Here is a 221,417-nt window from a genome sequence, read left to right on the forward strand (position 1 = left end):
GTCGGTCGTTTCCATGATGCGCAGGTGCGCCTGGTTTGCCTGTGCGCGAGCCGCGAACGGATGCAGCACGACGAGGCCGCCGACGGCGGCCGCGCCCGAGAGGAAGGATCGCCGCGACATGCGATGGATGAGGGTGGACATGATTGCCTCCTGGAAGCGCTCTGCTTTCTGATTGTGAGCCGGCTTTGCGGGGAGAAATTGTCGCGCCGGCGGCATTCCGAGTCCAGCAGATTCAAACGACAGGTTCATGACGGTGCGGCAGGCCGATTTGTCGTGCCGTCGGGGGCGCGCTAAGTTCGTCCGGGCGGCGGCGAAGTAGGCCCGCCGCGCTTGCGGCGAAAGCGGGGCCACGAATGGATCTTGACGTCGGGGCGATCACCGAGCGGCTTGCCGCATACGTCGAGCGGTGGGCGGTTTATGCGACCGACCCGTGGCTCGCCTATCAGGTCGCGCTGATCGTGCTTCTCTTCATCGCCGCCAAGTTCTTGGGCAAGAAAATCGAAGCCCGCCTCGAAAGTCGGGCACGATCCATCCGCGGCCACCCCGGCCTGCTGCGCGTCGTCGTGGCGACCATGCGCAGGGCGGACTGGATCCTGTTCGTGGTCATGATGTTCGCGGCGATCACCATCATGCGCGCAGCGACGTGGCCGAGCCGGAGTTGGCTTCTGGCGATCGCGCTGTGGCTGGCGCTCACCTGGGTCGTCGTCGCCATCCTCTCGCGGGTCATCCGCAATCGCCTCGCTGCGCGCTCTGTGGCCTGGATGGTCTGGATCTACGCCGCCCTCGTCATCCTCGGGCTCCACGACCGCGCCGCGCTCTTCCTTGACAGTCTCGCCATGCCGGTCGGCAACGTCCGGATCTCGGTGCTCACCGTCATCAAGACCGCGGTGTTCCTGACCGCCGCGGTATGGGTCGCGACCGTCGCCGGCAACTACTTCGATGAGCGGGTGCAGAAATCGGCCGATCTGACACCATCCATCCGGGTGCTGATCGGCAAGGTCGCCAAGTTCGGACTGATCATCATCGCCGGCCTGGGCGCGCTGACCGCCGTCGGCGTCGATCTGACGGCCCTGACGGTCTTTTCCGGCGCGGTCGGCGTCGGCCTCGGCTTCGGACTCCAGAAGGTCGTGTCGAACTTCATCTCCGGCGTCATCATGCTGATGGACAAGTCGATCAAGCCGGGCGACACGATTTCGCTCGGCGAGACCTTCGGCTGGATCAGGGAATTACGCGCGCGCTTTGTCTCGGTGGTCACGCGCGACGGGCGCGAATACCTCATCCCCAACGAGGACTTCGTCACCCAGCAGGTCATCAACTGGTCCTTCAGCGACGAACTCGTCAGGCTGGATGTGGCGTTCGGCGTCTCCTACGACGCCGATCCGCACGTCGTGTCCGAACTCGCCATCAAGGCGGCGATGACCGTCGGGCGCGTCGAAGCCGCCAGGCGTCCTGTCTGCTGGCTCACCGGCTTCGGCGAATCCTCGCTCGATTTCGTCCTCCGCTTCTGGATCCACGATCCCCAGCAGGGCCTCACCAACGTTAGGGGTAAGGTGCTTCTGGCGCTCTGGGACACGTTCAAGGAGAACGGTGTGCAGATCCCCTACCCGCACCGCGAGATCATCATGAAACGGCGTGAAACCGGCAGGCCGGTCGACGGGAAAGCGCCCAACGATTGATGGCTCCACGACAATCGGGCAACGTCCGTCCGATCATTGCGCAAATGCCATTTTTCTGTGCAATTTCCGTGACATAAAGTCTTGTTTGCTGCGCTGCGGTATACCCTTGCTTAATCCGGCTCTGCTAATTTTGCAGCGGGTGGCATGGGGCACGGGCAATGACGATTGGGGCTTCCGAAGTCGCGGGCTTTCGCATGGCCGGCACCATGGTCTTCCTGCTGTCGGCGGCCTCGCCGGCCTCGGCGGCCGCGACGACGCTGGAGACACTTCAAAGAAACCTCGATCTCGTCTGGACGCTGCTGGCCGCCGGCCTCGTCCTGATGATGCAGCTCGGCTTTCTGCTCCTCGAAGCCGGGATGGTGCGCTCGAAGAATTCCATCAACGTCGCGCAGAAAAACCTGCTGGACTTCGCGGTCTCGGTCGTCGCGTTCAGCGCGGTCGGCTTCATGATCGCCTTCGCGTCCGGCAACGGATGGCCCTTCGGCATCGACGGGAGTTTCCTCTTCCTGGGATCGCTCGACAGCTGGCACGTCGGCTTCTTCGTCTTTCAGGTCATGTTCTGTGGAACGGCCGCGACGATCGTCTCGGGCGCGGTCGCGGAACGGATGCGGCTCGTCTCCTACCTGCTCTGCTCAGCCGTCGTCGCGGGCGTCATCTATCCGGTCTTCGTCCACTGGGCGTGGGGCAACTCCCTCGTCCCGAATTCGTCGGCATTTCTTGCCAACATGGGCTTCGTGGACTTTGCCGGTTCCACCGTCGTCCACGCGACCGGCGCCTGGGTGGCGCTCGCCGCATGTCTCGTCCTGGGGCCCCGGCTCGGCAGGTTCGACAGTGCCGGAAAGCCGGTGCGCATTGCCGGGCACAGCCCCGTCTTGGCGGCGGCCGGCGCGCTCGTCCTCTTCGTGGGCTGGATCGGCTTCAACGGCGGCTCCACGGTCGCGGCAACGCCGGCGATCGCCCACATCATCGCCAACACGGTGCTGGCCGGCGGCACCGGCAGCCTCGCCGGCTTTGTCGTCGGCTGGTACAAGGATGGGGTCGTGCTCCCCGAGCAGACGCTTTCGGGCATGCTCGGAGGGCTCGTCGCCGTCACCGCCGGCTGCCTGGTGCTCGATCCGTTCGGCGCGCTGGCGATCGGCATGATCGGCGGACTGGCGGCCATATGGGGCAACAGCGTCCTTGAGAACGAGCTCGGGATTGACGACGCCGTCGGCGCGATCGGCGTACACGGCTTCGCGGGAATGGCCGGCACGATCGGTCTGGCGCTGCTGGCGCCCGTCGAAAACCTGCCGCTCGCCTCCCGCTGGGACCAGCTGCAGGTCCAGGCGACGGGAGTGACGGTCAACTTCGTTTGGACCTTCGCGACCGGATACGCCTTCTTCTGGACGCTGAACCGCTTCTTCCCCATCCGCGTCACCCGCGAGGCCGAGCTGATCGGGCTGAACGAAGCCGAACACGGCACGCGCATGGGTGTCGGGCACGTCGAACGCGCGCTCCAGACGCTGGTCAGCGGCAACGCCGATCTGAACATGCGGCTCGAACTGAAGCCCGGCGACGAGTCCGAGACCCTGACGCGCCTCTTCAACGACCTCATGGAGAACATCCAGGCCGAGGAGAGCGCACGCGCGCGGGCCAAGTCGATGATGCGCGATGCCGAGGAGGCCGAGCGCCTGTCGGCGCTCGCCGCCGCGACCTTCGAGGCGATCTGGATCCTTCAGGATGGACGGATCGTCGACGGAAACGTCAAGCTCGAGGAGCTTCTCGGCGAGACCATTTCCACACTGCGCGGCCGCCCGGTCATCGAGCTGTTCGCTCCCGAACACCGCGCAGCCGTGCGGGAGGCGATGCTGAAGCCGGTTGCCGAACCCTACGAAGCCGACATCATGATGGCTGACGGCACCTGCGTCCCGATGGAGCTGCGCGGCCGCGAGATCCTCTACCGGGGCGAGCGCTCCCGAATCGGCTGCCTCGTGGACCTGCGCGAGCGAAAGCATGCGGAGGCGCGCATCCGGCACCTCGCCCTGCACGATCCGCTGACGGGTCTGCCCAACCGCGCCCTCTTCAACGAGAGGCTAGCCGCGATGGCCAGACGCGCGAGCGACGCCAATGGACAGGGCGCCGTCCTGCTGGTCGATCTCGACCGCTTCAAGGACATCAACGACATCTACGGGCACCCCGCCGGCGATCTCGTAATCAGAACGGCCGCCGACCGCATCTCGTCCCTGGCCGGCAATGACGACGTCACGGTGGCGCGCCTGGGCGGAGACGAGTTCGCCGTGTTGATGTCCGGCCTGGCATTCGGGAACCAGGCGGCAGACTTCGCCTTCCGCGTGGTCACTCAACTGGTCCAGCCGATCACGCTGGAAGACGGTCGTCCCGTCCGCGTCGGCGCTAGCGTCGGAGTGGCCCTGTGCCCCCGCGACGGCAACGACCCCGCGCTGCTCGTCTCCCGCGCCGATACGGCCCTCTATCACGCAAAGAACACCGGCCGGAACAACTACTGCCTGTTCGAGCCCGGAATGGACGCCTTCCTTGAAAAGCGCCGGTTGCTGGAAGCCGACCTCGGACTGGCGCTCGAACGGGAGGAGTTCGAACTGCATTTCCAGCCGCGCGTCAGCGTCGAGCAGAGCCGCATCATTTCCTACGAGGCGCTCATCCGCTGGCGGCATCCCGAACGCGGCCTCGTCAGCCCGGCCGACTTCATCCCGATCGCCGAACAGGGCGGCAAGATCGTCGCCATTGGGGAATGGGTGCTTCGCACCGCCTGCCTCGCAGCGCAAAACGATTTCGGCGGAGCGCGCGTCAGCGTCAACGTCAGTCCGGTCCAGTTCCGCCAGAAGAACTTCGTCGAAAGCGTCGCCGCGATCCTGGAGGAAACCGGGCTGGCGCCGGGACAGCTCGAAATCGAGATCACCGAAGGCGTGCTGATCGACGACGACAACCGCGCGGGCCTCATCCTCAAGCAGTTCAAGCAGCTCGGGATCACGATCGCCCTCGACGACTTCGGCACCGGCTATTCCTCGCTCGGCTATCTCAGCCGCTTCCCCTTCGACACGATCAAGATCGACCGCTCGTTCGTGCGAGAACTCACCTCCTCCGAAAACGCCCGCGCCATCATCAATACGATCGTGGGGCTGGGATTCGGCCTCAAGATGAAGGTTGTCGCTGAAGGGGTCGAGACGGTGGAGGAAGCCGCCATCCTCGCCATGAGCGGATGCAACGAGCTGCAGGGCTTTCTTCTGGGGCGGCCGCTGCCCGTCGGCGAGATGGCGCCGGACGCCGATCGGGAGGTCGCCGCGATCGTCGCCCAGGCGCGCGACATGCAGGCGGAAATGTCGAGGACGCTACGCACCGTCGCGCAGGACATGCGTGCACGCTCCGGCGACACCCCGCTCCGAAAGGTAAGCTGACCGTCAGGCCAGTTCCGGCATGATGCCCATCGACGTCCGATCGACGACTTCGCGCAGCGCGAAGGAGGAGTTGATCTTGATGACATGCGGCATGGCGGTGAGCCATTCCTTGTGGATCCGCTCGTAGTCCTCGAGATCCTTGGCGGCGATGCGGACCACGTAGTCGTACTCGCCCGACATCAGATGGCACGACAGAACGTTCGGGCAGCGCTTGATCGCCGCTTCGAACTCGGCGAGCGATTTTTCGAACTGGCCGGACAGGGAGATGTGGACGATCGCCGTCATCTTGTGGCCGAGCGCGCCGTTCGAAAGCCGCGCGTGATAGCCCTCGATCACGCCGCTCTTTTCCAGCTGGTCGAGCCGCCGGGAACAGGCGGACTGCGACAGGCCGATCTTTTCGGCGAGCGCGGAATTCGAGATCCGGCCGTCCTTCTGGAGCGTGTCGAGAATGGCGAAATCGATCCTGTCCAGCGCCATGGGCCACCTTTCCTGCGAAAACTGCGCCTGTTCACGCAAACTCTATCGAAAAACCGGCTGTCAGACAATGAACTTCGCAAACACATTCGAAGCGAACGGTGTTCTAATGGCTGCACTCACCACAATCGTTCCGCCCCGAGGAGGAAATCATGCGCGTCGGCTGCCCGAAGGAGATCAAGAACCACGAGTACCGGGTTGGCCTGACCCCCGGTTCTGTTCGCGAATATGTCGCGCACGGGCATGACGTGATCGTCGAGACCGGCGCGGGCGCTGGCATCGGCGCCGACGACAACGCCTATCGCGCGGCCGGTGCGTCGATCGCAAAGACGGCCGAGGAGGTCTTCGCCAAGGCCGACATGATCGTCAAGGTCAAGGAGCCGCAGCCCGGCGAATGGGTCCAGCTGCGCGAAGGCCAGCTCCTCTACACCTATCTCCACCTCGCGCCCGATCCGGAGCAGACGAAAGGCCTCGTCGCCTCGGGCGTCACGGCGGTCGCCTACGAAACCGTCACCGACGACCGCGGCGGCCTGCCGCTGCTTGCTCCGATGTCGGAAGTCGCCGGGCGCCTGTCTATCCAGGCCGGCGCCACGGCGCTGCAGAAGGCCAATGGCGGCCGCGGCGTCCTGCTGGGCGGCGTGCCCGGCGTGCTGCCGGGCAAGGTCGCTGTCATCGGCGGCGGCGTCGTCGGCCTGCACGCGGCCAAGATGGCGGTTGGCCTCGGCGCCGACGTCACCATCATCGACCGCTCGATTCCGCGCCTGCGCCAGCTCGATGACATCTTCAACGGCCGCGTCCACACCCGCTATTCCACCGTCGAGGCGCTCGAGGAAGAGTGCTTCTCGGCCGACATGGTGGTCGGCGCAGTCCTCATCCCCGGCGCCGCGGCTCCCAAGCTTGTGACGCGCGAGATGCTGTCGGGCATGAAGAAGGGCGCGGTGCTCGTCGACGTCGCCATCGACCAGGGTGGCTGCTTCGAGACCTCGCACGCCACCACCCATGCCAATCCCACCTACGAGGTCGACGGCATCATCCACTACTGCGTGGCCAATATGCCGGGCGCAGTTCCCGTCACTTCGGCCCACGCGCTCAACAATGCGACGCTCTACTACGGACTCCAGCTCGCCGACAAAGGCCTGAAGGCACTGGTCGACGATCCGCACCTGCGCAACGGGCTCAACGTGCACAAGGGCCGCATCACCAATCGCGCCGTCGCCGAAGCGCTCGGCTACGAGATGGCCGAACCGCAGATCGCCCTGAAGGCGGCCTGATCCCCCAGGAACTTTCCGCGAGAAACCTCCCCTCGCGGAAATCTCGCCCGCCGGCTGCACCACCGGCGGGCTTTTCTTTGCCTGCTCTCGGGCTGCCGGCTCAGTTTCGATCGATGCGGCACTGGTAGCAGTTATTGCGGGCCGAGCGCATATGGAGATATGCGATCTCCGGCCGCGCCAGCAGTTCGTGCGCCCGCTGGCAGATGTGGTTCGACGGAACCACCGCCCCGGTGCCATAGACGATCCGGTCGTCATGGCCGTATCCGCGCACGATATAGTCGGGCGTTGCCCTGAACAAGTCCGGCAGCACGTCCGTCTCCGCGGCGGGCTCGCACGCCTCCGCATGCAGGAAGATCGGACCGGTCTCCGCATACGGCTGCAAGGCCGGAAACGGGCGGTAGGCGAGCACGAGATACGGCTCGCCCTTGGCGACGTTGCGCAGACAGTGGCGGCAGGGAACGCCGTCGCCATCGGAGATGCGCCGCTCCGGCGGCAGCCCGTAGGCATCCGGCGCGCCGTCCTGGAGCGCGCGCACGTCGTCGGTCGGAAGCGGTCTGAAGCGGATCAACATGGGAACCTCGTCTGTTCGGGAGGCTCTCCATCTATCGGCACAGATTGCGACCGGCCACCCGAAACACGCTCCTGCGGCCCTGGCCGGAAAAGGACCTCGCTCGGCTAGTCCCAGGCCTCGATCTGCTCCTCCGACCAGGCCACGGGAACGAAACCCATCTTCTGGTAGATCTGCAGCGCGCGCGGGCTGTCGAGCGAGTTGGTCTGGATGATGACCTTGTGCGGGTCGTGCGCCCACGCTCCATAGATCGCACATGACAGGAAGAAGCGGGAGAGGCCCCTTCCCTGGAACTCCGGCACGAGCCCGAAATACTCGATCTCCGCCTGATGCGGCAGGCGCGACAGGTCCAGTTCGAAGAACCCCGCCGGACTCCCGTTGGCGTAGAGCACCTCGATCTCGGTCGTGCTCGAATGGATCACCGAGGCGAGCGCGGCATCCTTCATCGTGCGGCGCATCTGCCAGTGATGCGGCCGTCCCACCTGTTCGTAGAGGTACCGGTAGAAGTGCAGCGGCATCTCCACGGAGCGCATGACGGCGAGCAGGTGGCCGATCGGCGCAGGCACCCGGCGGGAGGGCTTCTGCGTCATTTCCAGATGCGTGATGCGCGCGGTCAGAATGCGCGGTTGCCCGGACACGGTCATGCCTTCCCCGTCGCGACCGGCGTGTCGCCGCGGCTGCCCCATTCGGTCCAGGAACCGTCGTAGAGCCGGTTGTCCTCGTGCCCTAGCGCCTGCAGCGCCAGAACCAGCGTTGCGGCGGTCACCCCGGAGCCGCAGGAGGTAACGACGGGACGCGACAGGTCCACCCCGGCCTGCTCGAAGGCTGCCCGGAGCTCTTCGGCCGGCAGTAGGGCGCCGTCGCGCGAGAGCGTCAGCGCCGGCACGTTTCTGGCTCCGGGCATGTGACCGGATCGCACGCCGGCCCTCGGCTCGGGATCGGTGCCCTCGAATCGTCCCGCCGGGCGGGCATCCACGACCTGGGCCGTACCTCCTTCGACGACGGATCGCATCTCCGCGAGCGAGGCCACCTTCCGCTTGTCGAAATCCACTTCGAACAGGCACGACGCGATCTTCGTCGGGCGGGAGGTCACCAGCCGACCCTCGGCCTTCCAGCGGTCGAACCCGCCCTCCAGGATGAAGACCTTCTTCGCCCCCATGACCTTGAACATCCACCATACCCGCGGCGACGAGAACAGGCCGGGGCCGTCGTAGACGACGATCGTGTCGTCCTGCGAAATCCCCATCGAACCGGCGAAGGTGGCGAAAATCTCGGGCGACGGCAGCGTATGCGGAAGTTTTGATTCCGGCTGCACCACGACATCCTGGTCGAAGAACACGGCGCGCGGGATGTGGCCCGCCTCGTATTCCGCCCTCGCGTCGCGCCCCTGTGCCGGCAGGTACCAGGACCCATCCACCACCGACAGGCCGGGGTCGTTCAGGTGCTCGGCGAGCCATTCGGTCGTGACGAAGAAGTCGGTTCTATCGGAGGCCATCTGTTTCTCCCGGTCGCTTGCCCGCATATCGAGGTTTCGCAACCAGAAGATCAAGGGTCTGCCGGCCATTAATCCCGCCGCCGGCCGACGGGCAGGTTAGTTTGCCGGCATCGCCCCGAACCTGATCCTGAATCTGCGGTTCTCGCGGCCCTTCTTCTCGATCTTGCCGATGTGGATCTCGCCGACCTCCTGGGTTTCGGAGACGTGGGTGCCGCCGCAGGGCTGGCTGTCGATGACGGCATTCTCGCCGATGCACACGAGCCTGATCCGCCCGGCGCCCACCGGCGGGCGAACGTTCTTCGACTTCACCAGGCCCGGATTGGCGTTCAGCTCCTCCTCGGTGATCCAGCGCGTGAACACCGGATGGTTGGCGTTGACCAGCTTCATCAGCTCTTCCGTCACACCTTCCTTTGTCACCCCGGCATCGGGCAGGTCGAGATCGACGCGCGAATCGTCCTCGCCTACCGCCGCACCGGTGATCGGGAACGGGCAAACGACGCTCAGCAGGTGGCAGGCGGTGTGCATGCGCATGAGCCTGTACCGGCGCGCCCAGTCGATGTGGAGGACGAGCGTCTCGCCGACCGCCGGCAGGGCCTGGCCGGGTGCCGGTACATGGATGATCTCGTTCTTCGTCTCGCCGGTGATCGTGCCGGCGATCGCGATGCGCGATCCGTCCGGCCTCTCGAAGAAGCCGGTATCGCCCGGCTGTCCGCCCGAGGTGGCGTAGAAGTTCGTGCGGTCGAGAAGGATGCCGCCGCGGTCGTTGAGGCCAACGACCTCTCCTTCCGCGGTGGAGAGATAGGCGTCCTCCCGGAACAGTGTCTCCGTCGGAGCCGCCATCAGGCCACCGCCTCGAAGGGAACGGCGATATCCGGCGTCCGCTCCATCCAGTCGGGAACCGGCAGGTTCTTGCCCCGAAGGAATTTGGGATTGAAGAGCTTCGACTGGTAGCGCGTGCCGTAGTCGCACAGCACCGTCACGATCGTATGCCCGGGGCCGAGCTCCCGCGCGAGCCGGATCGCGCCGGCGATGTTGATCCCCGAGGACCCCCCGAGGCAGAGCCCCTCTTCCTGCACGAGGTGGAAGATGATCGGTAGGGCTTCCTCGTCGGGTATCTGGTAGGAGAAATCCGGATCGAATCCTTCCAGGTTGGCAGTGATGCGGCCCTGGCCGATGCCCTCGGTGATCGAACTGCCCTCCGACTTCAGCACCCCTTCGGTATAGAAGGAATGGAGAGCGGCGCCGAGAGGGTCGGCGAGCGCGATCTTCACCGCGTTGCTCTTCGCCTTCAGTCCCTCCGCGATCCCCGCCAGCGTCCCGCCGGTGCCGACCGCACACACGAAACCGTCCACCTTTCCGTCGGTATCACGCCAGATCTCCTGTGCCGTCGTCTCGACATGACCTTTCCGGTTCGCAATGTTGTCGAACTGGTTCGCCCAGATCGCGCCGCTCTCGCTGGTCTTGGCCAGCTGTTCGGCCAGGCGGCCCGATACCTTCACGTAATTGTTCGGGTTCTTGTAGGGCACCGCCGGCACCTCGATCAGTTCGGCTCCCAGAAGGCGCAGCGCGTCCTTCTTCTCCTGGCTCTGGGTGTCGGGAATGACGATCACGGTGCGGTACCCGAGCGCCTTGCCCACCACGGTGAGGCCGATTCCGGTGTTGCCGGCCGTTCCTTCCACGATCAGTCCGCCCGGCCTCAGAAGCCCCTTTTTCTCGGCGTCGCGAATGATGAAGAGCGCCGCCCTGTCCTTCACCGACTGGCCGGGGTTCATAAACTCGGCCTTGCCGAGGATTTCGCAGCCCGTCTCCTCCGATGCCCGCCTCAGCCGAATCAGCGGAGTATTGCCGATAGCGTCGATCACCGAGCGGTACATGAAATTTCCTTCCTGTCCTTGGCGGGCTCTGCGGCCTGCTTGAAGCTGTTCGAGGCGGAGCACCTTGGTCTAAGGAGCCGCGGTGCGCCTTTCAAGAAGCGATTTTCCGCGATTTGGCATACGGCGGCATGATCGTTTCGGGGAACGCCGCCGACGGCGAAAAAACCCGGGCATACCCGCTGGGCAGGCGGCCGCTTCCGTGGCACATCCGCGGAGGAACTGCTGGCATACGGACGCCCCGCGCGGCCGCATCGCTACGAGGGCTTATGAGACGGGTGGGTGTCGTTCTGATCGTCGTCCTTGTTATCGCCGCCATCGCGGCGATCGTCTGGTTCGCGGGGCCGCGGGTGTCGCGCGACACGACCGTGACCTTCGATCCGGCGGCGATCGGGAACGACGTCGATGCCTGGCTCGCAGCGCGCGAGGCTGCCGTTCCGGGCATCCGCGACGCTCACGCGAAGGAGGTCGTCTGGGCCTTCCCCGCCTCGCGCGCCAGGACGCCGCTCGCGATCGTCTATGTCCATGGTTTCTCCGCCTCCAAACACGAGATCCGCCCGGTGCCGGACGATGTCGCGAAAGCGCTCGGCGCCAACCTCTTCTACACGCGCCTGACCGGCCACGGGCGCGACGGTCCCGCTATGGCGGAAGCGTCCGTCAACGCCTGGGTCAACGACTTCGCCGAAGCGCTCGCGGTCGGCCATGCGATCGGCGAGAAGGTCGTCGTCATCGCCGTTTCGACCGGCGGGTCCATCGCCGCCTGGGCCGCGACCCGGCCGGAGTTCCGCGACCGGATGGCCGGCCTGGTGCTCGTCTCGCCCAATTTCGGCGTGCGCGCGTCCGGCGCGGGATTGCTCGCCGGCCCATGGGGGCTGCAGATCGCGAGACTGGTCGCGGGCAGCGAGCGTGGTTTCGAGCCCGCCAACGATGCGCAGCGGCGCTATTGGACGACGCGCTATCCGATCGAGGCCACCCTTCCCATGGCCGCGGTGGTCGATATGGCCGCCACCGCGCCGGTCGAGACGATCGACGTGCCGGCGCTCTTCATCATTTCGGACGAGGACCAGGTGGTCCGGCCCGACATCACGCGCACGATCGCGGATCGCTGGGGTGCGCCGCACGAAATTCTGGCGGTGCAGGCAAGCGGCGACCCGTCAAACCACGTCATCGCCGGCGACGCGCTGTCGCCCTCCAACAACGGGTTGGTTTCGCAGGCGATCACGGACTGGGTCCGATCGCTCCAGGATTGATCAGCGCGACATCAACGTCAGGCAGGGCGGCTTGTCGATGATCGAGCGGGTCGTACCGCCGAAGAACATCTCCTTGAGCCGCGAGTGGCTGAACGCCCCCAGCACGAGCAGATCCGCCTTCCTGTCCTCGACCACGCGCGACATCGTCTCCGCGACGGATGCCCTGCCGGAGCTTGCACGCTCGACCGTCACCTTCGCGCCGTGGCGCGCGAGCGCCGCGGCGATTTCGTGGCCGGGACGTCCACCGGGATCGCCGGACTGCGTGGCCGGATTAATGGTGAGAACGATCGTCTCTTCGGCCACCATAATAAAGGGAAGCGCGTCGAACGCCGCGCGCGCGGCCTCGCGCGATCCGTTCCAGGCCAGCACGACCCGCTTTGCCCGCACGTTGGCCGGCCTGTCGCGCGGCACGATCAGCACCGGGCGTCCCCCGCTCTGGATCAGCGTGTCGATGTCCGGCGCGCCGCCGTCGCCCTGGGCGTTGCTGGCCACCACGATGTCGCCGCAACGCGCGCTTTCGAGCGCCGAGAGCGCGCTGTCGCCGGAAAAGGTCCGCAGCGAACGCCATTCGGCCGAGACGTCCTCGCGCCGCATCCGCTCCTCGAAAAAGCGCCCCAGCTTCTCTTCACGGTCCCGGCTCAGGTCATCGCCGGCACCGATGACCGTCGCGTCCGGGAAACCCATCGGCGATGCGATCGGCATCGGCAGCGGTTCGGCATGCACGCCGACCAGGTGGCCCTTCGAATCTTCCGTCAGGGCGACAGCCACGTCGAGCACCGCGGTGGCACCCGTCTCGTCCTGCAGCACCGCAACGATCGTCTTGTAACCCATGGCTCTCACTCCTCGCCCCACCGCTGAGAATACCATAGCGCAATTCGTGCGCCGACAGAATTGAGGCCTCAGCGGGAGACGCGCGGCGCGCCGCTGCCGGCGGAGGTCGCGGCCAGGCCGGCGACCATCCGTTCGACCGCCTCGCGCGCCGGCTTGAGGATTTCCTCCGACCGGGCCCTCACCACGAGTTCGGTCCAGAACGTTCCGTCCTGATATTTCGGATAGGAGCCGATGATGGTCTGCGGATGCTGCTTCTGGATTGCGCCGAGAGCATCGCCGATCACGCCTTCGCCATACGGGCAATGGACGGTGGCGGAGATCAGCTTCGTGCCCGTCTTCAGCGTCGGGATGACGTTGTCGAGCATCGCCTGGAAGATGGCCGGCACGCCAGCCATGACGTGGACGTTGCCGATCCGGAAACCCGGCGCCAGCGACACCGGATTGTCGATGTGCTCGGCGCCGCGCGGCATGCGCGCCATGCGCTTGCGCGCCTCGGTAAACTCCATCTCGCGCTTGGCGTAGTTCTCCTCCAGCATTTTGTAGGCGCGATCGTCGTACTCGCACGGCACCCCGAAGGCCTTCGATACCGAATCCGCGGTAATGTCGTCATGCGTCGGCCCGATGCCGCCGGTGGTGAAGAGATAGGTGTAGCGCGCGCGCAGCGCGTTCACCGCGGCGACAATCTCGTCTTCCTCGTCGGGTACGATGCGGACTTCCTTCAGATCGATGCCGATCGCGCTCATCATGTCGGCGAGGTGGCCGATGTTCCTGTCCTTCGTCCGCCCGGACAGGATCTCGTCGCCGATGACGATCATGGCGGCGGTGACGATGTCGGTCATGACGGCTCCTCTAGGCGAACGAACCGACATACAGCCGGGGCCCGCAGACGGCAATGGCGCGCGATCTGTGAACGAACTGTGCGCCCGTTCGCACGTTCCGGTAAACGGGTAGGTGGCCTAGATATCGAGTGTCAGGCACTTCCGGCCGTTCCGGTCCGCCGGCCGCATCATTCAACACGAGAACACTGTCGAAGGAGAATTCTCATGGCGAAGGTACTCGTCCTCTATTATTCGAGCTGGGGACATATGGAAGCGATGGCGAAGTCGGCCGCGGACGGCGCCCGGGAAGCCGGCGCGGACGTTACCATCAAGCGCGTTCCCGAACTCGTGCCCCTCGAGGTAGCCAAGGCCGCCTACTACAAGCTCGACCAGGAGGCCCCGATTGCCGATCCCCTGGAGCTTGAGAACTACGATGCCATTATCTTCGGCATCTCGACGCGCTACGGCGCCATGTCCGCCCAGATGAAGAATTTCTTCGACCAGACCGGGCCGCTCTGGGCCAAGGGTGCGCTGGTCAATAAGGTCGCCTCGGTCATGTCCTCGACGGCTACGCAGCATGGCGGCGCGGAATTCGCGATCATCTCCGCGCAGGTCTCGCTGCAGCACCACGGCATGATCATCGTTCCGCTGTCCTACGCCTACCAGGGCCAGTCCGGAAACGACGTCGTGCGCGGCGGCTCGCCCTACGGCATGACGACGACCTCCAACACCGACGGTTCGCGCATGCCCTCCGAGCAGGAGCTCGAAGGCGCGAAGTTCCAGGGCAAGCGGGTGGCCGAGATCACCGCCAAGCTGCACGGCTGACGCGCTTTCGCACGCGACTTCCGAGAGGCGGCCCCGGCTGCCTCTCTTTCTGCGTGCGCGCGCGCGGCCATTGACGCTGCGGCCAACCGCGTTCAAATCGTCGGCACGATCCGCCGAACGAGCCCGGAGGCCACCCGTGACAACTGCCGTCATCGCCCTGATCGCCCTCCTTTTGGTCGCGGCGGCGGGTTTCACCGCCTATCTTTCCTGGACCACGCATCGCATCGCCTCGCGCTCCGAGGCCCAGATCCCGATGGCCGGAAAGACCGTTTCGATCGGCGGCGACCGCATCCACTACGTCGACCAGGGCAAGGGCCGGCCGATCCTGTTTGTGCACGGGCTCGGCGGACAGTTGCATCACTTCCGGCATCCGCTCTTTTCCGTCATGGGCGAAGGCTACCGGCTCGTCGCAATCGACCGGGCCGGTTCGGGATATTCCACCCGTGTCTCCAGCGGCGCGCGCATCCCCGAACAGGCCGACCTCATCGCGAAATTCATCGACGCGCTCGGTCTGGAAAAACCGCTCCTCGTCGGCCACTCGCTCGGCGGCGCGATCGCGCTCCGGGTGGCGCTCGACCATCCGGACAGGATCTCCGGGCTGGCGCTGATTTCTCCCCTCACCCACTTCATCCCGACGCCGCCGAAGGAATTCGGCGGCCTCTATATCCGCTCTCCGCTGATGCGGCGCGTCGTCGCCAACACGCTGGCTGTGCCCGCCTCGCTGAAGAACGCGCAGCAGACGCTCGATTTCGTTTTCGGGCCCCAGCCGGTGCCGGCCGAATATGCGATCGCCGGCGGCGGCTATCTCGGCCTGCGCCCGAGCCATTTCCATGCCACCTCCTCAGACCTCGTGGCGGTGGAGCAGGACCTGCCGCAACAGGTCGGCCGCTATGGAGAGATCCGCATGCCCGTCGGCATCCTGTTCGGCAGCCGCGACCGCGTCCTGCACCACACCCATCACGGCCTGGCCATGCAAGGCAAGATCGAGGGTATCGACATCGAGATCCTCGACGGCATCGGCCACATGCCGCAATTCGTCGAGGCCGAGAAGGTCGCCAGCTTCATCCGCCGTATCGCGGACCGCGCCTTCGCCGCCTAACTGGTCGGGGAACTGCCCTCCGGCGCGACACGTTCCGCGCGCATTTCCCCTTGGCTATCCATTCCCGACCCATTAAGCCTCTTGGCGGACGCGGGCGTGGCGGAATGGTAGACGCAACGGACTTACGCCGAGGTTGAGTGCTCGCCGGGAAACCGGCGATGCAGAACTGCTCAAAGTCGGGGAAACCTGTCGGATGGCAATCCCGAGCCAAGCCCGAGATCGCTCGGGAAGGTGTAGAGACTAGACGGGCAGCACCTAACCCCCGCCCCGGCGGGGCACGGTGAAGGGATAGTCCAGACCACAAACGCCTTCAGGGGCGGCGGCGAAAGCCGTAGCTGGTAAGAAAATCCGTAGGGGGCAACCCCGTGCCGGTTCGAGTCCGGCCGCCCGCACCACCATCCCTGTATCGCGCGAGTTCGCTTCGCTCAAACGCTCCGACGAGAGGGCTGACCGGCCAAACCTACGTCAGAGCTTCCCCATCGCGCATGCCAGGTAGAGCATCGTCTGCTCGACGGTCCGCTGCCGGTGCGCGCCCGAACGGCGAAGCGCGGCCAGCCGGTTGCCGATGGATCCTTCGCGGCTCTGCTTGAAATCCGCAAGGACCTGGCGGGCGTCGTCGGTCAGCATGTCGGCGATCTGCTCGAGCGCCTTGATGTTGATCGTGTTCCAATCCCGGAACCGCCCCGCCGCGATGCGCCGGACCCGATCGTAGCGCGCCCGCCACGTGCTGTTGTCGCCGACCAGGTTCGCGCCATGCTGACGATAGCCCAGGCCGGGCGTGGGCGAATAGTGAACCGTGCCGCCGATCCCGGTGACGACCTGGTAGCACCACCAGTCGTGGCTGACGAAGGCGGCCCGACGGGATGCCGCCTGCACGGCCGTGAAGGCGGCGCGGTTCATGACCATGGTGTTGCCGCCCGCGATGCTCTGGACGATGGCATTGCGGAAGCATGGTTCGCGCCGGAAGAGCGGGGAATAGCCGATCGTCTCGCCGGATTCGTCGATGAGCCGCGTGCGGGTGCAGAACAGCGACGGCCGTCCGGCATCCTGGGACGACAGCCATGAGAGAGCGGCGGCGAGTTTGCCTTCCTCCCAGATGTCGTCCTGGTCGCAGAAGGCGAAGTAGTCCGCGTTGCTTGCGGTCGAAACGATGAGACTGCGAAAGTTCTCGGCGAATCCGGTGCGCGGACCATCCTGCACATGGACCTTGCCGCGTTCCCAGGATTTTCCGAGCCGCTCCAGAATCCTCGGCGTCCGGTCCGCCGACCCGTCGTCGGAGATCCACAGTTCAAGTTCCGCCGCTTCCTGAGATGCGATCGTTTCGAGTTGCTGCACGAGAAACCGGTCGCCGTTCCGTGTTGCCATCAGGATGGCGACATGATGGCCCATGGCGATCTCGCTCTCGACCCTGCACTCAAAATCCCGGCCCAAGGAATGCATTGAAAGTCAGACTCTGGTTACGCAAAGACCGCCGGAACATGGCTCCTCACGGTATCGGTTGAATGTCGACCGATCAGGGCTCCTGTGAACTCCACTATACTCGGTCGCGTCAAGCACGGGTTTGAATCGGCGGGTGTTTTTCTTCAAGCGAATCAATCTCGATCATTGCAGGCCGGACATGACATCGGCATCCGCCCTGGTGCCGATGCGGCGAACCAGGTCGAAAATTCCGGGACGAATATGTTGCGCGGACAAGCCCCACGATCCCCTGCCCGACCTGCCGCGACATCGCAGACTTTCTCAGTCCAGATCGATCACGATCGCATGGAGGTCGAATGTCTGTCCCGTTCCCTCGGGATCGGGAAGTATGCCGATGTAGTCGCCATCATAGCTCTCCGCCGGCGGTACATCGTAGGTGAAGGACGGACCCGTTACCTCGTTTCCCACCGGCAGGCCGCGCCATCTGCTGTTGCCGACGCCGTTCGTGGAATACGAGACCTTTATCTCTTTACCGTCCTCCGACGAGCCGAACACGGTGACCGTCACGGACTTGCCGGAAGCCTGCTTCTCGAACTCCTCCGGAATCAGGAAGGACACGCCGTCGGTCTTGCGTCCAGGTCTCGGTTTCTCGACCGAACCGGCAAGGCGAAGCGCATCGCCGACCTCGCTCACGGTGAAACCTTCCGGAACGTTCATCGTGCCGTCCGGAACATTCGCGGCGTTGATGACGAAATCGCCTTCGAAAGTGGAGGGTGCGGAAGGCGCGGCCTCCTCGGACTCCTGACTGCACCCCGTGACGACCATAAGCGTCAACGCCAATGGGGCCAGGATGCGGGCGGCCTTGATCGTCACGGATAATCTCCTTCGGCTCGGCGGACGTGGTTCATTTCTCGTGAATGGATGCTGGCCTATACGCTGGCTGCGCGTCGTGCAACGATCCACCGAACCCTACGCGCTTCCGGAGGCTAGCGCGGATGCATGTGCCGCCAGGGCCGAGCTCGCTCGATCTGGCCCGCCAGGGCGAAAAGCAGGCCTTCCTCGCCGGTCCGGGCCGCGAAATGGACGCCCAGCGGCAATCCGTCGCGTGATAGCGAGAACGGCAGCGACATTGCTGGCTGGCCGGTCACGTTTGATATCCAGGTGAAAGGAATGAAGCCCATCAAGCGCTGCATCCACACGTCGACGTCTGTGATGTCGGAATCGTAGAAGCCGACCCGTGGTGGCGGTGTCGCCAGCGTCGGCGTCAGCCACACGTCGTACTTCTCGAAGAACCCCGCGATGCGGCGGCTCTCGCGATGGATCGCCTGCAGCGAGCGGATGTAGTCCGGTGCCGACATCGCCAGACCCCGTTCCGCGACCGCCCGCGTCAGCGGCTCGATCATGCCTTCCTGCGGGAGGACTCCGCCGGTCGCCCGTCCGACATTGACCATCGTATTGGCCTGGAAGACGGCGGCGAAGCCGGCTTCTGTTGCGGCAACGTCGAACTCGGGGGAAGCTTCCTCGACATGGTGGCCGAGGCTCTCGCAGAGCCGCGCCGCCTCGCGAACCGCCTCGACGCACTGGGGGTCGATGGCCGCGCCATTCGGCGCTGCTGGCGAGAATGCCACCCGCAGACGCGGCGGATCTTCCGACGCCTCCTGAAGATATGGCCGCGCTGGCGGCGCCGGAGCGTAGGGATCGCCCGGCAGCGGACCGGCGGTTGCGTCGAGGAGGGCTGCGCTGTCGCGCACCGACCAGGTCACGGCGTGCTGGCTCGCGAGTCCGGCCATCCCCTCGCCGGACTCCGGTCCGGCCGTTATCCTGGCGCGCGTCGGCTTGAGGCCGAAAAGCCCGCAGCAGGAGGCGGGGATGCGAATAGATCCGCCCCCGTCGGTCGCGTGCGCCATGGGGAGGATGCCGGCCGCCACCGCGGCGGCCGATCCGCCGCTCGATCCGCCCGGCGAATGGTCGAGGTTCCAGGGATTTCGCGTCGGGCCGAACAGATGGGGCTCGGTGACCGGCTGCAGCCCGAACTCCGACGAGTTGGTCTTGCCGGCGATGACGAGACCGGCCGCGCGGCATCGGCGCACGAGTTCGCTCTCGGTGGTGGGACGATTGTGTTCGTAGAGCCGCGAGGCAAGCGTCGTGGCGGCGCCGCGCACCGAAACCACCAGTTCCTTGAATAGATACGGAACCCCGCGGAAAGGACCGTCCGGCAGCCCCTTCTCGATCGCCGCCCGCGCCTGGTCGTAGAGCGTCGCCACGACGGCGTTCAGCTGCGGATTGCGGGCCTCGATTCGCCGGATCGTGGCGTCGAGCACTTCCGCTTCCGTCGCATCGCCCGCGCGGATCATCTGCGCGACGCCGAGCGCGTCCATCGTCTCCAGTTCGTCGGACATGCAGCCCCTCCCCTTACCCGCCGTTCGCCCGGCCCCAGGCGGACCGCGGCATTTCTTCCGCGCGTTCGAAATCGGGATCGATGCCCGTTCCGAAACCGGCAACGTCGAGCGAGCCGATGGAGAACGCCCCGTCGCTCACACGAGCCCGAATGCACCCGTCCTGCCGGTGGTAGAGATCGGGATGGGCATCGAGGAACCGTTCGGCCTCCGCGTCACGCCCTTCGCCGAAGCCGTCGATGAAATGGTGCGCGTTGCGCTCCACATGCGTGAGGCCGAGAAGGTTGACCAGCGCCAGGTCCTGCTGGAGCGCGACGCCCGGCTCGCAGGTCAGGTCCTCCGCCGACATGAAGAAGTGGCGTTCGCCCCTGGCGTTCCACATGCGGCATCGGGCATGGTTGAGGACCGATTTCCAGATGCCCTTGCAGGCCTTCGACGAGACGCCGGAATAGCCGAGCCGGCGGGCCTCGACGAAGGCAGAAAGCTCTCCGTCGGACTCGTCGATGATGACGGGGATGCGCCGCGCCAGCGGCTCCACCGATGTCGACAAGGCCCGGGCGCGCGCAATCGGCTGCTCGACATAAAGGGTCGATGAGACCAGCCGCGAAAGTGCGGGTGTTTCGGCGACCCGTGCCCAGAATGCTGCGATCGCTTCGGCATCCGCATACTGCTCGTTGCCGTCGAGCGTCACGGCGTAAGGCTCCGCAATCCCGTCGAGCACGCTCGCGATACGCGTCAGTCGGTCGATGTCGGCGTCCGCGTCGCCGCCGATCTTCAGCTTGAAATGCCGGTTCCCATAGAAGCCGACAACTTCCTCCAGGGTCTCGGGCAGGCCGTCATTGACCCGCGCCTCCCGGGCAAGATCGCTCGCCAGGATCGGATCGACAAGCCCGACCGTGTGGCGAACGGCAATGCTTGCAGCCGGGACGACGCTGGCGAATAGCCCGGAGAGGTCGCCTTCGCCGAGCTCCGGCGCCACGTCGGCGGCGCGAAGGCCGACGGCGTTTGATCGCAGCGCCTTGTAGAACGGGATCCCGAGCGCCCTGCAGAACCCATCGAGCAGCGCTCGGTCGACGAGGGACTGTCCGTAGCTCGCGATCAGCGGATTGAGGTTTTCCGCCGCGCAGGCCGCGATCTGCGGCCCGTATCCGGAGGCGAAGTGGCCGAACGGCGTGTCGGCCCCGGCCGAAAGCCGGGCGTCCGAGGCAAGCTCCAGCGCGCGGCGAAGCTGGTGGTGGTTGTCCTCGTCGGTCAGCGCAAGGTTCTTGTCGAACCATTTGGCGCCGAGCGCCTCCGCCGACCAGCCGACGGCCTCGCGGCCGTCTTCCAGCGCCACCCGCGCCCGCACGATCGCCTGGCGGCCGTGCGTGGCCGTGGTCACGCCGAAGCGGAACGGCATTCTGAGACGGTAGGGCCGCTCACGACGTTCGATTTCGAGAAGGCGAACTTTCATCGTCTCAGGACAATGCCTGGAGGGGACGGCCCGGCGCGCCCGTGCGCCGTCCCGTCAGCGTGTCGTATATCTTGAGCGACAAGGCACCGAATTCGGCGGTGGCGCGTGATTCCACTGTGCGCGGTCGCGGTAGGTCCACCGTCACCACGTCCGCGATACGGCCGGGACGCGGAGACATCACGACGACGCGATCGGAAAGGAACACCGCCTCGGGTATGGAATGCGTGACGAAGAGGACGGTCTTGCGGCCTCCCTTGCCCGCCTCGCCCCAGACCCGCAGGAGTTCGAGGTTCATGTCGTCGCGTGTCATCGCGTCGAGCGCTCCGAACGGCTCGTCCATGAGCAGGAGGGGCGGATCGAGCAGCAACGCCCGGCAGAGCGCGACGCGCTGCTGCATGCCGCCGGACAATTCGCCCGGCCGCTTGGTCGCGAAGCCCTCGAGCCCGACGAGCGTCAGAAGTTCGCGCGCCCTTTCGCGGTAGCGTCGCGGATTCAGTCCGGCGAGTTCCGCCGGCAGAAGCACGTTTTCCAGTACGGTCCGCCACTTGAGCAGGACTGCCGCCTGGAACACCATGCCGACCTTCGAGATCGGCCGCGTCACCGGCTGCCCGTCGACGACGATTGAGCCGGAGGTGGCGGGCCGCAGGCCCGCCAGGACTCGCAGCATCGTCGACTTCCCGCAGCCGCTGGGGCCGACGAGGGAGACGAACTCCCCGTCGGCCACGGACAGGGTGATGTCGCGCAGTGCCTCGACCGAGCCGCTTCCGGTCTCGTAGACCATGCCGACGCGCTCGAGATTGATCATCGACTTGGCCACGCGAACGCCTCGTCCACCATACATCCGGTCAAGGCATCTCGACCTTGGGCAGGAACTCGGTTGTATAGGTGTCGGCGCAGGCGACCTCGCTCGGAAGGCCCATATAGGTGTTCACGAGGTCCACGGAAGCGCACATCTTGGCCTCCTCGATCCAGCCGATGCCGTTCTCCTTGTACCGGTCGGTCTTCAGCAGTTCGAGGCCCATCTTCATGTTGGCAGCGATCAGGGTCTCGTCGATTTCCGGCACGCGCTTCTTGAAGATCGCCATCGCCTCGTCCGGATTGGCGAGCACGTCTCGCCAGCCCATGTAGGCGGCTTCGAGGAAGGCCTTCAGCACTTCCGGCCGCTCGGACATCGTCGCCTCGCTGGCCATGATCGACATGGAATACATGTCGAAGCCGTGGTCGGCCCAGGGCATCATGACGACGTTGCCCTCGCCCATCGGCTTCTCGTAAAGCGGCAGGCCGGTCGTATAGTCGGCAACCGTGTCGACGCGCTTTTCGGCCAGCGCCGCGATCTTGGCGGCCGGCTCGATGTTCACCCAGGTCACCTTGCTGTCGTCGATGCCGTTCGCCTTGGCGAAGGCCGGCCACATCTGGCGCTGGCCGTCGCCGGGAGGCGCGCCAATGGTCTTGCCCTCGAGCTGCTTGGGCTCGGTGACCGGATTCTCCTTCGATGAGAAGATGTTGAGCGGTGTCTTGTCGAACACCATGCCCACCACCTTGACCGTCGTGCCCCTCGCCCGCGAGGCGATCACCACCGCGCTGTCGGCCAGGCCCGCATCGGCCGCTCCGGTATCGACCTTGGCGATCGAATCGGCGGACCCCTTCGAGTTTTCCAGCGTGACATCGAGGCCCTTGTCGGTGAAGTAGCCCTTCTCCAGCGCCACCCAGTAGGCCGCGTGGTCGCCGACCGGGAACCAGTTGAGCGCGAAGTTGAACTTCTCCTGCGCCAGGGCCGGGGAAGCCATCAGCCCGGCCAGGGCCGCAGTCGCAATCAGTCTCTTCAGCATGTCCAGTCTCCCATTGTTGCCCGTTTTCGGGCGGTTAATTCGCTTCTTGTCCCTCGGCCCAAGGGGCCACCACACGCGACAGGCCCGCGACCGCGCCGAACAGCGCCAGCCCGATGATCGAAATCCAGACGAGCGCCCCGAAGGCCAGCGGCGTGTTCATGCTGCTCTGGGAGGTGATGATCACGTAGCCGAGCCCGCGCTGCGAGGCCACGAACTCGCCGACGATGGCGCCGACCACGGCGGCCGTCGCGGTCACCTTCAGAGCCGAAAGGATGTAGGGATAGGCATTGGGTATGCGGATCTTGGCGAAGACCTTCCATTTGGGCGCATTGAACACCCGTCCCAGGTCGAGCATGTCGCTGTCGATCTGCGACAGGCCCACCGCCGTGTTGATGACGACCGGGAAGAAGCCGATCAGCGCGCCGATCAGCATGTTGGGAAGAATGCCGTAGCCGAGCCACAGCAGGAAAAGCGGCGCCACCGCCACCTTGGGCAAGGTGTTGACGAAGACCAGGAAAGGCATCAACGCCCGGCTCATCACATCGGACCAGGCGATCACGATGCCGAGCGCGATCCCGCCGACCGCCGCGATCACGAAGGCGCCGAAGATCGCCGCCGCGGTCACCGCGATGTGCCCGGCCCAGTCGATCTGGCCCGACGTCATCGCCGCCAGCACGGAGGCGGGGCTCGGCAGCAGGTACTGGCGTATCCCGAACACGGTCACCGCCATCTGCCACAGGACGAGCAGCGCCCCGAAGAGCACCAGCGCCGGCAGGTAGTCCATGAACTTGCGGATCACGAAGTTCACAGGCTGACCTCCACGGCATGGCTGCGCACCCAGCCCTCGTCGACCTCGACCCCCAGGCCCGGACCGTCCGGAAGACGGACCGTTCCGCCGCCGCGCCACACGCGCTCGGCCAGGAACGGCGTCTCGATGTATTGCGGCCCGTTGAGCTGCAGGGGCGAGATGTCGAAGGCGGCGGCAAGATGGAGCCCCGCGGCAAGGCCGAGATCGGTTTCCGTGAGGCCCGACAGCGACAGGCCGAGCCCGGCGGCCTGCGCGGTCTCGCAGAGCTGCCGCGAGCGGTAGAGGCCGGAATTGCGCTGGACCTTGGCAACGGCGACGTGGATCGCGTCGGCCCGCACGTATTCGATGAGATCGGCCGTGGACCGCAAGCTCTCGTCGATGCCGATTTCGACATTGCTCGCGGCGCAAAGGGCGCGGTAGCCTGAGAGATTGAACCCGTCCAGCGGCTGTTCGAACAGCGTCACGCCATGGTCGGCGAAGCGCGCCGCCTGTCGCCGGGCCGCCGCCAGCGAATAGCCGCGATTGGCGTCGACCTGGATGACGCGGTCGCTCGCGACCGCACGAGTGGCCCGCACGAGTTCGAGGTCGCCCGCCTCGCCGTGCATGCCCACCTTGACGTCGAACACCTCGTAGCCCGCTCCGAGCCCCTCCTCGGCGAGCCTTTGCGCGCCGACCGGCTCGGACACCGAGATCATCCACGACAACTGGAACTCGTCGCGCCGGCGCCCGCCGAGGAGTTGGTGGACGGGCACGCCAAGCGCCTTGCCCAGCGCGTCGTGCGCCGCGACGTCGATCGCCGACTTCGCCAGCGGCGAGCCCGGTGTCACGCCCGGACTGATCGCCCGGTCCATGGCGCGATGCAGGGCGTCGAAATTCCAGATCTCGATGCCCTTCACCGCCGGCGCGAGGTACTTTCGCAAGGTCGAGACGATGGTTTCCGTCGTCTCGTAGGTCCAGCGCGGCGTCGGCGTCGCCTCGCCCCAGCCGACCGCGCCGCCTTCCGTCTTGAGCCGCACCAGCACCCGCACCGATGGCTCGCCCGGGCGCCCCGCAACGCCGCCGGCGATCAGGAACGCGCTCCTGAACGGAAATTCCAGCGGGAAGACTTCGACGCGGGCGATCTTCATCAGGCCAACCACCGCTCCAGATTGGCAGCCACGAAGGCGTCGTCGGAAAGATCGCCGTGCTGGCGCAGCACCCGGTCGATCTCGGCCGATTGGCCGGCGCTAAGCCCCTCGTGCGGGTCGAGGCACCACGTCCCTTCGAGCAGGCCCTGCCGGCGCAGCACTTCGTGGCATCCCGCGATGCAGCCGTGAAAATCGTTGGCGACGTCGAAGAAGGCGCTGTTGCAGTCGGTGACGCGGGCATCGAGCGCGAGCAGTTCCGCCGTTACGGCATTCTCGCCCGCCTCGGCGCGGCATCGATCGAAGATGCTGACCGCCGCCTTCGTCCATACCGACCAGTGCCCGAGCAGCCCGCCGACGAACCGCAGGGTCACCGGCCTGCCCTCTACCATCACCTGGAACGGCGTGACGAGATCGAGCACGATGTGGTCGTCATTGCCGGTGTAGAGCGCGATCCGGTCCTGCGCCCCGGCTTCCGCCACGCCGCGCATTACGTCCAGCGTCCGGTAGCGGTTGAACGGCGCGACCTTGATCGCCACCACGTTGGGGATCGAGGCGAAGCGCGTCCAGAACGCCGCGTCGAGATGGATGCCGCCGACCGCCGGTTGCAGGTAGAAACCGACAAGCGGCATCCGTTCGGCCACCGCCTCGCAATGTTCGATGATGGCGTCGTGGTTGCTGCCCTTCATGGCGGCGAGGCTCAGGAGCCCCGCATGATAGCCGAGCGACGACGCGGTCTCGGCCTCCTTCGCGGCCTGTGCGGTGGCGCCCGCCAGACCAGCGACCATCACCGGGTCGCGATCGGTCCATGCCGCCGCCGTCTCGGCGGCCAGTCCGAGTACGTCCTCGTAGAGGCCTGCCTCGCGGATCGCGAACTGCGTCGTATGAACGCCCACCGCGAGCCCGCCCGCCCCGGCATCGAGATAGTACCGCGTGAGCGCCCTTTGGCGGCGCCGGTCGAACGTGCGCGACGCGTCGAGCGCCAGCGGATGCGCCGGGATGACCGTCCCAGCCTTCAACGAAGCCATTGCATCCGTGTGCGCCATCATCCGAACTCCGGTCCGGCCACGGCGAATAGACGCTCGGGCTTTCCGAAAGGCGCCTCGCGACCCAGCGCCATGCGGGTGAAGCTGCGCTGGATGGTGAAGCCGCGGGCCGCCAGCCAGTCCCCCACGCGGCTCCTGCCGGCCAGCACGTCGATGAACACCGGTCCGCGCGTCGCGGCAAAAAGATCGTCGAGCAGGGCGATGGCGGAGTTCTCGTCCTTGGCCACCACGGGACCCGCCTGGAGAGCCCGGCGGCCGGCACGCAGCAGGGCGAAGCGGCTTGAATCACCTCGCGCGGACGTGCCCGGCCGCGAAAGGAAATCCTCCAGGAGTTTGCCGCGCCTTGCTCCGAATGCTTCGGCATCCAACTCTACGAGGTCCCCGGAGAGCGAACCTGCACTCCCCTGTCCCGACGCAGGCGGTTCCAGCGTTCCTTCCCAGCGGTCGAACCCGAACTGGGCAATAAAACCCTGGCGGCGGTAGACCTCCGCCCCGGCGGCGGTGGCGTCGAGTACCGGCATCAGTCCGATTTCACGGAGTTCGGCTACGCAACGGTCGACCAGGCGGGTGGCGATCCCCCGCCGGCGCCAGTCCGCGGTCACCAGCACCATGCCGACGAAGCCGAACGGACCGTCGTACGGCAAGGCGGCGGCACTCGCCACCAGCCTGCCGTCCGGCGCCCGCATCCCGACCGCGCGGCCATGCACGATGAAATGGCGCCAGTCGTCCTGGGTCTGGTTCCAGCCGGCCTCGGTCGACAGCGCCATGCCCGACGCGACGTCGGCACGCGTCAGCCTTTCGATCGCGCCGGCCTCAGAAGCCGCCATCGCGGACCTCGTACTTGGTCGGCTTGCCGAAGCTCGGCATGTCGCGCGCCACCCAGTCGGCCACCCAGTCCAGCATCCGCATCAGCGGTACGCGCGGATAGCCGAAGAGCCGCGTCGCCTCCGCGCTGTTGGTCAGCCAGGCGGTCGGCGCCTCGTCTCCTACGATCTTGGCGTCGACGCCGAGGCGCGCGCCGAACTCTTCCGCCAGCCACCGGACCGACAGCGTTTCGGGGCCGCTGACGTTGAGCGGGCTGGTCGGCGTTGTGCAGTGGAGCAGCGAGCGCAGCGCGCAGGCATTGGCGTCGCCCTGCCAGATCACGTTGACGTGTCCCATGAGCGACAGGTCGATGGGAATGCCCGCCTTCACCCGGCTCGCAAGATCGTGGAGCACCCCGTAGCGCAGGTCGATCGCGTAATTCAGCCGGAACAGCCGACCCGGAGTTCCGTAGAGTTCCGAGAAGTATTCCAGCATGCGCTCGCGTCCGAGACAGCTCTGGGCATATTCGCCGCGCGGACCCGGCGGCGTTGATTCGAGCGCCCCCTGCCGCATCACGTCGACCAGCGGATAGATGTTGCCAGTGGAGAACGCCACGATGCGCGATTCCCGGAAGACCGACGCCACGATCGACGGCGAGTGGACATTCATGGCCCAGGTCAGCGCCGGCGCGCCCCGCGCGCCGAACTTCCGGCCGGCCATGAAGACCACGTTCTTCGTTTTGGGGAGATTTTCCACCTGCGCCGGGTCGAGGAGATCGGCCTTGATCGTCTCGATGCCATGCGAGCGAAGCTGCCCCTCCAGCCCCGCCTCGCTGAAGCGCGCAACCCCGATGATGCGCTTGTCCGGCGCCGCGCGGCGCGCAAGCCGCGCGAGCGTCGGTCCCATCTTGCCCGAAACCCCGAGGATCAGGATGTCGCCGTCGAGCCTGGCCATGTCCTCGACCAGCGCGTCGTCCGGGGTGGTGAGGAAATCGTCGAGCGTCTCGATGTCGGGGAAGGATGCGGGCGGGTTCGACAGCGAGGCGCCACGCGGCGCCTGGGACGCGGCCGGCGTCTCGTCCGGATGAGATCGCTGGGCAGTCGAAACACGCATCCTCGTTCCCCTTCAGACGCCTTGCCGACCGGAGGCTAGACCGTCCCGCGACAGGTTTCAACTAGCTGGTTGATTCTTTTCGCGCGCGCCCTGCGCCGCCGCGATCAGTCCCCGCAGCCGTTCAAGCGCGCGCCGTGTCGAAGCCACCGAAGGCGACAGATGCGGCTCCACGCCGATCGCGCCGGCATAGCCATCGTCCAGCAGTGCGCCGATCTGCCCTTGCCAATCGACCCCGCCCTTCTCGACGATTCGCCAATCGCCGGAAGGCTCCACCTGCACGTCCTTGAAATGGACGTTGCGCACCAGCGGCCGCACCGCGCGCCAGCCGTCGGGAAACGGCACGTCGCCGTCGATCAGAGCATTCGCCGGATCCCAGTTCACGCCGAGGTTCGCCGGCCTCCCCGCGGCTTCGATCAAAGCCGCGGTGCGCGCGCCGGTGTTGGCCCAATGACCTTCCTCGGTCTCGATCAGCAGGTCCAGCCCCGCCGCGCCCGCACGTTCGGCCGCGCGCGCGACAGCCTCGGCGACCGCGCCCGGAATGCCGTCCCCACCCGCACCCTCCCGCCGGAAGCTGAAGGCGATGACACTGGTTGCGCCCACCTCGGCGGCGAATTCGAGCGTCTCCGGCAGGAGCGCGTCCAGATGGTCGGAGAACATGGCGCGCGCCGCCGACCAGGCCTTGTCGAAGCCCGCGTCCATCCAGTGGAGGTTCGATCTCTGCGGCTCGGCGGCCGGAAGCCGCCCCTTGAACAGCCCCGGCGAAACCGCGGTGATGGAAACGCCAAAATCCCGCACCGCCCGCACCAGCCGGCGCCGCGCATGCGGCGAGATCCGCGGCAGGCGGCCTTCGTGGACGCCACGCAGTTCGAACTCCGAAACACCCCATTCGAGACCGAGTTCGAACGCCGTCTCGGGATCGGCCGAGAGTTCGTCGGTGACGATGCTAATCCTCATCCGCCGGGCCCGGCGATGGGTTCAGCCGCGGCACCCGTGGCATGATATGACCCGGCCTCTAAACCCCGCAGATAGCCGATGGCGCGCGCCGCGCAGGCGGGACCGTCCGGCAGGTAGACGAACGGTTCGACCGCCGCCGCGCCGGCACAGCCATGGCGACGCAGCGCCGCGAGCACGGCCGCGAAATCGATGCTGCCTTCCCCCGGTCCCCGCTTGTCGTCGTCGTTGAAATGCACGTGGACGATTTCGGACGATGGAAGATGCCGGTCGAGAAGGCCGGGGACGTCCTCGCCATTGGCGGCCGTGGCGTAGCAGTCGACCATCGTCTTCAGGGCCGGCGATCCGATCTCTCGTATGATGGCGAGCGCCTCGTCGACGGTGTTCACGAAGGCGGTGTCCAGCCGCGAGAGCGGTTCGATGACGTAAGCGAGCCCGGCCGCCCGCGCCTCTTCCGCCATCGCGGCGAAGTAGGCGATGCCGCGCGCGCGTCCGTCGGCTTCGTGCCCCGGCGGGAGCGTGCGCTGCTGCGGCGAGCCGTGCACGAGATACGAGCCGCCGAGTTCGGCGCAGAGACCGATCAGCCGCCGCCCCGCCTCGCGCGTCAGGCGGGACGTCTCCTCGTCCGTTGCCGTGATGGACAGCCCCGCCGGCGCGGCCAGGAGCCAATGGAGGCCGGCGATGGCCACCCCCTCCCCCTCGGCGGCGGAGCGGAACGCCCGCACCTGCGCGGATGTCAGGCGCGTCGGGTCCTCGGCCAGGGTGAACGGCGCGATCTCCAGCCCGTCATAGCCCGTCTCGCGCGCGAAACGGCATTGCGCGGGAAAGTCGAGATCCCGCACGACCTCGTTGCAGAGATGAATGGGCAGCCGCATGATTGTCAGGGACACCAATCCCTCGCCCCGTAAGGCGGAACGACGCCCGGAGCCGTTGCATGGCGACTGCTTTCATCCATCATGGCCCGCAGCCTCATCCACGTTGCCGGTTGCCCGACGAGGATGCGGTAGGCTAGAAGGCAAGTCAATGAATTCCAACTATCCGGTTGATCTGATGGATGCAGACGCAGCAACGGTGTCCGGCCGCAAACGCGGCGATCTCGCACGGACGCCGTCGCGCGACGTCCTGCTTCAGGCGGCCCGACAGGTGTTCGCCGAGCGGGGGCTGGAAGGCGCGCGCGTCGACGACATCGCCCGCCGGGCGCGGGTGAACAAGCAGCTCGTCTACCACTATTTCGACAGCAAGGACGGCCTCTACGCCGCGGTCCTGGAGCACGTCTACAAGGAGATCCGGCAGCGCGAGCAGGAACTCGATCTCAGCCGCTTCCCGGCCGAGGAGGCGATGCGCCGGCTGGTGGAGTTCTCCTTCGACTATCTGGCCGAACACCCCGATTTCGTCGCTCTCATCGCCGACGAGAACGCCCATGGCGCCCGCCATCTCCAGGGCTCGGCCGACGTCGAGGCGGTGAACCGGCCCATCGTCGAACTCCTGGCGGAAACGCTGAGGCGCGGCGAGGCGGACGGCGTCTTCCGCAAGGGCCTCGATCCCCTGCACGTCTACCTGTCGATCGCCGGCATGGCGTTCTTCTACTTCTCCAACATCCATACGTTGAGCCGCATCTTCGAACGTCCCCTCGCCTCGCCGCCCGCGAGCGCGGAACGCCGCGCCCACATCATCGACTTCGCCCTCAACGCCATCCGCGCCCGCTGAGGCGTTATCGACCGCGCCGCGAAAGTCATGGCAGGATATGAATGTCGATGGGCAGACTTGGCAGCCGCTCAGGCAGCATGCGGTTTGAGATCACCCCTCGTGATCTGCGGGGAGCCCTCCCCGACATCTTTTCCGGCCCGCGCCGCGAAAGAGCGAGGTCACGCAACACGCAGCCGGCCCCCGCAAACGTCGCGGCCGGCACGCGGCGCTCGCGATCCGGAAGCGGCTTTTCAGGGGCGGTCGTCTCCGCATGGCACGATCGGCCCGCCCGGATAGAAATCGTCCAGAGGACGGTCCGGCGCGGGACACCAGACGGCCTTGTATGCAACCGCCGCTGAAGGCTGAGCCCCCGGCGCCGGCGGCTGGACTGCTTCTTCACCCGCGTCGGCCGTATCAGCCGGCGCGGCAGGCCCGGACGGTGTGGCGGGCGCGGGCAGGTTGGCGGGCGCGGGCGGCTGACCCTCGGAGGTGGAAGCGGGGTCGACTGCAGCCGGCGGCGGGCTCGCGGGCGCGGACGAGGCCACGGCCGCGTCGTCGGCATCGTCGAGGCGAATGAAGACGGGTCCCATGAATGCAGAATCGAGCGCTACCGCGCGCAGGCCACCATCGTCCTCGGGATCGGCCGCAAGTTCGAGTTCGACGGGCAGGACGAGCACCTCGGTTCCCGGAGGCGCGTCCGCGCGCGCGAAAGCGGCGATCACCACGCGATCGGTCGAAAACGCCGCCTGTTTCGCGATGATCGCGGAGCGAAGCCAGTTCAGCCGCCGGTAGGACAAGTCGGCTGCTTCGGCATCACCGGCGCGATACTCGATCGCCACGAGGATTGGACCGGTCCGCGGCAGCCCGTTCTGGAGCCGCAGCAGGTCCGACAGGAAAGTGGATTCAGCGGATTTCGAAAGCTCGGTGGCGCCGTCCTCGAAAGGAACCTTGATCCGATGGATGGCTGCCTCTTCGAGCGAGCCGGCAATTTCGCGGGACGGGAACGAGAGCGTGAAGCGCTCGGCGGCGTGGGCCGGGTTCATCGCGACGGAGCCGAACGCCAGGCCCAGGATCAGTGCCGGCACCGCCAACGGAAACATTTTCATGGGTAGCCTCTCCATCGCTCGATGAGTCCCTGCTGCTATTGACGCGCCCGAACTCTTCCGGTCGCGCGTCCGCATCCGGTATTGCTCCCGCATGGCGACGCCGCTTGCCGGGGCGATCCCTTCGCCGCCGGATCCTGCGGCGAACTCGCGCGGAAGAGAGACCCCGACCTCCGCCGTTGTTCGCGGGCCCCACCGGCGCGCGGTTCTCGCTTTTGACACCCCGCCTGCCGGACGCGGAACCCCTCCGCAAACGTCAGCGCGTGCGAACCTGCGTCACCTCGAACACGTTGCCGTTCTTCTGGACGTTGCCGCGCGTATTCACGTAGTCCATGAGCAGCCGGAGGTTCCGCGACAGCCGCGCGTCGCCCGACGAGGTGTCGTAGGCGAACTCGACCAGACCGCGGTGGCTCCGGATCGTGGTGTGGTGCGTGTAGCACCCGAAGGTCGCCAGCAGCGATTCGAACTGGTTGATCTGATCGTCCTCGAACTCCTTGAAGCGGAGGATGAAGGTGTCCGGCATGCCGGCGCAGCCGTTCCCGCTCCCCACGACCGGCGCGCCCGACGTGATCGGCGCACCGTCCTTGCTCACAAGCGGCTCGCCGGGCTGGCCGACGATGGCCGGGGCGCTGGGGATGACGAAGCCTTCGAGCTTGTCCGCCAGCGTCTCGCCGAGCGCGACGGCGAGATCGTTGGCATACTTGCCGACCTCCTCGAGCAGGCATTCGCGATCTTCGCACGAGCGCGGCAGTGGGCTGAGCGTGAAGTCGCTGACCTCGAAGGAGCCCATGAACTGGCCGGAGCGGACGTTCAGCATGCGGCCCGCGATCCTGATCTTGGGCCGCCGCAGCGTCTGATACTCGCCGCGCACGACCGAGGCATAGATCTGGAACACCACCGCGACGTTGATCGGCGGCGTGATCGACCGCGCGATCTCGATCACCTCGGCATCCACCCGCCGTACGCGGTGCGTGTCGGTGAAGTCCTGGGTGGTCGCGGTCTCGTCGAACACCTGGAAACCACGCAGACTGAGCGTCTCCTGAATCCGCGCGATGACGCGGTTGAAGATCCGGTTGTCGCGCGGGATCGTGTCCTCGTCGGCGTCGTCGGAAAAGACCAGGACGGTCACGTTCCGGCTCATCAGATCGCTTTGCGCGATGGTCTGTGCCGTGGCCCCGCCCGCAAGCGCGAACCACAGGGCGAACGGAAGGAGGAATATCCTCGAAAAAATCGACATGGCTGATCCCCGCTGGTGCGAAATGATGAAAAGACAGGAGGCGCGCCTCATGGTGCTTCCACGATGAGGGCAACTTCGACACGGCGGTTGATGCCCGCCGTGGGATGGCCCGGATCCTTCAGGTCGCTCTCGCCGAAGCCGTAGGTGAAGAGGTTGCCGGGATCGATCGGAAAGGCGTCCAGGAGATAGCTGCGGACGGCGCGCGCGCGTTGGGTGGAAAGCCTCAGATTGTAGCCGTCCGCGCCCTTGGCGTCCGTATGCCCCGCGATCAGGAAGCGATGCGCCGCCAGTTCCGGCGACGACAGGGCATGGCCGAGTTCTTGCAGCGACCGCCGGGCGTCCGGGTCGAGCGCGACGCTGTCGAAGGCGAAATAGACGTCGAAATCGAGGCTGTAGGCGCGATCGATGACCACCTCGACCATCGAGGCCGTGGCCATTACTCCATTGATGCGGACCGGTTTGCGGGCCGTTCGGGTCTGCGTCGTCGTCAGCGCATTCGGGGCCATCGGAGCGAGCGAACGGATGATGTCCGTCGCGCGCCGATCGGTCCCACTCTGGGCCAACTGGATGTGCATCGTCGAATCCGGCGCGGTCGGGGGCAGCGAACGAAGGCTTTCGGACGCGCGCGCATCGTTGCCGCTCTGGGCCAACGCAGGCCCGGAAGCCACGGCGAGCACGGCACATATCGCCAAAATGGCCGGCAGGAACTTCGGAGGTTTCATGTTCGGTCAACTCCTCTCGATCGATGTCTCACGCGGACGCTCGACCCGTTTCGCCTGTCGTTGCCGGCGGCCGGACCCCGCCGGCGTGATTGTCCGGGCGGGTCATCGGCGGATCAGCGCCGCGCGCAGGTCGAGACGGTTGCATTCGGACAGGATTTCGTTGATCGCGGCCTGATAGCCGCTCAGCGAGTACTCGATCTGTGCCGGGCGCTGCTCGGCGGTTGCCCCTTCGAGGACGAGCGCCGTCCCCTGTGTCAGTCCCTCGAGGCTCTCGAGGGACATGATGTCGCCCCCCACCACCGACTGAATCTGCTGGTCGCGGATGCCGATCGGGATCGACCAGTTCTCCTTGTTGCCGAAGACGTGACCCTGCAGGGGGACGGACGTGTCGTAATAGGCAGCCACGTCGAAACGCTGGTTGATCACCCGTTCGCTCGCTTCGGATGCCTTGGAATCGGGGACCAGGAACCAGATGAAAGGGCGTATGGGACGCCAGCCGGCCGGAGACCAGCGGGTCGCCTCCGTCACGGCGAAACAGGCCCGCTCTCCCTTCTGGAAGCCTATCCCGACCTGCCAATCACGAAAGACGCGGGTGATGCGGAAGTCGGGCGGAAGCATCGGCGCGAGGGCCTGCTCGGAGCCCCGGTAGGACAGCCGGTACCCGGCTCGGGGGCCCTTCGTGTTGCGCACCCGCAGACGGTAGGTGTCCGCGCCGAGCCGGAAACGGCGCAGCGTCGGCGACCGCGACGCCATCGGCTCTACCAGCGCCCCGGAACCGTTGTAGAGATCGAGGGGCGGCGGCTCGCCCGGATTCCCGGCAATGTCGAATTCGACATAGGCGGGCGCCGACAACCGGAACCCATAGTCCTGGACGTCGGTGGCCCCTGGCAGCATCCCCAGGACGACCTGTTGCTCTCCGACGATATTGAGGAGCTTCGTGCGGCCGGCTCCGTAGTTGACGTCCCGCAGCTGCTCGACCGGGATATCCGGTAGTTCGCTCGGCTGCACCAGCCCCGGTTCAACGATGTAGTCGGCATTGGGATCGACGGTCAGGACCACCCGGTAGGCGTTTCGCTTGCGTTCGATCTTGACGTCGCTGACCCATCGCTCGCCGGTGGGGCTGGCCCCCGTCGTCTGCGGCTGGACGAGAATGGATGCAGTGGAATCCGAGAGGTTGATGGTGGAAGATTTCTCGCGCGCGGTCTGCACCGCATAGCGCATCTCGTCGACGAAAGTGTCCGTCCAGCGTCCGGGTGCCTGGCCTTCCCCGACCACCTCCGCGGAGAGATAGACGGTAACCTTGCCCTTGGACCGGTCGATCATCTTGCTGGCAGCGCGGCCGAAGATGTCCGCCAGCGAGACGACGGGTTCGCCGACCTCTTCTTCCGGCAGCGGGTAGAGGTCGGACGCTTCGAAGCAGCCGTTCGAGGTGCCGCCGAGCCCGCGAACCGTGACGCTCAGGAGATACTGGCCCTTCGCATCGGCAACGAGATCGGCCGTTGCGAGAAGATAAGTGTCCCTGAAGCGGTCGACGATCGCATTCTCCCCGAAAGCGTCGCCGTAGACATGCGCCCGAAGCTCGTCCTGTTCGATCGGTTTCAGATTGGCCCGCTGGCCGCCCGATCCGTTCGCCGCGAGCACCTTGGAGAGGGCCGCCTCCAGCTTCTGGAACTGGATGTTCCGGAGCGCGGCAGACCCAACGCCGCCGCGTGCGGGGAAGCCGAAATGATCGACGATGTAGCCGCCATCGGGTCTGTCGCAGTTCGCGCGTACCTTGCCCCAGAGATCATCGACCGCGCGAAACTGCACGGTCTCGCCCTCCGCAAGGGCCGGCGCGCCGACCGGCGTCGTGGCTGCGACGAGGCAGGCGGCAAGGACACGCAATATGCGCACGCCCCCCGGCCATCGACGACAATCCTCCCTCCTCATTGGTACTGCTCCTGCGAGAGCGAAGAGGGACGCGAACCCGGCCCGCGGGTCCCGTCCGCCCCCCACGTCAGGCTTCCGGCGTGGCCCAGGTCGGCTCGCCCGCGACCCGAACCTGGCACTGGTTCGCCGAACTCGTACCGACTTTCGATCCTTCGACGTATTTCGTCACCTCGAGGGAACGGCAGGAGAGCCCGGGATCGCTGCTCTTCTTGGTGGTCTTGGTCGTCTTGGCGTTGAACCTGACTTTCTGACCCTTGGAATTGCGGAAAGTCCCGGACGACGCCGAGCCGCCGCTGCGTGCCGCGTTGTAGACAACGCGCCGCTGCTGCTCGCGTTCGATGGCATCGCCGATCATGGCGCCGGCGAGCGCTCCGACGAGGCCGCCGACCAGACAGCCCGTCTTGCTGTTGCTGGCGACCGCGGCGCCGATGCCACAGCCGGCCGTGCCTCCGATCACCCCGCCGACGGCCGCCCCCTGCCCCGTCGTTTCGCAGCCCGCAAGGCCGAGCGAAGCAAACAAGACGGCCGCGACCGCCAAACGTGAACCGAACTTGAACTGCAACGCCATGAATCCACCCCTGTTGTACAGACTGCGCGTACTGCGCCACGTCATTCCATGGTTGCCTCCCGGAAAATGGAAAGCATCTCCCTCACTGATACTCCAGAAAGGAGATCAGCTGATCCGAATTTGATAATATCGCAGCGCCCCCACAGCGATCCCGGACAAAATGACGAGCGATGGATTCTCGGAAACATGACGCATCATGGGACCGAGGAGGTCATCCTGTCTGAAAAACATGATATTCAACTTTCACGGGCACACAAGTATTTTTTGTCTTGCAGGAATATTTGGCTTCGTAAGTAAACGGTTTCGTCAGTGGGCACTCCAATTGGCGAGCCGTTCTCCTGGTCCTTCCGGTCGCCGCCCCTGGTTGCGGAGGGAAGCTCCGTGTGGGCACCACACGGGATAGAAGGACGCCATTTCGGGCCTTCCGCGAAGGCCCGCGCCAGGTAGCCTGACCGACCGTCTTTTCGCCAGGAAGTCCCCTTGGGACCCGGCCGGCATGCGGAGGAGGCCGGCCGCCCTATTGGAGGCGCGGACGAACATCCCGAGACCGATGGTTCCAAAACCGCGCCGGATGTGGTTACGTGGCGGTCGCAAATCACAGGGAGAGCGCCAGTGACAAACTCTGTCATGGCGGCGGCCGTCATCGGCGCCGGAATGCTCGTATCGGCGTCCCAGGGCGCAAGCGCAGCCGGATTCACTATAGAGGGCGATCTCGACGCCATGACCCTGAACGCGGATCAGACGCCGTCGAAGGATATCGTCGCGGAGATCGCCAAGCGCTTCTCGCTCGGCATCCAGAACGCCTCCGGGGGGACCGCGGCGATAAGCGGCAGGTTCAACGGCGATCTGAACCACATTTTGAAGGCCATCCTCCCACGACACAACTACGCCATCGCCTATCGGGACGGCCGTCCGAGCCGCATCACCTTCATAGGCGGCACGGCCGCCGCTTCGACGTTCATGGGAGACGGCGCGGCCGCGCTCGAAGGATCCGCGACGAATGGCCTGCAATACGGCGACGTCGCCGAACCGGAAATGGAGGGCTCAGTCCCCGCCGCCGCCCAGGATACGGCCCCGACGCAGGATACCGTCATCATTCCCGGCCAGGACCCGTTCATGTCGAACGCCGGAAATGGCGAAGCTTCGCAATCCGCGGTCGCGGACGAGGTCGCGCCATCCATGCCGATCGGATGGGACCCCGACGCACCGATACAGGCGGGGACGGACGAGGGAGCGGGCGCCGACGCCACCGAAGCAGGCGCAAGCCCCGTCCTCACTCCGGAAAACCCCGCAGCCATGGTGGAGACCGTTCCGGAAACACCGGGGATCGTCGCCCCCCCGGTATTGGCCCCGGACGCGCGGTCCGGTCCGCCCGCCTTGCCGGATCAGACAGGAAGTACGGCCGGCGCTCCTGGCTGATGTTTCGCGCCTCGGGCGTCCTGCGGTTGAAGGTATCGGCCTGATCAGGCCAGTTTCGCGAGAAGCCGCAGGAGCGCGGCAGCGTCGCGGGAATTCAGCGGCGCAAGCGTCTCGGCGGTGATCTCCTCGGCGAGCGGCAGGAGCTTCTCGACGGTTTGCCTGCCCTCCTCCGTCAGGCTGACGACGATCCGCCGCCTGTCGTCCTTGTGGCTGTCCACGGCGACCAGACCGCGCGCCTTCAGGCGATCGATGACACCCTTAACGGTGGCCGCATCCATGGCGATCTGGCTGCCGAGCTGGTTCTGCGACGTCTCGCCGACCTCGTGAAGCTTTGCCAGCGCCGCGAATTGCGGCGGCGTCATCTCGCCGATCCGCGAGGCGAAGATCGCCACGTGCCGCTGGTTCGCCTTGCGCAGGGCGAACCCGATCTGCTCCTCCAGGCGGTACGCGCGCGGCTCGGACGCATCCACCACCCTCAGCGGCTTGCGCGCGCTCACCTGAGCCCGTCCTCGCCCGTGACGTCCCTCGCCTCCAGGCCGCCCATGCGCGCATGCACGCGTCCGCCGCAGCTCATGGCGAGGCAGAACAGGATCTCGTCGCCGCGCGGCCCGTCCGGAGCGGTGACCGTGACAGCGTCGAAATGGCTGCGCACGTAGGCGGCATTGACGTGGCCCAGCGGCACATCGAGCGAAGCACCGAAACCGCCAACCTTCATCGCCGACGGAACGATCGCCTTGGAAGGCGAAATCCTGTCGCGCATGGCGTAGCCGCCCGGCACATGCCAGAGCGCGCCATGCTCGATCTCGCCCGCTGTCCCCACGATCGCACCCTTGCCGTAGGCGTCGATGCTCTCCGCCTGGTCCCCAAAGGCGGCGATCAGCCTTTCCGTCAGCAGGGACCCGAGCGGCTTCAGGTCTTCCATGGCAGACTGCAGTTCCGGCGCGTATCGCCCCGCGAAGGGGTTCTTCACCAGCGCCAGTGCGCTACCGCGGCGTCGCGGAATTTCGACGGAAGGCCCGCCTTCGTGAAAGACGTCCTCGACGGCAACGAGGATCTTTCGGATCGGAAAATCAGGCATGCATCCTCCCAGGAATATCCTTTTTGGGGCGAGGTGGCGGGGACGGTCGATCTCCCCCTTCGTGGGGGAGATGTCCGACAGGACAGAGGGGGGCACCGTAGAGTGCCGGCCCCGCACCATCGCCCATAGACACACGCCTTTCCCCCGCCAGGAACAGCGCCGCCGCCGCGATCAGCCCGCGCCGGCGAAAATCTTCGGCCAAGGCCAGCCCCCGCTCGAGCGCCTCGTCGATCTCTTCCGCCGTCAGCGGGCCTACCGCCGTCGTGACCAGCCGTTCGCCGAGATCGCTGTCCGGCGAAAGCTCGGCTGCCGGCACTCGTCCGACCCCCGGATGCCCCGGCAGGTCGACCGCATTGGCGATCAGCGTCGCCGCGACGTCTCCGATCGCGCCGTCGCGCGCGAGCACGGTCACTGCGTCGGCGATGCCGAGCGAATGGCTGCGCCCGCGCCATCCGGAAGTCGCGATGCCGCGCACGGGATCCTGCGCGTCCACCGAAATCCGGTCGCCGAAGCCGTCGCCCGTGTCACCGATCGCCAGCCGCATGCTCTCGCCCTGCGAGAGATGGATGGCGATGTCGCCGCCGTCGTTGACGTAGGCCCGTTCCAGCTCCCTGCCCTTCGTCATCGCCGCGAGCACCTCGTCGGCCACCGCGCCCGCCACCGCAGCCATGGGCGTGACGAACACGGCACCGTCAGCGGCAAACCGGCAGGCCGCCCTTTCCATCCGCAGTGCCGTCGCTCCCGCGAATCGTCTCGGTTCCCGCCGGGACGGTCGCCGAAGCTCCGCAAGCTCTTCCACCAGTTCGCGGAGAATGGTCTCGAACCGCGCCGCCGCCTGCCCGTACGCCGCCCGGCATTCGTCCGCCTCGCCCCATGCTTCCAGGATCAGGTCGATCGGCCCGTGGTTCATGTGCAGCCGCCGCCCGTCCGGCAGCCATGCGATCTGGGGGGCGTTCACGACTGCCCGCCCCGCCGCAACTGCGCCAGCGGCGGCCACGGGTTCCGCGCAGGAGCCGCCGTGGAACTCCGCGGATTAAGATACTCCCCGCCGCGCGCGAGCACGTCGTCGACGGAACGAATTTCGCTCTCGTAGCCGCCGAGCCGCACGTAGTCGTCGCGCCGCAGCGTGAATTCGATCGGCGCCACCAGCGCCGGCGTCGGTACGTAGCCGAACGAGTTTTCCGGCATGCGCATGACGTCGACCATCAGCGTGATGCCGCCTCCCGGCCAGACATAGACCGGCGCGCCGCCGCAGGTGACGTAGGTCGTCAGCCCCTGCACCGAGCGGGTCAGGTTCACCGGGTTCTCCGTCACCCCAGCCCGCAGCGAGCCGCCCGCGCCGGCCATGAACAGCACGGTGCAGAGCGCCGGTTCGCAATTGTCTTCAATCAGATCGACCGATTTCCGCAACCGATCCGGGAACGGCCTTTCCACCGGCTTGAGATCCTCGTCGAGCTCAAAATAGGCGAACTGCTCGCCGGTCGTCGACACCATCATGAGCGACAGCCCCGGCCGCGCGCCCTTCTTGGCGTTCCAGTCGCCGAGGATTTCCAGCGGATTGGAGATCGTCGTGCCGCCCCAGCCGAGGCCGGGCTCGGAGACCTTGAAATATCGGCCAGGGGTCGACCGGCGGCCGACGATCTTGATGCCCGTGTCCTCCCAGCCGAGCACCTTGCCCGCCTGGTGCTCGGAGACGACGCCGGTGATGTGGTCGTCGACCACCACGACCTCGTCGACCAGCCCGCGCCACTGCGTGGCGAACATGCCGATCGTCGCCGATCCGCAGCCGACGCGCATGCGATGCTCCATCTTGCCGTCGATCACCGGCGCCTTGCCAGCTTCCACGATTACCGTCGCGCCGCCGTCGATGGCAAGTTCCACCGGCTTGCGGTTGCAAAGATCCATCAGCGTCTCGCAGGTGACGCGGCCTTCGGCCTTCGAGCCCCCGGTCAGGTGATGCACGCCGCCGAGCGACAGCATCTGGGAGCCGTATTCGGCGGTGGTCACATGCCCGACCGCCTCGCCTCGGGCGCGCACGACGGCCGTCTCGGGCCCGATGTGGCGGTCCGTGTCGATCTTCACCTTGACGCCGCAATAGGAGAAAATGCCTTCGGTGACGACCGTCACCAGGTCGACGCCCTCGACCTCCTGGCTGACGATGAAGGGGGCGGGCTTGTAGTCCGGATAGGTGGTGCCGGCGCCGATCGCGCTGACGAAGCGCCGCCCGCCGTTAACGAGTTCGCCGCCCCAGTCCTCCGCCGCGTCGAGGAACGGCACTACCGCCGCGCCCTCCTCCTCCGCGTGATGCAGGATCGTCAGGGCATCGAGCCGGACGATGCGCCCCTCGCGGTTGCCGTAGCGATCGCACGCCCCCGTCCGCCCCTCGGCGATGTAGCACATGACCGGACAGGCATCGCAGCGGATCTTGTCGGCTGCAGGCTTTGCGACGGTCGGCTCGAACCGTTCGGACAGCTCGCTCATCGCGCCACCCTCGCCACCTTCAGGGCTTCCAAAACCCGCGTCGGCGTCGCCGGAAGCCGCGTCACCAGCGCCCCGGTCGCATCGCGGATGGCGTTGAGGATCGCCGGCGCGGTGGGGATGAGCACGTGCTCGCCGAGCCCCTTGGCGCCGAACGGGCCTTCCGGATCGGGCACCTCGACCAGGATCGTCTCGATCTCCGGCACGTCGCCGATGGTCGGGATGAGATAGTCGTGCAGGTTCTCCGTGCGGCCGGGAACGTAGTCCTCCATCAGCGCCATGCCGATGCCCTGTGCGATGCCGCCCTCGATCTGCCCTTCCGCCAGCACGGGATTGATCGCCCGGCCGACGTCATGCGCAGCGGTGATCTTCGCCAGCTTGACCGTGCCGAGCGCCATGTCGACGTCGAGTTCGACGATCTGGGCGCCGTAGCCGTAGACGGCGTATGGCTCGCCCTGCCCCTTCGCCCCGAGCGGCTTCGTCGGCGGATCGTAGCTTTCGGCCGCCGCGAACACGTAGCCGTCCGCGTCGGCCGGCAGGCCGGAAAGGTCGATCCGCCGCCGCGCCTCGCCTTCGCTGACGACGATCGCGCCCTCTTCCAGCGCGATATGCGCAGCACCCGATACGTTCGCCGCCCGCAAAATGCGCTCGCGCAACGCCCGTCCCGCCTTCTGCGCCGCCTTGCCGGAGATGAAGGTCTGGCGCGATCCGGACGTCTTGCCGGCATCCGGCGTGATCGCCGTGTCGGCGCCCTCCAGGCGGACCTGCGACAGCGCCAGGCCGAGCGCGTCTGCAAAGATCTGGGCAATCACGGTGTTCGACCCCTGCCCGATGTCGACCGCGCCCTGGTGCAGGACGAGTTCGCCCGAAGCGGTGATGCCCGCCTTGATCGTCGAGGGGTTCGGGATGCCGGTGTTGCCGCATCCGTACCAGCACGACGCGATCCCGATACCCCGGCGCCTGACGCCGTTCGCCTCGGCATTGATCCGCTTCGCCTCCGCGCACGCCCGCTCCCACGGCTCCCGCAGCGCCTCCAGGCAGGCGGCGATGCCCACCCCGCTTTCCATCACGTGCCCGCTCACCGTCGCCATTCCGTCGCGCAGCGCGTTCTTCAGCCGGAAGGCCAGCCGGTCAATGTCGAGCTTTGCGGCCAGTTCGTCGTAGAGCGTCTCCTGCATGATCGTCGCCTGCGGCACCCCGAAGCCGCGGAAAGCGCCCGAGATCGGACCGTTGGTGTGGATAGCGCGCCCGACCGCGCGGTAGTTCGGCGTGAAATACGGCCCCGACGCATGCACCGGCACGCGCACCGCGACCGTCGGACCCCAGCTGGCATAGGCGCCCGTGTTGAAATCGCCCTCGAAGACCATGCCGGTGACGCGGCCCTCCGTGTCCGCGCCGATCGTGGCGCGCATGTCGGCCGGATGCCGCTTGGTGGTCGACATCATCGATTCAGCCCGCGTATAGGCGAGTGCCGCCGGCCGCCCCGTCTTCAGCGCCACCAGCCCGATCAGCGGCTGCAGCGAAAGGTCGAGTTTCGAGCCGAACCCGCCCCCTGTCGCGGTCGGCACGATACGGACTTTTTCCGCCGGCAGCCCGAGCACCTTTGCCGTGTCGTCGCGGTCCATGAAAGGCGACTGCGTGCAGGCCTTGATGACCAGCGTGTCGCCGTCCATCGCCGCATAACCCGCCTCGGGCTCGATATAGGCGTGCTCGACATAGGCAGTCCTGATTTCGCCCGACACCGTCACGTGCGCGGCGGCGAGTGCGGTCTCCGGGTCGCCGCGTTCGACCATGCCTTCGATCAGCAGATTGTCGCGGCGGCTGGCGTGGACGGGCGATGCCGCATGCCGCGCCTCGGCCTGTTCCAGGACGTGCGGCAGTTCGCGCCATTCGACCGGAAACGACGCGATGTCGAGGCCCGCGATCGCCTCCCGTTCCCCGGCGATCAGCGCCACGGCCTCGCCGCGGAACAGGGCGGCACCGTCGGCGAGCGCCGGCTGGTCGGCGAAGGCGGGGATGACGCCGAAACGGTTCTCTCCCGGAATATCCCGCGCCGTGTAGACGGCGACGATGCCCGGATGCGCCGCGACGAAACCGTCAAGATCGCCGAACGAGAACTCCGCATGCCAGTAAGGCGAGCGCACCACCAGCACCGACAGCGCGTCCGCCGGCCATGCGTCCGCCCCGAACATCTCGGCCCCCGTCACCTTCGGCAACCCGTCGAGCCGCGGCGCGCGGGCTCCGACCGCCAGGCCCGCGCCGGGCGGCGGGTGGTTGTGGAGCCGGTCCGTCAGATGCGCGTTCATCACCGCCGCGATCACCTTGCGGTATCCGGTACAGCGGCAGAGCACGCCGCCGAGCGCATCCTTCACCTCTTCCTCGCAGGGCTGCGGATTGCGTTCCAGAAGCGCTGTCGCCGCCATCAGGAAGCCGGGCGTGCAGATGCCGCACTGTGCTGCGCCATGGCGCAGGAAGGAATCCTGTATGGCCGCGAGGCTCCCGTTGGCGAGACCCTCGACCGTCCGCACCGCGCGGCTCGCAACGCTCGCCGCAGGCGTCAGGCAGGCACAGACCGGCTCGCCGTCGACCAGCACCGTGCAGGCGCCGCAGTCGCCGGCGTCGCAGCCGACCTTCGTCCCGGTCTGCCGCAGGTCGTCGCGCAGCACCGCCGAAAGCCGTGCTGCCGGCGAAACGGCGACCGACACCGGCATACCGTTCAGGTCGAAGGCGATCGGTCGGCGATCCAAGGTCATGCAGCCTCCCCGCACTTCAGGTGCACCCCCAAAACCTCACCGAGAGCGCGCATGACGATCTCGCGCGCGGCCTCTCTGCGGTAAGCGGCGCTCCCGCGCACGTCGTCGATCGGCGCCAGCCCGTCGAAGTGCCGGGCGTCCACACGTTCGGCCGCCTCTTCCGGTCGCGCCCCCGCCAGCGCCTGTTCGAGCCCGCCCATCCGCCGGGCCACCGGCGAGCAGGACCCGACAGCGATCGCGGCATTCCTAATGCGGCCGTCCTCCGCGAGATCGATCCGCACCGCGGCCATGGCGATCGAGATCACCAGGTATCGCCGCGCGCCGAGCTTGAGAAAATGCGATGCCCCGGTCGTGGAGCCCTTCGGGATGCGGATTGCGGTGAGGAGTTCATCGGGGCGTCGGGCCGTCTTGCGGTTCCCCAGGATGAAGTCGGCCAGCGCGAGGTGTCGCACGCCAGCCATTGAGGACAATTCCACCTCGGCGTCGAGGATCATCAGCGCCGGCACCCCGTCCGCCGCCGGCGAGGCGTTGCAGAGGTTTCCGGACACCGTGCCGGCATTCTGGATCTGCACCGACCCGACCTCGCGAGCGGCCATTTTCAGCGCATCGAAGGCGGGGGGAAGCGCGTGGCGCAGCACGTCCGTCCAGGTCGTGCGGGCGCCGAGCACGATGTGCCCGTCCGTCTCGCGAATGCCGCGCAGTTCCTCGATGCCGTTGATGTCGAGGATGTCTTCGGTGATCGGGCGCGCGCCTTGGGCCGGATAGAAATCGGTGCCGCCGGCAAGAATGCGCCATTCCCCTTTCGAAAGAAGGGCAAGTGCTTCGTCGGGCGATATAGGCCTTGCGTAGCGTGCCAAACCGGCGGTTCCCTGCCCGCGCCCGGCCCTGATTCCGGCCGTCGCGCGGCTGCGAAATTCATTCGTATGCAAATGATATCAGCAAGCAGCGTCTTGTCAAAGCCGACCTTCGTGCCCACGATGCGCGGGTCAGGCAAGGAGGCGGAGCAGGCAATGGCGGACAAGGCGCTGATCGTGATCGACGTGCAGAACGATTTCTGTCCTGGAGGCGCGCTCGCCGTGTCGGGCGGCGACACCATCGTTCCGCTGGTCAACCGCATGATCGCGGATGCCGGCCACGTGATCCTGACGCAGGACTGGCACCCCGCCGGCCATTCGAGCTTCGCCTCGACCCATGCGGGCAAGAACCCGTTCGAAACCGTCGCCATGCCTTATGGCGAGCAGACGCTCTGGCCCGACCACTGCATCCAGGGCTCGCAGGGCGCCGCCTTCCATCCCGACCTCGAATGGACGAAGGCCGAACTCGTTATCCGAAAGGGTTTTCGCCCCTCGATCGACAGCTATTCCGCCTTCTACGAGAACGACCACGAGACACCGACCGGCCTCGCCGGCTACCTCCGCGAACGCGGCATCTCGGAGCTGACGATGGTCGGCCTCGCCACCGACTTCTGCGTCGCCTACTCCGCGCTCGACGCCGTTCGCGAAGGCTTCTCCGTCACCGTCGCCCTCGAAGCCTGCCGCGCCATCGACCTCGGCGGCTCCCTCGTTGCGATGACGCAGCGCATGAAGGAAGCCGGCGTAAGCCTCGTGTGAACTGGAGACGCGGCTCCCGGCATTCTACACGCTACGTTGGCCGCTCCACCGGGCTCGGCGGTCTCTCGCTTCGCATCGGAAAACGGCCCTCGCGGACGCCCGCAGCACGGATCCTCCCGGGTCCACGAAGGTTGGTCGAGGGGCACATGCAGCAAGATGGAGGAACGCCGCTTCTTTCTCCCCCGAAAGATGCGCGGAAAGCGGGAGCGCCACGTGGAGTGGTGGACGGACCCGCCTTTCGTCTCGACTCGCGTCGCCTTCTGGTCCGCGTTGGCTGCCTCGTCGGCCACGCTTACTCGGAAACATCGACCAAAACGAGCCGATCGCGCGACATTGACAAGTCCCCGCGCGTGTCGATAGTTGCCATGGATATTGTTTCCATGTAATCTATCCGCATGTCCCGTGAAACGCGCACCATCGGCTCCCTCGTCTGGCATCTCGCGATGCGTTGGCGGACCGAGGTTGATCGCGCGGTGACGCATCTCGGGCTCACGCATGCGCAATACTCCCTACTCGCATCACTCCACGTCATGGCGGCCCGCGGTACTGAACCGACACAGCGCGAACTCGCCGCCTACGCCACGCTGCAGCCGATCTACGTCTCCAAGCTGGTCCGCTCTCTGGAATCGCTCGGCCTGGTGACCCGGCGGCCGGACGGACGCGACAGCCGTGCGCTGCGGCTCACGCTTACCGATACCGGCGCCGCGACCGCGTCGGAAGCGCGCGCTGTCGTGGAGGCTCTCGATCGTCAGCTGACGGCGCCGCTCGGTGGCCCCCAAAGCCGCGACACCGCACAACTCGCGGCCGCGCTCGCCACGCTTCTCGACGCTGCCGCTCTCATCCCCGCCGATCCCGCCTGCGAAGGATCCGATTCATGACCACGCCACCCCTCACGCGCGCGATCGGCGCCACCGAGCGCACGCTGCGCGACCTGCTCGACAGCCGACTCGCGACTGCCGGCCTCTCCTTCCCCGAATGGGCCGTTCTGGTTTTCCTTCAATCGGGCGCGCCGATGCCCGTTCCCGGCGTGCTCGCGCAGCTTGCCGCGGGCCGCATCGCGGCGGGCGCCGAGGCGAACGGTCTTCTCGCCCGTATGGCCGCGGCCGAGCTCCTCGCGGTCCGCGGCGAGGAGCGCAGCGAGACGGTGCGACTGACCGCACGGGGATTGGAAACGGCGCGGCCGCTGCTCGATGAGGTCGGGGCGATCACCCGCGGCCTGGAAGAGGGCCTCGACGCCGCCGACCTCGCCGCCACCCGCCGCACGCTCGCTGCCATTGCCCACCGGGCGGCACTGCTCCTCGCGCCGGCCTGCCGGACCGCAGCGCTGCCTCAGCCCACCCCGACATAGTGGCGGACCATCGCCGGATCGTCCTTCAGTTCCGCGACGTCGACCGTCCTGCGGTTGCGCCCGTTCTCCACGAAAGCGACCCGGTCGGCGACAGGCAGCACGGCGTCCACCCGCTGCTCGACAAGCATGGTCGAGACTCCGCGCGCGCGCAGCGCCGTCACCGTCTCTCGGATCCGGGCGATCATCGATGGCATCAGCCCTTCGGTCGGCTCGTCCAGTAGCAGCACGTCCGGTTCCAGGCAGAGCGCCCGCGCCATCGCCAGCATCTGCTGCTCGCCGCCAGACAGCGTCCCGGAACGCTGCGAGAGCCGGTCACGCAGCACCGGAAAGAGGTCGAGCACGTCCTTGCGCGTCGCCGCCCCCTTGCCGCGCGCCATCAACCCGATCTCGATGTTCTCTGCCACGGTGAGTTCGGAAAACAGCCGCCGGCCTTGCGGAACGTAGGCGACGCCGGCCTTGGGCACCTCGTGCGCCGGCAGCCGCGACAGGTCAGTCGCACCGAGCATGATCGAGCCCGCGCGGACCGGCACCAGCCCCATGATCGCCTTCAGTGCCGTGGTCTTGCCCGCGCCGTTGCGCCCCAGGAGGCACAGAACCTCGCCCTTGCGCAGGTCGAGCGAAAAATCGCGCAAAACTTGAACATCGCCATAGAAGCAGTTGATACCTTTGATGGACAGGGCATCAGGCATCTTCGGGCGACCCCAGATAGGCGTGCTGCACATGGGGATCGGCACGGATCTCGTCGGGCGTGCCTTCGGCGAGCACGGCTCCGGCGTTCATGACCGTGATCCGGTCCGCCAGCGACATCACCACCGGCATATTGTGCTCGATGAGGAGCACGGTCGCGTCCCGCGCGATCTCCTTCACAAGCGCGATGAAGCTTTCGATTTCGGCGTCCGAAAGGCCCTGCGTCGGTTCATCGAGGATCAGCAGGCGGGGCTTCAGCGCCAGTCCCATCGCCACTTCCAAGAGCCGTTGGTGGCCATAGGCGAGCTTGCCGGCCCGCATGTCCGTCCGGTCGGCGAGATGCACGCGCGCCAGCGCTTCTTCGACACCGCGCGACAGTTCCCGTGCGGAGAACCGTCCGCCGCCGCCCGACTTGCCGTCTATCAGACTGCGCTGCACCGACAGGGCGACGTTGTCGAATACCGTGAGGTTCGGAAACACCGACGTGATCTGGAACGTGTAGGCGATGCCCCGCCTCACCCGTTCGTGCGCCGGCAGGGCGGTGATGTCCTCGCCGTCGAAGACGACCGCGCCACTTGTCGGCGTGATCCGACCACAGACGAGGCTAACGAAGGTCGTCTTGCCCGCCCCGTTCGGGCCGATTACGGCCCGGATCTCGCCGGCCGGCAGCTCGAAATCGACATGGTCGACCGCGGTCAGCCCGCCGAAGCGGCGGGTCAGACCGCGCGTGACGAGCAGCGACGTCACGGCAGCCATGGCAGCCACCGTTCGCGCACAGTGCCGAGCACGCCCTTGGGGAAGAACAGCACCAGCACGATCAGCGCCACGCCGACGATCAGGAGCCATGCCGACGTGTAGCCTGACGTAACGTCGATTACGTAGAACATGAAGAGCGTGCCGAGCAGCGGCCCGAGCGTCGTCGCGGCGCCGCCTAGCAGCACCCAAAGGAGCGGCAGGATCGAGTACTGGATCGAGGCGAAGGTCGATCCGATATAGCCGAAAAGCAGCGCATAGGCCGCTCCCGATGCCGCGCAGAACAGGCCTGAGAGCACCATGGCCGAAAGCTTGTTGCGCTGGACGTCATAGCCCAGCATGCGCATGCGCTCCTCATTCTCGCGGATAGCGACGAGCACCCGTCCGAACGGCGCCCGCGCGATGGCCATGGTGGCAAGCAGCACGACCGAGAAGAGCGCCAGCGCGGCGAAATACCGGACCGTCGGATCCCACAGTTCGAGCGTGAAGCCCGCGGATGAGACGGTCCGCATCTCCGGTCCGAGCACCAGCCCCTCCTCGCCCCGCGTCCACTGGGTGAAATAGAGCGTGGTGAGGTAGAAAACCTGCGAGAACATCAGCGTCACGATCATGAAGGCCACACCCGTCGTACGCAGCGCCAGCAGGCCGACCACCAGCGCCAGCACCAGCCCGCAGGCGAGGCCGGTCGCGAACCCGGCAACGATCCCCCAGTCGAGGTAGTAGAGCGCCAGCCCCGCACCGTAGAGACCGGCCGAAAAGAACATGGCGTGGCCGAGGCTGAGCAGCCCTGCATAGCCGAACAGCAGATTGTAGCCCATGGCGAAGACCGCCAGCACCAGCACCCGCGACATGACCCCCCGATGATATTCGGGCAAGACGAACTGCAAGAGCACGAGCACGGCGATGACGCCGAGATGCAGCAGCACCGCCCGTGTCCCCGCCCCCGCCATCATCGCGGCGCGGTTCCGAACAGGCCCTGCGGCCGGAAGACGAGCACCATGGCGACCGCCAGCGTGGCGATCATCTTGGCCAGCGTCGGCGAGAAGAAGACCGAGATCACCCCGTCAGACACGCCAATCAACACCGCCGCGAGCACGGTGCCGCGCAGCGATCCGAGCCCGCCGATGATGACCACGATGAAGGACAACAACAGCGGATCGAGACCCATCAGGTAGTGCGCCTGGCTGATCGGCACGACCAGCACCGCCGCCACGGCTGCGAGGACCGCCCCAAGCGCGAAGACGCCGGCATAGACCCGATCGACCGGGATGCCGAAATTCTGCGCGGTCTCGCGGTCGTACTGCGTCGCCCGCATGACGAGCCCGATGCGCGTTTTCGTCAGCACAAACCAGGTCGCCGCAACCAGCACCGTCGACGCTCCGATCACCGCCAGCTTGTAGCCCGAATATCCGAACCAGGGCAGGACGACGCGATAGTTGAACGGCGCCTGCACCGGCCGCGCCTCGGGACCGTAGAAGGTAAGTGCCAGTTGCTGGATGATGTAGAGCAGGCCGATGGTGGCGACGATCGTTGCCTCGGGATTGTAGTTCAGCCGCTTCAGCACCAGCCGTTCCGACGCCAGCGCCACCGCGCCTACCACCAGCGGGCTGAGCAGGAGCGCAAGGAGAAAGCCGAGCGCCGGGTTGCCGGTCACCAACGTGGAAAAGTACCAGGCCAGCACCGCCCCGAGCATGAAGAACTCGCCATGCGCCACGTTGACGATGCGCATCACGCCGAACACCAGCGACAGCCCCAGCGCCATCAGCGCCAGCACGGCCGACGTGACGAGGCCTTCGAGCGTCGCGAGTAGGAGATGCGGACCGAGCGCCATTTCCCCGATGGCCTCAGTCTTGAACCGGCGGCCACTGGCGCGCCGTATGAACGATGGCCAGAATGGTTACCGCGTCATTCGACACCGCGTAGACCAGCCGGTATCTCGGGTGGGGCAGTAGTTCCCGGGTTCCGGGCATCGCGCCCGGCTTTCCCATGGCTGGGAAGTCACGCAGCCGAGCAGCCGCCGAGACGATAAGGCCGTCTATCCACATTGCAGCCGCTGGGTTGTCGGCGGCGATATAGGCAACGATCTCCCCAAGGTTCCTCCGCGCCGAATTCGACCAGACGACATTCATCCACGATCGTCATTCATTGAGGCCATGATCCTTTCATGCCGGGCTTTCATGTCCGCCTCGACCTCTTCCTGGGTCGAAAAATGCCCCTCCGCGACCTCCTTGCGGGCCTTCTCGACCTTGCGTCGCACGAACGCCCAGTATGCCGCGTCCGGTTCCGGGTGCGCCTCGACGAACTCCCGCATCATCTCGCGAACGAGCTGCGAAGCGGGACGGTCGGCACGCTGCGCCGCCGCCATGAAGGCGTCGCGCAGCTCCGGCTCCAGCTTCATTGTGAAGACCGCTTCCTTGGCCATGGCAATTCTCCGCATTTGGTACTGACGACGAATATACCTCGTCAGTACCGGGAAGGCGATGCCTCGCCCTGCCTACAGCGCCTGCGTGGTATAATCCGCCTCCGGCTCGTACATCCCGTCCTCGATCGACGTGGTGTGCACCACCTTCAGCATGCCGCCTTCCACCACCGAGATGTTCTGGTGGCCATAAGCCTGGTGGTTCTTGCCGTTGAAGACCTTGTCGCCCTGCGGATGTTCCGGGCCCGCCGCGAACGCCGTCAGCGCTTCCGTGGCCTCGACCAGCTTGGCGCGGTCGTCGGGACCGGCATAGCCGGCCGCCTCCATCGCCTGCTTGATGACGTAAAGCGTCTCCCAGCAGCCGAACATGTGCGCAGCCGTCGAGACGTCCTTCGGATCGGCCACGGATGCGCCCTGCTCGTTGATGCCGACCGCGTCCCGATAGGCCTTCACGTAGTCAGGGGCATCCGGCTGGAGGTAGCGCGGCATGCCTTCCCAGAAATGGCTGCCCTGGAGGAACTCCAGGCCCGGGCTGTTGATGTCCACGGCCTCGAGCGAATCGACGAACCCGAACAGTTTCGGCGCCGTCGGTCCGTAGAACTCGCCGAGCTCCTTCACGAAGGTGAGCACGGCCGGTCCCACCATGACGTGGTAGAGCACCTCGGTGTCCTGCGGAATGTTGGGGAAATAGCGCGTGAACGAGCTTTCCGTCGGCGGGATCGGCACCTGCGCGATCACCTCGCCGCCCGCGTTCTTCATGGCCGGCGTGAAGAAGTCGCGATGGTCGTGGCCGAACGCGTAGTCCGGAAAGATCATCGTGACCTTCTTGCCGAGGTTCTGCGAAATCCACGGCGCCATGGCCGTCACCTGCGAGCGCACGTCCGTGATGCCCGGCTGGAAGACGTAGCGGTTCAATTTGCCCGAGGCGACGTGATAGCCCTCGCTCACCACGTAGTAGGGCATCTTCAGTTCGCCCGCGACCGGCGCGGAGCCGGCGACCACGTGGCTGAACAGCGTGCCGAAGACGACGTCCGTCTTGTGCTGGCTGGCGAATTTTTCCACGACCTCGGCACCGCGCTTCGGGTCCGTGCCGTCGTCCTCGATGACGATCTCGATCGGCCGGCCATTGATGCCGCCTGCGTCGTTGATCAGCTTGGCCGCGGCATTGGTCACACGCTCGTACCATCGTCCGTAGGCGGCGCCGATACCGGTGCGGTGGCACTGGAAGCCGATCCTGATCGGTGCGGAGGACTGCGCCTGCGAATAGCGGACAAAGCCCGGCGCCAGCGTCGCGCCGGCGGCGGCACCCATCCCGACAAGCGCCGAGCGGCGGTTGATGGTCTTATTCAAGAGACTGGATTGATTGCTGTTTTCAGTCATGCCGGTTCTCCTGTGTGTTCATCGCAAATCGACCGAAGCACTGCGTTTCGCGCCGCCGCCGTGGCACGAGATTTCGCATGTGTACAAACTAAATCACCAATACCCGACCGTGGCAACAGGAACTGCCGCTGGGGAAGACGCCTCCGGTCGTGAGGCGTGTTCTCAGTACCCCGTGGGCGTCGAGAGCAGCCACAGGCCAAACACCGTATAGGCCACCATCAGCACGGCGAGCGGCAGCTGGCTGATCGTCGCCAGCCGCGCCGATCCATGCCGTCGCCAGGCGATCAGATGCGCGCTCACCACCGCCAGCACATGGCCGGCGATGATGGCCGTCGCCTGCAAATTCCAGATGACCCAGGCCGACTCCGCGCCGAGCACGGCTCCCGCGGACACGTGGTGCCGGGCCGTGCCGAAGAGGTTCAACCCATTGGCGAACGGATCGGAGATCGCGGAAAGCGCGTACTGGCCGTTTACCAGGAGAGACGTCAGGTAGTGCGAGAAATGATAGGCTAGCGCGATCGGCATGATCGACCAGACGAGCGCGCCGGCCGCCTCCAGGGCCGAGGCCCTTCGCCCCGCCAACCTTTCACCGGCCGCGACCGCCAGCAGGAATACGGCACCGAGCACGCAGAACGTCGTCCAAAGACCAACCGTATTAGCCTTCATGACCGCGCTTCGGCCGGGAAACTCCAAGGGATTGATGCCGACCAAACCGAGCCAGACGAAGGTCCGCATCAGTCCGTCGAAGGAAACCGATGCAAGCGCGAGCAGCAGGAACGCCGTCCCGGCGATCGGCAGCGAAGGCTGATCCGCCAGCCGGGCGCCCGGAAGGTTCAGGCGCAGTTCCGCCGACCCCGGCAGCCTTTGCGTGGCGAGCATTCCGATCCGGGAGATCATGCCCATGAAGACGGTCAGGAACTCGCCGTCCCGGCTCCACCGGTCGAAGCCGAAAAGCACCATCAACACGAATGTGGCGGCCCAGTAGACCGCCACCACCGCGGCAAGCCGCGCGGGGTCGTCGGGCGCCGGGTAGATCAGTTCGAACCAGGCGAGAAGAGACAGTCCCACGAAGGCCGGCCAGAGGCTCAAGGCCTTCGGATAGTCGAGCCACCGGTCCGTACCTCTGCCTGCTGCGAGCACGAACAGGCGCCACGGCCCATACCAGGGGTTGATCCACCGCCAGAGGTTTCCGGCAACGCCCTGGAGCAGGACGATACCGACCCACAGCACGGTCCAGACCACCAGCGGCAAGGGGTTCGACAGCGGGTCGCGGCTTCCCTGGAAGCCAGCCGCCACGAGACCCGCGAGGACGAGAAAGGACACCGAACTCGACACGAGTTTTCCATCCACCGGCGGCCTGAAGACGGTCGCCCGGACCCGGGCGAGCCGATCGAGCGAACGCGGGTCGACGAAAAAAAGCACGACAAAACTGAGGGCTACGGCAATGGCTCCGCCCAGCAGGTAGTATCCCGTCGGAAGGAGCATAACGTGTCCGCGATCCGACGCATGCGCGAAAGCCTGGTCGAATCGGCTCGTGGCCGGAACGAGCCAGAACATGACGAGGAGGAGGAACCGGGCGGGGAATCGGTTGAGCGGCATGCCTCTGGCCGATCTGGAATCGCGACAGCTTTGCACGCGGGACCGCGTCCGGAAAGACCCGGTCCGGTCCATCGGGCACAAGTCGGGCAGTTGCGGTTTTAGCGGGCAGTATCGACGCGCCCGCCCTGAAACTATTTTAGGCCAGGCGAATTCTCGACTTGAACGGATGGCACTCCTGCGTCTATCCATCCCGCATACCAGAGTGCGGGTTGGATGAATGCTGACGAGCGGTGACAGCGCGATTGCCGACGACGAGGCGCGCTCCCTGGATCAGGGGATGCTTCTCGGCCTCATGGGGCGCGAACTGCGGGTGACGTATCTCGCGGTATTCCGCACGATCGAGGAACGTCTCGACAGGCTCGGCATCACCCCGCAGCAATTCGCCCTGCTGGTCGTCGTCGAGCGGAACCCCGGCGCCCGCCAGACCCTGCTGGCAAAGGCGCGAGGACTGGACAAGTCCACGCTCGTCCCCATGATCGACCGGCTCGAACGGGACGGCCTTCTGGAACGCCGGCCGCTCGCCAACGATCGCCGCGTCCGCGCGATCTGGATAACCGAACGCGGCAACGAAGTGCTCGCCGCGGCCATTCCGGTGGTCCGCGAAAGCGACGAGATCGTGCGCGGCAGCCTGACCGAAGCCGAGAGGGCGCAACTGCTGAACCTGATGGAAAAGGTCCGCACCGGCATCGAAGATCGCCTGTCCTCTCCGCGCGGCAGCGGCGCGAGCGCTTGAAGACGCGGGTTGGAACCGGACTTCCGTCGCGCTAGTCTCGGCCATGCTCCCCTCCCGCGACATTTCCCGCCTTCTCGAAATCATGACCGCGCTGCGCACGCCGCGCACCGGGTGCCCCTGGGATCTCGAGCAGGATTTCGGCACGATCGCACCCTATACATTGGAGGAAGCCTATGAGGTCGCCGATGCGATCGAGCGCGGCGACCTCGACGACCTGCGCGAGGAACTGGGTGACCTCCTCCTCCAGGTCGTCTTCCACGCCCGCATGGCCGAGGAGGCTGGAGCCTTCTCCTTCGGCGACGTGGTCGAGGGCATCACCACCAAGATGATCCGCCGGCATCCGCACGTGTTCGGCGACGCCGATGCGCGCGCGGCCGGATCCGCCAAGGGAATGTGGGACCGGATCAAGGCCGAGGAGAAGGCGGAGAAGCGTCGCAGGCGGCTCGCCCGGGGAATCCCCGCCGAAGATCACGGAGACGGGTTCCTCGACAGCGTGCCGGTCGGAATGCCGGCGCTCCTCCGGGCGAAAAAGCTGCAGGAACGCGCCGCGAAGGTCGGGTTCGACTGGAAGGAGGCCAGACCGATCCTCGACAAGATCGAGGAGGAGATCGCCGAACTCCGCCAGGCCATCGCCCAGGGCGACGAGGCCTCCACCCAGGACGAGTTCGGCGACGTACTCTTCGCGCTGGTGAATTTCGGCCGCCACGCCGGCATCGACGGCGAAACCGCTTTGCGCGGCACCAACGAGAAGTTCCGCCGCCGCTTTCACTTCATCGAACGGGAGCTCAACGCTTCCGGAAGCCGTCTCGAAGATGCTTCGCTCGACGAGATGGAAGAACTCTGGCAGCGCGCGAAGGCGGCCGAGTAGGCCCACCGGCCACGCTACTCCGACGCCGGCCCGGCAACGGTCAGCCGGCTTTCCAGTTCCGCGCGCGTGGCGCGGGTGACACGGATCGTCAGCTCCGCGCCGCCGTCATCGAGATCCTGGCGCGTGACGATTTCGGCGTTCCGGTAGATCCAGTCGAGGTGGCGCAATGCATCCGGCGGGATTTGGACCGTCATCGTCTCCAGTTCGCCCGAAACGCGGCTCTCCACGATGTGGAGAAGGTTCTCCAGCCCCTCCCCGGTGATCGCCGACACCGCCACGGGCGGCGCCTTGGGATCGCGGGCGGCCTGGTCGAACAGCCGCTCCCGGCTTTGCTCGTCCAACCGGTCGACCTTGTTCCACACCTCGATCACCTTGCCGTCGGGCGCCGTGTCGACGCCGAGGTCGGAAAGGATGCGCTCGACGTCCTCGGCCTGCGCCGCGGTGTCGGGATCGGAAATGTCGCGCAGGTGAATGACGAGGTCGGCTTCGACCACTTCTTCGAGCGTCGCCCGGAAGGCCGCGACCAGATGCGTCGGCAGATCGGAAATGAAGCCGACGGTATCTGACAGGATGATGATCGTGCCGTGCGGCAGCCGTACCCGCCGCAAGGTCGGGTCGAGCGTCGCGAAGAGCATGTTCTCGGCCAGCACCTCGGCGCCGGTCAGGCGATTGAAGAGCGTCGACTTGCCCGCATTGGTGTAACCGACGATCGCTACGACCGGGAACGGAACTTTCCTGCGCTTGGAACGATGCAGTTCGCGCGTGCGCCGGACGGTTTCGAGTTCGCGCTTCAGCTTGGTGATCTTGTCCTGCAGGATGCGCCTGTCGGCTTCGATCTGCGTTTCGCCGGGGCCGCCCAGGAAGCCCGCGCCGCCGCGCTGGCGTTCAAGGTGGGTCCAACTCCGGACGAGGCGGCCCTTCTGGTAGTTGAGATGGGCGAGTTCCACCTGCAGCGCACCTTCCTTGGTGCGCGCGCGTTCGCCGAAGATTTCGAGGATGATGCCGGTGCGGTCCAGCACCTTGGCGTTCAGCGCCTTTTCGAGGTTGCGCTGCTGCACGGGCGTCAGCGGATGGTCGATGATGACCAGCGACGCCTCCGCCTGCTTGATGTGCTCGGCCAGTTCCTCGATCTTGCCGGTTCCCAGAAGCGTCGCCGGACGCGGCACGTTGACCGTCACGATTTCGGTATAGACCGGATCGAGATCGATCGCCCTGGCAAGCCCGATCGCCTCGGCGAAGCGCGCCTCTGGAGACCGCGCCAGCCTCGGCCGGCTCCGGCTCTCGTCTTCCTCGCGGGGAAAACGCGGCAGCACGGGAACGACGATCGCGGCACGCGCCGTCTTGCCCTTCAGCGCCTCGTCGGCCTGCCGCTCCTTAGCCCCCTGCTGGCGCCCGCCCGGATTGCTAGCGTCCAATCAGCTTTCCCGGCCGCTTTCCTCGCCATCGAACATCTGAACCGGCTGGCTCGGCATGATGGTGGAAATGGCATGCTTGTAGACGAGCTGGGAGTGCCCGTCGCGGCGCAGCAGCACACAGAAGTTGTCGAACGACGTCACCACGCCTGTGAGCTTCACACCGTTGATCAGGAAGATCGTGAGAGGGTTCTTGCTCTTTCGTACCGAATTCAGGAACAGATCCTGAAGATTCTGCGAACGTTCCGCCATTTTTCTTTTCTTTCGCCGTTCCCCGTCCCCCGTACACGACGGCGTCAACACACAAACGCGCGATCCAAATGTACGGAAAACTACCCACCTCGGAAGGACGGGCGCAATTGCTCGCCCCACTCCCCCTCCCTGCGGTTATCAGGCTTGGCTTTTTTCCGCAACGTCAAAAAAAGCTTCTCGTAATGAAAGTACCACCGATCCGGGATGGCCGTTCGCGATCGTATGGCCGTCGATCTCGACCACCGGCATCGCGATGGTCGTCGCCGAGCTGATGAAGGCTTCCCGGGCGTCCTTCGCCTCGGCGACCGTAAAGCCGCGCTCCTCGACGACGAGGCCGAGCTTGGCGGCGACCTCGAACAGGGTCATGCGGGTGATGCCGCGCAGGATGCCGTGCTCGGCCGGTCTGGTGACGAGACGGCCATCCTTCGTGACGATCCAGGCGTTCGAAGATCCGCCCTCCTTCACGGTGCCATCGACATCGACGAACCACGCCTCCTGCGCGCCCGCGCCCTTTGCCGTCTGCTTGGCCAGCACGTTGGGCAGGAGGCCCACCGTCTTGACGTCGACGCGGTCCCAGCGATTTTCGGGCACGGTGATCACCTTGATGCCGGTCTCGGCCCGCCTGGCGGCAAGGGCGGGATCCACCTTCCTTGCCGTGACGACGAGGGCCGGAGTAACGTCTTTCGGAAACAGGAAGTCGCGCGGGGCCACGCCGCGCGTCACCTGGAGATAGACCAGGCCGTTGCGCACGCCGTTGCGCGTCACAACCTCCCGCATGATCACTTCGAGCGCCTTGCGCGCCAGCGGCCAGTCCATCGCCAGTTCCCGCAGCGACCGGTCGAGCCGGTCGAGATGCCGCGGCATGTCGATGATGAAGCCGCGCGCCACCTCGCACACCTCGTAGACCCCGTCCGCGAACTGGTAGCCCCGGTCCTCTATGTGCACCGCCGCGTCGGCATGTCGGACGTAGCGCCCGTTGACATAGGCAATTCTCGGCATTTTTCCCCTCGGCTCCGTCCGCGGTCCCGCGGAGGTCGGACAACATGCGTTTCTAGAAGAACTCGAGACTGACGCGGAACATCTGCTCGACCTGGCGCACCGCGCTCGCCATGGCGAAGATCACCACGCGGTCCCCGGGGCGGATCACCAGCGAGCCGCTCGGCTTGATCACCTGTCCGTCGCGATAGACGATGCCGAGCCGCATTCCGTCGGGAAGGTCGAGGTCGCGCAGCGGCGAGCCGACCAGCGGCGACGTCTCCAGGGCTTCCGCCTCGATGATCTCGGCCGCACCGCGCTGTACGCTGTGGACTGCCCGGATGCGCCCGCGCCGGACGTGCTGGAGCACGCGCGAGATCGTCACCGAGCGCGGATTGACGTGGGCGTCGATGCCGAGCGTTTTCGTGAAGTCGTGGTAGGTCGGATTGTTGATCAGGACCAGGGTTGACTTGCAGCCGAGCCGCTTCGCCATCACGCTGGACAGAATGTTCACCTGGTCGTTGTTGGTCAGCGCGACCATCAGGTCCGCGTCCTGGATGTCGGCCTCCAGCAGCAGCTTCTGGTCCAGCGCGCTGCCGTGCAGGACGACGGTGCGGCGCAGCTTGTCGGCGATCGTCACCGCGCGCTCGCGCGTGTCCTCGATGATCTTGACCTTGGTCCGGGTCTGTCGCGCCTCCAGCGCCTTGGCCACGTAGAGCCCGATATTGCCGCCGCCGGCGATCACGATGCGCAGCGCTTCCGATTCCTCGTGCCCGAAGAGGCCGAGCGTCCGGCGCACCTGGTCCTTCCGGGTTACGACGTACGCGAGATCGCCCGCCACGAGCTGGTCGGCCGAATGCGGAATGAAGAGCCGTCCGTTGCGCCACACGCCGACCACGGTCGACGGCAGGTCCGGGAAGAGGTCCGAGAGCTGCGACAGCGGCGTGTTGATGACGGGGCATTCCTCCAGGCACTCGATCGCCACCATGGCCACGTGGTCGTCGCCGAAGCGCACCACGTCCGTTGCCCCCGGCAGGGCGATGCGGCGAAGCACCATTTCGCCGACTTCGATTTCGGGCGAGATGATGACGTCGATCGGCAGATTCTCGCGCGAGAACAGGTTCTGGTAGTGCGGCAGGAGGTAGGACTGCGCCCTGATGCGCGCGATCTTGGTCGGGATGTTGAACAGCGAGTGCGCGACCTGGCAGGCCGTCATGTTGACCTCGTCGTAGAGCGTCACGGCGATGAACATGTCGGCCTGCTGGGCGCCGGCCATTTCCAGCACGTCTGGATGCGCGCCGTGCCCCACGAAGCCGCGCACATCGAGCTGGTCGCGGATCGTGCGCACGAGTTCCGGCGAGGTGTCGATGACGGAGACGTCGTTCTGTTCGGCCGCGAGCCGCTCGGCGATGCCGTAGCCGACCTGCCCGGCACCGCAAATGATCACGCGCATTCCATGCTGCTCCGATCCGTCAAACGCCGAGCGACTTCAGCTTCCTGTGCAGGGCGGACCGTTCCATACCAACGAACTCGGCGGTACGCGAGATGTTGCCGCCGAAACGGTTGATCTGGGCGATCAGATATTCCTTCTCGAACATCTCTCGGGCCTCGCGCAGCGGCAGGGCCATGATGTGCTGGTCCGACTGGTTGGGCGCACGCGGCATCACGTCGCCGATCTCCGCCGGCAGGAGGTTCGTCGTGATCGGGGCATCGACGTCGTCGCCGCGCGCCAGGATCATCAGGCGCTCGACGTTGTTGCGAAGCTGGCGGACGTTGCCCGGCCAGTTGTGCGCCTGCAGCACGGCCAGCACGTCGTCTCCGATGCGCCGGTTCCTGATCCCGGACTGGCGTACGACCTGCTTCATGAAGTGGTCGACGAGGTACGGAATGTCCTCGCGCCGTTCCGACAGCGCCGGCACGATCACCGGAACAACGGCGAGCCGGTGATAGAGGTCCTCGCGGAACCGCCCCTCCGCGATCATCGCCTCGAGGTTCTGCGCGGTCGAGGAGATGATGCGGACGTCGACCTTCACGCGCTTGGCGCCGCCGACGCGCTCGAACTGCTGGTCGACCAGGACCCGCAGGATCTTGTTCTGCGTCTCGCGCGGCATGTCGGCCACCTCGTCCAGGTAGAGCGTGCCGCGATGCGCCTCTTCCAGCGCGCCGACCTTGCGTTCCGCGCCGTTCGGCTCCGTGCCGAAGAGCTCTATCTCCATCCGGTCGGGCGTGATCGATGCCGCGTTCATCGACACGAACGGCCCGTCCTTGCGCGCCGAGAGCGCATGGATGGCGCGCGCCGCCGCTTCCTTGCCCGAACCCGACGGACCGATGATCATCACGCGGCTGTTGGTCGGCGCGATCTTCTCGATGGAATGGCGCAGATGGTTCATCGCCGCCGAATTGCCGATCAGGTCGAACGTGTCGGCGGTGCGCTTCTTGAGTTCCGTCACCTCGCGGCGCAGCTTCGAGGTCTCGAGCGCCCGCTCGCAGATCAGGATCAGCCGGTCGGTCTTGAACGGCTTCTCGATGAAGTCGTAGGCGCCGCGCTTGATCGCGGAGACCGCGGTCTCGACCGTGCCGTGGCCCGAGATCATGACGACGGGGACGTTCGGGTGGATCGTCTTGATCTCGTCCAGAAGCGCCAGCCCGTCCAGACGCGATCCCTGGAGCCAGATATCGAGCAGGATCAGCCGCGGCACCCGGTCCGCAATCGCCGCCAGCGCGCTGTCGCTGTCGAAGGCGGTGCGGGTCTCGTGACCCTCGTCGCTGAGGATACCCGCGACGAGTTCCCTGATGTCCTCCTCGTCGTCGACGACAAGAATGTCAGACGCCATTGTGAACCTTCTCTTCCTGCCTGTTCCTGGTGCTCGGGAGTTCGTCGGCGGGACCGCTGTCGGAAGCCGGCAGGATCACGCGGATCAGCGCACCCTTTCCATCGAAGAAGTCGGCCGGGGCATCGTGGAGCTCCAGCCGCCCTCCGTGATCCTCGATGATCTTCTTGACGATAGCGAGACCGAGGCCAGTGCCCTTGGCTCGCGTGGTCATGTACGGCTCCAGGAGCCGCTGGCGGTTTTCGGCCGGCAGACCCTTTCCATTGTCCACGACGTCCACGGTGATCCAGTCGTCCTTGCGCGAGGCGGCGATCAGGATGACGCCGGCCTGCCCGTTCTTCCGTTCGTTCGATTCGATCGCCTCGGAGGCGTTCTTGATCAGGTTTCCGAACGCCTGGCTCATCAGCCGGCTGTCGAACCGGCCGATGAGAGGTTCGTTTCCGAAGGCGCGGCGGAACTCCACGTCGGAATTGCCGACCTCGACCAGGAACGACGCCTCCCGCAGTGCCTCGCGCAGATCCATCGGTTCCATCGCGGGCTTTGGCATGCGCGCAAAGGCGGAGAATTCGTCGACCATGCGGCCGATGTCCCCGACCTGCCGGATGATCGTGTCGATGCACTGGTCGAAGACGCCGCGGTCCTCGGTGATCACTTTTCCGTAGCGCCGGCGGATGCGCTCCGCCGAAAGCTGGATCGGCGTCAGGGGGTTCTTGATCTCGTGGGCGATGCGCCGAGCCACGTCCGCCCAGGCCGAGGATCGCTGCGCCTGCACCAGGTCGGTGATGTCGTCGATCGTGACCACGTATGACGGCAGTTCGGATTTCTTGTCGCCCTCCTCGATCGTCACCTGGACGTTGAAGGTGCGTTCCACGCCGCCGCGGCTGAAGGTGACCTGCTCGCGGTGGACCGCCCTGCCCGACGAGCGCGACACCTCGAACACCCGGCCGATATGCGGCAGGATCGACGAAAGGCGTTCGCCTTCCGAACTCGTCGCGCGGATCCCGAGCATGGTCTCGGCGGACCTGTTCACGATCGTGATCACCCCCTCGGCGTCGACGCCCACGATGCCGGCGCTGACGCCCGCCAGAACCGCCTCGGAAAAGCGCCGCCGCTCGTCGATCTGGTCCTTGGCCGCGAGGATCTCGTTGCGCTGCGACTTGAGCTGCAGCAGCATCTTGTTGAACGTATCGCTGAGCGACGCGACGTCCCCGTCCGAATTGCGGACGGGAACGGAGACGTCGAGGTTTCCGGTCGCGACCTCGTCGGCAGCGCCGATGAGGCGGCGGATGGGCCGCACGAGGCGGTCGGCGACCGCGATGCCGGTCCAGATGGCCGACAGGATGATGATCAGCGTCAGCCCGAGATAGATGAGCGCGAACGCGACCTGGACGGTCGTGCGGCTGCCTTCGAGCGCGCCGTAGTCGTCCGCGTTGGCCCGCACGATCTGCCGCGCGCGGATCACCTCGGGATCCACCAGCCTGATCGTGTAGAGATAGACGTCCTCGATTTCGCGCAGGCGGATGATGGCGCCCACGATGTTGCGGGTGCGCGGCTCGATCAGCACCGGCCGGCCGTCTGCGGCCTCCTCCACGGCGCCGGCCGGCGCCTCCGGCATGTCGAAGTCGGCGGGGGTGTCGGCCTGCATGATGAAATTGCCGTTGGCGTCTATCAGCGCCGCGTGGGCGAGAGCCCGGCCCACCGCCTGCTGGGTCAGGAGCGCCTGGAAACCGATGCGGTCGAGCCCGTAGAGCGAGCGCCGCTGGTCGAGGTCGATCGCCATGGAAAGCGTCGTGCCCTGCAGATTGCGGGCATTTTCCTGGATGTAGGCTTCCGCGATCGACAGCGACGAACTGACGATCGCCTTGGTCTTCACCTCGAACCAGCGGTCCAGCCCGATGTCGAGCGTGATCGACGCCACGATCGCGATGATGATGGCGGGGACCGCGGCGATCAGCGAGAACAGGGTAACGATGCGCACGTGCAGCCGCGAGGCCGCCTTGCCGCGCCGCCGCGCCAGCGCGATCTGCTGGACCTCGCGGCCGATGAGGAAGACTAGGAGGAGGATCAGGGCAACGTTGATGCCGATCAGCGTCAGCATCACCTCGTTGGTCGGCGCGATCGGACCGAGGCCGACGAGGATGACGAAGGACACGGCCGCGCACACCAGCGCTGCGATGACGGTCATCATGCCCGGCAGGACCGAATGCCGGCGTCCCTCGGCGGACGCGGCCTCCTCGGGCATGTCGCCCTCTACCATCTCGGTATGTGCTGCCATTGGCGCGATGCCACTCCGAATCTTACGTGGCCATGTTGCAATGTATTGTGGCTATTCTGCAACAAACGGCAGCGACGCGGAACTGCGGCGGGCCTGTCAGGACCGGCTTCGTCAGGCACTTCCGAGACCGTAACCGGAGCGGCAATGGAATGAGGTGCACGGCGACGTGGACCGCCGCCGGCACTCCCGGCATGTTAGGCGCCTTGTCCTTCCGAGGGTCAGGACGTCCGCGACGTCCGGTAGACGTTGACGCCGAGTTCCCGGATCTTCTTGCGCAGCGTGTTGCGGTTGAGGCCGAGCAGCTCGGCTGCCCTGATCTGGTTGCCGCGCGTGGCGGTCATGGAAGCCAGCACCAGCGGATACTCCACCTCCTCGAGGATGCGCTGGTAGAGCCCGGCGGGCGGGAGGTCGTCGCCGAACGACGCGAAGTAGCGCTGGAGATAATGCTCCATCGCCTGCCCGATGGTCAGGTCATCGGGCATCATGACGCCGTTGGGCGGCGACGACGGCCGGTCGGAGGTCTGGAGCTCCGCCTCGATGATCTCGGCCGAGATCTCCTCCTGGGGATAGAGCGCGGCGAGGCGGCGAACGAGATTTTCCAGTTCCCGCACGTTGCCCGGCCAGGAATAGCGCTTCATCAGGTCCAGCCCCGGCGCCGAGATGCGCTTGGCCTGCAGGCCCTCGGCCTCGACCTGGATGAAAAAGTGGCGGACGAGGTCCGGAACGTCTTCGGAGCGTTCGCGCAGGGCGGGCAGGCGCAGCGGAACCACGTTCAGCCGGTAGAACAGGTCCTCCCGGAAGAGCCCCTGGTTGATGAGCGTGCGCAGGTCCTTGTTCGTGGCCGCGACGATGCGCACGTCGGTCTTGATCGGCGTCCGTCCGCCGACGGTGGTATATTCGCCCTGCTGGAGGACGCGCAGCAGGCGCGTCTGCGCCTCCATCGGCATGTCGCCTATCTCGTCGAGGAAGAGCGTGCCGCCCTCGGCCTGCTCGAAGCGACCGGTGGAGCGGTTCTGGGCGCCGGTGAAGGCACCCTTTTCGTGCCCGAACAGTTCCGATTCGATCAGGTCGCGCGGGATGGCAGCCATGTTGATCGCTACGAACGGCCCGTTCCGGCGCCGCCCGTATTCGTGCAGCGCGCGGGCGACCAGTTCCTTGCCGGTGCCCGATTCGCCCGAGATCATCACCGTCAGGTCGGTCTGCATCATGCGCGCCAGCATGCGGTAGATGTCCTGCATGGCGGCGGAGCGCCCGACCAGCGGCATGGATTCGGGCTGTTCCTCGCTGCGCTGCTCAGACGACGGGCGCTTCGGCTCGGACAGAGCGCGGTTGACGATGTTGAGGAGTTCGGTGAGGTCGAACGGCTTCGGCAGGTATTCGTAAGCGCCCTTTTCCGATGCACGGATCGCCGTCATGAACGTGTTCTGCGCGCTCATGACGATGACGGGCAGATGCGGGCGCGCCTTCTTGATGCGCGGCAGCATGTCGAAGGCGTTCTCGTCCGGCATCACCACATCGGTGATGACGAGATCGCCGTCGCCCGCCGCGACCCAGCGCCAGAGCGTGGCCGCGTTCGAGGTGACCCGGACGTCGTGCCCGACCCGCGACAGGGCCTGGTTCAGGACGGTCCGGATCGCCGCGTCGTCGTCCGCAACGAGTATGCTGCCGCGATTCATCGCGTTTCGTCTCCATCGATCTCAAAGCCGGGTCGGACCGGATCGTCCTTCCAGGCTGGCATGAGTATGCGGAAGGTCGTTCCGCGCGGTGCTGAATCGCATTCGATCACGCCGCCATGCTCGCCGACGATCTTGGCGACGAGCGCCAGGCCGAGGCCCGAGCCGTTGGGCTTGGTGGTGATGAACGGATCGAACAGGATCGGCCGGATGTCCTCGGGAACGCCGCCGCCATTGTCGTGCACGCAGAACTGCAGCGGCAGCGAGACGCGGTCCTGCGTTCCCGGCACCGAAAGCCGGATGCCGGGCCGGAACGCCGTCGACAGCGTGATCTCGCCGGCCGGATCGCCAGCGATCGCCTCGGCCGCGTTCTTTACGAGGTTAAGGAACACCTGAACGAGCTGGTCGCGGTTTCCCAGCACCGGCGGCAGCGAAGGATCGTAGTCTTCGACGATGCGGATGCGGCTGGCAAAGCCGGTGCGGGCGATGGCCTTCACGTGATCGAGCACGACGTGAATATTGACCGGATGGCGGTCGATCGGCCGCTCGTCCGAAAACACCTCCATCCGGTCGACGAGCGCGACGATCCGGTCGGTTTCGTCGGTGATCAGGCGCGTCAGCGCGCGATCCTCGTCCGAGACCGCGCTCTCGAGCAGCTGCGCGGCGCCGCGGATACCCGACAGCGGATTCTTGATCTCGTGGGCAAGCATGGCGGCAAGGCCCGTCACGGAGCGGGCGGCACCGCGATGCGTCATCTGACGATCGATCTTGTCGGCCATTGAACGCTCCTGGAACATGATGACGACCGACCCGGCAAGTTCGGCAACCGGCGCCACATAGATGTCCACCAGCTTGTCGGAGCCGATCCGTGGAGAAGAGATGTCGACCCGGTACTCGTTGACCGGCGACTGGCGCTCTCGCACCTGGTCGATCAGCGTCAGCAACGGGCTGCCGAACGGCACGAAGTGATCGATGACGTTGCGCGCCAGGATGGACGCGCTCGACCGGAAGAAGTCCTCCGCGTCGGCATTCGCATAGGTGATCCGCCCCTCGCCGTCGACCATAATGACCGGGTGCCGGATCGTGTTGAGGACCATCTGCGCCGGATCGACATCCGCTGGCTTCGACAAGGTGCTGATGCTCATGCTGCCCTACCAAGGAATTGCGTTCCGGCGCCCGCCCTCGCGACGGCGGACGGTCCGGACCCGGCAAGCAGCGCCGCGCGGAGATGGGACATGACCTGCTTCGGGTCGTGCGACGTCATGATGGCGTGGCGGTCGGCGGCCGAAACGGTCCCCGCATGGCGGTCGAGATACCAGCCGAGATGCTTTCGCGCGTGCCGGACTCCCAACTCGACGCCGTAGAGCGAAAGCATGTCCTCGTAATGCGAAAGCGCATATTCGGCGAGCGCCTCGGGGGTGCGCGGCACGCCCGGCGCGGACGTGCCGGCGGCTTCCGCCGCGATCGCGCCCGCCGCCCAGGGCGCCCCGCAGTGGGCGCGGCCGATCATGACGGCATCGGCCCCCGACTGCGCCAGCGCGTCCCTTGCATCCTGCGCCGTATCAATGTCCCCGTTCGCCACCACCGGAATGCCGACCGCGTCCTTCACCGCCGCGATCGCCTTCCAGTCGGCCCGCCCCTTGTAGAACTGGCAGCGCGTGCGGCCGTGGACCGTGACCATGCGCACGCCCGCTTCTTCGGCGCGCCGCGCCAGTTCCGGCGCCGCCAGTTCCGTCTCGTCCCATCCGAGCCGCATCTTCACCGTCACCGGAACTTGGACCGCGCCGACGACGGCCTCGATGAGGCTCTCGGCAAGATCGAGGTCGCGCATCAGCGCCGAGCCGCAATAGCCGCCCGTCACCTTCTTGGCGGGACATCCCATGTTGATGTCGATGATGTCGGCGCCCTCGCCGGCCGCGATACGGGCGCCTTCTGCCATCCAGTGGGTGTCACGGCCGGCAAGCTGCACCACGTGCAGCGCCGCGCCCGAGCGGCCGATCCGTCGCTGCGAATCGGTCCGTCCGCGGGCGAGTTCGCCGCTCGCCACCATTTCGGATACGACCATGCCGGCGCCGTGCAAGTATGCACGGCTGCGGAACGCGCGGTCGGTGATCCCCGAAAGCGGCGCCAGGAAAATCCGGTTGCGGATGACCGCACCGCCGATATCGAGTGCTCCGGCCAGTTCCTCTAACCCCAACATGCACAAAAACCGCGCAACATCTGAATGTGCTTATCTATTAGACAGACCGAGGACGTGTTGCAACGCAAAAAATGACGCGACCGCTCCACATATACAATTGTCTGGCCATTTGCGACGCGCGTGGGCTAGACGCGTCGCTAGGAAACGAACCCGGCGATGTATACCCATGACCGCACCTGAACCCCCGGCCGAAGGCGTCGCAGCGGTCATCGTGGCGGCTGGTCGCGGCGCGCGCGCCGGCCAGGATAACGGTCCGAAACAGTATCGCCGGATCGGCGGTCGTGCCGTCCTGTCCCACACGCTCGAGGCTTTTCGAAGACATCCCGCGATCGGCGACATCGCCATCGCCATCCACGCGGACGACGCGGCCCTTTACCGGGACGCCGTTCCAGATGCGGACGAACGGGTTCTCGTGGTGACGGGCGGACCGACCCGGCAGGAATCGACGCTGCTCGCTCTGCGGGCGCTGGCCGGACGCCGTCCGCGCGGCGTGCTGATCCACGACGGCGTGCGTCCCTTCGTCGATCCGGAACTCATCGGACGGGTCGTCGCGGCGCTCGGCGAGAGCGGTGGCGTCCTGCCGGCGCTGCCGATTTCCGACACCGTAAAGCGGGCGGACGGCGCCGGTTTGGTCGAGGCCACCGTCCCGCGCGCCGGCCTCCACACGGCGCAGACCCCCCAGGGTTTCTCCTTCGCGGCGATCCTTTCGGCGCACGAGAAGGCAAGCGCGGAAGGCCGCCACGATTTCACCGACGATGCCGCGATCGCCGAATGGGCCGGCATCCCGGTCAGGATCGTCGAGGGTTCGGCCGGCAACGTCAAGCTCACCTATGCGAGGGACATCGCCATGGCGGACGAGAGGCTGAACGATGCAACGAACCGGTTTCCCGACGTGCGGACCGGAAACGGCTACGACGTGCATTGCTTCGCGCCGGGCGACCACGTCACGCTGTGCGGCGTCGAGATCGTGCACGACCGGCGGCTTCTCGGCCATTCGGATGCCGACGTCGGCCTGCACGCGCTGACCGACGCATTGCTCGCGACCTGCGGCGCCGGCGACATCGGCACCCACTTCCCCCCCTCCGATCCGCAGTGGAAGGGTGCCGCCTCGCGCCTGTTCGTCGAGCACGCGGCAAGCCTCGTGCGTTCCCGCGGCGGCCGCATCGCCAACGCGGACGTGACGCTGATCTGCGAGGCGCCGAAGATCGGCCCGCGGCGCGAGGCCATGGTCGGAGCCATGGCGAACATGCTGGGCATCGCCCGCGACCGCGTCTCGGTGAAGGCCACCACCAACGAGAAGCTCGGCTTCATCGGGCGCGGCGAAGGCATTGCGGCAATCGCCACAGCCACCGTCGTCTATCCCGGCGGACTGCCCGCATGAGCCCGCACGAGGACCTCGCCCGCCAGGTGCTGGCCGCCTGCCAGACGCGTGGCATCATGCTGGCGACGGCCGAATCCTGCACAGGCGGCATGATCGCCGCAGCCCTCACCGACATCCCCGGCTCGTCGAGCGTGGTGGATCGCGGCTTCGTCACCTATTCCAACGAGGCCAAGCAGGAGATGCTGGGCGTCGCCCACTCCACCCTCGAAGCCCATGGCGCCGTGTCCCGCGAGACGGCGCTCGAAATGGCGGCCGGCGCGCTCGCGCGCTCGCGCGCAGGCGTCGCCATGGCGGTGACCGGCGTCGCGGGCCCCGGCGGCGGCACGGCGGAGAAGCCGGTTGGCCTCGTCTGGTTCGGCGTGGCGGCGCAGGGCCAGGAGCCCGAAGCGGAATGCCGGCAATTCGACGACCTTGGCCGCGACTACATCCGTCAGGAGACGGTCCGCACGGCGCTGGAACTCATGCTTGCGAGACTGAAGGCTCGCTGACCGCATCGTCGCGCTTGCCGTATATGTCGTCCGCGCGCCGTTCGAACGCGCTGGAGAACATGCGGAAGGCACGATCGAACATGGCGCCCATCAGCATGCCCAGCATCCGGCTCTTGAACTCGTAGTCGATGTAAAAGCAGATGTTGGTGCCGCCCTCCCCGTCGGGCTCGAAGCGCCAGCGGTTTTCGAGATAGCGGAACGGCCCGTCGAGATACTTCACGTCGATGGCAAGCTCGCCGATGCGCGTGACGACCTGGCTGGTGAAGGTCTCGCGGATCGCCTTGTAGCCGACGGTCATGTCGGCCACGATCACCTCGACCCCGTCGCGCTCCTTGCGCGAGCGCACGCTCAGCGCCTCGCACATCGGCAGGAACTCGGGATATTTCTCGATGTCGGCCACCAGCGCGAACATGCGCTCGGGCGAATGGCGGACGTGGCGGACGGTCTCGTGTTTCGGCATCGCTCGGGCGGCTCAGGCGGCGGATGCGAGCTTCTTTTCCCGCGCCGCCCTCAGCCGCGCGAAATCCTCGCCGGCGTGGTGCGACGAACGGGTGAGCGGCGAAGCCGAGACCATGAGGAAACCCTTCGTGTAGGCCACCGCCTCGTAGGATTTGAACTCCTCCGGCGTCACGAATGTCTTCACCGGGTGGTGCTTCTTCGTCGGCTGGAGGTACTGGCCGATGGTGAGGAAATCGACGTCGGCGACCCGCAGGTCGTCCATCAGCTGCAAGACCTCGTTGCGCTCTTCGCCCAGCCCCACCATGATGCCCGACTTGGTGAAGATCGACGGATCGATCTCCTTGACGCGTTGCAGAAGCCGGACCGAGTGGAAGTAGCGCGCGCCGGGCCGCACCGTCAGGTAGTTCGACGGCACCGTCTCGAGATTGTGGTTGAAGACGTCGGGCTTTGCCGCGACGACGATCTCGAGCGCGCCCTCCTTGCGCAGGAAGTCGGGCGTCAGGATCTCGATCGTCGTGCCGGGCGCCGCCGCGCGGATGGCGTGGATCACCTCGGCGAAATGCCGCGCCCCGCCGTCGTCAAGATCGTCGCGGTCGACGGAGGTGATCACCACATGGTTCAGCCCCATCTTGGCAACCGCCCTGCCGACGCTTTCGGGCTCCGACCGGTCGAGCGCATTCGGGCGACCCGTCGCGACGTTGCAGAAGGCGCAGGCGCGCGTGCAGATCTCGCCCATGATCATGAAGGTGGCGTGCTTCTTGTCCCAGCACTCGCCGATGTTGGGGCAGCCGGCTTCCTCGCACACCGTCACCAGCCCGTGCGAGCGCACGATCTCGCGCGTCTCCGAATAGCCCTTGGACACCGGCGCCTTCACCCGGATCCATTCCGGCTTGCGCAGCACCTCCTGGTCGGGGCGATGCGCCTTCTCGGGATGGCGAAGGCGCGGACGCGCTATCGTGTCGATGACGGTGACCATGGTGCTCCCGCTCGCTGTTCTCCCGCACCCGGCATGACAGGGTGCAATGGATATCTAGGCGCTCCGGGCACAAAACGAAAGGCCGCCGGGCGAATGCCACGGCGGCCGTTTCTGCATGGGTGCTGCGCCGGTCAGCGCCGGAACATGCGTCCTATGGCGATCAGGATACACGCGCCGATGAAGCCTGCGATGAGGTAGCCGATCCAGCCGCCCAGCGCGATGCCGAAGAGGCCGAGCAGCGCGTTGGCGACGATTGCGCCCACGATGCCGAGGATGATGTTCATGAGCAAGCCCATGTTGCTCTTCATGAACTGCTCGGCCAGCCATCCGGCGACCCCGCCGATGATGATCGCTGCAATCCAGCCTACGCCTGCGTCTTCCATGAAACCCTCTCAATATTTCGACAGCGCCAATCGCCGCGGTTCAAAACGCACGAAGATGCTTCTGGTTCCTCGGCACGCTGTGAATGCCAGAGTGGCTTTGCTTGACACCGATTTTATTAACGATACCTTACCTTGGGGCAACGCGCGTCGTCGAATTTTCTACGGCAAACGCAAGGGGAAGCAAGAATGAAGAAATTTCTTCTAGCACTGGCTGGCGCTGCGGGCGTTCTTTTCTCCGCTCCGGCTCTGGCCGAGACGGTCAACTGCACCGCCATCACCGCGGTGCCGGTCACGATCACCGCACAGGGCGTTTACTGCCTCAAGAAGAACATCGTCACGGCAATAACCAGCGGCGCCGCGATCACCATTGCCGCCAGCAATGTCACCATCGACTTCAACGAATTCAAGCTCGGCGGCCTCGCTTCCGGAGCGGCCACGCAGGCCGTTGGGGTCTACGCGCTGAACCGCAAGAACATCACGCTCAGGAATGGCAACATCAGGGGTTTCAACGCCGGAGTGTATCTGGACCAGAACACAGCGGACGGGTCGGCCGGTCACGTCGTCGAGGACAATCTAATCGACGGGAGCACTCAGGTGGCCTTGAGTATAGCTGGCTCGGGTATCGCGATCCGGCGAAACCGGATCGTCAACACCGACAGCACTCCGCCGGCCGGCGCGCTGTCCGCACCCTCAGGTTACGGCGCTTCTGGTATCGCAACCGCAAGGCCGGGAACTGTCGCGAGCTTGCCGAACGTCGGTGCACCTCAGGCGGGAACGGGTGCGGTTGTGAACGGTGTGTATGCAAACGATCTGATAGACAGCGAAATCACGAACAATTTCATCTCAAATTCGATCTCGCCCTCCCAGTCCTATGCAATTGTACTGGATGCACCGTCCAACGTGGTGGTGGCAAGGAACACCATCCTGGAGACGCTCGGGGCCAGCTATGCCGCCGGCATATGGAGCTATGATGCCATCGGTCCTGTCATCGCTCAGGAGAACGTCTTCTCTTCCGTGGTCGCTACGGAGGCGTGGGGAATCATTGCGTATACCGGCCCCTTCCTCTGCGTGGACAACATCGTCACCGGCGCAGCCACCCAGACCGACGGGTGTACGTTCGAGCAGGGCACCGTCCCCACACCCTGAGGACCTTGCTATCCCAATCCGGTGCGACAGGCGTGTTAAAGCCCTGTCGCAAAAGCGGCGTCAGCGACGCACGAGCTTCACAACGAAGAGCAGGATGCACGCGCCGATGAAGCCGGTGATCAGGTAGCCGAGCCAGTCGCCCTCCACGACCACGCCGAACCGCGCCAGCACCGCGTTCCCGACAACCGCTCCGACGATGCCGACGATGACGTTCATGATCACGCCGAAGCGCATGTCCATCAGCTTGCCGGCGAGCCACCCCGCCAGGCCGCCGACGACGATCGCCACGAACCACCCAACTTCCATCGCGCCAAAGCTCCCGAAGTTTCGATGGAACGCATTCTGCGACGGGTGGCGAGCGGCGACAAGGGCGATGAAGGGCAGCGGCGCCGCGCGAGCGCCGGCACCGGGTACACGAAGCGGGTGATGCGGCGGCTGCGTAATGACTCGTCGAAAGTAGCAGTGAGAATCTGCGCCCGGCACCCGTGTGCTATGGCCGGAACAGACACCAAGCCGGTCATATCAGGCCGAACTGTGGAGCGGACGATACCTGCTGTTCGGCTGGAACGGGCCCGAGCGAGGGTTGGCTGCTTTCGTCCGGATGCTCGCGAAAGCAGACATCGTGCGATTTGGCATTGGCCACCACCGTGACACCTGCCGAACTGCAAGCAGGAATCTGACCTGCCATACGCTTCCGAGAAAAAACCACTGATTTGGAGCGTGAAGGAGTTTGACTTTCTGATCAGACCGGGGCCAATTTTCTTGCGGGGTAGCAAGCGTTTGGTACGCAAAAGAAGTTGGCCGTATGGAGCATAACCCCGATAAGGCTATCAAAGGCGTTAGACAGAGCGACAAGCTCGAAATCATAGACCGCATATACCACGTCGCCATCGATCCGGAGCGTTACGAAGACCTTCTCGACATCTGGGAAGAGCGGCTCGGTCCTGCGAGAGGCCTCGCCGGGGTTCCGGGCGCGGGGTTTCAGCTGATGATGCGCGATGCCGAACTGGTGATGCGCGATGCCGAACTGGAAAGCCACATGGCGCGCGCGGCCTCGGTGCTCGATCGGCTCGACACAAACTCACCTGACACGGTCCTCGCCCAGATCGTGTCCACCTTCGGACGCACGGCGGCATTTACCGTCTCGGCTTCGGGGGTGGTGAGCGCCGTAAACATCGCCGCCGAGTCAATCCTCGGAACGTTTCCTGGCCAATCCGTGTCAGCTTTTCCGATCGAGAAGGACGATGCCGCACATCTCCGGAGCGAAGTGGCCCGGCTATCGGGTCTCAATGCGCGGGGGAGTTCTTTCGCCCGGTTCAGGCTGACCACGACGGGCCGTCCGATCGTTGTTCGGCTTTCGCCAATCGACCAGAAGGTTGGCGGCCAGGCTCAGGTGCTGGCGGTCACCAGCGAGATGGCATGGCCCGATGGCCTGTCGGCGACAGTGCGCGAAGCCTTTGGGCTTACGGAGGCCGAGGCGGACGTTCTTCGGGCGGTCGTCGAAGGAGCCGGGATTGCCGAGATCGCGGCACGACGGGGCCGGTCCCGGGAAACAGTGAAGAGCCAGATCCGCGCCATCCTCGCAAAGACGGAAACGCGCGCCCAGGCAGAGCTCATCCGCGTTACGCTCGGTCTAATGGATGTCGTCGCCGCAACCGAGCCCAAGGCGTCGCTCAAGACGCTCCGCGCGGGTGCGCGGCTGAAAGAGCGGCCCTTTCGGACCTTGCAAAGGCCTGACGGGCGGCGCGCCGATCACATCGTCATAGGCGACGAGAACGGTCGCACGATCCTCTACTTTCCGCAGGATCTGGGCCTTATTCGCTGGCCGGCGTCGGCCGAGGCCGCGATGGAAAGACGTGGCCTGAAAGTGATCGTCCCGATCCGCCCGGGATTCGGGCATTCCACCCAGGTCAGCGATCGGTCGCATCTGGTGCAGGCCGTGGTATCCGATGTCGTAGCCATTCTCGATCACCATGGGGTCGACCAATGCCCGGTGATCGCGCTGTCCAACGACACATTCTATGCCTACCACATGGCGCAGATGCATCCCGGCCGTCTGACTGCGATCATCAACTGCAGCGCCGGCCTTCCGCTGTTCAAGCGCGCCCAGTACGAGCGGATGCACAAGTGGCACCGCTTCATCATGGCCAACGCGCGCTACGCTCCTTCCATGCTGCCGTTCATGGTGAAGGCCGGCTTCTCGCTGGCGCGGCGGATTGGCAAGCGTGGTTTCGTGCATGCGGTCCATGGCGCTTCGCCCGCCGACGTGCAGACCTTCGAGGATCCGGAGGTCATGGAGGCGATGGTGCTGGGATCCGAGGTATGCCTTTCGGACTGGCACTCCGCGCACGTGTCCTTCGCCAATGAGAATATCATCCAGCAGGCCGACTGGAGCGATGTGGTCCGGGCTTGTAACATACCGATCCACATCTGGCAGGGCCATCAGGACCCGCAGATGCCGATGGCGACCATCCGCGAGATGCAGATTGAGTATCCCGACATCGTGTTTCACGAAGACGAGAATGCGGGCCAGCTGATTTTCTTCAAGGACTGGCCGAGGATTGTCGATCTCGCGGAAAGCTACCTCCCTTCGAACGCAAGAACTGCCGTCAATCACCCTGAGGGGTGATGCGATCGACCGTCGTTCCGGTCCATCTGCCTGCGGGGCGAAACAAAGTGGTTTCTCATGCTCAGCGGCACTGCGATGGTATGCGCGTTCCTATCCGCGTCCTTCTACATGGCGGCGACATTCGCCATGAAATACTGGGGTGGCCAGTCACTGCTGTTCGTCGTGCCGATTTCTGGAGCGGCGCTGATTCTCGCGGCGGTCTTCGAGATCGAAGCGATGCGCACGGCAGAGATGGGTCGCACCTTCATCATCATCCTCGCGCTCGAATTCATGCTGACGCTGGTCTGTGCGATCTTCTTGCTCGACGAGCGCTACACGAGCCGCGATATCCTGGCGGTATGTCTCGTCTTCGCAGGCATCGTCCTTCTTTCGACACGCGACCGTCACGACACGGCGGTCGTCGCAGGTCGGGCCATGACCGCCATCAGGCCTGCTGAACAGGTGGCAGTGCAGGTACTGAGCGAGACGGGTCGGCGTACGCCACAGCGCGCTGAGAAGGTCTGAGGTCCGCAATTCGCCAAATGGCCATGGGGGTAGGATGGCTAGAAAATTGGCTAGGACCAATGCCGAAACCGGCGGGTCCGATGCGTCAGGCGGGGTCGCGGGCAAGAGCTCCACTCCTTGCGCCGATGGTTTTTTCCGATCCCTCACGCCCTCCCGAATCGTGGAGAGAACCCGCGCGCGCACCCAGACAAACCAACCCCTTGCGCGGATTCCGCCCGTCTTCCATCCACGTACCCACGCCCTCCCCCACAATGGTCGCCGGTTTTGCGAAAGGCGCGAACATGCAGGGTGCGGAAAGGGAGGGGCGGAGGCTGCGGCAGATCGTGACGCTGCTGCTTTCGCTCGCCGCCCTTGCCGAGAAGGCCGGCCGCCGGTCGTTTCCGGTACGCTGGTTCGTGCTCGTTCTCTTGCGCCATGCGGAGGCCGTCGCGCGCGATTTCGTCGCCGAGACGACCGGCACCACCCTGCCCTGCCCGGAGGCTCCCCTCGGCGCCGGCACCAGACCTGCGGATGCCGCGCTTCTCGCCGGGCGCCTGCGCATGCTCGCCGCTCTGCTCCGCGCCGTTCTGCCGCCCGACGGCCGCATGGACCCGCGCGTCATCTCCGCCCGCGATTCCCGCCGCCTCGCGATCAATCCGATCGCCGCTGCGTGCGGCGGTTTCGTCCATCAGGCGTTCGACACGTCCTGACCCTGGCGATCTCCGCCGGACTCCCCGTTCGCCGTCACCCGCCCGGACTTCGTCCGCCGGCGGGCGCGCCCGCGCGCCTGCCGTTCCCGGTCAGGCATTCAGAGCCCGCCCGTAGGCGTCGAGCACGCTCTCCTTCATCATTTCCGACAGCGTCGGGTGCGGGAAGATCGTGTGCATCAGCTCTTCCTCGGTAGTCTCCAGGTTCATGGCGACGACGAAACCCTGGATGAGTTCGGTCACCTCGGCCCCCACCATATGGGCGCCGAGCAGCTGCCCGGTCTTCTTGTCGAACACCGTCTTCACCAGCCCCTGGTCCTCGCCCAGCGCCACCGCCTTGCCGTTGGCCACGAACGGGAAGCGGCCGACGCGCACCTCGTGCCCGGCCTCCTTGGCCTTCGCCTCGGTCAGGCCGACCGACGCAACCTGCGGGTGGCAGTAGGTGCAGCCGGGGATGAGCGCCTTGTCGAGCGGATGCGGGTGGAGCCCGGCGATCTTCTCGATGCAGATCACGCCCTCGTGCTCGGCCTTGTGGGCGAGCATCGGCGGCCCGGCCACGTCGCCGATGGCGTAGATCCCGGGCACGTTGGTGCGGCACCATTCGTCGATGACGACCGTGCCGCGCTCGGTCTTCACGCCGAGCTCCTCCAGCCCGAACCCCTCGACGTTGCCAACTACGCCGACCGCCGAGATCATCCGGTCGGCGGTGATCTTCTCCACCTTGCCGTCCTTGGTCTCGACATGCGCCGTGACACTGTCCGACCCCTTCTCCACCTTCGTCACCTTGGCCTCGAGCAGGATCTTCATCCCCTGCTTCTCGAAGCGTTTGCGCGCCAGTTCCGAGATCTCCGGGTCTTCCACCGGCATCACCGTCTTCATCACCTCGACCACCGTCACCTCCACCCCCATCGTGCGGTAGAAGGAAGCGAACTCGATGCCGATGGCGCCCGAGCCCATGACCAGCAGCGACTTCGGCATCTTGTCGGGCACCATGGACTCGAAATAGGTCCAGATCAGCTTTCCGTCCGGCTCGATGCCCGGCAGCGCACGGGGCCGGGCGCCAGTGGCGACGATGATATGCTTGGCCGTATACGTCCCCTCGCCCTTGGTGTTCTTGGGCACGGGATGCTGCGGCTGCATCGGCTTTTTCGACGGTTTGGAGACGACGATCTCGGCCGGTTGGTCGTCCTTGCCCGCCTTCGTAATCTTGGCTTCGCCCCAGATCACGTCGACCTTGTTCTTCTTCATCAGGAAGCCGACGCCGTTGTTCATCCGCCCCGCCACCCCGCGGGCGCGGTCCACCACGGCCTTCAGGTCGGGCGAGATGCGGCCCTCGAGCGTGAGGCCGTAGTCCTTGGCGTGTTCGGCCAGATGCATCACCTCGGCCGAGCGCAAGAGCGCCTTGGTCGGTATGCAGCCCCAGTTGGAGCAGATGCCGCCCAGATGCTCGCGCTCTACGATCGCGGTCTTCAGCCCCAGCTGCGCCGAGCGCACCGCGGTGACGTAACCGCCGGGCCCGGCGCCGATGATGATGACGTCGTAGTTCTCAGCCATGAGCGCTTCCACTCCTCTCGTTCCCGGCAGGGGCGTTTCGGCCGCCCGCCTATCCAGGGAAGAGTGGAAGCGTCGGCCTCACCCTTCCGCGATGGGTTCCGGCGCAGGCTCGTGCTGCACCAGCATCCGGTAGATCTCGTCCTTCAGCCGCATCCGCTCCTTGCGCAGGTCGGCCAGATGGAAGTCGTCGAGCGGTTCGACATCGGTCTCTCCCCGGTGAACCGCCCGGTTCACATCGTGGTATTCGTTGGCGATCCGGTGGAAGTGCCCGTCGGTCTCCCGCAGATGGTGGATGAGAGCCACGTGCTCCGGGAATTCCTCGGCGAGTTCGTGCGGCGTGTGGGACATTCGTCTTCTCCTGTCTGGATGTCCCTACGCTAGCCCGCCTACTTCCTTGCTCCTTGATTTCGATCAACGCTCCCCGGTCGTCACAGCCCAAGCATCATGCGCACGATCGGCTCCAGCGCCTTGCCCACCGCGCGCGTGCTTTTCGCATCCAGATGCACCCCGTCCAGCGGCGTCGCCTTCGCCACCGATCCAGCGTCGAAAAAGCCGCAACCGGTCTCGTCGGCGAGGTCGGAATAAAGGCTCGCCAGCATCCGCGACTGCTCGATCATGCCTTCGAACATGGCGGCGAAGTCCGGATCGGCCGTCTCGCACAGCGGCGGCGGGGCGACCAGCAGGATGTCCGGCGGCTCCTGCCCCAGCGGATAGGCCGTACCGCGCACCACGGCGATCAGCCGCCGCATGCCCTGCACGGCGCCGACCGCCCGGCCGCAGACGAAGGGCTTCATATCGTTCGACCCGAGCATGATGATGACGAGGTCGAGCGGCGCATGCGTGACGAGCAGGGTCGGCAGGATCCGCGCGCCGTTGCGGTCGGACGACGCCATATGGTCGTCGAACGCCGTCGTGCGCCCGTTCAGCCCCTCCGAGATCACCTGCGCGCTCTGCCCGAGCGCCGCCTGCAGCACGTTCGGCCACCGATCCTCATGCGCATGCCGCGCCGGCCCCTCGGCCGAATAGCCCCAGGTAAGGGAATCGCCGTAGCAGAGGACGGTTTTCATGAGACGCTCCGCAGCTCCCCTCCCCCTTGAGACACCCTCACACCAGCATCCCCATCGGTTTCTCGATGTGCCGCTGGAATGCCGCCGCCAGTTCCGCGCCCAGCGCCCCGTCGATCACCCGGTGATCGAAGGCGAAGGTGGCGGTCATGATGGTGGCGATCTTGATCTCGCCATCCCTCACCACCGGCTTCTCCGCGCCCGCGCCGACCGAGACGATCGAGGCGTGCGGCGGGTTGATGATGGAGGTGAAGTTCGACACGCCGAACATGCCGAGGTTCGAAACCGCCGTCGTGCCGCCCTGGTATTCCTGCGGCTTCAGCTTCTTGTCGCGGGCCCGCTTGGCCAGGTCCTTCATCTCGTTGGAGATGACCGACAGCGTCTTTTCCTCCGCCTTGCGGATGATCGGCGTGATCAGTCCGTCGGCGATCGCCACCGCGACGCCAACGTCGGAATGCTTGTGCCGGACGCGCGCCGTCGACGTCCACGAGGCGTTCGCCATCGGCACGTCGCGCAGCGCCAGCGCCATCGCCTTGATGATGAAGTCGTTGACCGAGAGCTTGTAAGCCGGCACGTCGCCCTTCTCCGTCTTGCGCATCGGCGATGCCGCGTTGATCTCGGCGCGCAGCTTCAAGAGCGAGTCGATCTCGCAATCCATGGAGACGAAGTAGGCCGGCACGGTCTGGTGCGATTCGGTCAGCCGCGCCGAGATCGTCCTGCGCATGCCGTCGTGCGGCACGAGTTCGTAGGAGCCTTCTTCGAAGAGCTTCAGCACCGCGTCGTCCGACATGGTCTTCGCAGCGGGTGCCGGGGCGGCTGCCGCCGGCTTCTCCTCCGCGGCCTTGCCGGCGGGTGCGGCCTTCGCCGTGCCGCCGGCCGCTGCGGCCTCCACGTCGGCCTTCACCACGCGCCCGTGCGGACCGGATCCCTCGATGGCCGACAGGTCGATGCCCGCGTCCTTGGCCAGCCGTCGCGCCAGCGGCGAGGCGAAGGTGCGGGAGGTGTCGGCGCCGTTGACCGGCTTCTTCGATGGCCGATCGGGCGAGGCTCCGTTGGCGGCAGGTTTTGCGGTTTGCTCGGACTTGGAGGCGGAGCCGCCGCCCTCCGCCGGCTTCGCTGCGGGAGGAGCGGACGAGACTTCCGCCTTTTCCGGCTTCGCCTCGGCTTTTTCCGCCTTCTTTTCGGCCTTGGGCGCCGCGCCGCCGCCCTTCGCCGCTTCGGAAACGTCCTCGCCCTCTTCCGCCAGCACTGCGATCAGCGCGTTGACTTTCACGCCCTCGGTCCCGGCCGGCACCACGATCTTCGCCACCGTGCCCTCGTCGACCGCCTCGACCTCCATGGTCGCCTTGTCGGTCTCGATCTCGGCGATCACGTCGCCGGGCGCCACCTGGTCGCCTTCCTTGACCAGCCACTTGGCGAGATTGCCCTCCTCCATCGTGGGCGAGAGGGCCGGCATGGTGATGTTGATCGGCATCTATCGGTCTCCGGCGTAATAGGGCGTGGGGTCTTCGTTCAGGCCGAGCGGCCGGTCGAGGGGCCACAGGTCGGCGAGCGAGAACGCGATGGCATCGAAGGGCGGCGCACGGACGATGTCGGCGGAGTTCCACGCGCCGAGCCTTGTCCAGAGAGCACTTTCGTTCTCAAACGATTCCAGTATCTGCAGTCGCGGATCGATAAGCCACAGATAAGGGATGCGAGCTTCGCCATAGATTCGCATCTTAAGGGTCCGGTCGCGTCTTTCGGTCGAACCCGAGAGTAGCTCACAGACCCAGTCGGGCGCGATCTCGAAATAGTTCCGCTCGGGATAGGATGACAGGTTCTCTCGACGCCATCCTGCGAGGTCGGGTACAAGAATGTCGTGGCCGAATTTGATTTCCGGCTCGATGATGAACACCCAGCCGCCGGGACCTGACGGATCCGTCTGAAACGGCCCGCCGAGCTTCGCTCCCAATGCCAGCGCGGCCGCACCATGCCGCGGCGACGGCCGCGGATGCGTCACCAGCGTCCCATCGATGATCTCCGCCACGAGATGGTCCGGCACGGCTTCGAGGTCGGCATAGGTCGCCGGTCGCTTGCTGTCCGTCGCTGATGCATTCATCGGACGATCCTCCGGTCCGCGATCAGCTACGGTAGCACACCGCCTTCACCGCCTCGACCACCTCGCCGACATTCGGCAGCGCCAGCTTCTCCAGGTTCGCCGCGTAGGGCATCGGCACGTCCTTGCCGCAGATGGTGATCACCGGCGCGTCGAGCCAGTCGAAGGCGCGCTGCATCACCTGGCTGGCGATGTGGTCGCCGACGGAGGACTGCGGGAAGCCTTCCTCGACCGCCACCAGCCGGTTGGTCTTCTTGACAGACTCGATCACGGTATCGAGGTCCATTGGCCGGATCGTCCTCAAATCGATAATCTCGACGTCGATGCCCTCGCCGGCCAGCGCATCCGCCGCCTTCACCGCATAGGTCATGCCGATGCCGAAGGAGACGATCGTTGCATCCTTGCCGCGCCGGTGCACCCGCGCCTTGCCGATCGGCAGCACGAAGTCGTCCAGCTTCGGAACGTCGAAGGTCTGGCCGTAGAGGATCTCGTTCTCGAGGAAGATCACCGGGTTCGGGTCGCGGATCGCAGCTTTCAGCAGGCCCTTTGCGTCGGCGGCCGTGTATGGCTGCACGACCTTGAGGCCCGGAACGTGGCTGTACCAGGCAGCGTAGTCCTGGCTGTGCTGGGCCGCCACGCGCGCCGCCGCGCCGTTGGGCCCGCGGAAGACGATCGGCGCGCCCATCTGGCCGCCTGACATGTAGAGCGTCTTGGCGGCGGAGTTGATGATCTGGTCGATCGCCTGCATGGCGAAGTTGAAGGTCATGAACTCCACGATCGGCCTCAGGCCGGCCATGGCAGCGCCCACGCCGACGCCGGCAAAGCCGTGCTCGGTGATCGGGGTATCGACGACGCGCTTGGCGCCGAATTCCTGCAAGAGACCCTGCGTGATCTTGTAGGCGCCCTGGTACTCGGCCACCTCCTCGCCCATGATGAAAACGTCGGCGTCGCGGCGCATTTCTTCCGCCATGGCGTCGCGCAGGGCCTCGCGCACCGTGGTCGGCACCATTTCGGTGCCCGACGGGATGTCGGGATCGGCCGCGGCTTCCGTCTTGGGCGCGGCCGGCGCCTTGGCCGCCTCCTTCTGCGCGCTCGGCTCGTCTGATGCCTGGCGCGCCTTGCCACCGGCGTCCTTGGCTGTTTCCTTCGGCGTGTCGGCATCGGACTTGTCGGACGCTTCCGGCTTCGGCGAGGCCGCGGGCTTTGCCGAACCGATGTCGTCGGAGCTCTCGCCTTCCTGCAAGAGCACGGCGATCGGCGTGTTGACCTTCACACCTTCGGTCCCCTCCGCGACGAGGATCTTGCCGAGCGTGCCTTCATCGACCGCCTCGACCTCCATCGTCGCCTTGTCGGTCTCGATCTCGGCGATGACGTCGCCGGCCGCGACCGCGTCACCTTCCTTCTTCAGCCATTTTGACAGGTTGCCCTCTTCCATGGTCGGCGAGAGGGCGGGCATGAGAATTTCCACAGGCATGTCCGTCTCCCTCAGCGCAGAATGTCGGTATAGAGTTCGGACACGTCGGGCTCGGCGTCGTTCTGCGCGAATTCGGCCGCATCGGCCACGATGTCACGCACCTCCTTGTCGATCGCCTTCAGCTCGTCCTCGCTCGCCCATTTCTTGTCGATCAGGCGTGCCTTCACCTGCTCGATCGGGTCGTGTTCGGATCGCATCTTCTGCACTTCATCCTTGGAACGGTATTTCGCCGGGTCGGACATGGAGTGTCCGCGATAGCGGTAGGTCTGCATCTCCAGGATGATCGGCCCCTTGCCGGACCGGCACCAGTCGATCGCCATCTCGCCCGCCGCCTTCACGGCGCGCACGTCCATGCCGTCGATCTGCACGCCGGGGATCTTGAAGGAGAGGCCGCGGTGGGAGAAATCCGTCTCCGCCGAGGAGCGCGTGACCGAGGTGCCCATGGCGTAGCGGTTGTTCTCGATGACGTAGACCACCGGCAGCTTCCACAGCGAGGCCATGTTGAAGCTCTCGTAGACCTGGCCCTGGTTGGCCGCGCCGTCCCCGAAGAATGTCAACGAGACATTGTCGTTCTCGCGGTAGCGGTTGGCGAAGGCCAGCCCCGTGCCCAGCGGCACCTGCGCGCCGACGATGCCGTGGCCGCCGTAAAAATTCTTCTCCTTGGAGAACATGTGCATGGAGCCGCCCTTGCCGCGGGAATAGCCTCCCCGCCGGCCGGTCAGTTCCGCCATCACGCCGCGCGGCTCCATCTCCATGGCGAGCATGTGTCCGTGGTCGCGATAGGCGGTGATCATCTGGTCGCCGTCCTTCATCGCCAGCCTGAGGCCGGTGACGACGGCTTCCTGGCCGATGTAGAGGTGGCAGAAGCCGCCGATGAATCCCATGCCGTAGAGTTGCCCGGCCTTCTCCTCGAATCGCCGGATCAGAAGCATGCCGCGATACGCGGCGAGTTCCTGGTCCTTGTCAAACTCTGCAGGTTCGGGTGCCTTCAACGCTGCGGCGCTATCGGCAGCGGCCTTCGGTTTCGCGGACGTCTTCTTCGTCGCGGCCTTCATTCGTCACTCCCTGGTCCTGTCTTCTTGCGGACGACGGGGAGAAAGGCTTTTGGCGCTCCTCCCCAGGATGGAAGGAAGGCTAACACGGCTTTACGCTTTCAGCCACGCGGAAAAGCGCATGGCTGTCATGCAGCTAAGCGCTTATGATCGCACGGAAAATGCGATATTAACTGGTATTCGGTTAATTCGAATTGGCGAAGGCGCGCATGATCGTCACCTCGTCCGGGGCCGACATGTTGAGGGCGCGTCGCGCCTGCTCGTCCAGCATGTCCTTCTCCAGCGTGCCGTCGCGCAGCAGCGCGATCCGCGCCTCGAGTTCTTCGCGCTGGTCCCGCTTCACCGCCAGCGTGGAGGTCAGCTCCGCCGTGCGTTCCTCCAGCCTGTACTTGGCGTAGATGCCGAACTCGCCATGGAAGGCATGATAGCCGAAATAGCTGAGGAACAGCGCCGTCAGCGCCGGGACGATCAGACGGCCGGTGTTTCGCTTCTTGTGCTGACGGGTCCACATGGAGGGCGCAAATCCTTTGCCCCCTTATTGCTCGATCGTGCTTAACGGGCGGTTACGCGATCAGCCCTTCAGAATGCTCTTGCCGGCATAATGCGCCTGCCTGCCGAGCTCTTCCTCGATGCGGATGAGCTGGTTGTATTTGGCAAGCCGGTCGGACCGCGCCAGCGACCCGGTCTTGATCTGCCCGCAATTGGTCGCGACAGCGAGGTCGGCGATGGTGGAATCCTCCGTCTCGCCCGAGCGGTGCGACATGACCGCCGTGTAGGCGGCGCGGTGTGCGGTATCGACCGCGTCCAGCGTCTCGGTCAGGCTGCCGATCTGGTTGACCTTGACCAGGATGGAGTTGGCCACGCCCATGCGGATGCCGTCGCGCAGCCGCGCCGAATTGGTGACGAACAGGTCGTCGCCGACGAGCTGGCACTTCTGGCCGGCGATGTCGGTCAGGATCTTCCAGCCCTCCCAGTCGTCCTCGGCCATGCCGTCCTCGATCGAGATGATCGGATAGTCGGCCACGAGTTTCGCGAGATACTTCGCCTGGGTCTTCGCATCGCGGGTCTTCTTCTCGCCCTCGTAGACGTAGTTGCCGTCCTTGAAGAACTCGGTGGCGGCGCAGTCCAGCCCGATCGCCACCTCCTCGCCCGGCTTGTAGCCGGCCTTCTCGATTGAGCCCATGATGAAGTCGAGCGCCGCATTGGCGTTCTTCAGGTTCGGTGCAAAACCGCCCTCGTCGCCGACGTTCGTATTGTGGCCGGCGTCCTTCAGGCCTTTCTTCAGCGTGTGGAATATCTCCGAGCCCCAGCGCACGGCGTCGCGCAGCGTCGGCGCACCGACCGGCATGATCATGAATTCCTGGAAGTCGATCGGATTGTCGGCATGCGCGCCGCCGTTGATGATGTTCATCATCGGAACGGGAAGGACGTGCGCGCCCGCGCCACCGACGTAGCGGTAGAGCGGCAGGCCCGCGGCTTCCGCCGCAGCCTTGGCCACCGCGAGGGAGACGCCGAGGATGGCGTTGGCGCCGAGCCGGCTCTTGTTTTGCGTGCCGTCGAGCTCGATCATCGTGCGGTCGATATGGATCTGGTTCTCGGCCTCCATGCCGCCGATCGCCTCGAAGATCTCGCCGTTGACGGCCTCCACGGCGCGCTCGACGCCCTTGCCGAGATAGCGCGGACCGCCGTCGCGCAGTTCCACCGCCTCGTGCGCGCCGGTCGAGGCGCCCGAAGGAACCGCGGCGCGGCCCATGGACCCGTCCTCGAGCACCACGTCGACCTCCACGGTCGGGTTGCCGCGGCTGTCGAGAATCTCGCGGCCGATGATGTCGACGATGGCGGTCATGAAGCGTCCCTCTTTGCTGTCCCGAAAGGTCGCGCCTCTCTTAGCGGACGCCGGAGAAAAGGCAATCCGATCAAGATCGCCTGGCGGCAGGTTGTCCGATTTCCCCGCGTAAGGACCGCGACAAGCGCGCCGCCCGGGCGCGCCGCTCGCCGGAACCGCCGCTACGGGCAAGATTTTGGGAAGTCGTCATTTTTCTGACAGGAAGCGGCCATATCCAGCCTTTTTCCCCATCAGCCAGGAGCCAGACATTGACGCGACAACTCATCCTTCTTGCCGTGTTCGCGGGGCTGACGCTCGCCGGTTGTTCGGACGACGACGCGCAGCAGAAAGCGTCGGGCACCGAAGCCGTTTCGACCGACGCCGTGATCAAGGAGGCGCCCGCCGCTGCCCCCGTGGCGGCAGAGCCGGCCGTGCCGGTGCTGAAGAAGGCCGATCAGACCGACGCGACGCGGGAAGCCGCGCTTGCCGAGGTGCGCGAACTGCGCCGCGCCTACAGCGAGGCCGACCAGGCCTTGAGAGACAAGCAGGACGAGATCGCCAAGGCGGAAGCCGCAGGCGACCAGACCAGGCTGACCGCACTGCGGGCCGAGCTCGACGCGCTGCGCGACCGCTACCGCGAGCAGCGCGTGGCCTATACTACGGCGCGCGACAAGCTCGAGGCGACGCCCGCCGCCACCGAGTGATTCGGCGGCGATCGCGGCCCGTCGGGTCGCCGCCGCCACTTCCATCAAAGATTCCATGCCCGCGTCCCCTCCCGCGACACGCCTGCGGTTGGGGGAAGTCGCTCAGGCGGCTTTCACCGTGGAGCGGAACTTTCCCATCAGATACGGGCCCGATCTGACCGGCGCGTGTTTCGGCTGTTCGCCGGGCGCCAGGCAGGACGGGATGCACGCAATCTCCTGATGCCAGTTCGGCTGGTGGAAGAAGGCGAAGGACTGACGGCGGGTGGACACTCCCGCCGCCGGCTCCGGGTTCACGACCCGGTGGAGCGTCGAGACCCAGCGGTCGTTCGTCCACAGCGCCATCAGGTCTCCGATGTTGATGACGAATGCGCCCGGAATTGGGGGCACCGGACGCCAGGCTTTCTCGGGCGTGAAGATCTCGAGCCCGCCGGACCCGGCCTGCGGCAAGAGGATGGTGAGGCTGCCGTAGTCCGTATGGGCGCCGGCCCGCAGCTGCCCCGGCATCGGCGGAACCGGCTGATGCGGGTAGTTCAATGCCCGCAGGGCGCTGATCGGCTTGTCGATGGTCGGCGTGAAGAAATCCTCGTCGAGCTTTAGCGCGACGGCGAAGACCCGCATGATGCGCGCCGCCAGATCCTCCATCGCCCGGTAGTACGCCTCCCAGGCATTGCGGAACCCGGCGGGCGCTTCCGGCCAGATCGTCGGCGCGTAGCAGAACGCCAGTGCCTCCGGATCGTCCAGCCCATCTGGCACTTCGAGCGGGCCGCCGTTGAAGCTCTCCTTGAGATCGGGAGGCGTATCCTCCCCCTTCGACTGGGCCAGCGCTTCCGAGTTCGGGCCGAGGTAGCCGTACGGATAACCGGGATAGGGAGCCCGCGCCTTCTGCTTCCGTTCGGCCGGAAGATCGAAGAAATCACGCGCGGCGAACCAGGCGCGGTCGATCACCTCCTGCGGTACGCCGTGTCCGCCGACGGCCAGAAACCCCGTCGACCGGCAGATTGCGTCGACCGCTGCGCCGAGCCGTGCCTTTTCCGCCATCTCCGCCGCCTCGAAACGCGACAGATCGAAGATCGGGAAAGCGGAATCGCGCATCGGTGGTCCTCGCAGGGGTCGCGGGAAATTACCTCCAAACGATTCACATGTCGAAACCTTCGGTTTAGAATGTTTATTCTCGGACGCTGTCCTTGCGGCGCGATTCAGCTAATCTCTGCAGGCGCGTGGGGCGAGACGGAAGGGAGTTTCGCCATGACCGATCTCGCGGGCATCGTCTGCCTGTTCTTCTTCGCCGCGGCACTGCTCACGTCCTGCGACCCCGTCACGCCGCAGCAGCAGGCGGTCCTGATCTTGCCTGACGCCCGTTAAGGCCATGAAAAAAAGGCGGAGGCGCATCCCTGCGCCTCCGCCTCGGCTGTCCCGGCTCGCGCCGATCACCAGTAGGGTTCGACCTTGTAGTAGTCGTAGGATTCGTTGCGTGCGGCGGTCCCGTCGCTGGCAGTCAGATCGCTGATCGAATAGGACGGCGCGGTCTCCAGCTGCTGCCGCGAAAACGGCACGACATAACCGCCCTCCGACGCCTCGTAGTCGAGCGAGGACCAGGGAATTGCGTGATACTTCTCGCCGATCGTGAGAAATCCGCCGAACCCGATGACGGCGAACATGATCCGGTTGGACATCTTGTCGAGCACGATGTCCTTGATCTCGCCGATTTTCTGGCCCGCGGTGTTGTAGACGTTGGTGCCCAGCACCTTCGAGGCGGTGATCGCAGTCGTATGGCCGGAAGGCGTCGTCATGTCCGTCGCTCCTGTGTGCGGGATTGTCGGCGGATTAATGAGGCGCGCGACGCGAAGGTTCCACCTAGTCCATAGGAAAGCGTTCTTCCGGATTCCCTCTGCTTACGGCCGATCGCTTCGCTTGGAGAGCCGGTCGAAGGCCATGAGCCTCTCCAGCAAGGCCGGCATATCGGCGAGCGGCACCATGTTCGGACCGTCCGAGGGCGCGTTGTCGGGATCCTGGTGGGTCTCGATGAAGACGCCCGCCACGCCGACCGCGACCGCCGCCCGTGCCAGGGTCTCGACGAACCGCCGCTCGCCGCCCGACGAACCGCCCTGCCCGCCCGGCTGCTGGACGGAGTGGGTCGCGTCGAAGATCACCGGCGCGCCGATCTCGGCCATCACCGGCAGGGCGCGCATGTCGGAAACCAGCGTGTTGTATCCGAAGGAAACGCCGCGTTCGGTGACGAGCACGTTCGGATTGCCGGAATCGGTGATCTTCACGACGACGTTCTTCATGTCCCATGGAGCGAGGAACTGCCCCTTCTTCACGTTTACGACCTTACCAGTCCTGGCGGCGGCCACGAGCAGATCGGTCTGCCGGCACAGGAACGCCGGGATCTGGAGGATGTCCACGACCTCGGCGACCACGGCGCACTGCTCCTCGGTGTGGACGTCGGTCAGAACGGGAAGCGCAAGTTCAGAGCGGATGTCGGAAAAGATGGGCAGTGCCGCGTCGAGGCCGGCGCCGCGCCGTCCCGAAAGCGATGTCCGGTTCGCCTTGTCGAAGCTCGTCTTGTAGACGAAGCCGATCCCCAGCCTTTCGGTGATCTCCTTGAGCGCACCGGCCATGTCGAAGGCGTGCTGGCGCGATTCGAGCTGGCACGGCCCGGCGATCAGCGTCAGCGGCCGGTCGTTCCCGAATGCCGCGCTGCCCACGGCCACGAGCCTGTTCGGAGACGTCATACGCTTTCCTCGAAAATGAATTCGGCGCCCTGCCCGGCCGTTTTTTGCACGGCAAGGCCGCCGTTCCGCTTCTGCCAGACGATCCGGCGATCCTCGAGCAGCGCCCGCGTGGCGGCAAGATCGCGAACCGAAAATGTCACGCTTTCGAAGGTGAAGTCCCCCCGATCGCATTCGGCCATTTCCCGTGCACTCCCAAAGACGTCCACCCGAGCATTGGGAAGGTCGAGGCGAACGCCCGACGAAGTCTCGACCGCGCGGGCACCGCTGATGGCGGCGACGAGAGCCCCCGTGGAGGCGGGATCGGTCGCCGCGATCGTTACGGCGGCGATCCGGACGACGCCGTTCCGGTGACTTTCGAGGCGGGAACGATCGACTGACGGCGCGTTCACGCGCTCGCAGGTGAAGAAGAAGGAGGTGGCCTCTTCGGCTGCGGCGAAGGCGAGCCTGAAGGAAGCGGTGTCGCTCCTGCCCTCCGCATCCGCGAAGGGCCGCGAGAAGAACAGCGCGTCGCCCGCCGACAGGCCGGCGTCCAGGAACCGCTGGTGGTCCGCGGAAGCGTCCGCGGTGGCGAAGACCAGCGCCGAAAATCCTTCCGCTGCCACCCTTTCCCGAAAGAGTGCGTCACGCGTCACGAAGACGTTGCCGTCGCGCTCGGCCTCGGCGCGGCGTGCCGCGTCGCCCTGCGCGAGAGGTTCAAGGAAGGTTCCGTCGGCGAAATACACGCAGGCATTGCGCGTGCCGAACGGATGGACGCCTTCCGGCGCGACGGTGAAGCCGAGCGCCTCCAGCCGCGCCCGTGCGGTCGCGAGCGATTGCGTCGGGAGGACGAGATGATCGATCGAAAGCGGTGGACGGTCCAGGAAAGACATCGCCGCCATTTGCAGCAAGACGCCGCGCCGCGCAAGGACGCGAGGTCATCGTCGTCCGCGCCGCGTCGAGCCTCCACGTCCGGGGCGGAAGTTTTCAGGGACCGCTAATGCGGCTGTTGCAATCGAATTCCTGTCGAATAGGCTTGAAAACAGGCGGCCGTGTTCCAGATGCGGCCCGGGGAAAACAAGGGCGGGGTGTGCGGCCTCCATGTCGTCGATAGCATTTGTCGGATCGTTTGCGGGCAGCATCAGGTATCGCGGGTCTACGAAGGCGACTGACCGGCTTTGCCGGTTCCTGCGCTCGGCAGTTGTCGTGCTCGTGGCCGCGGGCCTCGCTGCCTGCTCGACGTCGGAGGTGATGCGCCCATCCTCCGCTCCCGTCCCCACCTCGGCTTCCTCGAAATACGCCGCGATCGTCATCGACGCCAACAGCGGCCGCACCCTGCACGCCGTCGACGCCGACGCCCCGCGCATTCCGGCCTCCCTGACCAAGATGATGACGCTCTACATGCTGTTCGAGGCGATGCAGCAGGGGCGGGTCACGCCTTCGACGCAGATCCCGGTGTCGGCCTACGCGGCATCGCGGCCGCCCACGAAGCTCTATTTCAAGGCCGGTCAGTCGGTGGACGCCGACACGGCGATCCGGGCGCTGGCCACCAAATCGGCCAACGACGTCGCCACCGCCGTCGCCGAGTATCTCGGCGGAAGCGAGGACCGGTTCGCGGGCATGATGACCGCCAAGGCGCGGCAGCTCGGCATGAACCACACCGTGTTCCGCAACGCCTCCGGCCTTCCGGACGGCGAGCAGCGCACGACCGCCCGGGACATGGCGATCCTCGGCATCGCGCTGCGCCAGCACTTCCCTTCCATGTACGGCTATTTCGGCCAGCGCGGCTTCGCATTCCGCGGCAGGACGATTAAGGGCCACAACAAGGTGCTCGACATGGTCGCAGGCGCCGACGGCATCAAGACCGGCTACACGCGCGCTTCCGGCTTCAACCTCGCGACCTCCGTCAGCCGCGACGGCAAGCGCCTGGTTGCCGTCGTCATGGGCGAGAAGACCGCCCGCGACCGCGACGCGCTGATGGCGCAACTGGTGGAGCGGTTTCTCCCGGAGGCGTCGCGGCGCTGAGGAACGCTCCACGCCCGCGCCGCGATGTGCCCGAAAATCCTGGCAGTTCCGGTCTATCGATCTCGCCAGAAGACCGGCGGCGACAACGGAATCACTTCGGTGCGGGTCTCTCGACCGCCCATTCGTCCTGATGGCCGAACCAGGTGCCGGATACGAAGGACTTGAGCAAACCGCCCTGGCACTTTTCAATCGCGTCCAGAACATAGCGGGGTGTGACGAGCATCGTGCCGTAGTCGTTCAGATCGAGATCTGTCTGGTCCGATCGGCGAAGATAGGTCCATCCGGGTCCCTTCTCCTCCTTTTCCAGATCGATGCCTACGAACAGCCTTTTCGAGACTTCGCCATGCGTCGTGAACATCAGCACCCCACCAGGCGCAAGCAGGCCATAGAGGGTCGTCAGCCACTCGACGAAGGTTCGGTTCGGCAGATGCGAAAACAGCGAGAGGACACAGATGAAGTCGTAACCGCTCCCCACGGACAGCTCCGCCGGGCTCGTCGACGACCGCAGTGCCTGGATGCCGATTCGATCACGGATGAAGTCGCAGGCTTCGGGGTGAATGTCGGACGCCGTGATGCTGCACCCCGGCATCATGTCGACGAGGTATCGGGTGACGCGCCCGTAACCCGAGGCGAATTCGAGCACCTTGAGTTTGTCGCGCTTGGTCAGCCTCTTGGCCGCGGCCGCGACCAATCCGGCATCGCTCTTGCCACCCCGCAGATAGGCTTCCTTTCCCTCCTCCGGTCCCCGCCGTTTGGCGATGTACTGGTAAAGAAAATCGTTGTCGGCGATCTCGAGAACCGTCATTTTTGGATATCTCCGGGAGTGACGAGTTTTTGTTCTGACACGCGGGGCGGCATCGCAACCGTCGAATGCGTGATCCCCATCACTGCCTTCAACTGCTCGACGTCGAATGGGGCGCCCAGGAAATCGAAGAGGCTTTCCAGCCGTTCGGGCGCATGAACGTAGTCGTCATAGTGGACATGGAAGACGTCGCGATGGCCGCGTTCGGCAAACGCCCGCAGCCTTGCATCCGAGGCGCGGATCGACTCTTCGCGAACCCCGTGCCTGGCGATCTTGCTGCTTCTCACGACCGCCTCGATCTCGCGAGTATTCACGATCAGGGCCGCCTTCGGGAAGTAGTGCCTCATGAAGAACACGCATTCTTCGAAAGCCGAGTCGGAAAGCATCGGTGGATAATAGCGGATCTCCTTGAAACCCGTCGTCCTCGTGCCATCGTCGGGCCGCAGCACGTGCTCGACGAAAGCCTTCGCCAGTGCCTTTCCGAATGCGTCGACGCGTATGTCCGCCGCTCCGTACCAGGGATTCGACGGTTGGTCGCTATTCTTGCCGAAGCCATGCTTCGCGCCTTGCGTGGCCTTATAGGTTCTGATGAGCCCGAACAACGCGCCGTTGTTTTCGCCACGCAACTGAACGCCTTCGATCGAATTGAGTATTCCTTGCAGCAGCGTGGAACCGGATCGACCGTAGGTCAGTATGAAAATATAGTCGTATTTCATGTGAAACGCCGGTTACGGTAGGGCCGCACGGTCAAGTCCTTCGGGCCTAGGCTCGGCCTCGGTCCACTCCGCAACGTCAGCATACAGTTCCGCGTACAGCTCGATCATCTTGTCCAGTGTATAGCTCTTTTCGAAACGACTTCTGGCATTTGACCCAACCGCGAGTCTACGCTCCCGTTCCATAAGCGCACGAATTGCGTTTTGGAATCCGGGAATGTCAAGATTTCCATTCCGAAGCGGCACGATCGTGCCTGCTGAAGACGCGCCCTCCCCGATCATCCGAGGAACCTCGCCGACGTCCGTCGCAACGACAGGAAGACCGTTCGCCATCATCTCAAGGAGCACGAGGGGCATCGACTCACCGATGAAGGAGCTCGGCAATATGCCAATGTCCGCCGCCTGCATGTAGCGCTGCGGATCGGAAACATGCCCGTAAAGGTGGACATGGGGCGGCGCCTTCTGGCGCAGTTCGTCGGCCGCCGGACCTTCCCCGAGCAGCATCAGATCGACCTTGGCGCCCGACTGATTCAAGCGCTGTACGATATCCGCCGCCGCGAGCCACCCCTTCTCCGCGATGGCCCTGCTCGCAAGGCAGAGGACGATTGCGTCGTTCCGCAGCCCCAGATGCTCTCGCGAGTATGGCTCGTGCTCCGCCACCACTTCGATGCCATTGGGTATCTGAAGCATCTTTTTCGGCTGGCCGAAGCGCGTGAACACGCGGCGGTTCTTGTCTGCGAGGTAGGCCCACGCGTCCACCCGCTTCAGCATCGGCGCAATGCGGTTGGAGAACGTCAGATCGATCTGCGGATTGTCGAGGTGGGTCTCGTAGCAGCCGTGCATGGTGATCACCCAAGGCAGGCCGGGAAGATCGGCCACGTGGTCATGCACGTAGCGATCGGCCCACCAGATCGAGGAGTGCACCACGTCGATGTCGAAGCGGCGCACCATGTCGGCGAAGGTTTCCCGCATCTCGTCGGCATGGATGACCGCGACGCGGCTGTCGACCTGCGAAACCACCTGAGGGTGATCCGGGAAGGTGCGAACGTTGAAGAGCACGGCCCGGCCGCCGCGCTTCGTCCAGGCGTTGGCCAGCCGGATGCCGAACATCTGGCCGCCGCCGGGCGATAGGTCGGACACCACGACGAGCACGGTCGGCAATTCCTTCCGCGCTCCCTTCATCGCCGCCTGCTCGAGGATGCGCGTGCGAACCGCTACGTCCCGGACCCCGAACCGGTCGAGATCCTCCGTGGTGAACCGCTCGATCGCGGCCCGAGTTTCATCTCCGATCGTATAGGTCCCGCCGACGTAATCCCTGACCTTCGCGAACTCGTCGAAATATCGCGTTGAGCCCTCGGTCGACTTCGTCACCGTCTCGGGGTGGCGGCGGTGCAGGTTGAGCGGCTGCTCGCAGTAGGCAACGAGGCCCCCGCGCATCGCACGCAGGTAGAAATACCAGTCGCCGCAAAGCCGCATCGATTTCAGCGTCTCGGCGAAGTCCGGCTCCGGTTCCAGGCGCCGGAAAACGAGGCTGCTGGCGTTGGGAATGCAGTTGGCGATCCCCAGTCCCTCCTGGGCCTCCTCGTGGTCGGTGGCGACGTAGGGCCGCGACCAGCGTCCGTCGTTGATCCGGTTGAGATAGATCTCCTCGTAGTCACCGTAGACCTGCCCCTCCGTGCCCACCGGCACCGATTTCACGTAGGCGAGGAAGACATTCCTGTCCTCCAGCGAGGGAATGAGGGCCGACAGCAGGCCCGGCGTGCACGAATCGTCCGCCTCGGCGATCCAGATCAGATCGCCCTTGGCCAGTTCCATCCCGCGCAGCCACTGCGCAAACGGCGATCCGCTGTTCTTTTCGTTGACGATGACCCGCGTTCCGGGCCGCCGTCGCGCCCGGTCCTCGAGGATATCGACCGAGCCGTCGCTCGACCGGTCGTCCAGCAGGATGAGCTCGAAATCCTGGTAGGTCTGCGCCGCGATCGTCTGCAGCCGCTCGGGCAGGAACTTCTCGTAGTTGTAATTCGGCACCACGACACTGACGTGGGGCGCCAATCCGGCCGCCTCGCGGATGTGGTGCAGCAGCTTGGGACCAGCCGCGGCGACGGTATACTCGCTCTCCACGAGTTCCCGACCCGCCTGCCCTTCGGCGCGCAGGCGATCTTCATCCGCCATATAGGCGCGGACGGCGTCCGCCATCGCCTCGGCATCCATGAAGGGCACAGACATGCCGCATCCCCGCGCCACGAACTCCGGCATGCCGCCGGCCTTCTCGAAACAGATGATCGGCGCCAACGCGGTCGCAGCGTCGAGGCAGACGAGCGGGAACGGGTCTTCCTGCGAGGTCAGGAGGAAGAGGTCGGCCGCGCGCAGATAGCGCATCACGTCGGGTTCGTAGCCGGTAAAGACGACCTTCCCCTCAAGGCCCTTCTCCGACACCAGCTTTTCGCACTCTTCATGGTCGGGCCCGCCGCCGACCCAGAGGAACCGCACGTTCCGCTCGGTTTCCTTCAGGACCCGTTCGGCCACCTCCACGAACTTCTCGGGAGATTTCCTCCAGTGGAGGACGCCGCACGCGGCGACCAGGAAGGCGTCCGGATCGAGGCCCAGCGCCTCCTTGATCGCGCTTTTCGAGTCGAAATCGAGCGAGGTGTCGCGCGGCAGATCGTCGATGAAGCCGTGCACGGTGCGCAGCCGTTCCGGTTCGAAGCCGTAATCGCCCTTGATGGCGGTGGCGACTGCCTCGCTTCCGGCGATGATGGTGTTCGCCCGGTCGAGGATGAGCCCAAACTCGCGGTCGAGCGACGCGAGCAGCTTGGGGAGTTCGTGGACGAAAGCGAGAATGGGTGTGTCGCGGCTCCAGTGCGAAAGAAACCCGCCGCTGGCGGCGGAGTTCAGGAACACCGCCTTCACCGAGGGACCGGCAAACTCCTCGAGCCTGCGCGACAGTTCCTCCGGGGTCGCTCCAACCGACTCTCCGCCCACGTCGAAGGTGTCGGCGATCCGGCGGAAATGGTCGAGGAAGGGGCCGCCCTTCATCGTGACGAACTTCACCTCGAACTTGGTCGAGGCCAGGAGCCACTCGGCGAAGACGCGCGCCACGCGCTGCGCACCGCCGAGTTCCGCATCGTGACTGACGATCAGGATGGTGCCGCGGTCGCGCGCAACCTGCCCGCCGAGTGCCGCGGCGGCCGTCGGCGAGCGTCCCTCCCCGCGGCCGGAATCGAGGAAATGATGCAGCGGCGACAGCCCGGCTGCCGCGACGTCCGGATTTCGCGCCAGATAGTATTCGGCATCGAACATCGGCCCGCATTCGCGGCCCTCGCGCCAGCCGAAGAGCGCATAGTGCACCAGCGGATCGAAGCCGAAGTCGATCACCTCCGGATAACGGGCGGTATAGAAGAGCGGATCGAAGACGGCGTTCGCCCGCAGCCCCCCAGGGAGACCATATTTGAAATAGTGGTCGAGCGGGGTAATGCCCCCTTCCCCCTTCAGGTAGGTGTCGGCGTAGAACCGATCGTCGAACAGCTTGAACTTGCGCAGGATGTGGCAGTGCACCAGACGCAGCCGCTCCAAGTCCTCGTGGATGACGTCGAGCACAGTCAGATCCTGGGCGAAAGGCAGGAGTTCGTTGAGCAGTGAGCGATAGTTGCGCTTCGCGTTCTCGCCAACGGCGGAAAGCTTTCGCGCGACGTCCTCTCTCGCCCTTCGGTCCCTCTCGTGCTGCGCAGCGAGGCCGCCCAGCGACCTCAGCCGGCTGCGCAGTTCCGCCGTCCCGCCATTGGCAAGCAGCCTGAATGCCGTGGCGACGTGGCGGCCGGCCAGGCTCGGGCGCCGGGCATAAAGCCCGAGAAGTGAAAGGGGAAAGCTCATTCAGTTCGCGCGCGACATGTGATGGGGTCGGTATCCGGGCGTCATCTGCATCAACGAGCCACCCGCGGCGCCGGCGAGAATTCCGCCAGTGTGCGCTCCAGTCCCGTCCTGAACGGCGTCTTCGGCCGCCAGCCCAGCAGCGACGACGCCCGGCCAATGTCAAGCTGGCTTATTGCCACGTCGGTCTTCCTGACATCCACGTATTCCCGCTCGATACGAAGCCCGAGGATATCCTCGATGGCCCCGAGTATCTCCGACACCGAGCGCGCTTCACCACTGCCGATGTTGATGATGCCGCGCGCCGCGCGGGGCTCCCCCACGGCAAGCTCGATAGCATCGATGACGTCGTCGATGAAGACATAATCGCGGCGTGCGCTGCCGTCTCCGATGACCTTGACCGGGAGACCCTCCTGGTGGCGTCCCAGGATCGCCGGAATGAGTCCCTGAGCCTTCCGGTAGTGCTGTCCCGGCCCGAACGGATTGGCGAGGCGCAGTATCACGTAATCCAGTCCGTCGACCCGGCCATGCATCTGGATGTACTTTTCCACCATCAGCTTGGTGAGTCCGTGGGAACTGATGGGGTTGGTTTCGCTGTCCTCGCGGATCGGCACGTCGTTCGTGGGGCCGTAGACGGTCCCGCCGGAGGAGAGAAAGACGTAGCGCCTGACCCCCGCGGCGACGCAGGTCTGGAGGAACGCAACGTGCGGGATCACGTTTTCGCGGATGTCGGCGACGCTGTGCAGGTTCTGCATTCCGGGGCTGGAGGTGCTGACGAGCTGCACCACGGTGTCGAGACCGTCCAGGGCCGATACCATGGCCAGCGGATCGGCGAAGTTCGCCTCCACGAGTTCGGCCGAACCGCCATGGGCGGCGACGAAGTCGGGGGTGAAATGCCGCGAGATCGCCTTGAACTTTCGTCCGCGCGACTGCAGCCGCTGCGCCAGATGGCGCCCGATGAATCCGTTGGCGCCGAAAATACCGATCATCAGTTCCCCGCGCTAGGCTTGCTGTCTCTTGGCCGGACCCATAGCGGACAGACCTGCGAAAGACCACGGTTCTTTGACAGTCGTCGATCGAGGCAATCCAGCCATTGATCTCTTCGGTCGCCGCAAGGCCGGAACGGTCTAAGTCCAACGCTCGATGAATTCAATCTTGTTACAGTCTTGAAATTGCGGCGGGATAAGGAAACCAGGCCTCGAGAAACACCGGCTTCCGTCGAAAACGCTGCATGCGGCGATTGCGGCGGAACGCGCTGTGCTCGCCTCACGTCGATGAATAGCCGTAGATGTTGCCGCCGCGTTCGACGGCGCGTCGATAGGCGGGTCGGGCGCGGATTGCTTCCATCCACTTTCGAATCACGGCGATGTCCTGCCCTTGCGCGATCCGCGTCACACCCGCTTCCACCGGATAGCTCATGATGATGTCGGCCGCGGAGAATGCATCGCCGGCGAACCAGCCGCCTCGGGCCAGTTCCGCCTTCCAGAGCGCGACGTGATCGGCAAGCTGCGGGTCGATCAGCCTTTCGCTGACGCCCTTGGAGATCATCCGCGCCGTCGGGCGCAGGAAAAACGGCATCCGCGCCGGCAGGCCGGCAAAGACAAGCTTCATCACCAGCAGCGGCATGGCCGATCCTTCGGCGTAGTGCATCCAGTATGTGTAGCGCAGCCGCTCGTCCATGCCGGGCGGCGGGCGTAACGTGTCGCCGCCGTAGCGATCGACCAGGTACTCCATGATCGCTCCGCTTTCGGCAACGACGCGGCCGTCGTCCTCGACCACCGGCGACTTGCCCAGCGGGTGGATCGCCTTGAGACTTTCCGGCGCGCGGAATTCCTTCGTCCGGCGATAGGTCCTCACGTCGTAATCGACGCCGAGTTCCTCGAGCAGCCACAGGACGCGATGGGCGCGGGATTTCTCCAGGTAGTGGACGATGATCATGGTCGGGGACCTTCCGCGGGCAGATTGCCCACCCTTAGCAGCCGTCGCGACGAAGGCGAACCCCGTCGGCGACGCCGGTGGCCATGTTGGTCCAAAGCGAAACCCGATTTACTCCCGGCTGAATTCGCGCTTTGATCGCGCACCGATCGCAAACAATGGGAGCAACAAAAATGACGATATGGAAATCCGTCCTCGCCGCCGCCGCCGTCGCGCTGGCATCGAGCACCTCCGCCATGGCGCAGCGGACCGATCTCGTTCTGGGCGTGGTCCTCGAGCCGCCGCATCTCGACCCGACCGCGGGCGCGGCAGCCGCGATCGACGAGATCGTTTACGCAAATGTCTTCGAAGGCCTGACGCGGATCGATTCCGGCGGCGAGGTGCAGCCGGCGCTGGCCGAAAGCTGGGAGGTGTCCGAGGACGGCAAGGTCTACACCTTCAAGCTGCATGACGGGGTCAAGTTCCACGACGGTACCGCCTTCGACGCCGAGGACGTGAAGTTCTCGCTCGACCGAGCCCGCGCGGCCGATTCCACCAACGCGCAGAAGCCGCTCTTCGAGGCCATCGATACGGTCGAGGTGGTGGATCCCACCACCGTCAAGGTCACCCTGAAGCAGCCGCAGGGCTCTTTCCTGTACAACATGGGCTGGGGCGACGCCGTCATCGTGGCGGCCGAGAGCGCCGAGGGCAACAAGGAAAAGCCGATCGGCACCGGGCCGTTCAAGTTCGACAACTGGGCCAAGGGCTCTTCAGTCACCATCGTCAAGAACCCTGACTACTGGGGCGATGCTGTCGCGCTGGAGAAGGCCGAGTTCCGCATCATCCCGGATGCGGCGGCCGCAATTCCCGCGCTGCTGTCGGGCGACGTGCAGGCGTTTCCGAACATGCCGGCCGGCGATGCGCTACCGCAGATCCAGTCCGATCCGCGCTTTTCCGTCGTCATCGGCGCAACCGAGGGCGAGACGATCCTTTCGACCAACAATGGCAAGGAGCCGTTCAACAATCTCAAGGTCCGCCAGGCGATCGCCCACGCGCTCGACCGTCAGGCGATCATCGACGCCGGCTCGTCGGGGCTGGGCGTGCCGATCGGCTCGCACTTCTCGCCCGCGAACGCCGCCTATGTCGATCTCACCGGCACCTACCCGCACGACGTCGAGAAGGCCAAGGCGCTGCTCAAGGAAGCCGGTTTCGAGAATGGCATCAAGGCGACGCTGAAGCTGCCGCCCCCCGCCTACGCCCGCGACGGCGGCCAGGTCATTGCCTCGCAACTGCGCGAGGTCGGCATCGATCTCGAGATCATTCCGGTCGAATGGGCGCAGTGGCTCGACCAGGTGTTCAAGACGAAGGATTACGACCTTTCGATCGTCTCGCACACCGAGCCGAACGACATCGGCATCTATGCGCGCGACGACTACTACTTCGATTATCACAACCCGGAGTTCAACAAGGTCATCGCGGATCTCGACGTTACGTCGGACCAGGAAAAGCGCAACGAGCTCTACGGCCAGGCGCAGAAGATCCTCGCCGACGACGCCGTCAACGGCTTCCTGTTCGAGCTGCCCAAGATCGGCGTCTGGGACGCCAAGCTCGAAGGCATGTGGGAGAATTCCCCGATCCAGGCGACCGATCTGACCGGGGTCAAGTGGGCGGATTGAGCGACTTTCCTCCCTCCCCCTCGCGGGGAGGGAGACATCCTCGATAGATGACAGCTTTTCTCGCCAAGCGCCTCGCGGGCGGCCTCGTGACCCTGCTGGTCGCGTCCGTCGTCGTGTTTGCCGTGCTGGAAATCCTGCCGGGCGATCCCGCGCAGCTCATGCTCGGCATGAACGCCACCGACGCGACACTGAACGCGCTGCGCGAGCAGATGGGCCTCAACGATCCCGTGCTGGTGCGCTATCTTTCGTGGATCGGCGGCCTGCTCGTCGGCGACTTCGGTCGGTCCTTCACCTATTCCTCGCCCGTGATCGAGCTCATCGGCGAGCGCGCGGTGGTGTCGCTGCCTCTCGCGATCATGGCCCTCCTGCTCTCGACCGCCATCGCGATCCCCGTCGGCCTGTTCGCCGCCGCGCGGCGCGGCAAGGCCGCCGACACGATTTCCATGGGCACGGCGCAGATCGGCGTCGCCATCCCCAACTTCTGGTTCGCGCTGATCCTCATCTACGTCTTCGCGGTCTGGCTGCGGCTGGTGCCGGCCGGCGGCTTCCCCGGCTGGGGCGGCGGCATCTGGCCCGGCATCAAGTCGCTCATCATGCCGGCGGTCGCGCTCGCGCTGCCGCAGGCGGCGATCCTGGCGCGCATCACGCGCTCCGCGTTGCTGGAAGTGCTGGGCGAGGACTACATCCGCACCGCCCGCGCCAAGGGCATGCCGCGGCGCGCCGTCCTGTGGCGGCACGCGCTGCGCAACGCCATGATTCCGGTGCTGACCATCCTGGGGCTGCAGTTCGCCTTCCTGCTCGCCGGCACCATCATCATCGAGAACGTCTTCTATCTTCCCGGCCTCGGCCGCCTCGTCTTCCAGGCGATCACGCAGCGCGACCTGATCGTGGTGGAGGGCGTCGTCATGCTGCTCGTCGCCTCGGTCGTTCTCGTCAACATCGTCGTGGACGTCTTCTATGCCGTCGTCGATCCGCGGCTGAGGGCGAACGCATGAGCGTCGACGTCTCGCCGCCGCCCGGGGTCGAGCGCCCGTTCCTGTCGGCCGCCTTCTCGAATGGCTCGTTCACAGCGGGCATTTTGATCACCGGCCTGATCGCGGCGATGGCGCTGGTTTCTTTCGTCTGGACGCCCTACGACATCACCCGGCTGGAAGTGGCCGAGCGGATGCAGGGCCTCACGTGGGCGCATCCCTTCGGCACCGACCATTTCGGCCGCGACATCCTGTCGATGATCATGATCGGCTCGCGTAATTCGATTGCGGTGGCGGTCGTCGCCGTCGTCATCGGCATGGGCGTCGGCGTGCCGCTCGGCTGCTGGGCGGCGGCCCGCGGCGGCTACGTCGACGAGGCGCTGATGCGTTTCAACGATCTGGTCTTCGCCTTCCCCGCCCTGCTCTCGGCAATCCTCATCACGGCGATCTTCGGCCCGTCCGCGATAAACGCTATCATCGCCATCGGCATCTTCAACATTCCGGTCTTCGCCCGCGTCGCCCGCGCCGGCGCGCTCGCCATCTGGCCGCGCGAGTTCATTCTCGCGGCGCGGGCCGCCGGCAAGGGCAAGGCGCTCATCACCATCGAGCACATCCTGCCCAACATCGCCTCGATGCTCCTCGTGCAGGGCACGATCCAGTTCGCGCTCGGCGTGCTTGCCGAGGCCGCACTTTCCTATGTCGGGCTCGGCGCGCAACCTCCCATGCCGTCCTGGGGCCGCATGCTGTTCGACGCGCAGACGCGCATGATGGTGGCGCCGCACCTGGCGCTGTTTCCGGGCATCGCCATCGTGGTGACGGTGTTGGGACTGAATCTCGTCGGGGACGGCCTGCGCGACGTTCTGGACCCGAGATTGCGGCGCGAGCGCTGATGGCCCTGCTCGAGATCGAAAAACTCTCCCTGTCGATCGCCGGGATCCCGATCCTGAAGAACGTCGACCTGTCGATCGGCGCGGGAGAGACGATGGGGCTCGTGGGCGAATCGGGCTCGGGCAAGTCGATGACGGCGCTGACCATCATGCAGCTCCTGCCCAACGCGGCGCGTGCCACCGGGCGCGTCACCTTCGACGGCATCGACATCCTCGCAGCGCCCGAAGCCGCCATGTGCCGACTGCGCGGCGACGACATCGGCATGGTCTTCCAGGAACCGATGACCGCCCTGAACCCCGTCAAGACGATCGGCGAGCAGGTGGCAGAAGGCATCCGCTGGCACACCGGCGCCAACCGCTCTGACGCGGAGGCTTCCGCCCGCCGCATGCTCGATCGAGTCGGCCTGCCGGAAGCGAAGTTTCCGCTGTCGCGCTATCCGCACCAGCTTTCCGGCGGGCAGCGCCAGCGCGTCGTCATCGCCATCGCCTGCGCACTGAAGCCTAAGCTCCTGATCGCCGACGAGCCGACGACGGCGCTCGACGTGGTGCTGCAGGCGCAGATCCTGGACCTCCTGCGCGATCTCGTCGACGAGATCAGGATGGGCCTGCTGCTGATCAGCCACGATCTCGCCGTCGTCACCGACATGGCCGACCGGGTGACGATCATGCGCCATGGCGAGGTGATGGAGGAAGGCGAGACGGCCAAGACGCTGTCGGAGCAGGTGCATCCCTACACGCGGCAACTGGCCGAAGCCTCCATGCACGTGCCGGCCCGCCCGAACCGCCACGCCGCGTCGGCCGCGGGCGCGAACCTTCTCGAAGTCGACCGCGTCGTGCGCGACTATCCCGGCCGGCGGCGCTCGCTCTTCGACAGGCCCGCACCGTTCCGGGCCGTCGACGGCGTGTCCTTCTCCATGAAGCCCGGACAGTCCGTCGCCCTCGTCGGCCGCTCCGGCTGCGGGAAATCGACGCTCGCGCGCATGATCCTGGCGCTCGACCGGCCGACTTCGGGCGAAATCCGCTTCCTCGGCGAGACGCTGACCGGCAAGGGCGGGGCCGAGCTGAAGCCCGCCCGGCGCAACATGCAGGTGGTCTTCCAGGACCCCTACGGCTCGTTCGATCCGCGCCACAAGGTCGAACGTCTCGTCTCCGAACCGCTGCACGTGCTGGACCGGCAGCCTTCCGCCACCGAACGGCGCGACATGGTCGCCGCCGCGCTGCACGAGGTGGGGTTGCGCCCCGAGGACATGGACAAGTACCCGCACGAGTTCTCAGGCGGCCAGCGGCAGCGCATCTCGATCGCTCGGGCGATCATCACCCGCCCAAGGCTGGTCGTGGCAGACGAACCGGTCTCGGCGCTGGACGTCTCGATCCGGGCTCAGATTCTCGATCTCTTCGCCGATTTGAACCAGCGCCTCGGCGTCGCCTATCTCTTCATCACCCACGACCTCACCGTCGCCCGCGCCATCACCGACGAGGTGATGGTCATGCATGACGGCCGCATCGTCGAGGAAGGCCGCACCGCCGACGTCCTCGACCATCCGCAATCGCAGGCCGCCAAGGACCTCGTCGACGCCGCCCCCGATCTTCGTCGCGCGATCAGGCGGAGGCTGGTGGAACAGGGCTGATCCGCGCGCTCCTTCTCCCCATGTGGGAGAAGGTGGATCGGCGCGCAGCGCCGAGACGGATGAGGGGTCGTGGACGGAGCGAGATAGTCGAACGGCAGACACCATCCGCCGGAAGCACGTGATCTTGCCTGATCAGTGGTCAGCGAACACCCCTCATCCGACCGAGCTGGCGCTCGGCCACCTTCTCCCACAAGGGGAGAAGGACAGGCCGCCGTGCGTCACGCCGCGCCGCCCACGATCTCGCGCGGATCGAGGTCGAGCACGTCGAGCGTGCGCCGCAGAGGTCGTACCTCATGCTCGCTGATGTTGCGGTCGGCCTTGGCGATTTCGGCGAGGTGCCGCCCGAGTTCGACGCGGCGCTCGCGCGGAAGCGTACGGAACAGTGCCAGCGCCTGCGAGCCGGTCGTCTCGTAGCCGAAATCCTGGAGATAGCGGATGACGCCGCCGAGACTGGCCTCCGGAATGCCGAACGAATCGCGACAGATGCGGCGGAACGTCTCCAGTTCCTTCTCCTCCACCGCACCGTCGGCGAGGATCATCCTGAAGAGCAGCAGAAGCTCCGCCGTCAGCACCGGATCGTCGGCGACGCGGCGTATCGCCGGATCGCCTTCAAACAGCATCCGGACCCGCGACAAGAAACCTTCAGGCATGACGAATCCCCCGCGCCAGATGCCTTGAAGCTACAGGGATTCCATCCGTGCGCAATCCGGCCCCCGCCCGCCCTTCCGGCGGCGCGCGCTTTGCCCTAGTTTGCAGGCCACGAACCGGAAGCGGCGGATGGACGACATACGGACGCGGCAGAACTCGACGGTGCCAGCGGGATACGCCCCGCTGATGCTGCGCCGGCCGGTCCGCCCGGAACTGGCGGCCGACGTCTTTTCCATCGTCGGCTACCGCGAGAACGGCGACCGGCTCCAGGGGTCGCTCGAGATGGCGCCTCTGGTGGTGCCGCTGATCGTCAGTTTCGGCGAGCCGTTCGAGATCGCGCTCGGCCGCGCGCCGACGCCGCGGGACCGCTTCGGCAGCTTCACCTCGGGGCTCTATCCCGGCTTCGTCATGATCAATTCGACCGGCGGCGCCGAGTGCATCCAGGTCGATTTCACCCCGCCCGGCGCCTTCCGCTTCTTCGGCCTGCCGATGTCCGAGATCGCCAACCGGATGGTCGGCATCGACGACCTCGCAGACCCGGAGATCCGCGAGTTGCGCCAGCGGCTCGGTGAGGAACACGACTGGCAGCGCCGCTTCGCCCTCGTGGAAGCCTTCCTGATCGCGCGCCTCGACGGCGGACAAGCGGCCTCGCCGGAAGTCGCGTGGGCCTACGACCGCATCCTGCGGCGGCGCGGCGGCGAGCGCGTGGCCGACATCGCAACCGCCCTCGGCTGGAGCCGCAAGCACCTGGCCGAACGCTTCCGCACCGAGATCGGCATCGGTGCCAAGGCGGTCTCGCGCATGGCGCGCTTCAACCGCGCGCTGGAACTCGCCCGGCAGGAAACGCCGCGCGACTGGGCCGGCATCGCGGCCGATTGCGGCTATTCCGACCAGGCGCATCTGGTGCGCGAATTCAGGATGTTTTCCGGCAGTTCCCCCACCGCGCTGGCGCCGCACCTCGCCTGAAGCGACGGTTACATTTCTTCAAGACCGTGCCGCGACCGGCTGGCAGGATGCGCCCATCACGCCAACGGAAAGGAAATGCCATGCACACCGCCACCACCATCGAAGCCCCCTGCCTCTTCCCCGCCATGCGGTTCCGAAACGCCGAAAAGATGATCGACTGGCTCTGCGAGGCCTTCGGCTTCACCGTCCACGCGAAATACATGGCCGACGGCAAGGTCGCCCACGCGCAGCTCGCGCTCGGCTCGTCGATGATCATGTGCGGCGACGTGAAGGACGACGCCTACGGCGCCATGGTCGGCGCGCCGACCGGCCAGGACGGCAAGTCGATCTACGTCGCCGTCGTCGATGCCGATGCCGCCTGCGAGCGCGCAAAGGCCGCGGGCGCCGAAATCCTCGAGGAACCGACCGACCGCGACTACGGCAGCCGCGACTTCATCTGCCGCGACCCGGAAGGCAACGTCTGGAGCTTCGGCACCTACTGGCCGAAGGCCCACGAGAAGGCCGATTAGAGTTCAGCCTCCCGGTTCGAAAGCCGGGGGCGTTGATATGCCTCTGTGCGCCGTTTGGACAACCCCTCCCCCGGCTCTCCACTTGCCGCACAGCTTCTGTGTCGGGGGTCGTGTTGCGCGGCTGAGCCGTTGGTCTACACTGGACGGCCAGAACAGACGTCAGGGAGGACGTTATGGACGCCGTCGTCGACGCCGCCACCGGCCAGTTCGAACTCAACGAGGACCAGCGCGCGATCCAGGAGATGGCGCGCGCCTTCGCGGCCGACCGGGTCGCGCCGAACGCGCTGCAGTGGGACAAGGACCGGCATTTCCCCGATGACGTGATCCGCGAGACCGGCCCGCTCGGCTTCGGCGGTATCTACGTGCGCGACGACGTCGGCGGATCGGGCCTCGGCCGGCTCGACGCCGTGCTGATCTTCGAGGCGCTCTCCCACGCCTGTCCGGCCTTCTCCTCTTTCATCTCCATCCACAACATGGCCGCCTGGATGATCGACCGCTTCGGCAGCGACGAGCAGCGCCAGCGGCTCCTGCCGCCGCTCACCTCGATGGAGCAGCTCGCCAGCTACTGCCTCACCGAGCCCAACTCCGGCTCCGACGCCGCGGCGCTGCGCACGAAGGCGGTCCGCAGCGGCGGCAACGGCTCGGACTACGTGCTGAACGGCGCCAAGCAATTCATCTCGGGCGCCGGCGACAGCGACGTCTATGTCGCCATGGTGCGCACAGGCGAAGAAGGGCCGCGCGGCATCTCCACGCTGGTGATCCCCAAGGATGCGCCGGGCCTGTCCTTCGGCTCGGTCGAGAGCAAGATGGGCTGGCACATGCAGTCCACCCGACAGGTGATCTTCGAGGACTGCAAGGTGCCGGCCGAGAACCTCCTCTCTGGCGAAGGCGCCGGCTTTCGCATCGCCATGGCGGGGCTCGACGGCGGAAGGCTCAACATCGCCGCCTGTTCGTTGGGCGGCGCCCAGTCCGCCTTCGACAAGGCGCTCGCCTATGCCGCCGAGCGCAAGGCCTTCGGTAAGACGATCGACCAGTTCCAGGCGATGCAGTTCAAGTTCGCCGACATGGAGACCGACCTCCAGGCCTCGCGCATGCTGCTCTACACCGCCGCCGCCAAGCTCGACGCCAAGGCGCACGACGCCGGCAAATGGTCGGCGATGGCCAAGCGCTTCGTCACCGACCGCGGCTTCGACGTCGCCAACGAGGCGCTCCAGGTGCTCGGCGGCTACGGCTATCTGCACGACTACGGCATCGAAAAACTGGTCCGAGACCTGCGCGTCCACCAGATCCTCGAAGGCACCAACGAGATCATGCGCGTCATCATCGCCAGGCATCTGGTGGGGAAGTGAGAGGTAGGGAGTAGTTTGTGGCGGCCGGACCGCCCTCTGCCAACCCGTACCGCCGAATCATCCCAATCTTCTACTGCCTTATTCCCCAACTCCCCTGCTCCCTATTCGCTACTCCCTATTCGCCAAGGAGACACATCATGACCACCATCGCCTTCATCGGCCTCGGCAACATGGGCAATCCCATGGCCGCGAACCTGGTCAAGGCCGGGCATGCGGTGCAGGGCTTCGACCTCATGCCGGCGAACCTCGAGACGGCGAAGGCGAACGGCGTTTCGGTCATGGCCGATGCAGCCACGGCGGTGGCGGGCGCCGAGGTCGTGATCACCATGCTGCCGGCCGGGCGGCACGTCGTCTCGGTCTACGAGGAGATCGCTCCGAAGGCGGCCCCGGGCACGCTCTTCATCGATTCCTCCACCATCGACGTCGCCTCGGCGCGCCGGGCGCACGCGATCGCCGGGGAGCACGGCCTGCTCTCGGTCGACGCGCCGGTTTCCGGCGGCACGGGGGGTGCCGCGGCCGGGACGCTGACCTTCATGGCCGGTGGGGCTGACGGGGCGTTCGCGAAGGCGGAGCCGATTCTGAAGCCCATGGCCGGGCGCATCGTCCATTGCGGCGGCGCGGGCGCCGGCCAGGCCGCCAAGATCTGCAACAACATGATCCTCGGCATCTCCATGATCGGCGTCTCGGAAGCCTTCGTACTGGCCGAAAAGCTCGGCCTGTCGCACCAGGCGCTGTTCGACGTCGCCTCCACCTCGTCCGGGCAGTGCTGGTCGCTGACGACCTACTGCCCGGTGCCGGGACCGGTCCCAGCCTCCCCCGCCAACAGAGACTACAAGCCGGGCTTCGCCGCCGCGCTGATGCTGAAGGATCTGAAGCTCGCGCAGGAGGCCGCCGGCGCATCGGGCGCGGTGACGCCGATGGGCGCGGAAGCGGCGCAGCTCTATGCCCTGTTCAACGCCCAGGGCGGCGCGGACGCGGATTTCTCCGGCATCATCAACTTCCTGCGCGGCAAGGAAGCCTGACACGAAGACGCCCGGAACAAAATCTCGGCCGCGGCGCAAAAAAGTGGCAGATTCAGGTTTGCTTAAGCACCTGATAACTCGACGGTAAGGATGTGCGTCTAGAACGGATTGCGAGGCGGCCAACGCGAAGGACGCCCACCGCTCCGGATCAGGTCTCGCGTACCGGAGCCGTAAGTTTCGCAAGCGTTCGAGTACAGCGAACAGCCAGGCGTATCGTGGCAAGCCGCGTTCTTCCCTGCCCGGGAGAACGCGGTTTTCGCGTTTGGGGAGCCCTCCTTGCCTATCCCTTGCGGGTGCGGCTCAGGCGCTTGTGATTACGGCTGACCTGGCGCGCCGCCGGCTTCAGCGCCGCAACCGCCACCTCACCCGCGAGGTCGACCAGCGGCCCGGCATGCGAGGTCGCGCGGAACATCGACATCGGTAGCATCGCCGCGCCGCGCAGGAAGGCCAGTTGCGCGGCCATGGCGCCTTCGGCCACGGCTGCCATCTTCTCAGAAACCGCTGCCAGGCTTTCGGGCCGGCCGGCCAGTACGGAGCTTCCGGCCTCGGCGGCGAGGATCGGCATGCGCATCGCCATCACCATCGGTGTCAGCATGAGCTGCTGTGCAAGCTGCGCCGCTTCGCGCGCGGTCTTGGCCGACGATCTCTTCGTCATGGATTTTCCGATCTCGTCATTGGGGGAGCGAGACCGGACACCTCCGCGCCGCCGGAGTCAATCAGGTATATTTTCGATCTTCGATGGAACTTTCCGGGAACAGCCCGCCACGGCCGATCAACCCTTCGGCTTGAACGCCTCGTCGACCGGCGGGCGTAGCGCATTGGCGAGCCGGTTGGTCTCGTTGGCCTTGCCCGCCACCGCCAGCACCTCCATCAGCATGGCCTCGGTCATGCCCTTGGCGCGCGCCGCGGCGGTATGGGAATAGGTGCAGTATTCGCAGCCGTTGGTCGCCGATACGGCGATGTAGATGAGTTCCTTGGTCAGCGGATCGAGTGCGCCCGGGCCCATGATCTCCTTCAGGCTCTCCCACATGCGCCTCAGCTGCGCGGGGTCGTGTGCCAGCACCTTCCAGAAATTGTTGATCCAGTCGCTCTTCCGCGTCGCCATGATGTCGTCGTAGACGGCGCGCACCTCCGGGGAGGCGTCCTCGTACTCGATCAGCGGAACGATGGGCGGGTTGGACATGGGCGTTCTCCGGTCGCGTAAGTTCGCATCGGCTCCCGACCAACGGCCGGGAGCCACGAAAGCCGGTCGGTATTTATCCGGCCTTGCGCAGGTCTTCCTTCGCCAAGTCCAGCGCCTTGCCGATACGCTCGCAGGCCATGTCGATGATCTCCTTTGTCCAGATCAGCGGCGGCGACAGGATCATCGTGTCGCCGGTAGCCCTCAGCATCATGCCGTTGGCGATGGCGTGGTCGCGGATCAGCGTCGCCGCCGATCCGGCCGGCGCGAAGCGCTCTTTCGTCGCCTTGTCCTTCACGATCTCGATCGCCCCGAGGAAGCCGAAGCTCCGCACCTCGCCGACCAGATCGTGCTCCGCGATTCGCTCCTTCAGCGCGGCGGCAAAATAGGGACCCGTCTCCTCGCGCACGCGGTCGATCATGCCTTCCCGCTCGATGATCTCGAGGTTCTTCAGCGCCACCGCGCAGGCCACCGGGTGACCGGAATAGGTGTAGCCATGGAAGAACTCGCCGCCTTTCTCCACGATGGTCGAAGCGACGCGGTCCGAGACGAACAGCGCCGAGAGCGGCTGGTACCCGGACGTGATCGCCTTGGCTGTGGTCATTGTATCGGCCTCGATGCCCATCGACTGCGTCGCGAACCATTCGCCGGTCCGCCCGTATCCGGTGATCACCTCGTCCAGCATCAGGAGCACGTCGTATTTCCTGCAGATGCGCTGGATCTCCGGCCAGTAGCTCGCCGGCGGGATCTTGACGCCCCCTGCCCCCTGGACCGGCTCGCCGATGAAGGCGGCGACGTTTTCCGCCCCGGCGCGCAGGATCTCGTCCTCGACGGCCTTGGCCGCGCGCAGGCCGAAATCGTGGTCGCTCTCGCCGGCATGCTGCAATTCGTAGGCATAGGGCATCATCACATGGGCGATGTTGGGCACCGCGCCGTGCAGCTGCCCGTGCATGGCATTCATGCCGCCGAGCGAGGTGCCGGCGATCGTCGAGCCGTGATAGGCGCTCTGGCGCGAGATGACGCGGTTCTTCTGAGGCTTGCCCTCCAGCGCCCAGTAGTGCCGCACCAGCCGCAGCGCCGTGTCGTTCGCCTCCGAACCCGACGACCCGTAGAAGACCTGGTTCAGGTTCTGCGGCGATATCTCGGCAAGCTTCTGCGATAGCAGGACCGGCGTCGGCGTCGAGCAGCGGAAGAAGGAATTGTAGTAGGGCAGTTCCTTCATCTGGGCATAGGCGGCCTCGGCCAGCTCGTCGCGGCCGTAGCCGATGTTGACGCACCACAGCCCCGCCATGCCGTCGAGGATCTCGTTGCCTTCCGAGTCGTAGATGAACGGCCCCTTGGCATGCGTGATCATGCGCGCGCCGGCGGCGCGCAGGTCCTTGTGGTCGGTGAAGGGATGCAGATGGTGTGCGCCATCGATCGCCTGGAGCTGCGCCAGCGAAAAGTTCTGGTAGGTCATGATGTTGTGATCTCCTGTTGAATCATTCCGGCAAGCGCCGGTGCGGAGTCACGACAGGAGCGGCGGCGAATACCCGATCCGCGCGCACAGCCGCAGCAACTCGGAATGCAACGTACGCCGCGACGGGGTCACGGCGGCATCCGCATGCTGGAGAAGGAGGGCGGCGAACGGCATGCCGCCAGTGTAGACGAGGCCAGGCGGAAGGTTCAAGCCGCGTCGCGGCGCCTGACCCGTTCGCGATACGCCGCGAACGCGATCAGGGCCAGGCACATGGCGGCGAGCACCGCCGGCAGGCCCTGCACGCCGCCAAGCTGCATGGCGAAACCCGAGCCCGGAGGCCCGGCGATGCCGCCAATGCCCCACATCACGGCAAACGCGGCGTTGCCCGCGACCAGCGCGGAACCGGTGAAGCGGTTGCCGAGTTCGATCAGCGCCATGGTGTAGATGCCGTAGCCCGTGGCGCCGACCACGAAAAGCAGCGGCCAGACTGCGGGCGTCTCGATAAAGACCGGCAGCAGCATGACGCCGACGGCGCTCACCCCCGCGCAGATCAGGAGCAGGTGTCGCGGCGCAAATCGCTCGGCCATCAGCCCGAAGGGCAACTGCAGCACGATGTTGCCGGCGATCATCACCGTCAGCAGCGCCGACATCCCGTGCGGGAGGATGCCGTAGGCCGCGCCGTAGACCGGCAGCAGCGACAGCACGCTCTGCTCGAAAGCCGCCGCCACAGCCGTCGCGAGCAGCAGCGCGGGTGCGAGCTGGACGAAATTTCGGAGCGGGACGTGCGTGCGGTCCTCCGTCATCGACGGCAGCCACTTCGCGATGACGAGCAGGATCAGGACGCAGGCGAGGAATGCGCCGATGCCGATCACGAACGGAGCCCAGCCTTTCGTGCCGACGAGGAACAAGGTCAGCGGCCCTCCCGCGAAGCCGGCGCCGACGATCGCCGTATAAAGCCCCATGATGCGGCCGCGCCGCGCGGCGGGCGCCAGCGAGATCATCCAGACTTCGCTGAGCACGTAGAGCGGATCGATCGCCACCCCGATCAGGAAACGCAGCAGGAACCAGGCCCAGAAGTTCTGCAGCCATCCCACGCAGGCGAACAGCACGGCCGCCAGGATCGCGCAGACGACCGCCAGCGCCGGCGCACCGGCGATCCGCGTCAGCCACGGCACCAGTGGCGCCGAGACGATGATGCCGAGCGGCGTCATGGCCGCCGACAGGCCGATCATCGCCGGCGGCAGTCCCTGTTCCTGCATGAGGAAGGTGAACAGCGGATAGGACAGGCCCTGCGCCAGCGCGAAGACGGTCACCGTCGCCGTCACGCCCGCAAGGGCGGCGACGGGCAGCGGCGGTCGCGTCTGGGCGGCGGTTTCGGTCATGGCGCTCGATAGTCCGGCGGCTGGCATGGGGTCGAGAGCCAGCCGCCGACCCGGCAGTCGTCCAGCATATGCCGGACCGGCTGGCCCTCCGCCGGCAACCGGGACGGGTCGCACCCATGTCGCTTCCCTTGCCCTTCTGGTCGCCACCCCTGCTATCGCTGGCGCGGCGGAACGCCAAGATTGCCGCGAGGGGAAGAAGGTCAGCCATGAACGCAGAAATACCGTCCATCGATGGCGCACCCGCCGCCGAGCGATCGCGCCGCGGCGGACGCGCCGGCAGCCGCGCCAGGGGAGCGGCAGCCTTCGAGCAGCCGCCGTTCCGGCGCCTGAAAAACCCGCTGCCCCTCACGAAGCTGGTCTCGGACGACGAGCTGGAATCGATCCACCTCGCATCGCTGCGCGTTTTGAAGGAGATCGGCGTCGACGTGCTGCACGACGAGGCGCGTGCCATGATGAAGGCCGCGGGCGCCGAGGTTCGCGACGGCTCCGAGCGCGTGCGCTTCGATGCCGACATGATCCTCGACTTCGTCTCCCACTGCCCGTCGGAGTTCACGCTCCACGCGCGCAACCCCGCCCACGACGTGCGTTTCGGCGGCAACGAGATCACCTTCTCGATGATGGCCTCTGCGCCGAACTGCTCCGACCTCGACGAGGGCCGCCGGCCCGGCAACCAGGCCGATTACCGCAACTTCCTGCGGCTCGCCCAGATGCACAACATCATCGGTTGCACCGGCGGCTATCCGGTCGAGCCGATCGACATCCATCCCTCGGTGCGGCATCTCGAATGCATCCGCGACCTCTCGCTGCTCACCGACAAGGTGTTCCATATCTATTCGCTCGGCCGCGAGCGCAACCTCGACGGCATCGAGATCGCCCGCATCGCCCGCGGCGTCAGCCACGAACAGATGCTGGAAGAGCCCTCGATCTTCACCATCATCAACACCAACTCGCCGCTGAAGCTCGACATCCCGATGATGGAGGGCATTATCCAGATGGCCTCGCACGGCCAGGTCGTGGTGGTCACGCCCTTCACGCTGGCGGGCGCGATGGCGCCGGTGACGGTCGCCGGCGCACTCGTGCAGCAGAACGCAGAGGCGCTGGCCGGCATCGCGTTCGCGCAGATGGTACGAAAGGGCGCGCCGGTCGCCTATGGCGGCTTCACCTCCAACGTCGACATGAAATCCGGCGCGCCGGCCTTCGGCACGCCCGAATACATGAAGGCGCAGCTCGTCGGCGGCCAGCTCGCGCGGCGCTACGGCATCCCCTACCGCACGTCGAACACCTGCGCGGCCAACACCGTCGACGCGCAGGCGGCCTACGAGAGCGTCTTCTCGCTCTGGGGCGCGGTGACGGGCGGCGGCAATCTGATCATGCATTCCGCGGGTTGGCTGGAAGGCGGGCTGCGCTGCTCCTACGAAAAGACCATCCTCGACATCGACCTGTTGCAGATGGTGGCGGAGTTCATGACGCCGCTTGACCTTTCCGAGGACGCGCTCGCCATCGAGGCGATCCGCGACGTCGGCCCCGGCGGCCATTTCTTCGGCACCCCGCACACACAGGAACGCTACAAAACCGCCTTCTATTCGCCCGTCCTGTCGGACTGGCGCAACTTCGAGAGCTGGTCCGAAGCCGGCTCGCCCACCGCCCTCGACAAGGCCAACAAGGTCTGGAAACAGCGTCTGGCAGAATACGAAAAACCCCCGATCGACCCCGCAATCGAGGAAGAGATCAACGCCTTCGTTGCAAAGCGCACTGCCGAGGGCGGCGCGCCGACGGACTTCTGATGACCCTTCCGGCCCATATGCAATGCATTCTCCTGACCGGTCACGGCGGACTGGAGATGCTGAAGGTCGTCGGCGACCATCCGTTGCCAGCCCCCGGCGAAGGTGAGGTGCTGATCGAGGTGGGCGCGGCCGGCATAAACAACACGGACATCAACACGCGGACCGGCTGGTACTTCGAGGGCGCTGCCGGTGGAAGCGGTGACCACGCGGCGGGCGGTTTCGAAGACGATGGGCCGCGGAAATCCAGCTGGTCGGGTGCGGCCATCGCGTTTCCGCGCATCCAGGGCGCCGATGTATGCGGCAGGATCGTCGCCGCCGGCTCGAAATCCGACCAGATGCGGATCGGCGAGCGGGTGCTGGTCCAGTCGATGCAGCCACAGCCGCCGGATGAGGGCGGCCTTGCCATTTTGACCTTCGGCGCGGATTTCGACGGCGGTTTCGCCGAATATGCGGTGGCGAAATCGGAGATGACGCTGGCGGTCGACAGCGCGTTGAGCGACGCGGAACTGGCCTCCTTCCCCTGCGCCTACTCGACGGCAGAGAACATGCTCGACCGGATTGCGCTCCGCGAAGGCGAGACGGTCCTGATCACCGGCGCGTCCGGCGGGGTCGGCTCGGCGGCGGTTCAACTGGCCAAACGTCGCGGCGCGAACGTGATTGCGGTCGCCTCCCGGTCCAAGCACGATTTCGTCGCCGGACTGGGTGCGGACCGGATCGTCGAGCGCGACGCCGACCTGATCGCGGAAATCGGCGAAATGGCGGTGGACGTCATCGTCGATCTCGTCGCCGGCCCGCAATGGCCGGCATTGATCGCATGCCTCAGGCGCGGAGGCCGGTACGTCACGGCCGGAGCCATCGGCGGTCCGATCTGCGAACTGGATCTCCGGACGCTCTATCTTCACGACCTTACCCTGGCGGGGAGCACGTTCCAGCCGAAAAGCGTCTTCGAGAATCTTGTCGCCTATATCGAGCGCGGGGAAATCCGGCCTGTCGTGTCCAGGGTCTACCGTTTCTCGCAGGTAGCCGAGGCGCAGACCGATTTCATCGCCAAGCGCTATCCGGGCAAACTCGTCATGGTGCCCGACCGGCTCGCGGCGGCGTCCAAACAAGAAGGGGTATAACGATGAAAACGCAAACACGCGCCGTCGTCATCGGCGGCGGCGTCGTCGGCTGCTCGGTGCTCTATCACCTGGCCAAGGCCGGCTGGACCGACATCATGCTCATCGAGCGGTCGGAGCTGACGTCTGGCTCGACATGGCACGCGGCCGGCGGCTTCCATACGCTGAACGGCGACCCGAACGTCGCCAAGCTTCAGGCCTACACGATCTCCCTCTACGAGGAACTGGAGAAGATGACCGGCCAGGCCTGCGGGCTGCACCTGGTCGGCGGCTTCCAGATGGCGGATACGCCCGAGCGCATGGATTTCCTGCGCCTGGTCCACGCCAAGTGTCGCTATCTCGGCATGGACACCGAACTGGTCACCCCGTCCGAGGCGAAGGCCATGTTCCCGATCATGGACGAGACCAATTTCGTCGGCGCCCTGTGGGACCCGGTCGAAGGCCATCTCGATCCCTCCGGCACGACGCACGCGTATGCCAAGGCGGCCAGGATGCTCGGCGCCGAGATCGTGCTGCGCAACCCGGTGAAGGAACTGACGCAGGAGCCGGATGGCACCTGGAACGTCATCACCGAGCAGGGCACGGTGAAGTGCGAGCACGTGGTCAACGCCGGCGGCCTGTGGGCGCGCGAGATCGGCCGCATGGTGGGGCTCGAACTCCCCGTGCTCGCCATGGAGCACATGTACCTGCTCACCGAGGACATGCCCGAGGTGATGGAGTTCAACAAGGCGACCGGCCGCGAACTCTGCCACGTCATCGATTTCCGCGGCGAAATCTACACCCGCCAGGAACGCCAGGGCATGCTGCTCGGCACCTACGAGAAGGCCTGCAAGCCCTGGTCGCCGGTCAACACGCCGTGGGATTTCGGCCACGAGCTGTTGCAGCCCGACATCGACCGTATCGCGCCGTCGCTGGAGGTTGGCTTCCGCCACTTCCCGGCCATCGAAAAGGCCGGCATCAAGCAGATCATCAACGGCCCCTTCACCTTCGCCCCCGACGGCAATCCGCTGGTCGGCCCCGTACAGGGCCTGACCAACTTCTGGTCGGCCTGCGCTGTGATGGCCGGCTTCTCCCAGGGCGGCGGCGTCGGTCTGGCGCTGTCGAACTGGATGGTCAATGGCGATCCGGGATTCGACGTCTGGGGCATGGACGTCGCCCGGTTCGGCGAGTGGGCCGGCCTGCGCTACACCAACGCCAAGGTCCGCGAAAACTATTCGCGCCGCTTCTCGATCCGCTTCCCCAACGAGGAACTCCCGGCCGCAAGGCCGGCACAGACGACTCCGCTCTACGACACTTTTGTTGCGCAGAACGCCGTCATGGGCGATTCGTGGGGGCTGGAAACGCCGCTCTGGTTCGCGCCGAAAGGCACCGAGCCGAAGGACGTCGTCTCTTTCCACCGCTCCAACGATTTCGAGCATGTCGGCAACGAAGTCCGCGCGGTGCGCGAGCGCGTCGGCGTCACCGAGATCGCCAACTTCGCCAAGTACGAGGTGTCGGGCCCGGGAGCGGAGGATTTCCTCAACCGGCTGATGACCAACCGCATGCCGAAAGTCGGCCGCATCGTGCTTACCCCCATGCTCAACGAGCGCGGCAAGCTCATCGGCGATTTCACCATCGCAAAGACAGGCGACGAACGCTTCATGATCTGGGGCTCCTCCGCCGCGCAGAAGTACCACATGCGCTGGTTCGAAAGGCACCTGCCGAAGGATGGGTCCATCCGCATCCACCGCTTCGACCAGACGCTGGTCGGCCTCTCCATCGCCGGCCCGAAGTCGCAGGAACTGCTGCAGAAGCTGGTCGACGAGGACGTGTCCTCGAGATCCTTCCGCTTCATGGATTTCCGCAAGATGGCGGTCGGCGGCGCGCCCTGCATGGTCAACCGCATCACCTATACCGGCGACCTCGGCTACGAGATCTGGATGGCGCCGGCCTACGAGCGGCTTGTCTACGCGGCCATCAAGGAGGCGGGCGAAGAGTTCGGTATCGTCGATTTCGGCATGCGCGCCCTACTCTCCATGCGGCTCGAAAAGAACTTTCCCACCTGGTTCCGCGAGCTACGGCCGATCTACGGCCCCTTCGAGGGCTCGATGGACCGCTTCGTCAGGATGGAGAAAAACGACTTCATAGGCCGCGACGCGGCAGCGAAGGAGAAGGCCGACGGCCCAAAGCTGCGACGCGTGTCCATGATCGTCGACGCGCTCGACGCCGACGTGATGGGCGACGAGCCGATCTGGGCGCGGGTCGGCGACAAGGACTACGGCACCGTGGAAGCGGCCCACGGCCACGGCCCGAAGCGCTATGACGCCGAAGGCAAGGTCGCCGGTCCCTCACCCGCCGAGAAGGGTGCGGCCTCGATCCTCGGCAGCGTCGACGGCGAATGGCGCGTCGTCGGCTGGGTCACGTCGGGCGGCTACGGCCACTATGTGCGGAAATCGATGGCTCAGGGCTACGTGCCGGCTGAACTGGCCGCAAATGAGAGCGAAAACCTGTTCGAGATCGAGATCCTCGGCCACCGCCGCCCTGCGCGCATCAACGTCGAGCCGCCTTTCGATCCATCGGGCGAGAAGATGCGGGCCTGAACCGGGTGCGGGTCAGCGCCTGCAGACGAAATAGATCTCGTTGTTGAGAACCGACGAGGTTCCGCGCAGCGGCAGGCAGACGGTGCGCTCGACGCGGAAGCCGTGGGCGGCGATCGTTTCGCGAAACCGCCGGTGGTCGAAGCCGATATGGGTGCCGCACCAGCCGTCGACCCATTCGCGTTCGACCGGAAGCGAAAAGGTCGTGCGCCATATTCGGGACGGGTTGGCACCCTGCCGCCCGCCCTTCCACCAGCGGAAGAGGTTCTTCAGCACCGCCGACGGCCCGGTTTCGATCGGCACCCCGAAGACGAAGACGGCGTCGGGCTTGCCGAGCCGCGCGACGTTGTCCAGCAGGGCAGCGTTCGCAGCGTCGGAGAGATGTTCGCAGACCTCCATGCAGTAGACGACGTCGAACGTACCCGCGAGCGTGTCGATGAAGTCAGGCACGGCGCCGAAGGTCGTGGCGCCCTCGAAGGTCATTTCGCCGAGGAGCCAGGGATCGTAGCCGAACAGGTTTTCCTTCGCGGTGTACCGGCTGAGCTGGTCGAAGAACGCGCCGTCTCCACAGCCATAGTCGAATATCCTGTCGCCCGGCTCGATCGGGACGATGCGCACGGCCTGGTCCAGCCGCCGCGAATGGGCGATGGCTTTGAGGAATTCCCTGGTGTTGCGGGTGCGGTCTGCGTACATCGCGACGGTTCTAGAGGCGAACGCCGGAAACTCAAGCGCGCCGGCGACTTCGTGTCCCGCTCCGGCCGCCGCAAAAGCTGTCGGCGGCGCTCGTCACTTGCCGGATCGCAAATAGAACCGTAACCACAAAGAAGACGACGACCGCAAGACTGGGCAGAGAACACCGCATGAAGGCCGCCCCACACCCGCGACAGGAAGAGCGTCTTGCTCGGCTGCGTGAGTACGACATCCTCGACACCCCGCGCGAGAGCGACTTCGACGACATCGTCGGGCTGGCTTCGCAGATCTGCGAGACGCCGATCTCGGTGGTGAACCTGATCGACAGGGACCGGCAATGGTTCAAGGCAGAAGTCGGCCTCGGCGTCCGGGAGACGCCGCTCGAGACGTCGCTCTGCTCGCACGCGGTCCTCGAGCAGGACTACATGGAGATCCCCGACACGCTGGCCGACGACCGCACCGCCGACAACCCGTTGTGCCTCGATGCGAATGGCCTGCGATTCTACGCGGGCTTCCTGCTGAAGTCCGCCGAAGGGCTGCCGATGGGAACGCTCTGCGTGCTCGATACCAAGCCGCGCCGGCTTTCCGACGCCCAGCGCAACGCCCTGCGCGTTCTGTCCGCGCAGGTGATGAACCAGCTCGATCTGCGTCTTGCCCTGTCGCGTCAGGAACTCATGCGCCAGGAGATCGACCACCGCGTCAAGAATTCGCTCCAGTCGATCGGCGCCTATGTCAGGCAGCGGCGCAGGCGATCGCAAAGCGATGAAGCGAAGGACACGCTCGCCGCCGTCGAGACGCGCATCGAGGCGGTGGCCTCCCTGCACGAACAGTTCTACCGGACCGATGGCGGAAGGAGGCTCGATCTCGAAGAACTCGGAGGGCGGCTGCAGGAGCTGACGGCTGAAATGAGCCCACCCGGCATTGTGGTCGACGTGCGGCTTCCCACCGTCGAGGTCGGCGCGAAAACTGCCTCCGCGCTCTCCATGGTCATGAGCGAGTTCATCGCCAATTCGATCAAGCACGCCTTCGATGGCCGCACGGAAGGCCGTATCGAGGTGACGGGGTCGATGTCCGGCGACGGCCGGATCGAGATCCTGTGCCGCGACGATGGTGTCGGTGGCGCCGGTGTGGTCTCCGGGGATCGGGCAAGCGGCGGCCTCGGCCTGCGTATCATCGAGGCGGGCGTGGGACAGCTCCGCGCCAGCCCGCGCTGGACGTCGGGTGCCGGCGGCACGACACTGTCCTTCGCGTTCGACGGCGGGTAGACGGCGGCGGGCCGGCACGAAGCGGTTTCAATCACAAGAAAGATGAGGGAGTGAACCACATGAAAGCAGATGCGGAGGCGTTGTCGCCGGAAGAACTCCTTCAGGCCGAAGCCGCGGTCGACCTGCCGGAAATCGGCTCGCGCGAGCGCTACGACGCGCTGATGAAAGTGGTCACCAACCGCGTCACCGTGCGCGCCTTCGATCCGCAGTTCGAAGTGCCGCGCGAGCATTTCGAGATGATCCTCGAGGCCGCCCGCCACGCGCCGTCGGGCGCGAACGCCCAGCCTTGGCACTTCATCGTCATCACCGAGCCCGAGCTGAAAGAGAAGATCGCCGGCTACTTCGTCGAGGAACAGCGCCGCCGCGCCAAGCTGAAGATGAAGTTCCCGACGCCCGACTATCGCGGGCTCGCGACGGCGCCGGGCTTCATCGTGGTGGCGACCGATTTCCGCTGGGTCTCCGCCTTCCCGGTGCTGAAGGACGACACGTCGGACCTGAACCGCATGTACAGGGAGAATGCCGAGCGCATCCTCCTCCAGTCCGTCGCAGCCGCCACCATGTCGGCCCATCTGGCCGCCGCGGCACTCGGCTACAATGTCTGGTGGATCACTGCGATCGGACAGCAGGCCGCGCAGGAGGCCATGAAGCCGCTCCTCGGCATTCCTGAGGAGCTTTCGGTGCTCGACATCATGGCTTTCGGGCCGCCCGCCAAGGCGCCCTACAAGCGCTGGCGCAAGCCGCTGGAGGAGATCGCCAACTGGAACCGGTTCGATCCCGCGCACCACATGACCGGCGAGGAACTGGATGACTGGATCCAGACCCGCCGCCACCGCGTCATGTTCAAGGACGCCTCGAAGGTCGACTGACCGGCCGGCCCGACGACGAAAAGACAAGGAACGGAAACGCCATGGCTTCCTCCGACCGCTCGCCCCGCCTCGCCGTCCTGATTGACGCCGACAACGCTTCCGCCAAGATCGCCGACGGTCTCTTCGAGGAGATTGCCAAGATCGGCGAGGCCAGCGTGCGCCGCATCTACGGCGACTTCTCCAGCACCCGCTCGAAGGCCTGGATCGACGTCTTGGCCAAGCACGCCATCGTGCCGCATCAGCAGTTCGCCTACACGACCGGCAAGAACGCCTCCGACATCACGCTGGTCATCGACGCCATGGACCTCCTGCACACCGGCCGCTTCGACGGCTTCTGTCTCGTGTCGTCCGACAGCGACTTCACGCGGCTCGCTTCGCGCATCCGCGAGCAGGGCATCGACGTGTTCGGCTTCGGCGAGCAGAAGACGCCGGAAAGCTTCCGCCAGGCATGCCGACGCTTCATCTACACCGAGAACCTGCTGCCCGGCGCGGCCAACGACAGTTCCGACACCGGCGACGAACGACCGACCGGGACGCTGCAGCCGCCCAGCGCCGCCGTCCCGCTGATCCGCCGCGTTCTGGCGGAAATGGAAAGCGCTGACGGCTGGGTGCATCTCGGCGCCGTCGGCACGCAGTTGGTCAACCGCTATCCCGACTTCGATCCGCGCTCCTACGGCTTCCGCAAGCTGTCGGACCTCGTACGCAAGACCGGCGCCTACGAGGTCAAGCCCGGGCCGGGCACGTCACTCGTCATGCGCCCGACTCCCAGGGTCGCCGAGACGAAAGCCGCAGAGACCAAGGCCGCAGAGCCGGCTGCCAAGCCGCGGTCGCGGCGCCGCGCGTCGGCTAAGCCGAAGGCGGACACCAAGTAGCGGGGACGGGCATGGAGACGGCGGGGTCGAGCTTCGGACGTCATCGCAAGATCATGCCTTTCGATCCGGCGGGCGACCCCGGCGGCGGCGCGCCCGACGAGGCGGCGCTGCGGAAGGCCTCCCGCGAAAAGGCCGCCTCGCTGAACAGCCATGCGCTCGGCTACGGTCCGCTCGCCGACGCGGAGTGGGCGGCGGCGGGCATCGCGGCACCCGACCTGCCCGCCATGCGCCGCTACCGGCTCGACCGCATCCGCGCGGAGCTGAAGCGCCGCGACTATGCCGGCGTCCTGCTCTACGACCCGGTCAACATCCGTTACGCGACCGATTCCACCAACATGCAGCTCTGGGTCGCCCACAACCCCACGCGCCACTGCTTCGTGGCGACCGAGGGGCCGGTTGTGCTGTTCGACTATTTCTCCTGCGAACACCTCTCGGACCATTCCGGCGTGGTCGACGAGGTTCGGCCGGCGGTGTCGTGGATGTATCTCTACGGCGGCGAATTGACCGACAGGAAGGTCCGCCGCTGGGCCGCCGGCATAGCCGATCTCGTGCGTGAACATGGCCGAGGCAATTCCCGGCTGGCGGTCGATCACCTGAACCCGGAAGGCGTGGCCGAACTCGCGCTCCTCGACGTTTCGATCCACAACGGCGAAGCCGTGATGGAGAACGCCCGCCTCATCAAGTCGCCCGACGAACTCCTCGCCATGCGCCGCGCGATTGTGGCCTGCGAGGCGGCGATGGCCGGGATGGAAGCCGTCCTGATCCCCGGCATCTCGGAAAACGAACTATGGGCCGAACTCCACCGCGGCAACATCGCGCGCGGCGGCGAGTGGATCGAGACGCGGCTGCTCGCTTCGGGCCCGCGCACCAATCCCTGGTTCCAGGAATGCTCCGCGCGCGTCATCGAAGCCGGCGACCTCGTCGCCTTCGACACCGACCTGATCGGCCCGTACGGCTTTTGCGCCGACATCTCCCGCACCTGGCTCGCCGGAGACGTGCGCCCCACCAACGAGCAGCGCGACCTCTACCGCATCGCCGCCGACCAGATCGCCGCGAACACGGACCTGATGCGGCCGGGCGTCTCCTTCCGCGACCTGGTGGAGCATTCCGTCGTGCCGCCCGGCGACTGCTACCCCACCCGCTACGGCGTGCTTTATCACGGCGTCGGCCTCGCCGACGAATATCCCACCCTGCCGCATGCCTCCGACTGGACCGACGACACGCCGGACGGCATCCTGGAGCCGGGCATGGTGCTGTGCGTGGAAAGCTATATCGGCCGGCTCGGCGGCCGCGAGGGCGTGAAGTTCGAGGAGCAGGTCCTGATCACCGCGACGGGCAACGAGAAACTCTCCGCCTATCCGCTCGATGAGCGGCTGCTCGGCGCCTGAGGCCTGCGGGACAGCTTAACCCAGCCGAGCGATTACCGCCTGTCGCGCTCGCCCGGCGGAGGCTCGCGCCGCTGGCGTTCCCGCACATAGGCAAAGGCCAGAATGCCAACGATGGCGATCGACGACCCGATCATGCCTATTAGCCAGAACATCCGGTCCCCCATCGTCTACCCGTCTCGCCCGCGCCGCCGGGAGATTTGCCGGCTCCAAAAAGCTCCCTGCCAGTCTGGTCGACCGGAGAGGATCAATCAACCGTCCGTGCGGATGCTGAATTCGAAGGCGGGCGCCAACCGCGAACAGACATAAGGCAGCCCCTTGCGTCGCGTCGTCCACCCGGCCACGACGAGTTCCGCCGCCTTCGGCTCGAAGCGCCGGATGAGATGCCAGCTGCGGCAGTCGACCGCGCAGAGGTCCGCCGTTCCGACCGCCACGGCTACCGCCGACGCGCGATGCGACCCGGTTTCGATGCGTTCGCCGAAGAGCGAGAGAGACTCGCCAGACGCTTCGAGGTCGCGGGTCAGTGCGATGATGCCCGACATCGAATCGGGAGAGTTGAAAGCCAGGCGGCCGCCCCGCACCAGATCCAGCGGCAGGCTCGCCTTTCCGTCCGCCGGAGATCCCTGCTCCGGCGCCTCGCTCCGCCGCATCAGCACCGCGCTCGAATAGAGCTCCCCCTGCCCGCCCTCATAGGCCGAATAGTCCGGCTGCCCGACGACCCGCACGTGGTTGTCCAGGCCGAGTTCCATCGGCCCCCAGCAGGTCTGGGCGAAGACGAGCTTCGGATGACGCCAGAGGGTATGCAGGTCCAGTCCGTCCGGCGGCAGCGTCGCCGGATCGGGCGCGATCACCCGCCCTTCCCCGTCGCGGATGCCGCCGGGCACCGCAGGCATGTCGCCGTTGCGCCGGGTCAACCCCCCCGGCGCCTCGATCCCCTGCGCCCGCAACCGATCGCGGATCGCCGCCCACTCGGCATCGACCTCGCCGCGAACCTCGGACCAGTCGTACATCGGCAGTGCGGCAATGAAGTCGCTCATGCGCGCATCAACGACGGACCGGCGTACGAACGCAAGCCCCGCCGATATCGCGGGTCGGGAATCGGTATGGCCGCGTCAGTCTTTCGGCGGCTTTGCCGGGACCGGCGCGGTGCCGCCGAGGCCGCCGACGCTGCGCGTACGGACACGCGGACGGTAGGCACGCTGGGGCTCCGGCGCGCGGCGCAGCACGGGATGCACCACGGGCTCCTTGGCCTTGAAGGCAAAGGCGCCGAACAGGGCGATATAGTTCGGGAAGACATAGCCGCCGTTCATCCGGATCCATTCCTCGCGCTTCTCGCGAAACAGCGCAGGGAGGCGATACCACGAAACGTTCGGCATCTTGTGGTGGACGAGGTGCAGGTTGTTGTTAAGGAACAGCAGCGAAAGCGGCGAGCGCTCCACGATGATGGTGCGTCCGTCCGGCCGTTCCGACCACTGGTGCTCGGCGAACGTCCGCACCGAGATCAGCGCCTGACTGAGCCAGACAGGCCCCAAGATGTAAAGCCACACGGGAATCCCGAACCCGTAAGCCACCAGCGGAAGCACCACCACGAGCCCCGCCGCATGCAGCAGCCAGGCCTTGCGGATGACACGGTCGCCCGCCGCCATCGCGCGCGCTTCCGAAATGATGAACCCGACGCTGCCGAGCCAGGGATTGAGGATCATGCGGCCGAGCATGGTGTTGTTGACCCGCAGCACCATTTTCATGGCACCCGGTAGTTCCTCGTGCTGCCAGAGCGCCTGATAGTAGCTTTCCGGATCGTCGAAGGGATCCGTGAGCCGGTCGTCCGCATGGTGGCGAAGGTGGATCGTTTTGAAGCGGCGATAGGGCCAGACGAGGCCTATCGGCAGGCCGATGAGCGCTTCGTTCAGCCGCGCCGAGCGGGTCGGGTGGCCGTGCGATGCCTCGTGCATCAGAGACGATTGCAGCGCCAGGACCACGCCCAGGCCGGCAAGCGCCAGCACCGGCCAATCGGGCCACACAAGCAGTCCGACCGCCAGCCAGGCGAGGTAGCAGAGAAGGATCAAGGCCACCGTTGGCCATTCGATGCGAAGGGCGCCCCCGCCCACTGAGATACGTTCCATGTCCTCGTCAATGATGTTCGAGTTCGGAATCCCCCGATTCCTGACAGGATGATGTCAGCAGCGTCCCAGTGCTGCAATGCGAAAAAGCACACAATTCGTTGACATTGCGCAGCGAAAGAGGCACATGTTGTGTATTGTAAACAATTGTGGATTTGTCGTGGACAAGCGGGATCTCTCCGACATCTTCCGCGACCGGCTGAAGGTCCTGCTGGGGCGATCCGGCCTGAACCAGTCCGCCTTCGCGGCCAAGGTCGGCATCGACCGCTCCGCGCTGTCACAACTCCTGTCGGGTGCCTCGACCCGGCTGCCCCGCGCCGAGACCCTGCTCAATATCGCATCCGAGCACCGTGTCTCGCTCGACTGGCTCCTCGGCCTCTCGCAGGACGAAGCGCTGACGGGCGAGATGCGCGAGACGCTCGAACTCGAGGAGGCGACCGGAGGCTACGACCGTACGCTTCTGGCCCGCTGGCATACCGAGGCCGCCGGCGCCAAGATCCGCTACGTGCCCGCCGGCATCCCCGACCTTTTGCGCACCGATGCCCTGATCGACTACGAATCCGACATGTCGAGCCGCAGTCGAGAGGTGCAGGCCGGCGAGACGCAGTACCGCATAGACTATTCGCGGCGGCCGGAGACGGACATGGAGATCTGCATGCCCCGGCACGTGCTGGAGATTTTTGCCGCCGGCATGGGCGTCTGGTCGGCATTTCCGGAAGACGCCCGGCGGCAACAGCTGGAGCACATGGCCGAGCTCCTGGAGGAGCTCTACCCGGCGGTACGGCTCTATCTCTACGACGGCCGCCTGCGCTATTCCGTCCCCTACACGATCTTCGGCCCCTACCGCGCGGCCATCTACGCCGGCGACATGTACCTAGTGCTGAACGCGACCGCCGCGATCCGCGCGCTTACCAGGCACTTCGACAATCTGATCCGCGCCGCGACCGTCAACGCGCATGAGGCCGCTGGATATGCGGCGCGTCTGGCCCAAGGCCACGATTGACGAGACATAACGATTTCCTTATATCATTATCCGTACATTCCCTTGAGAACACTTCTCCCGAAAGCTTCCGACACATGACGAATCCGATCGACGCCCTCATTGCCGAAAAAGGCGTGCTCCTTGCCGACGGTGCCACGGGCACCAACCTCTTCGCCATGGGGCTTGAAGCCGGCGATGCGCCGGAACTCTGGAACGAGAGCGCACCGGCGAAGATCGAGGCGCTGCACCGGGGTTTTGTCGATGCCGGCGCCGACATCATCCTCACCAACTCCTTCGGCGGCACGCGCCACCGGCTCAAGTTGCACGGGGCACAGGACCGGGTGTTCGAGCTGAACCGCCGTGCGGCCGAGCTTGCCCGCACGGTCGCGGATGCGTCCGGCCGCAAGGTGATCGTGGCCGGTTCGGTCGGCCCGACCGGCGAACTCCTCCAGCCGCTCGGCGCGCTGACCTATGACGAGGCGGTAGAGGCCTTCGCCGAACAGATCGAGGGTTTGAAGGCCGGCGGCGCGGAGGTGGCCTGGATCGAGACCATGTCCTCGCCCGACGAAATCCGCGCCGCGGCCGAGGCCGCCATCCGCGTCGGCCTGCCCTACACCTTCACCGCCTCCTTCGACACTGCGGGCCGCACCATGATGGGCCTCGCCCCGAAGAATATCTTCGGCGTCACCGAAGGCCTGTCCGAACAACCCGCCGGCATCGGCGCGAATTGCGGCGTCGGCGCCTCCGACATCCTCGCCTCGCTCTTCGACATGACGGCGGCGAAGCCGGACGCCACGGTCATCGTCAAGGGAAACTGCGGCATACCTGAGTTCCGCGGCGCCGAGATCCACTACTCGGGCACGCCCGAGCTGATGGCGGATTACGTCCGCCTCGCGGTGGACGGCGGCGCCAGGATCATCGGCGGCTGCTGCGGCACGTCATTCCAGCACCTGGCGGCGATGCGCGAAGCCCTGGACACCCACCATCGCGGCGAGCGCCCGGCACTCGACGAGGTCGTGACGCGCATCGGCCCCCTCCGCAACAAGATCGCCGCCAACAGCGGCGCAGGCACCGGCGCCGGCGAAGCGCGCCGCGAAAGACGACGTGCGAGGGCGTAATCGCGAGCGCCTGCTCTCACTTTCCGCTCGAAGGGGCACTTTCTAAGGCGTTTTGGAACGGCCGCGGCGCTCAATCGATGCGGCCGTGAACCTGCCGCCGGGTCAGCACGGTGAAATAGAACTTCTCGCGTTCCGCCAGCCATGCGTAGGCGCAAGGCCAGCTTGCCGGGTCCATCACCGGCAGCGGCAGATTGGTGAGGTGGCAGCAGCCTTTGAAGTCTCTCAACCCGGCGCCGAGCGCGGCGCCGAGTTCCGGCTCGTGCGCCGACAGCCGGTGCTGCGTCGTCCGATAGCCCTCGCCGCGCGGTCCCCTCACGAACAGCCCGACGCTGCGATTGGTCAGATAGAGCGAGATGACGAGATCCTCGCCGACGGGTCGCCAGCGTGACCAGAGGCTTCCGTGTTCGATCCGGACGGGCTTCCGCATGGCGACATATCCGTTCCAGAACCGCTTGATCTCGGCCGCCGAGATCGAGCGCAGCCGGCTGTGCGCGATGTCCCATTCGTGCAGTTCGCCCATCGTCGTCCGTCCGTCCTCGCAGCCGCGATCGGCAGAGGATGGCCCCGGAGGCACGCGCGTACAAGCCTGCCGCGGCCACGGAAACGGCCGACGGTGCATCGAGCCCCGCCGGCCGGCCCCACTCGCCCGCGAAAGGCGCACGGATAACCGCCGCGGTCAGCGGCCCGCGCGCCCCGACCGCCACTACCGCTTCGTGTCGAGCGCCGAGGCGAGGCGCACGAGCTGGAGGAACTCCGCGCGGTAGCCGAACGGGTCGGCGCCGCGCGCGGCGGTGGCGATTTCCGTGATCCGGTCGTAGCCGAAACCGGCTGTCTGGTCGGTATTCCTGAGCTTCTGCCCGAAGGCTGCGACCGCCACGGAGAAGCGCTGGTCGGTGCTGGCCTGCGCCAGGGAGGCGATTTCGTTAGCCGGCGTCACCGGCGTCTCGATGAGCTTCGAAATGTCCTCGCCGGGCAGCTTGTAGCGGATCTTCACGAAGGCATATTCCTCCCCGTGGGCGATGCCGGTCGCGTTGTCGGTCGCAGCCTCGCCGTAGCGCAGGTCGTCGATCATGCGCGCCGGGCTGCCCGCAGGCGTGATCTCGTAGATCGCGGTAACCGAATGGCCCGAGCCGATGTCGCCCGCGTCGACGCGGTCGTTGTTGAAGTCCTCGCGCGCCAGCGCCCGCGTCTCGTAGCCGATCAACCGGTATTCGGCGACGGCAGCAGGATTGAACTCGACCTGGATCTTCACGTCCTTGGCGATCGGAAAGAGCGTCGAGGACGCCTCCTGCACCAGCGTCTTCTCGGCCTCCGCCAGCGTGTCGATATAGGCAGCCGTGCCGTTGCCGTTCTGGGCGATCGTCTGCATCATCTGGTCGTTGTAGTTGCCCCGGCCGAAGCCGAAGACCGAAAGGAAAACATCGCTCTGGCGCTTGTCCTCGATCAGGCGCTTCAAGTCTTCGTCAGAGGTCTGCCCGACGTTGAAATCGCCGTCGGTGGCCAGCAACACGCGGTTCACCCCGCCCTCGACGAAGTTCTCCGACGCCAGCCGGTAGGCCTCGCGCAGACCAGCCTCGCCCGCCGTCGAGCCGCCGGCATCGAGCCGGTCGAGCGCGGCCAGGATCTTTGATTTCTCCGACCCTTTGGTCGGCTCGAGCACGGTTCCCGCGCTGCCGGCATAGGTCACGATCGAGATCGTGTCCTTTTCCGTCATCCGCTCGACCAGCAGCCGGAACGCGCTTTTGAGCAGCGGCAGCTTGTCGGGCTGGTTCATAGAACCGGACGTGTCGATCAGGAAGACGAGGTTCGAGGCCGGCCGCACCGCCGGCTGCACGTCGTAGCCTTTGATCGCTACGTGCATCAGCTTGGTGTGCTCGTTCCACGGCGTCGGCATGACGCTCACTGTGGAGTTGAACGGCACGTCTGCGCTTTCCGGCCCCTTCCAGTCGTAGGGGAAGTAATTGACCATCTCCTCGACCCGCACCGTGTCGGCCTGCGGCAGGATGCCGTTCTTCAGCGAGGCGCGGACGAAGGAATAGGAGGTCGTGTCGACGTCGATGGAGAAGGTCGAGACCGGGTTCTCCTGAACCGACTTCACCGGGTTGGTGTCGAAGGCTTCGATGCGGTCGCGGTTCTCCTCCGCCTGTGGGAGCATGTCGGGAGGCGCGACGATGCCGGCCGGCGCGGGAGGGGCGGCCGACAATTTCGCGGCGCCGCCTTCGACGTCGCGCAGCGCCCGTGTCTGGGCCATCGGCGCCGAGGCCTGCGGCACGACCGCATCCAATGTGGAACTCTCTTCCGCCGCCCGCTGTTCGACCGCGGGTTCGGAGACCGTCAGATCCCGCGGGATCTCCGCCGTCTCCTGCCGCTCGCGCTCGCCCGCTTTGCCGGCTTGCGTGCGCCCGCCGCCGTCGACGAAGACGCTGCTCCCGCCGCGCGACAGTGGTCCCTCGGCGAGGAGATAATAGGCGGCGTAGCCTGCGATCGGCAGCGCCAGCACGCTGGCGATCGCCGGGGTCGAGAGAAACTTGCGGTCCATGATCCTGCTCCAAAGCCTCGTTGCTCTGGTGCTGTGACGAACCGGCCCGGACGATCCTTGGGTCGCCGCGGAAGAATTTTCGTCGAACGCCTCCATCGCGGCGACCAGCGTCCGCTCGCGCGCCGCTTCGTCGGGCCTCGGTGGCTGCGCGCCGCGCAGGATGTCGAACTCGTCCCTTGCCATGGTCAGTCTTCCCCGGCTTGAGACATCAGCGTCTTCAGCCGCTTCTTCGCTTCGTGGATGTGCCACGACACCGTCGCTTCGGCGCATCCCATGACGTCCGAGGCCGCCTCGTGGGTCAGGCCCTCGCCGTAGACCAGGAGCACGGCCTCGCACTGCTTGGGTGGAAGCAGGCGCACCGCGTCCCACAAACGATCGACAGCGTCTTCCGGCTCCGGCTCGGCGGCCGCGTCCGACAGCGCGTGCACGGCGTAGGCCCACGTCCTCGCGCTCTCGCGCGAAAGTTTGCGTCCGTGGTCGCGCGCCGCGTTGAGCGTCAGCTGGTAGAGCCAGGTCGTGAATCGGCCCTCGCCGCGAAAGCCCCGGACCGACTTGCCGAGCCTGACGCAAACCTCCTGCGCGATGTCTTCCGCGTCCGCCTTGCGGCCACACCAGCGCCAGGCCACCCGGTAGATGAAGTCGTAGTGCTGCTCGACCAGCCGCGCGAAGGCCGCGCGATCGCCATCGCGCGCAAGCGCGAGCAGTTCGCGGTCTTCCGGTTCGGCTCCTGCCAGCATCGCCTTCATTCGCACCTGTGACGAAGCGGAAACGGCATTCCTTGGGTCGGCCGCAAGAAAATCCCTACGCGACCCTTGCGGGGTTTCCCCGCACGGTCGCTCCCTCGGGCACGTCCTTCGTCACCACCGAGCCGGCGCCGACGATCGCCCGGTCGCCGATCGTCACGCCGGGCAGGATGATGGCGCCGCCTCCGATCCAGACATCCTCGCCGATCGTCACCGGCCTCGCCTGCTCCAGGCCTGCCGCGCGCCTCACCGGGTCCCGGTGATGGTCGGCGCAGTAGATCTGCACCGCCGGCCCGAGCATCGTCCGTCTCCCGATCGACACCCTCGCCGAATCGAGGATGACGCAGCCGGCATTGATGAACACGCCATCCGCCAGGAAGATGTTGAAACCATAGGGACAATGGAATGGCGCCTCGATCAGCACATCCGTTCCCACGCCGCCGAAAAGCGCCGCGAGCAAGGGTGCGATCGGCCCGCGCGCGTCCGGCGCCAGTGTGTTGTGTGAATGCACCGCGGCCTTCGCCGTCTCGCGCAGCGCGTCGAGTTCCGGGTCGACGCAGGTGTACCACTCGCCGGCCGCCATCTTCTCGCGTTCAGTTGATGTCATGAGACCTCCCGGCGGTCTTGTGGAAGGCATGGTCCGGAACCACATAGGAGCCGGGTCGGAAAGCGCCGGCTCCCGTCCCTCGCCCCGCCCACGCCCGGTCTGATGGACACCTCCCGCATGCGTCGGTATCTATGAATGGAATCGCAGAACAGGGAAAGGCCGCAAGCGTGAGCCAGCTTCGCGTGCAGCGCCGGCTCGCGGCGATCCTGGTGGCCGACGTCGTCGGCTACAGCCGAATGATGCGCGCCGACGAGAGCGCCACGCTCGAAAGGCTGATGCGCCTGCGGCGCGAACTGATCGACCCCAAGCTCGACGAATATGGCGGCCGGCTGGTCAAGTCGACTGGGGACGGCTTTCTCGGCGAATTCCCGAGTGCCGTCGACGCGGTGCAATACGCCGTCGACCTTCAGCGCGAGATCAGGCGCCGCAACGTCGACGTCGAGGCCGACGAGCGCATGGACCTACGCATCGGCATAAACGTCGGCGACGTGGTCGTGGAGGGCGACGACCTCTACGGCGACGGCGTCAACGTGGCCGCGCGCATCGAGGGTATCGCACAGGCCGGCGGCATCTGCATCTCGGCCACCGTCCACGACCAGGTTAAGGACAAGCTCGACCTCTCCTTCGAGGATCGGGGTCTGCGCGAGGTGAAGAACCTGTCCGAGCCCGTGCGCACCTACAGCGTCGGGCTTGACGAGCCCGGCGAGAATACGTCCGGCGCCCGGCGCATGATCATCGCCGACACGCCCTCGATAGCGGTTCTTCCCTTCGACAACATGAGCGGCGATTCGGACCAGGATTATTTTTCCGACGGCATCACCGAAGACATCATCACCGACCTGTCGAAACTGTCGTCCCTGATGGTCATCGCGCGCAACTCCTCCTTCACCTACAAGGGCCGCGCGGTGGACGTTAAGCAGGTCGCCCGCGACCTCGGCGTGCGGCACGTGCTGGAAGGCAGCGTCCGCAAGGCAGGCAACCGCGTTCGAGTCACCGCGCAGCTGATCGACGGCGCCACCGGCGGACACGTCTGGGCGGAGCGTTACGATCGCGTGCTGGAAGACATCTTCGCCATCCAGGACGAGATCACCATGAACATCGTCCAGGAGCTGAAGGTCCGTCTGAAGCTCGAGGAGAAGGATCGCATCGGTGGGCGGGCCTCGCCGAACGTGGAGGCCTATGACCTGACGCTGCGCGGCCGCGACCTCCTGGGCAAGGTGAACCGCGAACGGCTCATGGAAGCCTCGAAGCTGTTCGAGCAGGCCGTCAAGCTCGATCCCGGCCTGACCTTCGCACGCTCCGGCCTCGCCTTCGCCAACATCCTGGCCTACGTCAACAACTGGACGGAACACCCGAAAGAGACACTGGAATTCGCCCTCGCCACGGCCCGCAAGGCGGTCGAACTCGGCCCCGACGACGCCCTGGCGCATCGCGCGCTCGCCGTCACCTTGCTGTGGGAGCGCGACATGGACAAGGCGGCCGCCGTCCTCGACAAGGCGGCGGAACTGAGCCCCGGCGACGCGGAAACGCTTGTCACGCGCGGCAACATGCTCGTCTACCTGCACCAGCCGGACGAGGCGATCGCCAATCTCGAGAAGGCGATGGTGCTGAACCCGCGCTATCCGGACATGTGGCTGCATTTCCTCGGCCACGCGCATTTCATGCGCGGGGATTACGAGATGGCTGCCAAGATCCTGCGCGAACGCATTGCCCTTTGTCCCGAAACCGACATCTCGCGGGTCATGCTCGCCTCCGCCTGCGGCCACCTCGGCCTGTTCGACGAGGCGCGGGCTGTCTGGAGGGACGTGTTCCGCGTCAATCCCAGCTATTCGCTCGAACACCGCGGCCGCGTGCTTCCCTACAAGGACCCCGCCGACTGGGAGCGAGTGCTCGAAGGCCTCGCCAAGGCGGGACTGCCGGATTAGCGCTTCACAACCCTGCGAAAGCCGCCATGTGGAACGCCTGCTGTTCGGCTGAATAGCGGTGCTGCGCGCCGAAGGGACAGGCGTTCCGGTCGAGGCACCCGAACGACCGGCAGTCGCCACCGCCCGGCGACCGGACATGATCGACGCATCCGGCGTAGTCGAAACTCTCGATCGAATGGGCGGCGACCGGACAGGCTTTGAGGCACGGCTTTGCCGCGCAGGCGTCGCAGAGGTGAACAGGCGCCCTCGCCCCATCATCGTGGATGGCGAAGACCGCCGCGAGTGGCTCGCCAAACAGCAGTGCACCCCGGTAGGCGTGCCAGAGCCCGTACTCGGGATGCATGAGGATGCCGAGAGGCGAGGGCTTGAGCCCTTCCGCCCGCATCGCCCATTGCTGGAACGGCAGGTAGGGCCGGTCGGACGGAAAGACGGCTTTCGCCCCGAACTGCCCCGCCACACCATCTAGAACCTCGCGCGACCACGCATCGAGTGGATTTGCGAGCGACGAAGGCCGTACCCCTCGCCAGCGCGAGAAATGCGGCCAGACCGCTCCGCCGGCATGCCCGACGAGCAGCACGCATGCCGCCGGACGGCCATCGATCCCGACGGGGGCTTCCGCGGGATCGAGGTCGACGCAACCGCGCGCGATCAGCCCGTGAACGTCGAGCGCTGCGGCCAGAGCGGCGGGATCGATCGCGGCCATCCCCTTACGGCCTCCCGCTTCGCGCCGGTCAGGCCGCCAGCGTCTCGTCGAGCAGCATGATCAGCCGCTTCCAGTGACGCTCCGCGCCGGCCGCGTCGAACACGGAATGGTCGGGCACGCACCAGCCATGCTTCATGCCGACATAGTTCTCGATGACGTGGTCGACCTCCGCCTCGCGCAGCGTCCGCTCCAGAAGCCCCGCCTGCTCGGGCGGAAAGGAGCCGTCGACGCCGGCCGCGCCGACATAGATACGGCCCTTCATGTCGGTAGCGCGCCGGTGCGGGCTGTCCTCGGCGTCCGTCGCGAGGTTGCCGCCATGGAAGCTGGCCGCGGCGGCGATGCGATCGGGATAGGCCCCGGCGGCGTTCAGCGCGCGCGCCCCGCCCATGCAGTAGCCCGTGACGCCTGCCGGGCCGGAAAATCCCTCCGCCGACAGCGCGTCGAGGAAGGCGCCGGTATCGGCAATGGTTTTGGCCTGCGTCGTCTCGCGCATCATGCCGAAGAGCTGCGCCTTCTTGTCGTCGTCGGCAAACGCTTTGGTGTCGAATTCGGGCTTGTCCGCGAACCGGTAGAACAGGTCGGGCACGAGCACGGCATATCCCGCCGCGACCAGCCGTCCCGCCATCTCGTCCAGCGCCGGGCGAAGCCCGAAAATGTCCATGTAGAGGATGACGGCGGCTTTCGCCTCACCGTTCGGCGTGAACAGGCCGGCCCGGCATGTGCCGTCGGCGGTTTGGATCTTGATCATGCGCTTGGTCAAGGCGGGCTCCTTCCGGTTGCACCGCCTTTTCGCATCACGCCGCCCGAAGGTTCAAGGGCGCTCCGTTGGCCGAAGCCGATTTCAGGCGCGGGCGTCGCTCCTCGGCTTCACCATGCGCGTCAGCACGTCGGTCTTCGCGACGAAATGCTGCCACAGCGCTCCAGCGGCATGGATGACGACCACCGCGATAAGGACCGGCTTGGCAAGCTCGTGAACCTCGCCCGCTTCGGGAATTCCGCCGAACCACGCGATCGCTCCGCTGATCGGCATGCCGAAGATCGCAAGGTAGAGTACAGCATGCGCTGTATGCGCGATCGCCTTCTGGACATTGCTTTCGCCGGCGGGCGCGGGTGGCGCGCCGTAGCGGAAACGCAGAATGAGCCGGATCGCCGCGAGGACGAGCACGGTCAGCCCGATATAGACATGGATGTTCGCGTCGAAAATGGCCGCGTCCGTGGGCGTCGCGCCCTGGCGATAGGCGCGGTAGGCCGAGACGATGTCCTCCCCGAAGACGAGTTGGAAAACGAAGAGGGCCGCTATGACCCAATGGAGGATGATCTGGGCGGTCGTATACCCTGCGGGACGGGCGACGGACATGGGGCTTCTCCAACAGAAGATGGCGATGCCCGAATGTTGCATTGAATGGACGCCGGTCCTTGATCCAGGACAAGGGCAGTCCGCTGCCAAACGTAAAGATATGTAAAGTTGCGGATGGCGGAGCATCCGCCGGCGGGGGACGGCTTTGGCGTCAGCGCCGTTTCGGCTCTCCGGAGAAGGCGCTTCTCCAGACTTCCTTGTGGATGATGTCGGCCACTTTAGCCCGGCCTGTCTCGGGCTCCTTTCAAGTGAAGGCGTCGGGCATGGACTCCTTCTTCCTTGCGATGAAATCCTTCAGCCCGTCGGCGATCCCCTCGTCGAGCGCCGGCGCCTCGTAGCTCTCCAGCCAGCGGCGCGCGAGTTCGTTGGCGCGGTTCTCGGCGCGCTTCTCGCCTTCCGCCTGCCACTGCTCGTAGGAATTGTTGTCGGCGATGGAAGAGCGATAGAAGGCCGACTGGAAATTCGCCTGGGTGTGCGAGCAGCCGAGATAGTGGCTACCCGGTCCCACCTCCCGGATGGCGTCCAGCGCCTGGCCGTTCTCGGACAGGTCGACGCCCTGGGCGAGTTTTTGCTGCATGCCGAGCTGGTCGATGTCCATCATGAACTTCTCGTAGCAGGAGGCGAGCCCCCCCTCGAGCCAGCCGGCGGAGTGGAGCACGAAGTTGGTGCCGGCCAGCATCGTCGAGTTCAGCGTGTTGGCGCTTTCGTAGGCGGCCTGTGCATCGGGAATCTTGGAGGCGCAGAGCGAACCGCCGGTGCGGAACGGCAGGCCGAGCCGGCGGGCGAGTTGGCCCGCGCCGTAGGAGACCAGCGTCGGTTCCGGCGTCCCGAAGGTCGGCGCGCCGGACTGCATGGAGATCGACGAGGCGAAGGTGCCGAAAAGCACCGGCGCACCCGGCCGCACGAGCTGGGTGAAGGCGGCGCCCGCCAGCACCTCGGCCAGCACCTGCGTCAGCGTGCCGGCCACCGTCACCGGGCTCATGGCGCCGGCCAGGATGAACGGCGTGATGATCGTGGCCTGGTTGTTGCGGGCGTAGACCTTGGCAGCTCCGAGCATGGTCTCGTCGAAGACCATCGGCGAATTGGCATTGATCAGGTTGATGACGACAGTGTTCTCCTCGACGAATTTATCGCCGAACAGGATCTTCGCCATGTCCACCGTGTCCTGCGCCCGCTCCGGCGCGGTGACCGATCCCATGAAGGGCTTGTCCGACAGCGTCATGTGCGCGTGCACCATGTCGAGGTGACGCTTGTTGACCGGCACGTCGACCGGCTCGCAGACGGTGCCGCCCGAATGGTGGATCGACGGCGCCATGTAGGCGAGCTTCACGAAGTTGCGGAAATCCTCGATGGTGGCATAGCGGCGGTGGCCGTCGAGGTCGCGCACGAAGGGCGGTCCGTAGACGGGGGCGAACACGGTGGCGTTGCCGCCGATCTGCACCGACCTGGCGGGATTGCGGGCATGCTGGGTGAAGACAGGCGGAGCGCTCTTCAGGAGCGAGCGGCAAAGCCCCTTCGGGAAATGCACGCGCTCTCCCCTGACGTCGGCCCCGGCCTCGCGCCACATCGCGAGCGCTTCGGCGTCGTCGCGGAATTCGATGCCGATCTCCTCGAGGATCAGGTCTGCGTTCCCCTCGATCAGGGCGAGCCCCTCCTCGTCCAGGACCTCGTAGACCTTGATCTTGCGGTCGAAATAGGACTGCTGGATGCCGGGACCGCCTCCCGAGCGGGCGGCACGGCGGGCCGATGCGCCGCCGCGGTCGCCGCGCGCACGCCGGCCCGCGCCGGCCTGTTGTTCGGCTGCCAGATTGTCGTCCATTGAACCTATCCTGAAAACGGGTCACGCGCCCATGTCGGCCACCGTGCCGGATCGTAGCCATCGACCTTGTCCGAACCGTCCCGCAAACGCCAAGACTTGTCGCAAAATCGACACGGAAACGCGTTGTTTTCCGGTCGCTTTCGTCGCTTAGGACGTCGCAAACCGGCTATGCCGCCCCTGCCCTTGCCGAATACACATTGGCCGTTAGGTAGGGGACAATCCCTCCTTGTCGAACGCTTCCTCTGGAGCAGCCCGATGTCCGACGACGAAATCATCCTCTCCGAACTCTCCGACGACGAACTCGTCCAGCAGATGCATGACGATCTGTACGACGGGCTGAAGGAGGAGATCGAGGAAGGCACGAACCTGCTGCTTGAGCGCGGCTGGGCGCCCTACAAGGTGCTGACAGAGGCTCTGGTGGAAGGCATGCGCATCGTCGGCGAGGATTTTCGCGACGGCATCCTGTTCGTTCCCGAGGTGCTGCTCTCCGCCAACGCCATGAAGGCGGGCATGTTCATCCTGCGCCCGCTGCTCGCCGCCACCGGCGCGCCCAAGCAGGGCAAGATGGTGATCGGCACCGTCAAGGGCGACATCCACGACATCGGAAAGAACCTCGTCGGCATGATGATGGAGGGCGCCGGCTTCGACGTCATCGATCTCGGCATCAACAATCCGGTGGAAAAGTATCTCGCCGCGATCGAGGAGCACCAGCCCGACATCCTCGGCATGTCTGCGCTTCTCACCACCACCATGCCCTACATGAAGGTCGTCATCGACACGATGAAGGAGAAGGGCATCCGCGACGACTACGTCGTTCTGGTCGGCGGCGCCCCGCTCAACGAGGAGTTCGGCAAGGCCGTTGGTGCCGACGCCTATTGCCGCGACGCCGCTGTCGCCGTCGAAACCGCCAAGGATTTCATGAAGCGCAGGCACAACGTCAGGGTTGCTTGAGCGACCCTCAGAGGCTCCGGGCAAGCCGATGCCCGCGATGGCTTGGGGCGCCTTCCCCCGCCGCAAGGCGGGGGAGGTGTAGGCTAGATCGTCAGTCGATCGAGTCTTCGACCGCGTCGGCGGTAGCATTGACGTCGCGGCCGATGCCCCGCACCGTGTTGGCACAGGCCGAAAGCGCCATCACGCAGATGAGAGCGCAGACGGCTGCGTAGCGAGAGGTTGTCATGAGACGGTTCTCTTTCGTGCTGTCGAAGTCCTATCCCGCGAAACGGCGATGAACCTGATTGGTTCCACGCAATCGATGCCGCGCGCCGAAGAGCGCGGACCCGGGCGCGTGCTGGTGATTGCCTGCGGTATGATCGCGCGCGAGGTGCTGGCGGTGAAATCCAGGCTTGGACTCGAGCACCTGGAACTCACCTGCCTGCCGGCCGAACTCCACTACTACCCCGACCGCATTCCTCCCGCCATGGACGCCGCGCTCGACAGGGCGCGGGCCGAAGGCTGGGAGCATATCTTCGTGGGCTACGCCGATTGCGGCACGGGCGGCATGCTCGACCGCGTCTGCGAGAAGCACGGCGTTGCCCGCATCGCCGGACCGCACTGCTTCGCCTTCTATCAGGGGCTCTCCGCCTTCGAGGCGATCGGCGATGGCGACATGACCACCTTCTACATGACCGATTTCCTCTGCCGCCAGTTCGACGCCTTCTTCATGAAGCCGCTCGGCCTCGACCGTCATCCCGAATTGGCGAAGGATTACTTCGGGCACTACGAAAAGCTCGTCTACCTCGCCCAGACCGATGACGACGGCCTTGAGGATGTCGCCAGGAGCGCGGCCGCGATGCTCGGGCTCCGCTACGAGAAGCGCCGGACCGGCTACGGCGACCTCGAACCCGCGCTGCGCGACGCGGGCGGCATCTCCTGACGATCATGCCATGATGGCTGAACACGAAACAGCCGAAATCCGCGCGTAGCCCCGGCAATCGGAGCACCCAGGGTACCGGGTGGCGTTTTGTCATCAAGGATTAACCGCTGGCGATGCAGGATGGACGCGAGGGCGGTGGCAGGCGCGCCGACGGGTTTGCCTGCCGTGGGGACCGTGGATGAACGAAATGAACCCGCGCATAAGCCAGCCGGCCCTGCGCCGGCGCAGGCCGAGAAGACTGTCCGAGGTGTTCATGCGCCTGGCCGCGGAGGCCGATGGCAAGGTTACCGTCGAAGCCGTTCGGGACGCGCTGGGTGATCGCAGCTTCGCCGCCCTTCTCGTCTTCTTCGCGTCTTTCAACTTGCTTCCGCTGCCCCCCGGCGCGTCCGTCATCCTTGGGCTGCCACTGATCATCGTTTCGGCGCAGATGGTTTTCGGCAACAGGACCGCATGGCTGCCCGCCTTCCTGATGCGCAAATCTGTCAGCGCGGATCATTTCCAGAATTTCGCCGCCAGGGCCGTCCCTCGCCTCATGCAGCTCGAGCGGCTGATAAAGCCGCGCTACTGGCCCTTCTGGCGCAGGCGGGGCGACCGCGTCATCGGCGTGATCGCCCTGATCCTCTCCATCGCCGTCTTCCTTCCCATTCCTCTTGGCAACTGGCTTCCCGCCTTCGCCACCGCGCTGATCGGCCTAGCGCTGTCCGAACGGGACGGCATTCTCTTCGCGGTCGCGTGCCTCGTGGGGGTGACGTCCCTCGTGGTCATCGCAGTGGTCGTCGCGTCGGCCGGGGCGATCCTGACGCTCCTGTGGCAAACGGCGGGCATGCATCACTGGTGGTGATCGCGCCGCGGCTTCCGCAAGGCTTCGCGCATCCGGCAATTCTCTTGCCCAAAGGCGACGTCGCTTTTGAATGGGCCGGCGTCGCCTCATGAGAAGCGGCCCGGACGCGGTTACGGCAATGCTCGGTCAACACCCAGGTGCGGAGCATGGCCGATGGCCGATCTGATCGTCGTCTACTGGCGGGACATCCCCGCGCAGGTCATCGTGAAGAAGGGCCGCGCCAACGCCAAGCGCGAACTGTCGCTGCGCTTCACCGAAGCGATCGACATGGCAGCCATGCGCTCCGGCGCGGCCGAGAGCGGAGACTATCTGGCCGAATGGCGCAAGGCCGACCCGGTGCCGGTCGGCGACGATCTCGAAGCCGAGGCCGACAAGGCGACGGCGGCGATCGAAGCCGCGTTCGACCGCGATCGTCTGGTCGCCCTGGCCAAGGCGGGCGGCCATGACAAGCACTGACCGCCCGACGGGCTCGACCACCGCGAAGGGGCCGGCCGGCGCCGCGCCGCAAGCGCTGCCGCCGACGGCCGCCGCGGGCGTGACCCAGGCGTCGATCGTCAAGAAGACCGCGCCCAAGACGGACTACAAGCCGTCCGACGTCTCGCCGCAACGCCGCGTCCAGCGCCGCTATTCCGTGCGCCTCTGGTCTGTGCGCCATTCCCGTGCGCTGGAATGGTTCTACGCCCGCTTCGCCGACCTCTTCCTTCTCTTGCATCCTCTCTGGAAGGGGATCGGCTACGGACGCGTGGAAGCGCCGGTCAAGTTTGTCGAAAAGCGCGTCAAGGGTTTCATGTTCGACTGCCGCATGTGCGGCCAGTGCGTGCTCTCCTCCACCGGCATGTCGTGTCCGATGAACTGCCCCAAGCAGCTTCGCAACGGGCCGTGCGGCGGCGTGCGTGCCAACGGCAATTGCGAGGTCGAGCCCGACATGCCCTGCGTCTGGGTCAAGGCGTGGGAAGGCTCCCGCAACATGGTCAAGGGCGACGCCATCCTGGCCGTACAGAAGCCGGTCGACCAGTCGCTGCGCGAGACGTCCGCCTGGCTTCGGGTCACCGCGCGCGCGGCGGCGCAGCGCGAGAAGGCGAGCGAACCGGCATGAGCCTGCGCGACCAGAACCCGGCCGGCATCGACCTGCCGCTCGACCCCCTGCCCGGCCACTCTTCGCGCGGCCGGCTCGAACGGGTGCTGCGGCGCGGCGAATTCGCGGTCACGGCGGAGCTGAATCCGCCCGACAGCGCCAACGCTCAGGACGTCTACGAAAGGGCGGCGATCTTCGAAGGCTGGGTCGACGGCATCAACGCCGTCGATGCCTCGGGCGCCAACTGCCACATGTCCTCGGTCGGCATCTGCGCGCTGCTCACCCGCATGGGCTTCGCGCCGATCATGCAGATCTCGTGCCGCGACCGAAACCGCATCGCCATCCAGGGCGACGTGCTCGGGGCCGCCGCCATGGGGGTCGGCAACATCCTGTGCCTGACAGGCGACGGCGTGCAGGCAGGCGACCAGCCCGGCGCCAAGCCGGTCTTCGATCTCGACTGCATGTCGCTTCTGGAAACCATCCGCATCATGCGCGACGAACGGAAGTTCCTGTCCGGCCGCAAGCTCACCTCGCCCCCGGAAGTCTTCCTCGGCGCGGCGATCAATCCGTTCGCGCCACCGTTCGATTTCCGGCCGCACCGGCTGGCCAAGAAGATCGCCGCGGGGGCTCAGTTCGTGCAGAGCCAGTATTGCTACGACGTGCCGATGTTCTGCGAATACATGAAGCGCGTGCGCGACCTCGGGCTGGTCCAGAACTGCTTCATCCTGTGCGGCGTCGGCCCGCTCGCCTCCGCCCGCACCGCTAAATGGATGCGCGCCAACGTGCCGGGCGTCCACATCCCCGATGCCGTCATCGCGCGGCTGGAGGGTGCTGCCGACCAGAAGAAGGAAGGCAAGCGGATCTGCATCGATATCATCAACGAGGTGAAGGAGATCGAGGGCGTCTCCGGCATCCATGTGATGGCCTACCGGCAGGAGGAGTTCGTAGCCGAGATCGTCGACGAGTCCGGCGTGCTCAAGGGCCGCCGCCCATGGCGCCGCGAGGCCGGCGCCGACGACGCGCGCGTCGCCGAGAAGCTCGACCGCATCCTGCACGAGGAAGATGCCCAGTCGCCGGGCGACCTGGTCCGGCAGGCTGCCGGATAGAGAACTCGCGTCCCCGAACCGTAGAACCATAAACCGCGTCACGCACGCACGGAGAGTTTGAACATGACCCGCACGATCGTCGCCTCCGCGACCAGGGAAATCATCATCGGCTTCGACCAGCCCTTCTGCGTCATCGGCGAGCGGATCAACCCGACCGGCCGCAAGAAGCTCGCCGCCGAGATGGTCGCCGGCAATTTCGAGACGGTGATCAAGGACGCGCTGGAGCAGGCCGCCGCGGGCGCCACCATGCTCGACGTCAACGCAGGCGTCACCGCGGTCGACCCCAACGCCACCGAACCCGCCCTGCTCGTGCAGACGCTGGAGATCGTCCAGAACCTCGTCGACCTGCCGCTGTCGATCGACAGTTCGGTGTCGGCCGCCATCGAGGCCGCGCTGAAAGTCGCCAAGGGCCGCCCGCTGGTCAATTCCGTCACCGGCGAGGAGGAGAAGCTGGAAGCCATCCTGCCGCTGGTGAAGAAGTACAATGTGCCGGTCGTTGCCATCTCCAACGACGAGACCGGCATCTCGATGGATCCGGACGTGCGCTTCGCTGTCGCAAAGAAGATCGTAGAGCGCTGCGCCGATTTCGGCATTCCCGCGCACGACGTCGTGGTCGATCCGCTGGTCATGCCGATCGGCGCGCTGGGCGACGCGGGCCGCCAGGTCTTCGCCCTGCTTCGCCGCCTGCGCGAGGAACTGAAGGTCAACACGACCTGCGGCCTCTCCAACATCTCCTTCGGCCTGCCGCACCGCCACGGCATCAACGCCGCCTTCATCCCCATGGTCATCGGCGCCGGAATGACTTCGGCCATCATGAACCCCTGCCGCCCGCAGGAGATGGAGGCCGTCCGCGGCGCTAACGTGCTCGCCGGCACCGACAGGGACTGCACCACCTGGATCAAGACCTACAAGGACTACAAGCCCGGCGAGGTCCACGCCCCCGCCCCGGTTCAGGTCAATGCGCCCGGAGACGCCAGCGCCGGCGGCGGCCGCCGCCGCGGCGGACGCGAAGCCAGGATGGCGCGGGGATGATTTTGAATTGGTGCGTCCTTCGAGGCTCGCCCGCGCAGGTTCTTGCATGAACCTGGCGAGATCGTGCGGGCTCGCACCTCAGGATGAGGGCGTTCGGTGGTTGTCACGCCAACCGCGTGGATCGTGCCGTCCCCCAAATCCTCAGGACTGCAGAAGCCGCCCCACCAAACTCCGTGATCTCGAGGCGCCACCAAACTCCCTCATCCTGAGGTGCGAGCCCGCACGCGGTTGCACGGCTATCCAACGTCCTGCGAGGGCGAGCCTCGAAGGACGCACTGAAACAGCCACCGCTGCCGCCCCCACGGAACGCCCTCATCCTGAGGCGCGAGCAAAGCGAGCCTCGAAGGACGCACGAACCCGGCTAAGTGCGCGGAGGAACCAGATGGCCTCGCCTCGACAGCGCGGGCAGGGATTCGTAGGAAAGAGCGATCAGCGCTTCCTTCTTGCGTCTGGACCAGCCCTTGATCTGCCGCTCGCGCGCGATGGCATCGGTGATCCGGTCGTAGGTCTCGGTAAACACGAGCACGACGGGCCGGCGGCGCGCGGTGTATCCGTCCACCGGGAGATTGTTGTGTTCCCAGACCCGCGCCTCGACCTCCTGCTTCGTCGAACCGACGTAGTAGGACCCGTCCGCGCAGCGCAGCATGTAGACCGTCATCTCGAAAGTCATCGGATGACAAAAACTCCGATCGCGCCGCGGTGCAACGGGGTTGTGCGTCCTTCGAGGCTCGCCCGCGCGGATTTGTGCATTAATTTGGAAAGATCGTGCGGGCTCGCACCTCAGGATGAGGGAGTTCCGTTGTGCGGCCGTCGCAGGCTTGAGGATCCGGGTAACGGCGCGATCTACGCGATTGGCGTGCCAGCCACCGAACTCCCTCATCCTGAGGAGCGAGCCCGCACCCATATGCGCGGTTGTCCACCAGCCTTTGCGGGCGAGCCTCGAAGGACGCACTGAATTGAACCCACCGCCAAACATGACCGACCCCCTCGTCCTGTTCATGCCCTCCGGCAAGCGCGGGCGCTTTCCGGTCGGCACGCCCGTGCTCGATGCCGCCCGCTCGCTCGGCGTCTACGTGGAGAGCGTCTGCGGCGGCCGCGCGACCTGCGGGCGTTGCCAGATCGTGGTGCAGGAAGGCAGCTTCGCCAAGCACAAGATCGTCTCGTCCAACGATCACATCTCGGCCAAGGGTCCGAAGGAGGAACGCTACGAGAGGGTCCGCGGGCTGGCCGAAGGCCGCCGCCTCTCCTGCTCCGCCACGATCCAGGGCGACCTCGTCATCGACGTGCCCCAGGACACCGTCATCAACGCCCAGGTGGTGCGCAAGTCGGCGATCGACCGCATCATCGAGCGCAACCCTGCCGTACAGCTCTGCTATGTTGAGGTGGACGAGCCCGACATGCACAAGCCGCTCGGCGATCTCGACCGGTTGAAGGTGATGCTGGACAAGGACTGGGGCTGGGACAATCTGCTCGTCTCGCAGTATCTAATCCCGCAGGTCCAGGGAATCCTGCGCAAGGGCAACTGGGGCGTCACCGCCGCGATCCACCGCGACCTCGAGGCCTCGCGGCCCAACATCATCGCGCTCTGGCCCGGCCTGCACAACGAGGCCTACGGCATCGCCTGCGACATTGGCTCGACCACCATCGCCATGCACCTGGTCTCCCTGCTGTCGGGGCGCATCGTCGCGTCGTCCGGCATGCAGAACCCGCAGATCCGCTTCGGCGAGGATCTGATGAGCCGCGTCTCCTACGTGATGATGAATCCCGAGGGCCGCGAGCAGATGACCAGGGCGGTGCGGGACGCCGTCACTGAGCTCACGCGCAAGGTCTGCGCGGAGGGCGGCGTCGATCCCGGCAACGTGCTGGACGCAGTGATCGTCGGCAATCCGATCATGCACCACCTGTTCCTCGGCATCGACCCGACCGAACTCGGCCAGGCGCCCTTCGCGCTCGCCGTCTCCGGGTCGGTCCACACCTGGGCGAGCGATCTGGGCCTCGGCATCAACACCGGCGCGCGCATCTACATGCTGCCCTGCATCGCCGGCCATGTCGGGGCCGACGCGGCCGGCGCCACGCTTTCGGAGGGCCCGCACCGCCAAGACCGCATGATGCTGCTCGTCGACGTCGGCACCAATGCCGAGATCGTGCTGGGCAACCGCAACCGCATCGTGGCCGCCTCCTCGCCCACCGGGCCCGCTTTCGAGGGCGCCGAGATCTCGTCCGGCCAGCGCGCAGCACCCGGCGCCATCGAGCGCGTGCGCATCGATCCCGCCACGCTGGAGCCGCGCTTCAAGATCATCGGCTCCGACTTGTGGTCCGACGAGCCCGGTTTCGACGCCGATGCCGAGCGGCTTGGCATCACGGGCATCTGCGGCTCGGCCATCATAGAGGTCGTGGCCGAGATGTTCCTCGCGGGCATCATCTCCGAGGACGGCGTCGTGGACGGGAGCCTGGCGGCGCGGACCCACCGCATCCGCCAGACCGGCCGCACCTATTCCTATCTCCTGCATGCCGGCAAGCAGGAGATCTCCGTCACCCAGAACGACGTGCGCGCCATCCAGCTCGCCAAGTCGGCGCTCTATGCGGGAATCAAACTCCTGATGGAAAAGCTCGGCGTCGACCACGTCGACACGATCCGGCTCGCCGGCGCATTCGGATCCTTCATCGATCCGAAATACGCAATGGTTCTGGGGCTCATCCCCGACTGCGACCTGTCGGAGGTCAAGGCGGTGGGCAACGCCGCAGGCACGGGCGCCCTGATGGCTTTGCTCAACAGAGACTACCGCCGCGAGATCGAGGCGACGGTGCGCCGTATCGACAAGATCGAGACGGCGCTCGAGCCGCGCTTCCAGCAGCATTTCGTCAACGCCATGGCGCTGCCCAACAAGGTGGATTCGTTCCCGCACCTGGCGGCGGCGGTCGCGCTGCCCGAGCATTCGCCGCGCGGCGATGACGCCGGAGACGAGGCGACGCCGCGGCGCAGGTCGCGCGAGGAACGGGCGGCGCGCCGGAACCGAAGCTGACCGTCGTCGTTTGACGGAAGCCTTTCGTCGGAAGCCGGCTGCCGTCCAGGATATTGATCGGGCTTGACGATTTCCGCGGAGGGGTCTTGATTGATCCCGTAGCGATCGGAATGTCGATGCCGAGCCTGAAGAGCCGTCTGGTTGGTCATTATCTGAAGCTCACCCGCAAGAAGGGGTTCGCGAGCGCCCAGGGGCTGCACGACTGGATTGCCCGGTCGAGGCAGCGGCAGATCCATCTGCCGCCGGCTTCGGTGGCGCGCCGCGTGGCGATCACACGGCGTGAGATCGACGGCCATCCGGTCTACGACGTCGTCCCCGGGCAGCGCTCGGCGAGCCACATCGTGTATTTCCACGGCGGGGCCTACTGCTTCGAGATCACAAGCTATCACTGGAAGCTGATCGCCGATGTCGCGGAGCGCACCGGCGCGCGCGTCACCGTGCCGATCTATCCCCTCGCCCCGGAGCATGACTTCCACGACATGTTCCGCATGGCCATGGCGACCTACCGCTCCGTGCTCGGCCAGACCAGGGCGAGCGACGTCGTGTTCATGGGCGATTCCGCCGGCGGCAACATGGCGGTCGTACTGACGATGATGGCGGCGGAAAAGCGCCTGCCGCTGCCCGGCTGCCACGTCCTCATTTCGCCGGGCCTCGACATGGCGGCGACCGAGGCCATGACCGAGGCGGCCTGCCGGGATCCCTGGCTCGATGTGCCGGGCGGCGAGGAGGCGATCAGGATCTACTGCGCCGGCATCGACGTGAAGGACTGGCGCATCAGCCCGCGCTACGGCGACCTGTCGGTGCTGCCGAAGACCCTGATCTTCACCAGCACGCGCGACCTGCTCTGCTCGGGCACGATGGGTTTCGCCGAGGCGGCGCTGGAGGCCGGTGTCGACGTGGAACTCGTCGTCGAAGAGGGCATGTACCACGTCTGGCCGCTGATCGAGACCATCGAGGCGCGCCGCGCGAAGGACCGCATCGTCGAATTCCTGCGCAAGCACGAGTTGCCGAAACCCGCCCGCGCTCCCGCCGCGGCAACCGTCGCGGTCCTGCCCGCCGAATAGGCGGACCGCGCCTTATCAGAACCGCCCGGTCTCCCTGAACGCCTCGAAGGTCGCCCTGATGTGGTCCGCCGCTGCAAGCACCGGCGCCGAGGCATCGGGCGCTACGACCATGACTAGGTTGTAGGAGCCGATGTCGGGCAGCCCGTCTTCTTCCCCCAGAACCACAAGATCGCCCGCGACGAAGGACTTCGGCAGCGGCGCCACGGCGAGGTCGGCCAGGATGGCCGAGCGCTGCCCGGCCGTGTGGGCGCTCATGTAGGCGACCCGGTACTCCCTGCCCCCCCGTCCGAGCGCCTCGAGCGCACCGGCGCGCCAGGCGCAGCCTTCTTCCCAGAGCGACACCGGCAGCGGCTCGCGCATGTGCGCGCATCCCCCCTTGGCGCCCGCCCATACGATCGGCTCCGTCAGCAGCACCTCGGCATCGGGCGCGAGCGTCTTGAAAGAGTTGGTCATCAGCGTAATGTCGAGCCGCCTGTCCTCGAGGCGCCGCCGCAGGCTGGCGCTCTGGTCGATGACGACGTCGACCGCGATCGAGGGGTGCGACTGCGCGAAGCGCTTGAGCACGGTCGGCAGCACCCGCTCGCCGTAATCGTCCGGCGAACCCAGCCGCACCACGCCGCTGATGTCCGGCACGATGAATTTCGCCACCGCCTCGCGATTGATCGCCAGCATGCGCCGCGCATAGCCAAGCAGCATCTCGCCGTCGATGGTCAGCGACACCGCGCGCGCGTCGCGCCGGAAGACGGAGCGCCCGAGCTGTTCCTCCAGCTTCTTGATCTGCATGGACACCGCCGACGGCGTGCGGAACACGGCCGAGGCCGCGACCGTGAACGAGCCCGTATCGGCGATCGCGACGAAGGTCCGCAGCACGTCGAGTTCGAGCAGCGGCATGGGATGATTGAGCGGTGCGTTCATGGTAGGTTCCGTTCAGATTGATTGATCCATGAGATCATTACATTTCGATTGATTGAACTATGAGACTGGCGCAAAGTCAAGCTGTCGCAAGGGAAAACACAGACGAGAAGGAGCCCCGCTCATGCTACCCGTCACAGCTTATAGCCTGTTCGTGGAGGGCCTCACCCGCTTCCACGATCCCTCGTCCCGCACCGGGAACCGCGTTCCGGAGCAGCACCTCGAACGGCGCACCGCGTTTCAGCGCGACCGCCCGTTCCGAAACCATCCACGCTTCTGACGCAGTCGAACCGAAACACGAAAGACTTAGCTGAAGCATCGAAAAGGCAGGATCGTCGGTCCCGCCGAAATCAAGGAGAAGACAATGTCCATCATCGGAACCATAGGCCACCTGGCCCGCGAATACAGGCAGCGTCGCGAAATCGCACGCACCGAAAGAATGATCGGCGCCATGCCCGCCGAACTGCGCAAGGATATCGGCTGGCCCGATAGCTTCACGGCGCAGATCGGCCGCCCCGTCAGCCATGACTGGTCCAGGCACTGACATGATCCGACCGAAACGATGCTGCCGACGCGGATGACGCCGCGCCGGCGGCATGTCCGGCCAGCAGACCCGCAAGATGGCGCAATTGCGCCAGCGCCGGCCGGCATGCAACTCTTCAATCGACTGTAATTAATAGGCTTTTCGGCCGGAAGGACCCGATTTGAGCGATGTCGCATTTCATGCGTTCCGCTTCGCATTTCCGGGTGCCGAACCCCACCGCGAAGCCTATATGAGCCTCACACGAGCCGCCCGCTCCATTGCGCGAAGGACGACCCGCGAAACCCCGTTTGCATGGAGATCATCATGAAGTTTCTTGCCCGCATGTTCACCCGCCGTCCGTCCACCATCGGGACGGAACTCGAGCGCCAGCGCCTCGGCCGCACCATGCCCGGCCAGACCGGTGCGGTGGCTGCCGCCCGCCTCGGCTACACGCTCGGCTGATAGAACGATACATCGGAACTGGTGGAATGAAGCGCCCGCGGACCGGACCGGTCCCGCGGGTGCCTTGCTATTGAGGCTGCGCACGCACCCGCGTTCGAAACGAAGGTTTATTTGTTCCCGCCGCGCTTGCGAACCGTTGACAGTGCCGGCCATTCCGGATGACAATTTTTCCTGAAAGCGACATCTGATCGCCGGCCAATCACTCGGTTCTCGCGGGGCAGAAAGTGAACGCCAAAGCGTCGGTCAAGAGATCCCTGGTCTTCTTTCTGATTCCCGAATTCACCATGGTCGCATTCGCCACGGCCCTCGAACCGTTGCGGATCGCCAACCGCATGCTCGGCCACGATGCCTATCGCTGGCGGCTGGCGAGTTCGGATGGAAGGCCGGTCCGCGCCTCGAACGGCGTCGAATGCGCCGTCGATACCTCGCTCGAGGAGGAACGCCGCAAGATGGGCGGTCCGGACCGCCCTTCAATGGTGGTGGTCTGCAGCGGCATCGATGTCGAGAAATACTCCAACCGCACGGCGTTCGCCTGGCTGCGCGAAGAGTACAATCGCGGCGTTGCCGTCGGCGGGTTGTGCACCGGCGCCCACGTGCTGGCGTCGGCCGGGCTGCTCTCCAACAAGCGCTGCGCCATCCACTGGGAAAACCTCCCGGGCTTCTCGGAGAAATTTCCCAAGGCAAACGTGTTCGCCGATCTCTTCGAGGTCGACCAGAACATCTACACCTGCGCCGGCGGCACGGCCTCGCTCGACATGATGCTGAAGCTGATCGGCGAGGATTTCGACGAACTCCTGGTCAACCGAGTCTGCGAGCAGATGCTGACCGACCGCGTGCGCAGCCCCACCGACCGCCAGCGCCTGCCGCTGCGCGCCCGCCTCGGCGTGCAGAACTCGAAAGTGCTCGGCATCATCGAACTGATGGAGGCGAACCTCTCGGAACCCCTGTCGCTGATCGAGATCGCCGATGGCGTCGGCCTCTCGCGCCGCCAGATCGAGCGCCTGTTCCGCCAGGAGATGGGCCGCTCCCCGGCGCGCTATTATCTGGAGGTCCGCCTCGACCGGGCGCGCCACCTCCTGATCCAGTCCTCGCTGCCGGTGGTCGAGGTCGCCGTTGCATGCGGCTTCGTCTCCGCCTCGCACTTCTCCAAATGCTACCGCGAACTCTACGCCCGCTCCCCCCAACAGGAACGCAACGACCGCAAGCAGATGCTGGCGGCTTGAACCTGCAATACGCGGCGTTCCGGCCAGAACACCTGCGCCAGGGCGCAGCTTCCCCTCAATTCTCCCATATGCGCGAGCGGTTCTGCCAGATCTTCTCGCCGATCAGGCAGTCGTAGTCCGCCGTGGCGGCGACCAGCTGCACCGGCAGCCCGGTCCTTTCGCGTGGCGCGGGAACGAGGCCGGCGAGTTCCAGCACCAGCTTGCGCCGGATCGCCTCGGGAAACTGCGACCAGTCGTTGACCGGAATGACGAAGGCTCCCGGCCCGCCGATCACGCAGTTCTCGTAATAGACGTCGAGGTCCTTCACGTCGTAGACGGTCGAGAAGCCGCTGCGCGTCATCAGCGGCAGGCCGTTGATGGTGATGCCCTTTTCCACGATCCCGTCGCGCGTCACGTCGACCTGTGCGCCCTGGTTGTTCGGTCCGTCGCCGGAGATGTCGATCACCCGCTTCATGCCGCGAAATCCGTTGTCCTCGAACAGGCCCTCGGCGAAGGTCAGCCCGCCGGAGATCGACGTCCGACGAGCGCTGCGCGGCGGCGTGGCCGTCATCTGCTCGACGAAGGCCTCGGCCTCGCCCAGCGACCCGATGCGGGTCCAAGGAACCACGATGCGCTGCGTGAAGTCGCCTGCCCATTCGAAATAGGTCACCGCGATCTTGCCGTGTACGCCGTCGCGGATCGCCTGGACGACGTTCTCGTGCACGAGTGCGGCGGCATATCCGTCGCGCTGGATCTCCAGTTCCATCGGCGACATGGAAAGCGACACGTCGACCGCGAGCACGAGTTCGACGTCGACGACCTCGTCGTCCTCGGGATGCGTCGCGGTCTGCGCGGACGCGGCGGCGGATCCGAGCGGAAGGAAGAGGAGGCCGGTCGCGGCAGCCCGCAACGCGCGCCCGATGGGGCGGCGTTCATCCGGCGAAGAGACGTTCGGATCGTGGTCCATCAGCCTTGCTCCATCCAGCAGGCCTTCGGCACTGGCGGCGTTGTTCCGCAAGGCGCGGAGCGATCAAGGCCCTGCGCCGGAAGACCCTCGCCGACGATGATAGGTAAAAAGCCGCCGTTGGAAAGCGACGCCCCGCCGGCGCGGGACGATGCGCGTTCACATTCGCGCGAACTGATGTTTCGCCAGAACGGCAACTCGGCGCCGCTGCCGCCTTTTCTGGCAACGGATTAAGGACGCGGCGCATCGCTTTGTCCGGCACGCGCGGTCTGCTGACACGATGCTGTCAGCAGGTCTTGGGACAGTGACAAGTTTCGCATGTCCGGCGCGACCGGAGCGGGATAATCACCTCCTGCCGGACGATTTCACCGGCGTTCTCTCCCTTCCGGTCGGTGCCCGCCATGAACGAATTTCTTCCCCAGCTTCTTCTCGCCTGGTCGATCCAGGCCATGGGCATCCTCGCGCCGGGTCCGAGCGTGATGCTGATCCTCGGCGTCGCCACCGGCCGGGGCCGGTTGCCGGCGGTGGTGACGGCCTTCGGCGTTGCCTGCGGCTCGATCGTCCTCGCCACTGCGACGGTCCTCGGCATCACGGCGATCTTCGCCGAAGTCGCGGCCTTCATGACGGCGATCCGCTTCATCGGCGCCGCCTATCTGCTGTGGCTGGCCTGGAAGGCCTTCCGCAACGCCATCAACGCGCCCGAACTTCACATGAGAGAGGTGCCGTCGGTGAGCGCGTGGCGGGCCGGCCTCACCGGCTTCACGCTCCAGATCACCAATCCGAAGGCGATCCTCTTCTGGCTGGCGATTGCCAGCGTCGGCGGGGTCGGAAACGCGCCGGCCTACGTGATCGCGATCTTCATCGCAGGCGCCTTCGTCAATTCCTTCATCGGCCACGGAGGCTACGCGCTGCTCCTGTCGTCCGGACCGGTGCGTCGCGTCTATTTCCGCTTCCGCCGATGGGTGGAGGCCGCGCTCGGCGGCTTCTTCGCCGTCGCCAGCTACACGCTCGCGACGTCGCGATAGGAGCCTCGATCAGCTGCGCGGCTTGAGGTTCTCCGGATCGTAGAGCGGCCTGTAGCCCACGGCCGCCACTTCCACCGGATAGGTCTCGCCGAAATACTCGACCTCCAATTTCCGGCCTTCCTGGCAAAAGGCCCAGGGCAGGTAGGCGAGCGCGATGTTCTTGCCCAGCGTCGGCCCGTAGGCGACGGACGTGGTGAAGGAGCGGCGGCCGAGTTCGTCGACCAGCGTCTCGCCCGTCTCCGGGTCGAGTACCGGCATGATGCCGACCGGATAGCGCGCCACGCCATTGGAATCGACGTTGTCGGTCATCACCAGCGTGCACAGCATCGCTGGCTGGTGGTCGCGGGCGCGGTATTCGAGGTGCTTCGCCTTGCCGCGGAAATCCGCCTCCTTGACCTTCGGCCGCGCCAGGTCGGCTTCCAGAAGGTTGTACTCGGTCAGAAGGTCTGCGTTCTGCAGGCGCAGGCTCTTTTCCATGCGGCGCGAGTTGGCGTAGGTCTCCACGCCGAACGCCATGACGCCGGTGGAGCGCAGCACGTCCCACACCGCGACCCCGTCCTCGTAGGCCATGTGCAGTTCCCAGCCCTGCTCGCCCACATAGGAGATGCGGAAGGCGGTGACGTCCTTTCCGGCGATTCGGATCGGCTTGATCGCGGCGAAGGGAAAAATCTCCTGCGACAGTGCCTCGGGATCCTCCACCACCTTTTGCAGCGTGGCCCGCGCATTCGGCCCCCAGATGCCGATCGCGACGTATTTCTCCGTGACGTCGGTGACGGTGACGTCGAAGCCCTTGTCCTCGGCGACGCGGCGCATGTAGTGGAAGTCGCGCGGACCGGCGTCCGCCCCGTCGATCACGCGGCAGCGGTCGGCCATGCGGATCACCGTCAGATCGGCGCGCACCATGCCCTCGTCGTCGAGGAAGTGGGTGTAGATGCCCTTGCCGATGTTGGCGTCGCCGCCGATCCTCGCCGCGCACAGCCACTCCATCAGCGCGACATGGTCCGGTCCCTCCACGTCGTACATGGCGAAGTGCGACAGGTTCACGATGCCGGCGTTCTCTGTCATCTCCAGATGCTCGGCATTGGAGACGCGCCAGAAGTGGCGGTTGTCCCACTCATTTTCGCGCACCGGAACGCGGTTCCCGTATTTCTCGAGCAGATGCTCGTTTGCGGCATAGCCGTGTGCCCGCTCCCAGCCGCCGAGCTCCATGAAATGGCCGCCGAGCGCCTTCTCGCGCTCCCAGAAGGGCGAGCGCCGCACGTCGCGTCCCTTGGAGAAGGGCTCGCGCGGATGCACGGCCGGGTTGTAGACCTTCATCGCCGTCTCGGTGCAGCGATCCCAGATGAACTGCTCCTTCGTCTGGTGCGGATAGAAGCGCGCGTAGTCGATCTGGTGGTGGTCGATTTCGGTGCGCCCGTCGGTCATCCAGTCGGCAATCAGCTTGCCCATGGCCGGGCCGTCCTTGACCCACACGGCCACCGCGTACCAGAGCCCCCTCGCCTTCTGGCTTTCGCCGGCGGACGGTCCGCCGTCGGTCGTCACCTGCAGCAGCCCGTTGAAGGAATGGCTCTCGTTGTAGCCGAGTTCGCCAAGGATCGGGGTGAGCTCCATGGCCCGCTCCAGCGGCTCCATGATCTGCTCCATGTCGAGGTCCCGCTGCGAGGGCGACAGGCGCGACTCGTGCTTCTCCAGGATGTCGCGCGGGTGGCAGAGCCGCGGATTGGTCTCCTCGTAGTAGCCCCACTCGATCTGCCCGCCCTCGGCGGTCTTCGGGTCGCCGGTGTCGCGCATATAGGCGGAGTTGCCCTGGTCGCGCATGAGCGGCCAGCCGATCTCCTTGCCGGTGCCGGCGAACTCGGTGTAGGGGCCGAAGAAGGTCAGCGGATGGTCGATCGGCATCACAGGCAGGTCCTCGCCCGCCATTTCGGCGATCAGGCGTCCCCAGATGCCGGCGCAGACCACGACATGGTCGGCCTCGATCGTGCCACGGTCGGTGACGACGCCCTTGATGCGACCGTTCTCGATCACCAGCGACTTCGCGGGGGTATTGGCGAAAGCCCGGAGCTTTCCGCTGGCTTCCGCCTGGTCGACGAGCTTGCCCGCCACCGTCTGCGACCGCGGGATGACCAGCCCCGCATCGGGATCCCACATCCCGCCCTGCACCATACCCTCCTCGATCAGCGGGAATTTCTCCTTGATCTCGGCCGGTCCGATCAGCCGGGCGCGCGTGCCGAAGGCCTTGGCCGAGGCGACCTTGCGTTTGATCTCCTCCATGCGGGCATCGTCGCCGACGCGCGCCACCTCCAGCCCGCCGACGCGGGCGTAGTGGCCCATCTTCTCGTAGAAATCGATCGAGTAGAGCGTCGTCCAGCACGACAGGAAGTCGTGGCTGGTCGTGTAGCAGAAGTCCGACGCATGCGCGGTCGAGCCGATGTCGGTCGGGATCGAGGACTTGTCGATGCCCACGATGTCGTCCCAGCCGCGCCCTATCAGGTGGTGCGCCACCGAGGCGCCCACGATCCCGCCCAAGCCGATGATGACGACCTTCGCCCTTGCCGGAAACCCTGCCATTGTCCGCCACTCCCGATGTCTTCCGGGCGCGGACTATAAGGCGGCGCGGCGTCGGTGTTGCAGCCTGTTTGCGACATCGTCGACGAGCCGCGCGACCCCGACGCACATCGAGATGACGCATGTCTGTCAAGTCGAGCCGCAAGCCGACAGAGGCTCGGCCGCCATTAAGCTTAACGCGAAGTTAACGCCCCGCTTTAACACAAACCTCCATTGATCATGCTATAAGCAAACGATGAATTACATGGCCGCCGCCCAATCGAAAGCGCCCCGCCCGCACGATCGTCCCGGAAGCGACAGTCTAACGGCAGCACCTGCCCCGTCCGCGTGGCGCATTGACCTTCGCTCCGAGTATGATTTCCTCCAGTCGGAGTATGCCGACCTGTTCGCTACAGCGGATGCGACCGCGTTCCAGCATCCGGTCTGGCTCCATCACATCTATGCGCGGCTCGCGCCGGCGCGCCGCGCGCGTATGGCGGTGGTGACCATCCGGGATCCCGATGACCGGCTGGTCGGCGTCCTCCCTCTCATGCTGCGGACGAAGACCGGCGTGCGGCTGCTCGAGACCACCGATCTCGGCGTCTCCGACTATGCCTGCCCGGTGCTGCACCGGGATTTCGCGGCGCGGCTCCTCGCGACGCCCGGGCTTCGCGAACGGATTGCTTCCATTCTTCCGCCCCACGACGTGATGCGCATCCGTCCGATCCGCCGCGAACATGCCGATGCCTGGCAGGCGCTCCTGGGTGGCAAGCCGGAATTCCTCGGCTTTTCCGCGCACGCGACCGAACTCGGCGACGACCACGCGCGGTGGAAGGCGGAAAAGGCGGCAAAATCCCTGCGCGGACGCCTTTCGCGGGCGGAGAAGCAAATCGTCAAGCAGGGCGGCGCCACGCTGCACCGGCTGGAGTCCGAAATCGATATCCGCGTGGCCATGGCCGCGATCCAGTCGCTGCGGGCCGGGCGCTTCGAAGGCGATCCCATCCAGGAGGATCTGGTCCGCGACTTCTACGCCGACGCCGCGCTGGCCGGCACGGGCGAAGGCCTCGCCGGCGTCTACCGGCTCGACATCGGAGACGCGCCCGCCGGCTACGTCTTCGGCCTCTGCTGGCGCGGGACCTACCACTACCTTCTGATCGGCTGCGACTACCAGACGTACTCGCGCTGCTCGCCGGGGCTGGTGCTCTACGACCGCATCATCGCCGACTTCATCGATCGGGGCGGCCGCGTGTTCGACTTCACCATTGGCGACGAGCCCTTCAAGGCAGATTTCGGCACCGACGCCACGCCGATGTTCGGCCTCTTCGAAACACCGACATGGCTCGGACGCCTCGCCCGCACCGCCTTCGAGGCGAGGGAGCGGCGCAAGCGTGCTCGCGATGCCGAAGACGGAGCGGGCGGCGGAAAATAATGCAGCTGTCGGGGGGACACATGGCTGACGTTAGCAAGATGCCTTTTCTGGAGAACTCGATGATCGTGGCGGCGCATGCCGACGACGAGATCCTCTGGTTCAACTCGATCGCGGCCGACGTCGGCCAGGTGATCGTCGTCTATTGCGATTTCTGGGCGCATCCGGAACTCGGGTCCGCACGGATTGCGGCATTCGCTGAATATCCGCGGGAAAATGTCGTCTGCCTCAAGATCGACGAATCGGGGGCGGCCGGCTGCGCCAACTGGGCATCCCCGCAACTGACTGACTACGGGATGGCGCTCGGCGTCGAGGCCAACAGGCGCGCGCTCATGCGGCTGGCCAAGAAGTCGCTGTCGATGGTCGCCGCCTATGACCGCGACCGGATCGCGGGAGAGAGCGTGCTGTCGGCCTATCGCCGGAATTTCGATGCCATCTGCGACGCCTTGCGGCCGAAGCTACGACCGGAGATGAACGTCTTCACCCACAACCCCTGGGGCGAGTACGGCCACGAGGAACACATCCAGGTCTTCCGCGTGCTCGACAAGCTGCGCGGCGAGATCGGCTTCCGCCTCTGGATTTCCAACTACTGCACCGACCGCGCCATGCCGCTGGCGCAGCGCTATTTCCGCTCGGAGCCCGCCGAATACGTCCGCCTCCCCTGCAACAAGGCTTTCGCCGAACAGGTCGCCTCCGTCTACAAGAAGCACGGATGCTGGACCTGGGCGGACGACTGGGTGTGGTTCGACGACGAGTGCTTCATGGAAGCGCCGCGCGAACACTCCCGGGACGAGCCGCACCGGCATCTCTTCCCGCTGAACTTCTTCTCGATCGGCGATTTCGCTCAGCGCAAGGGCTGGCTCCCGTTTGCGGTCACCGCAACGGCCGCCTCGGTCGCGCTCGCGGCGACGATGGCGGACTGAGGATGCGGGACGACGAAAATGGCGCGGCCGGAAAGCCGACCGCGCCGCGTAAAAAGTTCGAAAGCCGGAGTTCAGGCGAAGGCCCAGACGTCCTCTGAATAGATGCCGATCCGGTATCCCGCCGTCGTCAGTTTCACGAGCACCCGGCCGACGTCCTCGGGCCTAAGCGATCCCAGTTCCACCTTGATCATGCCGGGGCGGTAGCGGTCGAGATCGAGCTGGTCGAACACGATCCAGTCCGCCCCCTCGCAATCGACGAGGAAGGCGTCGATGTAGTCGACTCCGTTGCGGTCGAGCACGTCCTGCAGCGTGTCGGACGCCACCTCGATGTCCTTCAGGTAGGGCGTATAGGCCTGGAAATGCGTATCGGTTTCGCCCCACGCGCCGACCCCCGACATCAGGTTCGTGTCCGTCGTGGTGGAACAGCCGATGAACTCCATCGGAAGCTTGCCCGATTCCAGCGCGGCCGCGTCGAAGGTCTTGACCGAGATGGTCCCCTTCTCCCGCGTGACCGCGACCGGTTCGATGACGAACCGCTCGGTATCCGGATAGTTCTTGCGCAGCCGCACCTGATTGTAGGGGATCGGCTCGACCAGCACGGCGCGCGAACCGGGAATGCGCTTCAGCCAGGGCGTCACGTCGTCGAAGAGCGCGCCGTCGCAGGCGCCGACGTTGACCATCCGGAACGGACGCCCCTGCCCGAACCTCGCCTTGAAGGCCGCATGCGCGAGGAACTTGGTGCCTTGCAGGGCCGGTCCCCGCTGAAGGATGGCCGACGGCAGGCCGAGAGAGACCGCCACGCGCGCGGCGTGCCGGAGAGAACTGCGAATGGCGTCGTTCATGCGGGGAGCCTTCCCGTTGAAGTGTCGAAACGCGGCTTCCATCGTGTCAGCACGATGAACAGCATTCCGGCGATGAATACGAAATAGAAGCGGTCGTCCGGCAGCGGGAAGCTGGCGAACTTGCCCAGCGTCCCGATGGCGAAGGCGAACATCAGCGCATTGGCGCGCCCATCGCCCATCTTGCCGGCACGTTGCAGCAGCGCCCAGGCCGCGATGAGCAGCACGTAGAGCCCCGGCCAGTCATTGTCGATGAACGACACCATCAGGCCGCGCACATAGCCGTGCGCCATGGCGAACAGCGAGAAGTCGGGCGAGAAGTTGATCATCGAATGCTGGATCTGGACGCAGGAGAAGTAGAAGTGCGGCCACCATCCCGGATGGCCGGAGAGCTTCTCGATCGCCACGCAGGAAATGAAGGACGCCGCGAACGCGACCGCGATCGGCAGCTTGCGCCACCCGTAGACGAGCGCCGTCAGTAGGAGTGCGAAGACGAAGATGATGTTGTCGGGCCGCACCAGCACGGAGGCGAACAGGAGCACGCACGCCGCGACATCCCGTCCCTTCATCAGCCAGTAGACCGCCGCCAGCGACAGCACCGCCATCAGGATGTCCGGCGTCACCGCCGTCGACATGTGGGTCAGATCGGCGATCATCAGTCCGGGAACCAGCAGGAACGAGGCCTGCAGGGCCTTTTCCTCGCGAAGCCAGTAGAACCCGAGCAAGCCGATGCCAAGCAGCGGCAGCACGTTCAGCAGGACCGACGCCCGCGTCAGCCCGAAGACCGGCTCCAGCAGGCGCAGGGCCTGTATGTAGGCGATCTTCACCCTGAACATCGAAAGCTGCGATTCGAAGTCGGCCGGGTTCTCCCACTGGTTCACGTTGTAGGGATTGCCGTACTGGAGATTGTAGAGCTGCCCCTCGCGGGCGCCCTTGCTGATCTCGGCCCAGGTCTCCCTGTGTAGGTCGACCGGATCCTCGTAGCGGTTTTCGAGCGCCGAGCCGATATAGGCCAGCATGTCCCAGTTGTAGTCGGGGCGCACCCAGGAGTAGATCGCGATCAGGACGACCGTCAGGATCAGGAAGGCCGCGCCCGCCCGCTCGATCAGTGTCCTGTTCGACACGGTGTCGACCACCTTGTCGGCCACCGGCGTGCTCAAGGCCCAGTCGATCGCCGTCCGTTCCGCTGCGCTCATAGACCTTCTCCCGTTTCCCGTTTCCCGCTTAGGAGACCTGGCTCTTCACGAAATCCTTCACGATCGCGACGATCCCGCGCGACAGCAGGCTGTCCAGCGCGTCGACGAAGGTGTCGACATGCTCGCGCCGGCAGATCAGAGGCGGCTCCAGCCGGATCACGTTTCGGTTGTATTCGGTGAAGGCCACCAGCACGTTGTAGTCGCGCAGGAGCAGCGCACCGATGAAGCCGGACAACGACCCCTTCAGCTTGTCGTCGAGCACGCTCACCACCGGGCGCAGCATCATCGGCAGGGTCTGAGAGAAGTCCTGGAATTCCAGGCCGATCATGAAGCCCTTGCCGCGGACCTCCTTGATGATCTTGGGGAATTTCTGGCGCAGCTTCTCCAGCCTCTCCAGCAGGTAGTCGCCGGTCTCCGCCGCGTTGTCGATCAGCCCCTCGTCATAGAGTACGTTGAGCGCCTCGATGGAGGTGATGCACGCCTCGCCGATGCCGCCGAAGGTTGCCGGCGCGTGGATCATCGCCGACTTCGGCGTGCCGTAGGCCTTCATGTAGACCTCGCGGCGCGCGATCATGGCGCCCATCGCGGTCTTGCCGCCGCCGAGCGACTTGGCGAGCGCGGTCACGTCGGGGATGACGCCGTAATGCTCGAAAGCATAGAAGCGCCCGGTACGACCGAGCCCGCACTGCACCTCGTCGGCGACCCACAGCACGCCGTACTGGTCGCAGAGCTTGCGCAGCTTCTGCCAGAACTCGGCCGGCGCCTGGATGATGCCGCCGCCGCCCTGCACGGTCTCCAACACGATGACGCCGATCTCCGGATCGGAGCGGAAGGCGCGTTCGATCGCCTCGATGTCGCCGAAGGGCACCCGCACCGTGTTGTCGACGAGCTTGAACTCGCCGCGATAGAGCTGCCCGTCGGTAATCGACAGCACGCCCTTGGTCTTCCCGTGGAAGGAATTCTCCGCGTAGACCACCTTGGGGCGCTTCGGCCCGGCGGCGCGCTCGGCCACCTTGATCGCCGCTTCCATGGCCTCGGAGCCCGAGGAGCCGAGGAACACCATGTCGAGATCGCCTGGCGAGCAGGCGGCGATGTTGTGCGCGAGTGCGGCCGCGTATTGCGACATGAAGGCGATGGCGATCTCGTGCCGCTTCTCCTCCTGGAATTTCCTGCGCGCCTCGAGGATGCGCGGATGGTTGTGGCCGAACGCCAGCGAACCGAAACCGCCGAAGAAGTCGAGGATCTTCCGGCCGTTCTGGTCGATGTAGTACATGCCCTCGGCGCGCTCGACCTTCACCTTGTGAAAGCCGAGCAGCTTCATGAAATGGAGCTGGCCGGGATTGAGATGCGCCTTGAAGAGGTCCGTCATCCGCGCCACGTCGAGCGCCTTGGCGTCCTCCACGCCCAGAAGCACCGGCTTCGGCGTCTTCGTTGGCGCGAGTTCCGGTGCGTCTATCACCGCGCGCGCATCCTTCGTCTCGGGTTTGGCCATCACGTTCATGTTTGCTTGTCCTCTCATTCCGCGGGCGCGTGGACGACCGGGCGCGCCAGCGGCTTGCCGATCTTGGCGCGGTATTCGTTGTAGGCGGCGATCAGCATGTCCTCGTCGCGGTACTGAGGTACCCAGCCGAGTTCGCGCTGCCCCTTCGAGACGTCGAGCAGGCAGTCCTCGTCGGCGATCAGGTACTGTTCCGGATCCATGATGGGCATGTTCATGAAGTCGAGCAGGTCCAGCGTGCGCTTCACCGCCCATCCCGGCGTCGGGATCAGGAGAGAGCGCGAGCCGGCGTGCCGGATCAGGTCGCCGAGCAGCTTCTTCACCGGCGGCGGGTTCAGCGAGCCAAGATTGTAGGCCTCGTTCGGCACGCCGGCCTTCCAGGCCAGCCGCGCGGCCTCGGCGCAGTCGAACACCGAGATGAACTGGTAGGGATTGCGGCCCGACCCGATCATCGGCACCGGCAGGTTGTGGTCGATCAGCTTGAACAGCTTCTCCAGGATGCCGAGCCGTCCCGGGCCGATGATGAGGCGCGGGCGGAACAGCGAGATGTTCATGCCGCGCATGCGCCATTCGGCCGCGAGTTCCTCGGTCTTCAGCTTCGAGAAGCCGTATTCTCCCAGCGGCGCGACCGGGTGATCCTCGGTCATCGGATAGTGGACCGTGTGGCCGTAGATCATGTCGGTGGTGAAATGCACCAGGTTCGGCGCGCCCGCGCGCTCCATTGCCTCGACGATGTTCTCGGTCCCGTGCACGTTGACGGGCCAGAAGAAATCATGGCGCTTGGCCCGCACCTGGATCGGCGAGAGCATCTTGGCCGACAGATTGTAGACCATGTCGTCGGACCGGATGCCGACCGCCTCGACGGACGACTTCTCGGTCACGTCGCACTGGACGAACCGCGCCCGGCCGTAGTGTGCCAGATCGCTCCGCGCGATGTCGGCGACGATGACCTCCTCGCCGTCGGCGAGCAGTTTGGGAGCAAGGTGGCGGCCGACGAATCCGTCGCCGCCGAAAATGATGTGTCTCATCGGGACATCCCGTTCATTGTCATGGAATTTGCTGCAAGCTCCGTGCCATCTGCATGGCCCTCGCGACCGCTCTGCGCGATCAGGATGGTACCGATGCAGATGAACCCGATGCCGGCGATCCGCCACGCATTCAGGTCCTCATGGAAGACGAAGTAGGCGAACACCGCGACCGCCACGTAGGCCAGGCTCAGGAAGGGATAGGCGAAGGAGAGATCGACCTTCGACAGGACGTAGAGATGCGAGGCCATCGAGATCACGAAGACGCTGAGGCCGAAGAATATCCACGGGCTGAAGACGATCTGCAGGATCTTCAAGACCGGGTTGACGCCGGCAAACGACAGCGGCCCCATGTTCATCATGCCGTATTTCAGCATGAGCTGCGCCGCCGCGTTGGTCATCACGGTGAAGAGTATGAAAACGATGTACTTCATCTTGTCCCCTGTCTCCCGCCTATTCCCTTACGGCAGGCATCGGAATTATCGGTGAAACCGATCCTGACAGTTTTATCGATCGGCGGACTTCGGCATGCCGAAGGGTTTGATTCCGCGGTTCATTCGGCCGCGATCGCCTGCATCTCGCCGCCAAGCCGCATGGCGGTGCGGCGCCAGAAATCGGATATGAAGACGGGATCGCGAAGCCGTTCGAAATGGTGCCAGCGCGGGAAGGATGCCGCGAAGACTTGAGGCGGCATCCGGCCGTCCTTGTACGGATTGACCGCGCCGCCGACCGAGACCGTGAGCCGGTCGAGTTCGGCCAGAAGCTCCAGCGTCGAGGCGCCGCGGTTCGGGAAATCGAGCGTCAGCGTGTAGCCCGGCCGCGGAAACGACAGCATGCCCGGCGACGCGACATCGCCGAAGCGCTTGAGCACGGTGAGGAAGGACCCCTGCCCCTTCTCCCGCGCGGCGGCGAGCAGCGCAGGCACGACCTCGGGCGCCGCTTCGAACGGCACGACGCTCTGGTGCTGGTAGAGGCCGTTCGGCCCGTAGAGCCGGTTCCAGTGCCGCACCCCGTCCAGCGGGAAGAAGAAGCCGCCGGCTGAGACCCGATGTCTGCCCTTCTTGCGGACGGCGTTGAGGCGGTAGGCGGCGTTGAACACCGTCAGGAAGGCCCGGTTGAGGACGTTGGCCGGCGGCTGGAACGGCACGGTGAGCCGCCCGCCGCCGGCCGGCCGGCCGGCTCCCCCGCCCGCCGCGTGGTTGCCCGTCAGGAGCACTCCCCTGCCCGCCTCCGAGCGCGACGCGAGCTGGTCGATCCAGGCCACGGCATATTCGTTCTCGGCATCCGCCTGCTCGGCCAGCGCAAAATATTCGCGCAGGCTCCCGAACGCCCTCGCCTCCTGCTCGACGTCCGCCGCGCCGACCCGCATGAGCTTGACCGAAGCCGACAGGATCAGCCCCGTCAGCCCCATGCCGCCGATCGTGGCCGCGAAGAGATCGGAGTTCTCCGCCGGGCCGCAGCGGTAGGTCCGGCCGTCCGACCGGAGCAGGTCGAACGACACGACGTGGCAGCCGAACGTGCCCTTGCGATGATGGTTCTTGCCATGGACGTCGTTGGCGATCGCGCCGCCGAGCGTGACGAACTGCGTGCCCGGCACGACGGCCGGGAACCAGCCGAGCGGCGCCGCGAAGGAAATGATGTCGCCGAGCATGGCGCCGGCCTCGGCGGTGAGTATCCCGGTTTCGGGGTCGAACTCCAGGATGCGGTCGAGGCCGCGCATCTCGATCAGCTGGCCCGAAGCGTTGAGGCAGGTGTCGCCGTAGCTGCGGCCGTTGCCGTAGGCTAGCAGCGTCCCGGCGCGCGCGCCGCCGCTCTCCAGAAGCGTCATGCCGTCGGCCGCGCTCAGCGTCTCGCCCGCGGCGGGAAAGACGCGTCCGAAACTCTCGAGCTTCGTCATGGCTGGAACGCCGCGATGACGAGCAGGACCGCGCCGATCGCCGACACCATCTGGCTGCGCCAGTCGCGGATGATGAACACGATCGGGTCGTCGTTCATCTCGCGTCGCCGTGCCAGCACCCAGATCCGCAGGGTGATGTAGAGCACGATGGGCGCCAGCGGCCAGATCATCCACGGATGCGGATAGAGTTCGCGCACGCTCAGGCTGTCGATGTAGAGCGCCAGCACCAGCGCCGAGGCGAAGGCCGAGGCCACGCCGGCATTGGCGACGATCTCGATGTCCTCGGGGCGATACCCGCGCCCGGCGATCCGCGTTCCCTTGCCGATCTCGGTCGTGTCGAGTTCGACGAAGCGCTTCACCAGGGCCAGCGACAGGAAGAAGAAGAGCGAGAACGCCAGCAGCCAGAACGAGACCTCGGTTCCGGTGGCCACCGCGCCCGCGATGATGCGCATGGTGTAGAGGCCGGCCAGCGTGAACACGTCGATCAGGAGCATCCGCTTGAGCGATAGCGAATAAGCGGTGGTGGCAATGAGATAGCCGGCAAGCACCAGCCAGAACAGCGGCGGCAGGAAGGTGGCGGTGACGGCGCTGATTGCGAGCAGCGCGGCGACCGATGCCAGCCCGAAGGGGATCGACAGTTGGCCGCTGGCGAACGGACGGTTGCGCTTGGTCGCGTGCCGGCGGTCGAGCGGCAGGTCGAAGAAATCGTTGACGATGTAGATCGCCGACGCCGCCGCGCTGTAGGACACGAAGGCGAGCACGCAGGCGAGCAGCATCCCGGCATTGAAGTATTCGTGCGACAGGATCATCGGCACCGCGATCAGGCTGTTTTTCAGCCATTGGTGCACGCGCAGCATCTTCACGACCGAACGCAGGTTCGGCTTGACCCCGCCGATCAGTTCCGACCCGTGGCTGGCCTGCCAGCGGGCGGCATGCCGGTCCGGCGCCACGACGATAGCGGTGCGTGCGGCATCGAAGACTTCCAGATCGTGGCGGCTGTTGCCGACATAGTCGAAGCCGCCGTCTCCGTACATTTCGATCAGGCGCGTGCGCTTGCGGTGCGAGGTGAGGTTGTGGCCAACGTCGTCGGTCGCGAGCACGATGTCGAAGACGCCGAGATGGGCCGCGATCGCCTCGGCGAACTTCCGCGGCGTGCCGGTCGCCAGGAGGATCTTGCGGCCCGCGGCATGCTCTTCCCTGAGCCGCGCCACGACGTCCGGTCGATAGGGGAGGCTCTCCGCATCGATGTCGACGCGCGCCGCGATTTCCATCTTCAGGCGCGCCGGACCGGCCATCAGCCAGTACGGGACCATGAATAGGTAGAGCGGGTTCTTCTTGAAGAGCAGGAACAGCCCTTCCCACAGAAGATCCGTCGAGATGAGGGTACCGTCGAGATCGACGGCGAGCGGAATGGCGGTTCGTTCCGACCGAGCGTCCATGCTATGCCAACCTGCAGCGTGCCTGCGCCGGACAGAGGCGCGTCGAGCGCCAGCCCTAACGGACGCCCGCTACGGAAGGCTGAATCATTGTGGAAACAGATGGGCGGAGGCCAAGCTTTCAGCAGGCAGGCTTAATGGCTGGTAATGCGGATCGCTAAAATGCCGGTGCTTCCGTGGCTGCCCTGCCATGCAAGTCGGCGCGGCGAAAGGCGGTGGCGCTTTCGTTGCATTCGCGCCGTCGGCCGGGCGATAGTCTCCGGTGGTGCAGGAATGGAATCGGTATGGCGGAATATTCGGCCCTCGCGCTCCTGAAGAATGCGCTGACGGGCAACCGGGACTGGAAGCCGGCTTGGTGCAAGCCCGAGCCGAAGCCCGAATATGACGTCGTCGTGGTCGGCGGTGGCGGCCACGGACTGGCGACGGCCTACTATCTCGCCAGGGAACACGGCATCACCAACATCGCCGTCGTCGAGAAGGGCTGGCTCGGCTCCGGAAACGTCGGCCGAAACACCACCATTGTCCGCTCCAACTACATGCTGCCGGCCAACGTCCGCTTCTACGAGCACTCCATGAAGCTGTGGGAGAACCTCTCCCACGAATTGAACTACAACGTCATGTTCTCGCAGCGCGGCATCCTGAACCTCGCGCACACGCCTTCCCAGGCCGACGACTTCATTCGGCGCGGCAACGCCATGCTGCATGACGGCGCCGACGCCGTGTGGCTGACGCCGGCCGAGATCGCGAAAAAGGTGCGGGGCCTCGACGTTTCGGCGAAGGCCCGCTTCCCCATCCTCGGCGGCCTGTTCCAGCCCCGCGCCGGCACCGCCCGCCACGATGCGGTCGCCTGGGGCTATGCGCGCGGCGCCGACCGGCTGGGCGTCGACATCCTGGAAAACTGCGAGGTCACCGGGTTCCTGCGCGACGGCGACCGCGTCACCGGCGTCGCCACCGTGCGCGGCGAGATCCGCGCGAAGAAGGTCGCCATCGCCGTCGCCGGCTCCACCGGTCGGGTGATGCGGCTCGCCGGCATCGACCGTCTGCCGATCGAGAGCCACGTGCTGCAGGCCTTCGTCTCGGAATCGCTGAAACCCTTCATCGACACGGTCGTCACCTTCGGCGCCGGCCATCTCTACGTCTCGCAGTCAGACAAGGGCGGGCTGGTCTTCGGCGGCGACATCGACGGCTACAATTCCTACGCCCAGCGCGGCAACCTGCCCGTGGTCGAGGAGGTGATGAGCGAGATGGCCTCGCTCTTCCCCGGCCTTGCCCCGGTCCGGCTCCTGCGCTCCTGGGGCGGCATCATGGACATGTCGATGGACGGCTCGCCGATCATCACCACCGGCCCCCTGCCCGGCATGTTCCTCAATTCCGGCTGGTGCTACGGCGGCTTCAAGGCGACGCCGGCTTCCGGCTGGTGCTTCGCCTGGACCATCGCGAAGGACGCGCCGCACCCGCTCAACGCCGCCTTCACGCTCGACCGCTTCCATCGCGGCGCCGTCATCGACGAGAAGGGCCAGGGCGCCACGCCCCGGCTGCACTGAGATGCTGATCCCCTGCCCCTATTGCGGCCCGCGCGACGTATCGGAATTCACCTACCAGGGCGACGCGAACCGCACGCGCCCCGACCCGCTCTCGACGGACCGGGAGGTCTGGGACGGATACGTCTACGACCGCCTCAACACCGCCGGCGACCACCGCGAATACTGGCAGCATTCCGGCGGCTGCCGCTCCCACCTGCTGGTCGTCCGCTCCACGCTGACCCACGCGATCGTCTCCGCCGGCTTTGCCCGCGACGCGGCTACCAAACCGAAGAAGACCCGCCGCAAGGCCGGAGCCAGACCATGAGCGGCTCCCGCGCGGCGACTGGCGGCCGAATCGACCGGACCTCCTCCATCGCCTTCAGCTTCGACGGCAAGACCTTTCACGGCTATGCCGGCGACACGCTCGCCTCCGCGCTCTTGGCGAACGGCGTCTCCACCCTCGGCCGCTCCTTCAAGTACCACCGTCCGCGCGGCCTCTTGGCTGCGGGCATCGACGAGCCGAACGCGCTGGTCACGGTCCTGCGCGGCGACGTGCGCGAGCCCAACGTGCCCGCCACCCAGATCGAGATATTCGACGGGCTGACGGTCGAGAGCCAGAACCGCTTCCCCTCGCTTGACCTCGACGTCGGCGCGATGAACCAGATCGCCGGCAAGCTGCTGTCGGCCGGCTTCTACTACAAGACCTTCATGGGGCCGGTCGCCGGGCCTTTGAAGGGCACGCGCTTCTGGATGTTCTGCGAACGCTTCATCCGCCGCGCCGCCGGCCTCGGCCGCGCCGGCAAGACGGCCGATACGGCCCGCTACGAAAAGATGAACGCCTTCTGCGACGTTCTCGTCGTCGGCGGCGGTCCCGCCGGCCTGATGGCGGCAAAGGCGGCGGCGGCGGGCGGTGGCCGCGTCATCCTCGCGGACCTCGATCCCGAGTTCGGCGGCGCGCTCAAATGGTCGTCCGAGACGATCGACGGCGAACCCTCCCGCACCTTCGTCGACCACACCGTGAGCGCCTTGGAAGACGCGGCGAACGTCCGCCTGCTGCCCCGCACCACAGTGTGGGGCTACTACGACGGCAACACGCTCGCCGCGCTCGAGCGCGTCGGCGACCACAAGCGCGATGCCCCCAAGGGCGAGCCGCGCCACCGGCACTGGGTCATCCGCGCCGGCCGGGTCGTGCTCGCGACCGGCGCCTTCGAGCGGCCGATCGTGTTTCCCGGCAATGACCGGCCCGGCATCATGCTGGCCGACGCCGCCGCGCGTTACGCCGTCGAGTACGGCGCGCTTCCGGGCCGCAAGATCGTCGTCTTCGCCAACAACGACGGCGCCTATGTCTCGGCCGTCGCCCTTCGCCAGGCCGGTGCCGACATCGTGGCGATCATCGATGTCCGCAGGTCCGTCTCGGACCACGCGCGCAAGCTGGCGACCCGCGCGGGCGGCGAACTGTTGCTCGGCCACGCCGTCGTCGACACCCCCGGCGGCAGCCGCTTCGCCGGCGCGAAGGTCCAGCCCTTCGACGCCGCCGCCGGCACGCTCTTCGGCACCGCGCGCACGATCCCCGGCGACTGCCTCGCCGTCTCCGGCGGCTGGTCCCCGGCGATCCATCTCGCCAGCCAGGCCGGGGCGCAGGCGCGCTGGGACGACCGCCTCCAGACCTTCCTGCCGCCCGATCCCGGACAGTCGTGGAGCGGCGCCGGCGCCTTCCTAGGCCGCTTTTCCACCGCCGAAGCCATTGCCGACGGCATCGAGGCGGGCGGCGGTTCGAGCGACCTGCCCGCGGTCGACGACGAAGCGCCCGACCTCGCCCCGGCCCCGGTCTTCGAAATCAGGCCCGCCGGCGGCAAGGGCTCCAAGGCCTTCGTCGATTTCCAGCACGACGTCACCGCCGAGGACGTGCGGCTCGCCCACCGCGAGGGCTTCGTCTCGGTCGAGCACCTGAAGCGCTACACCACGCTCGGCATGGCGACCGACCAGGGACGCACCTCCAACGTTCCCGGCCTCGCCATCATGGCCGGCGCGCGCGGCATGGCGATCCCCGATGTCGGCACCACGCGCTTCCGCCCGCCCTTCTCGCCGGTCTCGATCGGCGCGCTGGCCGCCGAGCGCTTCGGCGACCTGAAGCCGCATCGCCTAACACCGATGCACGACTGGCACGTCGAGGAGGGCGCCACGATGGTCGCTGCCGGCCTCTGGCACCGGCCGATGATCTACGGCCATCCGGGCGAGACGATCGAGCAGGCCTATGTGCGCGAGGCAGAGGCCGTGCGCGGAAGCGTCGGCATCGTGGACGTCTCCACGCTCGGCAAGATCATGGTGCAGGGCCCCGACGCCGCCGCCTTCCTCGACCGGGTCTACACCGGCATGTTCTCCACCTTGCCCGTCGGCAAGGCGCGCTACGGCCTCATGCTGCGCGAGGACGGTTTTGCCTTCGACGACGGCACGACGTGGCGGCTCTCCGAGACCGATTTCCTGATGACGACCACCACGGCCAATGCCGGCAAGGTCATGCAGCACCTCGAATACCTGCTCGACATCGCCTGGCCCGACCTCAAGGTGGTCCTCACCTCCGTCACCGACCAGTGGGCCGGCGCCGCGATCGCCGGGCCGGACGCGCGCAAGGTTCTCGAAGCCTGCGTAACCGGCACAGGCGTCGACGACGCGGCGCTGCCCTTCATGGGCATCGTGCACGGCGAGATCGACGGCGTGCCGGTCATGATCTGCCGACTCTCCTTCTCGGGCGAGCTCGCCTACGAGGTCTATTGCGGCGCCGGCCACGGCCAGCAGGTCTGGGACGCGCTGCTGGAAGCCGGCAAACCCTTCGCCATGGTGCCCTACGGCCTGGAGGCGCTGGGCACGCTGCGCATCGAGAAGGGCCACGTCACCGGCTCCGAGATCGACGGCCGCACCACCGCGCGCGACCTGCATCTCGGCTGGATGCTGTCCAGGAAAAAACCCTTCGTCGGCTCGGCCATGATGGACCGCGAAGGCCTCGTCGCCGACGACCGGCTGCAGCTCGTCGGCCTCGTCGCGCTTGACAACCGCCCCCTCAAGGGCGGCGCCCATCTGGTCGACCACGCCGACCGCGCGCTGCGCGATTCCATCGGCCACGTCACCTCCGTCTGCTTCTCCCCCGCGGTCGGCAAGTACATCGCGCTGGCGCTGGTGAAGGGCGGCAAGGCGCGCCACGGCACCCGCGCCTTCATCTCCGATCCGATCCGCAGGCGCTACGGCGCGGTCGAGATCGTCAGCCACCATTTCTTCGATCCGGACGGGAGCCGCATGCATGGCTGAGCAGGTCTCTCCCCTCGGCCCCGCCTGGATGCCGGGCAGGCACGGCCGCGCCGACGGCGAGGCGGGCGTCGTGCTGACGGAAACGCGTCCCGGCTCCATCGTCCAGGCCGCCGCCTTCCCCGGCAGCGAAAAGGCGATCATCGCCGCGATCAAAAAGGCGGCCGGCCTGTCCCTGCCCGACGGCGCCGGCGGCGGCATCGCCACCGACACGAAAGCAGCCTTCGGCATCGCACCCGGTCGCTTCCTCGTCGTAGACCAGTCGGAAGGCCTGGCCGACCGGCTCCGGGCCGCCATCAAACCGGCCGAAGGCGCCGTCACCGATCTCTCCCACGGCCGCACCGCCATCCGCGTCTCGGGTCCGCATGCGGAATGGGTGCTGGCAAAACTCTTCGCGATCGACCTCGACCCGACCGCCTTCCCCCTCGGCGCCGGCCGCGCCACCCAGCACCACGACATCCAGGCCCACCTCCACCGCACCGCCCCCGCCTGCTTCGACCTCTATGTCTTCCGCTCCCTCGCGCGGTCGTTCTGGACGATGCTGTGTCATGCGGCGGAGGAGGTTGGATACGACGTGAGGTAGCGGCGAGTGTCCCATGCTTGGCAGCCGCTGCAACCCTGCGGTGATTGACGAGAAGGGGGTTGATTCCCGCCCGACCGCTTCCAGGCGGCGGAATTGCGAGAGCGGCCATCTAGGTGGTCGCCCACTTCGACAGTAACGCTCCCCGAACGCGTCGTTTCGGATCGGGGTGATCCGCCCCTGGAAGCCGACATACCGGGAAGCTGCGCAAAGGCATCGCCTTGCGACAGCTCGCCTTGTGTCCGGCACTCGATCGGCATCTCGGCATCCTTCTCGGAATCGGGTGTGCCGCCGACAGGAGTTCCCGACCCAATCAGGCCGGGACCAATTCGGCTTCGGGTTTGGAAAGGCCGATGACGACCACTACAGCGGCGCCGTTCAGCCAGTAGAAGACCGCGTCGAGCCCGGAAAAGCCGAGCACGGAGGGCATGATCAGGAACAGGATGCCGACGGCCAGATCGACCGCGAGGTGCAGTCTGTAGGGCAAAACGCGCACCAGTCCGAGGTGGTGGTCGGTGAAGACGGTCAGCAGGAAGGCCGCGACGCCCACGACCGGCGAAATCGTCAGGGCGAGAGGGCTGGACACGCCCAGCCCGAGAAGGAACGGCAGGGCAATGAGGGCAAGCGCGACCGGGTAGTCGAGCCAGGCATGGATGGTCTTGGTAACGAAGCGCATGGCGCATGGTTCTTTCGGTGGGGATCAAGCGACGATCTACGTCGTCGCAGCCTTCAACCTAGGGACACGCGTCCGGACGATGAACTTCAGATGATCCATCTAGCATTGCAGAACGTCCGAATTTTCGGACGTATCGCTATGCCGCCTCGCGACGCGCGAAGCCGCCCTGCCGAAAGGCTGCCGGCGACACACCGATCTCCTTCTTGAAGACCCGGCTGAAGGCGGATTCCGAGGCATAGCCCGAGATTTCGGCCGCCTCCGCGACCGACAGCCCCCGCGCCGAAAGCGCCTCACGCGCAATCTGCATTCGCCATGACGTCACATAGGCCATCGGCGTGACGCCCAGCCGGTCCGAGAAGCGCTCGGCAAATCCCGTCCGCGACAGCCCGGCCTCGCGGGCGAGGCTCGCCACCGTCCAATCGGCTGCGGGCGCCCGGTGAAAGGCGGTCAGCGCGCGTCCGAGATGGGGATCGCCGAAGCCCGCGATTCCGCAATCGATCCTTTGAGCCTGCTCGATATGGGCCCGTATCGCCTGGGCGAAGATCGCCTCGGACATCTTCAGGGCAATGAGATCGCCGCCGAGCCGGGCGCCCCCGGCCTCGGCCCCGATGACCTTGAGCGTGGCCTCCAGCCAGGGTCCTGCCTCCTCGCCATAACCGCGCAGATGAATGAACGGAGGGAGCCGGTCGAATAGAATGTGCCGCGATCCCTCGGCCAAGGCGAAGTGCCCGCAGATGAGCTGCGTATCCCGGGGGCTTTCCTCACCACCCCAAACCAGCGTTCCGTAGCCGCGAAATCCCGACCGCGAGAGGACGTCATCCAGAGGCAATGCCTCCTCGGGACCGGTGTGGCGGCAGGCCAGGACGTGGGCCTCTCCGTGCGGGATTACGATCAGGTCGCCTTGCGCAAGATGCACCGGCGCGGTCAGCCCGTCGATCCGGACCAGCGCCTCGCCGCGGTGTACGAAGTGGAACCGCGCCACGTCACGGAAGGCGGGGACCCGCAGGCCCCATGGCTCTGTGAAGCTCGTCCGGAAGTAGAGCGTGCCTCGCAGCGAGAGGCGGGTGAGGATGTCGCTTAACAGATCCAACATACCGACATTCTTCGCACAGCTTTCTTCGTTCGTCCACCAGACCGAACGATCTGACAAGAAACGCGAACTATCCAGCATTAACAGGCCCGAAGCTATGCGGTCTAAGGGACAGGCCTTCGATGCGGCACCGGGCTCGGTCCTGTGGCCCGCCGTCTCGTCGGACGGTCCAACGGGCCCGAAACGGCGGCCCTCAACCCTCTTGGAAAGGTAACGACCCATGTCTCGCAAGATCACTTACATCGCTGCCGCGCTCACGGCGCTGTGCACCTTCGGTCCCGCCTTTGCCGCAGACGAAGCCAACGTCGCCCCCGGCCTCACCTATGGCGGTGCACCGCTGGGGCTGCATGGCGCCGATCCCGTCGCGCTGCTGGACCATGGCACCAACGCCGAAGGCGATGCCGATTTCGCGGCGGCTCATGACGGGGTCGCCTACTACTTCGCCTCGGAAGAGAACCTGAATGCGTTCGAGGCGGACCCTGCGCGCTATGTGCCGCAGTATGGCGGTTTCTGTGCCTTCGGTGTCTCGGTCGGCAAGAAGTTCGACGGCGACCCGAGCTTCGCGGCGGTGAAGGACGACAAGCTCTACGTCTTCCTCAACAAGGCGGTGTACGAGGCCTATCTCAAGGACCAGGCCGGTACGATCGCGAAGGCCGAGGGCAACTGGACCAGCATCGAGCACACGGCTGCCACCGACCTCTGACGCCAGATGAGCGAAACCGGCCCGCGCACCGCTTCGCGCGGGCCGGTTTCGGCCAACGGCAACAGGAGACCCCTATGACCCATTCCATCACTCTCGTCAGCCACGCGCTCTGCCCCTATGTGCAGCGCATCGCCATCGTGCTCGCGGAGAAGGGCGTTCCGCACGAGCGCATCACCGTGGACCTGGCCGCCAAGCCCGACTGGTTTCTGGCGCTCTCTCCCCTGGGACGGACGCCGGTGCTGAAAGTCGGTGACACGGCACTCTTCGAATCCGCCGCAATTCTCGAGTACCTCGAAGACGCGACGCCGGATCCCCTGCATCCGCCGGAGCCGCTCGAACGGGCGCGGCATCGCGCCTGGATCGGGTTCGGCTCCGAATGCTTGAACGACATAGCGGGCTTCTATTCTGCGCCCGATAGCGCGACGCTGGAGGCGAAGGCGGCCGCACTCCGCGCCCGGTTCAAGATCATGGAAGGCCAGCTTGGCACCGGGCCCTGGTTCTCTGGGGCGTCCTTCAGTCTGGTGGATGCGGTCTTCGCACCTGTCTTCCGCTACTTTGAAACCTTCGACCGGATCGGCGACTTCGGCATTTTGCACGGCCTTGACCGGGTGACGGCCTGGCGTTCGTCGCTCGCGGCCCGGCCCTCCGTCCGAGCGGCAGTTGCGGATGATTATGGGGATCTGCTCGCGGTTTTCCTTCAGCGTCGGGGCGGTGCGCTGTCGCGCATGATGGTGCCGGCCGACACCGCAACGCGATATTCGGCGTGACCGGAGCGGCTGCCACCCTCCGCTTCGGGCGGCTCAGCGAGGTGCCGCTCGCGAAGCTGCTTGAACACATGTCCGAGCCGCGCCTTCGCGACCACATGCCGCTCCTGACCGGCACCTGGGGCAAGACCGAGGTCAAAGCCTTCGTCGCTGCCAAGGAAGCCTGTTGGGAACGGGATGGCCTCGGCCACTGGGCCTTCTTCGCCGACGGACGCTATATCGGCTGGGGGGGCTTTCAGAAGGAAGGGGAGGAGTGGGATTTCGGCCTGGTCCTCCGCAGCGAAGCCTTCGGGCTTGGCACCGCGGTTACGCGCAAGGCGATGGACTTTGCGCAGACCGATTCGCGGATAGCCAGCATCACCTTTCTGCTGGCGCCCTCCCGCCGGAACCTGGGCGCGCTCGCCCGGCTGGGCGCCCGCTTCGTGGGGGAGGTCGAATACGCGGGATCGATCTTCCGGAAGTATCGTCTGGTGCGAAGCGGCGATGGTTCTTGACGCGCGACCTGCTGCTCCTCGCGCGGGTGAGGTCCCGGGAAGCCGTCAATGTCGCGCTGGTGATACCGGGCCAGCAAAGTGCGACGAACGTCCGCTTGCCAAGCGACTTCGTACCGAACCTGCAAATCAGCGTTCGGTCCCGATCCCGCCCAGAGGTGGGCGGGCTGGCAACGGCAGCTTTCGCGCCATCATCGCCGATAGCTGGACCACCGCCGCGGCGTCACCACCAGTCCAAATCCGACCCGGTATCAAGCGTTGAATTTTCACCACCAGCCTCTCACCCCCGCTGATCGCCCTCACCACACCTCCGCCCCCGGCGCCAGCGGCGTTGCCAGCCCCGCCCGCTCGCCGTCCACGAACACGTTCATGTGCTTCCTGATCGCGGGCCGCGTGTCGCGGATGCGGTCGCCCATGCCGGGACAGTGGCGGTCGAGCTCGTCGATCATTTCCCGCCGCTCCGCCCTCACTGTTCTCCCTCAAGGAGCAAGAGCTTCAAGGTCTGCGCCAGCCAGTCGGCATAGGCCGCCTGCGACAGCCCCTCCTGCCGGCGCACCAGCAGGTAGAGGTCGGGGCTCGCCATGCGCCAGAGAATCTCTCCCGCCTGCCGGGCGTCCATCGCATCCCTGAGCGGGCCGTTCCGCAGAAGCGCGTTGGCGAACCATTCCAGGTTCGTGCGTCGCCCGCGGTGGAACCCGGCATAGAGGTCCGCGATCGATGGGTCGGTCGCCGCGGCCGTGCGCGCGACGTCCATCAGCGGCGCAACACGATCCAGCACGGATGCGATGTCGCGCGCAAACAGTTCGATCTGGCGCCACTGGCTCATCTCGGCGGCTATCCGCCGGGGTATCGACTGCTCCGGCAGCGGCGTCTCGGACGCACCGCCTCGCACTGCGCGGATGACGAGTTCTTCCAGGAGTGCAGTCTTGCTGCCGAACGTGGCGTAGACGGTCTCGTTCGAAACGCCTGCCTTCGTAGCAATTGCCGCGATTGTGGCTTTCGACCAACCCTCAGAGAGGAAGAGGTCCCGAGCCCCCGAAAGCACGCTCTCGCGCGTCTCCGCGGCCTGGAGCGCGCGCTTGGGCGATCGATAAGTCCTGCGGGGAGGCTTTACATCCGTCATTATTTCACTACAGTACCACTGTATTCGTTACAGCATCATCCTAGCCGTATCCCCTTTCTTCGCCAAAAGTCCGGCGCGGCCGGAACCTGGAGATTCTCATGAACGCTCTGGTCGTGCCTCTGCAGTTCCTCGCCGGTCTGCTCTTCTCGATGGTCGCGGGGAGTGTCTTCGGCATCTGGCGCGGCTACAACCCACTGGCCTATTCGGCGAACACCTTCGTCGAGATGCATCAGGGCGCGGTGCGCGGGCTGAACGTGTTGCTGCCCGGCATCGCCCTCGCCTCGATCGCTCTCGTTGCCGCGCTTGCCTGGCTCGCACGAGGAAAAGGCATGATCTTCTGGCTCTATGTCTGCGCGATATGCCTGATGATCGCCGGCGGCCTGGCGACGCGCATTTTCAACCAGCCGATCAATGCGCAGGTGATGACATGGACCGCCGATACCCTGCCGGCGGACTGGGGCACGATCCGGGATGTCTGGTGGAACTGGCACGTCGTACGGACCGGGATTTCGGTCCTGGCCATGGCGGTCCTGCTTGCCGCGATCCTGGCCGACCGCCCGGCCGTTCGTGAGCGGCAGTCCGCACATGCGACCGAACCGGGGAGTGACTCTACCCCCCGCTGATCGCGGTCAGCACGTAGACCTCGTCGCCGGGCGCAAGCGATGTCTTCAGGGTCGCCCGCTCGCCTTCCACGAAGACGTTCATGTGCTTGCGGATGGCCGGACGCGTGTCGCGGATGCGGTCGCCCATGCCGGGCCACAGCCGGTCGAGTTCGTCGATCATCTCGCCGACCGAGGCCGCGGCCATCGTCACCTCGCGCCGCGAGCCCGGAAAGAGGTCGCAGAGCACCGGCGACAGCTTCACCGTGACCGGGAGCGCGGCGCGCACGGCCGCCGCGCGCCCGCCCGTTCCCGACATGTCGTCCTGCCTGCCCATCGGCGGCCTCAGCTATCCAGCACGAAGGTTTCCACCGACGAGATCGCCGGCAGGTGGCCGGCGACCGGCGCCCAGGTCTCGCCCTCGTCGGCGCTGGCGTAGAACTCGCCGCCTCCGGTACCGAAATAGACGCCCGCCGGCTCCAGCCGGTCGGTCGCCATCGCCTGGCGCAGCACGCCGAAATAGGCGTTCTCCTGCGGCAGGCCGGCGCGCAAATCCTGCCAGCTCTCGCCGCCGTCGCGCGTGCGCCACACGGCAGCCCTGGCATCGGGCACGAAACGCCCGAGTTCGGCGCCGTTGAGTGGGATCATGTAGACGGTCTTCGGGTCGCGCGGATGCGCGGCAGTCGGGAAACCGAAAGACGAGGGCAGGCCCTCCTCGATGCTCTCCCAGCTTCGCCCGCCGTCGTCGGAGCGATACATTCCGCAATGGTTCTGCTGGTAGAGCAACTGGTCAGCGCCCGGCGCCAGCACCACGCAGTGCACGCATTGCCCGAATTCGGGGTAGCGCTGGTCCTCGGGGAAGAAGTCCGCCCGCGTGCCCTTGTTGCGCGGCTCCCAGGTCTTGCCGCCATCGTCGGTGCCGAACACGCCGGCCGACGAGATGCCCACCCACATGCGGTTCTCGTCCTGCGGGTGCGGCACCAGCGAATGCAGGATCAGCCCGGCGCCGCCCGGGTTCCAGTGCGGCCGTGTCGGATGGTCGCGCAGGCCCTGCACGTGGCTCCAGCCCTTGCCGCCGTCCGTGCTATGGAAAAGCCCCGCCGGCTGCACGCCGGCATAGAGCCCGCCATGGCCGGGCGCCAGGCTCCAGGCCGAGGCGACCGGCTCCTCGCCCTCCGCGTAGGCCAGACCCTCGCTGGAATGCGTCCAGGTCTCGCCCAGGTCCATGGAGGTCCACACCGCCGGGCCGAACCATTCGTTGCCGCCGGCCGCATGGATCGCGCCGGTCGCCGGGTCGGCGACGGCATGGTTGATCGGCCATGTGTTGCAGTAGGGGCCGCGCAGCGACCAGTCCTTGCGGGCTTCGTCGCTCTCGGCGATGAAAAGCCCCTTCTTGGTGCCGAGTAGCACCATCACGCGTTTCGCCATGCGGCGTCCTCCTCTCGTTCAACGGTACCGAGGCGTTCCCCGCCCCCTCAGGACGCCCGCTGGACATTTATGTTGATATCAACTTTAATAGGCCATGTCAAAAGGTCAATCCCCGAGTTTCGCAACGACGATCGAGGTCCGCGATGCGTGCCTGTGCCTGCACGTGCAGCGCGCGGCCCGCTCGCTGGCGCGCCTCTTCGACGAGGCGTTCCGTCCCGTCGGCCTCACCAACGGCCAGTTCTCGCTCCTGATGTCGCTCAACCGCCCGCGCCCGGCGCGCATGCGCGAGGTCGCCGCCTTGCTCGCGATGGACCGCACGACGCTGACGGCGGCGCTGAAGACGCTGGAGCGACGCGGCCTGCTTGCGGTCGACGTCGACCCCGACGACCGCCGCGGCCGGCTCCTCACCCTGACCGACGCCGGCCGAGAGACGCTCTCGCGCGCCGTTCCAATCTGGCGGGAAAGGCACGCCGAACTGGAAAAAGGCATCGCCGACCCGGATGGCCTGCGCGCAGCACTGCTGGGGATTTCGTGAAACAGTGACATCTCTCTGCAGTTAAATTCGTAAGCAAGCCGCTTCGCGGCGGTTTGATCTGCAACGAAGTGCTTGTCGCGGCCCAGATTGTCTATCTTGATGTCAACTGGGATCGCCGCAAACAGGACTTTGTCGCGCGCGTTCGCTTAGGCGCCGTCGCTGACTGGGCGTGGGCTAGTGCAAGCCAAGCCGCCATTCTTTCTAGTAGGCGAAGCAATTACCGGTTGCCACAAATGCGGTAGCCATCTCCAGTCTTCGTCTTAAACCCTTTTTTCTCCATGCAGTGGACCCAGAAGAGATTACGATTTTTCTTAATTTCTGCGCGGCATTGCCGCGTGGCATCGCAATAGCGCTTTTGCTCTTGCGCCGTCATGTTTGGCGGACGATCCACTGCTTCCAATGGAGAGGAAAGCAATGCCGAAATCAAGGCGGCGGCAATGGTAACTATGGCGATTTTCATAGCTCAACATTCCTATCTTAAGCCTGCCTTTTGATTGTGACGCTCAAATGAACGAGGATCAAGTTGAAATACATCCACAACATATCTACCCGCAACAAATGGAATATCTATTGATATTGCATAAGGAAGAACCAGCCAGACAGAGAGAAATCCTGCACAGGTCTTCAGTGTCTCCAGCATACAGCCGCGCCTTTACCTTCGCCCGCTGGCCCTCACTTCACGAACGTCACAAACTCCTCCAGCGGCACGCGCTCCGTGCGCAGCCGGTTCTCCGGCTTCGAGGTATCCTCGTAGCCGAGCGCCATGCCGCAGGTGACGATCTCCTCGTCGGGAATGCCGAGCACCGGACGGATCTGCCGGTGGTAGGGCGCGAAGGCGGCCTGCGGGCAGGTGTGCAGTCCCCTGCCCCGCGCCGCGATCATGATCGACTGCAGGAACATGCCGTGGTCGATCCACGATCCGTGGTTCAGCCGGCGGTCGATGGTGAAGATCATGCCCACCGGCGCGTCGAAGAACACGAAGTTGCGGTCGTGCTGGGCGCGCATCTGGTCGACATCGCGCTTGCCGATGCCGAGCGCGCCGTAGAGCGCGAACCCGACCGCGCGGCGCCGCCCATAGTAGGGTTCGAAGAACTGGTCGGGATAGTACTTGTATTCGTCCCACTTGGCCTTTTCGGCGCGAATGCCGGAATTCATGATCGCGTCGGTGATCTCCTGCTTCTTTTCGCCAGAAAACACCCAGACCTTCCAGGGCTGCATGTTGGTGCCGGACGGCGCACGACTCGCCACCCGCAGGATGTCCCGGATCGTCTCCTCGCCGACCGGATCGGGCAGGAACGCGCGCACGGAACGGCGCGAAGTGATCGCTTCGTCGACGATGTCCGCCTCGTCGATCGTCTCTTTTCGCTTGTCTGGAGCCAGCATGCCCACGTCCCTGTTCCGTCCGACCTCCTTTGCACATCGGACGCGATTGGTCCAATCACGGACGACCTGCGGGCACAGGACCCGGATACGGCGGCCCGCCTATCATAGCCGCTGAAAAACAGCTTGAAAATTTCATCGCGCCGCTGTTGATGAAATTCGCGAGGATTTTTTCATGGAGGAGCGGCATGCGGGACCCGTCGGGTGACGTGCTTCTGGCCGGCGACCTGCGCGCCCTGCGCAAGGCGCGCCGCATGACGCTCGCCGATCTCGGCGCGCGGCTCGACCGCTCCGTGGGCTGGCTGAGCCAGGTCGAGCGCGGCCTGTCCGATCCCTCGGTCGAGGACCTGAAGCGGCTGGCGCAGGCCTTCGGCGTGCCGCTTGGCCTGTTCTTCCGCCACGAGGCGCCGCACGAGCGCGAAAAGGGCGTCGTTGTGCGCGCCGGCCGCCGCCGCTTGCTGGGCTCCAGCGAGAGTGGCCTCACCGAGGAACTCCTCTCCCCCGATCTCGGCGGCAGCTTCGAGCTGGTGCGATCCGAATTCGCGCCCGGCGCGCGGCTGTCCCAACCGTCGCTCCGGCAGACCGAGGAAGCCGGCTATGTCGTGTCCGGCCGCTTCGACGTCGAGATCGACGGCACCTGGCACGAACTCGGACCCGGCGACAGTTTCCGCTTCAGGGAAAAACCCTTCCGCTGGCACAATCCGGGCCCGGAGCCCGCGGTGGTCATCTGGGCGATCTCGCCGCCGGTCTATTGAGCCAAACCGATGCAACGACCCTTCCCCTTCGAGGACACGAGCCATGGCTGACCTGCCTTCCCACGCCCGCGTCGTCATCATCGGCGGCGGCGCCGTCGGCGTGTCGTCGCTGTACCATCTGGCCAAGGCCGGTTGGACCGACTGCGTGCTCCTGGAAAAGAACGAGCTTACCTCCGGCTCGACCTGGCACGCCGCCGGCAACGTCCCGACCTTCTCGTCCTCCTGGTCGGTGATGAACATGCAGCGCTATTCGGCCGAGCTCTACCGGGGGCTGGCGAAAGCCGTCGACTATCCGATGAACTACCACGTCACAGGCTCGGTCCGGCTCGCCCACACGGCCGAGCGCATGCGCGAGTTCCAGCGCGTCAAGGGCATGGGCCGCTACCAGGGCATGGAGATCGACGTTCTCGGCCCCGACGAGATCCGACAGCACTACCCCTTCATCGAGACCCACGACCTCAAGGGCGCGCTCTACGATCCGGCCGACGGCGACATCGATCCTGCGCAGCTGACGCAGGCGCTGGCCAAGGGCGCGCGCGACATGGGCGCCACCATCGTCCGCTTCTGTCCCGTCACCAGCGTGCGCCGCGACGGCACGGAATGGGTGGTCTCCACGCCAAAGGGCGAGATCCGCTGTGAGAAGGTCGTCAACGCCGCTGGCTACCGCGCCGCGGAGGTCGGAAAGATGTTCGGCCGCGACGTGCCCATTATGGTGATGAGCCACCAGTACATCCTGTTCGAGGAAATCCCCGAACTCGCCGCCTGGAGCCGCGAAGCCGGCCGCAAGCTGCCGCTGCTGCGCGACGTCGACGTCTCCTATTATCTCCGCCAGGAGAAGAACGGCATGAACCTCGGCCCCTACGAGCGCAACTGCCGCGCTCACTGGACGAGCGCCGACGACCCGATGCCCGACGATTTCTCCTTCCAGCTCTTCGCCGACGACCTGGAGCGCCTGGAAGCCTATCTGGAGGACGCCGTCGCCCGCGTGCCGATCCTCGGCACCGCCGGTCTCTCCAAGGTCATCAACGGCCCGATCCCCTATGCACCGGACGGCAACCCGCTGATCGGGCCGATGCCGGGCGTGCCGAACGCCTTCGAGGCCTGCGTCTTCACCTTCGGCATCGCCCAGGCCGGCGGCGCCGGCAAGGTGCTGGCCGAATGGGTCACGCAAGGCGCGACCGAGTGGGACATGTGGTCCTGCGATCCGCGCCGCTTCACCGCCTTCGCCTCCGCGCCGGACTATGCCGTCGCCAAGGGCATGGAGGTCTATGGCCACGAATATGCCATCCACTTCCCGCGCCATTCCTGGCCGGCCGGGCGCGGGCGCAAGCTGTCCCCGATCCACGACCGCATCGCCGCCCTCGGCGCGCAGTTCGGCGCCTACAACGGCTGGGAGCGCGCCAACTGGTACGCCCAACCTGGCGACGACACGTCCGCGGGAGCGACCCAGACCTTCCGCCGCGACGGACCCTGGCAGCCACGCATTCGCGAGGAGTGTCTGGCGGTGCGCGATGCCGCCGGCATCCTCGACCTGCCGGGCTTCTCGCGCTTCCGCCTCCAGGGGCCGGGCGCCGGCGAATGGCTGTCGTCGCTGATCACCGGCACCGTGCCGAAGCCCGGCCGCATCGGGCTCGCCTATTTCGCCGATGACAAGGGTCGCATCGTCACCGAAATGTCGGTGATGGCGCTGGCCGAGGACTTCTTCTTCCTCATCACCGCCGCCGTTGCGCAATGGCACGATTTCGAGTGGCTGGCGAAGAACCTCCCGCAAGCGACTCAGATCACGCTGAAAGATGTCACCGAGGATTTTTCCTGCCAGATCCTCACCGGCCCGAATTCCCGCGCCATAATGGCCGACGTCTCCGACGCCGAGCTGACGAAGCCCTGGCTCAACCACCAGTCCTGCCAGATCGCCGGCCGCTGGCTCCAGCTTGTCCGCGTTTCCTTCGCCGGCGAACTCGGCTGGGAACTCCACAGCAAGGTCGACGACACCGCCGCGATCTTCGACGCCGTCTGGCAGGCCGGCCAGGCGCACGGACTGAAACCCTTCGGAATGTTCGCGCTGGATTCGCTGCGGCTCGAAAAGGCCTATCGCGCCTGGAAGGGCGACCTCTCGACCGACTACACCATCCTCCAGGGCGGGCTCGAACGCTTCGTGAAATGGGACAAGCCGGACTTCACGGGCAAGGCCGCCCTGCTCTCCGAAAAGCAGCAGGGCGTGGCCAAGCGCTTCGCGACGCTCGTCGTGGACCAGCCCGGCGAATGCGACGCGCCTTACATGTCGACGCTCTGGCACGACGGGAAGATCGTCGGCGAGACGACGTCAGGAGGCTGGGGCCACAGGGTGGACAAATCCATCGCGCTCGGCATGCTGCGCGCCGACCTCGCCGTGCCGGGCACCCGCGTCGAGATCGAGATCTTCGGCGACCGCTTCTCCGCGACCGTGCAGGAAGACGGACCGCTGTGGGATCCGGCAAACGAGAGGCTGCGCGCGTGACCCTGCCCTTTCCCGACGAGAGTTTCGGCGCCTTCCTGTTCGACATGGATGGCACGATCCTCAACTCTATCGCCGCTGCCGAACGGGTCTGGTCGATCTGGGCCACGAGACACGGCATCGACGTCGCCGCATTCCTGCCGACCATCCACGGCAAGCGCGCGATCGAGACGATCGGGCAGCTGAATCTGCCGGACATCGACCTCGCCGCCGAAGCGGAGGCGCTCGCGCAAGCCGAGATCGACGATGTCGAGGGGGTGGTGTCGATCGCGGGAGCGGCCGCCTTTTTGACCGCCCTGCCCGCCGGCCGATGGGCGATCGTCACCTCCGCGCCGCGCCGGCTCGCGCTGCGCCGGCTGCAAGCCGCGGGCCTTCCCGTCCCGCCTCTGATGATCACCGGCGAGGATGTCAGTCGTGGCAAGCCTGCACCCGACTGCTTCCTGCTCGCCGCAGAACGGCTCGGCCAGGCGGTTGGCGACTGTCTCGTCTTCGAGGACGCACCGGCCGGCATCCAGGCCGCCGAGGCCGCCGGCGCGCGGGTCGTCGTCGTCACCGCGACACACATGCACCGGCTGGAGACGTCCCATCCGATGATCGCTGGATACGGCGATGTCGCGCCCCTGCTCGACGGGCGCGGACGGCTGGTGATCGCTGGCAGCGCCTTATCCACGGACGGAAGGAACCGGGTGTGACCTCCATCATCCTCACCGACGGCGGCATGGGCCAGGAACTGTTGCGGCGCTCCGGCGCCGAGCCCACGCCGCTGTGGTCGGCGAAAATTCTCATGAACCAGCCCGGCCTCGTGCGCGATCTCCACGCCGATTTCATCCGCGCCGGCGCGCGCGTCGTCACCATCAACAGCTATGCCGCAACCCCCGAACGCCTGGAGCGCGAGGGCGTCGGCGACATGTTCGGGACGTTGCAGCAACGCGCCATCGACCTTGCCTGCGAGGCGCGCGACGCCGTCGGCACGGACTGCGCCGTCGCCGGCTGCCTCCCGCCGCTGTTCGGCTCGTACCAGCCGGAATTGCGGCAGCCCTTCGACGAGACGCTGGCCATCTATCGGCGCATCGTCGCCCGGCAGGCGGAGCATGTCGACCTCATCCTGTGCGAGACCATGGCCTCCGCCGAAGAAGGGCTCGCCGCCGCGACGGCTGCATGCGAAAGCGGCAAGCCGGTGTGGCTGTCGTGGACCCTCGCAGACCAGGGTGCGCCACGGCTGCGAAGCGGCGAAACCATCGCGGATGCGGCGCGGGCCGTCGCACACCTGACGCTCGCCGCCCGTATGGTCAACTGCAGCTGGCCGGAAGCGGTGGACCGCGCCATGCCCGAACTCTCGGCTCTCGGCGGCACGGTCGGCGCCTACGCCAACGGCTTCACCGCCATCGAGCCGCTGAAACTCGGCGGCACCGTGGCCGAACTCGAGGCGCGCGCGGACCTCGGCCCGGACACCTACGCCGATTTCGCGCTCGGCTGGATCAGCCAGGGCGCGACGATCGTCGGTGGCTGCTGCGAGGTCGGCCCGCAACACATCGCGCGGCTGCGCGACAGGTTGGCCGAGGCCGGCCACGACATCGGAGCGTTTCATGCCTAGCCCCTCCTCTCGCATCGCCGGCATCACGCCGTCCGGCAAGGACGGCTGGGAGCTGCACTTCGCCGCGATGACACGCAAGCAGTCCGGTGAGGACATCATGATGCTCTCGGTCGGCGACCACGATTTCGACACGCCGCAGTCGACCGTCGATGCCTGCGTGGCGGCCGTGAAGGCGGGCTACCACCACTACACGCAGCTGCCGGGCCTGCCGCGGCTGCGCGCGGCCATGGCGGCGGTCTCGACCCGCTGCACCGGCGTCGAGACGTCGTCCAGCGAAGTCATCGCCACCCCCGGCGGCCAGCTGGCGCTCTACGCCGCCGTCCAGGCGACGATGGATCCCGGCGACCACGCGATCATGGTTTCCCCTTACTATGCCACCTATCCCGGCACCTTTCGCGCCGCCGGCGCCTCCTTCACCATCGTCGAGGCGAAGGCCGAAAACGGCTTCCAGCCCACCGCCGCCGACATCGAGGCCGCGGTGAAGCCGAACACCCGCGCCATCCTCATCAACACCCCCAACAACCCCACGGGCGCCGCCTACACGCGCGAATGCCTCGAAGGCATCGCCGACATCTGCCGCCGCCATGATCTGTGGCTCCTGTCGGACGAGGTCTACTGGACGCTTCCGGGTGCGGCCGGCCACCTCTCGCCGCGCGCCCTGCCCGGCATGGCCGAACGCACGCTTGTCATCAACTCCATGTCCAAGAGCCACGGCATGACCGGCTGGCGCATTGGCTGGCTGACCGGCCCGGCCGACATGGTCGCGCTCTTGGTCAGCCTCAACCTCGTCACCACCTACGGGCTGACCGACTTCGTCAGCCGCGCCGCAATCGAGGCGCTGGAGAACGACTACGGCGTGGCCGAGATCGCCGACACCTACGGCCGCCGCCGCGAGGCCTTCCTCGCCGAGGTGCGCGGCATGAACGGCATCCGCGTGCGCGGCTCCGAGGGCGGCATGTACGTCATGCTCGACGTCTCCGCCATCGAGCCCGACTGCGAGGCCTTCGCCTGGGCCTTCCTCGAACGCGAGAAGGTCGCCGTGATGCCCGGATCGAGCTTCGGCGACGCCGCCCGCGGCCACATCCGCATCAGCCTGTGCCAGCCCGAACCGGTGCTCGCCGAAGCCGCCGCCCGCCTCCGCCGCTTCGCGGCAGGCTACGAGAGGACGGCGGCATGACCGCCCTCCCCGCTAAGGCCCGCGCCGTCATCATCGGCGGCGGCGTGTCCGGATGCTCCGTCGCCTATCATCTCGCCAAGCTCGGCTGGAGCGACATCGTGCTGCTCGAACGCAAGCAGCTGACCTCCGGCACCACCTGGCACGCGGCCGGCCTCATCGGCCAGCTGCGCGCCTCGCAGAACATGACCCGGCTGGCGAAGTACTCCGCCGATCTCTACACGAAGCTCGAGGCTGAGACCGGCGTCGCCACCGGCATGCGCCAGGTCGGCTCCATCACCGTCGCGCTGACGGAGGAGCGCAAGGAGGAAATCTACCGCCAGGCCTCGCTCGCCCGCGCCTTCGACGTCGACGTGCGCGAGATTTCCCCGAACGAAGTCAAGGAGATGTACCCGCATCTCAACGTCGCCGACGTCGTCGCCGCCGTGCACCTGCCGCTCGACGGCCAGTGCGATCCCGCCAACATCGCCATGGCGCTGGCCAAAGGCGCACGCCAGCGCGGCGCCACCATCGTGGAAGGCGCAAAAGTCACCGCCGTCGCCCAATCAAACGGCCGCGTCACCGGCGTCTCGTGGGAAAAGGACGGCGAGGCCGGCACGATCGCGGCCGACATCGTCGTCAACTGCGCCGGCATGTGGGCGCGCGACCTGGCCTCGCAGAATGGCGTCGCCGTCCCGCTGCATGCCTGCGAGCACTTCTATCTCGTCACCGAGCCGATCCCCGGCCTGTCGCGCCTGCCGGTGCTGCGCGTGCCCGACGAGTGCGCCTACTACAAGGAGGACGCCGGCAAGATGATGCTCGGCGCCTTCGAGCCCGTGGCCAAGCCCTGGGGCATGGACGGCATCCCAGAAAGCTTCTGCTTCGACCAGTTGCCGCAGGACATGGAGCATTTCGAGCCGATCCTCGAAATGGGCGTCAACCGCATGCCCATGCTCGCCACCGCCGGCATCCACACCTTCTTCAACGGCCCCGAAAGCTTCACCCCCGACGACCGCTACTATCTCGGCGAGGCGCCCGAACTCGGTGGATACTTCGTCGCCGCCGGCTACAATTCCATCGGCATCGTCTCGTCCGGCGGCGCCGGCATGGCGCTCGCGCAGTGGATCGCAGACGGCGAGCCGCCCTTCGATCTCTGGGAAGTCGACATCCGCCGGGCGCAGCCCTTCCAGAAGAACCGCCGCTATCTCAAGGCGCGCGTCACCGAGACGCTCGGCCTGCTCTATGCCGACCATTTCCCCTATCGCCAGATGGCGTCCGCCCGCGGCGTCCGCCGCTCGCCGCTGCACGAGCACCTGAAGGCGCGCGGCGCCGTCTTCGGCGAGGTCGCCAGCTTCGAGCGCGCCAACTGGTTCGCGCGCGAGAACCAGGAGCGCGAATACCGCTATTCCTGGAAGCGCCAGAACTGGTTCGGCAACCAGCGCCTCGAACATCTCGCCGTGCGCAACGGCGTCGGCCTGTTCGACATGACCTCCTTCGGCAAGATCCGCGTCGAGGGCCGCGACGCCTGCGCCTTCCTGCAAAAACTGTGCGCCAACGACGTCGACGTGCCGGCCGGCCGCATCGTCTACACCCAGATGCTCAATGCCCGCGGCGGCATCGAGAGCGATCTCACGGTCTCGCGCCTCACCGAGACCGCCTTCTTGGCTATCGTGCCCGGCGCCACCCTCCAGCGCGACCTCGCCTGGCTGCGCCGCCACGTCGGCGACGCCTTCGCCGTCATCACCGACGTCACCGCAGCCGAAGCGGTGCTCTGCGTCATGGGGCCCGCCTCGCGCGATCTTCTCACCCGCGTCAGCCCGAACGATTTCTCCAACGCGACAAACCCGTTCGGCACCTGGCAGGAGATCGAGATCGGCATGGGGCTGGCCCGCGCCCACCGCGTCACCTATGTCGGCGAGCTCGGCTGGGAGCTCTACGTGCCCACCGACCAGGCCGCCCACGTCTTCGAGGCGATCGAGGAAGCCGGGCAGGATGTCGGGCTAAAACTCTGCGGCCTGCACACGCTCGATTCCTGCCGCATCGAAAAGGCTTTTCGCCATTTCGGCCACGACATCACCGACGAGGACCACGTTCTGGAAGCCGGCCTCGGTTTCGCGGTCAGGACCGCCAAGGGCGATTTCATCGGCCGCGACGCAGTGCTGGCAAAGCGCGAGGCCGGCTTCGACCGCCGCCTCGTCCAGTTCCGCCTCGCCGACCCCGAGCCGCTCATCTTCCACAACGAGGCGATCGTCCGCGACGGCCGGATCGTCGGCACCGTCACCTCCGGCAACTACGGCCACCACCTCGGCGCGGCAATAGGCCTCGGCTACGTGCCCTGCCGCGGCGAGACCGAAACCGACCTCCTCTCCTCCACCTGGGAAATCGAAATCGCCGGCACCCGCCACGCGGCCGAGGCTTCGCTCAAGCCGATGTACGACCCGAAGGCCGAGCGGGTGCGCATGTAGCCCCGGCGACGGCCATCCGCCGCAACCCACCTCACCCTCGCGCTTCATCATTCCGGGGCCGCGAAGCGGAACCCGGAATCCAGAGCCGAGGATCGGAGCCGCGACGCTGCGGCCGCTGATCTCCCCCCTTGTGGGGGAGATGTCGCCGGAGGCGACAGAGGGGGGCGCCTCGCGAGATGCGGCCGCATTGTCCTCCTCCCCTTGTGCGGAGGGTTTGGGAGCAGGCCCGGCCCGGGTACGGATGCAGGAAAACGGTGCGCCCTCACCCCCTCACCCCCCGCCCCCCGGCTTCGTCGCCTTGATCGAAACCGCCAGCGGCAGCTGCACCTGGTCCTCGCGCAGACGGAACATCCGGTCCCCGTCCTCCCGCATGTCGGGAAAGTGCGGCCACGGAAGCCGCGTGTGCTCCGTCAGCCGGTCGAGCCGCAGCCCGGCATCGAGCAGTGCCGTCACGATGTCGCCCAGCGGATGGATCCATTCGCAGCTCGTCGACGGCGCGATCTGGTCGCCCGTATAGGTCAGGTCGCTGGTCTCCATGAGCGGCCGGTCCACGGGCGTGCGCCAGTCGGCACCAAGCACGATGCGCCCCTCCACCATCTCGAGGCACAGCATTGCCGGATGCGCGTCGGCGAAATAGAGGAAGCCTCCCGGCTTCAGCAGCGAGGCGACGACCCGCGCCCAGCCTGCGACGTCGGGCAGCCAGATGATCGTCCCCCACGTCGTGTAGACGACGTCGAACGCCCCTTCCAGGTGCTGTCGCGCGTCATAGACGTTGCCTTCGACGAACCGGGCGTCCACCCCCGTCCGCCCGGCGAGCGCGCGCGCCTCCGCGATGGCGGGCGCGGAAAAATCGAGCCCGGTGACGTCGGCGCCGCGTCTGGCCAGGCAGATGGAATCGATCCCGAAATGGCATTGCAGGTGCGCGATGCGCAACCCGCGCACGTCGCCGATCTCGGCCGCCTCGATGGGATAGAGCACGTCCTCGCCGGCCAGGAAGTCCTCGACCCTGTAGAACCCGGTCGCATCCCGCCGATGCGCCGCCACCCGCCCGTCCCACATCGCCCGGTTGGTATCGAACGCCGTTTCGAGAACCTCAGCCATCGCAGCCGCCCTACCGTCGCCTGTCACACCGCGGCAGTTTTACGCCATGGCCGAGCCGACCGGTAGCCAGGACTGAGTCCGATGCCGCTCGTCCGCCGTCGTCCGGACGCGAAGCCGACGCTGCCAATCTCCCCCTTGAGGGGGTGAGGTGCAGTCCGCGCAGCGGACGGAAAGCCAACGATTTGGCTTTAAGAGCACCGAACGCCCGAAGCGAAAGTAAAGGGCCGGATCGCCAGGGCAGACGGGGTCTGCCTCGCGAGATGCGGCCACATCTACCTATTCCCAAGAGCGGAAAAGGAAAGCCGAGGCGCCGCCGCGTCCAATCTCCCCCCTCGTGGGGGAGATGTCGGCGCAGCCGAAAGAGAGGGGCGCCTCGCGAGATGCGGCCATATCTACCTTCTCCCTCAAGGGTAAAAGGAAAGCCGAGGCGCCGCCGCCACCGATCTCCCCCCTTGAGGGGGAGATGCCCGATAGGGCAGAGGGGGGCGCCTCGCGAGATGCGACCGCCTTTCTTCCTTCTCTCTTTAGAGGAGGGTTGGTCCGCCGATCCAACGCGCTCGGCACCAACAAACGCTCCTCATCCTGAGGTGCGAGCCCGCGCGATATTGCTATGCGATCACGAATCGAGGCGGGCGAGCCTCGAAGGACGCACCAGATCGCCGCATCCTTTCTCCCCATCCACCCGCCGGGTCCAGATATCCGCGCATGGCCCGCCAAAGGAGGCACCCACGTCACCGTCTTGCTTCGCAAGCCCCCTCTCCCCCCGCCCGGTAGGAAAGGTTGGACGCGACCGCGAGGCGCCGACGCCGCCAATCTCCCCCTTGAGGGGGAGATGCCCGCCCCTCGACGAAAGCTCGGGAGGGCAGAGGCGAGTGCGTCGCGTGGTCCATCCTGCTTCGGTGTCTTCGATCGTCAGGTTTCGACCCCAAGTAAGTCATTCCGGCTGGACTAGGGGTCGTTCGAAACCGGCCGATCGTTCGACACTGCAGTGCGAGGACATCGGGGGCGTGCGTGTGATGGCGGATATCTAATAGCGAAATTGGGAAGGCACTAGTTCACCGAAATATTGCGCTTCGACGATCTTCAGGATCCCGGGAAGTTAGAACACGAAGCAAATGCTTGATCCTTCGCGATGCTCAGGCAAAGATGCAGTTCGCGATCGTAGGGGGGATTATGACGAACAGGGTTCATATTGACGCACCTGCTGGCGTGGTCGAGATCGAAGGTGAGAAGGATTTCGTTGAAGGTCTTCTCGGAAAGCTATTCCCGTTGATTGAGGAAGTGGGGTTCGGAAGTCGTCCGAGAACCACGGCCAACAATGAAACAATCACTGATCAGGCAAGCGATGTCGCCGATGAATTATCAACCGATGCGACTGAGACATCTAAGAAACGCGTCCGAAAATCAGTTAAGCAGCCGCCTGCTGGTCAATCGTGTCCGGCTCGAATTCAAGTTTTGAAAGACGAAGGATTCTTCAAACAACATCGCTCTGCAGCGGATATCGTAGAGGCTCTGAAATCCAAAGGTTGGACGCACAACCTCAGTCAAGTTGGCGCTGCCACAAGCACGATGTTCGGTAGGGGCAATATCCAGAGAACAAAGGTTGGAAAAGGATCTTGGCAGTATTATTGGGATCGTGGGTGACCTTTGAGCTTACCTAGCCTCAAGGATGCCCTAAAAACCATTCCTGATGGGTTACGCGATCCCTTGATAGAGGAGTTCGAGCAAGCCCTCGACGAATACCGCGCAGCAGATTGGGAGAAAGTTGGCCTTAAAGCAGGGAAGTTCTGCGAGATCGCGTATTGTATATGTGCAGGTCATGCGACCGGAACATATGCGATAAGCCCGTCGAAACCGGGCAATTTCCCACAGGCATGTCGCGATTTAGAGCAGTACAACGATGCTAAAGGGCGCTCGCTTTGTATGCAGGTGCCGAAGGCGTTGACAGCGCTTTACGAGCTTCGAAACAACAGAGCGATTGGCCATGTCTCTGCCGAGATTTGCGCTAACCACATGGACGCAGAGTTTTTCCTGCGCGGCATGAAGTGGGTGATGGGCGAACTGGTTCGCAATTATTCGCAACTCCCGCTGGCAGATTCACACGCTGTTGTCGAAGCGGTCACCGCTAGAACTTTTCAGATTGTCTGGTCGAGTGGTGACGTTCGACGCGTACTGGAACCGGCGAGAACGTCGGGCCAGAAGGTACTGATCCTGCTGTATGCTGAAAGCAAAAAAGTTTCGGCAGCACAGCTGCAATCGTGGGTAGATTATAAGAATGGAACCGACTTCAGACGCAAAGTCCTAAGAGATCTGCACAACAAGGTGTTGGTCAATTTTGACGAGATAGGGGGCACTGTCCAGATATTGCCGACAGGACAGGCGCATGTGGAGAAGTCCGGCCTGCTAGTTATGAAGAAGTGATTTCAAGGAAAGCACTCGCGGGCCTGTGTACGCGAAGATGCCAATAGTGCCAAAGCGGTTATTGAAGGACCGCCGTTATCATCAGCGGCAGGATGGCCGCTGGCGAGGTGTCGGGGCACGCTGAACAAGGCAGAACAGTAGAGATGGACGCGTTGATGTGGAAGTGCGGCGGCCATCAGTATGACCGCTTTACCAGCCTCGCCTTCCTAAAGCAGACTGTCTCAATCCCACCCGCACCGGCCGTTGAATGTTCTCCGCTTCAAATCTGCTTCCTCGCCTCCAGCTTGCCGATGAGGTCACGGATCGCTGCGGTGTTCTCGTCCTGCGCCCTGGTATTATCGAGACAGGCTTTCAGCCCTTCCTTCTGTCTCCTTGCGGATCGCCAAAGGAACATAACCGCAAGAGAAAAAGGCAGCGCGATTATTGCGTTGCCTACTATGACTGAAGAATCCAAGTGCCTCTCCTTTTGTCCTGACGCGAGAAAATAGCAGGCATAGTGTTTCGGGCAAGTAATTGCTCGGGGCGGGTCAACCGCCCTCCACCATCTCGCCCCCCCACTCCCCATTCCCCCTTTTTATCCACACCCCCACCACCCCACCCCATAATCCTCTCCCGAACACCGGAAGGATCACCATGGACTGGCAGGCAGGGATCGAAAGGCAGGGGGCGGCGCTACGAAAGATCGTGGCGGGGCTCGTCGCCATGGTCGGCGCCGGCACGGATCCGGCCGCCGACGTCGCCGCTCTCGCCGAAGACCGCCCAACGCTGGCGCGCTTCCGCCACCGCGCCCTCTTGCGCATCGTGCGTCCGGCCGAGGCGGCCGCGCGGCGGCTGGTGATCGCGCTGGCGCTCGCGGTCCAGGCCATTCCCCCGGCGCAGCCCGCCGGCGGATCGCAAGCCGCGCTGCCGCCCGCCCCGGCATTCGTCATGAAACGCCGCGCCCGCCGGCCGCATGGCCCGCATCCGCTGCGCCTGCCGCTCACCGACCCGGAGCGCCGACTGCGTGTGCGCCGCGTGGCCGAGCGCGACATGCCGCGCATCACGGTGCCGGGCGTCGTCGAGCCGCTGCGCCCCCGCAACCTGCCCCTGCCGGCCCCGCAGGACCGGATCGACGCGACGCGCCTCGTCCTGCGCATCCGCGCCCTGGCGTCTGCCCTCGACGACATGGACGGCGAAGTGCTGCGCTTCCGCCGCTGGAACGCGCGCAACGCCGCGGCGCTTGCGCGTTCCCGCCTGGCCGACCGCGCGCGAACGACGCCGGCAAGGCGCCGCCAGGCCTTCGGCCGGATCTCGCCCTTGCGCCACGGCCGTCCGCCCGGCGGCCGCCGAAAACCCACCCACGATGTGCATGCCATTCTGGTCGAGGCGCACTCGCTTGCCTTCTGGGCGCTCGAAAGTCCCGACACGTCGTGAGCGCGCGGCGATTCCACCGGGGACAGTTTACTTTTTTCCGGAAACGCACTGCGTTCTCGGCACACCCGCGCGCGGAAAAAAGGAAGCTGTGCCCTGCCCCCGATCTCCCTCATCCTGAGGTGCGAGCGAAGGGAGCCTCGAAGGACGCACTTACCCCCGCGCCACCGCCTCGACGTGCCGCGAAAAGTCCGGCGTTCCCATCAGCGCCTTGCAGCGCTCGAAGCGGTTCACCGAATAGGCCCAGAAGTCGTCGGCGGGGTTTCGGTTGGCGTGCTGGATCAGGCCCCACAGCGTCCACAACAGGTCGCACATCGCCTTGTAGATCACGATCCGCCCGCGTTCGGCCGCCGTGGGCTCGCCGCCGAACCAGGCCCGGATCATCTCCTCCTCCTGTTCGGCGTCGAATCCGGCCTCGACCGAAAGATCGCCGAGATCCCACATCGGGTCGTTCATGCCCGAATACTCCCAGTCGACGATCCACATGCGCTCCCCCGTATCGAGAAAGTTCTCGCACAGCGGGTCGCAGTGGCACGGCGCCAGCGGCAGCGGATGCGCGGCGAGCGCGGCCCGCACCGTCTCGGCCTCCGCGACCACGTCGTGGTAGCCGTCGGGCAGCGTCACGTCCTTGGTCGCCAGCACCTTCAGGTAGCCGTCGATCATCGAAAACAGCTCGAACCGGAACGGGAATTTCGCGCCAGACTCGTGCAGTTTGCGAAACGCCGCGCCGGCTCGGGCGGGCGCGCCGGCGCGGGTGCGGAAGGCCTCCGGCGACATCGTCTCGGCCCCCTCCACGAAGCGGCTCACCATCACCCCGTCCGTGCCGAAATGCATTACCTCCGGGCTCACCCCGGCCTTCGCCGCCTCCTGCGCCGCCACCTTCTCGTGGCCCCGGTCGATGTATTCCTCCGTCCCCTTGCCCGGAATGCGCAGGCAATGGTCGCCGGCGCGGTACACCCGGTTGGTCAGCCCGCCCAGCCGTTGCAATGGTCCGCTGTACGCTTCGAACCCCGGCACCTTCGCCATCATCGCGCGCGCGTCCTCGAGGTCCGTCCTTGCCGCTTCGTCCGTCAATCGTCGTCTCCCTTTCGCTCCGTTTCCGCCCCCGACGGTTCCACATTATCGCCTCCTCCGCTAGGGTGGGGCGACGCAAGGGAAATGGCAGAGAGGATCATCCATGGCCGACGAAAAGCACGACGGCGCGCTCGGCGCGGTCTATTCGGCGAAATCGCCCGAGGAGATCGCCAAGCACTACGACAGCTGGTCGGCGACCTATGATACCGACATGTCGGCCAACGGCTACCGCCACCCGACGATCTGCCTGGCGCTGCTCACGCGCTATGTCCCGCGCGCGGCCGCGCCGCTGCTCGACGCCGGCGCCGGCACGGGGCTCATCGGCGAGTGGCTGCGCATCGTCGGCTATCCGGCGGTCGAAGGGCTCGACCTTTCGGAAGGTATGCTGGCGCAGGCGGAACGGAAAAAGGTCTACGCCAAGCTGCACCGGCTGGCGCTGGGCCACCCCCTGCCCTTCGCCGACGGCCACTTCGCCGGCATCGTCTCGGCCGGCGTCTTCACCACCGGCCATGTCGGCCCCGAAGGCCTGGACGAACTCGTCCGCATCTGCCGCCCCGGCGGCGCCATCGTGCTGACGGTGAAGAACACGCTCTGGGACGACTTCGCCGCCCACGTCGCCGGCCTTTCGGGCAAAGGGTTGGTCGAGACCGCCGAGGAGACCGAACCCTACGTCTCCATGCCCGGCGAGGCCGGAACGGTCCCCAGCCGCGGGCTGGTGCTGAAGGTGCTGTGAGGATCTTTGGAGCGAAGTCGCATCAGGCAAGGAAGAACATCGTACGCGCGGCCCGAGTTCTATGCGGCCTCGTTCACCGGAACGTCTGGGCTGACGGCAGCCACGACGGCGTCGGCCGACCAGTCTAGGAAGGCGGGATCGTCGCGGAGCGCATCGAGCGTCCGCGGACGAGGTGCGCCGCCGGGCCAGTCTTCGAGCGCGAAGGCGAGCGCCACGGACGCCTCGCGAAGCGCATCGTCGAGCGTGTTGGCCACCGTCGTCACGCCGAGCAGGTCAGGGAACGACACCCCGTACCCGCTGTCCGGTGCCTTGTGGATCAGGGCGATGTAGTGCGATCCCATTCGATCAGTCCTTCGGCCATCCGGCTGCCTCGTAGATCGACCGCAAGGTTCCCGGCGGAATGTCCTTGCGAGGATGCGTCACGATGACCACACGTCCGTCCCTATGGCGGAACTTGTGGTGTGATCCGCGCACCGAAACGAGTTCGAAGCCATCCGATCTCAGCCGTTTGATGATATCGCGGCTATCCCTCAGCATCAACCAAGGTTGCCTCCCACATGGAGCATTGGCAATACCGTTGTGGGCAGCCTCCGCCATGTCTCCGGAAGCTCGAACCAATGGAAACAGGTTCTCACCCCTTCACCCGGCGGTTCTCCGGATCGTACAACGGCCGCATGTGGATCGCCGCCGGCACCCGGTCGGTCGCAACGACCAGCTCGTAGCTCCCCTCCGCCAGCCACGCGTCCGTCACGCCTTCCGCGCGGCGGAGGTAGCCGAGACCGACCGGCTTGCCCACCGTGTAGCCATAGCCCCCGCTGGTCAGATAACCGGCGAACTGCCCGTCGCGCAGGATCGTCTCGCGACCGAGCAGCACCACGCCGGGGTCCTCGACCGTGAAGCAGGCGAGCCGCTTTTTCAACGGCGCATTGGCGGCCTTCGTCACCGCCTCGCGGCCGATGAACGGCGAATTCGATTTTAGCTTCACCGCCCAGCCGAGGCCGGCCTCGAAGGGCGAGTCGTTGGGCGTGATGTCGGAGCCCCAGGCGCGGTAGCCCTTTTCGAGCCTGAGCGATTCGAGCGCGCGGTAGCCGACCGGCGCGATGCCGTGGCGGTGCCCCGCCTCCGTCAGCGCGTCGAAGATCGCGCCGAGGCCGGAGAGCGGCGCGTGCAGTTCCCAGCCGAGTTCGCCGACATAGGTCACCCGCAGCGCCCGCACGGCCTGCCCGGCGATGCCGATCTCGCGCACGTGGCCGAACGGAAATGCCGCGTTCGAGACGTCCGCGTCTGTCACGGCCGACAACACGTCGCGCGCCTTCGGTCCCATCAGGGAGAGCGTGCCGAAACGCTCGGTGACGTCGCTCAGCACGGCTTCGCCGCCGGCCGGCAGGTGGTCGCGGATCCAGCCGCCGTCATGGGTCCGGAACCCGGTGCCGGTGACGATGTAGAACAGGTCGTCCGAAAGCCGCGCCACGGTCAGGTCGCATTCGATGCCGCCGCGCGAGTTGAGCATCTGCGTGTAGGTCAGCCGCCCCGGCTCGCGCGCGACGCGGTTGGCGCAGATCGTCTCCAGCGCGGCCGCCGCGTCGCGGCCGCTCAGCTCGAACTTGGCGAAGGAGGACTGGTCGAAGATGCCGACATTCTCGCGCACCAGCCGGTGCTCCTCGCCGACCGGACCGAACCAGTTCTGCCGGCCCATCGAATACCGGTCCTGGGACTCCATGCCTTCCGGCGCGAACCAGTTCGGCCGCTCCCAGCCGAGCTTGGAGCCGAAGACGGCGCGGCGGTCCTTCAGCTTGTCGTAGAGCGGCGAGACCAGGCGCGGCCGGCCGCTGACAGGTTCCTCGTGCGGGAAGGCGACCGTGTAGTGCTTGCCGTAGGCTTCGAGCGTACGGTCGCAGACCCACTGCCGGTCGCGGTGGAGCTCGGAGAAGCGGCGGATGTCGACGACCCACAGGTCGAGCGGCGCCTCGCCCGCCACCGCCCACTGCGCCAGCGCCCAGCCGGCGCCGCCGCCCGAAGCGATGCCGAAGGCGTTGAAGCCCGTCCCGACATACATGTTGGCGCATTCGGCCGGCCGGCCGAGTATGAAATTGCCGTCGGGCGTAAAACTCTCCGGGCCGTTGATCATCTGCTTGACGCCGGCTTGCGCCAGCGCCGGCACGCGCGCCACCGCCTGTTCCATGTGCTGCTCGAAATGGTCCCAGTCGTCGGGGAAGAGCTGGAACTGGAAGTCGCCGGGAACGTCCCCCAGCGTCCAGGCCTGGGGGTCCGGCTCGTAGCCGCCCATCACCAGCCCGCCGACCTCCTCCTTGAAATAGGTGCGCCGGTCCGGGTCGCGGATGGTCGGCGCGTCCGGAGACAACCCCTCGATCCTCTCCGTGATGACGTACTGGTGCTTTACGGGCTGCAGCGGCACCTCGACGCCGGCCATCGCGCCGATCTGGCGCGCCCACTGCCCGCCGCAATTGACGACCTTCTCGCATGTCACGGCACCGTCGGTCGTGTGGACGGTGGTGATGCGCCCGCCGTCCATGTCGAAGCCGGTCACCCGCACGCCCTCGACGATCCTCGCGCCGTGCATGCGCGCCCCCTTTGCCAGCGATTGTGTGATGTCGGACGGGCTCGCCTGCCCGTCAGTCGGCAGCCAGCTGGCTCCGACGAGGTCCGATACCTCCATCAGCGGCCACATGCGCTTCACCTCCTGCGGCGAAACGAGGTGCATATCCATGCCGAAGCTCTGGGCAGTGGTGGCGAGACGCCTGAACTCCGTCCAGCGGTCCTCGCTGGTGGCGAGCCTCAGGCAGCCGGTCATTTTCCAGCCGGTCTCCAGCCCCGTCTCGGCGTCGAGCCGCTTGTAGAGGTCCACGGAGTACTTGAGCAGCTGCGTGATCGAGGCGGAGGAGCGCAGCTGTCCTACCAGCCCCGCCGCGTGCCAGGTCGAGCCCGATGTGAGCTTGCCCTGCTCGATCAAAAGCACGTCCGCTCTGTGGTCCCTGGCCAGATGATAGGCGGTGGAGCATCCGATGATGCCGCCGCCGATGACGACGAATTGCGCGTGGGCGGGAAGCGCCATGGTTCAGGTCTTTCCGAATTCGCTTCTGTAGGCGTCGAGCGCGGCCTCGAGCTTGTCGAGGTTCATCTGCGCATAGCCGGCGTAGTCGATGCCGGGATTGTCGAGATGGACTTCCGACACCATGCCCCACATCGCCTCGCGCAGCAGCGACGCGCACTGCATTGCCGAATGCGAGCGGCGAATCTCGGGCGTCGGCGAAGCGTCGAAGTAGAGCCCCAGAAGCTCGTCGGATTCCTCCTTCGAGAAGCCCGCGTTCGAGGCGATGCCGGCGAGATCGAACATGGCGGTGGTGAAGCCGGCATATTCGAAGTCGATGATCCACAGGCGCTCGCCGTCGTGCAGCAGGTTGGCCGGAAGGAAGTCGTTGTGGCCGAAGATGATCGGCAGCGGCACCTGTGCCTTCTCGAGTTCGTCGGCCAGTTCGACGTAGCCCGGCAGTTCCGCGCTCACACGGCTGCGGTCCGCCTTCAGGATGCGGGCATAGTCACGGATGACGTGGAAGGGCCAGAACATGAAGCCCGGCCCGGAAACGTGCTTCGGCATCTCGACGTGGAAGCGCTTGACCATCTGCGCCACCTCGGGAATGGTCGCGCGCATGTCGTCGGCGGTGTAGGTCCGTCCTTCGATGAAGTGCGAGACCATGACGCCGGGGCTGGTATAGACCACCTCGGGCGCGAAACCGGCCTCGTGCGCGGCTCTGGCGGTCATCACCTCGCGGCTGCGGATGACGTGGTGGAAGACGTAGTCGCGGCCGAAGCGAACGACATACTTGCGTCCCTCGTTCTCGACCGTGAAGCTCTGATTGCTGAGGCCGCCCTCCAGCGGCTGCGGCTCGATCGGTCCGGTCCAGAGCGGCAGGACCCAGATTCGGGCCATCGCGTCGATCATTCGAATGGTTCCCTACGTAACGAGGCCAAGATTCCGGCGCATGCGAAGAGCCGCGGCCGAGATCAGCCGGTCGGCGATGATGGCGATGAACGCGACGGCCAGCCCCGCGACGATTCCGCGACCCGTGTCGGCCTTGGTCAGTGCGATGTAGACCTCCTGGCCGAGGTCGCGCGTGCCGACCAGCGCGGTGATGACCAGCATCGAGAGCGCCAGCATGATGGTCTGGTTGATCCCCAGCATGATCTCCGGCAAAGCGAGCCTGAGCCTGATCTTGGTCAACAGTTGCAGGGGCGTGCATCCCGCCGCGCGGCCGGCCTCGACGAGTCTGGGATCCACTTGCTGCAGGCCGTGGGCGGTGTAGCGGATGGCGGGTGCCAGCGCGTAGGCGATCACCGCGATCATGGCCGTGAAATCGCCGACCCTGAACAGCATCACCACCGGCATCAGGTAGACGAACGACGGCAGCGTCTGCAACGTGTCGATCACCGCCTGCACGACGCGCCAGACGCGCGGCCGCGTCGCTGCCCAGACGCCGACCGGAATTCCGATCGCCAGCGCGCCGATGACCGATATGCCGCAGAGATAGAGGGTGGTCATTGCCTCTTCCCAAAGCCCCGACATGGCGACGAGGGTGGCGAGCCCAGCGACGAGTGCCGCGAGGCGCAAGCCCCCGAGGCTCCACCCCGCGAGCCCGATCAGGAGCGTCACGCCGAGCCAGGGCAGGCCGAGCAGGAACCGCTTGAACGGGATCAGCACGTTGAGCAGCAGCGCGTTCTTGATGGCCTCGAGTTCGTCGAAGAAGTTGACGTTGATCCACCGCACCACCTCGTCCCAGAAGGTGCCGGTCGAGAGCGCCCAGTCCTGCGGCCAGCGCTGCATCGGTGCCGAGACGAGCCCGGCCAGGGCACTCACGGAAATCAGCGCAACGGCAACGGCGAGATAAGGGTGGCGGGCGATCCAGCCGGCGTTGTCCGCGTGGACATGCTGACCTACTCGCCGCGCCAGCGCCTGCGAGATGCGGTCGAGCAGGATGGCGAGCGCCACGATCGCGACGCCGGCCTCCAGGCCCGCGCCGATGTCGAGCCGCCGAAGCGCTGCCAGCACGTCGTAGCCGAGCCCACCCGCTCCGATCATGGAGGCGATGATGACCATGTTGAGCGACAGCATGATGACCTGATTGACGCCGACCATCAGGCCAGGCGCCGCCGCCGGCACCATGACGCGCCACGTCATCTGCCGACGCGTGCAGCCAGTCATGCGGCCGAGGTCGGCGATCTCGGATGGGACGCCGCGCAGCGCCACCACTGCGACGCGCGTCATCGGCGGCATGGCGTAGATGATCGTCGCCACGATGGCCGAAACCGGGCCGAAGCCGAACAGGAACAGGATCGGCACCAGGTAGGCGAAGATCGGTATGGTCTGCATGAGGTCGAGAACGGGCGAGATCAGCCGCTCGAAGGAGCGCCAGCGCCACGCAGCGATACCGAGAAGCAGGCCGCCCACCGCGCCGATCGGCACCGCCACGACGATGGACGCGAGCGTCACCATGGCGCTGTCCCACTGGCCGAACAGGAGGATGAAGCCGAGGCAGCCGAACGCCAGACCCGCCAGCGAAACGCCGCCGGCAAACCATGCGGCGACGGTGAAGAGCCCGATGACGCCGATCCACGACAGCGGCGGCGCGATCTGCACCGCCTGCGAACCCTGCCCCGACAGGAGACCCGTCGAGAGGAAGCCGAGCACGAGGCGGTACGGCGCTTCCACCAACGACGCGAGGAAGCGCGTGAGATCGGTGAAGGTGAAGAGGCCGAACGTCGCATCGTCGACCAGCCAGCGCATGACGGCGCTGATCCAGCGCGCGAAGGGCGGCGTCCTGGCGCGCGGATATTCCTGCGCCCAGGGCATCGCCTCGTCGGCGAAAGCCCAGAGCGCGGCAAAAATGCAGAGCCCCGCGATCCAGACCAGAAGACGGTACGGCGGCGCCGAAACGTCGCGGCGATCCGCGTCAAGTCCGCTTGCCTGGCCGGCGACCGACATGATTCAGCCCCGCATCATCACGGCGGCGACCGTGTCGCGGTCGAGCGTTCCGACCGCCTGACCGTCCGGCGATTTCACCAGAAGCCGCGTCCCGGTCTCGCCGAACAGGGGTGCCGCCTCCGAGACGGTAGCGGCGGCCGAGACCTCGCCCGCATAGCCGTTCGCCGTGACCGAACCCGGAAGCGCCCTGGCGAGCGAGCCGACCCGCAGCACCTTCGCCCTGGCGACGTTGCGGGTGAACTCCGAGACGTAGGAATCGGCGGGCGCCAGCACGATCTCCTCGGGCGTACCGACCTGCACGACCGCGCCGTCCTTCATGATGGCGATGCGGTCGCCGAGCCGGATCGCCTCGTCGAAATCATGAGTGATGAAGACGATTGTCTTTTTCAAGACCGATTGCAGCCGCATGAACTCGTCCTGCATCTCGCGCCGGATCAGCGGATCGAGCGCGGAGAAGGGTTCGTCGAGGAACCAGAGTTCGGGCTCCACGGCGAGCGAGCGGGCGATGCCGACGCGTTGTTGCTGGCCACCCGAAAGCTCGCGCGGGAAAAAGTGCTCGCGCCCGGAAAGGCCGACGAGCTCGATCATCTCGCGCGCCCGCGCCTCGCGCCGTGCCCGCGCCACGCCCTGCACTTCGAGCGGAAAGGCGACATTGCCGAGCACGCTCATGTGCGGAAGCAGCGCGAAGTTCTGGAACACCATGCCCATCTGGTGCCGGCGAATCTCGATCATCCGCTTCTCGCTGGCAGCGAGCAGGTTCTCGCCGTTGAACAGGATCTCGCCCGCGCTCGGCTCCACCAGCCGCGACATGCAGCGCACCAGCGTCGACTTGCCCGACCCGGAAAGCCCCATGATGACGAAGCACTCGCCGGCATGGACGCCGAGGCTGACGTCCCGCACCGCCGGGATCGCATCGCTGGCCGAAAGTTCTTCTTTGGTAATGGCGCGCGCGGAAATCAGGCGCGCGACGCGCTCCGCATCCGATCCGAAGAGTTTCCAGACCGACCGGCAGACCAGCTTGGCCGCGGCGTCCGGCGCCGTTGTCTCAGGCATGCTTCCGACGCGTTCTTTTCCACGGGACGCCGCATACTCGTCCGGAGCCGGCCGCCCGGCACACGCCGGGACGGCCGATTGTCCGGCCTGGCGAGACGAGCCTCAGTTGATCCAGCCGGACCAGCGGCTCTCGTTCTCGGTCATCCAGTTGGCCACGACCTCCTCGACCGACTTGCCGTTCAGGTCGACCTCGGTGATCATCGCGCCCATCTCGTCATTGTCGAAGGTGAAGGCCTTGATCGCCTCGTAGGCGCCCGGCCACTTGTCCTTCACGCCGGCCCAGGCGACCTTCCAGATCTCTCCGAAGGGCTTGCCGCAATCGTAAGCCATGTCGGGGTTCGATCCCCAAGACGGATCGCTGTAGCACTCGGCGGTGTATTCTGGGAACTCGATCCATTCTCCCTCGTACTTGGCCGGGGCCCAGTGCGGGGCGTAGACCCAGAGCAGGATCGGCGCCTGGCGCTGATAGGCGCTTTCGAGTTCGGCGAACAGCGCCGCGTCGGTGCCAGCGTGGATCACCTCGAACGGCAGGTCGAGAGCCTCGACGCGCTCGTCGTCGAAGCCGCCCCACGTGACCGGCCCGCCGAGATAGCGTCCCTTCGGCGCGGTCTCGGCCGTGGAGAAGGCTTCCGCGCAGGTCTCGTTCTTCAGCGCTTCCCAACTTGGCAGGCCGGGGCATTTCTCGGTCATGTAGGAGGGATACCACCACTCCTCCTTGGCCTTCATGCCGGTCGGGCCGACATTCTCCACCTTGCCGGTGGCTGTGGCGGCGTCCATCGCCTCGCGGCCGGTCGTCTCCCACATTTCCATGGCGACGTGCAGGTCGCCGCTTTCGAGGCCGGCGAACTGCGCCAGGTAGTCCGCCTGCACGAGTTCGACGTTGTAGCCGCCCTTTTTCAGGATCTCGGCCATCAAGTTGGTGGTGATCAGCTGCCCGGTCCAGTCGTGGAGCGTGAGCTTGATCGGATCCGTGGATTCCGGTTCGGCCTGGGCCGGCGCGGATACCAGCGACAATCCGCCCGCCACGAGCGCGGATGAGACGGCAAGTGAAAGCATTGTCCTGGAGAACATCGATCGCATCCCTCTGTGTTTCGCGTAGGCAACGACCCGGCTTCTGGCTGGCCGGATTCCCGTGTCATCGGGCAAGTGTGAAGTGCCGCAGCGTTAGCTGTCAACGGCAATGTGGGAATTGTTGGCTTCCCATTGGCATTTTGTGGTTTTGTGAGTTGAATTGCCTATCGATGCGGCACAGATTGCGCATCGCAGAGGCCGTCCATGCAGTTCACACCGCGCCAGACCGAGATCATGCTCGCCGCCCGCCGGGACGGCGCCGCCAGCATCTCCGCGCTCGCCGCCAGCCTAGGTGTCTCGCTGGAGACCGTGCGGCGTGACATCCGGCCCCTCGTCGACGACGGGCAACTGGTGAAGATGCACGGCGTGGTCCAGTTGCCGGATCACGGGCGCGAGGCGCCGTTCGACCGCCGCATGCGCGAGAACGCCGCCGAGAAGAGGCGCATCGCCCGCCACATCGCTGCGGGCATCCGGGACGGCGACAGCATCATGCTGGATACGGGGACGACGACGAGCATTCTGGCGCGCGAGCTTTCGGCCCGGCGCGAACTGACCATCGTGACCAATTCCTCCGACATCGCGCGCACATTGGCGACCGTCAACGGCAACAAGGTCTTCATGGCGGGCGGGGAACTGCACGGCGACAACGGCGCGGCCTTCGGCCGCACCGCGATCGAATTCATCGCCAGGTTCCGCGTGCGGCACGCCATCATCTCCATCGGCGCCGTCGACGCCGCGCTCGGGCCGATGGACTATCTGCTGGAGGAAGCCGAGTTCGCGCGCATGGCGCTCCAGTGCGGCGAGCGCCGCGTCATCGCCACCGACCACACCAAGTTCGGCCGCGCCGCGCTGGTGAAGGTCTGCGGCTTCGGCGACTTCGACCTGCTCGTCAGCGACCGCCCTCCTCCGGCCGAAATCGCGGATGCGATCGATGCGGCGGGGGCAACGTGGGAGGCGGCGGAGGGTTAGTCGGGCGCAAGATCGGCGGGATTCGTGTTCCTAGCACCGTGGCGCACGGCGATGACAATGACAGCGCTCTCCTCCACGAGATAGTAGAAGACATAAGGATAGGGTGTTGTAGCGATTTGTCGGAGACGCGGATGGCTGGTCCTATGACCCGCATTGGGATAGCGACGCAGCAGCCGCTCGATCTCGCGAAGTCGCTGCTTGACGCGCCGAGATCCGCCGGCGGAATTCGCGTCGATGAAATCCAGGATGGTCGCGAGTTCGGGAAGCGCTGCCGGAGTGTAGGTGAGCTTCAAAGCCCGTGCCGTGCCCAAACCGAGGAGACATCCTCTTCGGACGCGAACTCGCCGCGCCGCGCCTGCGCGAGCGACTCCGCGAAGGAGCCCTCCTGCGTCGAGGAAAGTTCGATCACCGGACCGTCCTCGCCCGCGAGATTGAGCATGATGCGCGCAATCTCGTCCTGAACATCATCAGGTAGATCGCGAGCCGCCGCGACGGCCTTTTCAAGAAGCTTCGTCATGCGGCGAGAATACCACCATCTCAGTCCGCCTCAAAGGCTCGCATCTGAATGCGCTTACAGCGCCGGATCGTTAACGACCTCGATCAGGCACGGCCCTTCAAGCGCCGAGGCGCACCGCAGCGCATCACCGAGGCCCGCCAGGCTTTCGATCCGCTCGGCGGGCATGCCGTAGGCCTGCGCGGCGAGACAAAAATCCGGTGCCGAGGGCTTTACGCCGACCGGAGCGATACCGGCCTCGACCATCGCGCACTCGATCTCCTGGAAGCCGTTGTTGTTCCAGACGACGAAGATCAATTTGGCCTTCTCGTCCATGGCCGTGCCCAGTTCGGCCAGCACAAACTGTATGCCGCCGTCGCCCGAAAGGCACACGACCGGCGCGTCCGGGCGGCCGAGGGCGGCCCCGATCGCGGCGGGCGGGCCGTAGCCGAGCGCGCCGTAGCCGGTCGCGGCGTTGAACCAGCCGCCCGGCCGGTCGTGGTCGTAGAAGAGGTTGCCGGCATAGATCGCCTGCGTGGAATCGCCCACGAGGATCGCGCCCGGCATCGCCTCGCGGATCGCCTCCAGCGCCCCGACATGCGTCCGATAGCGTTCGCCGATCTCCTGCCATGCCGCGTCACGCGCGGACGCCGCCCGCTCCGCCCCGACCGATGGAACATCGCTTGCGCCCGAGGAACGCCCGCCCGGGCTGCTTCTGTTGATTGCCACCGACAGGCCTTCAAGCGCCGACCGCGCATCCGACCGGATCGCGATTTCCGCCAGCCGCCTTGCCAGCTGTTCGGCGTCGATGTCGATCCGCACGAGGTTCTGGAGGTCCGGGAATCCGCCCACCGCGTACATATCGTAGTCGGTCGGGCCGAACTCCGTCCCCACCGCCAGCACCGCGTCGCTGCCCGCAATCAGCGCCCGCACCGCCTTCAGGCTCGGGCTGGCGGGCACCAGCAGCGGATGGGCATGCATGACGCCGCGCGCGTTGGCGGTCGCGATTACCGGCGCGTCGAGGCGTTGCGCGATCGGCGCGATCAGGTCCGCCGCGCCTTTCGCGCCACCGCCGATCAGGATTGTCGGTCGTGCCGGGCTTGCGAGTACTTCCGCCGCGCGGGCGATGGCATCCGGGTCCGGCGACGCCGCGCCACCGCTATTCGCCGCAGCGCCGTCCTCAGGGCACGGAAGCGCCATCACGTCGGTCGGTATCTCGATGTGCACCGGTCCCGGCCGACCGGACGAAAACAGCGCGAAGGCGCGGTCGATCGCGGGCGCCAGATCCTCCGGTGCCTCGATGCGCTCCGACGACAGACAGAAGGTCCGCATCAAAGCCCGCTGGTCGGGAAGTTCGTGCAGATGGCCGAGCCCCTTGCCCAGCGTGGCGCGGGCATTGACGCCCGAGATCGCGAGCACGGGAACCGAATCGGCCCGCGCCTGCGCCAGCGCCGTCACGGCGTTGGTGAGGCCCGGACCGGTGATCAGGAAGGCGACGCCGGGCTTGCCGGTGGCCCGCGCATAGCCATCGGCCATGAACCCGGCCGCCTGCTCGTGCCGCGGCGTGACGTGCCGGATGCGCGAGGCGGCGAGGCCCCGGTAGAGCTCGATCGTGTGGACGCCGGGAATGCCGAAGACGATTTCGACGCCCCTCGCCTCGAGCAGCGCGACCAGCACCTCTCCGACGGTCTTCATGCGCATGCCTCTTCGTAAGCCGGCAAAGGTCCCATGGCAAACAGCCGCTGTACGAACCGCACTCCGATCAGGTCACCGGCGAAGGATCGGGCGCGTCAGGCAGGTCGGCCCGCCCTCACAGGCGATGCACAAGGCATCCGCCTCGAAGGTCTTCACATTGCAGCCGGCCGCCTCCATGGCGGCTTTGGTCTTGGGGAAGCCCGCGACCGCGATCACCTCCCGCGGCGCGGTGGGCAGGACGTTGAGCGACAGCCCCTGGCTCTCGACGAACTCCTCGGCGTCCCCTTCGACCAGTTCGATGCTGCGCGCCTTCAGCATCTGCCAGAAAGGCGCCGGCAGCAGCGGAGAATGGACGAGCGCGAGATCGTCGGCGAGCGGGCTGATTACCGACATCAGATGCAGACACGCCTCCTCGCCCTTCCACAGCGGCAGGTCGTAGCCGAAGACCGACACGCCGGCCGGGCCGAGAATGTTGGCAAGCTGCTGGATCCCATCCTGGTTGGTGCGCACGCCGCGCCCCACTGCGAGCATGTTGCGTTCGACCCAGACGCAGTCGCCGCCTTCCACCCGTCCCGCGCCCTCGATGCGGCCGAGGATCGGAATTCCGAGCCGGCGATAGGCGGCCTCGTGGAGCGCCGGCTCGTCGCGGCGCAACGCCTTGCCCATGGACAGGATCACGGCGCCGGCGTCGCTCATCAACGACGGATCATGCGTGAAGACGGAATCGGCGAGACCGTCGTCGCCATCCTCCAGCCATTCGATCTCGGCGCCGGCCTCGGCCACCAGCGCGGCCAGCGCATCGTGCTGCCGCGCCGCCCTGGCGTCGTCGAACCCGATGCCATAGTGCCATTTCGCCCGGTCCGCGCCGCGCATGGCGCCCCTGGCGGAGCGCATGAGCACCCGCTTCAGCGGCGCCGCCATCGACTGAGAGCCAAAACCTTCCACGCCGCCGGCCTCCCGCTTCGAACCACCGCTATGATGGCGGTCCGTCCTTACACGCTTGCGAAACGGCGCGGCAAGTGCGGCAATGGTGTCTGGACCGGTCCGGTTGACGACGTTGCGCAAACCGGTCCATCTTGGACTGAACAGGGGAACGAAGAGCGTGAACACACGCCTTGGCACGACGGGATCGGTGCGATCCGCCGCGGTATTCTCGCGATGATGCAGGCGCGCGCCGATGCAATGGCGGCGCCCGCCGGCGAGCCGGCCGAGGCGATCCACATCGAGGACCTGCACAAGAAGTTCGGCCTGTTGCACGTCCTCAAGGGGGTCTCGCTCTCGGCCCGCGACGGCGGCGTGGTCGCCATCATCGGCGGCAGCGGCTCCGGCAAGTCGACGCTGCTGCGCTGCATCAACTGCCTGGAGAACCCGACCAGCGGCCTGATCCGCGTCAACGGCGAGGAAATCCGGCTGAAGGACGACGGTCACGGCGGCAAGATGCCGGCCGACCGCCGTCAGATCGAGCGAATCCGCTCGCGGCTCGGCATGGTCTTCCAGAGCTTCAACCTGTGGAGCCACATGACGCTGATCGAGAACGTCATCGAGGTCCCGGTGCACGTGCTCGGCGTGTCGAAGGCCGAGGCGACGGCGACCGGAGAGGCGCTGCTGGAGCGGGTCGGGCTCGCCGAGAAGCGCGACGTCTATCCCGCTTTCCTCTCGGGCGGCCAGCAGCAGCGCGGCGCCATTGCCCGCGCGCTCGCCATCCAGCCGCGCGTGATGCTGTTCGACGAACCGACGTCGGCGCTCGATCCCGAACTCGTCGGAGAAGTGCTGAAGGTGATCGGCGACCTCGCCCGCGAGGGCCGCACCATGGTGCTGGTCACCCACGAGATGAAGTTCGCCCGCGAAGTCGCGAGCCACGTCGTCTACCTCTACAATGGACTGGTCGAGGAGGAAGGTCCGCCCGACCAGCTCTTCGGCGCGCCCAGATCGGAGCGCCTCCAGCAATTCCTCCGCACGGTCTCGTGAGGGAGGAAGGATACCGGGGAATGAACAATGAAAGAATGGAGTAGCACCATGAGATCCATCCTGAAGCTTGCCGCCGGCGCCATGATCTTCGGCGCGATGGCGTTCGGAGCGCAGGCCCAGACCGTCAAGGTCGGCTTTTCGCCCGAGGCCTATCCGCCCTTCTGGTCGGCCGACGCCTCCGGCAACTGGACCGGCTGGGAAGTCGAGATCATCGAGGCGATCTGCGGCGAGGCCAAGCTCGACTGCGAGCTGACCCCCATCCCCTGGGATGGCCTGATCCCGGCGCTGACCACCAAGAAGATCGACGCGATCATGAACTCGATGTCGATCACCGCCGAGCGCGAAAAGACGATCGCCTTCTCTGACAAGTACTACAACACCCCGACTGCCATCATTGGTCCCAAGGGAATGGCGTTCGAGCCGACGGCCGAGGGGCTGAAGGACAAGATCATCGGCGTCCAGGTATCCACCGTCCACGCGGCCTACGTGAAGAAACACTTTGCGGACGCCGTCGCCGAGATCAAGGAGTATCAAACCCAGGACGAGGCGAACCAGGATCTCGCCGCCGGCCGCATCGATGCGACCCAAGCCGACGCGATCGCGCTCGACGCCTTCCTGAAATCCGACCAAGGCATGGCCTGCTGCGACATGAAGGGCAATGTCGCGGAGGACCTCGAGATCCTCGGACCGGGCGTCGGCGCTGGCGTCCGCAAGGAAGACACCGAACTCAAGGAGAAGCTCAGCGCCGCCATCAAGGCCATCCGCGAGAACGGTACATACGCCGAGATCACCAAGAAATACTTCGACTTCGACGTCTACGGCGGCTGATCGCCGGCCGGACCGGACGGCCTGACGCGCTGACGGAGACGCCCGCTCCACCCGCCCGGAACGTGGGAGGCTGGAGCGGGCACCGGCGCCGGGTTCAACAAGGCCAGGGAGACTTCCGCCGATCGAACATCTCCTCCTCCCCCTCGCGCAGACGTCGACCTTCGACCTTCTGGCCTTGCAACCGCCCGGCTGGGGCGGAAACCTTCTCTACGGCCTGCTCAACTCCGTCATCATCGCCGTCGGCGCGTTCGGCTTCGGCCTGATCATCGGCGTCGGCGGCGCCTACGGAAAGCTCTACGGAGGTCCGGTGATCCGCGACCTGCTAGAGGTCTACACGACCATCGTGCGGGCGATCCCCGAACTGGTGCTGATCCTTCTCCTCTATTTCGCGGGCACGGACCTCATCAACCGCGCGCTCGATGTCTTCGGTTACGACCCGATCGACATCAACGGCCTCGTTGCGGGCATCTGGGTATTGGCCTTCGTGCAGGGCGCCTATTCGACCGAGGTGATCCGCGGAGCCATCCTGGCGATCCCGCAGGGACAGATCGAGGCGGCGCGCGCCTACGGCATGTCGCCGGGCATGCTCCTGCGCCGCATCACCATTCCCGCCATGCTGCCCTTCGCCATTCCGGGGCTGGCAAACCTCTGGCTCATCGCCACCAAGGACACCGCGCTTCTGGCCATCGTCGGCTTCAACGAGCTGACACAGCAGACCCGCACCGCGGCCGGCGCCACCAAGGCCTACTTCACCTTCTTCATGGCCGCGGGCGTGCTCTATCTGCTGCTGAGCCTCTTCTCCAACGTCATCATCGGACGCATCGAACGCTGGGCGCGGCGCGGCATGCCCGCCGCCGGAGGTGCCGGCTGATGGCCAACGTCGCGGAAATCACGCCGGACGACCTGCCCGCCCGCCGGGGCTGGTTGAAGCCCCACCGGGCGGTCATGATCGCCATCGCGCTCGCGCTGGTTCTCTTCGCCGCCTTCACCATGCGCTGGGACTGGATCGAGAACTACTGGCGGCTGGCGATCGAGGGCGTGTGGCGCACGATCTGGATCCTTGTCGTCACCTGCATCCTCGGCTTCATGCTGGCGGTGCCGCTGGGCCTCGTTCAGGTTACCGGCCCGCGCTACCTCGCGATCCCTGCGCGCGCTTTCTGCACCGTCATCAGGGGGACGCCCCTCCTCCTCCAGTTGTGGCTGCTCTACTACGGCCTCGGTTCGTTGTTTCCGCAGTTCCCCTGGATCCGCGGCTCCGACCTCTGGCCCTATCTGCGCCAGGCTTGGCCCTACGCGGTGCTGTCGCTGACCATCTCGTTCGCCGCCTACGAGGGCGAGGTCATGCGCGGCGCCTTCGCGGGCGTACCGCGCGGCCAGCTCGAATCGGCGCGCGCCTTCGGCATGAGCCGCTGGAAGATCTTTCGGCGCATCTGGCTGCCGCAGGCGATCCAACGCGCCCTGCCCACGCTTGCGGGCGAGACGGTCCTGCAGCTCAAGGCGACACCGCTGGTGGCGACCATCACTGTGGTGGACATCTTTTCGGTCGCGAGCCGCGTGCGCCAGGAAACCTTCATCGTCTACGAGCCGCTGCTCATCCTCGCGCTGATCTATCTTGCCATCACCGGCGTGATCGTCTTTGCATTCCGCAAGCTGGAAAGCCGCATTCCCTCGCGGCTCGGCTGAGCGGACCATCCTAGAACCGGAGCGCGACATTGGTTTTCGACCTGATCATAAAGGGCGGGACGCTTCCCGACGGAACCGTTGCAGACATCGCCATCTCGGGAGACCGCATCGCCGCGATCGAACCCGCGATCGAGGCGGAGGCGGGTCGCATCGTCGACGCCGTCGGCAACCTCGTCTGCCCGCCCTTCGTGGATCCGCACTTTCACATGGACGCGACGCTCTCCTATGGCATCCCACGCATCAACGCGTCGGGCACCCTGCTGGAAGGAATCTCGCTCTGGGGCGAACTGAAGCCCCTGCTCACCCATGAAGCCGTTAAGGAACGGGCGCTCGCCTATTGCGACTGGGCCGTCTCGATGGGGCTGCTCGCCATCCGCAGCCATGTCGACGTCTGCGACGACCGGCTTCTCGCCGTCGAGTCGCTGCTCGAGGTGAAGCGGGAGATCGCGCCCTACATCGACCTCCAGCTCGTCGCCTTCCCGCAGGATGGGTTCTACCGCTCGCCGACGGCGCGCGAGAACACAATCCGCGCGCTGGACATGGGCGTCGACGTGGTCGGCGGCATCCCGCATTTCGAACGCACCATGGCCGACGGCACACGCTCCGTCACCGAGCTCTGCGAAATCGCCGCCGAGCGTGGACTGATGGTCGACATGCATTGCGACGAGACCGACGATCCGATGTCGCGCCACATCGAGCAGCTCGCCTACGAGACGCAGCGCCTCGGTCTGCATGGCCGCGTCAACGGCTCGCACCTGACCTCGATGCACTCGATGGACAACTACTATGTCTCCAAGCTCCTGCCGCTGATGGCCGAGGCCGAGGTCTCGGCGATCCCCAACCCGCTGATCAACATCATGCTGCAGGGTCGCCACGACACCTTCCCCAAGCGGCGCGGCATGACCCGGGTCAAGGAGATGCTGGCGATGGGGATCCGCGTCGGCTTCGGCCAGGACTGCTGCCTCGACCCCTGGTATTCGCTGGGGGCCGCCGACATGCTCGACGTCGCCCACATGGGCCTGCATGTGGCGCAGATGTCGAGCCCGGCCGAGATGCGCAAATGCTTCGACATGGTGACGACCGAGAGCGCGGCCATCATGGGACTTGAAGACTACGGGCTGGAAGTCGGCAAGACGGCAAGCCTCGTGGTGCTGGAGGCGGGCGACCCGATCGAGGCGGTCAGGCTGCGTGCGGCGCGGCTCGCCGTCGTGGCGAAGGGCAAGGTCGTGGCCGAGCGCCCCTCCTCCGCAGCCAGCCTGGCCCTGCCGGGACGGCCCGCGACCGTCGATCGGCGGCACAGGATCTGACGACCCCTCCCTGCGACCATCGCGGTGGCCAAGTCAGGCGATCAGATCGGCGTCTTTCATCGGGTTGGCGAAATGCCAATCGACCAGTTGCGGCATGTGCCCGGCCACGTTGATGCCGGCGAGCGAGGCATTGCGGATGATGACGGGGCGGGCGATCTCGGGCTGCTCCTCGGTTGCCATGTGCGCCCGGATGCGCTCCTCCGCCTCGTCTGCGGATATCGGCAGCCGGAAACGTGTCGCAAGCACCGTGCCGGTGTCCAGCGCCAGCACGCGGTAGCCGGGCTCGCGCGGCAGTCCGTGCATCGACAGCCCCGTCTCCTCTGCCACCTCGCGGCGCATGTTGCCCAGGATGTCGATCTCGCCCAGCGCGACGTCGTCGGGTTCGAAGGAGCCGGAAGGGAAGTAGATCTTGCCCGCGCTGACCGTGTGCGCCCCCATCTCGATGGCGACCAGCGCGCCGTCCGCCGTCACCAGCACGGCATTGGCGAAGACGTGGCGCATGTCCTGTTTGTCGCTCTCCTTGCGCCAGTGCATGAATGTCGCGAACCGCGCCGCGTGCGCAACGCCTTCGAAGCGGCTGCGTGTCGTCTCGAGGCGCGAGAAAACCAGAACGCGCCCGTCGAACAGATGCGGGTTCGCCGCCGTCTCGCGCTGCCAGTTCACCTCGATTGCGGCGGCATTGCGCGCCTCGTAAGGGTGTGGCGCCGGGTCGACGCGCAGCCGTGCATCGGCGACCTCCACCAGTCGGTTCATGGCGAGCGTGAAGGTCACGGGCGCGTTAGACCATGTCGAGGGTGATGGCGACCGGACAATGGTCCGAAGCCTTGGGGCGATCCCAGCCGGTGCGGGGAAACCGCTCCACCTCCTGGCCGGGCGGAAAGATCGTCCGGTAGGGCTGGCCGTTGCGCACAATGTCCGGCATCTGCCGCGCATTCGTCCGCGCCAGCGCCGGCGAGAGCAGGATGTAGTCGAGCTGGCACAGATGCCGCTCCTGCGGGCCGCGGGTGTGGTAGAGCGTCCAGCGGTCGAGTTCAGGACGCCGCTGAACGACGTTCTCCGAAAACCCGTCGCCGGTCAGGACATGGACAGAACTCGCCGGTTCGCCGACCGGTCGGAACCCGTAGCCCATCTCCTCGTCGCCCTCGATGACGATGCGTTCGGAATAATCGTTCAGGTCGCCGCAGAGCAGCCACCTCTTTTTTGCCGCATGCTCCCTGCCGAAGCGTTCCTCGATGATGCGGCGCGTGGCCTTCGCTTCGGCGATGCGGATCGGCATGGTCGCCTCGCGCCCCGTCAGGCCGTTGCGAGGGCTGCCCATCGACTTGAAGTGAAGCGCGTAGATGGTCAGAGGCTTGCCGCCGATCAGCACGTCTATTTCCATGCAGTCGCGGCGGAAGATCCGCTCGTGTCCCGCATTGCCGGTTTCGGCAAGTTCAGGCGTGTGCAGGCCGAAATCGTCGTAGGTGACGTGCGCGTGGCTGGTCATGCGCACGAATTCTATCGGCTCCCCGTGGCGCGTCTCCTCGCGCATCAGCACCGCCACGTCGATGCCGCGGCTGTCATTGCCGGGCATCATGTATTTGTGCCGATATCCCTGCCCCATCATCTTGAACAGGTACCCGTATTCGAACGCCTTCAGCGATTCGAGATTGTCGACTTCCTGCAGGCACAGGATGTCCGCGCGCGTCCTTGCTATGGCGAGCGCGGAAAGTTGCCGCGTGTCGTCGGTGTGCGCGATCGTGCGCGCCCGCTCCAGTTCCCGGTATTCCGCCTCGTTCCCGACGCTGAACATCGCCACCGCCCGGTCGCGCCACAACTCGTTGCGGTAGCCCGCGAAGTCGAAGCGGTTCATGAGGTTTTCAATGTTGAAGGTGGCGATGCGAACCGACATGGGCGCGATCTTTGCCCCGCCTGTCGGAGAATGACAAGGCGCGCGGCCCACCACGACTATTCGTCTGTCCGTTCAGCTACGGTTCAGGTTGGTACGCGTATCGGGAACTCTCGGAGGCTCCACCGAGCCGCGCCTGTTCCATGGAGGCATGCATGCACAAGAAGCTTACGGCGGTCGCCGCGCTGGCCGCGCTGACGATCGCGGCTTTCGCCTCGGGCGGCACATCCGCCCGTGCCGGCGAAACACTCTGGCAGGAACCCGGTCCGTCGATCGACGAAGCCGCTCCCGTGGGCGGGGTCGTCCTCGCGCAATACGGCTGTGCAGGCGGCTCCACCGACTGCCCGACCGACGCCAACCGCTCTCCGCACCGCTACGGCGACTACAACCACTATCGCGACGGTCGCCGCTGGCACCGCCGCGACTGGGATCGACGCGGCTGGGACCGGCGTCATTGGGAACCGCGCCACCAGCGCCGCTACGTTCGCCCGCACTTCGGGATCGAGATCGTTCCCGAATACCGCCCGCGTTACCGACAGGTTCCCCGAGGCGGCCTTTCCCGCGCGCACGTGAACTGGTGCTACAACCGCTACAGGTCGTATCGGGCATGGGACAACACGTTCCAGCCCTATCACGGCCCGCGCCAGCAGTGCTGGTCGCCCTACAGCTGATCGGCCACGGGCAAGTCAAACAAGCGAAGGGCGGTGCCGGCCGGCGCCGCCCTTCGCTTGTTCCTGAAACTGCCTCACCGGCGCCTGCCCGGAAAAATCGCCCGGCACGATCGACCGGCCGGCCCCACGCCGCCGGCCGATCGACCCGCCCCCACCGGACCTGGCGAACCCGCTATCTGATGCGTACGCCGATCTCGCGCGGGCTGCGCCAGCATACTTCCGCCTCACGCGCCGACTCGCCGGAGATCCGCAGCGAGAATTTCGGCGGTACGGCCAGCGTATCGCCGAAGGCGAGCTTGGCCCCGTCGGCGGAAAGATTACGCACCACGCACTCGATCACGCCGTAGCCGCGATTGAAGGTAATGGAAGCGCCCTTGAATGCCCGGTGGCGAACCTCGCCCCTCCGGTCCGCGAACAGCTCGCCGTCGATCGCAATCGATTTCTGAGTGATCGGTATCATGTCGGTTCTCCTCGATCTGGCATGAGGAGCGATGCAAGCGATGTGCCAGGGAAGTGTGCCGGGATGGGACGGACCGCCGCGCGCCGGATCAGGTTTCGTCCCTCAGAAAAGGCGAAATCAGCGCCAGTCGGGACGCCTTGAACTCCTCGGGGGTCCACCCGCAATCGACCACGAGGGACCGCCAGGCCCTGAGATGGCAGATCTCCCATACGACATGTGCGGTCCGATCGGGATCCGCATTCTCCCGGAGCAGGCCGCGCCTGGCCATGCTGCGCAACCTCGCCAGAAGACCGTTCCGGAACAGGATGACCATCCGGTCCTCGATCGCCGCCTTGGCTTCGGTATCCGTGATCGCTGCCGCGTCGAGCAGGATCGCGACGGGATAGACTTCCGGAAGGTAATCGATCCAGGCCGAGACAACGTCCAGAAGCTGACAGGCATCCATGCGCCTCTCATTCGCCACCTCGAGGAGTCGCGCCAGGCGCGGGGACTGCTGATCGCGGTGGCGCGCCATCGCCGTGAGCAGGCCGGTCCGGTTCCCGAACGCGTAGAAGATGCTCTGGCGGGAAACACCCGCCTCCGCCGCGATTGCCCCTTGGCCGATGTCCACCTTCCCCTCCCGCTCGATGAGCCTCCACGCGGCTTCGAGGATCGCGGCCCGTGTCTGTTCGGAGATCGATCTCGCCATTTTACACGTGTAAACCTTTCTGCTATTTTACGTATGTTAACCCAAGCGGGAGTATTCACAATGCCTACCGAAACCGCAGTGGTCCTCCACCTCGCCATCGGCACCGTCTGCGTCATCTTCTATTGGATGACCTTCTTCCAGAAGAAGGGAAGTCCGCGTCACCGGCGCAATGGCAAAGTGTTTCTTCTTTCGCTGCTCGCCGTGCTCGTGACGGTGGGCGGCGTGCTCTTCCTTTCGGGCCGGACCTTCGCGCCCGAGAGAATGGTGCAGTTCGCCTACCTCACCGTATGCGTGGTGACCGTTGCAGGCACGGCGTTCCTGGCCATACGCATGAAGCACGACCTCGAGCGCTTTCGCGGGCTCTGGTTCAAGGTTCTGGGCATCCTGGCGTTCGCCATGGGCACCGCCGTGCTCGCCGCCGGCATCGCGACCAACGATCCGATGCCTACGTTGTTTTCGGTAATCGGGCTGCTTTACGGCGGGGCGATGATCCGTTTCGCCTACATGAACGCGCCAGTCCATGAAAACTGGTCGCTGATATGGCACCTGAACGGGATGACGTTTCTGTTCAACGCGGTCCACGGCACCTTGCTGGCGGTACTCTGGCGCTGGCTCGTCGATCCCTCGGCAGGCGTCGAGCTCAACTTGGCCACGCAGATCGGTACGATGCTCGGATCTCTGGCGCTGCGCCTCTGGTTCGGCGCGCGTTACAAGGCGCCGCTCAGGCTGACTGCCCGCCGTTCCGCCCTTGCGCCTGCGTGACGGAGGCAGTCCTGCCGCCACGCCCTGTAGTGGCACGGAGGCCGGTGGCGCGATGCCACCCGGCCTCCGCAGAGAGCCTCAGTTCTTCGTCTTGTCGACCAACTTGTTGGCCGAGATCCACGGCATCATGCCGCGCAGCTTCTCGCCGACCTGTTCGATCTGGTGGCCGTCGTTCATGCGGCGGATGCCCTTGAAGCGGGCCATGCCGGATCGGTATTCCTGCATCCATTCGGACGTAAACTTGCCGGTCTGGATGTCCTTCAGCACGCGCTTCATCTCGGCCTTGGTCTCTGCGGTGATGATGCGCGGGCCCGACACGTATTCGCCCCACTCGGCGGTGTTGGAGATCGAGTAGTTCATGTTGGCGATGCCGCCCTCGTAGATCAGGTCGACGATCAGCTTCACCTCGTGCAGGCACTCGAAATAGGCCATCTCGGGCGCGTAGCCGGCTTCCACCAGCGTCTCGAAACCGGCGCGGATCAGTTCGACCAGCCCGCCGCACAGAACCACCTGCTCGCCGAACAGGTCGGTCTCGCATTCCTCTCGGAAATTGGTCTCGATGATGCCCGAGCGGCCGCCGCCGACGCCGCAGGCGTAGGAGAGCGCGAGGTCGAGCGCGTTGCCCGACGGGTCCTGGTTGACCGCGACCAGGCACGGCACGCCGCCGCCCTTCTGGTATTCGCCGCGCACCGTGTGGCCCGGGCCCTTCGGCGCGATCATCAGCACGTCGACGGAGGCCTTCGGCTCGATCAGGCCAAAATGCACGTTGAGGCCGTGCGCGAAGGCGATCGCTGCGCCGTCGCGGATGTTCGGCGCGATCTCGTTCTTGTAGATGTCGGCCTGCAACTCGTCGGGGGTTGCCATCATCATCAGGTCGGCCCATTTCGCCGCCTCGGCGACGCTCATCACCTTGAGCCCGTCGGCCTCGACCTTCTTTGCCGTCGCCGAGCCTTGCTTGAGCCCGACGGCGATCTCCTTGACGCCGGAATCCTTGAGGTTGAGGGCATGCGCCCTGCCCTGGGAGCCGTAGCCGATGATGGCGACCTTCTTGCCCTTGATCAGGTTCAGATCGGCATCGCGATCGTAATAGACACGCATTTCAGAGGTTTCCTTCCTTTGGTTGATTCAGATTGAGAAGTGTGTGCAGGGCCGAAGCTCCCGCCGCTCCGCGTTCAATTCCGTCTCCCGTAGAGCATCAAGAACTGCGCGACCGCCCGCTCGGCGTCCGCCACGATCTCGGCCTTTGAAAGCACGAGACCGTCGCCCAGAAGCAGCCTGACCTGGACGTCGCGGCCCACCAGGCCGAAGAAGGTCCGGAACGCTGCCTCGGCATCGTTGAACGCGATCAGTCCCGCCTCGCGCGCGGCTTCCAGCAGCGGCTTCAGCCGTTCGCCGATGGCGAAGCGGCCGTTGGCGAGCACGATGCGGCCGAGATCGCTCCTGCCCGAGCCGGCATGGGCGATGGCCACGCGATTGAGCGCGACCGACGTCTTGGACGAGATCACCGTCAGCCAGTTGGCCGCGAAGGCCTCCAGGCTCTCGGCAAGGGCGTCGGCGTCGAGATGCTGCCGGTCCCAGTTGCCCGCCCGCACCTTCGAGGCCTGCCAGCGAACGGTCGCCGTCAAGAGCCCGTCGCGGTCGCCGAACCATTTGTACAGCGTCTCCTTGGAGCACGAGGCCCGCCGCGCCACAGCCGTCATGGTCAGCGTGTCGCGGCCCTCCACGAGGAGTTCCAGCACGGCGTCGAGCACCTCGCCCTGGCGAGGCGTGACGGCGTCGTCTGCGGCGATGGCGTCGGCTTGCGGCACGCGAGCTTCCTGTCAGCCCTAAGAGTACCGTACGGTACGGTTCGGCGTGCCTACCTCTCCGCGGGGTCGCGGTCAAGAGGAAGCGGACGGTCGGTTTCTTCCGGCATGGCGGCCGAGGTTGACTGCAGCTTCAGTCGGTGCCGGCGATCCCGATCGGGTTCAGGTCGCGTTCGAGCCTGCCTCCGCGTCATCGAACCTCTGCCGCGCCGCATGAACGGCGGCGACGTTGTTTTCCGCCCAGTGCAGCAAATGCTGCAGGGAATCGAACATCGAGCGGCCCATGTCCGTCAGGCTGTATTCGACGCTCGGCGGCTTGGTGGGGAAGACTTCGCGGTGGACGTAGCCGTCGCGCTGCAGGTCGCGCAGCGTCTGGGTCAGCATGCGCTGGGAAATGTCGGGCACGAGGCGGCGTAACTCGCCGAATCGATAGGGTTTTTCCGCCAGCACCATCAGCAGCAGCGCGCTCCACTTGCCGAAGACGTTCTGGACCACGTTGCGCACAGGACAGTTCTCCAGTCCCTCCGGACGTGTCCGGTAGATCGCGATCATCTGCCGCGCAGAGGCAGCGCGTGCATCCATGGTGGTATCCTTTTCGTCACTACCCGATTTCAAACTGCCTTCTTTACGGCAGGTGTCGGATGCATAATCTAGCCCTGCTCTCATTTTGAGACCAATGGCATCCGCAATCAAGGAAATCCTCTATGTCCGATACGATCCTCGTCACCGGTGCGTCAGGCCATCTCGGCGGCGGCATCATCCGCCATCTGCTGGACGACGAAGGCGTGGCGCCCGGCCGCATCATCGCCGTCACGCGCGACGTCGGCAAGCTCACCGACTTTTCGGACAGGGGCGTCAGCGTCCGCGCCGGCGACTTCAGGGACGGCGACGGTCTTGCACGCGCCTTCGCGGGCGCAGACAAGGTCCTCGTCATTTCCGGCGCCGATATCGGTCAGCGGCTCGCTCAGCACGAGGCGGCAATCAAGGCGGCGGTCGCGGCGGGCGCCAAGCGCATCGCCTACACGTCGATGCCGAACCCCGAACCCGGCAACGCGGTCGTTTTCGCTCCGGAGCACTTCGGCACCGAGCAGGCGATCAAGGCGACAGGCCTTCCCTACACGATCTTCCGCAACGGCTGGTATCAGGAGAACCTCCTGATGAGCCTGCCGCAGGCGCTCTCCTCCGGAAAGTGGTACAGCGCCGCCGGCCAGGGGCGCGTCGCCCATGCCGCGCGCGACGACATGGCGGCGGCGATCGCTGCCGCGCTCGCATCCAACGAAGGCGAAAGCACCACCTACACACTGACCGGCCCGGAAGCGCTGACCACCGACGAGATCGCCGCTCGTGCAGCCAGCACGCTGGGCAAGCCGATCGAGGTGATCCACGTCAGCGACGAACAGCTCGCACAAGGCATGAAGGCGGCCGGCGTGCCGGCGGAGTACGTGCCGATGCTGGTTTCGTTCGACACGAACACGCGCAACGGCGGCATCGACATCGTCACCGGCGACCTCGAGACGCTGTCCGGCCGCAAGCCCCGCCCGCTCGAGGATTTCTTGACCGCGAACCGCGCCGCGCTGCTGGGCTAACCGCGTCGCCCGTCTGCCTCCCGACAGGCCGCGCTGGGGACGGCGGCTAGCCCTCCAGCGCCTTCAGGAAACGCCGCACCGTCTGTGCCATGCCGTGTTCAAGCGCGTCCGCCGTCAGCCCGTGGCCGATCGAGACTTCGGCAAGGTTCGGCACGGCGCGCGCCAGCACCGGCAAATTGTCGACCGTCAGGTCGTGGCCGGCATTGACGCCGAGCCCTGCCGCGCCTGCTAGCGCGGCGGTTTTTGCGAGCTTTTCCAGCTCGATCGCCGCCTTTGCGGAATCGTCGTATGAGCCGCCATAAGGGCCGGTATAGAGTTCCACCCGGTCAGCGCCGGTATCCCGCGCCGCCGCGATCTCTGCTTCCGAGGCATCGGGGTCGCAGAACAGCGAGACGCGCATGCCGCCCTTCTTCAGACGCGCCACGACCGGCCGCAGGAAGTTGCCCGGGCGCTGGAACGGCCAGCCGTGATCCGACGTCGCCTGCGCCGGATCGTCGGGCACCAGCGTCACCTGCTCGGGTTCGCTCCTCTCCACCAGGTCGAGGAAATCCTCGCTCGGATAGCCCTCGATGTTGAACTCGGCCTGCGGGAACTCGTCGTCGATCAGCGCCCTGAGTTGCGGCAGGTCGGAGAAGCGGATGTGGCGCTGGTCGGGTCTCGGATGCACCGTCAGACCGTGCGCGCCGGCGGAAAGCGCGATGCGACCAAGGCCGGTCACGCTCGGCCACGGCAAGTCGCGGCGGTTCCGCAGCATGGCGACGGCGTTGAGGTTGACGGAGAGCTTGGCGGGCATGGTCAGGCCTGTCATTCCACACTTGCGGGCGAACGCGTATCATGGCTCACATGGGAACGCACAGGGCCAGCCCCCGTTTCCGGGGTGGACAAGGGGAAGACAGGCCGACCGGAGCGACCGAATGATCGTTCACGACAACCCTCCACACATCCGCAGGATCGACACCCGACGCGCCGACGCTTTCGGCTTCGAGATCACCGGCCACATCACCGCGCCGGACATCGAGAACATGTTCGGCCTGCTCGAGGCCGCCTACGAACTGCACGACAAGATCGACCTCCTGGTCCTCGTCCGCGATTTCGAGGGCTTCGACTGGAGCGCGGCGCTCAAGAAGTCGACGTTTTCCGGCAAGGCCCATGCCCTGAAGCACGTCCGCCGCTACGCCGTGGTTGGCGGGCCCGGCTGGATGGGACCGGCGATGGGCTTCTTCAAACCGTTCCTGTCGATGGAGATGAGACATTTTGCGCTCGGTCAGGAAGCAGAGGCATGGGACTGGCTGGACGCCGGAAGGCCGGTTGCCGAAGCCTGATCAGCGCACGATCGTCAGCCGTTCCGCCGCGCGCGTGATCGCGGTGTAGAGCCAGCGCTCGCGCATGTCGCGGAATGCAAAGCTCTCGTCGAACAGGACGACGTTGTTCCACTGCGAGCCCTGCGCCTTGTGGACGGTCAGGGCGTAGCCGTAATCGAAATCGTCGAAGCGCTTCTTCTGCTGCCAGGGAATGTCGGCGTCGGGATCCTCGAAGGCTGCCTTGAGCAGCTTGATCTTCGACACGCCGCGGTCCGGGTCGTCTTCCTCCGGCGAGACCAGCAGGTTGATGCCCGGCTTCACGGTCTCGCGCGAGGCGGTCATCACCTTCCACAGCGAGCCGTTGAGGAGGCCCTTGGCGGGATCGTTGCGCAGGCAGACCAGCTTGTCGCCGGCCATCGGCAGCAGCCCTTCGAAGCCTTTCAGTTCGCGAAGCCGCATGTTGTAGCGCCGCCGCGTGCGGTTGGTGCCGACCAGCACCTGATCGGCCGCCAGCACCAGTTCCTGATTGACCTCCTCGCGCCCGATCACCTGCGCGGTGCCGTAGTCGCCCTTCATGAACTCGCGGCCCTCGCGCACGTCGAGCGCCAGCCGGATGATGGGGTTGTCGCGCGCCTGCCGGTGGATTTCGGTCAGGAGCACATCCGGCTCGTGTTCCGTGAAGAAGCCGCCCCCCGAGATCGGCGGCAGCTGTGCCGGGTCGCCAAGCACCAGGATCGGCGTGCCGAAGGTCATCAGGTCGCGGCCGAGCTGCTCGTCGACCATCGAGCACTCGTCGACGACCACGAGCTTGGCGCGCGAGATCGGGCTCTGTCGATTGAGGGAGAAGGTCGGCGACATGGAGGTCTTCCCGGTCGTCTCGTCCGACACGGCCTCCTCGCCGCGCGGGCGGTAGATCAGCGAATGAATGGTGCGGGCGTTGGTCGCGCCCTTGGTGCGCAGTACCTGCGCGGCTTTGCCGGTGAAGGCGGCGAACTGGACCTGCCCGTCGACATGCTCGGCGAAATGACGCGCCAGCGTCGTCTTGCCGGTGCCGGCATAACCGAACAGGCGGAAGATCTGCGGCCGGCCGGCCTTCAGCCAGCGCGCCACCGACTTCAGCGCGGCATCCTGCTGCGGAGAGAATTCCATCAGCCGGAGAGACAGGATTCGCTGGGGATGCGCAAGAGCGCCGCCCTATGCAAGATCCGTCCGGGCAAAGTCATTGCCCTTGTAGAGGAGAGGGATGCCCAAGCGTTTGGCCATCGCATAGGAGAAACAATCTCCCAAGTTCAAGCGAGCAGGATGCTGGGATCCCTTACCGTATCGCTCGTATGCCATGAGCACCCCGAAATGGATGTCTTCCGGGATTTCCAGTACCGTGACACCTCCCCGGATAAGGAACTCGGTCACTTCGACAGCCAGTTCCGACAGCGGAGCCGCGCGGTGTTTCCGCAACCCGAGGACCGACTCGACGACCGCCATGGGAGTAGTCACTGGATCGGACGAGGATTGGAGTTCGGCGGCCAATCTATGCCCGTCACCTTCGGGGACCAACATGGCCACCAGAGCAGAGCTGTCCAAGAACATCCCGCTATTCCTCCCAAAGCGTGTCGTAGAAGACCTTGTCCGCCGTTTCTCCTGTCGATGGATAGCTGGCGATCCGTTCGCGTATGTCAGCCGTGCGATCCCATAGGGAAGATGGCGCCTCCTCGCGAGAAAGAGCTTCCTCGACCGCCTCCCGAACCGCATCCGTGATGCTGATACCGCGCCGACGGGCCAGCTCTCGTACCAGTGCATCGGTTTCTGCGTCTCTTACGTGCAGGATCATATCAACACACCTTTAAGTCGTCAACACAAATACGATACCGTATAGAAAAACGGAACACAATAGGAACGCGCAGTGTATGGCGCGTCGGCACTCAGGATTTCCCAGAATTATCGCCTGATGCATCTCGGAAACGGTGCACAGGGGTCATCGCTGCCGCTTGCGGCATTTAGCTAGCCCCGCGATCCACCAGTCAGCGGATCGTTCGCCAGCACGATCGCCTTGCCGTGCGGGGTCGCGTGTGCGGCGCGCTGCCAAGTCTCGGCGAGCGCCTCGACCTCGGGCGCGTCCGCCACCTCCTTCGATGCCAGCAAACGCTCCAGCGCGGCGAGCCAGTGCTCGTAGTAGTCCTGCCCGTGCGGGTCCGCATCGGAGCGTTTCAGTTCCGCTGAGAGCGCGGATGCCCACTCATCCCAAGCGAAGAGGCCGCGATCATGCAGCGCCACGACCATGGCGAAGGCCTGCGCCTGCCAGGGCTCGGCGAAGACGGGTTCGTCGGCACCGGGCGGAAGACCGGGGAGGCCCGCCGCTTCAGGCCGGTTCAAGATAGTTCTCCCAGGCGTCCACGCTGACGGTCAGCGTCGGATCACCGTCCGCGCCCCAGAGGTCCCGGCCATCGAAGACGACGGTGTAGACCCATTCGGGGTTCTCGCCGTGGCCATGCGCATTGGTATCGGGCAGGACGAAGCCGCCACGCACCGCTTCCACCCTGCCGACGTGGCCGCGCACGTAGCGCGGCAGGCGCGTGTGGCCTTGCGGGTGCATATTGCGTGCCCTGACCCGCTGTCCGGGGCGGTACATCGGGGCGGAGGCCACGGCCCGGTCGCAAGGCCCGCCGCGCGCCAGCACGGCGGGCACGTCCGTCGCCTTCAGGACCCGTTTGGGAGCGGCACCCGTGCCGAGCGCCCTGCCCTTGCGCAGTTCCGCGTCCGAAACGAAGCCGTGCCGCAGCAGCAGCACCTCCAGCG

The 221,417-nt window shown here is 66.1% G+C and carries 219 protein-coding genes and 1 pseudogene (2 of these 220 only partly in view); 84 read left to right on the forward strand and 136 right to left on the reverse strand.

Annotated features, from left to right (window positions below; translation table 11 throughout):
• Positions 1-141: the 5' portion of a bifunctional 2',3'-cyclic-nucleotide 2'-phosphodiesterase/3'-nucleotidase gene (locus tag ABGN05_RS15210; RefSeq protein ID WP_367954879.1), read on the reverse strand. The gene continues 1,842 nt to the left of window position 1, outside the view; 141 of the gene's 1,983 nt are visible here — the first part of the coding sequence; the start codon lies at positions 139-141; its stop codon lies beyond the left edge, outside the window.
• A 212-nt stretch (positions 142-353) separates the two neighbouring features.
• Here ABGN05_RS15210 and ABGN05_RS15215 point away from each other — a divergent pair, with 212 nt between their 5' ends.
• Both ABGN05_RS15215 and amt read left to right on the forward strand, forming a co-directional pair.
• Positions 354-1,676: a mechanosensitive ion channel family protein gene (locus ABGN05_RS15215; RefSeq protein WP_367954880.1), complete on the forward strand. Its 1,323-nt coding sequence runs from the start codon at positions 354-356 to the stop codon at positions 1,674-1,676.
• A gap of 158 nt (positions 1,677-1,834) precedes the next feature.
• Positions 1,835-5,086, forward strand: a complete 3,252-nt coding sequence (amt, locus tag ABGN05_RS15220; RefSeq protein WP_367954881.1) for an ammonium transporter — start codon at positions 1,835-1,837, stop codon at positions 5,084-5,086.
• A 3-nt stretch (positions 5,087-5,089) separates the two neighbouring features.
• Here the strand turns inward: amt and ABGN05_RS15225 are convergent, their stop codons facing one another.
• Positions 5,090-5,563: an Lrp/AsnC family transcriptional regulator gene (locus ABGN05_RS15225; protein ID WP_367954882.1), complete on the reverse strand. Its 474-nt coding sequence runs from the start codon at positions 5,561-5,563 to the stop codon at positions 5,090-5,092.
• Positions 5,564-5,712: 149 nt separating this feature from the next.
• On the opposite strand from ABGN05_RS15225, the gene ald reads away from it, so the two are divergent.
• A complete protein-coding gene (gene ald / locus ABGN05_RS15230) occupies positions 5,713-6,831 on the forward strand; it encodes an alanine dehydrogenase (protein WP_367954883.1) in 1,119 nt (372 codons plus the stop codon).
• Between the two features lie 100 nt (positions 6,832-6,931).
• Here the strand turns inward: ald and ABGN05_RS15235 are convergent, their stop codons facing one another.
• From ABGN05_RS15235 to ABGN05_RS15255, 5 genes are all read right to left on the reverse strand, one after another.
• Complete coding sequence (locus tag ABGN05_RS15235; protein ID WP_367954884.1) at positions 6,932-7,402, reverse strand: DUF1203 domain-containing protein; 471 nt, start codon at positions 7,400-7,402, stop codon at positions 6,932-6,934.
• 104 nt (positions 7,403-7,506) lie between these two features.
• On the reverse strand, positions 7,507-7,989 hold the full coding sequence (locus ABGN05_RS15240; protein WP_367955142.1) for a GNAT family N-acetyltransferase: 483 nt from the start codon (positions 7,987-7,989) through the stop codon (positions 7,507-7,509).
• A gap of 50 nt (positions 7,990-8,039) precedes the next feature.
• Positions 8,040-8,894: a 3-mercaptopyruvate sulfurtransferase gene (gene sseA / locus ABGN05_RS15245; RefSeq protein ID WP_367954885.1), complete on the reverse strand. Its 855-nt coding sequence runs from the start codon at positions 8,892-8,894 to the stop codon at positions 8,040-8,042.
• A gap of 96 nt (positions 8,895-8,990) precedes the next feature.
• A complete protein-coding gene (locus ABGN05_RS15250; RefSeq protein WP_367954886.1) occupies positions 8,991-9,734 on the reverse strand; it encodes an alanyl-tRNA editing protein in 744 nt (247 codons plus the stop codon).
• Entirely contained in the window at positions 9,734-10,768 is a 1,035-nt protein-coding gene (locus ABGN05_RS15255; RefSeq protein WP_367954887.1) for a cysteine synthase A, read from the reverse strand. Before ABGN05_RS15255 ends, ABGN05_RS15250 begins: the two co-directional genes overlap by 1 nt.
• 266 nt (positions 10,769-11,034) lie before the next feature.
• On the opposite strand from ABGN05_RS15255, the gene ABGN05_RS15260 reads away from it, so the two are divergent.
• Positions 11,035-12,015, forward strand: a complete 981-nt coding sequence (locus ABGN05_RS15260) for an alpha/beta hydrolase (protein ID WP_367954888.1) — start codon at positions 11,035-11,037, stop codon at positions 12,013-12,015.
• Here ABGN05_RS15260 and ABGN05_RS15265 read toward each other — a convergent pair whose 3' ends face one another.
• Both ABGN05_RS15265 and ABGN05_RS15270 read right to left on the reverse strand, forming a co-directional pair.
• Positions 12,016-12,846, reverse strand: coding sequence for a universal stress protein (locus tag ABGN05_RS15265; RefSeq protein WP_367954889.1), 831 nt, complete (start codon positions 12,844-12,846; stop codon positions 12,016-12,018). It abuts the gene before it with no gap.
• A gap of 68 nt (positions 12,847-12,914) precedes the next feature.
• Positions 12,915-13,685, reverse strand: coding sequence for a competence/damage-inducible protein A (locus ABGN05_RS15270; protein WP_367954890.1), 771 nt, complete (start codon positions 13,683-13,685; stop codon positions 12,915-12,917).
• 204 nt (positions 13,686-13,889) lie between these two features.
• On the opposite strand from ABGN05_RS15270, the gene wrbA reads away from it, so the two are divergent.
• Together wrbA and ABGN05_RS15280 are read left to right on the forward strand one after the other, a co-directional pair.
• Complete coding sequence (gene wrbA / locus ABGN05_RS15275; RefSeq protein WP_367954891.1) at positions 13,890-14,489, forward strand: NAD(P)H:quinone oxidoreductase; 600 nt, start codon at positions 13,890-13,892, stop codon at positions 14,487-14,489.
• 136 nt (positions 14,490-14,625) lie between these two features.
• The gene (locus ABGN05_RS15280) at positions 14,626-15,588 is read left to right on the forward strand and encodes an alpha/beta fold hydrolase (RefSeq protein WP_367954892.1); all 963 of its coding nucleotides are present in this window, start codon (positions 14,626-14,628) and stop codon (positions 15,586-15,588) included.
• Positions 15,589-16,053: 465 nt separating this feature from the next.
• On the opposite strand, the gene ABGN05_RS15285 is transcribed toward ABGN05_RS15280, so the two are convergent.
• The 13 genes from ABGN05_RS15285 to ABGN05_RS15345 all read right to left on the reverse strand — a co-directional run bounded on the left by ABGN05_RS15285 (position 16,054) and on the right by ABGN05_RS15345 (position 29,421).
• Positions 16,054-16,977, reverse strand: a complete 924-nt coding sequence (locus ABGN05_RS15285; RefSeq protein WP_367954893.1) for a glycosyltransferase family 2 protein — start codon at positions 16,975-16,977, stop codon at positions 16,054-16,056.
• A gap of 351 nt (positions 16,978-17,328) precedes the next feature.
• On the reverse strand, positions 17,329-17,880 hold the full coding sequence (locus tag ABGN05_RS15290; RefSeq protein WP_367954894.1) for a hypothetical protein: 552 nt from the start codon (positions 17,878-17,880) through the stop codon (positions 17,329-17,331).
• A 113-nt stretch (positions 17,881-17,993) separates the two neighbouring features.
• Entirely contained in the window at positions 17,994-19,406 is a 1,413-nt protein-coding gene (locus tag ABGN05_RS15295; protein WP_367954895.1) for an amidase, read from the reverse strand.
• Positions 19,407-19,419: 13 nt separating this feature from the next.
• Complete coding sequence (locus tag ABGN05_RS15300) at positions 19,420-20,856, reverse strand: enolase-like domain-containing protein (protein WP_367954896.1); 1,437 nt, start codon at positions 20,854-20,856, stop codon at positions 19,420-19,422.
• Between the two features lie 4 nt (positions 20,857-20,860).
• On the reverse strand, positions 20,861-21,697 hold the full coding sequence (locus ABGN05_RS15305) for an ABC transporter ATP-binding protein (RefSeq protein ID WP_373695939.1): 837 nt from the start codon (positions 21,695-21,697) through the stop codon (positions 20,861-20,863).
• Positions 21,698-21,701: 4 nt separating this feature from the next.
• On the reverse strand, positions 21,702-22,685 hold the full coding sequence (locus tag ABGN05_RS15310; protein WP_367954898.1) for an ABC transporter substrate-binding protein: 984 nt from the start codon (positions 22,683-22,685) through the stop codon (positions 21,702-21,704).
• 34 nt (positions 22,686-22,719) lie between these two features.
• Positions 22,720-23,493, reverse strand: coding sequence for an ABC transporter permease (locus ABGN05_RS15315; RefSeq protein WP_367954899.1), 774 nt, complete (start codon positions 23,491-23,493; stop codon positions 22,720-22,722).
• Positions 23,490-24,620: a mandelate racemase/muconate lactonizing enzyme family protein gene (locus ABGN05_RS15320; protein ID WP_367954900.1), complete on the reverse strand. Its 1,131-nt coding sequence runs from the start codon at positions 24,618-24,620 to the stop codon at positions 23,490-23,492. Before ABGN05_RS15320 ends, ABGN05_RS15315 begins: the two co-directional genes overlap by 4 nt.
• A complete protein-coding gene (locus ABGN05_RS15325; RefSeq protein WP_367954901.1) occupies positions 24,620-25,666 on the reverse strand; it encodes a dihydrodipicolinate synthase family protein in 1,047 nt (348 codons plus the stop codon). The genes ABGN05_RS15320 and ABGN05_RS15325 overlap by 1 nt, the downstream gene beginning before the upstream one ends.
• Positions 25,663-26,490 carry a GNAT family N-acetyltransferase gene (locus ABGN05_RS15330; RefSeq protein WP_367954902.1) on the reverse strand — a complete coding sequence of 276 codons (828 nt, stop codon included), beginning with the start codon at positions 26,488-26,490 and terminating at the stop codon, positions 25,663-25,665. The genes ABGN05_RS15325 and ABGN05_RS15330 overlap by 4 nt, the downstream gene beginning before the upstream one ends.
• Positions 26,477-27,580, reverse strand: coding sequence for an NAD-dependent epimerase/dehydratase family protein (locus ABGN05_RS15335; protein ID WP_367954903.1), 1,104 nt, complete (start codon positions 27,578-27,580; stop codon positions 26,477-26,479). Before ABGN05_RS15335 ends, ABGN05_RS15330 begins: the two co-directional genes overlap by 14 nt.
• Before the next feature lie 57 nt (positions 27,581-27,637).
• Entirely contained in the window at positions 27,638-28,534 is an 897-nt protein-coding gene (locus ABGN05_RS15340) for a sugar phosphate isomerase/epimerase family protein (protein WP_367954904.1), read from the reverse strand.
• Positions 28,531-29,421 carry a sugar phosphate isomerase/epimerase family protein gene (locus ABGN05_RS15345; protein WP_367954905.1) on the reverse strand — a complete coding sequence of 297 codons (891 nt, stop codon included), beginning with the start codon at positions 29,419-29,421 and terminating at the stop codon, positions 28,531-28,533. Before ABGN05_RS15345 ends, ABGN05_RS15340 begins: the two co-directional genes overlap by 4 nt.
• A gap of 133 nt (positions 29,422-29,554) precedes the next feature.
• On the opposite strand from ABGN05_RS15345, the gene ABGN05_RS15350 reads away from it, so the two are divergent.
• A complete protein-coding gene (locus tag ABGN05_RS15350; protein ID WP_367954906.1) occupies positions 29,555-30,238 on the forward strand; it encodes a TetR/AcrR family transcriptional regulator in 684 nt (227 codons plus the stop codon).
• 230 nt (positions 30,239-30,468) lie between these two features.
• Here the strand turns inward: ABGN05_RS15350 and ABGN05_RS15355 are convergent, their stop codons facing one another.
• The 5 genes from ABGN05_RS15355 to ABGN05_RS15375 all read right to left on the reverse strand — a co-directional run bounded on the left by ABGN05_RS15355 (position 30,469) and on the right by ABGN05_RS15375 (position 35,821).
• A complete protein-coding gene (locus tag ABGN05_RS15355; RefSeq protein ID WP_367954907.1) occupies positions 30,469-31,323 on the reverse strand; it encodes a hypothetical protein in 855 nt (284 codons plus the stop codon).
• Between the two features lie 253 nt (positions 31,324-31,576).
• A complete protein-coding gene (locus ABGN05_RS15360) occupies positions 31,577-32,557 on the reverse strand; it encodes a hypothetical protein (protein ID WP_367954908.1) in 981 nt (326 codons plus the stop codon).
• Positions 32,558-32,604: 47 nt separating this feature from the next.
• Complete coding sequence (locus ABGN05_RS15365) at positions 32,605-33,279, reverse strand: OmpA family protein (protein WP_367954909.1); 675 nt, start codon at positions 33,277-33,279, stop codon at positions 32,605-32,607.
• Positions 33,280-33,381: 102 nt separating this feature from the next.
• Complete coding sequence (locus ABGN05_RS15370) at positions 33,382-35,208, reverse strand: hypothetical protein (protein WP_367954910.1); 1,827 nt, start codon at positions 35,206-35,208, stop codon at positions 33,382-33,384.
• 67 nt (positions 35,209-35,275) lie between these two features.
• The gene (locus ABGN05_RS15375) at positions 35,276-35,821 is read right to left on the reverse strand and encodes a glycine zipper domain-containing protein (RefSeq protein ID WP_367954911.1); all 546 of its coding nucleotides are present in this window, start codon (positions 35,819-35,821) and stop codon (positions 35,276-35,278) included.
• 567 nt (positions 35,822-36,388) lie between these two features.
• On the opposite strand from ABGN05_RS15375, the gene ABGN05_RS15380 reads away from it, so the two are divergent.
• Positions 36,389-37,195 carry a hypothetical protein gene (locus ABGN05_RS15380; protein ID WP_367954912.1) on the forward strand — a complete coding sequence of 269 codons (807 nt, stop codon included), beginning with the start codon at positions 36,389-36,391 and terminating at the stop codon, positions 37,193-37,195.
• Between the two features lie 44 nt (positions 37,196-37,239).
• Here ABGN05_RS15380 and ABGN05_RS15385 read toward each other — a convergent pair whose 3' ends face one another.
• From ABGN05_RS15385 to ABGN05_RS15410, 6 genes are read right to left on the reverse strand one after another with little or no spacing between them, the layout of a single operon-like run.
• Positions 37,240-37,692: a MarR family winged helix-turn-helix transcriptional regulator gene (locus tag ABGN05_RS15385; protein ID WP_367954913.1), complete on the reverse strand. Its 453-nt coding sequence runs from the start codon at positions 37,690-37,692 to the stop codon at positions 37,240-37,242.
• On the reverse strand, positions 37,689-38,273 hold the full coding sequence (locus ABGN05_RS15390; RefSeq protein ID WP_367954914.1) for an amino acid synthesis family protein: 585 nt from the start codon (positions 38,271-38,273) through the stop codon (positions 37,689-37,691). Before ABGN05_RS15390 ends, ABGN05_RS15385 begins: the two co-directional genes overlap by 4 nt.
• On the reverse strand, positions 38,266-39,231 hold the full coding sequence (locus ABGN05_RS15395) for a UPF0280 family protein (protein ID WP_367954915.1): 966 nt from the start codon (positions 39,229-39,231) through the stop codon (positions 38,266-38,268). Before ABGN05_RS15395 ends, ABGN05_RS15390 begins: the two co-directional genes overlap by 8 nt.
• Positions 39,228-40,754 (reverse strand): 6-hydroxynicotinate reductase, encoded by a 1,527-nt coding sequence (locus tag ABGN05_RS15400; protein WP_367954916.1) that lies wholly within the window; start codon positions 40,752-40,754, stop codon positions 39,228-39,230. The genes ABGN05_RS15395 and ABGN05_RS15400 overlap by 4 nt, the downstream gene beginning before the upstream one ends.
• Positions 40,751-43,504 carry a molybdopterin-dependent oxidoreductase gene (locus tag ABGN05_RS15405; protein WP_367954917.1) on the reverse strand — a complete coding sequence of 918 codons (2,754 nt, stop codon included), beginning with the start codon at positions 43,502-43,504 and terminating at the stop codon, positions 40,751-40,753. Before ABGN05_RS15405 ends, ABGN05_RS15400 begins: the two co-directional genes overlap by 4 nt.
• Entirely contained in the window at positions 43,501-44,361 is an 861-nt protein-coding gene (locus ABGN05_RS15410; protein ID WP_367954918.1) for an FAD binding domain-containing protein, read from the reverse strand. The genes ABGN05_RS15405 and ABGN05_RS15410 overlap by 4 nt, the downstream gene beginning before the upstream one ends.
• 153 nt (positions 44,362-44,514) lie before the next feature.
• Here ABGN05_RS15410 and pncA point away from each other — a divergent pair, with 153 nt between their 5' ends.
• The 3 genes from pncA (at position 44,515) to ABGN05_RS15425 (ending at position 46,462) form a co-directional block, all read left to right on the forward strand.
• Positions 44,515-45,114, forward strand: coding sequence for a bifunctional nicotinamidase/pyrazinamidase (gene pncA, locus ABGN05_RS15415; RefSeq protein ID WP_367955143.1), 600 nt, complete (start codon positions 44,515-44,517; stop codon positions 45,112-45,114).
• A 395-nt stretch (positions 45,115-45,509) separates the two neighbouring features.
• Positions 45,510-45,992 (forward strand): MarR family winged helix-turn-helix transcriptional regulator, encoded by a 483-nt coding sequence (locus ABGN05_RS15420; protein WP_367954919.1) that lies wholly within the window; start codon positions 45,510-45,512, stop codon positions 45,990-45,992.
• Positions 45,989-46,462: a MarR family winged helix-turn-helix transcriptional regulator gene (locus ABGN05_RS15425; protein ID WP_367954920.1), complete on the forward strand. Its 474-nt coding sequence runs from the start codon at positions 45,989-45,991 to the stop codon at positions 46,460-46,462. Before ABGN05_RS15420 ends, ABGN05_RS15425 begins: the two co-directional genes overlap by 4 nt.
• Here the strand turns inward: ABGN05_RS15425 and ABGN05_RS15430 are convergent.
• From ABGN05_RS15430 to ABGN05_RS15465, 8 genes are all read right to left on the reverse strand, one after another.
• Positions 46,444-47,151: an ABC transporter ATP-binding protein gene (locus tag ABGN05_RS15430; protein ID WP_367954921.1), complete on the reverse strand. Its 708-nt coding sequence runs from the start codon at positions 47,149-47,151 to the stop codon at positions 46,444-46,446. The genes ABGN05_RS15425 and ABGN05_RS15430 overlap by 19 nt on opposite strands.
• The gene (locus tag ABGN05_RS15435; protein ID WP_367955144.1) at positions 47,144-47,896 is read right to left on the reverse strand and encodes an ABC transporter ATP-binding protein; all 753 of its coding nucleotides are present in this window, start codon (positions 47,894-47,896) and stop codon (positions 47,144-47,146) included. Before ABGN05_RS15435 ends, ABGN05_RS15430 begins: the two co-directional genes overlap by 8 nt.
• Positions 47,893-48,852, reverse strand: coding sequence for a branched-chain amino acid ABC transporter permease (locus ABGN05_RS15440; protein ID WP_367955145.1), 960 nt, complete (start codon positions 48,850-48,852; stop codon positions 47,893-47,895). The genes ABGN05_RS15435 and ABGN05_RS15440 overlap by 4 nt, the downstream gene beginning before the upstream one ends.
• Positions 48,852-49,733, reverse strand: coding sequence for a branched-chain amino acid ABC transporter permease (locus tag ABGN05_RS15445; RefSeq protein WP_367954922.1), 882 nt, complete (start codon positions 49,731-49,733; stop codon positions 48,852-48,854). Before ABGN05_RS15445 ends, ABGN05_RS15440 begins: the two co-directional genes overlap by 1 nt.
• 13 nt (positions 49,734-49,746) lie before the next feature.
• The gene (locus ABGN05_RS15450) at positions 49,747-50,031 is read right to left on the reverse strand and encodes a type II toxin-antitoxin system RelE/ParE family toxin (RefSeq protein ID WP_367954923.1); all 285 of its coding nucleotides are present in this window, start codon (positions 50,029-50,031) and stop codon (positions 49,747-49,749) included.
• On the reverse strand, positions 50,028-50,324 hold the full coding sequence (locus tag ABGN05_RS15455) for an antitoxin of toxin-antitoxin stability system (protein ID WP_367954924.1): 297 nt from the start codon (positions 50,322-50,324) through the stop codon (positions 50,028-50,030). Before ABGN05_RS15455 ends, ABGN05_RS15450 begins: the two co-directional genes overlap by 4 nt.
• Before the next feature lie 72 nt (positions 50,325-50,396).
• A complete protein-coding gene (locus ABGN05_RS15460) occupies positions 50,397-51,701 on the reverse strand; it encodes an ABC transporter substrate-binding protein (RefSeq protein ID WP_367954925.1) in 1,305 nt (434 codons plus the stop codon).
• Positions 51,702-51,863: 162 nt separating this feature from the next.
• The gene (locus tag ABGN05_RS15465; protein WP_367954926.1) at positions 51,864-53,300 is read right to left on the reverse strand and encodes a hypothetical protein; all 1,437 of its coding nucleotides are present in this window, start codon (positions 53,298-53,300) and stop codon (positions 51,864-51,866) included.
• Between the two features lie 217 nt (positions 53,301-53,517).
• Between ABGN05_RS15465 and ABGN05_RS15470 the strand changes: the two genes are divergently transcribed.
• The gene (locus tag ABGN05_RS15470; protein ID WP_367954927.1) at positions 53,518-54,033 is read left to right on the forward strand and encodes a MarR family winged helix-turn-helix transcriptional regulator; all 516 of its coding nucleotides are present in this window, start codon (positions 53,518-53,520) and stop codon (positions 54,031-54,033) included.
• A gap of 43 nt (positions 54,034-54,076) precedes the next feature.
• Entirely contained in the window at positions 54,077-54,901 is an 825-nt protein-coding gene (mazG, locus tag ABGN05_RS15475; protein ID WP_367954928.1) for a nucleoside triphosphate pyrophosphohydrolase, read from the forward strand.
• Between the two features lie 14 nt (positions 54,902-54,915).
• On the opposite strand, the gene hflX is transcribed toward mazG, so the two are convergent.
• The 9 genes from hflX to dusB form a co-directional block, all read right to left on the reverse strand.
• Positions 54,916-56,316, reverse strand: a complete 1,401-nt coding sequence (gene hflX / locus ABGN05_RS15480; protein ID WP_373695940.1) for a GTPase HflX — start codon at positions 56,314-56,316, stop codon at positions 54,916-54,918.
• Positions 56,317-56,565: an RNA chaperone Hfq gene (gene hfq, locus ABGN05_RS15485; RefSeq protein ID WP_367954929.1), complete on the reverse strand. Its 249-nt coding sequence runs from the start codon at positions 56,563-56,565 to the stop codon at positions 56,317-56,319. It lies immediately after the preceding gene.
• A gap of 138 nt (positions 56,566-56,703) precedes the next feature.
• The gene (locus ABGN05_RS15490; protein ID WP_367954930.1) at positions 56,704-57,564 is read right to left on the reverse strand and encodes a D-amino-acid transaminase; all 861 of its coding nucleotides are present in this window, start codon (positions 57,562-57,564) and stop codon (positions 56,704-56,706) included.
• Between the two features lie 52 nt (positions 57,565-57,616).
• Complete coding sequence (gene trkA, locus ABGN05_RS15495) at positions 57,617-58,993, reverse strand: Trk system potassium transporter TrkA (protein WP_367954931.1); 1,377 nt, start codon at positions 58,991-58,993, stop codon at positions 57,617-57,619.
• A gap of 19 nt (positions 58,994-59,012) precedes the next feature.
• Positions 59,013-60,374, reverse strand: a complete 1,362-nt coding sequence (gene ntrX, locus ABGN05_RS15500) for a nitrogen assimilation response regulator NtrX (protein ID WP_367954932.1) — start codon at positions 60,372-60,374, stop codon at positions 59,013-59,015.
• Positions 60,364-62,646, reverse strand: coding sequence for a sensor histidine kinase NtrY-like (locus tag ABGN05_RS15505; RefSeq protein WP_367954933.1), 2,283 nt, complete (start codon positions 62,644-62,646; stop codon positions 60,364-60,366). Before ABGN05_RS15505 ends, ntrX begins: the two co-directional genes overlap by 11 nt.
• Before the next feature lie 218 nt (positions 62,647-62,864).
• Positions 62,865-64,322: a nitrogen regulation protein NR(I) gene (gene ntrC, locus ABGN05_RS15510; RefSeq protein WP_367954934.1), complete on the reverse strand. Its 1,458-nt coding sequence runs from the start codon at positions 64,320-64,322 to the stop codon at positions 62,865-62,867.
• Positions 64,319-65,464, reverse strand: a complete 1,146-nt coding sequence (locus ABGN05_RS15515) for a two-component system sensor histidine kinase NtrB (RefSeq protein ID WP_367954935.1) — start codon at positions 65,462-65,464, stop codon at positions 64,319-64,321. The genes ntrC and ABGN05_RS15515 overlap by 4 nt, the downstream gene beginning before the upstream one ends.
• A complete protein-coding gene (dusB, locus tag ABGN05_RS15520) occupies positions 65,461-66,519 on the reverse strand; it encodes a tRNA dihydrouridine synthase DusB (RefSeq protein WP_367954936.1) in 1,059 nt (352 codons plus the stop codon). Before dusB ends, ABGN05_RS15515 begins: the two co-directional genes overlap by 4 nt.
• 166 nt (positions 66,520-66,685) lie before the next feature.
• On the opposite strand from dusB, the gene ABGN05_RS15525 reads away from it, so the two are divergent.
• On the forward strand, positions 66,686-67,900 hold the full coding sequence (locus tag ABGN05_RS15525) for a bifunctional 2-C-methyl-D-erythritol 4-phosphate cytidylyltransferase/2-C-methyl-D-erythritol 2,4-cyclodiphosphate synthase (RefSeq protein ID WP_367954937.1): 1,215 nt from the start codon (positions 66,686-66,688) through the stop codon (positions 67,898-67,900).
• Positions 67,897-68,388: a CinA family protein gene (locus ABGN05_RS15530; RefSeq protein ID WP_367954938.1), complete on the forward strand. Its 492-nt coding sequence runs from the start codon at positions 67,897-67,899 to the stop codon at positions 68,386-68,388. Before ABGN05_RS15525 ends, ABGN05_RS15530 begins: the two co-directional genes overlap by 4 nt.
• On the opposite strand, the gene ABGN05_RS15535 is transcribed toward ABGN05_RS15530, so the two are convergent.
• The 3 genes from ABGN05_RS15535 to ABGN05_RS15545 form a co-directional block, all read right to left on the reverse strand.
• Positions 68,360-68,848 (reverse strand): type II toxin-antitoxin system RatA family toxin, encoded by a 489-nt coding sequence (locus tag ABGN05_RS15535; protein ID WP_367954939.1) that lies wholly within the window; start codon positions 68,846-68,848, stop codon positions 68,360-68,362. The two genes, ABGN05_RS15530 and ABGN05_RS15535, sit on opposite strands and share 29 nt — an antisense overlap.
• 12 nt (positions 68,849-68,860) lie before the next feature.
• Positions 68,861-69,823, reverse strand: coding sequence for a lipoyl synthase (lipA, locus tag ABGN05_RS15540; protein ID WP_367954940.1), 963 nt, complete (start codon positions 69,821-69,823; stop codon positions 68,861-68,863).
• 131 nt (positions 69,824-69,954) lie between these two features.
• Positions 69,955-70,206, reverse strand: a complete 252-nt coding sequence (locus tag ABGN05_RS15545) for a GlsB/YeaQ/YmgE family stress response membrane protein (protein WP_367954941.1) — start codon at positions 70,204-70,206, stop codon at positions 69,955-69,957.
• A 186-nt stretch (positions 70,207-70,392) separates the two neighbouring features.
• Between ABGN05_RS15545 and ABGN05_RS15550 the strand changes: the two genes are divergently transcribed.
• Entirely contained in the window at positions 70,393-71,352 is a 960-nt protein-coding gene (locus ABGN05_RS15550) for a right-handed parallel beta-helix repeat-containing protein (protein WP_367954942.1), read from the forward strand.
• A 60-nt stretch (positions 71,353-71,412) separates the two neighbouring features.
• On the opposite strand, the gene ABGN05_RS15555 is transcribed toward ABGN05_RS15550, so the two are convergent.
• Complete coding sequence (locus ABGN05_RS15555) at positions 71,413-71,658, reverse strand: GlsB/YeaQ/YmgE family stress response membrane protein (protein ID WP_367954943.1); 246 nt, start codon at positions 71,656-71,658, stop codon at positions 71,413-71,415.
• A gap of 499 nt (positions 71,659-72,157) precedes the next feature.
• Here ABGN05_RS15555 and ABGN05_RS15560 point away from each other — a divergent pair, with 499 nt between their 5' ends.
• The 3 genes from ABGN05_RS15560 (at position 72,158) to ABGN05_RS15570 (ending at position 75,174) form a co-directional block, all read left to right on the forward strand.
• Positions 72,158-73,981, forward strand: coding sequence for a bifunctional helix-turn-helix transcriptional regulator/alpha/beta hydrolase (locus ABGN05_RS15560; protein WP_367954944.1), 1,824 nt, complete (start codon positions 72,158-72,160; stop codon positions 73,979-73,981).
• A gap of 57 nt (positions 73,982-74,038) precedes the next feature.
• Positions 74,039-74,485 carry a DMT family transporter gene (locus tag ABGN05_RS15565; protein WP_367954945.1) on the forward strand — a complete coding sequence of 149 codons (447 nt, stop codon included), beginning with the start codon at positions 74,039-74,041 and terminating at the stop codon, positions 74,483-74,485.
• A 281-nt stretch (positions 74,486-74,766) separates the two neighbouring features.
• The gene (locus ABGN05_RS15570; RefSeq protein ID WP_367954946.1) at positions 74,767-75,174 is read left to right on the forward strand and encodes a hypothetical protein; all 408 of its coding nucleotides are present in this window, start codon (positions 74,767-74,769) and stop codon (positions 75,172-75,174) included.
• Between the two features lie 90 nt (positions 75,175-75,264).
• Here the strand turns inward: ABGN05_RS15570 and lpdA are convergent, their stop codons facing one another.
• The 9 genes from lpdA to eno all read right to left on the reverse strand — a co-directional run bounded on the left by lpdA (position 75,265) and on the right by eno (position 84,256).
• Positions 75,265-76,725: a dihydrolipoyl dehydrogenase gene (gene lpdA, locus ABGN05_RS15575; protein WP_367954947.1), complete on the reverse strand. Its 1,461-nt coding sequence runs from the start codon at positions 76,723-76,725 to the stop codon at positions 75,265-75,267.
• A gap of 78 nt (positions 76,726-76,803) precedes the next feature.
• Entirely contained in the window at positions 76,804-77,073 is a 270-nt protein-coding gene (locus ABGN05_RS15580; protein WP_367954948.1) for an HP1242/YdcH family protein, read from the reverse strand.
• 80 nt (positions 77,074-77,153) lie between these two features.
• Positions 77,154-77,792 (reverse strand): SGNH/GDSL hydrolase family protein, encoded by a 639-nt coding sequence (locus tag ABGN05_RS15585; RefSeq protein ID WP_367954949.1) that lies wholly within the window; start codon positions 77,790-77,792, stop codon positions 77,154-77,156.
• 37 nt (positions 77,793-77,829) lie between these two features.
• The gene (locus ABGN05_RS15590) at positions 77,830-79,263 is read right to left on the reverse strand and encodes a pyruvate dehydrogenase complex dihydrolipoamide acetyltransferase (RefSeq protein WP_367954950.1); all 1,434 of its coding nucleotides are present in this window, start codon (positions 79,261-79,263) and stop codon (positions 77,830-77,832) included.
• Positions 79,264-79,887, reverse strand: coding sequence for a Uma2 family endonuclease (locus tag ABGN05_RS15595; RefSeq protein ID WP_367954951.1), 624 nt, complete (start codon positions 79,885-79,887; stop codon positions 79,264-79,266).
• A 22-nt stretch (positions 79,888-79,909) separates the two neighbouring features.
• Positions 79,910-81,358: a pyruvate dehydrogenase complex E1 component subunit beta gene (locus ABGN05_RS15600; protein ID WP_367954952.1), complete on the reverse strand. Its 1,449-nt coding sequence runs from the start codon at positions 81,356-81,358 to the stop codon at positions 79,910-79,912.
• 11 nt (positions 81,359-81,369) lie between these two features.
• Positions 81,370-82,413, reverse strand: coding sequence for a pyruvate dehydrogenase (acetyl-transferring) E1 component subunit alpha (gene pdhA, locus ABGN05_RS15605; protein ID WP_367954953.1), 1,044 nt, complete (start codon positions 82,411-82,413; stop codon positions 81,370-81,372).
• A gap of 181 nt (positions 82,414-82,594) precedes the next feature.
• Entirely contained in the window at positions 82,595-82,921 is a 327-nt protein-coding gene (locus ABGN05_RS15610) for an FtsB family cell division protein (RefSeq protein ID WP_367954954.1), read from the reverse strand.
• A 60-nt stretch (positions 82,922-82,981) separates the two neighbouring features.
• Positions 82,982-84,256, reverse strand: a complete 1,275-nt coding sequence (gene eno / locus ABGN05_RS15615) for a phosphopyruvate hydratase (RefSeq protein WP_367954955.1) — start codon at positions 84,254-84,256, stop codon at positions 82,982-82,984.
• A gap of 248 nt (positions 84,257-84,504) precedes the next feature.
• Between eno and ABGN05_RS15620 the strand changes: the two genes are divergently transcribed.
• Positions 84,505-84,939 carry a hypothetical protein gene (locus ABGN05_RS15620; RefSeq protein ID WP_367954956.1) on the forward strand — a complete coding sequence of 145 codons (435 nt, stop codon included), beginning with the start codon at positions 84,505-84,507 and terminating at the stop codon, positions 84,937-84,939.
• A 102-nt stretch (positions 84,940-85,041) separates the two neighbouring features.
• Here the strand turns inward: ABGN05_RS15620 and ABGN05_RS15625 are convergent, their stop codons facing one another.
• The 4 genes from ABGN05_RS15625 to ABGN05_RS15640 form a co-directional block, all read right to left on the reverse strand.
• On the reverse strand, positions 85,042-86,031 hold the full coding sequence (locus ABGN05_RS15625) for an isopenicillin N synthase family dioxygenase (protein ID WP_367954957.1): 990 nt from the start codon (positions 86,029-86,031) through the stop codon (positions 85,042-85,044).
• A gap of 335 nt (positions 86,032-86,366) precedes the next feature.
• Positions 86,367-86,729: a PRC-barrel domain-containing protein gene (locus ABGN05_RS15630; RefSeq protein WP_367954958.1), complete on the reverse strand. Its 363-nt coding sequence runs from the start codon at positions 86,727-86,729 to the stop codon at positions 86,367-86,369.
• A 102-nt stretch (positions 86,730-86,831) separates the two neighbouring features.
• Complete coding sequence (gene kdsA, locus ABGN05_RS15635) at positions 86,832-87,674, reverse strand: 3-deoxy-8-phosphooctulonate synthase (RefSeq protein WP_367954959.1); 843 nt, start codon at positions 87,672-87,674, stop codon at positions 86,832-86,834.
• Positions 87,671-88,552 carry a VOC family protein gene (locus tag ABGN05_RS15640; RefSeq protein WP_367954960.1) on the reverse strand — a complete coding sequence of 294 codons (882 nt, stop codon included), beginning with the start codon at positions 88,550-88,552 and terminating at the stop codon, positions 87,671-87,673. The genes kdsA and ABGN05_RS15640 overlap by 4 nt, the downstream gene beginning before the upstream one ends.
• Before the next feature lie 349 nt (positions 88,553-88,901).
• Between ABGN05_RS15640 and ABGN05_RS15645 the strand changes: the two are divergent.
• Positions 88,902-89,669: pseudogene (locus ABGN05_RS15645) on the forward strand (D-alanyl-D-alanine carboxypeptidase family protein); the annotation flags it as partial.
• A 97-nt stretch (positions 89,670-89,766) separates the two neighbouring features.
• Here the strand turns inward: ABGN05_RS15645 and ABGN05_RS15650 are convergent.
• The 5 genes from ABGN05_RS15650 to ABGN05_RS15670 form a co-directional block, all read right to left on the reverse strand.
• Positions 89,767-90,480, reverse strand: coding sequence for a class I SAM-dependent methyltransferase (locus tag ABGN05_RS15650; RefSeq protein ID WP_367954961.1), 714 nt, complete (start codon positions 90,478-90,480; stop codon positions 89,767-89,769).
• Positions 90,477-91,193, reverse strand: coding sequence for a sulfotransferase (locus ABGN05_RS15655; protein WP_367954962.1), 717 nt, complete (start codon positions 91,191-91,193; stop codon positions 90,477-90,479). The genes ABGN05_RS15650 and ABGN05_RS15655 overlap by 4 nt, the downstream gene beginning before the upstream one ends.
• 12 nt (positions 91,194-91,205) lie before the next feature.
• Positions 91,206-95,060 carry a glycosyltransferase gene (locus tag ABGN05_RS15660; RefSeq protein ID WP_367954963.1) on the reverse strand — a complete coding sequence of 1,285 codons (3,855 nt, stop codon included), beginning with the start codon at positions 95,058-95,060 and terminating at the stop codon, positions 91,206-91,208.
• 50 nt (positions 95,061-95,110) lie between these two features.
• The gene (locus tag ABGN05_RS15665) at positions 95,111-96,046 is read right to left on the reverse strand and encodes an NAD-dependent epimerase/dehydratase family protein (protein ID WP_367954964.1); all 936 of its coding nucleotides are present in this window, start codon (positions 96,044-96,046) and stop codon (positions 95,111-95,113) included.
• Between the two features lie 277 nt (positions 96,047-96,323).
• On the reverse strand, positions 96,324-96,995 hold the full coding sequence (locus ABGN05_RS15670; protein WP_367954965.1) for a glutathione S-transferase family protein: 672 nt from the start codon (positions 96,993-96,995) through the stop codon (positions 96,324-96,326).
• Between the two features lie 170 nt (positions 96,996-97,165).
• Here ABGN05_RS15670 and ABGN05_RS15675 point away from each other — a divergent pair, with 170 nt between their 5' ends.
• The 4 genes from ABGN05_RS15675 to ABGN05_RS15690 are packed head-to-tail and all read left to right on the forward strand — an operon-like array spanning position 97,166 to position 102,133.
• Positions 97,166-98,647, forward strand: a complete 1,482-nt coding sequence (locus ABGN05_RS15675) for an ABC transporter substrate-binding protein (RefSeq protein WP_367954966.1) — start codon at positions 97,166-97,168, stop codon at positions 98,645-98,647.
• Between the two features lie 47 nt (positions 98,648-98,694).
• Positions 98,695-99,642, forward strand: coding sequence for an ABC transporter permease (locus ABGN05_RS15680; protein ID WP_367954967.1), 948 nt, complete (start codon positions 98,695-98,697; stop codon positions 99,640-99,642).
• Entirely contained in the window at positions 99,639-100,508 is an 870-nt protein-coding gene (locus tag ABGN05_RS15685) for an ABC transporter permease (RefSeq protein WP_367954968.1), read from the forward strand. Before ABGN05_RS15680 ends, ABGN05_RS15685 begins: the two co-directional genes overlap by 4 nt.
• Positions 100,508-102,133: an ABC transporter ATP-binding protein gene (locus ABGN05_RS15690; RefSeq protein ID WP_367954969.1), complete on the forward strand. Its 1,626-nt coding sequence runs from the start codon at positions 100,508-100,510 to the stop codon at positions 102,131-102,133. Before ABGN05_RS15685 ends, ABGN05_RS15690 begins: the two co-directional genes overlap by 1 nt.
• A gap of 218 nt (positions 102,134-102,351) precedes the next feature.
• On the opposite strand, the gene ABGN05_RS15695 is transcribed toward ABGN05_RS15690, so the two are convergent.
• Entirely contained in the window at positions 102,352-102,783 is a 432-nt protein-coding gene (locus ABGN05_RS15695) for a TerB family tellurite resistance protein (protein ID WP_367954970.1), read from the reverse strand.
• 127 nt (positions 102,784-102,910) lie between these two features.
• Between ABGN05_RS15695 and ABGN05_RS15700 the strand changes: the two genes are divergently transcribed.
• The 4 genes from ABGN05_RS15700 (at position 102,911) to mmsB (ending at position 106,627) form a co-directional block, all read left to right on the forward strand.
• Positions 102,911-103,747 (forward strand): helix-turn-helix domain-containing protein, encoded by an 837-nt coding sequence (locus ABGN05_RS15700; protein ID WP_367954971.1) that lies wholly within the window; start codon positions 102,911-102,913, stop codon positions 103,745-103,747.
• Between the two features lie 80 nt (positions 103,748-103,827).
• The gene (locus tag ABGN05_RS15705) at positions 103,828-104,256 is read left to right on the forward strand and encodes a VOC family protein (RefSeq protein WP_367954972.1); all 429 of its coding nucleotides are present in this window, start codon (positions 103,828-103,830) and stop codon (positions 104,254-104,256) included.
• A gap of 173 nt (positions 104,257-104,429) precedes the next feature.
• Positions 104,430-105,605 (forward strand): isobutyryl-CoA dehydrogenase, encoded by a 1,176-nt coding sequence (locus ABGN05_RS15710; RefSeq protein WP_367954973.1) that lies wholly within the window; start codon positions 104,430-104,432, stop codon positions 105,603-105,605.
• 137 nt (positions 105,606-105,742) lie between these two features.
• On the forward strand, positions 105,743-106,627 hold the full coding sequence (gene mmsB / locus ABGN05_RS15715; protein ID WP_367954974.1) for a 3-hydroxyisobutyrate dehydrogenase: 885 nt from the start codon (positions 105,743-105,745) through the stop codon (positions 106,625-106,627).
• Between the two features lie 280 nt (positions 106,628-106,907).
• On the opposite strand, the gene ABGN05_RS15720 is transcribed toward mmsB, so the two are convergent.
• The 5 genes from ABGN05_RS15720 to ABGN05_RS15740 form a co-directional block, all read right to left on the reverse strand.
• A complete protein-coding gene (locus ABGN05_RS15720; RefSeq protein WP_072605725.1) occupies positions 106,908-107,282 on the reverse strand; it encodes a hypothetical protein in 375 nt (124 codons plus the stop codon).
• 117 nt (positions 107,283-107,399) lie between these two features.
• Entirely contained in the window at positions 107,400-107,810 is a 411-nt protein-coding gene (locus tag ABGN05_RS15725; protein WP_367954975.1) for a carboxymuconolactone decarboxylase family protein, read from the reverse strand.
• Positions 107,811-107,883: 73 nt separating this feature from the next.
• Complete coding sequence (locus ABGN05_RS15730; protein ID WP_367954976.1) at positions 107,884-109,266, reverse strand: aspartate aminotransferase family protein; 1,383 nt, start codon at positions 109,264-109,266, stop codon at positions 107,884-107,886.
• A gap of 48 nt (positions 109,267-109,314) precedes the next feature.
• Complete coding sequence (locus ABGN05_RS15735; RefSeq protein ID WP_367954977.1) at positions 109,315-109,476, reverse strand: capsid protein; 162 nt, start codon at positions 109,474-109,476, stop codon at positions 109,315-109,317.
• Complete coding sequence (locus tag ABGN05_RS15740; protein WP_367954978.1) at positions 109,473-110,648, reverse strand: MFS transporter; 1,176 nt, start codon at positions 110,646-110,648, stop codon at positions 109,473-109,475. The genes ABGN05_RS15735 and ABGN05_RS15740 overlap by 4 nt, the downstream gene beginning before the upstream one ends.
• A gap of 206 nt (positions 110,649-110,854) precedes the next feature.
• Here ABGN05_RS15740 and ABGN05_RS15745 point away from each other — a divergent pair, with 206 nt between their 5' ends.
• From ABGN05_RS15745 to ABGN05_RS15755, 3 genes are read left to right on the forward strand one after another with little or no spacing between them, the layout of a single operon-like run.
• Complete coding sequence (locus ABGN05_RS15745) at positions 110,855-112,432, forward strand: trimethylamine methyltransferase family protein (RefSeq protein ID WP_367954979.1); 1,578 nt, start codon at positions 110,855-110,857, stop codon at positions 112,430-112,432.
• Positions 112,432-113,553, forward strand: a complete 1,122-nt coding sequence (locus ABGN05_RS15750) for an alcohol dehydrogenase family protein (protein ID WP_367954980.1) — start codon at positions 112,432-112,434, stop codon at positions 113,551-113,553. Before ABGN05_RS15745 ends, ABGN05_RS15750 begins: the two co-directional genes overlap by 1 nt.
• Positions 113,554-113,555: 2 nt before the next feature.
• Positions 113,556-116,129, forward strand: coding sequence for a GcvT family protein (locus ABGN05_RS15755; RefSeq protein WP_367954981.1), 2,574 nt, complete (start codon positions 113,556-113,558; stop codon positions 116,127-116,129).
• Between the two features lie 12 nt (positions 116,130-116,141).
• Here ABGN05_RS15755 and ABGN05_RS15760 read toward each other — a convergent pair whose 3' ends face one another.
• Positions 116,142-116,819: a class I SAM-dependent methyltransferase gene (locus ABGN05_RS15760; RefSeq protein WP_367954982.1), complete on the reverse strand. Its 678-nt coding sequence runs from the start codon at positions 116,817-116,819 to the stop codon at positions 116,142-116,144.
• Positions 116,820-116,986: 167 nt separating this feature from the next.
• On the opposite strand from ABGN05_RS15760, the gene ABGN05_RS15765 reads away from it, so the two are divergent.
• From ABGN05_RS15765 to ABGN05_RS15780, 4 genes are read left to right on the forward strand one after another with little or no spacing between them, the layout of a single operon-like run.
• Positions 116,987-118,081, forward strand: a complete 1,095-nt coding sequence (locus ABGN05_RS15765; protein WP_367954983.1) for a histidine kinase dimerization/phosphoacceptor domain -containing protein — start codon at positions 116,987-116,989, stop codon at positions 118,079-118,081.
• A 59-nt stretch (positions 118,082-118,140) separates the two neighbouring features.
• Positions 118,141-118,947, forward strand: a complete 807-nt coding sequence (locus ABGN05_RS15770) for a nitroreductase family protein (RefSeq protein WP_367954984.1) — start codon at positions 118,141-118,143, stop codon at positions 118,945-118,947.
• Positions 118,948-118,988: 41 nt separating this feature from the next.
• On the forward strand, positions 118,989-119,819 hold the full coding sequence (locus tag ABGN05_RS15775) for an NYN domain-containing protein (RefSeq protein WP_367954985.1): 831 nt from the start codon (positions 118,989-118,991) through the stop codon (positions 119,817-119,819).
• Positions 119,820-119,830: 11 nt separating this feature from the next.
• Positions 119,831-121,207, forward strand: a complete 1,377-nt coding sequence (locus tag ABGN05_RS15780; protein ID WP_367954986.1) for a M24 family metallopeptidase — start codon at positions 119,831-119,833, stop codon at positions 121,205-121,207.
• Between the two features lie 248 nt (positions 121,208-121,455).
• On the opposite strand, the gene ABGN05_RS15785 is transcribed toward ABGN05_RS15780, so the two are convergent.
• Positions 121,456-122,241: a PhnD/SsuA/transferrin family substrate-binding protein gene (locus ABGN05_RS15785; RefSeq protein ID WP_367954987.1), complete on the reverse strand. Its 786-nt coding sequence runs from the start codon at positions 122,239-122,241 to the stop codon at positions 121,456-121,458.
• Between the two features lie 75 nt (positions 122,242-122,316).
• The gene (locus ABGN05_RS15790; protein WP_367954988.1) at positions 122,317-123,327 is read right to left on the reverse strand and encodes a fatty acid desaturase; all 1,011 of its coding nucleotides are present in this window, start codon (positions 123,325-123,327) and stop codon (positions 122,317-122,319) included.
• 157 nt (positions 123,328-123,484) lie between these two features.
• Between ABGN05_RS15790 and ABGN05_RS15795 the strand changes: the two genes are divergently transcribed.
• On the forward strand, positions 123,485-124,327 hold the full coding sequence (locus ABGN05_RS15795; RefSeq protein WP_367954989.1) for a helix-turn-helix domain-containing protein: 843 nt from the start codon (positions 123,485-123,487) through the stop codon (positions 124,325-124,327).
• A gap of 74 nt (positions 124,328-124,401) precedes the next feature.
• Positions 124,402-125,424, forward strand: coding sequence for a betaine--homocysteine S-methyltransferase (bmt, locus tag ABGN05_RS15800; RefSeq protein WP_367954990.1), 1,023 nt, complete (start codon positions 124,402-124,404; stop codon positions 125,422-125,424).
• 70 nt (positions 125,425-125,494) lie between these two features.
• On the opposite strand, the gene ABGN05_RS15805 is transcribed toward bmt, so the two are convergent.
• From ABGN05_RS15805 to ABGN05_RS15820, 4 genes are all read right to left on the reverse strand, one after another.
• Complete coding sequence (locus ABGN05_RS15805) at positions 125,495-125,944, reverse strand: hypothetical protein (RefSeq protein ID WP_367954991.1); 450 nt, start codon at positions 125,942-125,944, stop codon at positions 125,495-125,497.
• Positions 125,945-126,127: 183 nt separating this feature from the next.
• Positions 126,128-128,146 (reverse strand): vWA domain-containing protein, encoded by a 2,019-nt coding sequence (locus tag ABGN05_RS15810; RefSeq protein WP_367954992.1) that lies wholly within the window; start codon positions 128,144-128,146, stop codon positions 126,128-126,130.
• 2 nt (positions 128,147-128,148) lie between these two features.
• Complete coding sequence (locus ABGN05_RS15815; protein WP_367954993.1) at positions 128,149-128,709, reverse strand: RNA polymerase sigma factor; 561 nt, start codon at positions 128,707-128,709, stop codon at positions 128,149-128,151.
• Between the two features lie 55 nt (positions 128,710-128,764).
• Positions 128,765-129,313 (reverse strand): sugar O-acetyltransferase, encoded by a 549-nt coding sequence (locus ABGN05_RS15820; RefSeq protein WP_367954994.1) that lies wholly within the window; start codon positions 129,311-129,313, stop codon positions 128,765-128,767.
• Between the two features lie 167 nt (positions 129,314-129,480).
• On the opposite strand from ABGN05_RS15820, the gene ABGN05_RS15825 reads away from it, so the two are divergent.
• Positions 129,481-131,238 carry an adenylate/guanylate cyclase domain-containing protein gene (locus ABGN05_RS15825; RefSeq protein ID WP_367954995.1) on the forward strand — a complete coding sequence of 586 codons (1,758 nt, stop codon included), beginning with the start codon at positions 129,481-129,483 and terminating at the stop codon, positions 131,236-131,238.
• A gap of 4 nt (positions 131,239-131,242) precedes the next feature.
• Here the strand turns inward: ABGN05_RS15825 and ABGN05_RS15830 are convergent, their stop codons facing one another.
• The 4 genes from ABGN05_RS15830 to ABGN05_RS15845 all read right to left on the reverse strand — a co-directional run bounded on the left by ABGN05_RS15830 (position 131,243) and on the right by ABGN05_RS15845 (position 135,117).
• Positions 131,243-131,941 (reverse strand): hypothetical protein, encoded by a 699-nt coding sequence (locus ABGN05_RS15830; protein ID WP_367954996.1) that lies wholly within the window; start codon positions 131,939-131,941, stop codon positions 131,243-131,245.
• 28 nt (positions 131,942-131,969) lie between these two features.
• Positions 131,970-132,701 (reverse strand): dienelactone hydrolase family protein, encoded by a 732-nt coding sequence (locus tag ABGN05_RS15835; RefSeq protein ID WP_367954997.1) that lies wholly within the window; start codon positions 132,699-132,701, stop codon positions 131,970-131,972.
• An 81-nt stretch (positions 132,702-132,782) separates the two neighbouring features.
• Positions 132,783-133,298: a cytochrome b gene (locus ABGN05_RS15840; protein ID WP_367954998.1), complete on the reverse strand. Its 516-nt coding sequence runs from the start codon at positions 133,296-133,298 to the stop codon at positions 132,783-132,785.
• Positions 133,299-133,542: 244 nt separating this feature from the next.
• Positions 133,543-135,117, reverse strand: a complete 1,575-nt coding sequence (locus tag ABGN05_RS15845; protein ID WP_367954999.1) for a trimethylamine methyltransferase family protein — start codon at positions 135,115-135,117, stop codon at positions 133,543-133,545.
• 255 nt (positions 135,118-135,372) lie between these two features.
• On the opposite strand from ABGN05_RS15845, the gene ABGN05_RS15850 reads away from it, so the two are divergent.
• Positions 135,373-136,068 (forward strand): cobalamin B12-binding domain-containing protein, encoded by a 696-nt coding sequence (locus ABGN05_RS15850; RefSeq protein ID WP_367955000.1) that lies wholly within the window; start codon positions 135,373-135,375, stop codon positions 136,066-136,068.
• A 91-nt stretch (positions 136,069-136,159) separates the two neighbouring features.
• Here ABGN05_RS15850 and ABGN05_RS15855 read toward each other — a convergent pair whose 3' ends face one another.
• Positions 136,160-136,294, reverse strand: a complete 135-nt coding sequence (locus tag ABGN05_RS15855; protein ID WP_367955001.1) for a hypothetical protein — start codon at positions 136,292-136,294, stop codon at positions 136,160-136,162.
• Positions 136,295-136,342: 48 nt separating this feature from the next.
• Between ABGN05_RS15855 and ABGN05_RS15860 the strand changes: the two genes are divergently transcribed.
• The 6 genes from ABGN05_RS15860 to ABGN05_RS15885 all read left to right on the forward strand — a co-directional run bounded on the left by ABGN05_RS15860 (position 136,343) and on the right by ABGN05_RS15885 (position 141,044).
• On the forward strand, positions 136,343-136,990 hold the full coding sequence (locus ABGN05_RS15860; RefSeq protein WP_367955002.1) for a DUF1638 domain-containing protein: 648 nt from the start codon (positions 136,343-136,345) through the stop codon (positions 136,988-136,990).
• A gap of 187 nt (positions 136,991-137,177) precedes the next feature.
• Positions 137,178-137,831 carry an exopolysaccharide biosynthesis protein gene (locus tag ABGN05_RS15865; protein ID WP_367955003.1) on the forward strand — a complete coding sequence of 218 codons (654 nt, stop codon included), beginning with the start codon at positions 137,178-137,180 and terminating at the stop codon, positions 137,829-137,831.
• A 153-nt stretch (positions 137,832-137,984) separates the two neighbouring features.
• The gene (locus tag ABGN05_RS15870; RefSeq protein WP_367955004.1) at positions 137,985-138,287 is read left to right on the forward strand and encodes a virulence factor; all 303 of its coding nucleotides are present in this window, start codon (positions 137,985-137,987) and stop codon (positions 138,285-138,287) included.
• Positions 138,274-138,927 carry a methylenetetrahydrofolate reductase C-terminal domain-containing protein gene (locus tag ABGN05_RS15875; RefSeq protein WP_367955005.1) on the forward strand — a complete coding sequence of 218 codons (654 nt, stop codon included), beginning with the start codon at positions 138,274-138,276 and terminating at the stop codon, positions 138,925-138,927. Before ABGN05_RS15870 ends, ABGN05_RS15875 begins: the two co-directional genes overlap by 14 nt.
• On the forward strand, positions 138,924-140,012 hold the full coding sequence (locus tag ABGN05_RS15880) for a methylenetetrahydrofolate reductase (protein ID WP_367955006.1): 1,089 nt from the start codon (positions 138,924-138,926) through the stop codon (positions 140,010-140,012). Before ABGN05_RS15875 ends, ABGN05_RS15880 begins: the two co-directional genes overlap by 4 nt.
• Positions 140,013-140,075: 63 nt before the next feature.
• Positions 140,076-141,044, forward strand: coding sequence for a methyltetrahydrofolate cobalamin methyltransferase (locus tag ABGN05_RS15885; protein WP_367955007.1), 969 nt, complete (start codon positions 140,076-140,078; stop codon positions 141,042-141,044).
• 361 nt (positions 141,045-141,405) lie between these two features.
• Here the strand turns inward: ABGN05_RS15885 and ABGN05_RS15890 are convergent, their stop codons facing one another.
• Entirely contained in the window at positions 141,406-141,714 is a 309-nt protein-coding gene (locus ABGN05_RS15890) for a GIY-YIG nuclease family protein (RefSeq protein WP_367955008.1), read from the reverse strand.
• 304 nt (positions 141,715-142,018) lie between these two features.
• Between ABGN05_RS15890 and ABGN05_RS15895 the strand changes: the two genes are divergently transcribed.
• Both ABGN05_RS15895 and ABGN05_RS15900 read left to right on the forward strand, forming a co-directional pair.
• Entirely contained in the window at positions 142,019-144,067 is a 2,049-nt protein-coding gene (locus ABGN05_RS15895; RefSeq protein WP_367955147.1) for an ASKHA domain-containing protein, read from the forward strand.
• 86 nt (positions 144,068-144,153) lie between these two features.
• Positions 144,154-145,131, forward strand: a complete 978-nt coding sequence (locus ABGN05_RS15900; RefSeq protein WP_367955009.1) for an alpha/beta hydrolase — start codon at positions 144,154-144,156, stop codon at positions 145,129-145,131.
• Between the two features lie 15 nt (positions 145,132-145,146).
• Here ABGN05_RS15900 and ABGN05_RS15905 read toward each other — a convergent pair whose 3' ends face one another.
• Positions 145,147-146,046: a LysR substrate-binding domain-containing protein gene (locus ABGN05_RS15905; protein ID WP_367955010.1), complete on the reverse strand. Its 900-nt coding sequence runs from the start codon at positions 146,044-146,046 to the stop codon at positions 145,147-145,149.
• 121 nt (positions 146,047-146,167) lie between these two features.
• Here ABGN05_RS15905 and ABGN05_RS15910 point away from each other — a divergent pair, with 121 nt between their 5' ends.
• The 4 genes from ABGN05_RS15910 to ABGN05_RS15925 all read left to right on the forward strand — a co-directional run bounded on the left by ABGN05_RS15910 (position 146,168) and on the right by ABGN05_RS15925 (position 148,251).
• On the forward strand, positions 146,168-146,323 hold the full coding sequence (locus ABGN05_RS15910; protein ID WP_367955011.1) for a hypothetical protein: 156 nt from the start codon (positions 146,168-146,170) through the stop codon (positions 146,321-146,323).
• A gap of 84 nt (positions 146,324-146,407) precedes the next feature.
• The gene (locus ABGN05_RS15915; protein WP_367955012.1) at positions 146,408-146,587 is read left to right on the forward strand and encodes a hypothetical protein; all 180 of its coding nucleotides are present in this window, start codon (positions 146,408-146,410) and stop codon (positions 146,585-146,587) included.
• Between the two features lie 303 nt (positions 146,588-146,890).
• On the forward strand, positions 146,891-147,028 hold the full coding sequence (locus ABGN05_RS15920) for a hypothetical protein (RefSeq protein WP_367955013.1): 138 nt from the start codon (positions 146,891-146,893) through the stop codon (positions 147,026-147,028).
• A 284-nt stretch (positions 147,029-147,312) separates the two neighbouring features.
• A complete protein-coding gene (locus tag ABGN05_RS15925; protein ID WP_373695945.1) occupies positions 147,313-148,251 on the forward strand; it encodes a GlxA family transcriptional regulator in 939 nt (312 codons plus the stop codon).
• Positions 148,252-148,306: 55 nt separating this feature from the next.
• Here the strand turns inward: ABGN05_RS15925 and ABGN05_RS15930 are convergent, their stop codons facing one another.
• Positions 148,307-149,197, reverse strand: a complete 891-nt coding sequence (locus ABGN05_RS15930; protein WP_367955015.1) for a DUF1194 domain-containing protein — start codon at positions 149,195-149,197, stop codon at positions 148,307-148,309.
• Positions 149,198-149,595: 398 nt separating this feature from the next.
• Between ABGN05_RS15930 and ABGN05_RS15935 the strand changes: the two genes are divergently transcribed.
• The gene (locus tag ABGN05_RS15935) at positions 149,596-150,219 is read left to right on the forward strand and encodes a LysE family translocator (RefSeq protein WP_367955016.1); all 624 of its coding nucleotides are present in this window, start codon (positions 149,596-149,598) and stop codon (positions 150,217-150,219) included.
• A gap of 9 nt (positions 150,220-150,228) precedes the next feature.
• Here the strand turns inward: ABGN05_RS15935 and ABGN05_RS15940 are convergent, their stop codons facing one another.
• Positions 150,229-152,790: a GcvT family protein gene (locus ABGN05_RS15940; protein ID WP_367955017.1), complete on the reverse strand. Its 2,562-nt coding sequence runs from the start codon at positions 152,788-152,790 to the stop codon at positions 150,229-150,231.
• A 241-nt stretch (positions 152,791-153,031) separates the two neighbouring features.
• Here ABGN05_RS15940 and ABGN05_RS15945 point away from each other — a divergent pair, with 241 nt between their 5' ends.
• Both ABGN05_RS15945 and ABGN05_RS15950 read left to right on the forward strand, forming a co-directional pair.
• On the forward strand, positions 153,032-154,195 hold the full coding sequence (locus ABGN05_RS15945; RefSeq protein ID WP_367955018.1) for a GNAT family N-acetyltransferase: 1,164 nt from the start codon (positions 153,032-153,034) through the stop codon (positions 154,193-154,195).
• A 20-nt stretch (positions 154,196-154,215) separates the two neighbouring features.
• Positions 154,216-155,115 (forward strand): PIG-L family deacetylase, encoded by a 900-nt coding sequence (locus ABGN05_RS15950; RefSeq protein ID WP_367955019.1) that lies wholly within the window; start codon positions 154,216-154,218, stop codon positions 155,113-155,115.
• A 71-nt stretch (positions 155,116-155,186) separates the two neighbouring features.
• On the opposite strand, the gene ABGN05_RS15955 is transcribed toward ABGN05_RS15950, so the two are convergent.
• From ABGN05_RS15955 to ABGN05_RS15985, 7 genes are all read right to left on the reverse strand, one after another.
• Positions 155,187-155,957: an FkbM family methyltransferase gene (locus tag ABGN05_RS15955; RefSeq protein ID WP_367955020.1), complete on the reverse strand. Its 771-nt coding sequence runs from the start codon at positions 155,955-155,957 to the stop codon at positions 155,187-155,189.
• A complete protein-coding gene (locus ABGN05_RS15960; protein WP_367955021.1) occupies positions 155,954-157,150 on the reverse strand; it encodes a hypothetical protein in 1,197 nt (398 codons plus the stop codon). Before ABGN05_RS15960 ends, ABGN05_RS15955 begins: the two co-directional genes overlap by 4 nt.
• Positions 157,151-157,178: 28 nt before the next feature.
• The gene (locus ABGN05_RS15965; protein ID WP_367955022.1) at positions 157,179-158,651 is read right to left on the reverse strand and encodes an aspartate aminotransferase family protein; all 1,473 of its coding nucleotides are present in this window, start codon (positions 158,649-158,651) and stop codon (positions 157,179-157,181) included.
• 14 nt (positions 158,652-158,665) lie between these two features.
• Complete coding sequence (locus ABGN05_RS15970) at positions 158,666-159,676, reverse strand: NAD-dependent epimerase/dehydratase family protein (RefSeq protein WP_367955023.1); 1,011 nt, start codon at positions 159,674-159,676, stop codon at positions 158,666-158,668.
• Positions 159,673-160,107, reverse strand: coding sequence for a DMT family transporter (locus tag ABGN05_RS15975; RefSeq protein WP_367955024.1), 435 nt, complete (start codon positions 160,105-160,107; stop codon positions 159,673-159,675). The genes ABGN05_RS15970 and ABGN05_RS15975 overlap by 4 nt, the downstream gene beginning before the upstream one ends.
• A gap of 119 nt (positions 160,108-160,226) precedes the next feature.
• Positions 160,227-161,570 carry an FAD-binding oxidoreductase gene (locus ABGN05_RS15980; RefSeq protein WP_367955025.1) on the reverse strand — a complete coding sequence of 448 codons (1,344 nt, stop codon included), beginning with the start codon at positions 161,568-161,570 and terminating at the stop codon, positions 160,227-160,229.
• Positions 161,567-163,009, reverse strand: coding sequence for a UbiA family prenyltransferase (locus ABGN05_RS15985; protein ID WP_367955026.1), 1,443 nt, complete (start codon positions 163,007-163,009; stop codon positions 161,567-161,569). The genes ABGN05_RS15980 and ABGN05_RS15985 overlap by 4 nt, the downstream gene beginning before the upstream one ends.
• A gap of 281 nt (positions 163,010-163,290) precedes the next feature.
• On the opposite strand from ABGN05_RS15985, the gene ABGN05_RS15990 reads away from it, so the two are divergent.
• From ABGN05_RS15990 to soxG, 4 genes are read left to right on the forward strand one after another with little or no spacing between them, the layout of a single operon-like run.
• Positions 163,291-164,550 carry a sarcosine oxidase subunit beta family protein gene (locus ABGN05_RS15990; RefSeq protein WP_367955027.1) on the forward strand — a complete coding sequence of 420 codons (1,260 nt, stop codon included), beginning with the start codon at positions 163,291-163,293 and terminating at the stop codon, positions 164,548-164,550.
• 1 nt (position 164,551) lies between these two features.
• Positions 164,552-164,854, forward strand: a complete 303-nt coding sequence (locus tag ABGN05_RS15995) for a sarcosine oxidase subunit delta (protein ID WP_367955028.1) — start codon at positions 164,552-164,554, stop codon at positions 164,852-164,854.
• Positions 164,851-167,832, forward strand: a complete 2,982-nt coding sequence (locus ABGN05_RS16000) for a sarcosine oxidase subunit alpha family protein (protein WP_367955029.1) — start codon at positions 164,851-164,853, stop codon at positions 167,830-167,832. Before ABGN05_RS15995 ends, ABGN05_RS16000 begins: the two co-directional genes overlap by 4 nt.
• Positions 167,825-168,412: a sarcosine oxidase subunit gamma family protein gene (soxG, locus tag ABGN05_RS16005; protein ID WP_367955030.1), complete on the forward strand. Its 588-nt coding sequence runs from the start codon at positions 167,825-167,827 to the stop codon at positions 168,410-168,412. Before ABGN05_RS16000 ends, soxG begins: the two co-directional genes overlap by 8 nt.
• A 310-nt stretch (positions 168,413-168,722) precedes the next feature.
• Here soxG and ABGN05_RS16010 read toward each other — a convergent pair whose 3' ends face one another.
• Together ABGN05_RS16010 and ABGN05_RS16015 are read right to left on the reverse strand one after the other, a co-directional pair.
• Positions 168,723-169,085: a hypothetical protein gene (locus ABGN05_RS16010; protein ID WP_367955031.1), complete on the reverse strand. Its 363-nt coding sequence runs from the start codon at positions 169,083-169,085 to the stop codon at positions 168,723-168,725.
• A 136-nt stretch (positions 169,086-169,221) separates the two neighbouring features.
• Positions 169,222-170,178 carry an AraC family transcriptional regulator gene (locus ABGN05_RS16015; RefSeq protein WP_367955032.1) on the reverse strand — a complete coding sequence of 319 codons (957 nt, stop codon included), beginning with the start codon at positions 170,176-170,178 and terminating at the stop codon, positions 169,222-169,224.
• A gap of 217 nt (positions 170,179-170,395) precedes the next feature.
• On the opposite strand from ABGN05_RS16015, the gene ABGN05_RS16020 reads away from it, so the two are divergent.
• The 3 genes from ABGN05_RS16020 to ABGN05_RS16030 all read left to right on the forward strand — a co-directional run bounded on the left by ABGN05_RS16020 (position 170,396) and on the right by ABGN05_RS16030 (position 172,136).
• Complete coding sequence (locus tag ABGN05_RS16020) at positions 170,396-170,878, forward strand: YHS domain-containing (seleno)protein (RefSeq protein ID WP_367955033.1); 483 nt, start codon at positions 170,396-170,398, stop codon at positions 170,876-170,878.
• A 74-nt stretch (positions 170,879-170,952) separates the two neighbouring features.
• Positions 170,953-171,645: a glutathione S-transferase family protein gene (locus ABGN05_RS16025; RefSeq protein WP_367955034.1), complete on the forward strand. Its 693-nt coding sequence runs from the start codon at positions 170,953-170,955 to the stop codon at positions 171,643-171,645.
• Positions 171,642-172,136 (forward strand): GNAT family N-acetyltransferase, encoded by a 495-nt coding sequence (locus tag ABGN05_RS16030; protein WP_367955035.1) that lies wholly within the window; start codon positions 171,642-171,644, stop codon positions 172,134-172,136. The genes ABGN05_RS16025 and ABGN05_RS16030 overlap by 4 nt, the downstream gene beginning before the upstream one ends.
• Positions 172,137-172,432: 296 nt before the next feature.
• Here the strand turns inward: ABGN05_RS16030 and ABGN05_RS16035 are convergent, their stop codons facing one another.
• Together ABGN05_RS16035 and ABGN05_RS16040 are read right to left on the reverse strand one after the other, a co-directional pair.
• Positions 172,433-172,582: a MoaD/ThiS family protein gene (locus tag ABGN05_RS16035; RefSeq protein ID WP_367955036.1), complete on the reverse strand. Its 150-nt coding sequence runs from the start codon at positions 172,580-172,582 to the stop codon at positions 172,433-172,435.
• A gap of 17 nt (positions 172,583-172,599) precedes the next feature.
• Entirely contained in the window at positions 172,600-173,256 is a 657-nt protein-coding gene (locus ABGN05_RS16040; protein WP_367955037.1) for a TetR/AcrR family transcriptional regulator, read from the reverse strand.
• 98 nt (positions 173,257-173,354) lie between these two features.
• On the opposite strand from ABGN05_RS16040, the gene ABGN05_RS16045 reads away from it, so the two are divergent.
• Positions 173,355-173,879 (forward strand): anthrone oxygenase family protein, encoded by a 525-nt coding sequence (locus ABGN05_RS16045; RefSeq protein ID WP_367955038.1) that lies wholly within the window; start codon positions 173,355-173,357, stop codon positions 173,877-173,879.
• Here ABGN05_RS16045 and ABGN05_RS16050 read toward each other — a convergent pair.
• Positions 173,866-174,192: a MoaD/ThiS family protein gene (locus tag ABGN05_RS16050; protein ID WP_367955039.1), complete on the reverse strand. Its 327-nt coding sequence runs from the start codon at positions 174,190-174,192 to the stop codon at positions 173,866-173,868. The two genes, ABGN05_RS16045 and ABGN05_RS16050, sit on opposite strands and share 14 nt — an antisense overlap.
• A gap of 8 nt (positions 174,193-174,200) precedes the next feature.
• Entirely contained in the window at positions 174,201-175,283 is a 1,083-nt protein-coding gene (locus tag ABGN05_RS16055) for a WD40/YVTN/BNR-like repeat-containing protein (RefSeq protein ID WP_367955040.1), read from the reverse strand.
• 94 nt (positions 175,284-175,377) lie between these two features.
• Here ABGN05_RS16055 and ABGN05_RS16060 point away from each other — a divergent pair, with 94 nt between their 5' ends.
• The gene (locus tag ABGN05_RS16060) at positions 175,378-175,818 is read left to right on the forward strand and encodes a MarR family winged helix-turn-helix transcriptional regulator (RefSeq protein ID WP_367955041.1); all 441 of its coding nucleotides are present in this window, start codon (positions 175,378-175,380) and stop codon (positions 175,816-175,818) included.
• 217 nt (positions 175,819-176,035) lie between these two features.
• Here the strand turns inward: ABGN05_RS16060 and ABGN05_RS16065 are convergent, their stop codons facing one another.
• Both ABGN05_RS16065 and ABGN05_RS16070 read right to left on the reverse strand, forming a co-directional pair.
• Complete coding sequence (locus ABGN05_RS16065; protein WP_367955042.1) at positions 176,036-176,278, reverse strand: hypothetical protein; 243 nt, start codon at positions 176,276-176,278, stop codon at positions 176,036-176,038.
• Positions 176,279-176,490: 212 nt separating this feature from the next.
• Complete coding sequence (locus tag ABGN05_RS16070) at positions 176,491-177,201, reverse strand: nitroreductase (protein WP_367955043.1); 711 nt, start codon at positions 177,199-177,201, stop codon at positions 176,491-176,493.
• A gap of 185 nt (positions 177,202-177,386) precedes the next feature.
• On the opposite strand from ABGN05_RS16070, the gene ABGN05_RS16075 reads away from it, so the two are divergent.
• From ABGN05_RS16075 to ABGN05_RS16100, 6 genes are read left to right on the forward strand one after another with little or no spacing between them, the layout of a single operon-like run.
• Positions 177,387-177,953 carry a helix-turn-helix domain-containing protein gene (locus ABGN05_RS16075; protein WP_367955044.1) on the forward strand — a complete coding sequence of 189 codons (567 nt, stop codon included), beginning with the start codon at positions 177,387-177,389 and terminating at the stop codon, positions 177,951-177,953.
• A 43-nt stretch (positions 177,954-177,996) separates the two neighbouring features.
• A complete protein-coding gene (locus ABGN05_RS16080) occupies positions 177,997-180,450 on the forward strand; it encodes a GcvT family protein (RefSeq protein WP_367955045.1) in 2,454 nt (817 codons plus the stop codon).
• The gene (locus ABGN05_RS16085) at positions 180,447-181,139 is read left to right on the forward strand and encodes an HAD-IA family hydrolase (RefSeq protein WP_367955046.1); all 693 of its coding nucleotides are present in this window, start codon (positions 180,447-180,449) and stop codon (positions 181,137-181,139) included. The genes ABGN05_RS16080 and ABGN05_RS16085 overlap by 4 nt, the downstream gene beginning before the upstream one ends.
• The gene (locus ABGN05_RS16090; RefSeq protein ID WP_367955047.1) at positions 181,136-182,041 is read left to right on the forward strand and encodes a homocysteine S-methyltransferase family protein; all 906 of its coding nucleotides are present in this window, start codon (positions 181,136-181,138) and stop codon (positions 182,039-182,041) included. Before ABGN05_RS16085 ends, ABGN05_RS16090 begins: the two co-directional genes overlap by 4 nt.
• Positions 182,034-183,218 carry a pyridoxal phosphate-dependent aminotransferase gene (locus tag ABGN05_RS16095; protein WP_367955048.1) on the forward strand — a complete coding sequence of 395 codons (1,185 nt, stop codon included), beginning with the start codon at positions 182,034-182,036 and terminating at the stop codon, positions 183,216-183,218. The genes ABGN05_RS16090 and ABGN05_RS16095 overlap by 8 nt, the downstream gene beginning before the upstream one ends.
• Positions 183,215-185,659: a GcvT family protein gene (locus tag ABGN05_RS16100; RefSeq protein WP_367955049.1), complete on the forward strand. Its 2,445-nt coding sequence runs from the start codon at positions 183,215-183,217 to the stop codon at positions 185,657-185,659. Before ABGN05_RS16095 ends, ABGN05_RS16100 begins: the two co-directional genes overlap by 4 nt.
• 270 nt (positions 185,660-185,929) lie before the next feature.
• On the opposite strand, the gene ABGN05_RS16105 is transcribed toward ABGN05_RS16100, so the two are convergent.
• A complete protein-coding gene (locus tag ABGN05_RS16105; protein ID WP_367955050.1) occupies positions 185,930-186,760 on the reverse strand; it encodes a class I SAM-dependent methyltransferase in 831 nt (276 codons plus the stop codon).
• A gap of 1,119 nt (positions 186,761-187,879) precedes the next feature.
• On the opposite strand from ABGN05_RS16105, the gene ABGN05_RS16110 reads away from it, so the two are divergent.
• On the forward strand, positions 187,880-188,404 hold the full coding sequence (locus ABGN05_RS16110; RefSeq protein WP_367955051.1) for a hypothetical protein: 525 nt from the start codon (positions 187,880-187,882) through the stop codon (positions 188,402-188,404).
• 3 nt (positions 188,405-188,407) lie between these two features.
• The gene (locus ABGN05_RS16115) at positions 188,408-189,181 is read left to right on the forward strand and encodes a hypothetical protein (protein WP_367955052.1); all 774 of its coding nucleotides are present in this window, start codon (positions 188,408-188,410) and stop codon (positions 189,179-189,181) included.
• A 259-nt stretch (positions 189,182-189,440) separates the two neighbouring features.
• On the opposite strand, the gene ABGN05_RS16120 is transcribed toward ABGN05_RS16115, so the two are convergent.
• Complete coding sequence (locus tag ABGN05_RS16120; protein ID WP_367955053.1) at positions 189,441-189,635, reverse strand: hypothetical protein; 195 nt, start codon at positions 189,633-189,635, stop codon at positions 189,441-189,443.
• A gap of 179 nt (positions 189,636-189,814) precedes the next feature.
• Between ABGN05_RS16120 and ABGN05_RS16125 the strand changes: the two genes are divergently transcribed.
• A complete protein-coding gene (locus tag ABGN05_RS16125; protein WP_367955054.1) occupies positions 189,815-190,594 on the forward strand; it encodes a hypothetical protein in 780 nt (259 codons plus the stop codon).
• A 150-nt stretch (positions 190,595-190,744) separates the two neighbouring features.
• Here ABGN05_RS16125 and ABGN05_RS16130 read toward each other — a convergent pair whose 3' ends face one another.
• Positions 190,745-191,620 (reverse strand): phosphotransferase, encoded by an 876-nt coding sequence (locus tag ABGN05_RS16130; protein ID WP_367955148.1) that lies wholly within the window; start codon positions 191,618-191,620, stop codon positions 190,745-190,747.
• Between the two features lie 148 nt (positions 191,621-191,768).
• On the opposite strand from ABGN05_RS16130, the gene ABGN05_RS16135 reads away from it, so the two are divergent.
• Entirely contained in the window at positions 191,769-192,398 is a 630-nt protein-coding gene (locus ABGN05_RS16135; protein ID WP_367955055.1) for a class I SAM-dependent DNA methyltransferase, read from the forward strand.
• A gap of 59 nt (positions 192,399-192,457) precedes the next feature.
• Here ABGN05_RS16135 and ABGN05_RS16140 read toward each other — a convergent pair whose 3' ends face one another.
• The 7 genes from ABGN05_RS16140 to ABGN05_RS16170 all read right to left on the reverse strand — a co-directional run bounded on the left by ABGN05_RS16140 (position 192,458) and on the right by ABGN05_RS16170 (position 200,520).
• Positions 192,458-192,739: a type II toxin-antitoxin system HicB family antitoxin gene (locus ABGN05_RS16140; RefSeq protein WP_367955056.1), complete on the reverse strand. Its 282-nt coding sequence runs from the start codon at positions 192,737-192,739 to the stop codon at positions 192,458-192,460.
• 4 nt (positions 192,740-192,743) lie between these two features.
• Positions 192,744-192,935, reverse strand: coding sequence for a type II toxin-antitoxin system HicA family toxin (locus ABGN05_RS16145; protein WP_367955057.1), 192 nt, complete (start codon positions 192,933-192,935; stop codon positions 192,744-192,746).
• Between the two features lie 94 nt (positions 192,936-193,029).
• A complete protein-coding gene (locus tag ABGN05_RS16150; RefSeq protein WP_367955058.1) occupies positions 193,030-195,471 on the reverse strand; it encodes a GcvT family protein in 2,442 nt (813 codons plus the stop codon).
• 3 nt (positions 195,472-195,474) lie between these two features.
• A complete protein-coding gene (locus ABGN05_RS16155) occupies positions 195,475-196,359 on the reverse strand; it encodes a phosphotransferase (RefSeq protein ID WP_367955059.1) in 885 nt (294 codons plus the stop codon).
• A 12-nt stretch (positions 196,360-196,371) separates the two neighbouring features.
• Positions 196,372-198,396, reverse strand: a complete 2,025-nt coding sequence (locus ABGN05_RS16160; RefSeq protein WP_367955060.1) for an ABC transporter permease — start codon at positions 198,394-198,396, stop codon at positions 196,372-196,374.
• Positions 198,397-198,399: 3 nt separating this feature from the next.
• Complete coding sequence (locus tag ABGN05_RS16165) at positions 198,400-199,449, reverse strand: quaternary amine ABC transporter ATP-binding protein (RefSeq protein ID WP_367955061.1); 1,050 nt, start codon at positions 199,447-199,449, stop codon at positions 198,400-198,402.
• 102 nt (positions 199,450-199,551) lie between these two features.
• Entirely contained in the window at positions 199,552-200,520 is a 969-nt protein-coding gene (locus ABGN05_RS16170; protein ID WP_367955062.1) for an ABC transporter substrate-binding protein, read from the reverse strand.
• 204 nt (positions 200,521-200,724) lie between these two features.
• Between ABGN05_RS16170 and ABGN05_RS16175 the strand changes: the two genes are divergently transcribed.
• Positions 200,725-201,489, forward strand: a complete 765-nt coding sequence (locus ABGN05_RS16175) for a DeoR/GlpR family DNA-binding transcription regulator (protein ID WP_367955063.1) — start codon at positions 200,725-200,727, stop codon at positions 201,487-201,489.
• Here ABGN05_RS16175 and ABGN05_RS16180 read toward each other — a convergent pair.
• The 4 genes from ABGN05_RS16180 to ABGN05_RS16195 all read right to left on the reverse strand — a co-directional run bounded on the left by ABGN05_RS16180 (position 201,486) and on the right by ABGN05_RS16195 (position 204,622).
• Entirely contained in the window at positions 201,486-201,800 is a 315-nt protein-coding gene (locus ABGN05_RS16180; protein ID WP_367955064.1) for a type II toxin-antitoxin system RelE/ParE family toxin, read from the reverse strand. The two genes, ABGN05_RS16175 and ABGN05_RS16180, sit on opposite strands and share 4 nt — an antisense overlap.
• Positions 201,779-202,006 carry a hypothetical protein gene (locus ABGN05_RS16185; protein WP_367955065.1) on the reverse strand — a complete coding sequence of 76 codons (228 nt, stop codon included), beginning with the start codon at positions 202,004-202,006 and terminating at the stop codon, positions 201,779-201,781. Before ABGN05_RS16185 ends, ABGN05_RS16180 begins: the two co-directional genes overlap by 22 nt.
• A 54-nt stretch (positions 202,007-202,060) precedes the next feature.
• The gene (locus tag ABGN05_RS16190) at positions 202,061-203,677 is read right to left on the reverse strand and encodes a 5-guanidino-2-oxopentanoate decarboxylase (RefSeq protein ID WP_367955066.1); all 1,617 of its coding nucleotides are present in this window, start codon (positions 203,675-203,677) and stop codon (positions 202,061-202,063) included.
• Positions 203,678-203,749: 72 nt separating this feature from the next.
• The gene (locus tag ABGN05_RS16195) at positions 203,750-204,622 is read right to left on the reverse strand and encodes a dimethylarginine dimethylaminohydrolase family protein (protein ID WP_367955067.1); all 873 of its coding nucleotides are present in this window, start codon (positions 204,620-204,622) and stop codon (positions 203,750-203,752) included.
• A gap of 213 nt (positions 204,623-204,835) precedes the next feature.
• Between ABGN05_RS16195 and ABGN05_RS16200 the strand changes: the two genes are divergently transcribed.
• The 5 genes from ABGN05_RS16200 to ABGN05_RS16220 all read left to right on the forward strand — a co-directional run bounded on the left by ABGN05_RS16200 (position 204,836) and on the right by ABGN05_RS16220 (position 209,463).
• Positions 204,836-205,645 carry an ABC transporter ATP-binding protein gene (locus ABGN05_RS16200; protein ID WP_367955068.1) on the forward strand — a complete coding sequence of 270 codons (810 nt, stop codon included), beginning with the start codon at positions 204,836-204,838 and terminating at the stop codon, positions 205,643-205,645.
• Between the two features lie 48 nt (positions 205,646-205,693).
• Entirely contained in the window at positions 205,694-206,473 is a 780-nt protein-coding gene (locus tag ABGN05_RS16205; RefSeq protein WP_367955069.1) for a transporter substrate-binding domain-containing protein, read from the forward strand.
• Between the two features lie 175 nt (positions 206,474-206,648).
• Positions 206,649-207,344, forward strand: coding sequence for an ABC transporter permease (locus ABGN05_RS16210; RefSeq protein ID WP_367955070.1), 696 nt, complete (start codon positions 206,649-206,651; stop codon positions 207,342-207,344).
• Positions 207,344-208,156: an ABC transporter permease gene (locus ABGN05_RS16215; protein ID WP_367955071.1), complete on the forward strand. Its 813-nt coding sequence runs from the start codon at positions 207,344-207,346 to the stop codon at positions 208,154-208,156. The genes ABGN05_RS16210 and ABGN05_RS16215 overlap by 1 nt, the downstream gene beginning before the upstream one ends.
• Positions 208,157-208,185: 29 nt before the next feature.
• Positions 208,186-209,463, forward strand: coding sequence for an amidohydrolase family protein (locus ABGN05_RS16220; protein WP_367955072.1), 1,278 nt, complete (start codon positions 208,186-208,188; stop codon positions 209,461-209,463).
• 33 nt (positions 209,464-209,496) lie between these two features.
• Here the strand turns inward: ABGN05_RS16220 and ABGN05_RS16225 are convergent, their stop codons facing one another.
• Positions 209,497-210,234: a hypothetical protein gene (locus ABGN05_RS16225; protein WP_367955073.1), complete on the reverse strand. Its 738-nt coding sequence runs from the start codon at positions 210,232-210,234 to the stop codon at positions 209,497-209,499.
• Positions 210,235-210,241: 7 nt separating this feature from the next.
• Positions 210,242-211,354 (reverse strand): endonuclease/exonuclease/phosphatase family protein, encoded by a 1,113-nt coding sequence (locus ABGN05_RS16230; protein WP_367955074.1) that lies wholly within the window; start codon positions 211,352-211,354, stop codon positions 210,242-210,244.
• A 152-nt stretch (positions 211,355-211,506) separates the two neighbouring features.
• Here ABGN05_RS16230 and ABGN05_RS16235 point away from each other — a divergent pair, with 152 nt between their 5' ends.
• A complete protein-coding gene (locus ABGN05_RS16235) occupies positions 211,507-212,022 on the forward strand; it encodes a BA14K family protein (RefSeq protein WP_367955075.1) in 516 nt (171 codons plus the stop codon).
• 172 nt (positions 212,023-212,194) lie between these two features.
• Here ABGN05_RS16235 and ABGN05_RS16240 read toward each other — a convergent pair whose 3' ends face one another.
• Positions 212,195-212,482: a PilZ domain-containing protein gene (locus tag ABGN05_RS16240; RefSeq protein ID WP_367955076.1), complete on the reverse strand. Its 288-nt coding sequence runs from the start codon at positions 212,480-212,482 to the stop codon at positions 212,195-212,197.
• Between the two features lie 88 nt (positions 212,483-212,570).
• A complete protein-coding gene (locus ABGN05_RS16245) occupies positions 212,571-213,170 on the reverse strand; it encodes a TetR/AcrR family transcriptional regulator (protein WP_367955077.1) in 600 nt (199 codons plus the stop codon).
• A gap of 60 nt (positions 213,171-213,230) precedes the next feature.
• Here ABGN05_RS16245 and ABGN05_RS16250 point away from each other — a divergent pair, with 60 nt between their 5' ends.
• Positions 213,231-213,932, forward strand: coding sequence for a hypothetical protein (locus ABGN05_RS16250; protein WP_367955078.1), 702 nt, complete (start codon positions 213,231-213,233; stop codon positions 213,930-213,932).
• A gap of 78 nt (positions 213,933-214,010) precedes the next feature.
• Here ABGN05_RS16250 and ilvC read toward each other — a convergent pair whose 3' ends face one another.
• The 3 genes from ilvC to ABGN05_RS16265 form a co-directional block, all read right to left on the reverse strand.
• Positions 214,011-215,030: a ketol-acid reductoisomerase gene (gene ilvC, locus ABGN05_RS16255; RefSeq protein WP_367955079.1), complete on the reverse strand. Its 1,020-nt coding sequence runs from the start codon at positions 215,028-215,030 to the stop codon at positions 214,011-214,013.
• A gap of 74 nt (positions 215,031-215,104) precedes the next feature.
• Positions 215,105-215,740 carry a TetR/AcrR family transcriptional regulator C-terminal domain-containing protein gene (locus tag ABGN05_RS16260; RefSeq protein WP_367955080.1) on the reverse strand — a complete coding sequence of 212 codons (636 nt, stop codon included), beginning with the start codon at positions 215,738-215,740 and terminating at the stop codon, positions 215,105-215,107.
• A 159-nt stretch (positions 215,741-215,899) separates the two neighbouring features.
• Positions 215,900-216,289 carry a winged helix-turn-helix transcriptional regulator gene (locus tag ABGN05_RS16265; protein ID WP_373695946.1) on the reverse strand — a complete coding sequence of 130 codons (390 nt, stop codon included), beginning with the start codon at positions 216,287-216,289 and terminating at the stop codon, positions 215,900-215,902.
• Between the two features lie 152 nt (positions 216,290-216,441).
• On the opposite strand from ABGN05_RS16265, the gene ABGN05_RS16270 reads away from it, so the two are divergent.
• Positions 216,442-217,323 (forward strand): SDR family oxidoreductase, encoded by an 882-nt coding sequence (locus tag ABGN05_RS16270; protein ID WP_367955082.1) that lies wholly within the window; start codon positions 216,442-216,444, stop codon positions 217,321-217,323.
• A gap of 46 nt (positions 217,324-217,369) precedes the next feature.
• On the opposite strand, the gene ABGN05_RS16275 is transcribed toward ABGN05_RS16270, so the two are convergent.
• A complete protein-coding gene (locus tag ABGN05_RS16275) occupies positions 217,370-218,116 on the reverse strand; it encodes a pyridoxine 5'-phosphate synthase (RefSeq protein WP_367955149.1) in 747 nt (248 codons plus the stop codon).
• Between the two features lie 121 nt (positions 218,117-218,237).
• Between ABGN05_RS16275 and ABGN05_RS16280 the strand changes: the two genes are divergently transcribed.
• Positions 218,238-218,645 (forward strand): SpoIIAA family protein, encoded by a 408-nt coding sequence (locus tag ABGN05_RS16280; RefSeq protein WP_367955083.1) that lies wholly within the window; start codon positions 218,238-218,240, stop codon positions 218,643-218,645.
• Here the strand turns inward: ABGN05_RS16280 and ABGN05_RS16285 are convergent, their stop codons facing one another.
• From ABGN05_RS16285 to nthB, 5 genes are all read right to left on the reverse strand, one after another.
• Positions 218,646-219,773, reverse strand: a complete 1,128-nt coding sequence (locus tag ABGN05_RS16285; protein ID WP_367955084.1) for an ATP-dependent DNA helicase — start codon at positions 219,771-219,773, stop codon at positions 218,646-218,648.
• A gap of 45 nt (positions 219,774-219,818) precedes the next feature.
• A complete protein-coding gene (locus ABGN05_RS16290; protein ID WP_367955085.1) occupies positions 219,819-220,211 on the reverse strand; it encodes a type II toxin-antitoxin system VapC family toxin in 393 nt (130 codons plus the stop codon).
• Positions 220,212-220,215: 4 nt separating this feature from the next.
• Positions 220,216-220,452 carry a type II toxin-antitoxin system VapB family antitoxin gene (locus ABGN05_RS16295; RefSeq protein WP_367955086.1) on the reverse strand — a complete coding sequence of 79 codons (237 nt, stop codon included), beginning with the start codon at positions 220,450-220,452 and terminating at the stop codon, positions 220,216-220,218.
• 170 nt (positions 220,453-220,622) lie between these two features.
• The gene (locus ABGN05_RS16300; RefSeq protein ID WP_367955087.1) at positions 220,623-220,994 is read right to left on the reverse strand and encodes a nitrile hydratase accessory protein; all 372 of its coding nucleotides are present in this window, start codon (positions 220,992-220,994) and stop codon (positions 220,623-220,625) included.
• Positions 220,981-221,417 carry the 3' portion of a nitrile hydratase subunit beta gene (gene nthB / locus ABGN05_RS16305; protein WP_367955088.1) on the reverse strand. It continues 223 nt past the right edge of the window, so the window shows 437 of its 660 coding nt (coding positions 224-660); its start codon lies off the right edge, out of view; it ends in the stop codon at positions 220,981-220,983. The genes ABGN05_RS16300 and nthB overlap by 14 nt, the downstream gene beginning before the upstream one ends.

This window comes from Aquibium pacificum (assembly GCF_040839445.1).
Taxonomy (GTDB): Bacteria; Pseudomonadota; Alphaproteobacteria; order Rhizobiales; family Rhizobiaceae; genus Aquibium; species Aquibium pacificus.

Excerpts from the sequence above, each read along its gene's own strand:
- ABGN05_RS15310 (WP_367954898.1), bottom strand. The coding sequence starts at position 22,685 with ATGCTGAAGAGACTGATTGCGACTGCGGCCCTGGCCGGGCTGATGGCT.
- ABGN05_RS16055 (WP_367955040.1), bottom strand. The coding sequence starts at position 175,283 with ATGGCGAAACGCGTGATGGTGCTACTCGGCACCAAGAAGGGGCTTTTC.
- ABGN05_RS15650 (WP_367954961.1), bottom strand. The coding sequence starts at position 90,480 with ATGACGGTTCTCGAGATCGCCGACAACGATTTTCTTTACCAGTACATC.
- ABGN05_RS15985 (WP_367955026.1), bottom strand. The coding sequence starts at position 163,009 with ATGGACGCTCGGTCGGAACGAACCGCCATTCCGCTCGCCGTCGATCTC.
- ABGN05_RS15700 (WP_367954971.1), top strand. The coding sequence starts at position 102,911 with ATGGACGACATACGGACGCGGCAGAACTCGACGGTGCCAGCGGGATAC.
- ABGN05_RS15980 (WP_367955025.1), bottom strand. The coding sequence starts at position 161,570 with ATGACGAAGCTCGAGAGTTTCGGACGCGTCTTTCCCGCCGCGGGCGAG.
- ABGN05_RS15445 (WP_367954922.1), bottom strand. The coding sequence starts at position 49,733 with ATGGCGCTCGGTCCGCATCTCCTACTCGCGACGCTCGAAGGCCTCGTC.
- ABGN05_RS16015 (WP_367955032.1), bottom strand. The coding sequence starts at position 170,178 with ATGTTGGATCTGTTAAGCGACATCCTCACCCGCCTCTCGCTGCGAGGC.
- ABGN05_RS16040 (WP_367955037.1), bottom strand. The coding sequence starts at position 173,256 with ATGACGGATGTAAAGCCTCCCCGCAGGACTTATCGATCGCCCAAGCGC.
- ABGN05_RS16050 (WP_367955039.1), bottom strand. The coding sequence starts at position 174,192 with ATGGGCAGGCAGGACGACATGTCGGGAACGGGCGGGCGCGCGGCGGCC.
- ABGN05_RS15680 (WP_367954967.1), top strand. The coding sequence starts at position 98,695 with ATGACAGCTTTTCTCGCCAAGCGCCTCGCGGGCGGCCTCGTGACCCTG.
- ABGN05_RS15845 (WP_367954999.1), bottom strand. The coding sequence starts at position 135,117 with ATGGACGACAATCTGGCAGCCGAACAACAGGCCGGCGCGGGCCGGCGT.
- ABGN05_RS15910 (WP_367955011.1), top strand. The coding sequence starts at position 146,168 with ATGCTACCCGTCACAGCTTATAGCCTGTTCGTGGAGGGCCTCACCCGC.
- ABGN05_RS15960 (WP_367955021.1), bottom strand. The coding sequence starts at position 157,150 with ATGAGCGCAGCGGAACGGACGGCGATCGACTGGGCCTTGAGCACGCCG.
- ABGN05_RS15225 (WP_367954882.1), bottom strand. The coding sequence starts at position 5,563 with ATGGCGCTGGACAGGATCGATTTCGCCATTCTCGACACGCTCCAGAAG.
- ABGN05_RS15570 (WP_367954946.1), top strand. The coding sequence starts at position 74,767 with ATGCAGGGTGCGGAAAGGGAGGGGCGGAGGCTGCGGCAGATCGTGACG.
- amt (WP_367954881.1), top strand. The coding sequence starts at position 1,835 with ATGACGATTGGGGCTTCCGAAGTCGCGGGCTTTCGCATGGCCGGCACC.
- ABGN05_RS15790 (WP_367954988.1), bottom strand. The coding sequence starts at position 123,327 with ATGGAACGTATCTCAGTGGGCGGGGGCGCCCTTCGCATCGAATGGCCA.
- wrbA (WP_367954891.1), top strand. The coding sequence starts at position 13,890 with ATGGCGAAGGTACTCGTCCTCTATTATTCGAGCTGGGGACATATGGAA.
- ABGN05_RS15640 (WP_367954960.1), bottom strand. The coding sequence starts at position 88,552 with ATGGCGGCGATGTCTTTCCTGGACCGTCCACCGCTTTCGATCGATCAT.
- lipA (WP_367954940.1), bottom strand. The coding sequence starts at position 69,823 with ATGGTCACCGTCATCGACACGATAGCGCGTCCGCGCCTTCGCCATCCC.
- ABGN05_RS15370 (WP_367954910.1), bottom strand. The coding sequence starts at position 35,208 with ATGAGGAGGGAGGATTGTCGTCGATGGCCGGGGGGCGTGCGCATATTG.
- ABGN05_RS15685 (WP_367954968.1), top strand. The coding sequence starts at position 99,639 with ATGAGCGTCGACGTCTCGCCGCCGCCCGGGGTCGAGCGCCCGTTCCTG.
- ABGN05_RS15265 (WP_367954889.1), bottom strand. The coding sequence starts at position 12,846 with ATGGGTTACAAGACGATCGTTGCGGTGCTGCAGGACGAGACGGGTGCC.
- ABGN05_RS15990 (WP_367955027.1), top strand. The coding sequence starts at position 163,291 with ATGGCGGAATATTCGGCCCTCGCGCTCCTGAAGAATGCGCTGACGGGC.
- ABGN05_RS16190 (WP_367955066.1), bottom strand. The coding sequence starts at position 203,677 with ATGAAGACCGTCGGAGAGGTGCTGGTCGCGCTGCTCGAGGCGAGGGGC.
- ABGN05_RS15870 (WP_367955004.1), top strand. The coding sequence starts at position 137,985 with ATGGCCGATCTGATCGTCGTCTACTGGCGGGACATCCCCGCGCAGGTC.
- ABGN05_RS15450 (WP_367954923.1), bottom strand. The coding sequence starts at position 50,031 with ATGAATGTCGTCTGGTCGAATTCGGCGCGGAGGAACCTTGGGGAGATC.
- ABGN05_RS15300 (WP_367954896.1), bottom strand. The coding sequence starts at position 20,856 with ATGAAAGTTCGCCTTCTCGAAATCGAACGTCGTGAGCGGCCCTACCGT.
- kdsA (WP_367954959.1), bottom strand. The coding sequence starts at position 87,674 with ATGACGTCTCCGAACAGGCTCGTGGCCGTGGGCAGCGCGGCATTCGGG.
- ABGN05_RS15755 (WP_367954981.1), top strand. The coding sequence starts at position 113,556 with ATGAAAACGCAAACACGCGCCGTCGTCATCGGCGGCGGCGTCGTCGGC.
- ABGN05_RS16095 (WP_367955048.1), top strand. The coding sequence starts at position 182,034 with ATGCCTAGCCCCTCCTCTCGCATCGCCGGCATCACGCCGTCCGGCAAG.
- sseA (WP_367954885.1), bottom strand. The coding sequence starts at position 8,894 with ATGGCCTCCGATAGAACCGACTTCTTCGTCACGACCGAATGGCTCGCC.
- ABGN05_RS15905 (WP_367955010.1), bottom strand. The coding sequence starts at position 146,046 with ATGAACGCACCGCTCAATCATCCCATGCCGCTGCTCGAACTCGACGTG.
- bmt (WP_367954990.1), top strand. The coding sequence starts at position 124,402 with ATGACGAATCCGATCGACGCCCTCATTGCCGAAAAAGGCGTGCTCCTT.
- ABGN05_RS15390 (WP_367954914.1), bottom strand. The coding sequence starts at position 38,273 with ATGCCTGATTTTCCGATCCGAAAGATCCTCGTTGCCGTCGAGGACGTC.
- ABGN05_RS15925 (WP_373695945.1), top strand. The coding sequence starts at position 147,313 with ATGGTCGCATTCGCCACGGCCCTCGAACCGTTGCGGATCGCCAACCGC.
- ABGN05_RS15355 (WP_367954907.1), bottom strand. The coding sequence starts at position 31,323 with ATGAAAATGTTTCCGTTGGCGGTGCCGGCACTGATCCTGGGCCTGGCG.
- ABGN05_RS15270 (WP_367954890.1), bottom strand. The coding sequence starts at position 13,685 with ATGACCGACATCGTCACCGCCGCCATGATCGTCATCGGCGACGAGATC.
- ABGN05_RS15535 (WP_367954939.1), bottom strand. The coding sequence starts at position 68,848 with ATGCCGAAACACGAGACCGTCCGCCACGTCCGCCATTCGCCCGAGCGC.
- ABGN05_RS16010 (WP_367955031.1), bottom strand. The coding sequence starts at position 169,085 with ATGCGCTTCGTTACCAAGACCATCCATGCCTGGCTCGACTACCCGGTC.
- ilvC (WP_367955079.1), bottom strand. The coding sequence starts at position 215,030 with ATGCGTGTCTATTACGATCGCGATGCCGATCTGAACCTGATCAAGGGC.
- ntrX (WP_367954932.1), bottom strand. The coding sequence starts at position 60,374 with ATGGCGTCTGACATTCTTGTCGTCGACGACGAGGAGGACATCAGGGAA.
- ABGN05_RS15250 (WP_367954886.1), bottom strand. The coding sequence starts at position 9,734 with ATGGCGGCTCCGACGGAGACACTGTTCCGGGAGGACGCCTATCTCTCC.
- ABGN05_RS15455 (WP_367954924.1), bottom strand. The coding sequence starts at position 50,324 with ATGGCCAAGGAAGCGGTCTTCACAATGAAGCTGGAGCCGGAGCTGCGC.
- ABGN05_RS15550 (WP_367954942.1), top strand. The coding sequence starts at position 70,393 with ATGAAGAAATTTCTTCTAGCACTGGCTGGCGCTGCGGGCGTTCTTTTC.
- ABGN05_RS16230 (WP_367955074.1), bottom strand. The coding sequence starts at position 211,354 with ATGTCGGTTCGCATCGCCACCTTCAACATTGAAAACCTCATGAACCGC.
- ABGN05_RS15555 (WP_367954943.1), bottom strand. The coding sequence starts at position 71,658 with ATGGAAGTTGGGTGGTTCGTGGCGATCGTCGTCGGCGGCCTGGCGGGG.
- ABGN05_RS15975 (WP_367955024.1), bottom strand. The coding sequence starts at position 160,107 with ATGAAGTACATCGTTTTCATACTCTTCACCGTGATGACCAACGCGGCG.
- ABGN05_RS15505 (WP_367954933.1), bottom strand. The coding sequence starts at position 62,646 with ATGGCAGCACATACCGAGATGGTAGAGGGCGACATGCCCGAGGAGGCC.
- pdhA (WP_367954953.1), bottom strand. The coding sequence starts at position 82,413 with ATGAAGGCCGCGACGAAGAAGACGTCCGCGAAACCGAAGGCCGCTGCC.
- ABGN05_RS15915 (WP_367955012.1), top strand. The coding sequence starts at position 146,408 with ATGTCCATCATCGGAACCATAGGCCACCTGGCCCGCGAATACAGGCAG.
- ABGN05_RS15305 (WP_373695939.1), bottom strand. The coding sequence starts at position 21,697 with ATGTATGGTGGACGAGGCGTTCGCGTGGCCAAGTCGATGATCAATCTC.
- ABGN05_RS15295 (WP_367954895.1), bottom strand. The coding sequence starts at position 19,406 with ATGTCCGACGAACTGGAGACGATGGACGCGCTCGGCGTCGCGCAGATG.
- ABGN05_RS15935 (WP_367955016.1), top strand. The coding sequence starts at position 149,596 with ATGAACGAATTTCTTCCCCAGCTTCTTCTCGCCTGGTCGATCCAGGCC.
- ald (WP_367954883.1), top strand. The coding sequence starts at position 5,713 with ATGCGCGTCGGCTGCCCGAAGGAGATCAAGAACCACGAGTACCGGGTT.
- ABGN05_RS16125 (WP_367955054.1), top strand. The coding sequence starts at position 189,815 with ATGGACTGGCAGGCAGGGATCGAAAGGCAGGGGGCGGCGCTACGAAAG.
- ABGN05_RS15660 (WP_367954963.1), bottom strand. The coding sequence starts at position 95,060 with ATGAGCTTTCCCCTTTCACTTCTCGGGCTTTATGCCCGGCGCCCGAGC.
- ABGN05_RS15525 (WP_367954937.1), top strand. The coding sequence starts at position 66,686 with ATGACCGCACCTGAACCCCCGGCCGAAGGCGTCGCAGCGGTCATCGTG.
- ABGN05_RS16250 (WP_367955078.1), top strand. The coding sequence starts at position 213,231 with ATGCCTACCGAAACCGCAGTGGTCCTCCACCTCGCCATCGGCACCGTC.
- ABGN05_RS15880 (WP_367955006.1), top strand. The coding sequence starts at position 138,924 with ATGAGCCTGCGCGACCAGAACCCGGCCGGCATCGACCTGCCGCTCGAC.
- ABGN05_RS15995 (WP_367955028.1), top strand. The coding sequence starts at position 164,552 with ATGCTGATCCCCTGCCCCTATTGCGGCCCGCGCGACGTATCGGAATTC.
- ABGN05_RS16065 (WP_367955042.1), bottom strand. The coding sequence starts at position 176,278 with ATGAAAATCGCCATAGTTACCATTGCCGCCGCCTTGATTTCGGCATTG.
- ABGN05_RS15695 (WP_367954970.1), bottom strand. The coding sequence starts at position 102,783 with ATGCCTGAAGGTTTCTTGTCGCGGGTCCGGATGCTGTTTGAAGGCGAT.
- ABGN05_RS15720 (WP_072605725.1), bottom strand. The coding sequence starts at position 107,282 with ATGACGAAGAGATCGTCGGCCAAGACCGCGCGCGAAGCGGCGCAGCTT.
- ABGN05_RS15805 (WP_367954991.1), bottom strand. The coding sequence starts at position 125,944 with ATGGGCGAACTGCACGAATGGGACATCGCGCACAGCCGGCTGCGCTCG.
- ABGN05_RS15545 (WP_367954941.1), bottom strand. The coding sequence starts at position 70,206 with ATGGAAGACGCAGGCGTAGGCTGGATTGCAGCGATCATCATCGGCGGG.
- ABGN05_RS15840 (WP_367954998.1), bottom strand. The coding sequence starts at position 133,298 with ATGTCCGTCGCCCGTCCCGCAGGGTATACGACCGCCCAGATCATCCTC.
- ABGN05_RS16215 (WP_367955071.1), top strand. The coding sequence starts at position 207,344 with ATGGCCAACGTCGCGGAAATCACGCCGGACGACCTGCCCGCCCGCCGG.
- ABGN05_RS15860 (WP_367955002.1), top strand. The coding sequence starts at position 136,343 with ATGAACCTGATTGGTTCCACGCAATCGATGCCGCGCGCCGAAGAGCGC.
- trkA (WP_367954931.1), bottom strand. The coding sequence starts at position 58,993 with ATGCGCGTGATCATTTGCGGTGCCGGGCAGGTCGGCTACGGCATCGCC.
- ABGN05_RS15970 (WP_367955023.1), bottom strand. The coding sequence starts at position 159,676 with ATGAGACACATCATTTTCGGCGGCGACGGATTCGTCGGCCGCCACCTT.
- ABGN05_RS16165 (WP_367955061.1), bottom strand. The coding sequence starts at position 199,449 with ATGCCTGAGACAACGGCGCCGGACGCCGCGGCCAAGCTGGTCTGCCGG.
- ABGN05_RS15610 (WP_367954954.1), bottom strand. The coding sequence starts at position 82,921 with ATGTGGACCCGTCAGCACAAGAAGCGAAACACCGGCCGTCTGATCGTC.
- ABGN05_RS15350 (WP_367954906.1), top strand. The coding sequence starts at position 29,555 with ATGAATTCCAACTATCCGGTTGATCTGATGGATGCAGACGCAGCAACG.
- ABGN05_RS16205 (WP_367955069.1), top strand. The coding sequence starts at position 205,694 with ATGAGATCCATCCTGAAGCTTGCCGCCGGCGCCATGATCTTCGGCGCG.
- ABGN05_RS15725 (WP_367954975.1), bottom strand. The coding sequence starts at position 107,810 with ATGTCCAACCCGCCCATCGTTCCGCTGATCGAGTACGAGGACGCCTCC.
- ABGN05_RS15675 (WP_367954966.1), top strand. The coding sequence starts at position 97,166 with ATGACGATATGGAAATCCGTCCTCGCCGCCGCCGCCGTCGCGCTGGCA.
- ABGN05_RS15670 (WP_367954965.1), bottom strand. The coding sequence starts at position 96,995 with ATGATCATCGTCCACTACCTGGAGAAATCCCGCGCCCATCGCGTCCTG.
- ABGN05_RS15950 (WP_367955019.1), top strand. The coding sequence starts at position 154,216 with ATGGCTGACGTTAGCAAGATGCCTTTTCTGGAGAACTCGATGATCGTG.
- ABGN05_RS16240 (WP_367955076.1), bottom strand. The coding sequence starts at position 212,482 with ATGATACCGATCACTCAGAAATCGATTGCGATCGACGGCGAGCTGTTC.
- ABGN05_RS15820 (WP_367954994.1), bottom strand. The coding sequence starts at position 129,313 with ATGACATCAACTGAACGCGAGAAGATGGCGGCCGGCGAGTGGTACACC.
- dusB (WP_367954936.1), bottom strand. The coding sequence starts at position 66,519 with ATGTTGGGGTTAGAGGAACTGGCCGGAGCACTCGATATCGGCGGTGCG.
- lpdA (WP_367954947.1), bottom strand. The coding sequence starts at position 76,725 with ATGGCTGAGAACTACGACGTCATCATCATCGGCGCCGGGCCCGGCGGT.
- ABGN05_RS15750 (WP_367954980.1), top strand. The coding sequence starts at position 112,432 with ATGACCCTTCCGGCCCATATGCAATGCATTCTCCTGACCGGTCACGGC.
- ABGN05_RS16235 (WP_367955075.1), top strand. The coding sequence starts at position 211,507 with ATGCACAAGAAGCTTACGGCGGTCGCCGCGCTGGCCGCGCTGACGATC.
- ABGN05_RS15855 (WP_367955001.1), bottom strand. The coding sequence starts at position 136,294 with ATGACAACCTCTCGCTACGCAGCCGTCTGCGCTCTCATCTGCGTGATG.
- ABGN05_RS16290 (WP_367955085.1), bottom strand. The coding sequence starts at position 220,211 with ATGTTCTTGGACAGCTCTGCTCTGGTGGCCATGTTGGTCCCCGAAGGT.
- ABGN05_RS15920 (WP_367955013.1), top strand. The coding sequence starts at position 146,891 with ATGAAGTTTCTTGCCCGCATGTTCACCCGCCGTCCGTCCACCATCGGG.
- ABGN05_RS15710 (WP_367954973.1), top strand. The coding sequence starts at position 104,430 with ATGGACGCCGTCGTCGACGCCGCCACCGGCCAGTTCGAACTCAACGAG.
- ABGN05_RS16200 (WP_367955068.1), top strand. The coding sequence starts at position 204,836 with ATGATGCAGGCGCGCGCCGATGCAATGGCGGCGCCCGCCGGCGAGCCG.
- ABGN05_RS15465 (WP_367954926.1), bottom strand. The coding sequence starts at position 53,300 with ATGCCGCTCAACCGATTCCCCGCCCGGTTCCTCCTCCTCGTCATGTTC.
- ABGN05_RS15730 (WP_367954976.1), bottom strand. The coding sequence starts at position 109,266 with ATGACCTACCAGAACTTTTCGCTGGCGCAGCTCCAGGCGATCGATGGC.
- ABGN05_RS16280 (WP_367955083.1), top strand. The coding sequence starts at position 218,238 with ATGATCGTTCACGACAACCCTCCACACATCCGCAGGATCGACACCCGA.
- ABGN05_RS15885 (WP_367955007.1), top strand. The coding sequence starts at position 140,076 with ATGACCCGCACGATCGTCGCCTCCGCGACCAGGGAAATCATCATCGGC.
- ABGN05_RS16025 (WP_367955034.1), top strand. The coding sequence starts at position 170,953 with ATGACCCATTCCATCACTCTCGTCAGCCACGCGCTCTGCCCCTATGTG.
- ABGN05_RS15430 (WP_367954921.1), bottom strand. The coding sequence starts at position 47,151 with ATGCCTGATGCCCTGTCCATCAAAGGTATCAACTGCTTCTATGGCGAT.
- ABGN05_RS16135 (WP_367955055.1), top strand. The coding sequence starts at position 191,769 with ATGGCCGACGAAAAGCACGACGGCGCGCTCGGCGCGGTCTATTCGGCG.
- ABGN05_RS15425 (WP_367954920.1), top strand. The coding sequence starts at position 45,989 with ATGACCACGCCACCCCTCACGCGCGCGATCGGCGCCACCGAGCGCACG.
- ABGN05_RS15420 (WP_367954919.1), top strand. The coding sequence starts at position 45,510 with ATGTCCCGTGAAACGCGCACCATCGGCTCCCTCGTCTGGCATCTCGCG.
- ABGN05_RS15285 (WP_367954893.1), bottom strand. The coding sequence starts at position 16,977 with ATGGGCCATCATGTCGCCATCCTGATGGCAACACGGAACGGCGACCGG.
- ABGN05_RS15625 (WP_367954957.1), bottom strand. The coding sequence starts at position 86,031 with ATGCGCGATTCCGCTTTCCCGATCTTCGATCTGTCGCGTTTCGAGGCG.
- ABGN05_RS16185 (WP_367955065.1), bottom strand. The coding sequence starts at position 202,006 with ATGACGAAGCTTCTTGAAAAGGCCGTCGCGGCGGCTCGCGATCTACCT.
- ABGN05_RS16275 (WP_367955149.1), bottom strand. The coding sequence starts at position 218,116 with ATGCCCGCCAAGCTCTCCGTCAACCTCAACGCCGTCGCCATGCTGCGG.
- ABGN05_RS15765 (WP_367954983.1), top strand. The coding sequence starts at position 116,987 with ATGAAGGCCGCCCCACACCCGCGACAGGAAGAGCGTCTTGCTCGGCTG.
- ABGN05_RS15630 (WP_367954958.1), bottom strand. The coding sequence starts at position 86,729 with ATGACGACGCCTTCCGGCCATACGACTGCGATCACCGCCTCGAAGGTG.
- ABGN05_RS16285 (WP_367955084.1), bottom strand. The coding sequence starts at position 219,773 with ATGGAATTCTCTCCGCAGCAGGATGCCGCGCTGAAGTCGGTGGCGCGC.
- ABGN05_RS16020 (WP_367955033.1), top strand. The coding sequence starts at position 170,396 with ATGTCTCGCAAGATCACTTACATCGCTGCCGCGCTCACGGCGCTGTGC.
- ABGN05_RS15810 (WP_367954992.1), bottom strand. The coding sequence starts at position 128,146 with ATGGCAAGGGACGAGTTCGACATCCTGCGCGGCGCGCAGCCACCGAGG.
- ABGN05_RS15405 (WP_367954917.1), bottom strand. The coding sequence starts at position 43,504 with ATGACCTTGGATCGCCGACCGATCGCCTTCGACCTGAACGGTATGCCG.
- ABGN05_RS16145 (WP_367955057.1), bottom strand. The coding sequence starts at position 192,935 with ATGCTGAGGGATAGCCGCGATATCATCAAACGGCTGAGATCGGATGGC.
- ABGN05_RS16155 (WP_367955059.1), bottom strand. The coding sequence starts at position 196,359 with ATGATCGACGCGATGGCCCGAATCTGGGTCCTGCCGCTCTGGACCGGA.
- ABGN05_RS16080 (WP_367955045.1), top strand. The coding sequence starts at position 177,997 with ATGGCTGACCTGCCTTCCCACGCCCGCGTCGTCATCATCGGCGGCGGC.
- ABGN05_RS15335 (WP_367954903.1), bottom strand. The coding sequence starts at position 27,580 with ATGCGTGTTTCGACTGCCCAGCGATCTCATCCGGACGAGACGCCGGCC.
- ABGN05_RS15585 (WP_367954949.1), bottom strand. The coding sequence starts at position 77,792 with ATGAAAACCGTCCTCTGCTACGGCGATTCCCTTACCTGGGGCTATTCG.
- pncA (WP_367955143.1), top strand. The coding sequence starts at position 44,515 with ATGGCGGACAAGGCGCTGATCGTGATCGACGTGCAGAACGATTTCTGT.
- ABGN05_RS16075 (WP_367955044.1), top strand. The coding sequence starts at position 177,387 with ATGCGGGACCCGTCGGGTGACGTGCTTCTGGCCGGCGACCTGCGCGCC.
- ABGN05_RS15215 (WP_367954880.1), top strand. The coding sequence starts at position 354 with ATGGATCTTGACGTCGGGGCGATCACCGAGCGGCTTGCCGCATACGTC.
- ABGN05_RS15565 (WP_367954945.1), top strand. The coding sequence starts at position 74,039 with ATGCTCAGCGGCACTGCGATGGTATGCGCGTTCCTATCCGCGTCCTTC.
- ABGN05_RS15745 (WP_367954979.1), top strand. The coding sequence starts at position 110,855 with ATGAACGCAGAAATACCGTCCATCGATGGCGCACCCGCCGCCGAGCGA.
- ABGN05_RS15600 (WP_367954952.1), bottom strand. The coding sequence starts at position 81,358 with ATGCCTGTGGAAATTCTCATGCCCGCCCTCTCGCCGACCATGGAAGAG.
- ABGN05_RS15955 (WP_367955020.1), bottom strand. The coding sequence starts at position 155,957 with ATGAACGACGCCATTCGCAGTTCTCTCCGGCACGCCGCGCGCGTGGCG.
- ABGN05_RS15320 (WP_367954900.1), bottom strand. The coding sequence starts at position 24,620 with ATGAAGATCGCCCGCGTCGAAGTCTTCCCGCTGGAATTTCCGTTCAGG.
- ABGN05_RS15595 (WP_367954951.1), bottom strand. The coding sequence starts at position 79,887 with ATGAATGCATCAGCGACGGACAGCAAGCGACCGGCGACCTATGCCGAC.
- ABGN05_RS15365 (WP_367954909.1), bottom strand. The coding sequence starts at position 33,279 with ATGAAACCTCCGAAGTTCCTGCCGGCCATTTTGGCGATATGTGCCGTG.
- ABGN05_RS16170 (WP_367955062.1), bottom strand. The coding sequence starts at position 200,520 with ATGTTCTCCAGGACAATGCTTTCACTTGCCGTCTCATCCGCGCTCGTG.
- soxG (WP_367955030.1), top strand. The coding sequence starts at position 167,825 with ATGGCTGAGCAGGTCTCTCCCCTCGGCCCCGCCTGGATGCCGGGCAGG.
- ABGN05_RS15895 (WP_367955147.1), top strand. The coding sequence starts at position 142,019 with ATGACCGACCCCCTCGTCCTGTTCATGCCCTCCGGCAAGCGCGGGCGC.
- ABGN05_RS15260 (WP_367954888.1), top strand. The coding sequence starts at position 11,035 with ATGAGACGGGTGGGTGTCGTTCTGATCGTCGTCCTTGTTATCGCCGCC.
- mmsB (WP_367954974.1), top strand. The coding sequence starts at position 105,743 with ATGACCACCATCGCCTTCATCGGCCTCGGCAACATGGGCAATCCCATG.
- ABGN05_RS15690 (WP_367954969.1), top strand. The coding sequence starts at position 100,508 with ATGGCCCTGCTCGAGATCGAAAAACTCTCCCTGTCGATCGCCGGGATC.
- ABGN05_RS15375 (WP_367954911.1), bottom strand. The coding sequence starts at position 35,821 with ATGACGTGGCGCAGTACGCGCAGTCTGTACAACAGGGGTGGATTCATG.
- ABGN05_RS16000 (WP_367955029.1), top strand. The coding sequence starts at position 164,851 with ATGAGCGGCTCCCGCGCGGCGACTGGCGGCCGAATCGACCGGACCTCC.
- ABGN05_RS16140 (WP_367955056.1), bottom strand. The coding sequence starts at position 192,739 with ATGGGATCGCACTACATCGCCCTGATCCACAAGGCACCGGACAGCGGG.
- ABGN05_RS16160 (WP_367955060.1), bottom strand. The coding sequence starts at position 198,396 with ATGTCGGTCGCCGGCCAGGCAAGCGGACTTGACGCGGATCGCCGCGAC.
- ABGN05_RS15665 (WP_367954964.1), bottom strand. The coding sequence starts at position 96,046 with ATGATCGGTATTTTCGGCGCCAACGGATTCATCGGGCGCCATCTGGCG.
- ABGN05_RS16130 (WP_367955148.1), bottom strand. The coding sequence starts at position 191,620 with ATGATGGCGAAGGTGCCGGGGTTCGAAGCGTACAGCGGACCATTGCAA.
- ABGN05_RS15945 (WP_367955018.1), top strand. The coding sequence starts at position 153,032 with ATGGCCGCCGCCCAATCGAAAGCGCCCCGCCCGCACGATCGTCCCGGA.
- ABGN05_RS15785 (WP_367954987.1), bottom strand. The coding sequence starts at position 122,241 with ATGAGCGACTTCATTGCCGCACTGCCGATGTACGACTGGTCCGAGGTT.
- ABGN05_RS16270 (WP_367955082.1), top strand. The coding sequence starts at position 216,442 with ATGTCCGATACGATCCTCGTCACCGGTGCGTCAGGCCATCTCGGCGGC.
- hfq (WP_367954929.1), bottom strand. The coding sequence starts at position 56,565 with ATGGCGGAACGTTCGCAGAATCTTCAGGATCTGTTCCTGAATTCGGTA.
- ABGN05_RS15530 (WP_367954938.1), top strand. The coding sequence starts at position 67,897 with ATGAGCCCGCACGAGGACCTCGCCCGCCAGGTGCTGGCCGCCTGCCAG.
- ABGN05_RS15830 (WP_367954996.1), bottom strand. The coding sequence starts at position 131,941 with ATGGCCGCGATCGATCCCGCCGCTCTGGCCGCAGCGCTCGACGTTCAC.
- ABGN05_RS16265 (WP_373695946.1), bottom strand. The coding sequence starts at position 216,289 with ATGATCGCGATCTACCGGACACGTCCGGAGGGACTGGAGAACTGTCCT.
- ABGN05_RS15515 (WP_367954935.1), bottom strand. The coding sequence starts at position 65,464 with ATGAGCATCAGCACCTTGTCGAAGCCAGCGGATGTCGATCCGGCGCAG.
- mazG (WP_367954928.1), top strand. The coding sequence starts at position 54,077 with ATGCTCCCCTCCCGCGACATTTCCCGCCTTCTCGAAATCATGACCGCG.
- ABGN05_RS15240 (WP_367955142.1), bottom strand. The coding sequence starts at position 7,989 with ATGACGCAGAAGCCCTCCCGCCGGGTGCCTGCGCCGATCGGCCACCTG.
- ABGN05_RS15330 (WP_367954902.1), bottom strand. The coding sequence starts at position 26,490 with ATGGCGGCTTCTGAGGCCGGCGCGATCGAAAGGCTGACGCGTGCCGAC.
- ABGN05_RS15235 (WP_367954884.1), bottom strand. The coding sequence starts at position 7,402 with ATGTTGATCCGCTTCAGACCGCTTCCGACCGACGACGTGCGCGCGCTC.
- ABGN05_RS16070 (WP_367955043.1), bottom strand. The coding sequence starts at position 177,201 with ATGCTGGCTCCAGACAAGCGAAAAGAGACGATCGACGAGGCGGACATC.
- ABGN05_RS15360 (WP_367954908.1), bottom strand. The coding sequence starts at position 32,557 with ATGTCGATTTTTTCGAGGATATTCCTCCTTCCGTTCGCCCTGTGGTTC.
- ABGN05_RS15255 (WP_367954887.1), bottom strand. The coding sequence starts at position 10,768 with ATGTACCGCTCGGTGATCGACGCTATCGGCAATACTCCGCTGATTCGG.
- ABGN05_RS16150 (WP_367955058.1), bottom strand. The coding sequence starts at position 195,471 with ATGGCGCTTCCCGCCCACGCGCAATTCGTCGTCATCGGCGGCGGCATC.
- ABGN05_RS15740 (WP_367954978.1), bottom strand. The coding sequence starts at position 110,648 with ATGACCGAAACCGCCGCCCAGACGCGACCGCCGCTGCCCGTCGCCGCC.
- ABGN05_RS15325 (WP_367954901.1), bottom strand. The coding sequence starts at position 25,666 with ATGATGGCGCACACGGATGCAATGGCTTCGTTGAAGGCTGGGACGGTC.
- ABGN05_RS15760 (WP_367954982.1), bottom strand. The coding sequence starts at position 116,819 with ATGTACGCAGACCGCACCCGCAACACCAGGGAATTCCTCAAAGCCATC.
- ABGN05_RS15400 (WP_367954916.1), bottom strand. The coding sequence starts at position 40,754 with ATGAGCGAGCTGTCCGAACGGTTCGAGCCGACCGTCGCAAAGCCTGCA.
- ntrC (WP_367954934.1), bottom strand. The coding sequence starts at position 64,322 with ATGAATCGCGGCAGCATACTCGTTGCGGACGACGACGCGGCGATCCGG.
- ABGN05_RS15780 (WP_367954986.1), top strand. The coding sequence starts at position 119,831 with ATGGAGACGGCGGGGTCGAGCTTCGGACGTCATCGCAAGATCATGCCT.
- ABGN05_RS15775 (WP_367954985.1), top strand. The coding sequence starts at position 118,989 with ATGGCTTCCTCCGACCGCTCGCCCCGCCTCGCCGTCCTGATTGACGCC.
- ABGN05_RS15460 (WP_367954925.1), bottom strand. The coding sequence starts at position 51,701 with ATGACTGAAAACAGCAATCAATCCAGTCTCTTGAATAAGACCATCAAC.
- ABGN05_RS15655 (WP_367954962.1), bottom strand. The coding sequence starts at position 91,193 with ATGAAATACGACTATATTTTCATACTGACCTACGGTCGATCCGGTTCC.
- ABGN05_RS15940 (WP_367955017.1), bottom strand. The coding sequence starts at position 152,790 with ATGGCAGGGTTTCCGGCAAGGGCGAAGGTCGTCATCATCGGCTTGGGC.
- ABGN05_RS16175 (WP_367955063.1), top strand. The coding sequence starts at position 200,725 with ATGCAGTTCACACCGCGCCAGACCGAGATCATGCTCGCCGCCCGCCGG.
- ABGN05_RS16295 (WP_367955086.1), bottom strand. The coding sequence starts at position 220,452 with ATGATCCTGCACGTAAGAGACGCAGAAACCGATGCACTGGTACGAGAG.
- ABGN05_RS15705 (WP_367954972.1), top strand. The coding sequence starts at position 103,828 with ATGCACACCGCCACCACCATCGAAGCCCCCTGCCTCTTCCCCGCCATG.
- ABGN05_RS16035 (WP_367955036.1), bottom strand. The coding sequence starts at position 172,582 with ATGATCGACGAGCTCGACCGCCACTGTCCCGGCATGGGCGACCGCATC.
- ABGN05_RS15340 (WP_367954904.1), bottom strand. The coding sequence starts at position 28,534 with ATGAGGATTAGCATCGTCACCGACGAACTCTCGGCCGATCCCGAGACG.
- ABGN05_RS15440 (WP_367955145.1), bottom strand. The coding sequence starts at position 48,852 with ATGGCGGGGGCGGGGACACGGGCGGTGCTGCTGCATCTCGGCGTCATC.
- ABGN05_RS15890 (WP_367955008.1), bottom strand. The coding sequence starts at position 141,714 with ATGACTTTCGAGATGACGGTCTACATGCTGCGCTGCGCGGACGGGTCC.
- ABGN05_RS16045 (WP_367955038.1), top strand. The coding sequence starts at position 173,355 with ATGAACGCTCTGGTCGTGCCTCTGCAGTTCCTCGCCGGTCTGCTCTTC.
- eno (WP_367954955.1), bottom strand. The coding sequence starts at position 84,256 with ATGACCGCCATCGTCGACATCATCGGCCGCGAGATTCTCGACAGCCGC.
- ABGN05_RS15470 (WP_367954927.1), top strand. The coding sequence starts at position 53,518 with ATGCTGACGAGCGGTGACAGCGCGATTGCCGACGACGAGGCGCGCTCC.
- ABGN05_RS15815 (WP_367954993.1), bottom strand. The coding sequence starts at position 128,709 with ATGAAGGCGATGCTGGCAGGAGCCGAACCGGAAGACCGCGAACTGCTC.
- ABGN05_RS15580 (WP_367954948.1), bottom strand. The coding sequence starts at position 77,073 with ATGTCCCACACGCCGCACGAACTCGCCGAGGAATTCCCGGAGCACGTG.
- ABGN05_RS15490 (WP_367954930.1), bottom strand. The coding sequence starts at position 57,564 with ATGCCGAGAATTGCCTATGTCAACGGGCGCTACGTCCGACATGCCGAC.
- ABGN05_RS15590 (WP_367954950.1), bottom strand. The coding sequence starts at position 79,263 with ATGCCGATCAACATCACCATGCCGGCCCTCTCGCCCACGATGGAGGAG.
- ABGN05_RS15865 (WP_367955003.1), top strand. The coding sequence starts at position 137,178 with ATGAACCCGCGCATAAGCCAGCCGGCCCTGCGCCGGCGCAGGCCGAGA.
- ABGN05_RS15930 (WP_367955015.1), bottom strand. The coding sequence starts at position 149,197 with ATGGACCACGATCCGAACGTCTCTTCGCCGGATGAACGCCGCCCCATC.
- ABGN05_RS15965 (WP_367955022.1), bottom strand. The coding sequence starts at position 158,651 with ATGAACGTGATGGCCAAACCCGAGACGAAGGATGCGCGCGCGGTGATA.
- ABGN05_RS16245 (WP_367955077.1), bottom strand. The coding sequence starts at position 213,170 with ATGGCGAGATCGATCTCCGAACAGACACGGGCCGCGATCCTCGAAGCC.
- ABGN05_RS16060 (WP_367955041.1), top strand. The coding sequence starts at position 175,378 with ATGTCAAAAGGTCAATCCCCGAGTTTCGCAACGACGATCGAGGTCCGC.
- ABGN05_RS15875 (WP_367955005.1), top strand. The coding sequence starts at position 138,274 with ATGACAAGCACTGACCGCCCGACGGGCTCGACCACCGCGAAGGGGCCG.
- ABGN05_RS15560 (WP_367954944.1), top strand. The coding sequence starts at position 72,158 with ATGGAGCATAACCCCGATAAGGCTATCAAAGGCGTTAGACAGAGCGAC.
- ABGN05_RS15850 (WP_367955000.1), top strand. The coding sequence starts at position 135,373 with ATGTCCGACGACGAAATCATCCTCTCCGAACTCTCCGACGACGAACTC.
- ABGN05_RS15770 (WP_367954984.1), top strand. The coding sequence starts at position 118,141 with ATGAAAGCAGATGCGGAGGCGTTGTCGCCGGAAGAACTCCTTCAGGCC.
- ABGN05_RS16100 (WP_367955049.1), top strand. The coding sequence starts at position 183,215 with ATGACCGCCCTCCCCGCTAAGGCCCGCGCCGTCATCATCGGCGGCGGC.
- ABGN05_RS16105 (WP_367955050.1), bottom strand. The coding sequence starts at position 186,760 with ATGGCTGAGGTTCTCGAAACGGCGTTCGATACCAACCGGGCGATGTGG.